At 42.6% G+C, this 230,686-nt stretch carries 225 protein-coding genes, 1 tRNA gene, 1 other RNA gene, 2 riboswitches and 6 other annotated features (1 of these 235 running past the window's edge); of the genes, 36 read left to right on the plus strand and 191 right to left on the minus strand.

Annotated elements, in window-relative coordinates:
- From ACDZ29_RS01840 to ACDZ29_RS01885, 10 genes are all read right to left on the minus strand, one after another.
- Positions 1-488, minus strand: the 5' portion of a protein-coding gene (locus tag ACDZ29_RS01840; protein WP_289315528.1) for a branched-chain amino acid ABC transporter permease. Its footprint begins 475 nt before the window's first position; only the first 488 of its 963 coding nucleotides appear in the window; it begins with the start codon at positions 486-488; the stop codon falls past the left edge of the window.
- Positions 489-501: 13 nt separating this feature from the next.
- Positions 502-1,380, minus strand: coding sequence for a branched-chain amino acid ABC transporter permease (locus ACDZ29_RS01845; RefSeq protein WP_289315527.1), 879 nt, complete (start codon positions 1,378-1,380; stop codon positions 502-504).
- Between the two features lie 164 nt (positions 1,381-1,544).
- Positions 1,545-2,723: an ABC transporter substrate-binding protein gene (locus ACDZ29_RS01850; RefSeq protein WP_375089654.1), complete on the minus strand. Its 1,179-nt coding sequence runs from the start codon at positions 2,721-2,723 to the stop codon at positions 1,545-1,547.
- Positions 2,724-3,280: 557 nt separating this feature from the next.
- Positions 3,281-3,988, minus strand: coding sequence for an ABC transporter ATP-binding protein (locus ACDZ29_RS01855; RefSeq protein ID WP_375089656.1), 708 nt, complete (start codon positions 3,986-3,988; stop codon positions 3,281-3,283).
- Entirely contained in the window at positions 3,988-4,767 is a 780-nt protein-coding gene (locus ACDZ29_RS01860) for an ABC transporter ATP-binding protein (protein WP_375089658.1), read from the minus strand. The genes ACDZ29_RS01855 and ACDZ29_RS01860 overlap by 1 nt, the downstream gene beginning before the upstream one ends.
- The gene (locus tag ACDZ29_RS01865) at positions 4,742-5,713 is read right to left on the minus strand and encodes a branched-chain amino acid ABC transporter permease (RefSeq protein WP_289325883.1); all 972 of its coding nucleotides are present in this window, start codon (positions 5,711-5,713) and stop codon (positions 4,742-4,744) included. Before ACDZ29_RS01865 ends, ACDZ29_RS01860 begins: the two co-directional genes overlap by 26 nt.
- Positions 5,714-5,726: 13 nt before the next feature.
- Complete coding sequence (locus tag ACDZ29_RS01870; RefSeq protein ID WP_098369668.1) at positions 5,727-6,605, minus strand: branched-chain amino acid ABC transporter permease; 879 nt, start codon at positions 6,603-6,605, stop codon at positions 5,727-5,729.
- A gap of 76 nt (positions 6,606-6,681) precedes the next feature.
- Positions 6,682-7,869, minus strand: a complete 1,188-nt coding sequence (locus ACDZ29_RS01875; RefSeq protein WP_289325884.1) for an ABC transporter substrate-binding protein — start codon at positions 7,867-7,869, stop codon at positions 6,682-6,684.
- A 186-nt stretch (positions 7,870-8,055) separates the two neighbouring features.
- On the minus strand, positions 8,056-8,817 hold the full coding sequence (locus ACDZ29_RS01880; protein WP_230155021.1) for a ThiF family adenylyltransferase: 762 nt from the start codon (positions 8,815-8,817) through the stop codon (positions 8,056-8,058).
- Positions 8,818-8,928: 111 nt separating this feature from the next.
- Complete coding sequence (locus tag ACDZ29_RS01885; protein WP_375089662.1) at positions 8,929-10,035, minus strand: M20 family metallopeptidase; 1,107 nt, start codon at positions 10,033-10,035, stop codon at positions 8,929-8,931.
- A 161-nt stretch (positions 10,036-10,196) separates the two neighbouring features.
- Here ACDZ29_RS01885 and ACDZ29_RS01890 point away from each other — a divergent pair, with 161 nt between their 5' ends.
- On the plus strand, positions 10,197-10,373 hold the full coding sequence (locus ACDZ29_RS01890) for a hypothetical protein (RefSeq protein WP_375089663.1): 177 nt from the start codon (positions 10,197-10,199) through the stop codon (positions 10,371-10,373).
- Here the strand turns inward: ACDZ29_RS01890 and ACDZ29_RS01895 are convergent.
- The gene (locus tag ACDZ29_RS01895) at positions 10,338-11,330 is read right to left on the minus strand and encodes an NERD domain-containing protein (protein ID WP_375089665.1); all 993 of its coding nucleotides are present in this window, start codon (positions 11,328-11,330) and stop codon (positions 10,338-10,340) included. The genes ACDZ29_RS01890 and ACDZ29_RS01895 overlap by 36 nt on opposite strands.
- A 122-nt stretch (positions 11,331-11,452) precedes the next feature.
- Here ACDZ29_RS01895 and ACDZ29_RS01900 point away from each other — a divergent pair, with 122 nt between their 5' ends.
- Genes ACDZ29_RS01900 through ACDZ29_RS01910 form a run of 3 tightly spaced genes read left to right on the plus strand, consistent with a single transcriptional unit; the run spans position 11,453 to position 12,040 of the window.
- Positions 11,453-11,623, plus strand: coding sequence for a hypothetical protein (locus ACDZ29_RS01900; protein WP_375089667.1), 171 nt, complete (start codon positions 11,453-11,455; stop codon positions 11,621-11,623).
- Positions 11,601-11,789 (plus strand): hypothetical protein, encoded by a 189-nt coding sequence (locus tag ACDZ29_RS01905; protein WP_375089669.1) that lies wholly within the window; start codon positions 11,601-11,603, stop codon positions 11,787-11,789. Before ACDZ29_RS01900 ends, ACDZ29_RS01905 begins: the two co-directional genes overlap by 23 nt.
- Entirely contained in the window at positions 11,786-12,040 is a 255-nt protein-coding gene (locus tag ACDZ29_RS01910) for a hypothetical protein (RefSeq protein ID WP_375089671.1), read from the plus strand. The genes ACDZ29_RS01905 and ACDZ29_RS01910 overlap by 4 nt, the downstream gene beginning before the upstream one ends.
- A 146-nt stretch (positions 12,041-12,186) precedes the next feature.
- On the opposite strand, the gene ssrS is transcribed toward ACDZ29_RS01910, so the two are convergent.
- The 4 genes from ssrS to ACDZ29_RS01930 form a co-directional block, all read right to left on the minus strand.
- Positions 12,187-12,372: non-coding RNA, 6S RNA (ssrS, locus tag ACDZ29_RS01915), on the minus strand.
- Between the two features lie 87 nt (positions 12,373-12,459).
- Positions 12,460-14,229 carry an aspartate--tRNA ligase gene (aspS, locus tag ACDZ29_RS01920; RefSeq protein WP_289325887.1) on the minus strand — a complete coding sequence of 590 codons (1,770 nt, stop codon included), beginning with the start codon at positions 14,227-14,229 and terminating at the stop codon, positions 12,460-12,462.
- Between the two features lie 12 nt (positions 14,230-14,241).
- A complete protein-coding gene (gene hisS / locus ACDZ29_RS01925; RefSeq protein ID WP_375089673.1) occupies positions 14,242-15,513 on the minus strand; it encodes a histidine--tRNA ligase in 1,272 nt (423 codons plus the stop codon).
- Positions 15,514-15,607: 94 nt separating this feature from the next.
- Positions 15,608-15,846 (minus strand) — a binding site (T-box leader).
- Positions 15,847-15,924: 78 nt separating this feature from the next.
- The gene (locus ACDZ29_RS01930) at positions 15,925-16,098 is read right to left on the minus strand and encodes a hypothetical protein (protein ID WP_289315514.1); all 174 of its coding nucleotides are present in this window, start codon (positions 16,096-16,098) and stop codon (positions 15,925-15,927) included.
- Between the two features lie 129 nt (positions 16,099-16,227).
- On the opposite strand from ACDZ29_RS01930, the gene ACDZ29_RS01935 reads away from it, so the two are divergent.
- A complete protein-coding gene (locus ACDZ29_RS01935) occupies positions 16,228-17,997 on the plus strand; it encodes an SH3 domain-containing protein (protein WP_375089675.1) in 1,770 nt (589 codons plus the stop codon).
- An 87-nt stretch (positions 17,998-18,084) separates the two neighbouring features.
- Here ACDZ29_RS01935 and dtd read toward each other — a convergent pair whose 3' ends face one another.
- The 6 genes from dtd to ACDZ29_RS01965 form a co-directional block, all read right to left on the minus strand.
- Positions 18,085-18,528, minus strand: coding sequence for a D-aminoacyl-tRNA deacylase (gene dtd / locus ACDZ29_RS01940; protein ID WP_289325890.1), 444 nt, complete (start codon positions 18,526-18,528; stop codon positions 18,085-18,087).
- 15 nt (positions 18,529-18,543) lie between these two features.
- Positions 18,544-20,742: a bifunctional (p)ppGpp synthetase/guanosine-3',5'-bis(diphosphate) 3'-pyrophosphohydrolase gene (locus ACDZ29_RS01945; protein ID WP_289325891.1), complete on the minus strand. Its 2,199-nt coding sequence runs from the start codon at positions 20,740-20,742 to the stop codon at positions 18,544-18,546.
- Between the two features lie 315 nt (positions 20,743-21,057).
- Positions 21,058-21,570, minus strand: a complete 513-nt coding sequence (locus ACDZ29_RS01950; RefSeq protein ID WP_061464220.1) for an adenine phosphoribosyltransferase — start codon at positions 21,568-21,570, stop codon at positions 21,058-21,060.
- Entirely contained in the window at positions 21,561-23,936 is a 2,376-nt protein-coding gene (gene recJ, locus ACDZ29_RS01955; protein WP_289325892.1) for a single-stranded-DNA-specific exonuclease RecJ, read from the minus strand. The genes ACDZ29_RS01950 and recJ overlap by 10 nt, the downstream gene beginning before the upstream one ends.
- A gap of 144 nt (positions 23,937-24,080) precedes the next feature.
- Entirely contained in the window at positions 24,081-26,342 is a 2,262-nt protein-coding gene (secDF, locus tag ACDZ29_RS01960) for a protein translocase subunit SecDF (protein ID WP_375089677.1), read from the minus strand.
- A gap of 187 nt (positions 26,343-26,529) precedes the next feature.
- A complete protein-coding gene (locus ACDZ29_RS01965; protein ID WP_289315508.1) occupies positions 26,530-26,835 on the minus strand; it encodes a post-transcriptional regulator in 306 nt (101 codons plus the stop codon).
- 170 nt (positions 26,836-27,005) lie between these two features.
- Here ACDZ29_RS01965 and spoVB point away from each other — a divergent pair, with 170 nt between their 5' ends.
- Positions 27,006-28,568 carry a stage V sporulation protein B gene (spoVB, locus tag ACDZ29_RS01970; protein ID WP_375089680.1) on the plus strand — a complete coding sequence of 521 codons (1,563 nt, stop codon included), beginning with the start codon at positions 27,006-27,008 and terminating at the stop codon, positions 28,566-28,568.
- Positions 28,569-28,598: 30 nt separating this feature from the next.
- On the opposite strand, the gene ACDZ29_RS01975 is transcribed toward spoVB, so the two are convergent.
- Positions 28,599-29,279, minus strand: coding sequence for a DUF421 domain-containing protein (locus ACDZ29_RS01975; protein ID WP_289325895.1), 681 nt, complete (start codon positions 29,277-29,279; stop codon positions 28,599-28,601).
- A gap of 171 nt (positions 29,280-29,450) precedes the next feature.
- Between ACDZ29_RS01975 and ACDZ29_RS01980 the strand changes: the two genes are divergently transcribed.
- Positions 29,451-29,822, plus strand: coding sequence for a TIGR04086 family membrane protein (locus tag ACDZ29_RS01980; RefSeq protein WP_061464226.1), 372 nt, complete (start codon positions 29,451-29,453; stop codon positions 29,820-29,822).
- 46 nt (positions 29,823-29,868) lie between these two features.
- On the opposite strand, the gene yajC is transcribed toward ACDZ29_RS01980, so the two are convergent.
- The 10 genes from yajC to safA all read right to left on the minus strand — a co-directional run bounded on the left by yajC (position 29,869) and on the right by safA (position 39,211).
- The gene (gene yajC, locus ACDZ29_RS01985) at positions 29,869-30,153 is read right to left on the minus strand and encodes a preprotein translocase subunit YajC (protein ID WP_289325896.1); all 285 of its coding nucleotides are present in this window, start codon (positions 30,151-30,153) and stop codon (positions 29,869-29,871) included.
- A gap of 42 nt (positions 30,154-30,195) precedes the next feature.
- The gene (gene tgt, locus ACDZ29_RS01990; protein WP_289315503.1) at positions 30,196-31,335 is read right to left on the minus strand and encodes a tRNA guanosine(34) transglycosylase Tgt; all 1,140 of its coding nucleotides are present in this window, start codon (positions 31,333-31,335) and stop codon (positions 30,196-30,198) included.
- A 36-nt stretch (positions 31,336-31,371) separates the two neighbouring features.
- The gene (gene queA, locus ACDZ29_RS01995; protein WP_289315502.1) at positions 31,372-32,400 is read right to left on the minus strand and encodes a tRNA preQ1(34) S-adenosylmethionine ribosyltransferase-isomerase QueA; all 1,029 of its coding nucleotides are present in this window, start codon (positions 32,398-32,400) and stop codon (positions 31,372-31,374) included.
- Positions 32,401-32,438: 38 nt separating this feature from the next.
- On the minus strand, positions 32,439-32,645 hold the full coding sequence (locus ACDZ29_RS02000; RefSeq protein ID WP_375089683.1) for a DUF2905 domain-containing protein: 207 nt from the start codon (positions 32,643-32,645) through the stop codon (positions 32,439-32,441).
- Complete coding sequence (gene ruvB / locus ACDZ29_RS02005) at positions 32,642-33,640, minus strand: Holliday junction branch migration DNA helicase RuvB (protein WP_289315500.1); 999 nt, start codon at positions 33,638-33,640, stop codon at positions 32,642-32,644. The genes ACDZ29_RS02000 and ruvB overlap by 4 nt, the downstream gene beginning before the upstream one ends.
- 11 nt (positions 33,641-33,651) lie before the next feature.
- Positions 33,652-34,266, minus strand: a complete 615-nt coding sequence (gene ruvA / locus ACDZ29_RS02010) for a Holliday junction branch migration protein RuvA (protein ID WP_289325897.1) — start codon at positions 34,264-34,266, stop codon at positions 33,652-33,654.
- 178 nt (positions 34,267-34,444) lie between these two features.
- Positions 34,445-34,954, minus strand: coding sequence for an intercompartmental signaling factor BofC (locus tag ACDZ29_RS02015; RefSeq protein ID WP_289315498.1), 510 nt, complete (start codon positions 34,952-34,954; stop codon positions 34,445-34,447).
- Positions 34,955-35,055: 101 nt separating this feature from the next.
- A complete protein-coding gene (locus ACDZ29_RS02020) occupies positions 35,056-35,661 on the minus strand; it encodes a YhcN/YlaJ family sporulation lipoprotein (protein WP_375089685.1) in 606 nt (201 codons plus the stop codon).
- Between the two features lie 102 nt (positions 35,662-35,763).
- Positions 35,764-36,711, minus strand: a complete 948-nt coding sequence (locus ACDZ29_RS02025; protein ID WP_375089686.1) for a phosphotransferase — start codon at positions 36,709-36,711, stop codon at positions 35,764-35,766.
- Complete coding sequence (safA, locus tag ACDZ29_RS02030) at positions 36,701-39,211, minus strand: SafA/ExsA family spore coat assembly protein (protein ID WP_375089687.1); 2,511 nt, start codon at positions 39,209-39,211, stop codon at positions 36,701-36,703. The genes ACDZ29_RS02025 and safA overlap by 11 nt, the downstream gene beginning before the upstream one ends.
- 410 nt (positions 39,212-39,621) lie before the next feature.
- Here safA and ACDZ29_RS02035 point away from each other — a divergent pair, with 410 nt between their 5' ends.
- Positions 39,622-40,467 (plus strand): neutral zinc metallopeptidase, encoded by an 846-nt coding sequence (locus ACDZ29_RS02035; protein ID WP_370015969.1) that lies wholly within the window; start codon positions 39,622-39,624, stop codon positions 40,465-40,467.
- Positions 40,468-40,798: 331 nt separating this feature from the next.
- Here ACDZ29_RS02035 and nadA read toward each other — a convergent pair whose 3' ends face one another.
- The 3 genes from nadA to nadB are packed head-to-tail and all read right to left on the minus strand — an operon-like array spanning position 40,799 to position 44,317.
- Entirely contained in the window at positions 40,799-41,905 is a 1,107-nt protein-coding gene (gene nadA / locus ACDZ29_RS02040) for a quinolinate synthase NadA (RefSeq protein WP_375089689.1), read from the minus strand.
- Entirely contained in the window at positions 41,902-42,753 is an 852-nt protein-coding gene (gene nadC, locus ACDZ29_RS02045; protein WP_375089690.1) for a carboxylating nicotinate-nucleotide diphosphorylase, read from the minus strand. Before nadC ends, nadA begins: the two co-directional genes overlap by 4 nt.
- Positions 42,734-44,317, minus strand: a complete 1,584-nt coding sequence (gene nadB, locus ACDZ29_RS02050) for an L-aspartate oxidase (protein WP_375089692.1) — start codon at positions 44,315-44,317, stop codon at positions 42,734-42,736. Before nadB ends, nadC begins: the two co-directional genes overlap by 20 nt.
- A 103-nt stretch (positions 44,318-44,420) precedes the next feature.
- On the opposite strand from nadB, the gene ACDZ29_RS02055 reads away from it, so the two are divergent.
- The 3 genes from ACDZ29_RS02055 to ACDZ29_RS02065 are packed head-to-tail and all read left to right on the plus strand — an operon-like array spanning position 44,421 to position 46,126.
- Positions 44,421-45,545 (plus strand): IscS subfamily cysteine desulfurase, encoded by a 1,125-nt coding sequence (locus ACDZ29_RS02055; protein ID WP_375089693.1) that lies wholly within the window; start codon positions 44,421-44,423, stop codon positions 45,543-45,545.
- 40 nt (positions 45,546-45,585) lie between these two features.
- Positions 45,586-45,681 (plus strand): hypothetical protein, encoded by a 96-nt coding sequence (locus tag ACDZ29_RS02060; protein ID WP_370017086.1) that lies wholly within the window; start codon positions 45,586-45,588, stop codon positions 45,679-45,681.
- Entirely contained in the window at positions 45,650-46,126 is a 477-nt protein-coding gene (locus tag ACDZ29_RS02065) for a transcription repressor NadR (RefSeq protein WP_370015974.1), read from the plus strand. The genes ACDZ29_RS02060 and ACDZ29_RS02065 overlap by 32 nt, the downstream gene beginning before the upstream one ends.
- A 76-nt stretch (positions 46,127-46,202) precedes the next feature.
- Here ACDZ29_RS02065 and ACDZ29_RS02070 read toward each other — a convergent pair whose 3' ends face one another.
- The 11 genes from ACDZ29_RS02070 to ACDZ29_RS02120 form a co-directional block, all read right to left on the minus strand.
- A complete protein-coding gene (locus ACDZ29_RS02070; RefSeq protein WP_370015975.1) occupies positions 46,203-46,898 on the minus strand; it encodes a DUF6944 family repetitive protein in 696 nt (231 codons plus the stop codon).
- Between the two features lie 448 nt (positions 46,899-47,346).
- Positions 47,347-48,222, minus strand: coding sequence for a prephenate dehydratase (gene pheA / locus ACDZ29_RS02075; RefSeq protein ID WP_289315488.1), 876 nt, complete (start codon positions 48,220-48,222; stop codon positions 47,347-47,349).
- Positions 48,223-48,354: 132 nt separating this feature from the next.
- Complete coding sequence (locus tag ACDZ29_RS02080; RefSeq protein WP_235566068.1) at positions 48,355-48,747, minus strand: ACT domain-containing protein; 393 nt, start codon at positions 48,745-48,747, stop codon at positions 48,355-48,357.
- Positions 48,748-48,844: 97 nt separating this feature from the next.
- Positions 48,845-50,134, minus strand: coding sequence for a GTPase ObgE (gene obgE / locus ACDZ29_RS02085; protein WP_289325910.1), 1,290 nt, complete (start codon positions 50,132-50,134; stop codon positions 48,845-48,847).
- 48 nt (positions 50,135-50,182) lie between these two features.
- Positions 50,183-50,722 carry a Spo0B domain-containing protein gene (locus tag ACDZ29_RS02090; protein WP_375089695.1) on the minus strand — a complete coding sequence of 180 codons (540 nt, stop codon included), beginning with the start codon at positions 50,720-50,722 and terminating at the stop codon, positions 50,183-50,185.
- Between the two features lie 544 nt (positions 50,723-51,266).
- Positions 51,267-51,557 (minus strand): 50S ribosomal protein L27, encoded by a 291-nt coding sequence (rpmA, locus tag ACDZ29_RS02095; RefSeq protein WP_061143474.1) that lies wholly within the window; start codon positions 51,555-51,557, stop codon positions 51,267-51,269.
- Between the two features lie 12 nt (positions 51,558-51,569).
- Positions 51,570-51,902: a ribosomal-processing cysteine protease Prp gene (locus ACDZ29_RS02100; RefSeq protein ID WP_061464244.1), complete on the minus strand. Its 333-nt coding sequence runs from the start codon at positions 51,900-51,902 to the stop codon at positions 51,570-51,572.
- A gap of 13 nt (positions 51,903-51,915) precedes the next feature.
- On the minus strand, positions 51,916-52,224 hold the full coding sequence (rplU, locus tag ACDZ29_RS02105; RefSeq protein WP_034308849.1) for a 50S ribosomal protein L21: 309 nt from the start codon (positions 52,222-52,224) through the stop codon (positions 51,916-51,918).
- 13 nt (positions 52,225-52,237) lie between these two features.
- Positions 52,238-52,321 (minus strand) — a sequence feature (ribosomal protein L21 leader region).
- A gap of 75 nt (positions 52,322-52,396) precedes the next feature.
- Positions 52,397-53,866: an Rne/Rng family ribonuclease gene (locus tag ACDZ29_RS02110; protein WP_375089697.1), complete on the minus strand. Its 1,470-nt coding sequence runs from the start codon at positions 53,864-53,866 to the stop codon at positions 52,397-52,399.
- Positions 53,867-53,908: 42 nt separating this feature from the next.
- The gene (locus tag ACDZ29_RS02115) at positions 53,909-54,775 is read right to left on the minus strand and encodes a M50 family metallopeptidase (RefSeq protein ID WP_370015978.1); all 867 of its coding nucleotides are present in this window, start codon (positions 54,773-54,775) and stop codon (positions 53,909-53,911) included.
- Positions 54,768-55,517, minus strand: a complete 750-nt coding sequence (locus tag ACDZ29_RS02120) for a peptidoglycan DD-metalloendopeptidase family protein (protein WP_375089700.1) — start codon at positions 55,515-55,517, stop codon at positions 54,768-54,770. Before ACDZ29_RS02120 ends, ACDZ29_RS02115 begins: the two co-directional genes overlap by 8 nt.
- Before the next feature lie 281 nt (positions 55,518-55,798).
- On the opposite strand from ACDZ29_RS02120, the gene ACDZ29_RS02125 reads away from it, so the two are divergent.
- On the plus strand, positions 55,799-56,242 hold the full coding sequence (locus ACDZ29_RS02125) for a S1 domain-containing RNA-binding protein (RefSeq protein WP_034308861.1): 444 nt from the start codon (positions 55,799-55,801) through the stop codon (positions 56,240-56,242).
- Between the two features lie 125 nt (positions 56,243-56,367).
- Here ACDZ29_RS02125 and minD read toward each other — a convergent pair whose 3' ends face one another.
- The 10 genes from minD to ACDZ29_RS02175 form a co-directional block, all read right to left on the minus strand.
- Positions 56,368-57,171 (minus strand): septum site-determining protein MinD, encoded by an 804-nt coding sequence (minD, locus tag ACDZ29_RS02130; RefSeq protein ID WP_289315481.1) that lies wholly within the window; start codon positions 57,169-57,171, stop codon positions 56,368-56,370.
- A 2-nt stretch (positions 57,172-57,173) separates the two neighbouring features.
- The gene (gene minC / locus ACDZ29_RS02135) at positions 57,174-57,857 is read right to left on the minus strand and encodes a septum site-determining protein MinC (protein ID WP_063232834.1); all 684 of its coding nucleotides are present in this window, start codon (positions 57,855-57,857) and stop codon (positions 57,174-57,176) included.
- Positions 57,858-57,972: 115 nt separating this feature from the next.
- A complete protein-coding gene (mreD, locus tag ACDZ29_RS02140; RefSeq protein WP_289325915.1) occupies positions 57,973-58,491 on the minus strand; it encodes a rod shape-determining protein MreD in 519 nt (172 codons plus the stop codon).
- On the minus strand, positions 58,488-59,360 hold the full coding sequence (gene mreC / locus ACDZ29_RS02145; protein WP_289325916.1) for a rod shape-determining protein MreC: 873 nt from the start codon (positions 59,358-59,360) through the stop codon (positions 58,488-58,490). Before mreC ends, mreD begins: the two co-directional genes overlap by 4 nt.
- A 220-nt stretch (positions 59,361-59,580) precedes the next feature.
- A complete protein-coding gene (locus tag ACDZ29_RS02150; RefSeq protein WP_034308871.1) occupies positions 59,581-60,600 on the minus strand; it encodes a rod shape-determining protein in 1,020 nt (339 codons plus the stop codon).
- A 148-nt stretch (positions 60,601-60,748) separates the two neighbouring features.
- A complete protein-coding gene (radC, locus tag ACDZ29_RS02155) occupies positions 60,749-61,423 on the minus strand; it encodes a DNA repair protein RadC (protein ID WP_289318324.1) in 675 nt (224 codons plus the stop codon).
- 57 nt (positions 61,424-61,480) lie between these two features.
- Complete coding sequence (locus ACDZ29_RS02160; protein WP_289325917.1) at positions 61,481-62,050, minus strand: nucleoside triphosphate pyrophosphatase; 570 nt, start codon at positions 62,048-62,050, stop codon at positions 61,481-61,483.
- A gap of 189 nt (positions 62,051-62,239) precedes the next feature.
- Positions 62,240-63,208 carry a hypothetical protein gene (locus ACDZ29_RS02165; protein WP_370015980.1) on the minus strand — a complete coding sequence of 323 codons (969 nt, stop codon included), beginning with the start codon at positions 63,206-63,208 and terminating at the stop codon, positions 62,240-62,242.
- A 306-nt stretch (positions 63,209-63,514) separates the two neighbouring features.
- Positions 63,515-64,267 carry a prepilin peptidase gene (locus ACDZ29_RS02170; protein WP_375089702.1) on the minus strand — a complete coding sequence of 251 codons (753 nt, stop codon included), beginning with the start codon at positions 64,265-64,267 and terminating at the stop codon, positions 63,515-63,517.
- A gap of 480 nt (positions 64,268-64,747) precedes the next feature.
- Positions 64,748-66,031 carry a bifunctional folylpolyglutamate synthase/dihydrofolate synthase gene (locus tag ACDZ29_RS02175; protein WP_375089704.1) on the minus strand — a complete coding sequence of 428 codons (1,284 nt, stop codon included), beginning with the start codon at positions 66,029-66,031 and terminating at the stop codon, positions 64,748-64,750.
- A gap of 99 nt (positions 66,032-66,130) precedes the next feature.
- On the opposite strand from ACDZ29_RS02175, the gene ACDZ29_RS02180 reads away from it, so the two are divergent.
- Both ACDZ29_RS02180 and ACDZ29_RS02185 read left to right on the plus strand, forming a co-directional pair.
- Complete coding sequence (locus ACDZ29_RS02180; protein WP_375089705.1) at positions 66,131-67,072, plus strand: RimK family alpha-L-glutamate ligase; 942 nt, start codon at positions 66,131-66,133, stop codon at positions 67,070-67,072.
- Positions 67,041-67,883, plus strand: a complete 843-nt coding sequence (locus tag ACDZ29_RS02185) for a RimK family alpha-L-glutamate ligase (RefSeq protein ID WP_375089706.1) — start codon at positions 67,041-67,043, stop codon at positions 67,881-67,883. Before ACDZ29_RS02180 ends, ACDZ29_RS02185 begins: the two co-directional genes overlap by 32 nt.
- An 80-nt stretch (positions 67,884-67,963) precedes the next feature.
- Here ACDZ29_RS02185 and ACDZ29_RS02190 read toward each other — a convergent pair whose 3' ends face one another.
- The gene (locus tag ACDZ29_RS02190) at positions 67,964-70,615 is read right to left on the minus strand and encodes a valine--tRNA ligase (RefSeq protein WP_375089708.1); all 2,652 of its coding nucleotides are present in this window, start codon (positions 70,613-70,615) and stop codon (positions 67,964-67,966) included.
- A 44-nt stretch (positions 70,616-70,659) separates the two neighbouring features.
- Positions 70,660-70,889, minus strand: a binding site (T-box leader).
- Positions 70,890-71,127: 238 nt separating this feature from the next.
- On the opposite strand from ACDZ29_RS02190, the gene ACDZ29_RS02195 reads away from it, so the two are divergent.
- Entirely contained in the window at positions 71,128-71,319 is a 192-nt protein-coding gene (locus tag ACDZ29_RS02195; RefSeq protein ID WP_289315471.1) for a hypothetical protein, read from the plus strand.
- 56 nt (positions 71,320-71,375) lie between these two features.
- Here the strand turns inward: ACDZ29_RS02195 and ysxE are convergent, their stop codons facing one another.
- The 8 genes from ysxE to hemA all read right to left on the minus strand — a co-directional run bounded on the left by ysxE (position 71,376) and on the right by hemA (position 80,795).
- A complete protein-coding gene (ysxE, locus tag ACDZ29_RS02200; RefSeq protein WP_375089709.1) occupies positions 71,376-72,455 on the minus strand; it encodes a spore coat protein YsxE in 1,080 nt (359 codons plus the stop codon).
- Positions 72,456-72,593: 138 nt separating this feature from the next.
- Positions 72,594-73,997, minus strand: a complete 1,404-nt coding sequence (locus tag ACDZ29_RS02205; protein WP_375089710.1) for a LysM peptidoglycan-binding domain-containing protein — start codon at positions 73,995-73,997, stop codon at positions 72,594-72,596.
- Positions 73,998-74,545: 548 nt separating this feature from the next.
- The gene (gene hemL, locus ACDZ29_RS02210; protein ID WP_370015986.1) at positions 74,546-75,835 is read right to left on the minus strand and encodes a glutamate-1-semialdehyde 2,1-aminomutase; all 1,290 of its coding nucleotides are present in this window, start codon (positions 75,833-75,835) and stop codon (positions 74,546-74,548) included.
- Positions 75,836-75,873: 38 nt separating this feature from the next.
- The gene (gene hemB / locus ACDZ29_RS02215; RefSeq protein ID WP_289325928.1) at positions 75,874-76,869 is read right to left on the minus strand and encodes a porphobilinogen synthase; all 996 of its coding nucleotides are present in this window, start codon (positions 76,867-76,869) and stop codon (positions 75,874-75,876) included.
- Positions 76,866-77,663, minus strand: coding sequence for a uroporphyrinogen-III synthase (locus ACDZ29_RS02220; protein ID WP_289325929.1), 798 nt, complete (start codon positions 77,661-77,663; stop codon positions 76,866-76,868). Before ACDZ29_RS02220 ends, hemB begins: the two co-directional genes overlap by 4 nt.
- Positions 77,663-78,595, minus strand: a complete 933-nt coding sequence (gene hemC / locus ACDZ29_RS02225; RefSeq protein WP_370015987.1) for a hydroxymethylbilane synthase — start codon at positions 78,593-78,595, stop codon at positions 77,663-77,665. Before hemC ends, ACDZ29_RS02220 begins: the two co-directional genes overlap by 1 nt.
- A 9-nt stretch (positions 78,596-78,604) precedes the next feature.
- Positions 78,605-79,435: an inner membrane protein YpjD gene (locus ACDZ29_RS02230; RefSeq protein WP_289315465.1), complete on the minus strand. Its 831-nt coding sequence runs from the start codon at positions 79,433-79,435 to the stop codon at positions 78,605-78,607.
- 10 nt (positions 79,436-79,445) lie between these two features.
- Positions 79,446-80,795: a glutamyl-tRNA reductase gene (gene hemA, locus ACDZ29_RS02235; RefSeq protein WP_289325931.1), complete on the minus strand. Its 1,350-nt coding sequence runs from the start codon at positions 80,793-80,795 to the stop codon at positions 79,446-79,448.
- A gap of 252 nt (positions 80,796-81,047) precedes the next feature.
- Between hemA and ACDZ29_RS02240 the strand changes: the two genes are divergently transcribed.
- A complete protein-coding gene (locus tag ACDZ29_RS02240) occupies positions 81,048-81,530 on the plus strand; it encodes a LiaI-LiaF-like domain-containing protein (protein WP_289315463.1) in 483 nt (160 codons plus the stop codon).
- 74 nt (positions 81,531-81,604) lie between these two features.
- Here the strand turns inward: ACDZ29_RS02240 and yihA are convergent, their stop codons facing one another.
- The 20 genes from yihA to ACDZ29_RS02340 all read right to left on the minus strand — a co-directional run bounded on the left by yihA (position 81,605) and on the right by ACDZ29_RS02340 (position 103,570).
- Positions 81,605-82,186, minus strand: coding sequence for a ribosome biogenesis GTP-binding protein YihA/YsxC (gene yihA, locus ACDZ29_RS02245; RefSeq protein ID WP_289315462.1), 582 nt, complete (start codon positions 82,184-82,186; stop codon positions 81,605-81,607).
- Positions 82,183-84,504: an endopeptidase La gene (gene lon, locus ACDZ29_RS02250; protein ID WP_289315461.1), complete on the minus strand. Its 2,322-nt coding sequence runs from the start codon at positions 84,502-84,504 to the stop codon at positions 82,183-82,185. The genes yihA and lon overlap by 4 nt, the downstream gene beginning before the upstream one ends.
- Positions 84,505-84,757: 253 nt before the next feature.
- Positions 84,758-86,428, minus strand: coding sequence for an ATP-dependent protease LonB (gene lonB / locus ACDZ29_RS02255; protein ID WP_375089711.1), 1,671 nt, complete (start codon positions 86,426-86,428; stop codon positions 84,758-84,760).
- Between the two features lie 194 nt (positions 86,429-86,622).
- The gene (gene clpX, locus ACDZ29_RS02260) at positions 86,623-87,891 is read right to left on the minus strand and encodes an ATP-dependent protease ATP-binding subunit ClpX (RefSeq protein WP_101222811.1); all 1,269 of its coding nucleotides are present in this window, start codon (positions 87,889-87,891) and stop codon (positions 86,623-86,625) included.
- Between the two features lie 430 nt (positions 87,892-88,321).
- On the minus strand, positions 88,322-89,614 hold the full coding sequence (gene tig / locus ACDZ29_RS02265; protein WP_289325934.1) for a trigger factor: 1,293 nt from the start codon (positions 89,612-89,614) through the stop codon (positions 88,322-88,324).
- A 186-nt stretch (positions 89,615-89,800) separates the two neighbouring features.
- A complete protein-coding gene (locus ACDZ29_RS02270) occupies positions 89,801-90,835 on the minus strand; it encodes a tetratricopeptide repeat protein (protein ID WP_375089713.1) in 1,035 nt (344 codons plus the stop codon).
- 176 nt (positions 90,836-91,011) lie between these two features.
- Positions 91,012-91,611, minus strand: a complete 600-nt coding sequence (leuD, locus tag ACDZ29_RS02275; protein WP_375089714.1) for a 3-isopropylmalate dehydratase small subunit — start codon at positions 91,609-91,611, stop codon at positions 91,012-91,014.
- Between the two features lie 27 nt (positions 91,612-91,638).
- Positions 91,639-93,048, minus strand: a complete 1,410-nt coding sequence (gene leuC / locus ACDZ29_RS02280) for a 3-isopropylmalate dehydratase large subunit (RefSeq protein ID WP_370015989.1) — start codon at positions 93,046-93,048, stop codon at positions 91,639-91,641.
- 70 nt (positions 93,049-93,118) lie between these two features.
- Positions 93,119-94,231 (minus strand): 3-isopropylmalate dehydrogenase, encoded by a 1,113-nt coding sequence (gene leuB, locus ACDZ29_RS02285; protein WP_289315455.1) that lies wholly within the window; start codon positions 94,229-94,231, stop codon positions 93,119-93,121.
- A 15-nt stretch (positions 94,232-94,246) separates the two neighbouring features.
- Positions 94,247-95,782 (minus strand): 2-isopropylmalate synthase, encoded by a 1,536-nt coding sequence (locus tag ACDZ29_RS02290; protein WP_289315454.1) that lies wholly within the window; start codon positions 95,780-95,782, stop codon positions 94,247-94,249.
- A complete protein-coding gene (gene ilvC / locus ACDZ29_RS02295; RefSeq protein ID WP_063575544.1) occupies positions 95,769-96,797 on the minus strand; it encodes a ketol-acid reductoisomerase in 1,029 nt (342 codons plus the stop codon). Before ilvC ends, ACDZ29_RS02290 begins: the two co-directional genes overlap by 14 nt.
- Before the next feature lie 75 nt (positions 96,798-96,872).
- Positions 96,873-97,385, minus strand: a complete 513-nt coding sequence (gene ilvN, locus ACDZ29_RS02300; protein WP_289325939.1) for an acetolactate synthase small subunit — start codon at positions 97,383-97,385, stop codon at positions 96,873-96,875.
- A 3-nt stretch (positions 97,386-97,388) separates the two neighbouring features.
- Positions 97,389-99,104: an acetolactate synthase large subunit gene (ilvB, locus tag ACDZ29_RS02305; protein WP_375089716.1), complete on the minus strand. Its 1,716-nt coding sequence runs from the start codon at positions 99,102-99,104 to the stop codon at positions 97,389-97,391.
- A gap of 115 nt (positions 99,105-99,219) precedes the next feature.
- Positions 99,220-99,478: a binding site (T-box leader), on the minus strand.
- 343 nt (positions 99,479-99,821) lie between these two features.
- Positions 99,822-100,322 (minus strand): M15 family metallopeptidase, encoded by a 501-nt coding sequence (locus tag ACDZ29_RS02310; RefSeq protein ID WP_375089718.1) that lies wholly within the window; start codon positions 100,320-100,322, stop codon positions 99,822-99,824.
- Between the two features lie 190 nt (positions 100,323-100,512).
- Positions 100,513-100,788, minus strand: a complete 276-nt coding sequence (locus tag ACDZ29_RS02315) for a GNAT family N-acetyltransferase (RefSeq protein WP_289315450.1) — start codon at positions 100,786-100,788, stop codon at positions 100,513-100,515.
- A 442-nt stretch (positions 100,789-101,230) separates the two neighbouring features.
- Positions 101,231-101,590, minus strand: a complete 360-nt coding sequence (locus tag ACDZ29_RS02320) for a YidH family protein (protein WP_289315449.1) — start codon at positions 101,588-101,590, stop codon at positions 101,231-101,233.
- A 63-nt stretch (positions 101,591-101,653) separates the two neighbouring features.
- Positions 101,654-101,827, minus strand: a complete 174-nt coding sequence (locus tag ACDZ29_RS02325; protein WP_289315448.1) for a hypothetical protein — start codon at positions 101,825-101,827, stop codon at positions 101,654-101,656.
- Positions 101,828-102,009: 182 nt separating this feature from the next.
- On the minus strand, positions 102,010-102,288 hold the full coding sequence (locus ACDZ29_RS02330; RefSeq protein ID WP_289325943.1) for a 2TM domain-containing protein: 279 nt from the start codon (positions 102,286-102,288) through the stop codon (positions 102,010-102,012).
- 151 nt (positions 102,289-102,439) lie between these two features.
- Positions 102,440-102,796, minus strand: a complete 357-nt coding sequence (locus tag ACDZ29_RS02335) for a GIY-YIG nuclease family protein (protein WP_370015993.1) — start codon at positions 102,794-102,796, stop codon at positions 102,440-102,442.
- An 18-nt stretch (positions 102,797-102,814) separates the two neighbouring features.
- Positions 102,815-103,570, minus strand: coding sequence for a DUF2087 domain-containing protein (locus tag ACDZ29_RS02340; RefSeq protein WP_375089721.1), 756 nt, complete (start codon positions 103,568-103,570; stop codon positions 102,815-102,817).
- Positions 103,571-103,878: 308 nt separating this feature from the next.
- Here ACDZ29_RS02340 and ACDZ29_RS02345 point away from each other — a divergent pair, with 308 nt between their 5' ends.
- On the plus strand, positions 103,879-104,139 hold the full coding sequence (locus tag ACDZ29_RS02345; protein WP_375089722.1) for a hypothetical protein: 261 nt from the start codon (positions 103,879-103,881) through the stop codon (positions 104,137-104,139).
- A 92-nt stretch (positions 104,140-104,231) separates the two neighbouring features.
- Here ACDZ29_RS02345 and ACDZ29_RS02350 read toward each other — a convergent pair whose 3' ends face one another.
- From ACDZ29_RS02350 to ACDZ29_RS02430, 17 genes are all read right to left on the minus strand, one after another.
- The gene (locus ACDZ29_RS02350; protein WP_289325947.1) at positions 104,232-104,432 is read right to left on the minus strand and encodes a hypothetical protein; all 201 of its coding nucleotides are present in this window, start codon (positions 104,430-104,432) and stop codon (positions 104,232-104,234) included.
- Between the two features lie 220 nt (positions 104,433-104,652).
- Positions 104,653-104,726, minus strand: a tRNA-Arg gene (locus ACDZ29_RS02355).
- Positions 104,727-104,899: 173 nt separating this feature from the next.
- Entirely contained in the window at positions 104,900-105,412 is a 513-nt protein-coding gene (locus tag ACDZ29_RS02360) for a metallophosphoesterase family protein (RefSeq protein WP_375089723.1), read from the minus strand.
- 2 nt (positions 105,413-105,414) lie between these two features.
- Positions 105,415-106,026: an XTP/dITP diphosphatase gene (locus tag ACDZ29_RS02365; protein WP_375089724.1), complete on the minus strand. Its 612-nt coding sequence runs from the start codon at positions 106,024-106,026 to the stop codon at positions 105,415-105,417.
- A 217-nt stretch (positions 106,027-106,243) separates the two neighbouring features.
- Positions 106,244-107,365, minus strand: a complete 1,122-nt coding sequence (locus ACDZ29_RS02370) for a Ger(x)C family spore germination protein (protein ID WP_375089725.1) — start codon at positions 107,363-107,365, stop codon at positions 106,244-106,246.
- Positions 107,362-108,837 carry a spore germination protein gene (locus tag ACDZ29_RS02375; protein WP_375089727.1) on the minus strand — a complete coding sequence of 492 codons (1,476 nt, stop codon included), beginning with the start codon at positions 108,835-108,837 and terminating at the stop codon, positions 107,362-107,364. The genes ACDZ29_RS02370 and ACDZ29_RS02375 overlap by 4 nt, the downstream gene beginning before the upstream one ends.
- On the minus strand, positions 108,834-109,916 hold the full coding sequence (locus ACDZ29_RS02380; protein ID WP_375089728.1) for an endospore germination permease: 1,083 nt from the start codon (positions 109,914-109,916) through the stop codon (positions 108,834-108,836). Before ACDZ29_RS02380 ends, ACDZ29_RS02375 begins: the two co-directional genes overlap by 4 nt.
- Positions 109,917-110,152: 236 nt before the next feature.
- A complete protein-coding gene (locus ACDZ29_RS02385; RefSeq protein WP_375089729.1) occupies positions 110,153-111,232 on the minus strand; it encodes a GerMN domain-containing protein in 1,080 nt (359 codons plus the stop codon).
- Positions 111,233-111,301: 69 nt separating this feature from the next.
- On the minus strand, positions 111,302-111,442 hold the full coding sequence (locus tag ACDZ29_RS02390) for a hypothetical protein (RefSeq protein ID WP_375089731.1): 141 nt from the start codon (positions 111,440-111,442) through the stop codon (positions 111,302-111,304).
- 2 nt (positions 111,443-111,444) lie between these two features.
- Positions 111,445-111,621, minus strand: a complete 177-nt coding sequence (locus tag ACDZ29_RS02395; RefSeq protein ID WP_375089732.1) for a hypothetical protein — start codon at positions 111,619-111,621, stop codon at positions 111,445-111,447.
- A 9-nt stretch (positions 111,622-111,630) separates the two neighbouring features.
- The gene (racE, locus tag ACDZ29_RS02400; protein WP_375089733.1) at positions 111,631-112,434 is read right to left on the minus strand and encodes a glutamate racemase; all 804 of its coding nucleotides are present in this window, start codon (positions 112,432-112,434) and stop codon (positions 111,631-111,633) included.
- A gap of 10 nt (positions 112,435-112,444) precedes the next feature.
- The gene (locus ACDZ29_RS02405) at positions 112,445-112,888 is read right to left on the minus strand and encodes a MarR family winged helix-turn-helix transcriptional regulator (RefSeq protein ID WP_375089735.1); all 444 of its coding nucleotides are present in this window, start codon (positions 112,886-112,888) and stop codon (positions 112,445-112,447) included.
- 223 nt (positions 112,889-113,111) lie between these two features.
- Positions 113,112-113,336 carry a response regulator transcription factor gene (locus tag ACDZ29_RS02410; protein WP_028392149.1) on the minus strand — a complete coding sequence of 75 codons (225 nt, stop codon included), beginning with the start codon at positions 113,334-113,336 and terminating at the stop codon, positions 113,112-113,114.
- A 123-nt stretch (positions 113,337-113,459) separates the two neighbouring features.
- Entirely contained in the window at positions 113,460-113,924 is a 465-nt protein-coding gene (locus tag ACDZ29_RS02415) for an acyl-CoA thioesterase (protein WP_375089736.1), read from the minus strand.
- Between the two features lie 305 nt (positions 113,925-114,229).
- On the minus strand, positions 114,230-115,003 hold the full coding sequence (sdhB, locus tag ACDZ29_RS02420; protein WP_048689018.1) for a succinate dehydrogenase iron-sulfur subunit: 774 nt from the start codon (positions 115,001-115,003) through the stop codon (positions 114,230-114,232).
- A gap of 17 nt (positions 115,004-115,020) precedes the next feature.
- Entirely contained in the window at positions 115,021-116,772 is a 1,752-nt protein-coding gene (gene sdhA / locus ACDZ29_RS02425) for a succinate dehydrogenase flavoprotein subunit (protein WP_289315433.1), read from the minus strand.
- A gap of 70 nt (positions 116,773-116,842) precedes the next feature.
- The gene (locus ACDZ29_RS02430) at positions 116,843-117,451 is read right to left on the minus strand and encodes a succinate dehydrogenase cytochrome b558 subunit (RefSeq protein ID WP_289315432.1); all 609 of its coding nucleotides are present in this window, start codon (positions 117,449-117,451) and stop codon (positions 116,843-116,845) included.
- A gap of 384 nt (positions 117,452-117,835) precedes the next feature.
- Between ACDZ29_RS02430 and ACDZ29_RS02435 the strand changes: the two genes are divergently transcribed.
- Entirely contained in the window at positions 117,836-118,306 is a 471-nt protein-coding gene (locus ACDZ29_RS02435) for a YslB family protein (RefSeq protein WP_375089738.1), read from the plus strand.
- Between the two features lie 64 nt (positions 118,307-118,370).
- Here ACDZ29_RS02435 and ACDZ29_RS02440 read toward each other — a convergent pair whose 3' ends face one another.
- From ACDZ29_RS02440 to zapA, 13 genes are all read right to left on the minus strand, one after another.
- Entirely contained in the window at positions 118,371-119,603 is a 1,233-nt protein-coding gene (locus ACDZ29_RS02440; RefSeq protein ID WP_370016001.1) for an aspartate kinase, read from the minus strand.
- An 89-nt stretch (positions 119,604-119,692) separates the two neighbouring features.
- Positions 119,693-119,869, minus strand: a riboswitch (Lysine riboswitch).
- A gap of 61 nt (positions 119,870-119,930) precedes the next feature.
- Positions 119,931-121,703, minus strand: coding sequence for an excinuclease ABC subunit UvrC (gene uvrC / locus ACDZ29_RS02445; protein ID WP_289325957.1), 1,773 nt, complete (start codon positions 121,701-121,703; stop codon positions 119,931-119,933).
- 102 nt (positions 121,704-121,805) lie between these two features.
- A complete protein-coding gene (trxA, locus tag ACDZ29_RS02450; protein WP_375089740.1) occupies positions 121,806-122,120 on the minus strand; it encodes a thioredoxin in 315 nt (104 codons plus the stop codon).
- 211 nt (positions 122,121-122,331) lie between these two features.
- Positions 122,332-123,309, minus strand: a complete 978-nt coding sequence (locus tag ACDZ29_RS02455) for an electron transfer flavoprotein subunit alpha/FixB family protein (protein WP_289325959.1) — start codon at positions 123,307-123,309, stop codon at positions 122,332-122,334.
- 69 nt (positions 123,310-123,378) lie between these two features.
- On the minus strand, positions 123,379-124,152 hold the full coding sequence (locus tag ACDZ29_RS02460) for an electron transfer flavoprotein subunit beta/FixA family protein (RefSeq protein ID WP_289315426.1): 774 nt from the start codon (positions 124,150-124,152) through the stop codon (positions 123,379-123,381).
- A gap of 111 nt (positions 124,153-124,263) precedes the next feature.
- The gene (locus ACDZ29_RS02465) at positions 124,264-125,037 is read right to left on the minus strand and encodes an enoyl-CoA hydratase (RefSeq protein ID WP_289325960.1); all 774 of its coding nucleotides are present in this window, start codon (positions 125,035-125,037) and stop codon (positions 124,264-124,266) included.
- Positions 125,038-125,160: 123 nt separating this feature from the next.
- Positions 125,161-125,748, minus strand: a complete 588-nt coding sequence (locus tag ACDZ29_RS02470; protein ID WP_289325961.1) for a TetR/AcrR family transcriptional regulator — start codon at positions 125,746-125,748, stop codon at positions 125,161-125,163.
- A gap of 201 nt (positions 125,749-125,949) precedes the next feature.
- Positions 125,950-127,647: an AMP-binding protein gene (locus ACDZ29_RS02475; protein ID WP_375089741.1), complete on the minus strand. Its 1,698-nt coding sequence runs from the start codon at positions 127,645-127,647 to the stop codon at positions 125,950-125,952.
- A 468-nt stretch (positions 127,648-128,115) separates the two neighbouring features.
- Complete coding sequence (locus tag ACDZ29_RS02480; protein WP_370016006.1) at positions 128,116-128,523, minus strand: DUF350 domain-containing protein; 408 nt, start codon at positions 128,521-128,523, stop codon at positions 128,116-128,118.
- A gap of 64 nt (positions 128,524-128,587) precedes the next feature.
- The gene (locus tag ACDZ29_RS02485) at positions 128,588-130,942 is read right to left on the minus strand and encodes an endonuclease MutS2 (RefSeq protein WP_289315422.1); all 2,355 of its coding nucleotides are present in this window, start codon (positions 130,940-130,942) and stop codon (positions 128,588-128,590) included.
- 35 nt (positions 130,943-130,977) lie between these two features.
- Positions 130,978-132,696 (minus strand): DNA polymerase/3'-5' exonuclease PolX, encoded by a 1,719-nt coding sequence (polX, locus tag ACDZ29_RS02490; RefSeq protein WP_375089743.1) that lies wholly within the window; start codon positions 132,694-132,696, stop codon positions 130,978-130,980.
- A 210-nt stretch (positions 132,697-132,906) separates the two neighbouring features.
- Positions 132,907-133,452: a CvpA family protein gene (locus ACDZ29_RS02495; RefSeq protein ID WP_289315420.1), complete on the minus strand. Its 546-nt coding sequence runs from the start codon at positions 133,450-133,452 to the stop codon at positions 132,907-132,909.
- A gap of 4 nt (positions 133,453-133,456) precedes the next feature.
- Positions 133,457-133,717, minus strand: coding sequence for a cell division protein ZapA (zapA, locus tag ACDZ29_RS02500; protein ID WP_048678967.1), 261 nt, complete (start codon positions 133,715-133,717; stop codon positions 133,457-133,459).
- Positions 133,718-133,889: 172 nt separating this feature from the next.
- Here zapA and rnhC point away from each other — a divergent pair, with 172 nt between their 5' ends.
- Together rnhC and ACDZ29_RS02510 are read left to right on the plus strand one after the other, a co-directional pair.
- On the plus strand, positions 133,890-134,849 hold the full coding sequence (gene rnhC, locus ACDZ29_RS02505; protein WP_289325966.1) for a ribonuclease HIII: 960 nt from the start codon (positions 133,890-133,892) through the stop codon (positions 134,847-134,849).
- Positions 134,850-135,017: 168 nt separating this feature from the next.
- Positions 135,018-135,422 carry a hypothetical protein gene (locus tag ACDZ29_RS02510; RefSeq protein WP_375089745.1) on the plus strand — a complete coding sequence of 135 codons (405 nt, stop codon included), beginning with the start codon at positions 135,018-135,020 and terminating at the stop codon, positions 135,420-135,422.
- A gap of 41 nt (positions 135,423-135,463) precedes the next feature.
- On the opposite strand, the gene pheT is transcribed toward ACDZ29_RS02510, so the two are convergent.
- The 3 genes from pheT to ACDZ29_RS02525 all read right to left on the minus strand — a co-directional run bounded on the left by pheT (position 135,464) and on the right by ACDZ29_RS02525 (position 140,049).
- Positions 135,464-137,878, minus strand: a complete 2,415-nt coding sequence (gene pheT, locus ACDZ29_RS02515) for a phenylalanine--tRNA ligase subunit beta (protein WP_375089747.1) — start codon at positions 137,876-137,878, stop codon at positions 135,464-135,466.
- Positions 137,879-137,906: 28 nt separating this feature from the next.
- Positions 137,907-138,947, minus strand: a complete 1,041-nt coding sequence (gene pheS, locus ACDZ29_RS02520; RefSeq protein WP_375089748.1) for a phenylalanine--tRNA ligase subunit alpha — start codon at positions 138,945-138,947, stop codon at positions 137,907-137,909.
- A 58-nt stretch (positions 138,948-139,005) separates the two neighbouring features.
- Positions 139,006-139,247 (minus strand) — a binding site (T-box leader).
- A gap of 43 nt (positions 139,248-139,290) precedes the next feature.
- Positions 139,291-140,049, minus strand: a complete 759-nt coding sequence (locus tag ACDZ29_RS02525) for a TrmH family RNA methyltransferase (protein WP_370016011.1) — start codon at positions 140,047-140,049, stop codon at positions 139,291-139,293.
- Between the two features lie 122 nt (positions 140,050-140,171).
- Between ACDZ29_RS02525 and sspI the strand changes: the two genes are divergently transcribed.
- Entirely contained in the window at positions 140,172-140,381 is a 210-nt protein-coding gene (gene sspI / locus ACDZ29_RS02530) for a small acid-soluble spore protein SspI (protein WP_214748415.1), read from the plus strand.
- 33 nt (positions 140,382-140,414) lie between these two features.
- On the opposite strand, the gene ACDZ29_RS02535 is transcribed toward sspI, so the two are convergent.
- The 7 genes from ACDZ29_RS02535 to ACDZ29_RS02565 form a co-directional block, all read right to left on the minus strand.
- On the minus strand, positions 140,415-140,807 hold the full coding sequence (locus ACDZ29_RS02535; protein ID WP_289325970.1) for a general stress protein: 393 nt from the start codon (positions 140,805-140,807) through the stop codon (positions 140,415-140,417).
- A 342-nt stretch (positions 140,808-141,149) separates the two neighbouring features.
- Positions 141,150-141,920 carry a general stress protein gene (locus ACDZ29_RS02540; protein WP_375089750.1) on the minus strand — a complete coding sequence of 257 codons (771 nt, stop codon included), beginning with the start codon at positions 141,918-141,920 and terminating at the stop codon, positions 141,150-141,152.
- A 180-nt stretch (positions 141,921-142,100) separates the two neighbouring features.
- Positions 142,101-143,030 (minus strand): YsnF/AvaK domain-containing protein, encoded by a 930-nt coding sequence (locus tag ACDZ29_RS02545; RefSeq protein ID WP_375089752.1) that lies wholly within the window; start codon positions 143,028-143,030, stop codon positions 142,101-142,103.
- Positions 143,031-143,274: 244 nt separating this feature from the next.
- Positions 143,275-144,600, minus strand: coding sequence for a (Fe-S)-binding protein (locus tag ACDZ29_RS02550; protein WP_375089754.1), 1,326 nt, complete (start codon positions 144,598-144,600; stop codon positions 143,275-143,277).
- Positions 144,597-146,009, minus strand: a complete 1,413-nt coding sequence (gene glcD / locus ACDZ29_RS02555; protein ID WP_375089756.1) for a glycolate oxidase subunit GlcD — start codon at positions 146,007-146,009, stop codon at positions 144,597-144,599. Before glcD ends, ACDZ29_RS02550 begins: the two co-directional genes overlap by 4 nt.
- 117 nt (positions 146,010-146,126) lie before the next feature.
- Positions 146,127-147,239 (minus strand): PucR family transcriptional regulator, encoded by a 1,113-nt coding sequence (locus ACDZ29_RS02560; protein WP_375089757.1) that lies wholly within the window; start codon positions 147,237-147,239, stop codon positions 146,127-146,129.
- A 73-nt stretch (positions 147,240-147,312) separates the two neighbouring features.
- A complete protein-coding gene (locus tag ACDZ29_RS02565; protein ID WP_375089759.1) occupies positions 147,313-149,004 on the minus strand; it encodes an L-lactate permease in 1,692 nt (563 codons plus the stop codon).
- A gap of 252 nt (positions 149,005-149,256) precedes the next feature.
- On the opposite strand from ACDZ29_RS02565, the gene ACDZ29_RS02570 reads away from it, so the two are divergent.
- The 4 genes from ACDZ29_RS02570 (at position 149,257) to ACDZ29_RS02585 (ending at position 153,036) form a co-directional block, all read left to right on the plus strand.
- On the plus strand, positions 149,257-149,988 hold the full coding sequence (locus tag ACDZ29_RS02570; protein ID WP_289334609.1) for a FadR/GntR family transcriptional regulator: 732 nt from the start codon (positions 149,257-149,259) through the stop codon (positions 149,986-149,988).
- A 180-nt stretch (positions 149,989-150,168) separates the two neighbouring features.
- Positions 150,169-150,885: a (Fe-S)-binding protein gene (locus tag ACDZ29_RS02575; protein ID WP_375089761.1), complete on the plus strand. Its 717-nt coding sequence runs from the start codon at positions 150,169-150,171 to the stop codon at positions 150,883-150,885.
- Between the two features lie 22 nt (positions 150,886-150,907).
- Positions 150,908-152,338 carry a LutB/LldF family L-lactate oxidation iron-sulfur protein gene (locus ACDZ29_RS02580; protein ID WP_375089763.1) on the plus strand — a complete coding sequence of 477 codons (1,431 nt, stop codon included), beginning with the start codon at positions 150,908-150,910 and terminating at the stop codon, positions 152,336-152,338.
- Complete coding sequence (locus ACDZ29_RS02585) at positions 152,332-153,036, plus strand: lactate utilization protein C (RefSeq protein ID WP_375091086.1); 705 nt, start codon at positions 152,332-152,334, stop codon at positions 153,034-153,036. The genes ACDZ29_RS02580 and ACDZ29_RS02585 overlap by 7 nt, the downstream gene beginning before the upstream one ends.
- A 69-nt stretch (positions 153,037-153,105) precedes the next feature.
- On the opposite strand, the gene ACDZ29_RS02590 is transcribed toward ACDZ29_RS02585, so the two are convergent.
- Positions 153,106-154,191, minus strand: coding sequence for a M42 family metallopeptidase (locus tag ACDZ29_RS02590; RefSeq protein WP_289325980.1), 1,086 nt, complete (start codon positions 154,189-154,191; stop codon positions 153,106-153,108).
- A gap of 71 nt (positions 154,192-154,262) precedes the next feature.
- Positions 154,263-154,751: a dUTP diphosphatase gene (locus ACDZ29_RS02595; protein ID WP_375089765.1), complete on the minus strand. Its 489-nt coding sequence runs from the start codon at positions 154,749-154,751 to the stop codon at positions 154,263-154,265.
- A 109-nt stretch (positions 154,752-154,860) separates the two neighbouring features.
- Here ACDZ29_RS02595 and ACDZ29_RS02600 point away from each other — a divergent pair, with 109 nt between their 5' ends.
- Entirely contained in the window at positions 154,861-155,241 is a 381-nt protein-coding gene (locus tag ACDZ29_RS02600) for a sigma-w pathway protein ysdB (protein ID WP_289325982.1), read from the plus strand.
- Positions 155,242-155,294: 53 nt separating this feature from the next.
- Here the strand turns inward: ACDZ29_RS02600 and ACDZ29_RS02605 are convergent, their stop codons facing one another.
- From ACDZ29_RS02605 to ACDZ29_RS02730, 26 genes are all read right to left on the minus strand, one after another.
- Positions 155,295-155,864 (minus strand): TVP38/TMEM64 family protein, encoded by a 570-nt coding sequence (locus ACDZ29_RS02605; protein ID WP_289315403.1) that lies wholly within the window; start codon positions 155,862-155,864, stop codon positions 155,295-155,297.
- 60 nt (positions 155,865-155,924) lie between these two features.
- The gene (locus ACDZ29_RS02610; protein ID WP_289325983.1) at positions 155,925-156,200 is read right to left on the minus strand and encodes a DUF1294 domain-containing protein; all 276 of its coding nucleotides are present in this window, start codon (positions 156,198-156,200) and stop codon (positions 155,925-155,927) included.
- Between the two features lie 67 nt (positions 156,201-156,267).
- Positions 156,268-156,627: a 50S ribosomal protein L20 gene (rplT, locus tag ACDZ29_RS02615; RefSeq protein WP_034309067.1), complete on the minus strand. Its 360-nt coding sequence runs from the start codon at positions 156,625-156,627 to the stop codon at positions 156,268-156,270.
- A 35-nt stretch (positions 156,628-156,662) separates the two neighbouring features.
- A complete protein-coding gene (rpmI, locus tag ACDZ29_RS02620; RefSeq protein WP_034309070.1) occupies positions 156,663-156,863 on the minus strand; it encodes a 50S ribosomal protein L35 in 201 nt (66 codons plus the stop codon).
- A gap of 34 nt (positions 156,864-156,897) precedes the next feature.
- On the minus strand, positions 156,898-157,398 hold the full coding sequence (gene infC, locus ACDZ29_RS02625; protein ID WP_034309072.1) for a translation initiation factor IF-3: 501 nt from the start codon (positions 157,396-157,398) through the stop codon (positions 156,898-156,900).
- A gap of 98 nt (positions 157,399-157,496) precedes the next feature.
- Positions 157,497-157,633 (minus strand) — a sequence feature (ribosomal protein L20 leader region).
- 126 nt (positions 157,634-157,759) lie between these two features.
- Positions 157,760-158,254 carry a GNAT family N-acetyltransferase gene (locus ACDZ29_RS02630; protein ID WP_375089769.1) on the minus strand — a complete coding sequence of 165 codons (495 nt, stop codon included), beginning with the start codon at positions 158,252-158,254 and terminating at the stop codon, positions 157,760-157,762.
- Positions 158,255-158,306: 52 nt separating this feature from the next.
- Complete coding sequence (locus ACDZ29_RS02635; protein ID WP_289315400.1) at positions 158,307-158,477, minus strand: hypothetical protein; 171 nt, start codon at positions 158,475-158,477, stop codon at positions 158,307-158,309.
- 105 nt (positions 158,478-158,582) lie between these two features.
- Positions 158,583-160,514: a threonine--tRNA ligase gene (thrS, locus tag ACDZ29_RS02640; protein WP_375089771.1), complete on the minus strand. Its 1,932-nt coding sequence runs from the start codon at positions 160,512-160,514 to the stop codon at positions 158,583-158,585.
- Between the two features lie 413 nt (positions 160,515-160,927).
- Positions 160,928-161,764 carry a sporulation protein YtxC gene (gene ytxC, locus ACDZ29_RS02645; protein WP_289325986.1) on the minus strand — a complete coding sequence of 279 codons (837 nt, stop codon included), beginning with the start codon at positions 161,762-161,764 and terminating at the stop codon, positions 160,928-160,930.
- 121 nt (positions 161,765-161,885) lie between these two features.
- The gene (dnaI, locus tag ACDZ29_RS02650; protein WP_289325987.1) at positions 161,886-162,824 is read right to left on the minus strand and encodes a primosomal protein DnaI; all 939 of its coding nucleotides are present in this window, start codon (positions 162,822-162,824) and stop codon (positions 161,886-161,888) included.
- On the minus strand, positions 162,811-164,223 hold the full coding sequence (locus tag ACDZ29_RS02655; protein ID WP_375089773.1) for a replication initiation and membrane attachment family protein: 1,413 nt from the start codon (positions 164,221-164,223) through the stop codon (positions 162,811-162,813). Before ACDZ29_RS02655 ends, dnaI begins: the two co-directional genes overlap by 14 nt.
- Before the next feature lie 64 nt (positions 164,224-164,287).
- Positions 164,288-164,749: a transcriptional regulator NrdR gene (gene nrdR, locus ACDZ29_RS02660; protein ID WP_063232877.1), complete on the minus strand. Its 462-nt coding sequence runs from the start codon at positions 164,747-164,749 to the stop codon at positions 164,288-164,290.
- Between the two features lie 245 nt (positions 164,750-164,994).
- Entirely contained in the window at positions 164,995-165,375 is a 381-nt protein-coding gene (speD, locus tag ACDZ29_RS02665) for an adenosylmethionine decarboxylase (RefSeq protein WP_034311443.1), read from the minus strand.
- 355 nt (positions 165,376-165,730) lie between these two features.
- Entirely contained in the window at positions 165,731-166,768 is a 1,038-nt protein-coding gene (locus ACDZ29_RS02670) for a glyceraldehyde-3-phosphate dehydrogenase (RefSeq protein WP_289334599.1), read from the minus strand.
- A gap of 159 nt (positions 166,769-166,927) precedes the next feature.
- Positions 166,928-167,527, minus strand: a complete 600-nt coding sequence (coaE, locus tag ACDZ29_RS02675; protein WP_289315394.1) for a dephospho-CoA kinase — start codon at positions 167,525-167,527, stop codon at positions 166,928-166,930.
- A 24-nt stretch (positions 167,528-167,551) separates the two neighbouring features.
- The gene (ytaF, locus tag ACDZ29_RS02680; protein WP_289315393.1) at positions 167,552-168,184 is read right to left on the minus strand and encodes a sporulation membrane protein YtaF; all 633 of its coding nucleotides are present in this window, start codon (positions 168,182-168,184) and stop codon (positions 167,552-167,554) included.
- Positions 168,185-168,263: 79 nt separating this feature from the next.
- Complete coding sequence (gene mutM, locus ACDZ29_RS02685) at positions 168,264-169,094, minus strand: DNA-formamidopyrimidine glycosylase (RefSeq protein ID WP_289334598.1); 831 nt, start codon at positions 169,092-169,094, stop codon at positions 168,264-168,266.
- A 19-nt stretch (positions 169,095-169,113) separates the two neighbouring features.
- Entirely contained in the window at positions 169,114-171,738 is a 2,625-nt protein-coding gene (gene polA, locus ACDZ29_RS02690) for a DNA polymerase I (RefSeq protein WP_375089775.1), read from the minus strand.
- A 126-nt stretch (positions 171,739-171,864) separates the two neighbouring features.
- Complete coding sequence (hflC, locus tag ACDZ29_RS02695; RefSeq protein ID WP_289315390.1) at positions 171,865-172,797, minus strand: protease modulator HflC; 933 nt, start codon at positions 172,795-172,797, stop codon at positions 171,865-171,867.
- On the minus strand, positions 172,794-173,828 hold the full coding sequence (hflK, locus tag ACDZ29_RS02700; protein ID WP_289327362.1) for an FtsH protease activity modulator HflK: 1,035 nt from the start codon (positions 173,826-173,828) through the stop codon (positions 172,794-172,796). Before hflK ends, hflC begins: the two co-directional genes overlap by 4 nt.
- A 257-nt stretch (positions 173,829-174,085) precedes the next feature.
- The gene (gene pnpS, locus ACDZ29_RS02705; protein WP_289325993.1) at positions 174,086-175,864 is read right to left on the minus strand and encodes a two-component system histidine kinase PnpS; all 1,779 of its coding nucleotides are present in this window, start codon (positions 175,862-175,864) and stop codon (positions 174,086-174,088) included.
- Positions 175,861-176,580, minus strand: a complete 720-nt coding sequence (locus ACDZ29_RS02710) for a response regulator transcription factor (protein ID WP_289315388.1) — start codon at positions 176,578-176,580, stop codon at positions 175,861-175,863. Before ACDZ29_RS02710 ends, pnpS begins: the two co-directional genes overlap by 4 nt.
- Positions 176,581-176,836: 256 nt before the next feature.
- The gene (gene mdh, locus ACDZ29_RS02715) at positions 176,837-177,772 is read right to left on the minus strand and encodes a malate dehydrogenase (protein WP_375089778.1); all 936 of its coding nucleotides are present in this window, start codon (positions 177,770-177,772) and stop codon (positions 176,837-176,839) included.
- Between the two features lie 126 nt (positions 177,773-177,898).
- Positions 177,899-179,170, minus strand: coding sequence for an NADP-dependent isocitrate dehydrogenase (gene icd, locus ACDZ29_RS02720; protein ID WP_375089780.1), 1,272 nt, complete (start codon positions 179,168-179,170; stop codon positions 177,899-177,901).
- 139 nt (positions 179,171-179,309) lie between these two features.
- A complete protein-coding gene (citZ, locus tag ACDZ29_RS02725) occupies positions 179,310-180,425 on the minus strand; it encodes a citrate synthase (RefSeq protein ID WP_289325996.1) in 1,116 nt (371 codons plus the stop codon).
- 522 nt (positions 180,426-180,947) lie between these two features.
- Positions 180,948-181,409: a DUF441 domain-containing protein gene (locus ACDZ29_RS02730; protein ID WP_289327363.1), complete on the minus strand. Its 462-nt coding sequence runs from the start codon at positions 181,407-181,409 to the stop codon at positions 180,948-180,950.
- Positions 181,410-181,600: 191 nt separating this feature from the next.
- Between ACDZ29_RS02730 and ytvI the strand changes: the two genes are divergently transcribed.
- Complete coding sequence (ytvI, locus tag ACDZ29_RS02735) at positions 181,601-182,728, plus strand: sporulation integral membrane protein YtvI (protein ID WP_375089781.1); 1,128 nt, start codon at positions 181,601-181,603, stop codon at positions 182,726-182,728.
- 94 nt (positions 182,729-182,822) lie between these two features.
- On the opposite strand, the gene aceA is transcribed toward ytvI, so the two are convergent.
- The 11 genes from aceA to dnaE all read right to left on the minus strand — a co-directional run bounded on the left by aceA (position 182,823) and on the right by dnaE (position 197,036).
- Complete coding sequence (aceA, locus tag ACDZ29_RS02740) at positions 182,823-184,106, minus strand: isocitrate lyase (RefSeq protein WP_375089783.1); 1,284 nt, start codon at positions 184,104-184,106, stop codon at positions 182,823-182,825.
- Positions 184,107-184,144: 38 nt separating this feature from the next.
- Positions 184,145-185,737 (minus strand): malate synthase A, encoded by a 1,593-nt coding sequence (gene aceB, locus ACDZ29_RS02745; RefSeq protein WP_375089784.1) that lies wholly within the window; start codon positions 185,735-185,737, stop codon positions 184,145-184,147.
- A gap of 397 nt (positions 185,738-186,134) precedes the next feature.
- The gene (locus ACDZ29_RS02750; protein ID WP_214748513.1) at positions 186,135-186,527 is read right to left on the minus strand and encodes an FxsA family protein; all 393 of its coding nucleotides are present in this window, start codon (positions 186,525-186,527) and stop codon (positions 186,135-186,137) included.
- Between the two features lie 81 nt (positions 186,528-186,608).
- On the minus strand, positions 186,609-188,369 hold the full coding sequence (gene pyk / locus ACDZ29_RS02755; protein WP_289326000.1) for a pyruvate kinase: 1,761 nt from the start codon (positions 188,367-188,369) through the stop codon (positions 186,609-186,611).
- Positions 188,370-188,497: 128 nt separating this feature from the next.
- The gene (pfkA, locus tag ACDZ29_RS02760; protein WP_289326001.1) at positions 188,498-189,457 is read right to left on the minus strand and encodes a 6-phosphofructokinase; all 960 of its coding nucleotides are present in this window, start codon (positions 189,455-189,457) and stop codon (positions 188,498-188,500) included.
- A gap of 115 nt (positions 189,458-189,572) precedes the next feature.
- Positions 189,573-189,728, minus strand: a complete 156-nt coding sequence (locus tag ACDZ29_RS02765) for a hypothetical protein (RefSeq protein WP_375089787.1) — start codon at positions 189,726-189,728, stop codon at positions 189,573-189,575.
- 7 nt (positions 189,729-189,735) lie between these two features.
- Complete coding sequence (gene accA, locus ACDZ29_RS02770; protein ID WP_289315378.1) at positions 189,736-190,737, minus strand: acetyl-CoA carboxylase carboxyl transferase subunit alpha; 1,002 nt, start codon at positions 190,735-190,737, stop codon at positions 189,736-189,738.
- Complete coding sequence (accD, locus tag ACDZ29_RS02775; protein WP_289315377.1) at positions 190,734-191,597, minus strand: acetyl-CoA carboxylase, carboxyltransferase subunit beta; 864 nt, start codon at positions 191,595-191,597, stop codon at positions 190,734-190,736. Before accD ends, accA begins: the two co-directional genes overlap by 4 nt.
- Before the next feature lie 90 nt (positions 191,598-191,687).
- Positions 191,688-192,257: a FadR/GntR family transcriptional regulator gene (locus tag ACDZ29_RS02780; protein ID WP_375091087.1), complete on the minus strand. Its 570-nt coding sequence runs from the start codon at positions 192,255-192,257 to the stop codon at positions 191,688-191,690.
- A 65-nt stretch (positions 192,258-192,322) separates the two neighbouring features.
- Complete coding sequence (locus tag ACDZ29_RS02785) at positions 192,323-193,564, minus strand: NADP-dependent malic enzyme (protein WP_370016035.1); 1,242 nt, start codon at positions 193,562-193,564, stop codon at positions 192,323-192,325.
- Between the two features lie 112 nt (positions 193,565-193,676).
- On the minus strand, positions 193,677-197,036 hold the full coding sequence (dnaE, locus tag ACDZ29_RS02790) for a DNA polymerase III subunit alpha (RefSeq protein WP_370016036.1): 3,360 nt from the start codon (positions 197,034-197,036) through the stop codon (positions 193,677-193,679).
- Between the two features lie 182 nt (positions 197,037-197,218).
- Here dnaE and ACDZ29_RS02795 point away from each other — a divergent pair, with 182 nt between their 5' ends.
- Together ACDZ29_RS02795 and ytrI are read left to right on the plus strand one after the other, a co-directional pair.
- Positions 197,219-197,554, plus strand: a complete 336-nt coding sequence (locus tag ACDZ29_RS02795; RefSeq protein ID WP_076364742.1) for a YtrH family sporulation protein — start codon at positions 197,219-197,221, stop codon at positions 197,552-197,554.
- Positions 197,551-198,054 (plus strand): sporulation membrane protein YtrI, encoded by a 504-nt coding sequence (gene ytrI, locus ACDZ29_RS02800; RefSeq protein WP_289315373.1) that lies wholly within the window; start codon positions 197,551-197,553, stop codon positions 198,052-198,054. The genes ACDZ29_RS02795 and ytrI overlap by 4 nt, the downstream gene beginning before the upstream one ends.
- Positions 198,055-198,153: 99 nt before the next feature.
- On the opposite strand, the gene ACDZ29_RS02805 is transcribed toward ytrI, so the two are convergent.
- Positions 198,154-199,092, minus strand: a complete 939-nt coding sequence (locus ACDZ29_RS02805; protein WP_370016038.1) for a bifunctional oligoribonuclease/PAP phosphatase NrnA — start codon at positions 199,090-199,092, stop codon at positions 198,154-198,156.
- Between the two features lie 168 nt (positions 199,093-199,260).
- On the opposite strand from ACDZ29_RS02805, the gene ACDZ29_RS02810 reads away from it, so the two are divergent.
- Positions 199,261-199,563 (plus strand): YtpI family protein, encoded by a 303-nt coding sequence (locus ACDZ29_RS02810; RefSeq protein ID WP_289315371.1) that lies wholly within the window; start codon positions 199,261-199,263, stop codon positions 199,561-199,563.
- A 30-nt stretch (positions 199,564-199,593) separates the two neighbouring features.
- Here ACDZ29_RS02810 and ACDZ29_RS02815 read toward each other — a convergent pair whose 3' ends face one another.
- The 3 genes from ACDZ29_RS02815 to ACDZ29_RS02825 form a co-directional block, all read right to left on the minus strand.
- On the minus strand, positions 199,594-200,913 hold the full coding sequence (locus ACDZ29_RS02815; RefSeq protein WP_289315370.1) for a DRTGG domain-containing protein: 1,320 nt from the start codon (positions 200,911-200,913) through the stop codon (positions 199,594-199,596).
- 60 nt (positions 200,914-200,973) lie between these two features.
- Positions 200,974-201,213, minus strand: coding sequence for a hypothetical protein (locus ACDZ29_RS02820; RefSeq protein WP_375089789.1), 240 nt, complete (start codon positions 201,211-201,213; stop codon positions 200,974-200,976).
- Positions 201,214-201,410: 197 nt separating this feature from the next.
- A complete protein-coding gene (locus ACDZ29_RS02825) occupies positions 201,411-202,091 on the minus strand; it encodes a metal-dependent hydrolase (RefSeq protein WP_289326008.1) in 681 nt (226 codons plus the stop codon).
- A 114-nt stretch (positions 202,092-202,205) separates the two neighbouring features.
- Here ACDZ29_RS02825 and ACDZ29_RS02830 point away from each other — a divergent pair, with 114 nt between their 5' ends.
- Positions 202,206-203,303 (plus strand): M24 family metallopeptidase, encoded by a 1,098-nt coding sequence (locus ACDZ29_RS02830; RefSeq protein WP_375089791.1) that lies wholly within the window; start codon positions 202,206-202,208, stop codon positions 203,301-203,303.
- Between the two features lie 86 nt (positions 203,304-203,389).
- Here the strand turns inward: ACDZ29_RS02830 and ACDZ29_RS02835 are convergent, their stop codons facing one another.
- Complete coding sequence (locus ACDZ29_RS02835) at positions 203,390-203,959, minus strand: hypothetical protein (protein WP_375089793.1); 570 nt, start codon at positions 203,957-203,959, stop codon at positions 203,390-203,392.
- 247 nt (positions 203,960-204,206) lie between these two features.
- Here ACDZ29_RS02835 and ACDZ29_RS02840 point away from each other — a divergent pair, with 247 nt between their 5' ends.
- Complete coding sequence (locus tag ACDZ29_RS02840) at positions 204,207-204,659, plus strand: universal stress protein (protein WP_375089794.1); 453 nt, start codon at positions 204,207-204,209, stop codon at positions 204,657-204,659.
- A 47-nt stretch (positions 204,660-204,706) separates the two neighbouring features.
- On the opposite strand, the gene argH is transcribed toward ACDZ29_RS02840, so the two are convergent.
- Both argH and ACDZ29_RS02850 read right to left on the minus strand, forming a co-directional pair.
- On the minus strand, positions 204,707-206,086 hold the full coding sequence (gene argH, locus ACDZ29_RS02845) for an argininosuccinate lyase (RefSeq protein ID WP_289326011.1): 1,380 nt from the start codon (positions 206,084-206,086) through the stop codon (positions 204,707-204,709).
- The gene (locus tag ACDZ29_RS02850; RefSeq protein ID WP_289326012.1) at positions 206,083-207,288 is read right to left on the minus strand and encodes an argininosuccinate synthase; all 1,206 of its coding nucleotides are present in this window, start codon (positions 207,286-207,288) and stop codon (positions 206,083-206,085) included. Before ACDZ29_RS02850 ends, argH begins: the two co-directional genes overlap by 4 nt.
- A gap of 213 nt (positions 207,289-207,501) precedes the next feature.
- On the opposite strand from ACDZ29_RS02850, the gene ACDZ29_RS02855 reads away from it, so the two are divergent.
- Entirely contained in the window at positions 207,502-207,816 is a 315-nt protein-coding gene (locus ACDZ29_RS02855; RefSeq protein ID WP_289326013.1) for a hypothetical protein, read from the plus strand.
- A 58-nt stretch (positions 207,817-207,874) separates the two neighbouring features.
- Here ACDZ29_RS02855 and ACDZ29_RS02860 read toward each other — a convergent pair whose 3' ends face one another.
- The 4 genes from ACDZ29_RS02860 to ACDZ29_RS02875 form a co-directional block, all read right to left on the minus strand.
- Complete coding sequence (locus ACDZ29_RS02860) at positions 207,875-208,387, minus strand: molybdenum cofactor biosynthesis protein B (protein WP_289315362.1); 513 nt, start codon at positions 208,385-208,387, stop codon at positions 207,875-207,877.
- Positions 208,387-209,226, minus strand: coding sequence for an EcsC family protein (locus ACDZ29_RS02865; protein ID WP_375089796.1), 840 nt, complete (start codon positions 209,224-209,226; stop codon positions 208,387-208,389). The genes ACDZ29_RS02860 and ACDZ29_RS02865 overlap by 1 nt, the downstream gene beginning before the upstream one ends.
- A gap of 239 nt (positions 209,227-209,465) precedes the next feature.
- On the minus strand, positions 209,466-210,668 hold the full coding sequence (locus tag ACDZ29_RS02870; protein WP_375089798.1) for an acetate kinase: 1,203 nt from the start codon (positions 210,666-210,668) through the stop codon (positions 209,466-209,468).
- 175 nt (positions 210,669-210,843) lie between these two features.
- Entirely contained in the window at positions 210,844-211,830 is a 987-nt protein-coding gene (locus ACDZ29_RS02875) for a class I SAM-dependent methyltransferase (protein WP_289326016.1), read from the minus strand.
- Between the two features lie 490 nt (positions 211,831-212,320).
- On the opposite strand from ACDZ29_RS02875, the gene ACDZ29_RS02880 reads away from it, so the two are divergent.
- Positions 212,321-212,638, plus strand: coding sequence for a hypothetical protein (locus ACDZ29_RS02880; protein WP_375089799.1), 318 nt, complete (start codon positions 212,321-212,323; stop codon positions 212,636-212,638).
- A gap of 109 nt (positions 212,639-212,747) precedes the next feature.
- Here ACDZ29_RS02880 and tpx read toward each other — a convergent pair whose 3' ends face one another.
- The 9 genes from tpx to ACDZ29_RS02925 form a co-directional block, all read right to left on the minus strand.
- The gene (gene tpx, locus ACDZ29_RS02885; RefSeq protein ID WP_375089801.1) at positions 212,748-213,248 is read right to left on the minus strand and encodes a thiol peroxidase; all 501 of its coding nucleotides are present in this window, start codon (positions 213,246-213,248) and stop codon (positions 212,748-212,750) included.
- A gap of 174 nt (positions 213,249-213,422) precedes the next feature.
- Positions 213,423-213,887, minus strand: a complete 465-nt coding sequence (gene ytfJ, locus ACDZ29_RS02890) for a GerW family sporulation protein (protein ID WP_375089802.1) — start codon at positions 213,885-213,887, stop codon at positions 213,423-213,425.
- 15 nt (positions 213,888-213,902) lie between these two features.
- A complete protein-coding gene (locus ACDZ29_RS02895; RefSeq protein ID WP_289326020.1) occupies positions 213,903-214,595 on the minus strand; it encodes a DUF2953 domain-containing protein in 693 nt (230 codons plus the stop codon).
- A gap of 99 nt (positions 214,596-214,694) precedes the next feature.
- The gene (locus ACDZ29_RS02900; RefSeq protein WP_289326021.1) at positions 214,695-215,234 is read right to left on the minus strand and encodes an RDD family protein; all 540 of its coding nucleotides are present in this window, start codon (positions 215,232-215,234) and stop codon (positions 214,695-214,697) included.
- A 12-nt stretch (positions 215,235-215,246) separates the two neighbouring features.
- Positions 215,247-216,248: a signal peptide peptidase SppA gene (sppA, locus tag ACDZ29_RS02905; protein ID WP_375089804.1), complete on the minus strand. Its 1,002-nt coding sequence runs from the start codon at positions 216,246-216,248 to the stop codon at positions 215,247-215,249.
- Between the two features lie 374 nt (positions 216,249-216,622).
- Positions 216,623-217,618 (minus strand): 4-hydroxythreonine-4-phosphate dehydrogenase PdxA, encoded by a 996-nt coding sequence (gene pdxA / locus ACDZ29_RS02910; RefSeq protein ID WP_375089805.1) that lies wholly within the window; start codon positions 217,616-217,618, stop codon positions 216,623-216,625.
- Positions 217,618-218,910: a four-carbon acid sugar kinase family protein gene (locus tag ACDZ29_RS02915; protein ID WP_370016051.1), complete on the minus strand. Its 1,293-nt coding sequence runs from the start codon at positions 218,908-218,910 to the stop codon at positions 217,618-217,620. The genes pdxA and ACDZ29_RS02915 overlap by 1 nt, the downstream gene beginning before the upstream one ends.
- 28 nt (positions 218,911-218,938) lie before the next feature.
- Positions 218,939-219,913 (minus strand): 2-keto-3-deoxygluconate permease, encoded by a 975-nt coding sequence (locus tag ACDZ29_RS02920; protein ID WP_289334575.1) that lies wholly within the window; start codon positions 219,911-219,913, stop codon positions 218,939-218,941.
- A gap of 154 nt (positions 219,914-220,067) precedes the next feature.
- On the minus strand, positions 220,068-221,735 hold the full coding sequence (locus ACDZ29_RS02925) for a PrpR N-terminal domain-containing protein (RefSeq protein WP_375089807.1): 1,668 nt from the start codon (positions 221,733-221,735) through the stop codon (positions 220,068-220,070).
- Between the two features lie 339 nt (positions 221,736-222,074).
- On the opposite strand from ACDZ29_RS02925, the gene ACDZ29_RS02930 reads away from it, so the two are divergent.
- Positions 222,075-222,875, plus strand: coding sequence for an NAD kinase (locus tag ACDZ29_RS02930; RefSeq protein WP_375089809.1), 801 nt, complete (start codon positions 222,075-222,077; stop codon positions 222,873-222,875).
- A gap of 35 nt (positions 222,876-222,910) precedes the next feature.
- Here the strand turns inward: ACDZ29_RS02930 and ACDZ29_RS02935 are convergent, their stop codons facing one another.
- The 5 genes from ACDZ29_RS02935 to ACDZ29_RS02955 are packed head-to-tail and all read right to left on the minus strand — an operon-like array spanning position 222,911 to position 226,503.
- On the minus strand, positions 222,911-223,681 hold the full coding sequence (locus tag ACDZ29_RS02935; protein WP_289326024.1) for a TatD family hydrolase: 771 nt from the start codon (positions 223,679-223,681) through the stop codon (positions 222,911-222,913).
- An 18-nt stretch (positions 223,682-223,699) separates the two neighbouring features.
- Positions 223,700-224,443 carry an ABC transporter ATP-binding protein gene (locus ACDZ29_RS02940; RefSeq protein WP_375089811.1) on the minus strand — a complete coding sequence of 248 codons (744 nt, stop codon included), beginning with the start codon at positions 224,441-224,443 and terminating at the stop codon, positions 223,700-223,702.
- Entirely contained in the window at positions 224,427-225,209 is a 783-nt protein-coding gene (locus tag ACDZ29_RS02945; protein WP_375089812.1) for an ABC transporter permease, read from the minus strand. Before ACDZ29_RS02945 ends, ACDZ29_RS02940 begins: the two co-directional genes overlap by 17 nt.
- Complete coding sequence (locus ACDZ29_RS02950) at positions 225,206-225,487, minus strand: thiamine-binding protein (protein ID WP_289326027.1); 282 nt, start codon at positions 225,485-225,487, stop codon at positions 225,206-225,208. Before ACDZ29_RS02950 ends, ACDZ29_RS02945 begins: the two co-directional genes overlap by 4 nt.
- 11 nt (positions 225,488-225,498) lie before the next feature.
- On the minus strand, positions 225,499-226,503 hold the full coding sequence (locus ACDZ29_RS02955; protein ID WP_375089814.1) for an ABC transporter substrate-binding protein: 1,005 nt from the start codon (positions 226,501-226,503) through the stop codon (positions 225,499-225,501).
- Between the two features lie 121 nt (positions 226,504-226,624).
- Positions 226,625-226,734, minus strand: a riboswitch (TPP riboswitch).
- Between the two features lie 317 nt (positions 226,735-227,051).
- On the opposite strand from ACDZ29_RS02955, the gene ACDZ29_RS02960 reads away from it, so the two are divergent.
- Positions 227,052-227,879 (plus strand): protein-glutamine gamma-glutamyltransferase, encoded by an 828-nt coding sequence (locus tag ACDZ29_RS02960; protein ID WP_289326029.1) that lies wholly within the window; start codon positions 227,052-227,054, stop codon positions 227,877-227,879.
- A gap of 91 nt (positions 227,880-227,970) precedes the next feature.
- On the opposite strand, the gene rarD is transcribed toward ACDZ29_RS02960, so the two are convergent.
- Complete coding sequence (gene rarD / locus ACDZ29_RS02965) at positions 227,971-228,900, minus strand: EamA family transporter RarD (RefSeq protein WP_289326030.1); 930 nt, start codon at positions 228,898-228,900, stop codon at positions 227,971-227,973.
- 80 nt (positions 228,901-228,980) lie between these two features.
- On the minus strand, positions 228,981-230,582 hold the full coding sequence (locus ACDZ29_RS02970) for an amidohydrolase (RefSeq protein WP_375089815.1): 1,602 nt from the start codon (positions 230,580-230,582) through the stop codon (positions 228,981-228,983).
- Positions 230,583-230,686: the final 104 nt, after the last annotated feature.

Consider the following 230,686-nt stretch of genomic DNA (forward strand, 5'->3'; position numbering starts at 1 on the left):
ATAACGGAAGCGAAAACCCACGGCCAAGTGGTCAAATGGGAAACCTGCATGCCGCTTGCCCCGCCAACATAATCGATATTCAAAAGCATGATCCGGACGATTTCCCCAAATCCCAGGGTTGCAATCGCCAGGTAATCGCCTTTTAAGCGTAAGCTTGGAATTCCGATGATCAATCCTGCCAACGCTGCCGCCAAACCGCCCACAATCAACGCTAGAGCAAATGGCATTTGCAGCTTCATGGTCAAAACGGCTGAAGCATAGGCACCGACTGCAAGGAATCCTGCATGTCCGATGGAAAACTGCCCGGTTATCCCGATGATCAAATGAAGGCTCGCTGCCAAAATGATATTGATCCCGATGAACATGAGCGTATTTTGATAAAAAGGATTTAGCGATCCGCCGCCGATTAACACTTGAATTGCGGCGAAAAAGATCAATGATAGTGAAATCGAGAGCCAAAAACCTTTTGCTCGCTTAATTGTAGTCATTGCTTTGTCTCCCCTATACTTTTTCTTTTTTGTTTTTACCGAATAAGCCTTGTGGCAAGAAAATCAAGATAAGAATCAGTACGACGAAGGCTACGGCATCACGCCATAATGAGTAACCGGCGGCACTGACCAATGCCTCGATGACACCAAGCAATAAGCCACCGACCATCGCGCCCGGTATGATTCCGATCCCTCCAAGTACGGCGGCAACAAATGCCTTCAATCCCGGAAGCACTCCCATAAGCGGCTCGATCTTAATATAATAAATACCGAAAATGACGCCCGCTGCCCCAGCTAATGCGGAACCGATTGCAAAGGTGGCAGAAATCGTGTTGTCAACATTAATTCCCATCAGTTTAGCTGCATCCGCGTCGAAGGAAACGGCACGCATGGCTTTTCCTATTTTTGTTCTATGAACGATGATTTGAAGGATGATCATCAGGACTACAGCCACTCCAAAAATCAAGACCGATTGACTATTGATGGAAACTCCAAAAATATTGAACTTGTCTGCAGGCAATACATCATTCGGATAAGCTTCCGGCTGTGCACCACGGACGTAGATGAATCCGTATTCGATCAAAAGGGAAACCCCGATGGCCGTGATAAGTGCGGCAATACGCGTTGCGTTACGCAATGGCTTGTACGCGATTCGCTCGATCAATACCCCAAAGAGCGCACAGACCGTCATCGAGATTAATAGAGCGGGCACGAATGATAGATCCAGAACCGTTATCGAGTAAAATCCAACGAATGAGCCAACCATGAAGACATCCCCATGTGCAAAGTTTATCAATTTAACAATCCCGTAAACCATCGTATATCCGAGAGCGATAAGGGCATAAATACTTCCTAGTGAAACCCCGTTTATTAACTGTTGTATCAATTCCATGTTCGACTCTCCTTGAAAAATCTAATTTTATAAGTGATAAGTCCAGACTCTTCTCTTTCCGCTAAGGGGAAGTTCAGCGACCTGGTATGCTTGAAAAATGAGAATTCGCCAGCACCTTCTGATTGACGAAGGGCCGGCGAAAGGGTTGGAGTTGTTCTCCGGAATTAAGGATTGATTTTAGTGTTGAATACTTGTTTACCCTCTTTAAATTCAAGGATGGTAGCGGATTTGATTGGATTATGTTTTTCATCCAATGTAAATGTACCCGTTACGAGCTCAAGGTCCGCCGTTTTTTCCAGTGCTTCTTTAATTTTTTCTGAATCCGCCGATCCAGCACGTTTAATCGCATCTGCAAGGAAATATCCTGTGTCATAGCCTAGAGCGTTAAATGCATCCGGGGATTTATCTTTGTACTTCGCTTTAAATGCTGACACAAAATTCTGAATTTTTTCATCAGGGTCACCTGAAGAATAATGGTTCGTGATGAACGTATTATTTAGAGCCTTTGTACCGGCAATTTCTACTAGCTTAGGAGAGTCCCAGCCGTCGCCGCCCATAAATGGAACATCAAGTCCAGTTTCCCGTGCCTGCTTCACGATCAGACCAGCTTCCTCATAGTAACCAGGAAGGAAGATGAAATCAGGTTTTGCCGATTTCAAACGAGTCAATGTGGAACGGAAATCAGTATCCTTCGCAATGTAAGCTTCCTCAGCCACGATCTTTCCGCCATTTTTTTCGAATTGTTCTTTAAAGGCTGCGGCTAAACCTTTTGAATAATCGCTTGAACTGTCAATATAGATGGCTGCACTTTTCGCTTTGACTTCAGTACTGGCAAAATTCGCAGCAACCGTTCCTTGGAACGGATCGATGAAGCTTGTCCTGAAAATGTAATCGTTCAATTTATCCTTGCTGAAAGTGATTTCAGGGCTTGTACCGGAAGGTGAGATGACCGGCACTTTGTTATCTTGTGCAATTTGCACTTGGGCAATCGAGTTCGTGCTTGTCGCTGCACCTACGATAGCTGCAACCTGATCTTGAGATGTCAGCTTGATTGCTCCGCTAGTCGCTTCAGACGCTTCAGATTTATTATCGACTTTTATTAGTTTGATTTTTTTTCCGTCAATGCCTTCTTTATTGATTTCTGCAGTCGCAAGTTCCAGGCCTTCCGCAATCGATTGACCATATGAAGCTACACCACCTGATAATTCAAGGTTGACACCGATCTTGATCGTATCACCGTCCCCGCTTGATTTATCTGATGAACCGGAGCCGGAACAACCCGCTAGAACTCCTGCAGCAAGTGTTAGAGAAAGGAATGCACCTGCTAGTTTTTTCTTCTTCATAAATAATCCCTCCATTTTGTAATCATAGCTCTGATGCGTGAATATTTATTCACGATGCTTCAGAAGAAATTGATTAGATGAAATTTTTTAAATTAAATTAATATTTCGAAAAATAGTTTACCGCATAATTTTCATTCCGTCTATACAATAATTGTGAGAAGAATTCGATAAATAGGATATTTTTCACAGCATGTACAGGTCGTTTTTATTTTTATATATTTTAAATATTGCGAAAACAGTGGATATAATCAGAAAAAACTGATAATTTAACTATATTAATATTGTAAAATCCTTTATTACTACTCAAAAAAATTTATTCATTCTTTCATTTATATCATCCTATTAATTACATTTTTACCAAAATACAAGCATCTTGATAGGGAATTAAACCCAGTTTCTTTGCTCTTTTTTAGTCTTAATTCCTATATCAAAATTGAATAATACTATTTGAATGTATAAAATCCTGCATGAACCTCCACCTCATTTTTATGCTTCTTCGTATATTTTTTATATCCCAATCCTCATTTCCCCACAAAAAAAAACCGCCAAACGGCGGTTCAGTGGCCTCCTAAATAGGCCATTTTAATTTCTTCACTTGAAGTGAGTTCCTCGGCATTGCCCGAAAGGACGATTCGGCCCGTTTCAACGACATAAGCCCGATCTGCAATGGATAAAGCAAGATTGGCATTTTGCTCGACCAAAAGGATTGTTGTCCCCGCTTCACTGATTTCCTGTATGATGTTGAATATTTGCTTTACCAGCAGCGGTGCAAGGCCCATCGAAGGTTCATCGAGCAGCAATAAACGTGGCTTCGCCATTAAAGCCCGGCCCATAGCAAGCATCTGCTGTTCACCACCTGAAAGCGTGCCGGCCTGCTGTTTGATTCTCTCCAGCAGCCTCGGAAATAACTCATGGACCTTTTCCATATCCTTTTTGATGCCCTCTTTGTCGTTTCTCAAATAGGCTCCAAGCTCCAGGTTTTCGGCAACCGTCATGTTCGCAAAGACACGGCGGCCTTCAGGTACATGGGATATGCCCATTTTCACGATGGACTGTGCAGCTTTTCCTCCAATCGGATCGCCTTTGAACAGAACTTTTCCCTGCTTTGGTTTTAACAGCCCGGATATCGTTTTGAGCAACGTGCTTTTTCCGGCTCCATTCGCTCCAATCAGAGTCACGATCTCCCCTTCGTTAATCTCCATGGAAACACCTTTTAACGCTTGGATATTGCCGTAATACACATTGATGTCTTCTATTATCAGCATCATGAAACCTCCTCGCCTAGATACGCCTCGATAACTTTAGGATCGTTGCGGATTTCTTCCGGCTTTCCATGAGCGATAATCTGTCCATGATCAAGTACGTAAATCCGTTCGCATACCCCCATGACCAGTGACATATCATGTTCGATGAGCAATACGGTAAGGTTGAATTCCTTCCTGATAAAAGCGATGAGATTCATCAATTCTTTCGTTTCATGCGGGTTCATACCTGCTGCGGGTTCGTCCAGTAAAAGCAGTTTGGGGTTTGCCGCGAGAGCACGTGCAATTTCCAGCCGCCTTTGCTGTCCGTATGGAAGATTCTTCGCTTTTTCATCCTTAAAATGGTCAAGCTTGAAAATCCTCAAGAATTCCAACGCCTTTTCATCCATTTCCTTTTCACCGGAAAAATGTCCCGGTAGCCTGAAAATGGAGCTTGGGATCATATGCTTGGCAAGCGAGTGGTAAGCAACCTTCACATTATCGATCACAGATAACTCACTGAAGAGGCGGATATTTTGAAAGGTCCTCGAAATCCCTTTTCGGGTAATTTTATAAGGCTGCTGCTTTTTTAGATTTTCCCCGTTCAAGGCAATCGTCCCTTCTGTAGGGACATACACACCCGTCAACAAATTGAAGAAGGTCGTTTTTCCAGCTCCATTCGGTCCGATCAGGCCTACAAGTTCCCCCGGAAATAATTCCATGTTCACATCGGACACGGCTTTCAATCCGCCAAAACGGATACCCACCGCATCTACTTTAAGCAACGGTATTGTGGCTTCCATCCTTTGGACCCCCTTTCGTTTTTTTATGTGTGAACAATGTCGTGATTTCTCTTGTTCCCATTAAACCCTGCGGGCGGAAGATCATCATCAAGATCAGGACAAGACTGTATATGATCATCCTCGTTTCCGGATAATCCTGAAGGAATGTCGTCACGATCGTCAGTAAAATGGCAGCCAAAACCGAACCTGAAAGACTTCCAAGACCGCCAAGTACGACGAAAATCAGTATATCGAAGGATTTTAGGAAACCGAAATTCGATGGCTGGATAATATAGAAATTATGGGCATAAAGCGATCCGGCAATTCCCGCAAAGAAAGCTCCGATGACGAAGGCCGCCACTTTATAATAGGTCGTATTGATTCCCATCGCATCAGCCGCCGTTTCATCCTCCCTTACGGATATGCATGCACGTCCATGAGTCGAATTGGTGAAATTCCGGATGACTATGACGGTGATCATGACACAGGCAAATACCCATGGCCATGTAGTCAGATGGGAAACCTGCATTCCGCTTGCCCCGCCTACATATTCAATATTCAAGAGGACTATCCGGACAATTTCCCCAAAACCTAGTGTAGCTATCGCCAAGTAATCCCCCTTCAGACGCAAGCTGGGTATCCCGATCACCATACCGGCAGCTGCGGCGATGATGCCCCCAGTCAATACTGCCATGATGAAAGGAAGTTCCAGTTTCATTGTCATGACTGCCGAAGCATAGGCCCCTACCGCTAAAAACCCTGCATGTCCGATCGAGAACTGCCCGGTTATTCCAATGATTAAATGAAGGCTCGTTGCCAGCATGATATTGATGCCTATGAACATGAGTGTGTTGATATAAAATGGATTGAGCATACCGTTTGTAATGGTGTACTGCATGATTCCGAAAAAAATAAGTGCGAGCACGATCGAGAGCCAAAAACCCTTTGAATTCTTTAAAGTAGTCATCGCCTTGTCTCCCCTATACTTTTTCTCTTTTATTTTTACCGAATAGTCCCTGCGGCAAGAAAATCAAAATCAAGATAAGAACGACGAAAGCCACACCATCGCGCCATAATGAGTAACCGGCAGCACTGACCAAAGCCTCGATCACTCCAAGCAGCAGTCCGCCGACCATCGCTCCCGGAATGATGCCGATGCCACCCAAGACTGCTGCAACAAACGCTTTAAGGCCAGGAAGGACACCCATCAACGGCTCGATTTTAATATAGTAGATCCCAAAAATGACGCCGGCAGCCCCTGCCAAAGCCGAGCCTATGGCGAAGGTAGCTGAAATCGTATTATTCACATTGATTCCCATAAGCTTAGCAGCTTCGGAATCGAATGAAACGGCACGCATCGCTTTGCCGATTTTGGTTTTATGGACAACGAATTGTAGGATGATCATTAAAATGATGGATACAGATAAGATCAATATCGATTGACTGCTGATGGAAACTCCCAATATATCGAGTTTATCCATCGGAAGGACATTATTTGGATAGGCTTCCGGCTGGGCGCCCCGGATGTAAATCAGCCCATTTTCTATTAGAAGGGAAACACCGATGGCCGTTATCAAGGCCGCAATCCGTGTTGCATTACGAAGGGGTTTATAAGCGATCCGTTCAATTAAAACGCCAAAGATGGCACAAGTGACCATCGAAATCAATAAAGCCGGGATGAAAGATAAGTCCATTACGGTAATGGCGTAAAACCCTACAAATGAACCAACCATGAATACGTCGCCATGGGCAAAGTTTATCAGTTTGACGATTCCATATACCATCGTATAACCAAGCGCGATCAATGCATAAATGCTGCCGAGTGAAATGCCATTTACCAATTGTTGAATCAGTTCCATATTGCACTCTCCCCGATAAGGTGTTTTTTAAGTGAATATAGAATAGGGGGGACTTGCCCCCTATCCACGTAAGGTATTATGGATTGATTTTCGTCTTGAATGTTTGTTTGCCATCTACATATTCCAAGATGGTCGCCGATTTGATCGGATCATGATTTTCATCAAGGTTCAGCGTTCCGGAAACTAATTGAAGATCTTTGACTTCTTCCAACGCTTGTCTGATTTTTTCGGGGGAAGCATCTCCAGATCTCTTGATGGCATCAGCCAGGTAGTAACCAGTATCATAGCCAAGTGCTGCAAAGGCATCCGGTGTTTTATCGTATTCCTTTTCGAAGGCTGCAACGAAATCCTGGATTTTTGCATCTTCATCTTCAGGGGAATAGTGATTCGTGATATAGGTATTTTTTAAAGCCTCCGCTCCGGCAATTTCAACGACTTTCGGGGAATCCCAGCCGTCTCCACCCATGAATGGAAGGTCTATGCCGTCTTCACGGGCCTGCTTTAAGATCAATCCGACTTCTTCATAATAACCAGGAAGGAAAACGAACTCTGGTTTGGCGGATTTGATACGTGTCAATGTAGAGCGGAAATCAGTATCTTTTGTAACATAAGCTTCTTCCGCCACGATTTTACCACCCTTGGCAGTGAACGCTTCTTTAAAAGCGGCGGCCAATCCTTTAGAATAATCACTTGCGCTATCCACATAGATCGCAGCTGTCTTCGCCCCTATTTCGTCAGATGCGAAATTGGCTGCCACCGTACCTTGGAATGGATCGATAAAGCAAGTTCTGAACACATAATCGTTTAATTTTCCAGCTTTGTTGGTGATGTCGGGATTTGTTGCAGTTGGTGTGAGAAGAGGAACTTTATTATCCTGTGCGACCTGAACCTGTGCCAATGTATTTGTGCTTGTCGCTGATCCGACTACAGCCACAACCTTGTCCTGGCTGACTAACTTGATCGAACCGCTTGTAGCTTCTGCTGCATCTGATTTATTATCAACCTTGACGATTTCCAGTTTTTTACCGTCGATGCCCTCTTTATTAATTTCATCGATGGCCAGCTTCAAACCATCGGCAGCCGATTGGCCGAATGATGCCGTACCTCCGGACAGTTCAAGGTTGGCCCCAATTTTGATCGTGTCACCCGATTTGGATGAACCCCCGCCTGAACTGCTAGTTTTCGAGTCGCCGCTACAACCTGCCAGCGTCCCTGCAACCAAAGAAAGTGATAGGAACACTCCTGCTAGCTTTTTCTTCTTCATTTGAAACCCCCTTGTTTTGTATGTTCTTTTTAATAAATAGAATATTTGAATAAAAAATAATATTCTGAAAATAGTTTATCTCATTCTTTCGACCCCGTCTATATGATATGGATAAAAAAGTTATTTAAAGGGAATATCTCCTATTAGACAAAAAAAAACTGACCCTGTATAGAGTCAGTCAACTTATCAATCATTTACACGGCGTACTTCAATATCTTTTAAAATATCATTGATCACCCAGCTTGCTGCAATTAAGCCTGCTACAGATGGTACGAAAGCATTCGAAGATGGCGGCATTTGGGCCTTACGGATTTTTGCCTCATCATTGCCGACTTCTTTTCGGACATCCTCACGAATGACAATTGGACTTTCGTCGGAGAAGACAACGGGAATTCCCTTTGTTATGCCCTCTTTACGCAATCTAGTACGAATGACCTTGGCAAGCGGGTCGGTATGCGTTTTGGAGATATCGGCAATTTGAAAACGTGTCGGGTCCATTTTATTAGCGGCCCCCATGCTTGAAATCACCTTGATATTCCGTTTCAGGCATTCCTTCATCACATGCATCTTATAAATGACCGTATCGGATGCATCAATGACATAGTCCAGTCCATAACTGAAGAATTCTTCAAACGTTTCTTCTGTATAGAACATTTTAAGGGAAATCACTTCGCAGTCGGGATTGATGTCCTGAATGCGATTTTTCATCAATTCCGCTTTCGGTTGACCGACTGTTGATAATAGTGCATGAATCTGTCTGTTTACATTTGTGATGTCGACATCGTCTTTATCCACAAGAATAATACGGCCGACCCCCGTGCGTGCCAATGCTTCAGCCGAAAAAGAACCTACGCCTCCTACCCCCAGGACAGCAACGGTCGTGTTTTTCAGGATATCGATGCCTTCCTTGCCTATTGCTAATTCATTTCGTGAAAACTGATGCAGCATATATATTCAACTCCAATAAATTCTGTTCTTATTTAGCTTCCCAATTAACAATATATCATAAACATCATTTATGACAAGCGAAATATAAGCAGTCTAATCGGAATTAGTGTACTAGGTCATTTTTGCTAATTTCTGAAGGACGGTCGCCAGCAGGAGAGTCCGTTCTGTCAGGCTGGGAATTTCCAAATACTCCTCTTCACTATGTGCATTCCCTCCAATGGGCCCGAGTCCATCTACCGTCGCTATCCCCAATACAGAAGTAATAGATGCATCCGAACCTCCACCCGTGGCCGTATCTGTTATTTTTATGCCGATTTCCTCCCCCGCCTGACGGATAGTCTCTAAAAGCAAGTTCGTTTTCTCGTTCTTTTCCATGGGAGACCGGTCCATTTTCCCGCTTAATGTCGTTTTCGTCCCTGGAATATAAGTTTCAGCGCAGATTTTTTTCAGTTGTTTAAGAATGATAGCTTCTTGCTTTTTTTCCGAGATCCGTACATCCACAAAAGCAGCCGCATGGGCAGCGATGGCATTGACAGCAGAACCTCCTTCAATCATGCCGACATTAACGCTGATACCTTTCTTTTGATCATTCAATCGGTGTAAGGCAATGATCTTATTAGCCAATTCTTCAATTGCACTCCGACCCTTTTCCGGTTCGATCCCTGAATGGGCTGCCACCCCCACTATATCCACTTTAAATTGACCGCATCCCCTTCTTGCCGTGACAAGTGAACCATCCGTCCTTGCCGGTTCAAGAATTAACGCGAACTTCTTATTGGCCCCTTTTTCAGATATGAGTGAAGCGGAAGACGGAGACCCGATCTCTTCATCACTATTGAGAATGATTTGAATATGCTTATAGCCTGTCTGCCCCGTCTGTTTCAAGCAAAGGACCGCATAAAAAAGCTCAACTAAACTAGCCTTCATATCAGCTACACCAGGACCGTATGCCCGATTTCCCTTCACACTAAAAGGACGTTTTTGCGCTGTCCCTTCTGGAAAAACCGTATCCATATGGGCGACGACCAGAATATGCGGTTGATATGCCTCACGATGCTGGATGACCAGCTGATTTCCATAATTCTGCTGCTCGACGGTATTCACAATAAAATCCAGGCTTTCAAATTTCGCTTTTAAAATCGAACCAATTTCATCAATACCCTTTTTCGTATGAGAACCACTATCTATATTCACTAGCTGCTCCACTAATTGAAGCATTTCGTTCCTCTTTGCATTCAATAAATCTTTCAAAGCCCTCACTACTTTCTATCATTGGCTGATTATAATTCCAACCTTACTATAATTTACGAATCTATATTGCGGAATGTTACTTAAATGGGGATATTTGAAGTTTATTCGAGAGTTTTTGGGGTTTACTCGTGGGTTTAGCTCGTTTACTCGTAAATTTGGGGCTTTTACTCATGAATTCGGAGCTGTTACTCGTGAGGTTAGGCTTTTTACTCGTGAATTTGCGCCTTTTACTCGTCAATTTGCGCTTTTTACTCGTGAGTTCGGGGCTTTTACTCGTGAGTTTTGGGCTTTTTCTCGTGAATTAATCCTTCAACACTATAAGCTCTATTTTTAAATTGCCCTGAATAAGGCAACCCCAGGGCAGATAGCATTCGTTGCATGATATTGATTGAATCTATTTGTAAAAAGAGCCGTGCTTGTTTATTCGTAATCTTGGGTTTTATAAGGAGAGCGAAATCACGAAGAGTTTGTATGTGGGCATCTTTGGAGGCGTAAGAACATTGACCGCATGACCATTTGCCCCAGTGATATTGCATATGGAGAGTTGAGCATTTAGGACATTGAACGCTTTTGAGCAGATCTTGCTCATCGATTTGATACCATTCGAGTATATCCTGATTATGTGGAGTGTTTGTTAGCATCATTGTGTTCGAAAGTCTATTTCTCTGCCTTTGAGTTAATTGCTCAGAAGGATACTTTTCTTCAAGGGTGTGAATTTTGGAGATTAGGGTTTCTTTTCCCGTGATTCTTTTGAAAATGGGGGTAAAACCTGGGGTAGTCCTGATGATGGTATTCGAGTTTGCATTGGCTATAAGCGTTTCAATCGGAAGCGAGGGGAATTTATGAAAAGCGAGCCAATCCGATAATCGGGATTTTTGCACGTCAACCTGGATTAGCGGGTCCAGATAAGCTTGTTCCTGACCATCCTTTGTTCTAATCAATTGAGGATAGGTGCGATCAAAGTAGAGCATTCCCGCAAAGTTTTTCACTTCGATGATGATACAGACATTCCGGGTGATTATGAGAAAATCCATTTGAAAATAACGACTCCCATCGTTGCTTAACCTCAAGTCATGCAATACTTGATATTCTTTTGAAAGATCCTTCAACTCATTTCCAATACTCCGCTCCCCGTTAAAACCTGTATCGATTTTACGGAAATCGTTCCTTATCTTTTCCTGTTTTGGATGGTTTGGTGGTAGCCTCCTGCTTAATGCCTCCAGTTTGAGCATTTTCAAAGGCTTTTCACACGGTTTTAGCATACATTCATCAACTCCTTGTCCTTTAGCTTCTTTGTTAATGCACTCTTTTCCTGCTGGTAAACTGAAAATCAGCATTTTGCCCTGAGTTTGCTCTGTTTAATTCGTGAATCTGTTCCTTACTCGTGAGTTTGCGCCTTTTACTTGTGAGTTTTGGCTATTTACTCGTGAATTCGGGGCTTTTACTCGTGAGTTTGGGCTTTTTACTCGTGAGTTTGGGCTTTTTACTTGTGAGTTTGGGCTATTTACTCGTGAGTTTGCTCTGTTTAATTCGTGAATCTGTTCCTTACTCGTGAGTTTGCGCCTTTTACTCGTGAGTTTGCACCTTTTACTTGTGAGTTTGGGCTTTTACTCGTCAGTTTGCGCCACTTACTCGTGAGTTTGGGCTATTTACTCGTGAGTTTGCGCGTTTTACTCGTCAATTTGCGCGTTTTACTCGTGAGTTTTAGCTTTTTACTGTGAGTTTGCGCTTTTTACTCGTGAGTTTGGGCTACTTACTCGTGAGTTTGCGCCTTTTACTCGTGAGTTTGGGCTATTTACTCGTGAGTTTGCGCCTTTTACTCGTGAGTTTGGGCTTTTTACTCGTCAATTCGGGGCTTTTACTCGTGAGTTTGGGCTATTTACTCGCCAATTCGGGGCTTTTACTCGTGAGTTTAGCTCGTTTACTCGTAAATTCGGGGCTTTACTCGTCAATTTACGCTATTTACTCGTGAAATCACCTCATTTACTCGTGAGTTTGCGGCTTTTACTCGTGAATCCACGCCATTCGCTCGCAATATCATGCTTTCACTCGTAAGTTACGCTATTTTAACGCACAAAAAAACCCATGTTATTTAACATGAGTTGCTTTGTAATGTGTAAGAGTCCCAATTGTGCCGTTTACGCCTTTGTTTTGAACCCGCTCTCCGCAGGTGGGTGCTCGGTTCCTCGCGTTTGTAAGTCCTCTTCGAGGGAGGCATTTACGCGGCCAGGAAACTAGTGCTCCCGGTAACTATAAGTGTTCGGTCAAAACTTATAGGTTAAAGAACGAACACATCAGGACTCTTACTTGTTAAAGATATCATATCATAATGCTTAACTCCGTTTCAAGAGAAAGCATCTAGGTATTTTTTCATATTTTTTCCCAGTTTTATTACTTTTTTAGTGCAGCAAGCCTTAGGTTAAGTTCGGCCAATTGCTTGTCACTTACAGCACTCGGTGCGTCAACGAGCAGGTCGCTTGCGCTTGCTGTTTTCGGGAATGCGATGGTATCGCGAAGGTTCGTGCGGCCTGCAAGCAGCATGACCATACGGTCCAATCCAAGGGCGATTCCGCCGTGTGGTGGCGTTCCGTATTCGAATGCATCCATTAGGAAGCCGAATTGTGCGTTTGCTTCTTCTTTCGAGAATCCAAGGACTTTGAACATTTTTTCCTGAACGTCGCGTTCGAAAATCCGCAGTGATCCACCGCCAAGTTCGTAGCCGTTCAAGACAAGGTCATACGCTTGTGCACGGACGCTTGCTGGGTCTGATTCCAATTTGTCCATGTCTTCACGGAATGGCATTGTGAATGGATGGTGTGCTGCATAGTAGCGTCCTTCTTCTTCGTCATATTCAAATAATGGCCAGTCCGTCACCCATAGGAAGTTGAATTTGCTTTGATCGATCAAGCCTCTTTCTTTACCAAGCTTGTTACGAAGTGCTCCTAGTGCATCGGCGACTATGCCTTTTTTATCCGCCACGAACAAGATTAGATCGCCCACTTCGGCTTCCAATACGGATACTAATTGCTGTTGATCTTCTGCGAAGAATTTAGCGATTGGCCCTTTTACTCCGTCTTCTTCAACTTTCAGCCATGCAAGGCCTTTTGCACCGTAGATCGCTGCAAATTCAGCCAATCCGTCAATATCTTTACGGGAATAATCCGCATTTCCGTCCTTAACGACGATCGCTTTAACTTGTCCGCCGTTTGCAACAGCGCCGGTGAACACTTTGAAATCACTGTCTTTCACGATTTCCGAAACATCTTTAAGTTCCATTCCGAAACGCGTATCCGGTTTGTCGGAACCGTAACGGCTCATCGCTTCATTGTATGTCATTCTAGGGAATGGCAGTGTTACGTCAAGTCCTTTAACATCCTTCATCACTTTAGCCATCATGTTTTCTGCGGTGTTAATGATATCTTCTTGGCTCATGAAGCTTGTTTCAATATCGATTTGCGTGAATTCAGGCTGTCTGTCAGCACGTAAATCTTCATCACGGAAACAGCGGGCAATTTGATAATAACGTTCGAAACCGGATACCATCAATAGCTGCTTGAAGATTTGCGGTGATTGCGGAAGTGCATAGAACTCCCCTTCGTGTACACGGCTAGGCACTAAATAATCTCGTGCTCCTTCAGGTGTACTTTTCGTTAAGATAGGTGTTTCGATATCAAGGAAGCCTTCACCGTCCAAGTAATCACGGATTGCTTTTGTTGCTTGGTTACGCATTTTCAACGTTTCGAACATCGCCGGACGACGCAAGTCCAAATAACGGTATTTCAAACGGATATCTTCTGATACATCCGTTCTTTCATCAATGATGAATGGAGGGGTTTTAGCCTCGTTTAAAATTGTAACGTTTTCTGCTTGAACTTCGATGGTACCTGTTGTTACATTCGGGTTGAAGTTGGCTTCATCACGTTTGATGACTATCCCTTGGATATCAAGGACGTATTCATTACGGATCTTTTCAGCTGTGGCCAATGCGTCTGCCGAAATGTCCGGATTGAAAACGACTTGGACGATTCCGCTTCTGTCACGCAGGTCGATGAAGATTACTCCGCCCAAATCCCGACGTTTTTGTACCCATCCTTTTAATGTTACTTTTTCACCAATAGCTGCTTCTGTCACTTCACCATTGAAGTATGTTCTGCCAAACATGGTATTTCCCCCTTAAGCCTGTAGCTTTTTGAATTGTTCAACGAATGTGGCAAGGTCCATTTGGACTTGTTCACCAGTTTCCATGAACTTTACATTGATTTTATTATTTGCCAATTCATCTTCCCCGAGTGTCGCCACATATCTCGCTTCCAGGCGGTCGGCTGATTTGAATTGAGCTTTCACTTTTCGGTCTTGATAGTCTTTTTCGACAGTAAAACCGGCATTCCGCAATTGATGGGCAAGTTTGACATTATAATCCTTGGCTGTTTCACCTAATGAAACAAGATAGCAGTCAATTCCCTTTTTGATCGGAAGCTCGATGTTTTCTGCTTGCAATGCTGCAATCAGGCGTTCAATGCTAAGAGCAAATCCGATACCAGGTGTTTCCGGTCCGCCAAGTTCTTCAGACAGCCCGTTATATCTGCCGCCTCCGCAAAGTGTAGTAATGGCGCCAAAGCCTTCTGCATCACTCATGATTTCAAAAGCGGTATGATTATAGTAATCCAAGCCCCGCACAAGTGTAGGATCTTCGACGAATTCTATTTCCAAATCCGTAAGATGCTGTTTCACTTTTTCGAAATAAATACGGGATTCATCATTTAAATATTCAATGATGGATGGCGCGGTGTTCATCAATTCATGATCGTGATCTCTTTTGCAATCCAGGATACGCAATGGATTTTTTTCCAGGCGGTTCTGACAATCGCCGCAAAACTCTCCAATCCGAGGTTCGAAATGTTTGATTAAAGCATTGCGATGCGCTGTCCGGCTTTCCTTATCACCAAGGCTGTTGATCACAAGTTTCAGCTTTTTCAATCCAAGTTCTTTGTATAGGTTCATCGCAAGTGAAAGAACCTCTGCATCGATTCCGGGATCCTTACTACCTAAAGCTTCGATGCCGAATTGAACGAACTGGCGGAAGCGGCCTGCTTGTGGACGTTCGTAACGGAACATCGGGCCGATATAATAAAGCTTGACCGGTTGATTGGCCCACCCGAACATTTTGTTCTCGATATATGACCGAACTACTGATGCGGTGCCTTCCGGACGAAGGGTTAAATTCCTTTCACCGCGATCTTGAAATGAATACATCTCTTTTTGTACGATATCGGTTGTATCACCTACACCACGTAAAAATAATTCGGTGTGTTCAAAAATCGGTGTGCGGATTTCTTTATATTGATAACGGTGACAAATATCACGCGCTGTCTTTTCGATATACTGCCAAATTTCCGTTTGGCCAGGCAATAAATCCTGGGTTCCTCTAGGAATCTGAATAGACATATATGTTTCCTCCTTTAAAGCAAAACGCCCTTTATCCAGCGCTATACTGATTTTTTCCAAACAAAAAACTCCCGCCCCTTGTAACTTATCCGTTACAAGGGACGAGAGTTTGGATATCCCGTGGTGCCACCCTAGTTGAAGCACAAAAAATAAGTGCCCCCGCTCAAAAACAGTTAACGCCTGTTTTACGTCCATCTCCTATTAAGTAATACCGTTCGGAGTGAAGCCTACGGAGGGTTCTTTCATTAAGTCATCATGTGGAATGCTTTCAGCCTCGGCATTTCCTCTCTTTTCATGTGTTTCTTAATTACTCTTCTCCATCATTGGTTATTGCAGTAATAAGTCTGATATTTTATAATCATACGGACGTTAACATCAAATGTCAAGGCAGGCTGAGGATTTTGTCGCATTTTATTGGTTCAAATGTTTTTTCAAATTTTTGACCGTCCGGACATTGACTCCGAATTCGGATGCCAATTCAACAAGGTTTGCGCTTTGTTCCTTCTGGATGAAATCGTGAAAATCGACACCTAGTACTTGATTGCCTCCGCTTAAGCTCGTTTGATCTTTTTCGCTGAATTTCATGTAGGTTCCCTCCTCGAGTTATATAAGCTTTATTCTTCCCAAAAAAAAATGTTTTTTGCACTGGGAAAGAGGGAAATTTTTATTGAACGAGAATACATACATATAGACATTAAAAGGGAGAGACAACTTATGAAGAAGAAATCGGGTTTATTCTGCCTGATCCTGATGCTGATGATCTCAGCAATGTTCCCCGTCAATCATGCTTTTGGAAAAGAAGAAGGGGAAATTATCGTGACGTCCAAAGTGGTCAATGTCCGTGAAGGTGCAGGTCTCAGTTTCCCTATCGTAAAAAAACTGGCAAAAGGGGAATCGTATCCAATTCTGAAAGAAGATGGCGACTGGATTGAAATCCGGATTGGCGTCGGCAAAACAGGATGGGTCGCCAATTGGTTAGTGGAGAGAAAATCGGAGTCGGATACCAATCAGGTCAAAAAGCAATCCGGACAAGGTATGATATCCGGTAGCTCCGTCCGCGTCCGTACAGGTCCCGGAACTACATTTCAAACGGTTGGTTCCTTGAGTAAAGGAACAGCTGTTGACATTATTGAAAAGAATGAAAATTGGATAAAGGTCAAAACGGCGGATATCGAAGGTTGGGTCTCTTCTGACTACCTTAAGCTTCCCGCCTCATCAGGGAATGCAGCGAAGAAAGATTCGACTAAGGTAAAAGAAACGAATCAATCCGTAAAAACCGGAGTCACTTTGGTGGACCGGCTCAATGTCCGTTCGGAACCATCGAAAAGCAGTGCCGCGCTCGGAAAGCTGAATAAAAATACGGCAGTGACCGTTTACATGGTTGAAAATGAATGGGCTGAAATTGATTTCCAAGGAGTCCGGGGTTGGGTAGCTGAACCTTACATACAAATAAGCGAAGATGAAGATGATACGAAAATTAATATGGCAGGCGCGACTGCAAGGGTGACCGCTGAAGGGTTAAATGTCCGGAAAGATGCCTCTCTCAGCAGCAAGGTCATCGGTTCGGTGAACAAGGATGAGACATACGCCATCTTGCAAACAAAGGGGAAAATGACGCAGATCCAGCTTTCCGGTTCAAAAAAGGGCTGGGTAGTGAGTTGGTACTTGGAAAAAGAGAATGTTGAACAAACGACTAAGGAAAAGAAGATTGATGTAAAAGGAAACAAGATAACCATCATTCATGACGGAACGATCCTTAGAAGTGAGCCTGATGGCGACTCGGAAATCGTAGAGCAGGTCAATGAAGGTGAAACGTTCTCCGCATCAGGTAAGGAAGGCGACTGGTATTCCATTAAACTAAAGAGCGGAAAAACTGCTTATGTGGCTGGATGGATCGTGACGATCGAAGGGAATTCCGAACAGATCCAACGACCTGGCGTTGAAAAATATTTAAAGGATAAAACCATCGTTATCGATCCCGGCCATGGCGGCAGGGATAGTGGTACAGTAGGGGTCGGTGGCACTCTTGAGAAAAATCTGACGATCCGGACGGCTGAGTTGCTGCGGGACAAACTTCAGGCGGCAGGAGCAAAAGTTATCCTGACCAGAAGCGGCAATACCTATGTTCCACTTCCTTCCCGGGTCGGCACTTCACATATCCATAACGCGGATGCTTTCATCAGTCTCCATTATGATAGCACCAAGGACCAGATCACGAGCGGGATAACTACATACTACTATCATGACTACCAACGTTCATTGGCCACTACACTGGCCAATTCACTCGGTTCCACCATGCAGGTGCCCAACCGCGGATCACGTTACGGGAATTTTCATGTTACCCGTGAAAACAAACGTGTAGCTACACTTATTGAACTTGGTTATTTAAGTAATCCGGTTGAAGAATTGACGTTAACATCGAATGAGTATCAAGAAAAGATCACATCGGCCATCTATAATGGATTGGCGCGGTATTTCAAATAAAGACAAGACAAGCCAGCTTCCCGTCGAAGCTGGCTTGTCCATTCGTCGGCATTTATTTACCCAAACAAAAAAACCTGCAGCAGCAGGTTATTTTTTGCTTTCAAGTATTAATGTAACGGGACCATCATTAGTAAGCTGAACGTCCATCATGGCACCAAATTGACCTGTTTCCGTATGGACGCCTTTCTTGCGGAGTTCCTCGTTAAATGCTTCATATAATTCATTCGCCTCTTCAGGACGGGCGGCGTCCATGAAGTTCGGTCGACGGCCTTTACGGCAATCGCCGTATAGGGTAAATTGCGAAACTGATAAAATAGAACCTCCTACATCCAATAGTGAGTGGTTCATCTTTTCATTTTCATCTTCAAATATCCTGAGATTGACAATCTTATCGGCCAAATATACGGCGTCATCGATGGTATCCCCATGGGTGATACCAACCAGCAGAACGAGTCCGCTGTCGATTTGCCCGATTACTTGGTCTGCAACAACGACTTTTGCCGCTTTGGAACGTTGTAAAACAACACGCATGGTAATAAAAACTCCTTAGTTCATTATCCTTCTGACGGAATAAACATCTGAAATTTGTTTTATACGGTCGACGACCTTTTGTAAATGGGCAATGTTATGAATGTAAATCGACATGTGAATGGTCGCAACCTTATTCCTGTCGGATTTACCAGAGACCGCTGAAATGTTGGTCTTGGTTTCATTGACTGCCTGCAGCACTTCGTTTAATAAGCCACGACGGTCATACCCGCTGATTTCAATTTCAACGATGTATTCCTTGCGTTCATTAATTGTACTTTCCCATTCAACCGGTACCAGGCGATGATCGGAATCCCCGCTTTCCAGGTTCGGGCAGTCTTGTCTATGGACTGAAACTCCACGGCCTTTGGTTATATAACCAACGATTTCATCTCCAGGAACTGGGTTACAACAGCGTGATAAACGGATAAGCAGGTTATCAATCCCCGGCACCTGTACACCTGAGTCACGTTTTTTAGTTGAATTGGAGAAGGTTTTCAGATCGGCTACCGCTTCTGAAATATCTGCTTCCTGCTCGACCATTTTCTGCTTTCGCCATTTTTCGGTAAGGCGGTTAGCTACCTGAAGGGCAGTTATTCCGTTATACCCGACTGCTGCATACATATCTTCTTCATTCAGGAAGTTGAATTTATCTGCAACACGCCTGATGTTCTCGGGAGTCAGGATTTCCTTCAGGTCGAACTCCATATCCTTGATTTCTTTTTCAACAAGCTCTTTGCCTTTTTCGATATTTTCTTCCCGGCGCTGCTTTTTGAAAAATTGGCGGATTTTATTTTTAGCTTGAGATGTTTGCGTGAGTTTTAGCCAGTCCTGACTTGGACCATATGAATGCTTCGATGTTAAGATTTCAATGATGTCGCCTGTTTTCAGTTTATAATCCAGCGGTACCATTTTCCCGTTCACTTTGGCACCAATCGTTTTGTTTCCAATTTCCGAATGGATCCGGTAAGCGAAATCAATCGGGTTGGAACCTGATGGGAGTTCGATGACATCGCCTTTAGGTGTGAAAATGAATACCATATCAGAAAAAAGATCTATTTTAAGGGATTCCATGAATTCCTCGGCATTAGTCGCGTCATCCTGGAATTCAAGAATTTCCCGGAACCAAGTCAATTTTTCTTCTAATGAAGGCTGTTCACCGACATCTTTTCCTTCTTTATAAGCCCAGTGCGCGGCAACCCCGAACTCGGCAATGCGATGCATATCGGAAGTACGGATCTGCACTTCGAGCGGATCGCCTTTCGGACCGATTACCGTCGTATGGAGCGATTGATACATATTCGGCTTCGGCATCGCGATATAGTCTTTAAATCGGCCAGGCATCGGCTTCCAGCATGTGTGGATGATCCCTAAAACCGCATAGCAATCTTTTATGCTATTGACGACGATCCGAACTGCAAGCAAATCATAAATTTCACTGAACTGCTTATTCTGCAAAGCCATTTTGCGATAAATGCTGTATATATGTTTCGGCCTTCCGGAAAGGTCAGCCTTAATGTTGACTTCCTCAACGTTTTTCCGCACTTCATCAATGACTTCTTCCAGATACTCTTCACGTTCTGCACGCTTTTTCTTCATCAAGTTAACGATTCGGTAATACTGCTGAGGATTCAAATACCTTAGTGCAGTATCTTCAAGTTCCCATTTAATCGTGCTGATACCAAGACGATGGGCAAGCGGTGCAAAGATTTCCAACGTCTCGTTCGATATCCTTCTCTGCTTCTCCTGCGGCAGATGCTTCAATGTCCGCATATTGTGCAGTCTGTCGGCAAGCTTTATCAAGATTACCCGGATATCCTGGGCCATCGCCACGAACATTTTCCGATGGTTTTCCGCCTGCTGCTCTTGCTGTGATTTATACTTGATTTTCCCTAATTTAGTCACGCCATCCACGAGCATGGCGACTTCAGGACTGAAATTTTCTTCAATATCCTTCAGAGTGATCTCCGTATCTTCAACAACATCATGTAAAAAACCTGCCGCAATAGTTGCAGGGTCCATTTCAAGATCAGCCAGAATGCCCGCCACTTGAATCGGATGAATAATATACGGCTCTCCCGATTTACGGAATTGTTCTCGGTGAGCATATTCTGCATACTTAAACGCTCTATGAATAAATTCAGCTTCTTCCGGCTGAAGATATAAGCTGGCACGTTCTACAACCTGCTCGGCAGTCAATATTTGATCATTAGCCATTTAATCACCTTAACCCCACTTTAACTGCCACCGGTATGATCCGGATTGAGTATGATTGGTAGCACTTCCCTTTATTCTGCAAAACGTGACAATTTTTGCGAAAAAAAATAAATCCGCTTAAACGGATACAAGTGCAAATAAACTTATTAGCAGAAAAACTCTTTATTATTACTATTATCGAAAAAAAAGGCAAGGATGTAAAGGGTTAAACGTGTATTTTATAAAGAATAATGCATTTTTTCACTGGAAATTCGACAAAATCCAGTTAAAACGAGTAAAACAGAAAGAGCACCCTGGTCAGAGTGCTCTTCTTTATTAAAAGCTCATTAATGTCAAGACATCATAGCCGTCTAATTTATCTTTACCATCCAAGTCCGTCAATTCAATAAGGAATGCAATCCCGGCTACAATTCCGCCAAGCTGTTCAACCAATTTGATCGTCGCTTCGATTGTTCCGCCAGTAGCAAGTAAATCGTCCGTAATCAGGATACGCTGTCCCGGTTTGATGGCATCTTTATGGATCGTCAAAACATCCTTGCCATATTCTAATCCATATTCGACTTTTATCGTTTCACGTGGAAGTTTTCCTTCTTTTCTCACTGGCGCAAAGCCGACTTCCAATGAGTATGCGACTGGACATCCGATAATGAATCCGCGTGCTTCCGGTCCGACCACTAAATCGATATTTTTATCGCGAGCGTACTCGACGATTTGGTCTGTTGCGTATTTATAAGCTGCGCCGTTATCCATTAATGTTGTAATATCTTTGAAGACAATACCAGGTTTTGGCCAGTCTTGCACAATTGTTACATATTGCTTTAAATCCATTGCTTTGTTTCCTCCTCAAGGTCTGTTGCCTCATGGACTAAATAATGATTGAACCAATCGAATAATTGCTGATAGGAAGAATAAACTAGCTCTTGTTCAAGCTCAAATTGCTCTTTCTTTCTTATATACGATTCAGATTCACTGAGATCGCGTTTTTTCGCATTGGTTGTAAGCATAATTAACCCATTCTCTATTGTAACAAAATCAAGCTCAAAAAACACCTTAGAAATGAAATCCACGGTATCCCTTGACCAGCCGCGGTATTTGGCAAGGTCATCACCATATCTTTTCACATCGAGCGGACCCTTTTTGGCAAGGAAGGCGTAAAACCATTTAAAATGGTCCCTTGTTGGCATCGTACTTAAGAAATGGTCCTGTTCATGTGAAAGGTGAGCGTAGATACGCGATGGATTCTTATTGGCAATGACCCGTTTCAAATATTCCCTTAACGGTGGCATGTCCATAAAAACCACATGTCCTTCTAGGCAGTCGAGCTGATCTGCATCCTGTTCATTCTTGATATGAACAAGATCCGGATGGTTTCGTAAAAAGGGATATCTGCTATAAATATCTTCCGAGAAAATGACGATTTTCCGGTTTTGTGCCGGAATGTCGGCAAGCCACTTCTCTGCCTGGCCCTTGCCGCGGTAATCGAATAACTGCCAATGGTTCACCGAGACATCCTGGACAAAGATCTGGGGCTTTTTCATATTATTCCACTCATTGATGGAAAGCTCTCCAATCACCGAGACTTCAGCGTGCGGCGCTAATTCATCCACAAAATGACCGAGACCGAAGCCTACGCCATCAAGTTTATGATTTTCACCATCTTCCAGCTGGACCTTCAAGTGATTTTGGTTGGCACCAATTTTACGGGCGCTTGAAAGTTGTACGGAATCTATCAAAATCTTCGGCTTAGGATTCGTAACCCCGAATGGCGCTAGCAGGCTCATCTCCTGAATCGTTTGAACGGAAACTTCAGCTAAAGTCGTAGCACCGTCCAAATTTGTAATGGGTGTGAAGTCCTCTTCATTCAGTTGTTCCTTCGCAATCAAGTTCATGCGGTCCCTAAGCTCCTGAACATCTTCAATTTTCAATGTCATTCCAGCAGCCATAGGATGGCCACCAAAATGAGGCAGTAATTCACGGCAGGTGGACAGACTTTCAAAAAGATCGAAACCGGCGATACTCCGAGCAGAACCTTTAGCGTATCCCTTTTCCCGGTCATAGCTCAATACAATCGTGGGCCGGTAAAAGCGTTCAACCAGTTTAGAGGCCACAATCCCCACAACACCGGCGTTCCAGCCTTCCCTGCCAATGATGAGCACACCATTCGACTCCGGCGGGAAGTTTTCCTCAACTTCAGAAATCGCTTCTTCCGCCATCTCTGCAACCATAGCCTGTCGCTCTTTATTGATATCATTGATTTCATTGGCGAGTTCCGTCGCTTCTTCCAGGCTTTCAGACATCAATAAATCCACAGCGGGGTCGGCATCTCCAAGACGTCCGACAGCATTGATCCGTGGTGCCATCGCAAAACCGATCGATTCTTCATTCAATGCTTCCTGCTGAACATTCGCCACTTTCATTAATGCAACAAGTCCAGGACGGCGGGTCAAACGTAACTGCTCGATGCCTTTTGCAGCAATGACGCGGTTTTCCCCTTGTAAAGGCACTAAATCCGCTATGGTGCCAATTGCCGCTATTTCAAGTAAATCCTCAGGCAATTCTCCAAGCAAGGCGTGTGCCAGCTTAAAAGCGACCCCTACACCCGCAAGGTCTTTAAATGGATAGGAACTGCCCTCAAGTTTAGGATGGATGATTGCCAATGCTTCAGGCAATTCCGGTCCCGGTTCATGGTGGTCGGTCAAAATATAATCCATTCCAAGCTCTCCGGCAAGCTTCGCTTCATCGATTGCAGAAATTCCTGTATCGACGGTTATCAATACCTTCACCCCTTGCTCAGCTGCAAGGCGGAACGCCATTGGATTCGGTCCATACCCCTCTGTAAACCGATTCGGGATATAAAAATCCACATCGGCTCCCAATCTCGTTAGTGCCGTCATCATCACTGTGGTCGATGTCACGCCATCCGCGTCATAATCACCGAATATACGTATTTTTTCTCCATTTTGAATGGCTTCTCTTATTCTATATACTGCTTTATCCATATCTTTCAATAAAAATGGATCATGAAAAGTTTGATTTTTTACAAATAAAAATGATCGGGCACTTTCAATCGTATCCAGGCCTCGATTCACAAGCAACGCTGCAACCAAAGGTGTGATATGGAGCTCTTCAGCTAGTGCAGCAACTTTGTTTTCATCGGCAGTTCGCAGGTTCCACCGAGTTTTTGGCTTTAACATTAATTCACCCCTCAACTTACTCATTATACAAAACGGCAATAACGGTTTCAATTTATTTTAAACTCAAAAATGGCTGTAATTCCCTATTCAACAAGTTAGTCTCACAAAAAGAAGGCTGGCATCATGCCAGCCCCCTCTCTCCTATTAAACTTGTCCTTCAAGACTTTGTTTCTTCTCTTTTGCGGTATTCAGCGGACCTTTCTTCTTCAATTCCCTGATTTTCAAATCAAGCCAGAATTGGGAAGCGATCAATAGTGATGAATACACGCCGCATATTAAACCGATAAACAGTGCAATCGAGAAGTTTCGGATAGCTTCACTGCCGAATATCGCCAACGCGATAACCGTAATGAGAACGGTCAGTACTGTGTTAATGGATCTCGTCAAAGTTTGCCTGATACTGATGTTTACAATGTTCTCAAGCTCTTCGACGGTTTTGACTTTACGACTGAAGCGTAAGTTTTCACGAATGCGGTCAAAGGTTACGATCGTATCATTGATCGAATAACCGACGATCGTCAGAACCGCAGCAATGAAGGTGATATCCACTTCAAGCCGAAGTAAGCTGAAAACCGTTATGATGAAGAATGCGTCATGTATTAGCGCTACGACGGCCGGTACAGCCATTCGCCATTCAAATCGTATCGATACATACAATATGATTCCGATTGATGCAATCGCTAACGCAAACATGGCATTTTTCGCAAGTTCTTTCCCGACTGTCGGCGAAACTGTGCTGACATTCGGTTCTGCTCCGTAATCCTTCTTGAAGTGGTCCTTCAATTCAGCGATTTCCTGTTTATCAAGGACACCGACTGTCCGAACGACAGCGTTTTTATTTTCTTTTCCAGCGAGCCTGACATCCTTGATGTCCTTTTCGTCAATACCGACCTTGCTCATTTCGGTTTTGACTTGCTGAGTCGTCAAGACATCTTTGGACGCAATCTCAATTCTGGTACCGCTCGTGAAATCAATCCCAAGATTCAATCTGAAGACGAGCAGGAAAATGATCCCGATAATCGTGACACCGATTGAAATGCCATAAAAAACTTTCCGATGTTTGACGAAATCGATTTTATCAAAGCGTGTTGGCAATGACATTAATTCAATTTTCTCGGATAAATCGTGAATGTATTTCTTTTTCACGCCAAACCATGTTGTACGTTTGTCCAGGAACCCGCTATTCACCCACAGGCTCATGAAAAGACGTGTACCATAGACGGCTGTAATGAAACTCATTAAAATCGAAATGATCAAAGTTGTTGCAAACCCTTTAACCGAGCTTGTTCCATAATAGAACAGAACGGCTGCAGCCAGCAAGGTCGTTAAGTTCGCATCCGTGATCGTAGCAAGAGAATTTTTCGTACCTTCTTTATATGCTGCTTTAACTGAACGGCCAAGTTTCAGCTCATCCCTGATTCGCTCGTAGGTTATGATGTTGGCATCGACAGCCATCCCGACCCCGAGTACCAATGCTGCAATACCAGGCAGCGTAAGGACCGCATTCATCCAATCGAACACTAATAGCGTCAAGAAAATGTATATGCTTAAAGTGACGACTGCAATGAATCCCGGGAAGCGGTAATACACAAGCATGAAAATAAAAACAAGTGCAATTCCGATGATTCCCGCAAAAATAGTATCATTCAGCGCACCCGCGCCAAATTGGGCACCTACAGAAGTGGAGTACTTTTCTTTTAAATCTACAGGCAGGGCACCCGCATCCAGAAGGGCTGCAAGCTCTTTCGCTTCTTCCACCGTGAATTGACCGGTAATATATACCTTCTTCGTATTGAAAACTTCACTGACAGCTGGAGCTGAAATCATATTGTCCTGTGAAGCTTTATCTTTAATGGAATCTTTTCCTTCTTCGAAATCCAACCAGATTGCAAGGACATTAGTCGGACTTTCCATCGAGGAAATTTTTTGGGTGATATCCTTAAATTTATTCACATCTTTCAATGTGACTTCGACAACCGGTTTATTATCTTGGAACGTTTGTTTCGCGCCGCCTTCTTTCAGGTCAGCACCGGTCATCATTTCCTTATCGTTATAATCACGGAAGGATAATTTAGCTTGTGTCGAAAGGATTTCCCGAGCGTTGTTTTGGTCTTTGACTCCAGCCAATTGAACGCGGATCCGGTCTTTCCCTTCGATTTGAATGTTAGGTTCGCTAACGCCCAAAACATTGACACGCCGCTCAAGCGAGCTTACTGTAGCCCGTAAAACATCCGGGGTGATCTTTTCCCCAGACAGCGGTTTTACTTCATATAACACTTCAAAGCCGCCTTGAAGATCAAGACCCAGCTTGATATCCTTTAGGATTCCTTTTGAAGTCGATCCCATCGCTGCGAAAATCAAAAGTGCAATTAGAAAAAACGCAACGATCCTGCCTCTTTTTACCATTATGTAGTAGGCCCCTTTCTATAATACGCCTGTTCCTGAAGTTTAAAAAAAGTTTATATGATAACTGCATACCCTTTGCTTCTTGAGAAAAAAAGACACAGCTTCCCATGCTTTTTCCCAAAAAAAGCATTACCATATCCATTATGAGTCATATACAAACAGCTGTCAATTTAAGTATATCTTTGCATCATTCTTTTAAAAGTTCCTTCAGTTCCTCTTCAGAAAGCGGCTCAAATAGGTTTGGTGATTTATAAGCTTCGACCATTTGGAAAGTCATGAACTGGTTGCTCGAAAATGTCACGATATCTGCGACAAGTTCATGAAGGTGAATGTTTTCCTGCGGACGCTTCCATTTATTTTTGGTCAAGGTTCCCCATATGTCTTCCTCTGTTACGGCATTCAATCCGACCATTTCGAATTCCTCACGCTTGCTCTTCAAAAATGGGCGTACCTTTAGATAATACCTTTGATAGGGATGATTCTTTTTCGCCATCACTTTGCCTCCAGTAAAAATGATTCTCAAATGAATGCGCATTTTCTTAGAAGAGTTTCAATCATTTGTTAGAACGCAAACAAACACTTTTGTCATGCTTTGTCCAAGTACAAGCATATAGATAATTGTATAGCATAACCGCTTTTTTGAGAAGGAAGGAAGGGAGTTCAATGTCCAAATTTTTAAAAGGGACGCTGATTTTATTAGTCGCAAGCCTGATAACAAGGGTTCTTGGTTTCATTAACCGCATTGTCATCGCCCGCTTCATCGGCGAAGAAGGCGTTGGTTTATATATGATGGCTTTACCGACCCTATTTCTCGTCGTAAACATTACCCAGTTAGGCCTGCCTATCGCCATTTCCAAATACGTGGCAGAGGCAAATGCCAGAGGTGATGAACGGAAAATCAAGAAAATCCTTGTCGTCTCTTTGGCCTGCACCTTTACGCTATCGATGATTTTCACTCCCGCAATGCTGCTTTTCGCGCCGGTGCTCTCAGAATATCTATTCACTGACAAACGGACGGTATGGCCGCTCATGGCGATTGCTCCTATCGTACCGATCATAGCCATTTCATCCGTACTGCGCGGTTATTTCCAAGGCAAGCAAAATATGAAGCCCTTCGCTTTCTCACAAGTTATCGAGCAGGTGGCACGAATCACGTTCATAGCCGTCCTGACGAAGGCCTTTTTACCATATGGAATCGAATACGCTGCTGCCGGGGCGATGTTCGCTTCTATTATTGGTGAGCTTGTATCTCTCTTCTACTTATTGACTAGTTTTAAGTTAAAGAAACATTTTAAGTTCCGGAAAGGTTTCTTCAAGAATGTCAAATCCGGAAAAGGAACGTTCACCGAATTGATGGGGATCGCCCTTCCATCCACCGGAAGCAGGATGATTGGATCGGTTTCGTGGTTTTTCGAACCGATAGTGGTCGCCCAGAGTTTGGCAATCGCCGGCGTCACCGCGGCTGCAGCCACCAGTCAATACGGGGAGTTAACAGGATACGCACTGCCTTTACTCATGCTTCCGTCATTCGTTACATCCTCGTTGGCGACGGCCCTTGTCCCGGCAGTGAGCGAAGCCCGTACGACCGGAAATTTTTTACTCGTTGAACATAGGCTTCAACAGGCCTTGAAAATCACCTTTATCACAGGCTGTTTAGCTATCGTCATTCTGTTTATCTTTGCCGAACCGATTTTACAAGTCATGTATGGCTCTTCGCATGCTGCTGTTTTCATTAAATTCCTGGCACCTTTTTTCATCCTTTATTACTTTCAATATCCGCTGCAATCCATGCTGCAAGCACTGGATCTTGCAAAGGCCGCAATGTTCAACAGCCTGGCTGGGAACATCCTTAAAATCGGTGTGATCTGGCTGCTGGCGTCAAAGGAAAGCTTCGGGATCATGGGAGCCGCAATCGGGATAGCAGTCGGTACAATGCTCGTTACCTTCCTGCATTTTTCAACCGTGCTGAAGGTCGTCCCTTTCACGCTTCATTTCCGGAGCTATATGTCAGCTTTGGTCCTTGCTTTAATTTCCGGATGGGGCGGTTATTACCTTTATCAATTCCCGCTCTCCTCACAGCCTCTTGGCATACGGCTTTTGCTTTCCGTGACGGTCGTTATCCTGCTGTTCACATTTTTCCTGCTCATGACCGGCAGCATAAAAAAAGCGGATCTAATCCGGATTCCTGTAGTTGGCGGCTTTTTATCAAAGTTTGCTTGGAAATAAAATGAACCGAAGCATTTAAAAAGACTTCGGTCAATTCTTCGTTTCATTTTTATCGATGTAAAATCGACCATCTATGTACCCACAAATCGAAATCTCTTTAATCTTCGTTTCTCCCATTTTTTTCAACTGGTGCCGGAGCCAAAAGTGATTTTTGCCGATTTTATCGAGATTTTTCTCCTGTATCTCTCCGTCGATTATAAGGGGATAGGGTGTTTGCTTCGTATTGGAACCTTTGCTTTGGGTATTTTTGATAACCGACAGCTTCCCTGAAGATTCGAGGATTGCGAATTGTATATCATTTAAATCATTAATCCCCTGTTCACGCAGCTGGGTCAATAAATCATCGAAATTATATCGTTGCTTACGCATCGCTTTTTCATCTATTTTCCCTTGGTTGATGATAATTTGAGGTGTACCGTCCACGATGTTTCGAAATCTTATGCTTTTCAATGAAATGTAGGCCATGATTATTTGGATGAAAGCAAGCACGAACATGGGAATGATTTGTCTGAAAAATGGTTTATCCAAATCTTCAAAGGATAGGACGGCAATGTCTCCTATCATGATGGATACCACTAAATCAAGTATGCTCAGTTCCCCAACTTCCCGTTTACCCATCATTCGGAAAAGTAATAAGATGACTAGATAGATCACTGTTGTCCTAAAAATAATAGCCATGATATCCACTTCAATACCACATCCTTCATCCATAGCATGGCTTGGGAATTGAAAAATTACTCCATAATCTTTTCTAATTTTACTTGGAAGCTTCTTAAACCTGGTCTAAAGGTTCCATGCGGGGAATATGCTTGTACAAACACATAAACAGGCTAAAACGTATCAGCCTTGTAAAAAGGAGGAATACCCATCGAAACTAAAAAAATGAGTGTCGCCGTAATTTATGGCGTAGGCTCCATCTTTGCCATAGCGATGATTGCAAGTTTAATCGTTTCCATCCTTCTACGTTTCACTTCACTGACGGAATCATCCCTGACATACGTGATCATGATCGTGTCCTTTTTATCACTCTTCATTGGTGGATTCATCTCAGGAGGCAAAGGGAAAAAGCAAGGACTATTCTTAGGCGGTAGTACAGGGCTGCTTTATCTGTTGGTCGTGTTCCTTTTTCAATATTTAGGTCACGATGCGCTCTTCACCATCAAGCAATGGATATACTATGGCTGTTTTGTCATTACGGCCATGATGGGTGGCGTGCTTGGGGTCAACATGAGTTCCGAATCACGTACCAATTAAAAAAGCACAGCAAAAAACCGGGCACATGGCCCGGTTTTCGTTTGTCTTATAAAGTTGCTTCTTTATTTGGTGCGCTTTCCTTAATTTCACGGATTGCCGCACGGTCGAAAGTTAGTTTTGTACCGTCTGGTGATTTAATGACGATTTGCAATTCATCAATCGCATCGATTGTTCCGTGCATGCCGCCGATAGTAGCAACTTTATCACCTTTTTTCAAACTGCTCTGCATGTTTTGCGTAGCCTTTTGGCGTTTTTGCTGCGGACGGATCAATAAGAAATAGAACAATACGAACATTAAGATCAACGGAAGTATTTGTGTTAAAGAACCCATTTGTATAATTCACTCCTTTCGTACATTAAAATATTTATGGAATTAGAAGTTTCTCGCATTAGGTTCATTGAAACCATATTGCTCAAAAAACTCTTCCCTAAAGTCTCCAAGACGATCTTCTCGAATAGCTTGTCTGACCTGTTCCATCAAGTTTAACAGAAAATGAAGGTTATGATAAGTCGTAAGACGAATCCCAAAGGTTTCTTCACATTTAATCAAATGGCGGATATATGCCCGGCTATAATTCTTGCAAACATGGCAATCGCAATTTTCATCGATTGGACCAAAATCACGTGCATATTTCGCATTTTTCACAACCAGCCGCCCATTGCTCGTCATCAGCGTACCATTACGCGCAATTCGCGTCGGCAGTACACAGTCAAACATATCGACTCCGCGGAGTGCACCATCGATCAATGAATCCGGCGAACCGACTCCCATCAGGTAACGCGGTTTGTCAGTTGGCAGCAGCGGACTTGTAAACTCAAGAACGCGGTTCATGATATCCTTCGGTTCCCCTACGGATAATCCTCCAATAGCATAACCCGGGAAGTCAAGGGAGACAAGGTCTTTTGCACTTTGTTTGCGAAGATTTTCAAACTCCCCGCCTTGAACGATCCCGAACAGCCCTTGGTCATTTGGACGCTCATGGGCATTCAAACAGCGTTCTGCCCAGCGTGATGTCCGTTCAACCGACTTCTTCATATACTCTTCAGTCGCCGGAAATGGCGGACATTCATCGAATGCCATCATAATATCGGAGCCCAGTGCATTTTGTATTTCCATCGCTTTTTCCGGAGATAAAAATAATTTATCGCCATTCAGATGGTTTCTGAAATGTACGCCCTCTTCTTCAATTTTACGGAACTCGCTCAAACTGAAGACTTGAAAGCCGCCAGAGTCCGTCAAGATCGCCCGATCCCAGTTCATGAACTTATGCAATCCGCCAGCTTCCTTGATGATTTCATGCCCCGGACGCAGCCATAAGTGGTACGTATTGCTCAGGATGATGCCTGCCCCCATTTGTTTCAAATCTTCCGGGGACATCGTTTTGACAGTAGCCATCGTTCCAACCGGCATGAATGCCGGCGTGTCAAAAGAACCATGCGGCGTATGAACCCGGCCTAGCCGTGCCCCTGTCTGTTTACATGTTTTGATTAACTCATATCGTATTGCAGTCAACGCAATAACTCCCTTCAAGAGCTTCTCACTCTTATATTACTTAATTAACATTGCATCTCCAAAACTAAAGAACCTGTATTTTTCTTCCACGGCCGTTTCGTAGGCATGAAGGACATGCTCCCTGCCTGCAAGTGCAGAAATAAGCATGATTAAAGTCGATTTCGGTAAATGGAAGTTCGTTATCATCGCATCGATCCCTTTGAACTCATATCCAGGATAGATGAAGATGCTCGTCCAGCCATTCTCTTCCTTGAACACCCCATCATTACGGGAAGCAATCGTTTCCAATGTCCTTGTGGACGTTGTGCCGACCGTGATGATTTTCCCGCCTTTTTCTTTCACATCATTCAGTAACCTGGCTGTGCCTTCCGTCATTTGATAAAACTCTGAATGCATTTCGTGGCTGTCAATATCGTCGACACTGACTGGACGGAACGTACCAAGCCCTACATGAAGCGTGATGAAAGCGATGTGGACACCCATCCCTTTAAGTTTCTCGAGCAAATCCTCCGTAAAATGCAGGCCTGCGGTTGGTGCCGCTGCAGATCCCCGTTCACGTGCATATACCGTTTGATAACGGTCCTGATCGTCGAGTTGTTCCTTGATATATGGAGGTAATGGCATTTCGCCAAGCTTCTCTAGTATTTCATAAAATATGCCTTCATATTTAAATTCAAGGATTCGGCCTCCATGCTCAAGTACACCTGTACAGACGGCACTCAGCTTACCATCGCCAAAAATGATTGTCGAGCCTTCTCTAATCCGTTTGGCTGGCTTCACAAGCGTTTCCCATACATCATCATGCTCTTGCTTAAGCAGCAATACCTCGATTTTTGCACCTGTTTCTTCCTTACTGCCGTACAGTCGGGCAGGTAGCACCTTCGTATCATTCAAAACCAAGCAATCTCCCGGCTTGATATATTCCGTGATATGGCTGAATACATCATGCTGGAGCTTACCGGTTCCTTTATCCAACACCATCAATCTACTTGCTTCCCTATCCTCCAAAGGAACTTGGGCAATCAATTCCTCCGGTAAATGAAAATCAAACATATCCAATTTCATCTGTTCCACTTCCTAACCTGTCTTTCAAGCTGTAATATTTATTTAAAACGGCCGATCAAATAAAAAATGGCGGACAACACAACACTGACGATGATTGATGTGACGATAGGAAAGTAAAACGTCGTATTCCCCTTTTTCAGCAAAATATCTCCCGGCAGCTTGCCGAGATGAATGTATTTCATCGCAAAACCAAACACGAATATAATCACACCAAGCATCATAACCATTTTTGGTATATTCATCATTCGGGCATCTCCATACCGAAATGCTCATAAACCAGCTGTGTTGCCATCCGGCCTCTAGGGGTACGCTGAAGAAAACCGACTTGTAACAGATATGGTTCATACACATCTTCGATCGTATGTGCCTCTTCGCCAATCGTTGCAGCAATCGTTTCCAGACCCACGGGTCCACCACGGAATTTTTCAATGATCCCTTTAAGTAATTTATGGTCAATATGATCGAGTCCTAAACGGTCGACCTGCATTAATTCAAGCGCATAATCGGCAAGCTCGGCCGTTATCGTACCATCACCGCGTACCTGGGCGAAATCCCTGACCCTCCGTAATAGCCGATTAGCAATTCTCGGGGTGCCCCTTGACCTTCTAGCAAGTTCGCTAGCTGCTTGATCATCCATTTCCGTATCCATGATTCTTGATGTACGGATGATGATATCAGTCAAATGGTTTTCCGTATAATATTCAAGACGGCTCAAAACGCCAAAACGGTCCCTGAGCGGTGCAGACAGTGAGCCTGCACGTGTCGTGGCCCCCACGAGGGTGAACGGCGGCAAGTCGATTCTGATCGAACGGGCTTCCGGTCCCTTACCGACTACAATATCCAGACAGAAGTCTTCCATAGCCGGATATAGCACTTCTTCGACAACACGAGGAAGACGGTGAATCTCATCAATGAATAATACATCACCAGGTTCAAGTGCACTCAAAATGGCCGCCAGATCCCCCGGCCGCTCAATGGCGGGACCGGAAGTCGTGCGGATATTGACACCCATTTCATTGGCGATGATGACGGCAAGCGTCGTCTTTCCAAGACCGGGTGGTCCATATAATAGTACATGATCGAGCGTTTCTTCACGCATCCTTGCCGCTTCAATGTATACACTCAAATTCGCTTTAACTTTATCCTGTCCAATATATTGCTTTAAGTTTTGGGGCCGCAGGCTTTGTTCAAAGGATAGTTCGTTCAAATCGGCTTCCTGATTGAATATTCTCTCCTCCATTGCGCCACTCCTTATCTTAACATCATTTGCAATGCTTTCTTAATATATTGCTCGGTCGTCATATCTTCCGTCTGCAATTTCTTAGCAACCTTTTGGATTTCCTTTTCAGAATAACCAAGAGCCTTCAAGGCAAGAATGGCTTCATCCAATTCCTCCGAATAACCATTTGGACTGAGTGCAGCCGTGACGCCTTCGTTAAACAAGCTTGGAAAAGCATCCGGAATAATGTTCTCAAGTTTTCCTTTTAGATCGAGAATCATTTGCCGTGCCGTTTTCTTACCGACTCCCGGGAATTTCACCAAGAACGACTCATCTTCATTTTCGATTGCCTGCACTACCTGATCAACCTGTCCTGATGCTAATATGGCTAGTGCACCCTTCGGCCCGATTCCGGTTACATTCAATAGTTTTGTGAATAAGGCCTTTTCTTGACGAGTCTGGAAACCGTAAAATGCAGCCATATCCTCACGCACATAATGATACAAAAAAACTTGGATCTCTTTCTGGTATTGAGCGGAAAAAATAAAAGGATTCGGTGTCATCACTTGATATCCGATCCCCCCATTTTCCACAACTATGTATTCAGGTCCAATATAATCGACCTTGCCTTTTATATAATCATACAAATTAATTCTCTCCCTGATTTTGCTGTACCTCTCATTTTATCATAAAAAGGGAGCGTTGTTCATTAAAAGTTATTTAGTAATCGGCAAAGACTTTTCCGATGGACGATATCACGTTTCATTGCATTTGACGTTTATGGTATTCTGTTGAAAAACAAAAGAGGATGGGTGTCATCCCATCCTAATTTACCGAATATGGCTCATATTCTTTAATGAGCTGTTTATATTGGTCTTTATTCATGATCGGTATCCCTTTTTGCAGTTCCTCCTGCTTGTATACTTCAAGTTTACCAACGTCTATTTGGTAGAAAGTATGAATGATTTTGGCGTGCTCCGGCCTTCCTATAAAAATGGATAACGTACCATCTTCCCTCATCCCAAGGTATCCATTCGCTTTTAAAAGCGGAGATATGTCATTTTCTATTTTCTTAAGGACAATCTGCTCTTCATTTTGATCGACTACTTTCCATCCTTGATATTTTGACCAAAAGTCTTCCATCGACCAAATTTTTTCTGTCAATTTCTCCTCACTTAACTCGCCATCCAGATACATACGCTGAAGGATGACCTTCCTTTCAATTGGTTCATTTTCCTTTTGAACTGGTTCTTCAGCAAAAACGGTTAAGCAAAATGGCAATATGAATAGGATCATGAAAAATTGGATTCTTAGTTGATTAGTCAATTTACTCACCTCTTAAGGCGTTTACTTTTTAAATAGTTTGACCCCAAATAAGGATTATTAACCAGAAAAAAATCAAAAAGAGCTGACTCCTAATCGGGTCAGCTCACGAATTACTTTAAGTGGTCTTCGTGAATGTTAAGGTTATCGAACATGTCATTGGCATCCTGAATGATCATTTCCCTCGTATCGCCATCACGAAGATTGTTATCAAGTGTCATCGTCCTGAAATAGACACCTTCATCGGTGGTGACATGTATGGTCCGGCCATTAGAAAGGGGGCCGATTTCCTTCTTGATCCTTTCTTTGACACCTTTTGCTTGACTGTAGTCGTCAAGCAGCAAGGCAACCAGCATTTCGTCTTTCATGATGATTGTCCTGGCATCGGCGACCGACCCCACTTCATTGGCGACCCCATTAACTTTGTCAGCTAAAGTGCCTTCATAAGAATTATAATAAGATGATCGTGCCCTAAGCGGTTTACTTTCATGGCCATGGTAATTACGGTCACGTTCACTGTATGCATCATCTTTATCGTATAGACCTTGGGCCATATTCCGATAATTGATGTTTCGTACCAATACATCTTTTTCAGTTGAATGGTACCCTGTATCATTCGTGATATTTTCGTTCTCCGCTGTATCATTATTAGCACATCCAACCAAACTGACGGCGGCTAATACCGTGTAAAGCGGCAGTGCCCATTTTATTTTCTGCACCAATAACCCTCCCATTGCGATAGAATGAGCTATATTCCGCTCATAATTAGCATGGGTGTCGAACGGGAAATGTACTCTGTAAGTTACGGCCAAAAGCCCGTTTTATTTCCTATTTAGGGAAGAAATCTTTTTCTCCAATTTTTCATTCATCTGCATCCGCTCCGAAAAACCTTCCACAGTCATTTTCCAGACCGAATGAAGCTGGGAAGAACTTTTATTAAGGCGATTCCATTCACGGAAAATATCCGTTGGATAAGTTAAAGCATATAAAAAGGCCAGGTCTGACTGATACCTTTGCAATTGCGGCACTTCCCACAGCGTAGTGGCTGCATCTTCCAAATGATGCGAAATTCGATTCGCATACTGTAAATAATCAATGCACCTTGGAGCACTTGCCATTAGGTCAAAATCGATTAAGGTCAATGTGCCGTCTGCTCTCCTCAAGAAATTATGGTGGGCACAATCACCATGGATGATGACTTTCTTTTCTTCATTCCATAAAGATTGATTTTTTTCAAAACCCTCTAGTGCCCACTCACCCCATCTAATCCATTCTTTGATTGTATCTTCGGAAACATATTGGCGAACATAAGAAAAGTTCTTTTTAAATAGTGATAAACGCTCTTTCCATTTTTTTAATTGATTGAAAACAGGTGCGTTAATGGAGAGGTGTTCCGACACATCATGGAAGCTTTCCAGTAACTGAATCCCCTCCAATCGGTCTTTATGATTGGAAAATCGAAATTTTTTCTTATTCGGCTGAAAATAGTCCATGCTGCCATACCATTTCCCATTAAATTGAAAGGGCATTAAATTCTGATGAATATAATAAGTTTGATGGAATCCCTTTTGTTTTAACAAAGTAGTCAATTCTCTTTGCCGATCCCATTTTTCAAAACTGTCGAATCCTTTAAGGATTATTGGGTGGCCCTTATCAAAAGTTATTAAATAGACACTACTTTGAAGATGTTGGACATTCTTTGGCTTACGATTTAAATAAGAGAGGAGACGAGTGTTAAAAACACTGTCTCCTTGATAATTAGTAGTCATCGCTTTCATCTACATATGTCGGTATCCCAAATGTTTCAGGCGCACGAACGCCCCCGAATTGGCCTGGCTGGCCTCCCATTTGTCCAGGTAACATAGCTTCCGGGTGACCGCCAAACTGTCCCGGCATCATGCTTCGCTGACTTCCGTTTTGACTGCCCATCATCCACGGCCGACTTCCGTTTTGACCACCCATCATGCCTGGTAGACCTCCTATTTGACTCTCCTTTATGTCTGGAGGACCTCCATTTTGGCCACCCATCATCATACCCGGTTGGCCTCCATTTTGACCGCCCATCATCATGCCTGGAGGACCTCCGTTTTGGCCGCCAATCATCATGCCTGGAGGGCCTCCATTTTGACCGCCCATCATCATGCCTGGAGGGCCTCCATTTTGACCGCCCATCATCATGCCTGGAGGACCTCCGTTTTGACCGCCCATCATGTCCGGTTGACCTCCATTTTGGCCGCCATTCATCATACCCGGTTGACCTCCATTTTGACCGCCCATCATCATGCCTGGAGGGCCTCCATTTTGACCGCCCATCATCATGCCTGGAGGGCCTCCGTTTTGGCCGCCCATCATCATGCCTGGAGGACCTCCGTTTTGGCCGCCCATCATCATGCCTGGAGGGCCACCATTTTGACCGCCCATCATCATGCCTGGAGGGCCTCCGTTTTGACCGCCCATCACGTCCGGTTGACCTCCATTTTGGCCGCCCATCATCATGCCTGGAGGGCCTCCGTTTTGACCGCCCATCATGTCCGGTTGACCTCCATTTTGGCCGCCCATCATCATGCCTGGAGGACCTCCGTTTTGGCCACCCATCATCATGCCCGGCTGGCCTCCGTTTTGACCGCCCATCATCATGCCCGGCTGGCCTCCATTTTGACCGCCCATCATCATGCCCGGCTGGCCTCCATTTTGATCGCCCATCATCATACCTGGAGGGCCTCCGTTTTGACCACCCATCATCATACCTGGAGGGCCTCCATTTTGACCGCCCATCATCATACCTGGAGGACCTCCGTTTTGACCACCCATCATCATACCTGGAGGGCCTCCGTTTTGACCACCCATCATCATACCTGGAGGGCCTCCGTTTTGACCACCCATCATCATGCCCGGCTGGCCTCCATTTTGACCGCCCATCATCATGAACCCTTCATATGGTTGCGCTTGAGGCGATTCTACTGACTCTGTATCATATTGATATTGCCCTTGATGTTGCTGCTGTGATTGTACGGATTGATATTGGTGATAATCTGGATGATGTTTTGGATTGGAATCCATTTTTTTGTTTGCTTGAAACTGCCCCTTCACTTCCGGCCCGTAGGTTCCAAGTAGCCCCTTATTACAACCGCAATCTTCTTCATCGGCAGTCTGGGCATACTGCTGAGGGTAGTTATTGTGATTGTTTGAAGATGGCGATTCTGCTGGTGACTCATAATCTTGTTCCATATATGAACCTGCAACTTGAGCCTGTTGATTCATCCCCCCATAAAAATGGTGCGGAACGGGTGCTGAGGCTTGATATGGATAATGTTGCTGGCTTGGTGGATTCATACTTGCCCCTTGAACGAATCCTTGACCCATCATTTGCATGTCAGGAGACTCATCCCAAATATCAGAGCTTTCTTCCATCATGTGATAACCTTGTGTTTCCTGAGCCGCCTGATACCCTTGAGCGTCTTGATATGGGGCTTGCATACCTTGCATGTGCATATGCGCCCATGGTGGCGGCTGAATACAATAACCGCTTCCAGGCATGATTGGCGTTACTGGAATACAATCATCCACTGGCTCTTCCTGAACTGGCTGAACAGCTGGCTTTTTCTTCTTCTTTTTAGTGACTGCCGGCTCTTCCTTTTTCTTTGGTAAAGGTGGCGGTGCAGGAGGCTTTTGCACACTCATATTGGTCATGTTGACCATATAATAATTATTGATATCAACTTCCGGAATCACCGGCATGGGTACCGGTACTTCTTTTGGAACGATCATTTCCTTTTCTTTTATTGGCTTTGGCTGAACGATTTGCTGTTCTTTCTTAACTGGCTGTTGAAATTTCGGCTGCTCTTTCTTAACTGGCTGTTGAAATTTCGGCTGCTCTTTCACTGGCTGCTGAAATTTCGGCTGCTCTTTCACTGGCTGCTGAAATTTCGGCTGCTCTTTTACTGGCTGCTGAAATTTCGGCTGCTCTTTGACCGGCTGTTCTTTGACCGGCTGTTTTTGCATGATTGGCTGCTCTTTCATAAGTGCAGGCTGAACCTGATAAGGTTGAACTTGGGATTCTTTCATTCCCGGTTGAATATTCACGTTTGGTGTAGCCGTTTCTTTTATTACAGCTCCGGATGTCCCTGGTATTTTAATTTTCATTCCGGGCATCATCATGTCCGGGTTGCTCAATTGCGCGTTAACTTTTTTAAGTTCTTCAAAACTGACGCCGTATTTTTTGGCGAGTTTCCAAAGTGTATCGCCTTTTTGGACTATATGAATTTTCACGCTGTTAACCCCTCCTGTGCATATGTCCATATATTCTATGATGCAGTGGGTGAATTGCTATTATTTTTATCATGAAAACTTATGCTTGAAAAAGGGCTTTTATGATTGGATCAATGATTTATGGACATGAAAGGTGTTATTTTGGAGAGGAAATATTCGATATGACATCTCAGAACCACCACTTTGGACCCCATTCTGGTTTATTAATCGAGTAAGAATATATAATTAAAAATGAACCATTGCATACTTCCCAAGAAAAGGAGACAGTGGTTTTTTAGGTTAGGAAGCCATGATGAATGAAACACTTCTTTCCAGCTCCTGTCTAAACTCATGGAAATCCGGGTATAAGAAAGTAAATGACCTAAGGCTTTGTCTTCAGGCACTTATCTTACATTCTGGGAGGAATAATAATGAAATGGAAAGGAAGGCAAGGCAGCTCGAATGTCGAGGACAAAAGAGGCATGAGCGGCAAGGGTATGGCTGGGATCGGTGGAGGGGTTGGATTGGTAATCATCTTGATCGTGACGCTCCTTGGCGGTAATCCCAGCGAATTGCTAGGCAGCTTGAACTCCACTGATTCGGAAAACGGCAGTAATTATGTGGAAACCGATGAAGAGAAGGAACTTGCGCAGTTCGTATCTGTCGTCCTTGCAGATACAGAGCAGGTCTGGACAGATGAATTCCGTAAAAATGGCTTGGAGTATAAGGAACCGAAACTTGTCCTATACTCAGGAAGTGTTGAATCGGCATGCGGGTTGGCAGGTTCATCCGTTGGGCCATTTTATTGTCCAGGTGACATGAAACTATATATAGATCTCAGCTTTTATCAAGAGTTGAAGCAAGAATTCCAGGCACCCGGGGATTTCGCCATGGCCTATGTCATTGCCCACGAAGTCGGACATCACGTTCAGACACTTTTAGGGACAACGGAAAAGGCAATGCCCGATCGTTCAAAGGTCAGCGAGACCGAATATAATAAGTATTCTGTCCGCCTAGAATTACAGGCCGATTATTTGGCTGGAGTTTGGGCACATCATGTCCAGGGAGAGAATTTGCTTGAAGAAGGCGATCTTGAGGAGGCCATGAATGCAGCAAGTGGTGTGGGAGATGACCGTATCCAAAAAAAGGCACAAGGGTACGTGGTTCCAGACAGCTTTACGCACGGTACCTCCGAACAGAGGAAACGGTGGTTCAATAAAGGATTTAAATCCGGTGATATGAATGAAGGCAATACTTTTAAAGCGAGTAATCTTTAAAAGTTCTTACATGTTTCGATTACATAAGAAATAGGGGGTCTTGGCCCCCTCCTTTCAGACTGTAGACAAATTCGAAGAAAAGCGAGTTTGCTTGCAGTTTTTTTTTATAAATGGCAGTTGCTTTCAAAATCCAGTGAGTTTTCAGTTATATAAAACAGTAAAAATACATGAGGATAACTAGGTCTTATTTTAAAATCATGGCAATAACTCCCTTGATAAAATCGTGAAAGGGATTGGGGATGAGACCATTCCATTCCCCATTAGGTCGACAAACTCAATGTGGCTCCTGCCCCCTCTTTTTTCTTGGGTCCATAACATTAATAAGACTAACTCAAACGCGTTCCAGCATTCTGTTTAAAGCTAGGATGGCATTATCCGTAATTCTCTTCTCCACTTTTATCGGATTAATGATTATACCTTCTTCAATTGATTCAAGCGCCCAAAGCAGATGTGGCAGGTCAATCCGGTTCATCGTAAGACATGGACACATATTCGGATTTAACGAGATGATGTTCTTGTCAGGATTATTGGCGATAAGTCGTTTGACAAGGTTCATTTCCGTGCCGATTGCCCAAGAACTACCTGGTTCAGCCTTTTCGATCATATTTATGATGTACGATGTCGAACCCGCATAATCTGACTCGGCGACTACCTCACGGCGACATTCGGGATGGACGATGATATTCATTTCGGGCTGCTCCGTCCGAAGCGTTTCAATATTGGCCGTAGTGAAATTTTCATGCACCGAACAATGACCTTTCCAAAGAAGTACCTTCAGATCTTCGAGTTCCCCTTCATAAATCAATTCGTCTTTATGAGGATCCCAGACAGCCATTTCATTCAAAGGAATGCCAAGGTCAAAGGCTGTATTCCTCCCAAGATGCTGATCGGGAAGAAAAAGGATCCGTTCTTTTTGCGAGAGGGCCCACGAGACCATCCCTTGTGCATTTGAAGAAGTCACCGTCGCTCCGCCATTTTTTCCTACAAATGCTTTGATGGCCGCAGTCGAATTAACATAAGTTAGCGGAAGGATCGTATCGCCAAATAAATCCTGAAGCTTTGTCCAGGCCCGTTCCGTTTGTTCAATATCCGCCATATCTGCCATGGAACAGCCTGCACGCATGTCAGGAAGGATAACGGTCTGCCTTTCCTCTGTCAAAATATCTGCTGTTTCAGCCATGAAATGCACGCCACAAAACACGATATAATCCGCTTCGCGATTTTGCGCGGAAAGTTGGGCCAATTGAAGTGAATCTCCCGTTACATCCGAAAATCGAATGACTTCCTCCCGTTGATAATGATGACCTGGGATATAAAGACGGTTCCCCAACCGTTTCTTAATGTCATGGACCCGATTCTCCATATCTTCCTTTTTCATCGTTTTATACTTTTCAGGCAATACATTTCCTGCTGTGCTAGCCATCTCCAATATGTTCATTTCATTATCCCCTCACGTTCTTTGACCTTTGCGCTAATATCAAGTGCCTTGACACTGTGTGTCAGGCTTCCCAACGATATATAATCAACCCCAGTTTCCCGATATGAAGCTAGATTGCCTAAATGGATTCCTCCGGAAGCTTCAGTTGTGATGTGGGCAGGAACCAATTTGACCATTTGCTTAATTTCTTCGGGGCTCCGGTTATCGAACATGATGATATCGGCACCGGCTTCCACTGCTTCAAGCACCTGTTCGATTGTTTCCGTTTCCACTTCCACTTTAGTGGTATGTCCCAGCTTGGATTTTACCGTTTGAACCGCTTTCGTTATGGACCCAGCGAAAGAAATATGGTTGTCCTTTATCATCACGGCATCATACAGACCATATCGATGATTGAATGCACCGCCGGAACGGACCGCATATTTTTCAAGCATCCGCAGGCCCGGAGTGGTTTTCCTCGTATCACAAGCTCTCGTCTTCGTACCCGCTAAAATCATGGTAGCTTTATGAGCCTGTGTCGCAATGCCGGACATACGCTGCACTAAATTCAAAACCACCCGTTCCCCTTTTAAAAGAGAGGCCATATCGCCGGTCATTTTTGCAAGCTGCTGTCCTTCTGTAAAAACTTCGCCATCTTGAACAAAAAGGAAAACCTCGATTTGCTCATCCAACAATGCAAACCCCGTCTTGATGACGTCACCTCCACTAAAGACCCCTCCTTCTTTTGCGATGAATGTCAAGGTCCCTTGTTCACCTTGATCAAAAATCGTATCACTCGTTACATCACATTCACCTATATCTTCCATTAAAAATTGTTGCAGCATCTGCTTAAGCTTCAATATATTCATATAGTCGTCTCCCTTTCACTCGATTTTTCACATCCGTGCGAGCAAGGATAACCGAATTTTCAAGCCATTGGGAGTCATCTTCGCTTGGATAGTCACTGCGGAAATGACCGCCCCTGCTTTCCGTTCTGGTCAATGCAGATTCGGCAATCAGCCACGCCACGATTATGGCATTGATTTTCGTTATTTCTTTTATCGATAATGCAGTTACTTCCATTTGCAGCAATTCTTCGATATTAAATGTCTCTAGATAATCCTTCAGTCGCGTTAAACCCGCTTCATTTCGAACGATTCCCGCTTCACTCATTAATTTTTCCTGCAATGTCGTGAAATCAGGTAAAAAGGAAAATTGACAGGAACTTTTGGACAGCTCTTTTTCTTCCGGTATCGACCTTGCTGGCATGTTAGCAAGCAGCTGACCAAGCGTATTGCCAAAAACCAGCCCCTCGAGAAGGGAGTTGCTTGCCAACCGGTTCGCCCCATGTACACCTGTGCATGCCACTTCTCCAACTGCATACAAAGAGGGTACAGAGGTTTGCCCCCATTCATCCACTTCAATCCCCCCCATTAGAAAATGGTTTCCAGGTGCTACAGGAATTTTCCCGAATTGAAGGTCAAGCCCACTTTTTTCACATAATGAGCTAACAGTCGGAAAACGGTTTTTAAAATCCTTAATCATCGAAATATCCAAAAATACCTTTTCACCGCGCTGTAAATAAGAAAAAATCGTCTGTGCCACAATATGCCTTGGAGCTAAATCTTTCATGCTATGGACATCATCCATGATCGGCGTTCCCGTTTCGGTCACTAATCTTGCACCATCCCCGCGGACAGCTTCTGAAACCAGCCCTTCCGCTTTACCATTTATAAAAAGCAGTGTCGGGTGAAACTGGATGAATTCCATGTCACGAACTTTTGCCCCAGCCTTGAATGCAAGTGCGATTCCATCCCCTGAAACCGTTTGTGAATTTGAAGTGAAATGGTATAGGGAACCACAGCCGCCTGTTGCCAAAACCGTTTGTTCTGCATGATAGGTTACTAGCTCCCCTGTCTTATCAAGAGTTTTGATGCCTATGCAAGAATCATCTTCCCCGATGATCAACTCAACTGCAGCCACATTCTCGATCACAGTGATCGATGAGTTTTTCAAGCACCCTATTAGATGTTCCATGATATACTTTCCGGTAGCATCCCCGTGACTATGAAGGATTCTTCTTTCACTGTGGGCGCCCTCCATGCCAAGCATGAGAGTGCCGTCATGATCATGGTCAAATTGCATACCGGATCTAATAAGTTCAGCTATGATCGAAGGGGCCTCTTCAACGAGTTTTTCCACTACCTTCACCTTGTTATATCGCTGTCCAGCCGTCAGCGTATCTTCTTTATGAAAGGATACTGTGTCACGATCAGATATTGCAGCAGCAATCCCGCCTTGAGCCAAATAGGAATTACTATCACGGATATCTGATTTTGTGATGAGTATCACATGCTTATGTTCACTTGCTTCCAATGCCGTTTTCAAGGCAGCAATCCCGCTGCCTATCACGATGATTTCCGCTTTTACCATTATTTCATTCCTCCTGTTTATGACAGGTGTCTTGACAACTATATTTACATATTATTAAACTATTATCAAGAGTTTTTTAAGATTAAAGGATGGAAGTGATTTCTTGATTTATTTGGATTACGCAGCTACAACGCCGATTGATGATGAGGCACTCGAAGTATTCAGCCAAGCATCCCGGAAGTTTTTCGGGAATGCGAGCAGTTTGCATGATATTGGTTCTGAAGCGGCACGTTTATTGGATATGTCACGGCAGCAACTCGCAGATATGCTGAACATAAAAAAGGAAGGAATCATCTTTACGAGCGGCGGATCAGAAAGCAATATGCTTGCCATAGGTACATTTATCGCTTCAAAACCATCCTGGCAGAACCACTTGATCGTTAGTCGAACTGAACATGCATCCATTGCCAATTTTGTCGCAAAGCTTGAACAAGAAGGCTTCGATGTTACATATTTACGGCATTTGGAAGATGGCAGCGTTGATATTGAACATCTGGAGGAATGTCTGACGGAGAAAACTTGCTTGGTCATTGTCCAACATGTGAATTCAGAAATTGGGGTCATTCAACCCATTGAGCAAATAAGTAAAGCCGTTCGAAAACACCAGGCTTTTTTACATGTGGATTGTGTCCAATCATTTGCTAAATTGCCGCTTGGGAAGATAACTGCCTTATGTGATGGATTATCAGTTTCCAGCCATAAAGTTTATGGTCCAAAAGGGACTGGAGCCGTCTTTTTCCCGGCCATCCATCAGTTGAAGGCTCCGGTACCGAATATTACTCATGAGTATGGTTTCCGCCCAGGGACAGTGGACGTTCCCGGTATAGCTTCCTTCGTAACCGCTGCCAAGAAATTAGGGGATATCATGGAAGATGAACGGAAACGGATTTGCATGCTTAGGATGCAATTGATCGAGCAGCTCACGGTAAGGAAAGTCGATTTCCAAATCATCGAAGCGAAAAACCAATTGCCTCACATTCTGGCGCTGACCTTTGCTGGATTGCAAGGACAGTACATCATGCTCGAATTAAACCAGAAAGGATTCGCTGTATCGACTGGAAGCGCCTGTCAAATCGGTAAACAGGATCCTTCAAAAACCATGATGGCCATCGGGAAAAGCGAAGATGAAGCCCATCAATTCGTCCGCTTTTCCTTTGGGAAAAATACGACGGCCGATGACATTCACAAGTTGGCAGACTGCATTGAAGGAATAGCTGGCATTCGATAAAACCCTCCATTCTGTGGTAGAATGTTTTGTAAATAAAGAGGTGAATGATTATGGAAAGAAAGAAATTACTCGGGGAAGAAAGACGGACGAAACTCTTACATATATTGCAAACGAGCGCGCAGCCAGTAACAGGTAGCGAGCTTTCGCAATTAACGAATGTAAGCCGGCAGGTTATCGTTGGTGACATAACTCTCCTGAAAGCGCGGAATGAACCTATCATTGCCACGAGCCAAGGCTATATGTACTTACAATCGGGGAGCACTCAAAAGCCGGAAAGGATCATTGCTTGCCAGCATGATCCTTCCCGGACCCAAGAAGAGCTATATTTACTCGTGGATATCGGCATCACGGTGAAAGATGTCAAAATCGAGCACCCCGTATACGGTGACCTTACTGCTTCCATCATGGTCAGCAGCCGTAAGGAAGTCCAGCAATTTCTCTCTAGGGTGACGGAAACGAACGCATCTTTTTTATCGGAACTAACGAGTGGCATTCATCTCCATACACTGAGCGCTTCATCCGAAGAACTGCTTGACGAAGCAGAGGGTGCATTGAGGGAAGCCGGCATTTTGGTCGATTGAATAAACGAAAAATCCAAATCCTCAAAAGCCAGATCTTTTGAGGGTTTTTTTTATTGGCTCCAAAGTGCATGTATGATCATATGCTCCCTCCACCATTGGAATTGTTTTCATTGGTGCTGCCATCCTCGGAGTTTTCTTCATTGTTACTTCTCAATTGCCCTATAAGACTAATGATGGAACCGACCGCCTGTATCCAGCCTCCCATCACTTGTATTAATTCAGCATCCGAAGGCTTCTCTTCCAAATATGGATATTGATAGTTTTTCATGTTCTGCTCTTTATCTGCATCTTTATCTTGTTCTTTTTGGTCTTTATCCTGACAGCTATCTTTAAGTTCAGCAATTCCACCTATCGCTTGCATCGAATTCCCAATCGCCTGCAACAAATTTCCCGTAACATTGAAGGCCTGCTCCGGTTCATCCGGATTTTCGAATGCCCCCGCCACAGCGGTACCCCCGCCTAACGCTTGAATCAGATTACCTTTAATAATCAATTCCTGCTTCGTTATTTCATCGAAATCAATGACTAATCCTAAGATAACCGTCGAATTCCCAATCGCCTGTATTACATTACCGAATTTATTCAGTGACCAGGTTTCTTCTGCGTCCGCCAATATGGCATTTCCTGTTGCTTGAAGTTCATTTCCAATCAAATCCAACTTTTCACGAAATTCTTCGCCCAAGACATTGGATGGCGTACCCGCAACAGCTGAAATGACAGTTCCTATAGCTTGAGTCCAAGAACCGAAAGTTTCTTTGAATTGACTATCCATCTCTGCTGACCACCACCCTCTCTCTGAATCGATATTTTTCTTAAGGTACATCCACTGAATTAGTCATCAAGGTATGTATTCATATGCCTATTTCCACAGGGAGCCTACCGGGATTTACCTATTGAATACGCGTTCATCATGAACGGTGTTTATTTACTTCTCATCCTCAAAATCCAAAAAATTAAATTCATTCCTTCGTTGTTCCTTTCTTGCCTATTTCCATATTTTCATAAAATGACAGCCAACCAATTTAGGAACTTGTACAGAAGGGAAATACAAACCTTAACGTAAACCTTCACAAAAAAATGCCCCGGAAATACTTCCGGGACACCCTTCTTATTCATTATTTCCCTTTTACATTGTTAAAAAAAGCTGAGGTTGTACCATTCATCACTTGGGGAAACGACAACTTTATGAACCCAAGGAAAATTTCCACCTTCCTGGGAAATCATCGTTGCGGCACACCATTTTGGACTTTAAAGCATGTATAGCTTCCCATGATCGAAACCGTACACCCAAGGGCCTCGAGCTCAGAGATCGCTCCTGGAATGAGAACATCGTCAAGGCCCATTTCAATGTCGATGATGAAAAAGTAATTGCCCAATCCTGTTTTCATGGGTCTTGATTCTATCTTGGAAAGATTTAGCTTCCTCCAGGAAAAAGCGGAAAGGACTTGGTGCAGCTGACCTGAATGATCGGCAGGCAGCTGAATCATCAGGGTCGTTTTCTTGTTCCCTTCAACGGTCAAATGCCCTTCATAGTCGACTTCACTGTTGGATACGACAATAAACTTGGTGTGATTATGTTCGTAATCATGAATATTTTGTTTTACGATCGTCAAACCATACTCCGCTGCAGCCATATCATTTGCAATCGCTGCAATATTGATATCGGGATTCTCCATCACCATCTTCGCAGCGGCTGCTGTGGATGTGACATACTCATACGGAATACCCCTAAGTTCATTATGTAGGAATTTACGGCATTGAGCGATGGCATGGGAATGCGAATAAACCATGTCCGGTTTGAAACCAGGATATGCATGATCCGGATGCACCATATAATGCTGTTGGATGGGAATCGTCACTTCCCCTTTTATCGGTAATGGGACTTCATGGACTAAGTAATCCATCGTTATATTTACCGATCCCTCCAAAGCATTCTCGATCGGTACGAGCGTGTGATTCACTTCCCCGTCCCGGACAGCATCAAGGCAGTCTGGAATCGTGTTCATGGGTATTTTAATATCATTAGGAAATAGTCGCGAAACAGCTAAATCCGTGAACGTTGCTTTTGGTCCAAGAAATGCAATTTTTGATGTCATGTTATAAACTCCTTTTCACGGAAAATCTAATGTTTATGTTATGCCATTTTCTGATTTTTTACAATACTTAATCGTTAAATCTTCCTCTTACAAATAAAAACAGCCTGTACATTTATAATGTACAGGCTGTTTTCATGCGCCGTTACCAATAATTTCGACTTTTTCGACGAACTCCATTTTACGCAGTTTAGTAAGCAGATCATTAATATCCATTGTCATCCCACCCGTGTTAAGGGATAGGGTAACATTGGCACGTCCCTGCAAGGGAATCGTTTGGTGGATAGTCATGATGTTGCAACCGGATGAGGCGACGAGCCGTAAGAGCTCCGATAGAGTACCAGAACGATCTTCGAGATAGAAGAACAGTGTAATCAGCTTTTCCTTAACAACTGTATGAAACGGAAAAACCGTGTCACGGTATTTGTAAAAAGCACTCCTGCTTAGGTCCACCCGCTGTACCGCTTCCCAAACTGATTCTGCTTTTCCCCGTTCAATCATTTCTTTTGCATCCAGCGTTTTTTTCATCGCTTCGGGAAGGACATCCTCTCGAACGAGGAAAAATTTCTGATCGGACTTATTCAAACTCCGCACGCCTCCTTTTGCCTGCCATCATGGTCTCCAATCAATCAACAAATTCAAATTCATATTCAAGGATACGGACGATATCGCCATTTGTCGCACCTCTTTGACGAAGGCCTTCGTCGACTCCGAATGAACGAAGCTGTCTAGCGAAACGACGTATGGACTCTTCACGGGTGAAGTCAGTCATTTTGAATAAACGCTCGATCTTGAATCCCGATACGGCAAAGCTGCCATCGGATTCGCGTTCAATATTAAATTCATCAGACTGTGATGTATGTTTATAAAGAACCCGGTGGATTCCAGTATTCTCTTCTTCATGGTCAAGAGGGAACTCAGGCGTTTCTTCGATTTTATCAGCAATTGCATAAAGAAGCTCACGGATCCCTTCACGCGTTACGGCAGAAATCGGGAAGACAGGATAATCTTCTTCCAGCTTTTCTTTGAATGCCGCTAAATTATCTGCTGAGTCCGGCATATCCATTTTACTTGCCACAATGATTTGCGGACGTTCAGTCAAGCGCAGGTTATACTCTTCCAACTCTTTATTGATTGTTTGGTAGTCTTCATATGGATCCCTGCCTTCAAGACCCGACATATCGATTACATGAACGATTACCCTCGTTCTTTCAATATGACGCAGGAATTGATGTCCAAGGCCCACTCCTTCTGAAGCACCTTCAATCAGACCCGGTAAATCGGCCATGACGAAGCTGCGGTGATCTTCCGTTTCCACCATTCCGAGGTTAGGGACGATCGTCGTGAAATGGTATTCGGCAATTTTAGGTCTTGCTGCGGATACGACGGAAAGCAAAGTGGATTTCCCTACACTTGGGAAACCAACCAAACCGACATCAGCCAACAGTTTCAATTCCATGATTATATCGCGTTCTTGGCCCGGTTCGCCGTTCTCCGCGATTTCAGGTGCAGGATTAGCTGGTGTAGCAAAACGGGAATTCCCCCGGCCTCCGCGACCGCCCTTAGCGATAATGGCGCGCTGCCCGTGCTCAACTAAATCAGCGATGACTTCCTTCGTCTTTTCATCAATGACAACCGTGCCTGGTGGAACCTTGATGACCATATCCTTTGCGGCCGCACCATGCATGTTTTTGGACATGCCATGTTCTCCGCGAGGTGCCTTAAAGTGACGTTGATAACGGAAATCCATTAACGTACGCAAGCCCTCTTCCACTTCAAATACGACATTGGCTCCATTGCCGCCATCTCCGCCGGCAGGTCCGCCTTTTGGTATGAATTTCTCACGACGATAAGCAACTATCCCGTTACCACCGTCTCCGCCTTTTATATAGACTTTCGTTTGATCGACAAACATGCTATCACTTCCTTGTTTTCTGCAAGTCATTTCTTGCTGTATACTTCTCTAAAAGTTAATATCCATCTTAAAAAATATTTCATCCTCATTACATTCAAGAATTTCAATTGACTGCTCTGCCGTTAATGAACTTCCCAAAAACTCCATCACTGCGGATTGATCAATGAACTTCCCTTGCATATGAAATGAACAGTGCATATCACTCACTTCTTTTTCACACATAGAAACAGCTAGTATATTTTCAAAATACGGGTCCAGATTCTTATCCAGAATTTCAAAGAAATCGTTCGTCCAGCGATGCATCAGCACGTCCATCTCAGCAGAGCCTTCAAAAACATCAATGATTTCATATTCGCAATAAAATGATCCATTATTCCAATTCGACGTCAACAGCATCTCGGTGAACTTAGGTAAATTCAAACTGGAAAGGCGTGCTTCATTCTGGGTTTCAACAATGATTTCATCAATGATTCCCTTGACACGATCAATTCTGTTCAACTCCAGATTCCCTTTGATGATTTGAATTTTATTCAGCCAGTCATGCCTGGTTTGACGCAGAGTTTCAATAGTCGTCCAATTTTTATCCATTATTAACACCTTCAATTATGATAAAGAAACTTTTTTCAGCTCTATCATGTTGAATACTTCCATTTGTACAGTATATCAAAAAAACAACAAACAGGAAATGAAGCTCGATTCACATGCCTTCACATGAAAGCCCCCGTCCAAAAAATACAGCCACACACCCTGAGTTCTTTGGACGATGGTAGAGCCATTTGAACTAAAAAAGAGAATGGGCCTTTTTTATGCACCAATTGGAGATATTATAGTTGAAGTGGACTGTCTATTTGGTTAAACCAAATGGGATGGAAGAGTAATCTTGGATTTTCCCCCTGAAAGTTTAAGAAAGCCCGCCGATTGGCGAGCCTTTTTTAAGTCAGAGGTTGTTTTCCTTATACTAATGACTAAAGTCTCCTGCAAAATGCTGGTTATTTATCGTTCCTATAGTATAAATAAAGGGCCGGACCCCTTCTTCACTATATCACATACCATTATTAAAAATGACGCGGTATATAGTGTCTCGTAGAAGGAATCAGACCCTTTTGAGTCAGCCTCTGTTCAAAGATGCCAATTATGCTTCTTGTGCTACTGGATATACGCTTACTTTTTTACGGTCACGTCCGAAACGTTCGAATTTAACAACACCGTCTACTTTAGCGTATAGAGTATCGTCTCCACCACGGCCTACGTTCTCACCAGGATAGATTTTTGTTCCGCGTTGACGGTAAAGGATAGAACCACCAGAAACGAATTGACCATCTGCACGTTTAGCGCCAAGACGCTTAGAGATTGAGTCACGTCCGTTCTTTGTAGAACCTACTCCTTTTTTCGAAGCGAAGAACTGAAGATTTAATCTTAACATTTGTTCCACCTCCTATTGGTTGAGGATAATTTTCATGTATTTACCATAATCACGTTCGATGGTTTGCAAAGATATGAGCATACTGTTCAAAAGGAGCTGAACCTTCTCTTCCGATTCCGGCGAAAGATTCCCCGGAATGACGCAGCGAAGATAGCCGCCTTCCCTCCCTTGCTCAATCTCAGGCTCTACGTCCGTTAAGGACATGATCGCATTGACTGCCCCGAAGGAAACAGCCGATACACCTGCACAAACGATATCAGAACCTTTTTTAGCAAAATTAGCATGTCCGCTTAAAGTGAACGAAGTAATCCGTTCCTGCGGAGCGTCAAAGACAACTTTAATCATCTAGAATCAGCCCTTACGCGTTGATTGCTTCGATAACAACTTTTGTGTATGGTTGACGATGACCTTGTTTTTTACGATTGTTTTTCTTCGCTTTGTATTTGAAAACAGTGATTTTCTTTTGCTTACCTTGTTTTTCGACAGTACCTGTTACAGTAGCGCCTTCAACTAGTGGAGCACCGACTTTCACGTCTTCGCCACCTACGAATAAAACTTTGTCAAATGTAACAGTTTCGCCTGCTTCTGCGTTTAATTTTTCAATGTAAACCGCTTCGCCAGCTGCTACTTTAATTTGTTTACCGCCAGTTTCGATAATTGCGTACATACTTGCACCTCCTTAAATGTCTCAGACTCGCCAATCACAGGCGTTTTACCAGAAAGGCAAAAGCTTATGACCTGTTGTTGAGCGGTTGTAGCACGGGTGCTACAAACATAACATTAAAATCCTAACATGAAACTGGAATGGCTGTCAATATATTTGTAAGAATTCCCGTCCTTCATTCGAAAGCCCGCCCGATTTCCTGAATGCTCCCGAAACGCTTGATGGAATAGGTATTACTGGAACCGGGGATTAAAGATAGAAATAACTTTTTAGCGATCAAATCCTCCAGTGTCGGCCGGTATGATTCCTTTTCACCAAGAAGCACGTCCGCCACCGCCTTACTGACCTCCACCCAGACCGCTTCATCATCCGTCTTCCGGTGTTCCAGCAGGTCACGTTCCAACCGGAAAGCCACCGTTTCAGGGCTCTCGATTTTACCGCTTCCGCTGCACACGGGGCACGGCACCGTCATCATTTCACTTAAAGACGGGGACGTTCGCTTTCTCGTCAATTGTAAAATCCCCAGTTCCGTAAAGCCGATGACCTGGACCCGCTTCTCATCCCTCGCCGCTTCCTTTTTGACGATGTCGATGATTTCTTGTGCATGTCGCGATTGGTCCATATTGATGAAATCTATCAAGATGATTCCGCTGATATTCCTCAATCTCAATTGACGGGCGACCTCTTTTGCAGCAGCCTGATTCACCGCAAACAATGTTGCTTCCTTCGCCACCTTACCGGTGAACTTACCTGAATTGACATCGATTACGGTGAAAGCTTCCGTTTCTTCAAAAATTAAATATCCACCATTATCAAGCCAGACAATTTTCTTGGCCAGTTTCTCCACTTGCGCTTCCACATTCCATTCGGAAAAAATATTCTTACCCGATTCATGGGATATTTCCCACTCCTTACCGTTTTCCTGTACCCATTTTTTCAATTCCTGATAGGCCTCGAAATCATCGACGGCAAGTTCCCCGGTAGCCGTTCCCGACATTTCAGAAATGATCATGTCAAGGTATGTGTCCCTCTCATAGAGAAGGGACGGGGCCTTGACCGACGCAGCCTTTAGTTCAAGTCCTTTAAAGAGATCCCGCAATATGGTTAACCTGTCCAGGAAGACCGTTTCGCTTTCGTTCTCCATCGAGGTGCGGACAATCAATCCCTCATCAGGCTTTTTATATTGTAAGGCCGTTTCCCGCCACCGCTGATGCAGATCATCGTTTTTGAATTTCTTTGAAACGCCAACATAATCCATTCCATGTATGTATACGAGGGAATCCGTTGAAAACTCGATCAGCCCTGTCAATTTAGCTCCTTTTGTGCCCGTTTCATCCCGGGTCACCTGAACGAGCAGCTTTTCTCCTTGACGGACATATTGACCGATGGATGCTTTCCCATCGCTTTTTTTTGTCAGCTGGAAAGAGGGAATCTCGTCACGGTGTAAAAAACCATTCTTCTCTGCACCATAATCAATGAAGACGGCATCCATACCCGGTAACACCTTCGTCACTTTCCCAAGATAAATATTACCGACCGTACTGCGCTGGTGGGGCGGCATGATTTCAAGTTTACGTAAAACACCATTCTCAAGTACGGCCACTCTTTTTTCGCGTGAAGCTAGGTTCGCGATCATCTTTTTCATCAAAAAAAATCCTCTCCTCAATTTGAAGAAAGGATAACATATTTAATAAGAATATAATAGGTCGCCGATTTTCCCGTTTGTCATTTTTTCGGAAAAATAGGCATGAAGGATCTCCGTTTCATCCAACGAACCGCTCTCTTTCCCGTTTTTCGTGATGATGACGGGGTGTTTACATCCGCGTTGGAACAGTTCCAGCACTTTATAAATCGGTTCTTGTGAATCTACCGAGATCGGCTTCAGTTTTGCCAAATCATTCGTATGCCCGTAATGGCGCTGCAAAAGAAAGCGGATAAACGCATAATACCGCTGCCGCCATTCCATGACGAGTGAGAGACTTATGAAAAAGATGATGAGCCAGATGTTCAAATTGAGCGGATCAAGAATGAGCCAGGTCAAAAAAGCCAGGAAAGCGAATACTGCAGAAAAATGAAGTGTATGTTTCTGCGCTTCAAGAAAGGTGCAATATAGGGAAATACCGATGAATAGCAGCCGTCCCCCGTCCAAAGGCCAAATAGGCAGCAAATTAAAAACCAACAGCATAAGATTCATATACAAAAAGGGCTGATACAGCTCATAGGGAATAATAGAAAAGAAATAGAGCAAAAAAGCTGCACCAATGAGCCAAACATGTTGAAGCGGACCGGCAAGCACCACCGCCAAATCCTCCTTCAAACTCTTATTACCATACTCCTCAGTCTCGACAGCCCCTCCAAAAGGAAGCAGCTGGATTGACTTTATCCGCCATTTGAAGTGCTGGGCACAAACGGCATGCCCCATCTCATGAATGAAGACGATGAGCAGAAGCATCATCACTTCAACGAAATGAGCAGTGAGGATGGCAATTCCAATGACAAACCACAATGTCGGGTGCACCCTGACTTTAAACAGTAACTTCACGTATTCACTCAAAGGAAATCACCTTTTTAGGATCGACGAAAGCGTCATTTTCTTTTATCGCTAAATAAAATCTGCCCTTGGATCCATCTTCACTTACTGTAACCTGTCCGACTTCATTGCCCTTTTTAACGAACTCATACAATTTCACATCAATCTCTTCCAGCTGCCCATACCAAGATTCACTTTTGTTGGCATGCTGAATGACGACCGTCTTTCCAATCCCCTCCTTTTCACCGGCAAAAATGACTACCCCTTCATTGACTGCCTCGACCTTCGAGCCTTTGCTCGTTTCCAATATGATACCCTCACCGTTCGTTTCGAAGGTTTGGGTAATCTTCGCAGATGCTGGCATTGCATAGCCTTCACCCGAGTCGACAGTTTCCGTATCAGCTTCATTCGGTAAGAAAGCGATCGGTTTACCAAATGCACTTTCGTACCAATTGGAGATTGAAGCGAACTGAAATTCCTTGTTCATGTTCTCCGTGACAAAACTTCTGGCAGGGTCGAGCCGCACAGAAGGGTGTTTGAACATCACCGCGATAATCAGGAACAGGCATACACTGGCAAGGATTTTAAAGAAAAAATATTCTTTCTTGAAGAGCGGATGATCTTTCTCGGAATACCCATTATATGAATCAATCCCATATGGTTCCTCATTGTTGATCTCCGTCCAACTACTGCTTCCTGCCGGATTATCCTTAAACTTACGTCTCTTGGCGATACGATTACGGATATCTTTCCTGCGATCATCCATTCCAGATCTCCCCCCTGCTCATGTCAAAGCGCTATATTACAACGTATGAGTATCTTGTCCAGACTATGCCGGAGAAAAGAATTTCTTTCTGCACACCCCTGAATTTATTGACAGAAAAATATTTTTTTGATGAAAAATTAACCAGAAACTTATGAATTCCCAAGGTGATTTGGGCATCGATTCAGAAAAACGAATAATTGGGGAAAAATCCAATTGATATTGTTCCCCTGAATTTGTTATAATAAAGTGGTTTTAACATTATTGAGGGGGAACATTTTTTTATGTCAATCGAAATAGGCAGCAAAGTACAAGGTAAAGTAACAGGTATCACTAATTTTGGAGCATTCGTAGAATTACCAGGAGGCTCAACAGGTCTTGTGCATATCAGTGAGGTAGCAGATAGCTATGTAAAAGACGTAAATGACCATCTTAAAGTAGGCGACCAAATTGAAGTAAAAGTGATTAGTGAGAAAGACGGAAAAACTGCCTTGTCCATCAAAAAGGCTATAGATAGACCCGAAGGGCAAACCTCTTCTTATACCAAACGCCCACCACGCCAAGGGGATAGCCGTTCTAAAGATTTTCGTTCAAAAGGTAATTTCCAACCAAAGGAAAATTTCGAAGATAAAATGGTTCGCTTTTTAAAGACTAGTGAAGAAAATTTATCGACTCTTAAACGCAGCACCGAATCAAAACGCGGCGGCAGAGGCGGAAGACGCGGATAACCCGTTGGATTTCAGCATATGGATAAGGCAAGCCAGGATATGGCTTGCCTTTTTTATTTTACATGTTCAGCATAAAAAAAAGCGAGGGCATCAAGTGCTCCCGCTTCTTAATAAGGAATATAGATTTACCGCACGCTAAAGAATTTTTTCAATTTGGACATGAAGCCTTTAGGTTCGCCGCCAATTGGAGTCAAGGGTACAGATTCACCAAGGATCCTCCTGGCAATGTTCCGATAGGCAAGCGAGACTCTATTGTCCGGATTATAGGCAATGGGTTCCTTTTTATTCGCTGCCACAATGACTTGGTCATCATCAGGAATGACGCCGATCAAATCAATTTTAAGAAAATCGGCAACTCCATCGATATCCATTTCTTCATCCTCATGAAGCAAATGGCCACGTATCCGGTTGATGATCAATTGAGGCGGTTCAATATGCTCTTCTTTTTCAAGCAGGCCAATGATACGGTCTGCATCCCTGACAGCCGGTCTCTCTGCAGTCGTAACGATGATCGCTTTGTCTGCCCCAGCTATGGCATTCCTGAAGCCCTGTTCAATGCCTGCAGGGCAATCAATGATGATATAATCATAGTCAGGCTTCATATCACTTATGAGTTTCCTCATCTGCTCTTCATCAACCGCTGATTTATCACTATTTTGTGGAGCTGGAAGCAAATAAAGCAAATCCTCGAAATGTTTATCTTTAATAAGCGCTTGGTGTATCTTACAGCGCCCTTCGACCACATCGACCAAATCATAGATGATGCGATTTTCCAATCCCATGATCACATCCAAGTTCCGAAGACCAATATCCGTATCAATCAAGCAAACCTTTTTGCCTAGAAGAGCTAAAGATGTTCCTAAATTGGCGGAGGTGGTCGTTTTCCCGACACCACCCTTACCGGATGTTATAACTATTGCCTCTCCCACGATTAGAGACCCCCTTCTAATCTATTTAAATTAGGTCTATATTTCTTTAAGACTTGCAGTTTTTCTATTATGATATTTTCTTCTTCATCCATGAAGGCACATTCCAAGTCATGTCCCCATTTCGTATATTGGTCAGGAGATAAATTCACTTGTCCGGCAATGCGCAGCTGGGCAGGCTTCATGACAGAGGCAGCTATAATGGCCTCATTATTCCCTTTATATCCGGCATGGGCTATTCCTTTTAGCTGTCCCATGATATATATGTTGCCACCCGCACGAACCGTTCCGTCGGGATTGACATCCCCTATTAGCAGTAAGTCTCCGGGAACTTCAAAAACCTGTCCCGACCTTATCACCTTGGTCACGGTCGTCACTTGGTTTTCATCTTTCCATCGTTTCGCTTCATCCTTCGTCAGGACATTCGAAATCATCTCATCTACGAAAAGCTTCTTCTTTTTATGGATGACCTCTTTAATCTTTTCTTCTTGTTGTTCATCAAGATAGCGGTTCCCTGTATGTACTTTTACGGAAATGGACGGGTCATTTTCTTGAAACTGATAGTTTGCCGAAAGCTTCACTTCTAACTCTTTCAATAACTCGGAAAATGAGCAAGAATCATCGAGATGAAGCATAAACCCGTCTTTTGTTCCCTTAATCATGACATTTTGCTGAATTCTTTTATTCATGACGTTTGTTTCACCTCAATGAAATATAATTCGACATAGGAAAACAAATTTCCTTTTTCTACGTACACGGAATAGAGAAAATACATTTCCTCCTGCTTCTTAAGACACGGAAACGTTATTCCGTTTCTCCCTGTAAATCAAGCTTTTCAATCATTCTCTTTAAAGGGTAGCAACTGATAATAATGAATGCGAGATTCAATAATAATGTCGGCAGCAATCTTCGTTCCGCAAATTCACCAAATCCCATATCTGCAAAAGAAAGGATGATATTCATCTGAAAGATGACAACCTCTAAAACTGCCGTGAATAAAAACGCAGTAAGGCAGGCAATCAATATATTATTTTGCAGGATTTTCATGCATTTCGATATCAGATAGGCAAGAAAAGGCAGCAGGAACATGTAAGTCCCAAGGATTTCCGTATATACGACATCATAAGTCAACCCAAGAATCGCCCCATAAAGCATACCCATTTTCCTGGACCCGAACATGGTCAGGAAAAAAACGAAAACCATCATGAAATGGGGCACGAGGATTTTATCGGCCCCGAATGCATCTCCAGCGAACATCTGGGCGAAGATGCTTTCAAAAACAAAAAAAACCAAGGCTATAAAAGAAAGGATGAAATATTTCACTCAGCTTCATCCTCCCCTTCACTTTCTTTCGGTGCACCGTCCACTTCGCGCTGAACGACCATAACATTGTTAATATCATAAAAATCCGTCGAAGGTTCAATATATGCGGTCTGGTTCAACCCATATTGATCCACTTTGACATCGACAACCTTCCCGATCAGCAGACCTTTCGGAAAAATCCCTCCATAACCGGATGTGATGACCAATGAATTTTTCTTGATCTTTTTATCGTAAGGAATACGTTTCATCAGCAAAAGGTTCTTCTTATCATCGAATCCTTCAATCAAGCCATATGCTTTATCATCGCCTTGAACGATGGCTGAAACACGATTGGCTTTATCGATCGAACTTAAGAGTTGAACCGAAGCGGTGAAATCCGTCGCTGATTTCACCTTACCCACTAATCCATTGGAAGTGATGACAGCCATATTTTTTTCTACCCCATTACGCTTCCCTTTATTAATCGTCAGCATTTCATGCCAGCGGTCAGGATTACGTCCGATGACCGTCGCCTGAGTGGGCGAATACTTCCGCAGGTCATCTTCTTTTTTGAGGTTATCGCGAAGTTCTTCATTTTCTTCTTTTAAATCTTGGACTTGGGTTTTCAATAATACATATTCATCCAAGCGGGCTTTCAATTTTTTGTTTTCATCGTATGTATGTTGAAGGTCTTTTAAGCCCCCTACAAAACCTGTTATACCCGATACTGGCTTATTAAACACATTTCCGACCCAGCCTGTCGTATCTTTCAGGAATTGCTCCGGCCATGTCAACTCTTCTCTTTCTCTTAATGAAAAACCGATCAATGCCACGAGAACGATAATACTAACGAGCAAGAGAAGGAGCTTTTTATTAAAAAACTGTGGCATGATAATTGCACCTCTATCTAAAAATTTACTCCATGGTCTAAAAATTTACTCAATGGTCTAAAATTTACTCAATGGTCTAAAATTCACTTAATGGTCTAAAATTTACTCAATTATCTTGTTCATCCAGACCAAAGAACAGTTAAATTAAACAACAAAACATAAGAAAAACCGGCTCAAAATTGCACCTTTTGTTGAGCCGGCCCTATTTGAGAAGTAATGCTTATCGGGAATCTCTTGATTTAGTCTTGAACAAATGAATGTGGTCCAAAGCTTTACCCGTTCCGATTGCAACACAATCCAGCGGATTTTCAGCGATGATTACCGGCATTTGCGTTTCTTCACTGATGACTTTATCCAAATTGCGCAGCAAAGCACCCCCGCCTGTCAATACAATACCTCTGTCCATGATGTCAGCGGCTAATTCAGGTGGTGTTTTCTCTAAAGTGTTTTTCACGGAATCCACAATTGCGGAAACTGTGTCGCTTAATGCTTTGGATATTTCCTCAGCAGTAATTTCGATCGTTTTCGGTAATCCAGTCAATAGGTCACGGCCGCGAATTTCCATGTTTTCTACGCCTTCCGTGTCTCCAGCAGAACCAATTTCCATTTTAATCGCTTCAGCAGTACGCTCACCGATCATCAAATTGTAGTTCTTACGGATGTAAACGATGATGGCATCATCCATTTCGTCACCGGCAATACGGATGGATTGGCTTGTTACGATTCCGCCAAGGGAAATGATTGCCACTTCCGTTGTTCCTCCGCCGATATCAACGACCATGCTGCCTGTAGGTTCCCAAACAGGAAGGTCCGCCCCGATCGCTGCTGCAAACGGTTCTTCGATAGGGTATGCATCACGGGCTCCAGCTTGTCTAGCTGCATCGATGACAGCACGCTGCTCAACTGCCGTAATTCCAGAAGGCACACAAATCATGACATATGGCTTGTTGCCGAATACGCCCTTCTTTTGAGCTTCCTTCATATAGTACTTCATCATGGTAGCCGTCGTTTCATAATCGGCAATTACCCCATCCTTCATCGGGCGAAGGGCAACCACGTTACCAGGTGTACGGCCAATCATGTTTTTCGCATCGTTTCCGACTGCAACGATTTGCTTTGTATCTGTTTGCACAGCTACAACCGATGGTTCACGTACAGCAATCCCTTTTCCTTTTACATATACAAGCGTATTCGCCGTTCCTAAATCAATCCCTATATCTCTAGCGCCAATTCCAAACATTATGGTATCTCCCTTTCGTAAACAAAAATGCCTTTTTATAAGTTCAAATAATAATTTGTCGTTTTTTGACAATAAGAGTTTTGAAAAAGTTTCCTCTTTTAAAAATCATAAACAATATTATATCGTATCGTCAAAAATTTTGATAGTGTCATAAATAACCTTTTTCCTTCAAACTAACATATTTATGTTCCCCGATAATGATATGGTCCAATACTTCGATCCCGATAATTTTACCACATTCGACTAATCTTTTCGTCACTTCAATATCTTCTCTGCTGGGAGAGGGGTCTCCGGAGGGGTGGTTATGAAGACAGATGATAGAGGCAGCGGACCTTCTGAAAGCTTCTTTAAAAACCTCACGCGGATGCACGATTGAGGCATTGAGGCTGCCGATGAAGACCGTAGTTTTTTGTAGCACTTGATTTTTCGTATTTAAATAGAGACAGACGAAATGTTCCTGTGACAAGAACCGCATTTCTTCCATGCAATAATTGGCCCCATCTTCAGGAGATCGAATCACATAACGGTCTTGATCATTCAATTTATTAATTCTCCTGCCAAGTTCGACAGAGGCCAGGATTTGAATCGCTTTCGCTTCACCAATCCCTTTCATCACGGTCAGTTCTTCCACTGAAGCTTCTTTTAGCAGGCGCAGGCCCTTGAAGGAATTGATGAGCCTGCCGGATAGTTGCAGAACGGATTCTTCCCTCGATCCCGTCCTCAAGAGCAGTGCAAGCAATTCTTGATTGGAGAGACTTTGCGGTCCGTCCTGCAAAAACCTTTCGCGCGGCCTCTCTTCTTTCGGGTAATCCCGTATTAACATTTTTTCACTCAAAAGATCCACCCTTCCTTAGAAAGGGAAGATGCCAGAGGAAATCCATTATCCTAAGTCTGCCTGCATTGCTTTAAGTTCCCGGGCCAGTCTTGAAACCGGAAGCCCGACGACAGAGAAATAGTCGCCTTTGATCTGTTCGACAAGAAGAGATCCGTATCCTTGAATCCCATAGCCGCCAGCTTTGTCAAAGGGTTCACCGCTATCCAGATAACGTTCGATTTCAGCATCTGGCAACTCCCAAAATGTCACTTCCGTTTTTTCTGCGAATACTCTGCGATGCCTGCCGAATAGGATGGCGACACCAGTGTATACTTCATGTGTCCGTCCTGATAGCATTTCCAGCATTCTTTTTCCATCCGCCCGGCTTGTGGGCTTACCCAATATCTCACCATCAAGGACAACAACGGTATCCGAGCCGATAACCCAGCTTTCCTGAAATTTTGCTGAGATGGCTTCCGCTTTACGGGAGGCCAGCTCTTTCACAGCAGCATCCGGACACATGTTTTCATCAATACTTTCATCGACATTGGAATTCATGCATTCAAAGGGGATTTGAAGAAATTGTAGAAGTTCTTTACGACGTGGTGATGAAGAAGCTAAAATCAATGGCTGCATAATAAAAAAGTCACCTTTCTTTACATAGGGAGATACATATCTATCCTATCAAATTATGGTGCAATCCACAATTATTGTTTACTAGGAATCGACAAATATCTGTAAGTATTTCCCGGAGAATAAAAAAAGTGTAACCTGAGAGTTCAAAAAGGGAGCTTGTCCCATTAGGCAGCTCCCCTTTTTCTTTACTTAACTCGATATGTTTTGGTAATTCAATAAAAAATCAAGAAGACTTTCTTGAGCCTTGAATAGCTTTTCTTCCTTTTTGGAAGTCTCATATTCATCAATCGACTTTGCCGCAGCAGTCAAGTCATCGTTCAAATTCGAAAACTCCGGCGATAATTTCCCCGCCTTCAGTTCATCCATGTTTTTTTTCAGGGTTTCTTCGTTTACCGTCCCTTCCTTTCCACGAAGCTTGGTTGAAGATGTTTCTGCCAATGAAGCATATACTTCCTTCATCTTGTCGAGGGTTTTCTCATCTTCCTGGCTTGTCCCAGCAGCTTCAAAATTGATTTCCTTCCAATATACGTCCACATCATAGGACTTTAAGAACAAGGCCAGCTCCTTACTTGCAACTAGACTCTCTGCCGATCCCAAGAATAAATAATAGCTGTCTTCCAATTTGAAAATTTCAGCTGGAACCTGCTTTTCAATGATTTTCTTTTGTATTTGCCTTGCCGCATCCTCGCTGCTGAATACACCTCCCTGTACAAGGAATGTCTTCAGCTGGGTACCTGGTTCTTTCACTGCCGCTTTTTTATCCTCAACAGTAGCTTCCGTTGGAATCGTGGTCTCGACCGAAGATACTGCGGCTTTTTCCTTTGTTATCGTTTTAACGGCAATCAAGCCAAGAATCGACCCAAAAAAAACAGCACAAATGACGGCGATCATGAATGTCTTAATCGGTCTTTTATCCGAGCTTTTCAGCGAACTGGTACCAAAACCGATCAGCTTTGGCAATTTCTTCTTTGGAGGTGTGGGAACCAATACGATCTTGTTCTCATTTGAATCCTCAGGGAGTATCCATTCGAAACTCTCATCTGGATGTTCCTGTTCCTCACTCGCCGCCTCTTGACTTTCAATCTTTTTATCGGCAAATACTTTTTCTTCCCCATTTATTTTAATCGTGACGCCCTTGCTTTGTTCCGGCTTGCCCAATTTTTTTCCTCCTCTCCAGGTCATTTTTTTCATCCTATCATAGAGGTAAAAAAAAATAACAAGACTTTTGTCGTCTTGTCATTAATAGGTTTCGTCAAATTTCCCTATTCATATCCCGTTAACCAAAAGGGCCTTCCAGGTACTGGTACTTCTGGTTCATAACATTTTAATATCGCCTCTCAACAATTACATGCATTCCTCTTCCATGTCACCTTCACTTGCAGCCGCATGGGGATAGTTCCCTACTGCCTCATTGTTCAGGTGATTTTTGACAAATTCCCCGTAAACTGTGATGGTCCTTTAAGCTCATCTTAGAAAAGTTACATACCAATATAAAATGGAGTCGCCCCAAAAATAGGCAGTCAATGTCCCAAAAACGATATACGGACCGAAAGGAATCAGCGTTTTCTTTTTTAGAATTCCGGTTAGCAACCCTATAATGCCAAGGAATGCCCCATAAAAGCACGCAAAAAGGAATGATAACAGGACCATCTTCATCCCCAATGCAAAGCCAATCACTGCAAAGAGCTTAATATCACCGCCACCCATGCCCCCCTTACTCACAACAGCGATTAATAGCAGAAGGCTAAAACCAACCGCTGCACCGAAAATTGAATCCCACCAGGGTGACAGCGGAAATGAAACCCTTAAAACCATAAAAATCACCGTAAAGAAAAGCAGTATTTTATCAGGTATGAGCATATAGGCTACATCAGACACCAAGATGATCATAAATAATGAAATCAATGTCCAGGCAACCCAGAGTTCACCCGACCAGCCAAGAAATATGGGAACTGAGGCAAACAAAACACCGGTCAGCAATTCCACTACCGGATAAAGGGGGGAAATCCTTGCTTTACAGCCCCGGCATTTTCCGTCTTGCAACATATAAGAAATAACCGGTATCAACTCGAAGAAGGTCAATGTACGCCCACAAGATGGGCAAGCGGAGCGACGATTCGCAAATGGATTATTTGCTGGAACACTTAAACCGACGACGTTAAAGAATGAGCCTAAAATTAAGCCCAGGACGAAGAGATAAAAATGGATACCCATCATTTATACAGAGTGCACGAGGATTCGATTCACTTTCGTTGTATCTCTAAGGTCATGTCCCATTCCTTTCACAGGATATGCGACTTTGTAATAATCATTTGGGTTCTTCATGATTATTCATTCCTCCCATATTTCATTTTCCCTACCCGGCTCTGCTTAAAGCCGTTAAGTCCAAACTACTATTCAGAATCAATATATAAACATATTTTAACAAATATACGCGGTGTTTTGTTATCAATCACTCTATTAGATTTTTTTCTTTTTCGAAGTCCCTGTTAAATGAAATGAGCTGTCCTTCTTAAAAAGGGAAAAGGACCATTGAAAAGGTCCTTTTTTTGAGACTGTTACTGATGTAAGTTAATTTATCACTAGTTCAATTCCAATCGTGCCTCTGCATATGGAGAAGAAAAAATAACCTGTTCACCATCTATCCATTTTGCATTCTCTATGGAGGTACCACATCAATCATCCACTTTGAATTTTTTAACTTTCAGATAGAAATCCTCTCACAAGTGAAAGGAAATGAAGGGAACCTGTTATGACAAGAACCTCTTTCTCCCCTGTTTTTCTTCTGCCTTCCCTTATCGCCGTCTGCCAATCCTTATTTATTGTTTTATTTTCATGACGACATTCTTCATAAAGTGTTTGCGCATCCGCCGCCCGTTCATGTTCGAATTCGGTAATGATGATTTCAATCGTTTCCGTTTCCAGTCCACGAAGCATCTGGGAATAATTTTTATCTTTAAATGAACTGAATATGAACCGGTACTTATATTCAGGATAATTCAATTTTAGCGTTTCCATTAATACATCGATGCCAGCAGGATTATGTGCACCATCAATGATCACCAACGGCTCATCCGATATTTTTTCAAAACGCCCCTCCCATTTCGCCTCCCCTATCCCTTTAAGGATGCTTTTTTCATCGATATTTTCCATTCCTACCAGGACAGCAGCAATGGCCAGTGCCGCATTCTCGATTTGATGACGTCCCAACATCTGCATTTCCACATTTTCGATGGACCTATCGGCAAGCGAAAAGGAGAAACTTTGTCCTTGCTCACTTTGCTTCACATTCCCTACATGAAAGTCTTTGCCTAATTGGTAATGGGGTACGCCTAATGAAGATGCTTTTTCTTCGATTACTTTTGCTGGTTCCCAAGCGTTGACTCCGCTGATGACCGGCGCCCCGCTTTTAATGATGCCCGCCTTCTCTGAAGCAATTTCCCCAAGTGTGTTACCCAGGATGCTCGTATGTTCCAAAGAAATCGAGGTAATGATCGAAAGAAACGGCTGGATGACATTCGTTGTATCGAGCCTGCCTCCAAGCCCTGTTTCCATCAAAACCAAATCCACTTCCTTTTTGCTAAAATAAGAGAATGCCATCGCAGTCAATATTTCAAACTGAGTGGGACCATCCCCCTTACTGTCCATCTCTTGGATGAACGGCCACAGCTCGCGGAAGGCAGCGATAAAATCCTTATCACTTATTTCATCCGCATTTATCTTCAGCTGTTCATTCATCCGCACTAAATATGGTGAAGTGAAGGAAGCGACCCGAATCCCTTCAGCAAGAAGGATTTCTTTAATATATTGCAAGGTTGATCCTTTCCCGTTTGATCCTGCAATGTGAATATACTTTAGCGCCTTATGGGGGTCACCCAATTCAGTTAACAATGTTTCCATCCGTGATAGGCCAAAATTCATGCCCAATTGAACTTGGCGCCGTTCAAAAAAATGATTGATGTCTTTCATGGTTGTTACCATTAATCATTGAGCCTCCTCTTTCTTTATACCGCTCTTATGCGTTAAGATTATTTTATCAATATATGAACGATTAACCTAGATGAAAGGTAGTGTTTTACCATGAAACCTTCAGATCTCCACTGTTGGATTGTCGTTAACGGCTATTTACAGCATGATAAGTTTTCCAGTTTAGCTTTCTTCATTAAAGAAGCGGCTGAAAGGAAAGAGATCACAGCAACCCTTATCCGCAATTCAGATCTTATTCCCATAATCGAAAAAGGAGTGCCGCTAATTAAAGGAGCCTTTGATAAGCTGCCTGATTTTGTTCTGTTCATGGATAAAGACATTCATTTGGCACGCCATTTGGAATTGCTCGGCATCCCCGTATATAACAGCAGCACGGCAATCGATATTTGCGACAGCAAAGCAAAAACACATCAAGCATTGGCCAGTCATGGCATACCGATGCCAAAAACCTTGTTTCCACCTTTCACGTACGAAGGTATTGAAAGGGTCAATATGGATGCCTTCATACAAATCGGTATTGAACTTGGGTATCCACTTATCGTTAAGGAAGCATACGGTTCTTTTGGGGAACAAGTATATTTGATCCAAACAGAGGATGAGTTACTAAAGACCATCCGTATTCTTGGCCACAAACCATTTATCATTCAGGAATTCATCGAACATAGTAAAGGACGGGATATTCGTGTGAATGTCGTCGGCAATCAAGTCATAGCAGCGATGCAACGCCATTCCGAGAACGACTTCCGAGCTAATATGACTGTCGGTGGTCAGGCTGCCCCCTATACACCCACTAGGGAAGAAGCACAACTTGCCATCCGTTGTGCGGAGATACTAGGCGCCGACTTCGCTGGCGTCGATTTGTTGTTCGGTAAAGAGGGTCCGCTTTTGTGCGAAGTGAATTCGAATTCGCATTTACTAAATATTTATGAATGTACTGGCATCAACATCGCTGAGAGCATGTTCGATTATATCTTGAACAAATTAGGAAAGGGAAGTGCATCTGATGAAAAAACAAGTAGGTTGGTTGATTTATAACCGTGAGGATGCCGTGAAAAATCAAGGATACATAGATTGGATGCTTGACGAAGCCAGTAAGCTTGATCTTGATTTACACTTTTACCATCGGGAAGACCTTAGAATCGGTCATCGTTCCAACGAATTGTACGTGGAACATGCAGCTCAGCCAATTGCATTGCCAGACTTTGCTATCGTCCGGGCCATCGATCCTTTTCTAACAAGGCAACTGGAGCAAATGGGGATTGCCTGCTTTAACTCCTCATTCGTATCGGAAATCGCGAATGACAAAGCAAGGACGCATCAATATTTGGCCTCGATGGGAATTCCAATGGCCGATACCATATATTGCAACGGAAAGCCGAATGCCGATGACATGGAGTTCCCTTTCATTGCTAAAGAAACGCGTGGCCGCGGCGGGAAACAAGTATATTTAATCGAGCATGCCGATGATTTGGCCGAACTGAATGACGGAAATTGGATTGTCCAAAAACCCGGCTTATTCGGAAAGGATATCCGCGTTTTTGTAGTTGGTAAAAAAGTGAAGGCTGCTGTAATTAGGGAATCCACTTCAAGTTTCAAGGCAAATTATACGCTAGGGGGATCGGCTTCCATATATGAGCTGACCGCTTCCGATTTAGCCCTTGTAGAAAGAGTTATCGAAGCGTTTGATTTCGGTCTGGTCGGGATCGATTTCATATTTGCCGAGGATGGCAGCCTCATGCTCAACGAAATCGAGGATGTAGTCGGCAGCCGGACATTAAGTGCACTAAGTGACATCAATATCGTATCGGAGTACCTTACATTCATAAAAGAAAGTCTATCCTCCTAACGGAACATTTGATTTTCGAATCAATGTCGTCCAACACAAAAAAGGATGAACCGGCATATTAGCTGGTTCATCCTTTTGTTTTACAGTTGTTTCAGTTCGCTGATCCTGTGGATCACAGAGTCGCGTTTTTCGCTATAGTCTTTTTCTTTGGCACGTTCTTCTTCAATGACGCTTGCCGGCGCCTTTTTAACGAAGCCCTCATTGCCTAATTTTTTCTGTACGCGTTCAACTTCTTTATTAAGTTTGTCGAGTTCTTTTTCAAGACGTTTCACTTCTTCGTCGATATTAATCAGCCCTGTCAGCGGAAGGATTAGTTCTACGCCAGTTACGACAGCTGTCATGGCTTGAGCAGGTTCTTCGACTTCGATACCGATCGTCAATTGTTCAGGATTACAGAAACGCTCGATATAACTGCTGTTTTTCTGTAACGTTTCTAAGATGGACTCATCTTTCGCTTTTAAAATCAAATTGATTTTTTTGCTTAGCGGCGTGTTCACCTCAGCACGGATATTACGGACGGCGCGGATGATTTCAACAAGCAGCTTCATTTCCTCGGCTGCAGCTGTATCTGTCAATCCTTCATTCACTTCCGGCCAAGCGGCAACAGTGATCGACTCACCTTCATGCGGAAGGTTCTGCCAGATTTCTTCGGTAATGAATGGCATGAACGGGTGCAACAATCTCATCGTATTATCCAGTACATAAGCCAAGATCGAGCGCGTCGTTTTCTTAGCCGCTTCATCTTCGCCATATAACGGAAGCTTCGCCATTTCAATATACCAGTCACAGAAATCATCCCAAATGAAGTTGTAAAGCACACGGCCGACTTCACCGAACTCATAACGGTCAGCGAGTCTTGTCACGTTTGAAATCGTTTCGTTCAAACGTGTCAAAATCCATTTATCGGCTACAGATTTTTCACCGCTTAAATCGATTTCGTCATACGTCATGCCATTCATGTTCATTAATGCAAAACGGGATGCGTTCCAAATTTTGTTGGAGAAGTTCCAAACCGCTTCCACTTTTTCCGTGCTGTAACGAAGGTCCTGACCTGGTGAGCTGCCCGTTGATAAGAAGTAACGCAGCGAATCGGCACCGTATTGATCGATGACATCCATCGGATCGACACCGTTACCAAGCGATTTACTCATCTTGCGTCCTTGTTCGTCACGAACAAGACCGTGAATCAGTACATCTTCAAATGGACGTTCGCCCGTGAACTCAAGTGCTTGGAAAATCATCCTTGAAACCCAGAAGAAAATGATATCATAGCCTGTCACTAGCGCTCCTGTTGGGTAGTATCGTTTGAAATCGATGCTGTCTTTGTCAGGCCAACCCATAGTCGAGAACGGCCATAAAGCCGAGCTGAACCATGTATCCAGAACGTCTGTATCCTGTTCCCAGTTTTCAGCATCCGCAGGCTCTTCATGTCCTACATACACTTCACCTGTTTCTTTATGGTACCAGGCTGGAATGCGGTGACCCCACCAAAGCTGACGGGAAATGCACCAGTCGCGGATATTTTCCATCCAACGGAGATACGTTTTTTCGAAACGATCCGGTACGAAATGAACTTTTTCCTCATCGGATCCTTTTTGAAGATCAACGGATGCATCAGCTAGAGGCTGCATTTTTACGAACCATTGAGTCGATAGATATGGTTCAACAACAGCACCGCTTCTCTCTGAATGACCGACTGAGTGAAGGTGATCTTCGATTTTGAAGAGTACTCCTTCTTCCTGAAGGTCTTTGACGATTTGTTTACGGCATTCAAAACGGTCCATACCTTCATATTTACCGGCCTTTTCATTCATCGAGCCATCTTCATGCATGACAAGGATGCGCTCCAAATCGTGACGGTTCCCGATTTCGAAGTCATTCGGATCATGAGCAGGAGTAATCTTAACCGCGCCTGAACCGAATTCCATATCGACATAGTCATCACCGACAATCGGGATTTCCCGGCCTGTAATTGGCAAGCGAACCTTTTTGCCGATCAAGTGTTTATACCGATCATCTTCAGGATGTACAGCAACCGCAGTATCGCCAAGCATCGTTTCCGGACGGGTGGTGGCTATTTCAATTTCACCTGATCCGTCAACTAACGGATATTTCATATGGTAAAATGCACCCTGTACATCTTTGTAAATAACCTCGATATCGGATAACGCCGTTTTCGTTGATGGATCCCAGTTGATGATGTATTCGCCGCGATAAATCAAGTCCTTCTTATAAAGCGAAACGAACACTTCGCGCACTGCTTTTGAAAGCCCTTCATCAAGAGTGAAGCGCTCACGGGTATAATCAAGTCCAAGACCCAGCTTTGACCATTGTTCACGGATATGGCTCGCGTATTCCTCTTTCCATTTCCATGTCTCTTCCACGAACTTTTCACGTCCAAGGTCATAACGGCTCACGCCTTCCGCACGAAGTTTCTGTTCAACTTTCGCTTGAGTGGCGATACCGGCATGATCCATGCCCGGCAACCATAAAACATCATAGCCTTGCATCCTTTTCATGCGTGTCAATATATCTTGAAGTGTCGTATCCCATGCATGGCCAAGATGCAGCTTACCAGTCACGTTCGGCGGGGGGATGACAATCGTGTATGGTTCTTTTTTATCGTCACCCGTCGTTTCGAAAAACTTCCCATCAAGCCACCATTTGTAGCGGCCTTTCTCTATCGTCTGCGGATCATATTTAGTCGGCATCGAAATTTGGTTCTCTTCCATATCATTTCCTCCTTATTTGGGCATAAAAAAAACTTCCATCATCACAAAAGGACGAAGGAAGTTGTTCGCGGTGCCACCTTTTTTCCGAAAAAGTAAAAAATCTCTTTCGGCTCTCAAATCGGATAACGGCTCTTCACCGGCCTTCGCTACTTAAGATCTTTCACGAAAACTGCTCGCGGACGACTTCGGATGCTGCTGCCTGGAAACCTCGCACCAATTGGTTTCCTCTCTGAAAAGTGCATTTCATCTTACTATTTCCGGTCTTTGCATTGATTTATATTCATATGTAAAATCATTGAATGCATATAGTATATAGTACAAAAAATATGGGGCTCCAGTCAATCATCTTTTCGCTTTCTTTCTTTAGGAAGCATTCCATTACATGCATTCGATCCCGCTGCCCGGCCATTTTCTTTATTTTATCCTCCAGGAACAGTGAATGTGACCGTTTTTTCACCTTTTCCACTACCCGCCCATAGAATATAAGAAGCCCTAAAAAGGAAGGTAATAATATGAAGCGAAGATATACCCCCTATACTTTACCGCCTTGGATGAAAAAATTCCGGGGTGTTTGCCAGCAGTTCATCATCCCCTTTGTCGTATTCCAAGGATTGCGTACGCTGATTTTCCCTACTTTCTTCGATATGCTCCTGCTAATCGCCTTTATTTTCTTGGCCATGTCTTTGTATTTCGAATGGATTTAATTATTCCCTTACAGCAAAAAAATATACATGACTGGAGATGATCCAATCATGTATATTTAGCTTGGGGGTGATTGCTCTTCTTTGGCAGCCTCGGCAGCCGCCTTTTTCTGCTGTTCGATCTCTTCGATTTTCATCACCATATACTCAATATTCTTCAGTAGCCAAAATTGCCGCTGCAGTTGAGTAACATTATCAAGCTCTGAACGATGTCCCCTGCCATCGGAATAACCCTTCACTAATTCCAAAGCTGATCCAGGGAAAGCCAGATAACTTTGCATGAGCAGCAATTCTTCTTCTTTCAAAGGAAAATAACGAAAATAGTTATATAGCCAGTCGACGCAGTCATCGCTTTGGACAGGATAGGTCCTGGCCGACTTAACGAGAAATGGCAGTAAATCGAAATGAGGCGGTGCCGTATTCGAATTCTCAAAATTGATGAAGTAGCCATATCCGCGTTCGTCATAAACGAAATGCTTCAAAGAGACCTTTCCGTGCGTGACCACGGTTCGAACCTTTTCACTTTCCTTCGTTTTTTCATACCAAGTTTCAAACTTCTTGATCGAGTACTTCAGTGCCTGTGAAATATCAGTGTAGAAAGAACAAACCGTCATTTCGACTGGAGACATATACCACTTCTTTTCACAGCTGACAATATACTCATCCATAAAGTCCTTCTCATTATTCCAGGCATCAAGCGTCCGCTCATAATGGGCTTCCCGTTCCTCTGGATCCACCTGTATTTCCCTAACGGACAGCGTATGCATCCGGGCAAGCTCCCTGAACATTTGCTTATGCTTTTCAACGCGCTCCCCGTCCCCTTCATTATTCAACCAGGGCATCAGGTAATACAAACGTCCATTATGAAGAACGGCGTAACGCTGATCCATCGTTTGATAAATGGGAACGATCCTGTTATAGCCGCGATGGTACAGTTTTTGAACATTTTTTATAAAATCAATGCCGTTATGCGGTAAAATCGATTTCAAGGCAAATGTACCGCGATCAGTGTATACTTTTTTTACACGCCCGAAATCCTCAATATATTGTACATACATGGCATATTCCTTCAAGACGGTTTCCGTGTCAAGATCCCGATTAGCAGGCTGCTGATTCTCGTTTTCCCTCACGAGACTCACTCACTTTCTCTAAAAAAACTCAATCCAATTCCTCTAGTCACCAAAGTCCAGTGACCAATCAGGCTGCTCTAACGCCGTTCAACAACTTTACCCTAGTAAAAAACAGGAGCAGACCATATGCTCTGCTCTCTGTCCTGTTCAATTCTTATATACAACGGCCTTCGGTATATAGATGACTTGCCCTTCATGGACGTTTTGATTCGACTCCAATTCATTGCTGAAAAGTATGGATTGAACCGTAACATCATAACGTTGAGCCAAGTCATCAAGCGTTTCCCCTTGCTGGACAATGCAAACCTTCATCCTTACCAGTTCTTCTTCTTGTTTCCGTCCGAATAAATCCATGATGGAAAGCTGCTTTTCATCATGATCAGCCGTATCTTTATCATCACGCTCAGCTGCTTGTTTCCTGCCTTTGAAATTTTTGACTTCCTTGGCTGGGGGCGCTGGTCTTTCCCTCTTTTTGAATAGATCGCTTATGGATGAATTGGACTCCTCTTCCTGTTCCACCTTCACATGTTCATTTAGGATAGGTCCCGTTACAACGTCATCTTCTTCCTGCCGGATGACGTCCTCGGTTTCAAGATTTGAAACTGGGCTATCTTGATGAGGCTCTTCTACCACTTCTTCTTTCAAAGTCACTCTAGGAGTCTCCGTCTCCACTATGGAATCCTGCCTACTTACTTCTTCCTCCAGTTTCTCCTCATCCACGAATGACACAGGTACCTCCTCTGTGGAGTCAGGCTGATCACTTATAAAATTCACTTCTTCCTCTACAGCTTCAGCATCTTCCTGTCTGTGCACTTCCGTTTCCCACTCCTCCTCTTCAGGATATGGTGAAACGGGAATTTCAAAAACTGGGGCATTATGCTGATCGCTTAAATAGATTGGTTCCTCTTCTTCTTCTTCGTTCGCTTCAGATACTCGTCTTGCCTCTGCAGAAAAAGGCGTGTATAACTCTTCCTCCTGCTCATCACGGAAAACAGGCTGAAAATCCGGGATTGGCGGCACTGCAGCCGCATAAGGAATGTATGACTCATTTTCCCCATCCGTTTCTTCTCCCTCTGTTTCCCCAACTTCCTGCTCCGTATCGAACCGTTGTTCCACATATGAATCATTATAGATTCCGGTTATCAACAAATCCGCCTGCAATTTCAAACAGTTATGCTCAGGCAGGGCATAATCAAAGCTTTGAATCGAGACATCAATCTCCTCTAATGAGGCAATCCGATTATTCGGAATCGTTATATCAACCGGAAAACGGTGTGTGAACTCATTAAGTCCATTGGGATGCCTCTCGACCTTTTGAACGGATTTTGGCAAAAAGGTCTGCGAAAACTCCTCTTCCTCACCATTTTGCGAGTCTTTGTATTCACCGCATAAATCTAACGAGCCTCGTATAAAAACATATTGATCACTTTCTTGAATCGTCACATTCGGATCCAGGGAAATGGAATAGAGCTCAGCCACTTCCTGTCCCTTCTGGAACCAAACGGATTCCTCTAAAGAAAATCGTAAATACGATTCATTTTCTTGCGACAAGACAACTCCTCCTTTCAGCTTCAGGAAACGGTACCTATACCATTATCAATCTATGAAGGTAGGAAGATGATTATTCCTTAATTTCATTTGCCGCCATCCAGATCTTATTTATCCTGAACCACTAAAAAGGAGGAGATTCTATTTTCCCAGGCTAAAATCAATGTAGAATTGGATCAATGCAATCGGCCTGAAACCATTTAAATTTGGTCCTAAAACCAGTTATTCGGTCCTATCTCCATTTTATTTCGACCTTCAATCTATTTATTCGTCCTACCTCCCTATTATTTCGGCCTTCAACCTTTTATTCCGTCCTATCTCCCTATTATTTCGGCCTTCAACCTTTTATTCCGTCCTATCATCCTTTATTCAGCCTTCAATCTTTTATTCCGTCCTACCACCCTTTTATTCGGCCTTCAACTTTTAATCAGCATTCTTCCGCTTACTGATTGAATACAAAAAAACAGGCTACCATTCTCCAAAAGTTTTTTGGAAAATGGTAGCCTGTTTAATATTTATGATTGCTTAATTAGCCAGAAAGTTTTTTTGCATCATTTTTTTAATTTTGCAAAGGCCTGTTCTGCCGCTTCAATGGTCTTTTCGATATCTTCATCACTATGTGCTGTTGATAGGAATAAACCTTCAAACTGGGATGGCGGCAAGTAGATGCCTTGATTCGCCATTTCCCTATAGTAAGAAGCAAAGAACTCTAGATCGGATGTTTTTGCTGTATCATAATTTACGACTTCTTCATTTGTAAAGAAAAGTCCAATCATGGAACCGGCACGGTTGAATGTATGGGGAACTCCGTATTTTTCTGCTGCTTCTCCAATGCCTTTTTCGAGGATATCACCTTTTCGGGTGAACTCTTCATAAGATTCTGGAGTCAATTGGCTCAGCGTTTCAAGACCAGCCGTCATGGCCAGAGGGTTACCTGACAATGTTCCTGCTTGATAGATTGTCCCACTCGGGGCGATTCGTTCCATGAATTCGCGCTTTCCTCCGAAAGCTCCGACCGGCAAGCCACCGCCAATTACTTTCCCAAGGCAAGTCAGGTCCGGTACGATGCCAAAATAGCCTTGTGCACAATTATAGCCGACACGGAACCCGGTCATCACTTCGTCAAAGATCAATAGAGCACCGTATTGGGTCGTCACTTCACGTAAGCCTTCGAGGAAACCTGGCTGTGGCGGAACGACGCCCATGTTCCCCGCAACAGGTTCTACGATGATACAGGCGATGTCTTCGCCAAATTGTTCAAACGCATATTTGGTTGCAGCAAGATCATTATATGGTACGGTAATCGTATTTTTCGCAATGCCTTCCGGTACTCCCGGGCTATCAGGTAAACCTAATGTTGCAACACCGGATCCCGCTTTGATTAGCAATGAATCGCCATGCCCATGATAAGAACCTTCGAATTTCAGGATTTTATCCCGGCCTGTAAAGCCTCGCGCCAACCTTAGGGCACTCATCGTCGCTTCGGTTCCTGAAGATACCATCCGGATCATCTCAATCGAAGGCACCCGTTCAATGACCAACTTAGCCAGTTCATTCTCAATCAGTGTAGAGGTTCCAAAGCTTGTACCTGATTCCGCTACCTTTTTCAATGATTCCACGACACGGTCATTCGTGTGACCCAGGATAAGCGGTCCCCATGAAAGAACATAGTCTATATATTCATTCCCATCGATATCATACATTTTTGAGCCTTTTCCGCGTTCCATGAAAATTGGATCCATGTCCACAGATTTGAAGGCACGTACCGGGCTGTTCACGCCGCCTGGCATCAAGTCTTTTGCTTCGGCAAACGCTTTTTTCGATTTTTCATATGACCGCATGATTCAATCCCCTTTTCCATTACAGGTTTTATTTGTCATCATCCTTGATTATCTTCGTTTATCCAGCGTGCTACCTCTTTTGAAAAATACGTAATGATCAAGTCGGAACCTGCGCGTTTCAAGCCTGTCAGCATTTCCATCACTATCGCTTTTTCATCAATCCAGCCATTTTGGGCAGCTGCCTTAACCATTGAGTATTCACCGCTGACATTATAGGAAACAATCGGGAGATTAAAGTTATTCTTAACGTCCCTGATGATGTCCATGTAGGATAGGGCTGGTTTTACGATTAGGAAATCCGCACCTTCAGCAACATCGGATTCAGCTTCACGGAATGCTTCAAGGCGATTGGCGGGATCCATTTGGTAAGTTTTCCTGTCGCCAAATTGTGGTGCACCATTCGCAGCATCTCGGAATGGACCGTAAAAAGCCGAGGCATATTTCACTGCATAGGACATGATCGGAATATCTTCATAGCCCGCTTCATCCAGACCTGCACGGATGGCCGCAACGAAACCGTCCATCATATTGGAAGGGGCAATGATATCGGCACCGGCCTCAGCCTGGCTGATTGCCGTTTTGGCAAGAAGGTCAAGAGAAGCGTCATTCAGGATCTTTTCCCCTTCAACGACCCCGCAATGTCCATGGCTTGTATACTCACAAAGGCAGGTATCAGCAATGACAATGACTTCAGGATATTGTTTTTTGATAAAGCGGGTTGCCTCTTGCACAAGTCCGTTATGGTGAAAAGCACCTGTGCCCTGTTCGTCTTTATCATGATCAAAAGGGACACCGAATAAAATGACTGACTTTATGCCCAGACTCACGACTTCATCCATTTCCGCTCCCAGATTATCCATGGATAACTGATAGATACCCGGCATCGAGTTGATTTCATTTTTTACATTTTCACCGTCGATGACGAAAATCGGATAGATCAAATCCTCTTTATGCAATTGTGTTTCACGGACTAAAGCCCTCATGCCAGCACTTGCACGCAAGCGACGGTGGCGATTGAATGGAATGTTTTTCATTTTAAAGTTCCTCCCTTATTATTTCTTTTCACGATGAAGCGTATTAAATCAGCAACCATGGCATCCGTCGTATAAACATCTGGACAAACATCGACGGATAGCCCATGTTTTTCAGCCGTTTTAGCGGCAATCGGTCCGATGCATGCGATGATGATCCGGTCTATGTATGTATCCAACTCACAGCGTTCCATAATCTGCAAAAAATGATGGATCGTCGAAGAACTCGTAAAGGTTATGACGTCGATTTCATGATTCGTTATAAGTTGCACGAGTTTTTTTTCACTGCTTCGAGGAAGCACGGTATGATAAATAATCACTTCATCACACGATGCTCCACCTTCATTGATTGCCTCCGCAATAACCGCCCTGGCGAGATTTCCTTTTGCCAGCAACACGCGTGACCCGGGATCAAGTAAGGTCATGAACTCCGAAACAAACCCTTCAGCAACAAACTGAGCTGGCACGAAATCCGCCTTATACCCATGCCGTTTCAGGGCCGCTTCTGTTTTGGAGCCGATAACGGCTATTTTCGGAAGCTTTAAAGGCAGTTTACCAAGAAGCTTAAAGAAGAAATCCACCCCATTTTGACTTGTCAGAATGATCCAGTCATAGGTAAGCAACTCACCTAAACGCTGATGAACCTCTTCCATATGATCAGGAAGAGTGAACTCAAGCAATGGCACAAGAAGCGGCGTTCCGCCATTTTTCTCGATCGAATCTTTTAAACCATCTGCCTGCCCTTTCCCTCTCGTGATTAATACCCGGTAATCCTTAAGAGGTTGAAAGGGTTTCATTACTGATCAAGCTCCTCTTTTACGCGATCGATCAATTCTTTACCGCCCATTTCACTAATCTGCTTGGCAGCATCATGCCCAACCGTCACGGGATCTGCCCCCTCGACCATTTCTTTATAAATCACCTTTCCATCAGGAGAAGCGACCAAAGCCGTCAAGGAAACGGATCCATTATCTTTTGCTACCGCAAATCCGGCAATCGGAACCTGGCATCCGCCTTCCATTTTATCCAAAAAGGCACGTTCCGCTTCAACCGTTCTTTTCGTTTTTTCACAGGTCAATTTCGCAAGTTCTGCCAGCAGATCTTTGTCATCTTCACGGCATTCAATGGAAAGTGCTCCTTGTCCAACTGCCGGAATGCAAATATCTTCATCTAAGAATTCCGTTACGATGTCCTGTTCCCATCCCATTCTTGATAGTCCTGCTGCAGCTAAAATGATAGCATCATAATCTTCCGTTTTCAGCTTATTCAAACGGGTATCGATATTCCCGCGAATCCATTTAATTTCAAGGTCCGGCCTTCTAGCCAAAATTTGAGCGCCACGGCGCAAGCTGCTTGTACCTATGATGGAACCGGGTTTCAGTTCAGAAAGGGTTTCATGGTTCTTGGAAATCAAGGCATCCCGATGGTCCTCCCTCGGCGGTATGCAACCAATCGTCAAGCCTGTAGGAAGCACTGCCGGCATATCTTTCATACTATGTACAGCCATATCAATTTCTTTATCCAGCATCGCTTGTTCGATTTCTTTAACGAATAAGCCTTTTCCGCCTACCTTGGAAAGCGTTACATCAAGGATTTGGTCACCCTTTGTGACAATTTCCTTCACCTCGAACTCGTATGGAACCCCAAGCTCTTTAAGTTGATCGATAACCCAGTTCGTTTGGGTGATCGCTAATTTACTACGTCTAGAACCGACAATTATTTTTCTCATAGTTTCCTCCTATGTATTCCAAAAGTGGAATGTTGAAAGGCTTCCGAAAAGGAAAAAGTTAATTAACACAATCATGAAAGATCCAATATTCAGAAAGGCTAGCGTCCTTCCATACATTTGTTTCCGAATTTTCAAGTATAAAAATACACTGTATGCGATGAGCAAAATAAATGAGCCGATGATCTTCATATCCAGCCAGGATACCCCAGGCACTTTTATATAAGCCCATTGAATCCCCAAGATAAGTGATACCACCAATAATGGAACACCTATTACTGCTAGGACATAAGACATTTGCTCGAGTTTAGTTAGATCGCCGAGTCGAAGCAGCCGTTTCCCCCACTTCTTCCGTTTCAACAGATCATATTGAATTAAGTAGAGTAGTGAAAACACGAAAGAAAGCGTGAATGCCCCATAAGATAGGATGGCAAAAGTGATATGTATGAGCAATAGCTCTGAAACCAGACGCTGTGCAAGCACTTGAGATTCTATCTGAACAGGTGCAAATGTATGGATGGCCATAACCATGAAACCTAATACATTCGTAAAAAAGACCGTAAAGTCGACTCTTAGCAATCGGTTAATGATCAAAGATAACGATATGAGGACCCATGCATAAAAATATAAGCCTTCAAAAATCGTCAATACCGGGAACCTTCCCGTTTTCATTACATACAGAAACAAAAAAATTGTTTGCAGTACCCAAACAATAGAAAGCAACCAGAAGGCGACCTTATTAGCCTTCTGGTTATTATTAAGGAAGTCAATAAAATATAAAAGCATACTGATGGCATACAACAACACAGTGGCTTCATGCAATCTTGTCATTAGTAATTCCATATCTACCTCATTACTGGACAGGAACTGGATTCAATAGGGATGCCTTGGAACTGTTCAGTTCTTTTTCATCATCCGCAACCAGCTGGTCTTCTATCAATTCCTCTAAATTGAAGATTTTAACGAAATTATTTAATTGCTCTTTTGCATTCGGCTCATCTGCAAGCTCTTTTGCATAAAGAATAGGATCTTTTAGCATTTGGTTGATGATGCTCTTCGTATGCTTGTTCAGAACCTTTTTGTCACGTTCGCTTAAATGCGGAAGCTTTCTTTCGATGCTTTCCATCGTTTCCTTTTGTATCGAAAGGGATTTTTCCCGTAAAGAAGAAATGACTGGCACCACACCAAGCAAATTAATCCATTGATTGAAGTCCACAATTTCAGATTCGATCATCAATTCTATTTTCTCGGCAGCTTTTTTACGTTCTTCGATATTGGCTTGCACGATCCCTTCAAGATCGTCAATGTCATACAGGAAGACATTTTCCAGCTCGCCCAATGTTGGATCAAGGTCACGCGGCACTGCGATATCGACCATGAAAATAGGACGGCCTTTACGAAGCTTATTCACGAATGACATCATTTCTTTTGTTACGAGAAGATCTTTTGATCCAGTGGAAGTGATCAGGATATCAGCCTCCACTAAAGCGCATTGCAGCTCTTGAAGCTGTTTTGCTGTACCATTGAATCTTTCCGCCAGGTCGACCGCTTTCTGAAAGGTGCGGTTAATGACTGTGATGCTGTCGGCTCCATTACTATGAAGATTTTGAATGGCTAGCTCACCCATCTTACCGGCCCCAAGAATCAAGACATTCTTGCCGTTCAGGCCTCCAAAGATTTTTTTTGCAAGCTCGACTGCCGCATAGCTGACGGAAACGGCATTGGTATTGATTTCGGTTTCCGAATGAGCTTTTTTAGCCAATGTAAGGGCTTGCTTGAAGAGATGGTTAAAAACGGTACCGATCGTATCTTCCTTCTGCCCTAACAGATAGCTTGAACGTACTTGTCCCAAAATCTGAGTTTCTCCAAGGATCATGGAATTCAAGCCGCAGGTAACAGAAAATAAATGCTCGACAGCCCCATCGCCTTCATAAATGAAGAGATATTTAGAAAATTCTTCTTTATCGATATTAAACCATTCCGAAAGAAATTCCTTTATATAATACCTACTTGTATGAAGCTGGTCACCGACCGCATATATCTCCGTTCTGTTACATGTTGAAATAATAATATTTTCCAAGATGCTTTTTTTATTTTTAAGAGCTTTCATTGCCTCGGCAAGTTCGGCTTCGCTGAACGATAGTTTTTCCCGAATTTCTACAGGGGCAGTTTTGTAATTAATACCAACCGCTAGAATATGCATCCTTTTGTTTTGCACCCCCAAAATTTTTCATGTAAATTTATTATACCATGTACTAAAATTGATTCACGCAAATAATATGAACAGTTTATGAAAACGTATGCTACCATGAAAAGACAGCCAAAACGCCTGATTGCTACAAAAGGTGTCTAAGCGGGATTTGTAAGTTACATACATATTTCGACATTGTGTACAAAAGTACCATATCAAAAATGGCAAAAAACTTCAAGTAATCGAATTGGATAGGAGGATAAAATGAAAACGCAGCGTATTTTCCCTGGAATCGTTTTAATCGGTTTCGGACTCTATTTTTTTCTTGAACATTCCCAAATGGAGATCTTTCCAGGCTTTTTTAGCTGGCCCACTTTATTATGTATAGTTGGTGCCGCCTTCTTGATTCAGGCTTATAGCGGTAATGAATATGAGTCCATCCTGCCAGGCGTCATCTTACTGGGGTTCGGGGCCCACTTCCACATTGTCGAGAACCTGGATATTTGGCCGGACAATATAGGTATCTTTATTTTAATCATCTCGCTGGGATTTATTCTTCGGGCACGTAAAACAAATTCTGGAATGTTTCACGGGATGGTAATACTCATCATCTCGATCCTTTTCTTATTCTATGATAAAATCACAACGTCTTTCGGGATTGTTGAAACAAGCACGGCGAACATCGAGAGGTTTTGGCCATTTGCCTTGATGGCAATCGGCATTTTCTTTTTGGTTCGAAAAAAGTGAATATGGACCGATTCGCATTTTATGTGAATTCCATAATGAAAAAGGGTATTCCAGATGCGGAATACCCTTTTCTTTTACATATATTTCTTAAGGACGCCCCATGCTTGTTCCTTACCTTCTCCTGTTTCCCCTGAGAAAAGAAGCAATTCATCTTCTCTTTCCATATTCAACGTTTGGCGCGTGATCTTCAAGTGCTTCTGCCATTTGCCCTTTGGAATTTTATCCGCTTTGGTGGCAATGACGATCCTTGGCAGATCATAATGCTTCAGGAATTCATACATTGCGATATCATCCTTAGTCGGAGGATGACGCAAATCGACGATCAGAAGCGCAGCGCGGAGCTGATCACGGGAAGTGAAGTACGTTTCGATCATCCTTCCCCAGGCATCGCGCTCCGTTTTTGATACCTTTGCATAACCATAACCCGGTACATCCACAAAATGGAGTGCTTCATTTATGATATAAAAATTCAAGGTCTGCGTCTTACCCGGTTTAGAGGATGTCCGCGCCAAGTTTTTTCGATTGATCATTTTGTTGATGAAACTGGATTTCCCAACGTTGGAACGGCCTGCCAAGGCAAATTCCGGTATTGGAGTATTGGGATATTGTTCAGGCTTCACAGCACTGATGACAATATCTGAACTTGTTACTTTCATTCGTTCACACCTACCAATGCATGCTCAAGGACTTCATCGACGTGTGAAACTGGAACAAATGTTAATGCTTTACGGACACTTTCCGGGATATCATCAATATCCTTTTCGTTATTTTGCGGGATGATGATTTTCGTAAGTCCTGCGCGATGGGCCGCTAAAGATTTTTCTTTAAGCCCGCCGATCGGAAGAACCCGTCCGCGTAATGTAATTTCGCCTGTCATGCCTACCTCTTTTCTGATCGGCCTATTAGTTAGGGCCGATATTAACGCTGTTGCAATCGTGATGCCTGCAGATGGGCCATCTTTAGGGACGGCACCTTCGGGGACATGAATATGAATATCATATTTTTCATGGAAGTTCGTATCAATATGAAGTTTCTCGGTTTTTGAACGGACATAGCTGAAAGCAGCCTGGGCTGACTCTTTCATTACATCGCCAAGCTTTCCTGTCAGGATAAGCTTGCCTTTACCTGGTGATAAGGAAACCTCGATTTGCAGCGTATCGCCACCAACCGACGTGTATGCTAAACCATTAGCAACACCGACTTGGTTCTCGACTTCCGCCTGTCCATAATGGAACATGGTTTTCCCTAAAAACTCCTCGACATTCTTTTCAGAAATGACGACCCGCTTTTTATCTCCGGACACGATGATTTTTGCAGTCTTACGACAGATGCTTGCAAGCTGTCGCTCCAGACTACGGACACCGGCTTCCCGAGTATAATAACGGATGATTTTGGTAAGAGCTTCCTCACGGATTTGCAATTGTGTCTTCAATAAACCATGGTTTTCCAACTGTCTAGTCAGTAAGTGATCCTTGGCTATGTGAAGTTTCTCTATCTCAGTATAACCTGCAATCGAAATGATTTCCATACGATCACGAAGCGGGCCAGGAATCGATCCCAAATTATTCGCCGTCGCAATGAACATGACCTTGGAAAGATTATACGTTTCTTCAATATAATGATCACTGAAATTATGGTTTTGCTCAGGATCGAGTACTTCCAGCATCGCTGCAGATGGATCTCCCCTAAAGTCATTGGACATCTTATCCACTTCGTCCAGTAAAAAGACAGGATTGATCGTTCCAGCTTTTTTCATGCCTTGGATGATCCGTCCCGGCATCGCCCCTACATATGTGCGGCGATGTCCGCGGATTTCCGATTCATCACGCACCCCGCCTAAAGATATACGGACGAAATTCCTATTCAGTGATGACGCGATCGATTTAGCGAGACTGGTTTTCCCGACACCAGGTGGTCCAACCAAGCAAAGGATAGGACCCTTCAATGAATTGGTCAATTGCTGGACGGCTAAATACTCAAGCACCCGCTCCTTCACCTTTTCCAATCCATGGTGGTCCCGGTTCAGGATTTTTTCAGCTTTGTGAATATTCAAGTCATCTTTAGTAGCTTTGGACCAAGGAAGCGAGATCAACCATTCGATATAATTGCGGATGACAGAACTCTCGGCTGAGCTGGACGGTACTTTTTCATAACGGTCCAATTCCTTTAATGCCGTTTCTTTGATGTGCTCTGGCATATCCGCTTCTTCTATCTTTTCGTTGAGGACCTCAATTTCCCCTGTCTTCCCTTCTTTATCGCCCAATTCCTTTTGGATCGCTTTCATTTGTTCACGTAAATAATATTCTTTTTGAGTCCGTTCCATCGAACGCTTAACACGCTGGCCGATCTTTTTCTCGAGGAAAAGAACTTCTTTCTCGTTATTGATGATCTCGATTACACGGCTTAAACGCTTTTTCATATCAATGGTCTCGAGCACTTCTTGCTTTTCCTTCAATTTCAAAGGCAAATGGGAAGCGATTATATCGGCTAATCTCCCTGGCTCTTCAATATCGGAAGTGGAAGAAAATGTTTCACCGGTTATTTTCTTGGACATTTTTATGTATTGTTCAAAATAATCCAATAGTGTGCGCATTAATGCTTGATGTTCAGCATCCTTTTCATCACTGTCTTCATATATTTTAATCTTGGCACCATAATGTGTCTCATAATCGTAAAATTCAATGACCTCTGCCCGGTTCAATCCTTCCACCAACACCCGGATTGTACCATTCGGAAGCTTCAGCATCTGTTTTACCTTTGTTAAAGTTCCCATTGTAAATAAATCTTCTTCACCTGGTTCGTCCAACGAAACATCTTGTTGTGTCGTCAAAAATATAAGATGGTCTTCCACCATTGCTTTCTCAAGGGCTTGTACCGATTTATCTCGGCCTACATCTAAATGAAGTACCATCGTTGGATATACAAGCAGTCCTCTAAGCGGCAGGAGGGGGACGATGATTTCTTTATCAGTCATTTCCTGACACCTCCATCTAATTAGTATCGTCGTTGTAAACTATTTACCCATGTTCTCAACCTTTTAACAATTCTATCCTATTTATATAGAAGTGTCTATTCGTTTACCTTAACACGTTTCGACTGCTATTATTATCTCCAATATTAGATAAAAAAGCACGTCTGAACACGTGTTTATTTTTTCTTTAAGTTTAAGACGGACTCCAATATGGTCCTTAAAATGCCCCGGTTCTATTTTAGCCGGGGCATTTCGTTTATACACTTTCTTTTTTCGATAGGTCCAAGGATGTGAGTATTTGTTCCGATATCATTTCCTTTTTCAGTGCCTGATCGAGCACTTCTTTTACATTCGTAACCGGAATGATTTCTATATCCTTGATTTCAGATAGCAAAGGCTGCATGTTATCGGCTGGGATGATTACTTTCTTTGCGCCGGCAAGTTTTGCGGCCTTGATTTTCGGAATGACACCGCCAATCGGTTTAACACCGCCATGAATGCTGATTTCCCCAGTCATCGCCATTGTGTGATCAACAGGGATTTTATAAATGGCCGAGTATATGCCAGTTGCCATCGCGATTCCGGCAGAAGGACCATCTACAGGACTTCCGCCTGGGAAATTCACATGGATATCGAATTGATCGGCAGGCACTCCCATCGACCGTAAAACCGTAATGACATTTTCAATCGAACCTTTTGCCATGCTCTTACGGCGAATCGACTTGCCGCCACCACCGCCAATACTTTCTTCTTCAACGATGCCGGTAATATTTATCGAGCCTTTTTCATCAGAGGCAGCCATGACCGTAACCTCGATTTCAAGCAATGCCCCGCTGTTGGGACCATAGACTGCAAGACCGTTGACAAGGCCTATTTTAGAATTCGATTCTATTTTCCTGTCCATTCTTTGGGTCAGTTGGCTGCTATGTGCCATCCAATCTATATCTTCTTCTCTGATAAAAGTCCTGTTTTCATTAATTGAAATTCCTGCAAGAGTCTGAATCATGTTGACGGCTTCCCTGCCATTTCGGGCATAATCCGAAATCGAATGCAAGCCTTTTTCACTGATGGTGATTTCCACTTTATCTGATGCATTTTTAGCCACGGTGATTATTTCTTCCCGATCAAGTTCACGGAAAAATACCTCTATGCATCTCGAGCGTATTGCAGGTGCGATTTCATTTGGCGTTCTCGTTGTGGCTCCAATCAATCGAAAGTCAGCCGGAAGTCCATTTTTAAAAATATCATGGATGTGAGTGGGAATATTTTGGTTTTCCTCTTGATAATAGGCACTTTCCAGAAAGACCTTACGATCCTCCAATACCTTTAACAGTTTATTCATCTGTATTGGATGTAGCTCCCCTATTTCGTCGATGAACAATACGCCTCCATGAGCATTGCTGACTGCACCCTGCTTTGGCTGCGGAATGCCAGCTTGTCCCATTGCCCCGGCCCCTTGATAAATTGGATCATGCACCGAACCAATAAGCGGATCGGCAATCCCCCGTTCATCGAACCTGGCTGTAGTGGCATCCAATTCAACAAACACTGCCGAATTCTTAAAAGGGGACTTCCCGTTTTTCTTAGCCTCTTCCAAAACAAGTCTGGCCGCTGCTGTTTTCCCTACCCCTGGAGGACCGTAAACTATCACATGCTGGGGATTCGGCCCACATAAAGCAGCCTTTAAAGATTTAATGCCATCTTCCTGACCGATGATTTCATTAAATGAGCTTGGTCTAACCTTCTCAGCCAATGGCTCAGTTAACGAAATCGATCTCATCTTCCGTAATTGGTCCATTTCCTTACGTGAATCACGGTCAATGGAAACTTTTTGTGTCCGCTGGCCTTTCAATAGGTTCAAAAAATACAATCCAATAATAATCCCAAAAAACAGCTGGATAAACAACGCCAATCCTGTCCAATTCATCGTATTCCCTCCTGCACTCTCCTAGTTTGTAATTTCTGTTAGTATCTCCTTTGGAAGGGCGATATTATCCAAGAAATTCGTGTTGTAAATTTTGGGGTTTTCATCCTTAAGAACAACAATTTTTCAATAAACATAAAAAAAGACAAAAGAAAAAGACTGCCAGGATGAACTGGCAGTCTTACTTTTCCTATTAATTAAGCAGATGTCTTCTTTTCTTGTCCTTTGATGGTCGTACCGTCTTTTAGGACGAGCTTTGGAGATTCATTTTTTGAAATCGTGCTGCCTGTGATTACACATTTTGCAACATCATCACGTGAAGGCAAATCGAACATCACTTCAAGAATGATGCCTTCAATGATGGATCGCAGGCCACGTGCACCAGTTTTACGTTCAATTGCCTTTTTAGCAATTTCACTAAGCGCTTCCTGTTCGAATTCCAATTCGACATCGTCTAGTTCAAGCAATTTTTGATATTGCTTAACAAGGGCATTTTTCGGTTTTGTCAGGATTTCGATCAAAGCAGCTTCATCCAATTGCTCAAGAGTCGCAATTACCGGAAGACGTCCGATGAATTCCGGAATTAAACCGAAACGAAGCAAGTCTTCAGGAAGGACTTTGGAAAGCAATTCTTTTTCTGCAACATCATCCTTCTTCACGTCAGAGCCAAAACCAATGACTTTTTGACCAAGACGGCGTTTGATGATCGGTTCGATGCCATCAAAGGCACCGCCACAGATGAACAAAATATTGGTCGTGTCGATTTGGATGAACTCCTGATGCGGATGTTTACGCCCACCTTGAGGCGGAACGCTTGCAACCGTTCCTTCAAGAATTTTCAATAAAGCTTGTTGCACACCTTCACCAGACACGTCACGTGTAATGGAAGGATTTTCCGATTTACGGGCAACTTTATCGATTTCATCAATATAAATGATGCCTTTTTCCGCTTTTTCCACATCATAATCAGCTGCTTGGATCAATTTTAGAAGGATGTTTTCGACATCTTCCCCAACATATCCAGCTTCCGTCAATGAAGTCGCATCAGCAATGGCAAAAGGAACATTCAGTAATCGTGCCAATGTTTGCGCAAGAAGGGTTTTCCCGCTTCCCGTCGGTCCGATTAGGGCGATGTTACTTTTAGAAAGCTCCACATCGTCGACTTTGCTATTGGAATTGATACGTTTATAATGGTTGTAAACAGCGACAGCCAAAGATTTCTTCGCCTGTTCTTGTCCAATCACATATTCGTCAAGAATTTCACGGATTTCCATAGGTTTAGGAACATCCCTGAATTCCACTTCTTCATCAGTGCCCAGCTCTTCTTCGACGATCTCCGTACAAAGCTCGATACACTCGTCACAAATATAGACACCTGGACCAGCAACCAGTTTACGGACTTGTTCTTGTGTTTTACCGCAAAAAGAACATTTTAACTGTCCTTTTTCATCATTAAATTTAAACATGTACGTTCACCCCTTTAAATACTCTTCCAACTCTATTACATAGCGGTACCCAATCGAATGAAAAAAAATAGGCACACATCTACTTAAGCATTCCAAAATCCCTAGTATGTTTTGCATTTTATCATGTTCTTGGAAGTTTAGTAACAAAAATGCTCACGCGTCCGAGTTGTTAAATAAGTACAATAATCAATCAATATGTATTTGCCCTTTACCAGTATGCCCAAAACTTTTGATTTTTAAAATCAGGATTTGCTGTATAAATATGTATATGCGGTATTAGAACTAATCTACACTGAAATCCAAAAAAAATCAATCAGGAACTAACCGATATTTGAAATTCCCACTAATTCTCAATATGTATAAAACAAGGCACGATTACTCGCGCCTTGTTTTTTTAAAGGAAATATTTAAATCTACTTATTTATAAAAATTATTTTGCGTCAACTGTTTTGCTGTTTTCTACCAAGAAGTCAATAGCTTTCTTAATTTTAAGATCGCCTTTGATTCCTTCTAAGTTTCCAAGAGCTTGTTTGATCGCGTCAATTTCCATGTTGTACATTGTAGCCATTTGTCCAAGTTCAGCTTCCACATCTTCGTCAGTCGCTTCAAGTTTTTCAACTTCAGCAATTGCTTCAAGAGTAAGGCTCGTACGAACTTGCCCTTCAGCTTCTTCTTTCATTTGTGCTTTTAAAGCTTCTTCGTCTTGACCTGAGAATTGGTAGTAAAGTTCCAAATTAAGTCCTTGAGATTGAATGCGTTGAGAGAACTCATTCATCATGCGGTCCACTTCATTTGAAATCATTGCTTCAGGAACGTCCATTTCCGCACCTTCAACAGCTTTACCAATTACAGTGTTTTGTATGAAGTTTTCTTCTTCGTGTTTTTTGTCATGCTCTAATTTATGTTTTGTTTTTTCTTTAAGTTCAGCCAAAGTTTCAACTTCGTCGTCGACATCTTTCGCGAACTCATCATCCAACTCAGGAAGTTGTTTTGTTTTGATTTCGTGAATTTTCACTTTGAATACAGCTGGTTTACCTGCAAGTTCAGCAGCATGGTATTCTTCAGGGAAAGAAACTTCGATATCTTTTTCAGCGCCAGTTTCAAGACCAACAAGTTGCTCTTCAAATCCTGGAATGAAAGAGTTCGAACCGATTTCCAATGAATGGTTTTCTGAAGCTCCGCCTTCGAATGCTTCACCATCAACGAATCCTTCAAAGTCAAGAACGACTGTATCGCCTTCAGCAGCTTGTCCTTCTTCTTTAACAACAAGCTCAGCTTGACGCTCTTGTAATGTTTTCAATTCGTTTTCAACATCTTCGTCAGTTACTTCAGTATTGAATTTTTCAACTTCAACACCTTTGTAATCTCCCAATTTAACTTCAGGCTTAACCGTTACTGTTGCAGTGAAAATCAGGTTTTCGCCTTTTTCCATTTTCTCGATGTCGATTTCTGGACGATCTACAGGCTGAATTCCAGCTTCTTCGACAGCATTTGCATAAGCATCTGGAAGAATGATATCAAGCGCATCTTGGTATAGTGATTCTACGCCGAATTTCTTTTCGAACATTTGACGTGGCATTTTACCTTTACGGAAGCCAGGTACATTTACTTGTTTCACTACTTTTTTGAAAGCTGCGTCTAAACCTTCGTTTACTTTTGCAGCGTCAACTTCAATTGTTAGTACGCCTTGATTACCTTCTTGTTTTTCCCATTTTACAGACATGTGTTTCCCTCCAAAAAATCTATATACTTCAATAATAAGCATTGGATGAATATGCTTTGCAAGTGTTAACAAGTCATCCTTCAAATATACCCAAAAAAAATATTGGGAAATCGTCAAAACTCGACGATTTATACATTACAACCACTACATTATACCACAGGTTTAATCTGTTACAACAGCAATAGCTTAAATAATGGGATAAGAAATTTCCTCAATTTCTTTTAAATAGGATAGAATATCCGCAACTGTTTCTTCATCAGCCAGATAAAGGTCCGCTAAGTCCCTCCCGAAAACTTCCCCAGTCATGTATTCCTCCGCTAATGCATGGTAGGCAGCTGCCCAAGCCGGCAAGCTTTCAGGTCCGGGTTCAAAAGGATATAACAGAAAGGAATGACGTTCGATTAAACTATGGACCATTTCAAATAAGCTCGGGTTTTCCTGACTGATTTCCTCTTCTGTCAGGCCGGTTACCGTCTTATAGAAGTCCGTCTCCTTCAAACTTTTCAATTCCCTTGGTATGACCGACTTCGATTGATTGAATTTCCTTAGTGTCACTTCCTCGGCATATTCCTGGTCGATAAGGATGTTAAGGAGCATCGTTTTAAAGAAAGGGTGTCCCTCGTCTCTTTGTAGAAATTGTTCGATTCGCGGGATGAATGGTCGAATGTTGATATTCGTGAGTTTTGAAATGACCAAGAACATTTCATTATCCGTTTTCCCTTCAAAGAGATCATCCTCTTGCAATTCTTCTGCAAGCTGCTGATTTTGCCTTTCCTTTTCCTCTTTTTTATCCTCAAGGGCCCTTTTGCTGAACTGAAGCATCTTTTCGAAATGTTCCTCTTTATCAAAGGGAATTTGGCTCTCTTCAAATAGCAGTTCGATCGTCGTGACCATTTCCTGATGCTCGCCCAATTGCAGCAGGACCATCAAATAGATATTGATAAGTTGAAAATAGTCGCCGATGCCTTTATTCAGCATCTCTATACATAACTCTTTTGACTCCTCATAGTGCTCAAGTTCGACTAGAGAGACCACTAGCCCCATGCAAACCTCATCATTTTCGGGCTCATATTCCCTGGCTTGGCTGAAAAGCTGTGCAGCTCCTTTAAAGTTTCTGTTTCCAAGCTCATCCAGCCCTTTTACAATCAGCCTTTCACCGAGATTTGGAAAGGCGATAATCTTGGTTTCTCCAGCCTTCTTTTGGTTGTTCTCATTATCCATCCTATTTTCCGCCTCACCGTTCGCTTTTTGAAAAACAGTTTAGCATGTAATAGCAGGAAACACAAAATTTTATATGGGAGAATAAACGCCTTTTCCGTCCATTTCAAGCTTTCCCATAAAAAAATCCCGTCCTCCTTTCAAATATGAAAGGAGGACGGGAAAATGACCATCTTCAATTAAATGCTCGATACAACCTTTTTTTGTGATTCATAGGCGGAAATCTCTTTATCATATTGAAGGGTTATGGAAATTTCATCCCAGCCTTTAATGAGCATTTCCTTCCAATATGGATGAATTTCAAAACTTATTTCAAACCCTTGACCATCTTTCAATGTCTGATTGGGAAGGTCAATCGTCAACTCATAGTCAGGTGCCGCCACTCTCTCCATTAAATACTTCACTTCAGCTTGGGTTAAAGCAATGGGGACCATGCCATTCTTCATGCAATTACTTTTAAAGATATCAGCATAGGACGGTGCGATGATGATATCGAATCCGTAGTCTTTCAAGGACCATGGAGCATGCTCACGCGAAGAACCACAGCCGAAATTTTCACCGGCTATTAAAATGGACGCGTTTTGATTATGGGGCTGATTCAATTCAAACTCAGGACGTTCTTTTCCATTTTCATCAAAACGCCAGTTATAGAATAAAAATTCACCAAATCCACTTCGCTCAATTCGTTTTAAAAATTGCTTTGGAATGATTTGATCCGTATCCACGTTTTTACGGTCAAGTACCGCCGCTCTTCCTTTATATATAGTAATGGGTTCCATCCTCTGCACCTCCGGTTAATTGTATTCTTAATGGACTTGTTCAGTCGTTTTCAAATTCCTAATATCGACAAATTTCCCATGAATGGCGGCCGCGGCAGCCATTGCCGGACTAACTAGATGTGTCCTGGCACCAGCTCCTTGCCTTCCTTCAAAGTTCCGATTACTGGTGGAGGCACAATGCTCACCGGCTGGAACCACATCAGGGTTCATGCTCAAGCACATGCTGCAACCTGATTCGCGCCATTCAAAGCCCGCAGATTTGAAGATCTCATCCAACCCTTCATCTTCCGCTTGCCTTTTAACACTCTGTGAACCGGGAACGACCATCGCCCGAACTCCTTTTTGAACAGTCTGGCCTTCGATCATTTCTGCAGCCTGCCGTAAGTCCTCAATGCGTGAATTGGTACACGATCCTATGAATACATGCTGAACGGGAATATCCGTAATCGGCATGCCTTCCTCAAGACCCATATACTCAAGTGCACGATTCAGTTCCTTTGGATCCATGATATCTTCCGCGAAGGTAGGTACTTTACCGTCCACTCCGCTAGCCATTCCAGGATTTGTACCCCAGCTGACCATAGGCGAAATCAGGCTGCCATCAAGAATGATTTCCTGGTCGTATACAGCATCCTCATCACTGGAAAGTGACTTCCAGTCCTGTACACATTGCTCGAACTCTTCTCCTTTTGGCAAATACTTACGACCTTTCAAATAAGAGAAAGTCGTTTCATCGGGAGCTACCAGCCCCGCTCTTGCCCCGCCTTCGATCGACATATTGCACACCGTCATTCTCTCTTCCATCGACATATCCCGGAAAACTTCCCCACAATACTCAATGATGTGTCCCGTACCGAAATCGACGCCGAATTTAGAAATCACATATAAAATGACATCTTTCGCCATCACGCCGTGACCAAGCTTGCCATTAACCTCAAGCTTTAATGTTTTGGGTTTTGTTTGCCATAGGGTTTGTGTGGCTAAAACATGCTCAACCTCACTCGTCCCGATTCCAAACGCAATCGATCCAAACGCACCATGTGTGGAAGTATGACTGTCACCGCAGACAATCGTCATCCCTGGCTGTGTAAGACCCAATTCCGGTCCGATAACGTGAACGATCCCTTGTTCCGGGCTGTCTAAATCAGCAAGGCGGATACCGAACTCCTTACAGTTTTGGTCAAGTGCCTCTAATTGTTTCCTTGCAATATCATCCTCGATGAAATAACGATTAACGGTTGGCACATTATGATCCATTGTCGCAAAAGTACGGTCGGGTCTCCTGACTGCACGTCCTTTTAATCTTAATCCTTCAAATGCTTGTGGAGAGGTCACTTCATGAATATATTGAAGGTCAATATAAATTAAATCCGGTTTATTTTCCTCTTCATTTACAATATGGCGATCCCATATTTTCTCTATTATCGACTTTCCCATCTTTATCCCACCTCGATCAATCTTGTATTTTTTTAAAAAACACGGCCTAATGTTAGGCCGTGAAAGAAGTTTATGCGTAAGCTCCCATGATGTTGGAAATGGCTTCCTGGTCTAAAAGATTTGCTTTTATTTCTGCAATCATCTCTGAAGTAGACGTAATATTTGGTTGGCCATTTGCGATATCGCCTGTTCTCAAACCATAATCAAGGACCGCTTCCACTGCCTGCTCAACGGCATGTGCCTCATCTTCCAGGCCAAAGGATAAACGCAGCATGGACGCCGCTGATAAAATGGTCCCGATTGGGTTAGCTAAGTTTTTGCCCGCGATATCCGGAGCTGAGCCATGAATCGGTTCATATAGGTTAGGCCCTTTTGTTGATATAGAGGCGGATGGTAGCATTCCAAGCGAACCAGTCAACACGGATGCTTCATCGCTTAAAATATCACCGAACATATTCTCCGTCACGATAATATCAAATTGTTTCGGGTTTTTGATCAGTTGCATGGCTGCATTATCCACAAGCATGTGTTCAAGGGTTACATCCGGATAGTCCTTGGCGATTTCTTCAGCCGTTTCACGCCACATCCTGCTGGATTCAAGAACATTCGCTTTATCCACGGATGTTACTTTTTTCTTGCGATCCGATGCTAATGCAAAAGCAAGTTCAATAATGCGCTTCATTTCGCTTTTCTGATAGAAAAGAGTATCGACAACCGCCTCTTTCCCCTCTTTTTCAACGCGTTCACTTGGCTTTCCGAAATAAAGGCCGCCAGTTAGTTCCCTGACAATCACGAAATCCACATCTTCAATGAATTCCTTTTTAAGAGGAGAAGATTCCGACAAGCTGGAATAGTAGCTGATTGGACGGATGTTAGCATAAAGATTCAAATCTTTTCGGATTTTCAACAAACCTCGTTCCGGTCTTAGGTGCGCAGGCTGGGCATCCCACTTAGGTCCTCCAACGGCCCCTAATAATACCGCATCGCTGTTTTTACAAATCTCCACTGTTTCATCCGGCAGGGGCGAACCCGTGTTATCGATGGCCCCGCCGCCAATCTCACCATATTGAAATTCAAAATCGTGTCCATATCTTTGGGCAACGGCTTCGAGGATTTCTACAGCGCCTCTTGTTACTTCTCTCCCGATGCCATCTCCTTGAAGCACCGCAATATTCCTTTTCATCGAAATCTCCCCTTCCTATTGTAATACTGCTTTTTCTTCCAATTCCTTCATGATGATCACTCGGTTCACAGCGTTCAAATACGCTTTTGCGGATGCTTCCAAGACGTCCTGATCCAGACCGCGGCCGCTTGTTTCCACACCATTAAAATCAATTTTCACAAAAACTTGGGCAAGGGCATCCATTCCGCCACCTACCGATTGAATCCGATAGTCCAGCAAGTTGATTTCGCTGCCCAAACATCTTTCAAGCGTGTTATAAAGGGCTTCAACACTTCCTGCACCTGTTGCCGCTTCCTGAATCTCTTCATTATCGCCTTTTTTCAGTGTAACCGTCGCTGTTGCCGTCTGATGTGTACCGTGGGAAATCTGTAAGGAAATCAGGTCATAGAAACTGATATCCGTCGCTTTCTCTTCAAGCACAAGTGCCACGATATCCTCATCCGTCATGGTCTTTTTATTATCGGCCAATTCCTTGAATTGAACGAATAATGAGTTCATCTCCTCATCCGTAACCGAAAAATTTAACTCTTGTAATCTTTCTTTGAAAGCATGGCGTCCTGAATGCTTCCCTAAAACAAGTGAATTGGACGAAACTCCGACGAGTTCAGGCGAAATGATTTCGTATGTCGTTTTTTCTTTTAACATGCCATCTTGGTGAATGCCAGATTCATGTGCGTATGCATTGGCACCAATTATGGCTTTATTAGCAGGAACTTGCATTCCGGTAAGTCGGCTGACCAAATCACTGGTTCTTTTAATTTCATTCAATACAAGGCCCGTTTCCGCTTGATAGAAATCTTTACGGATGTAGAGTGCCATAGCCACTTCTTCAAGTGCCACATTTCCGGCACGTTCACCAATGCCATTGATTGTACCTTCGACTTGTGTAGCCCCGCCTTCGATGGCGGCCAATGAATTGGCGGTTGCCATACCAAGATCGTCATGGCAGTGTGCAGATAAGCTAACCTTATCAATAGAAGGAACATGTTCACGAAGGTACCGGAAAATGTTTCCGTATTCAATTGGAGCTGCATATCCTACAGTATCTGGAATATTAATGACCTTGGCACCAGCTTGAATGACCGCTTCAACGATTTCAGCCAAATAGTCAAGTTCTGTACGACTGGCATCTTCTGCAGACCATTGTACGATCGGGAAACGTGCTGCCCCGTACTTGACCATCTCAACGGACTTTTCAATCACTTGCTGTTTCGACATTTTCAACTTATATTCACGATGAATGGGCGAAGTGGCGATGAACGTATGCAACCTTGGTTCTGCACCGATCCTCAATGAATCCCAAGCTGCATCAATATCTCCTTTTACAGCACGCGCCAGCCCCGTAACAGAGCTGTTTTTAATTTTGCGCGCGATTTCCTGTACGGAGTTAAAATCCCCTTTGGATGCTGCCGGAAAACCGGCTTCGATAATATCAACACCCAATCTTTCAAGCTGATAAGCAATTTCAAGCTTTTCGGTAAAATTTAAATTTACACCGGCGGATTGCTCCCCATCTCGAAGTGTGGTTTCAAATATATTAATTTTTCGCAACGGCTACCACTTCTTTCTCTTTTTGTTGAGGTTTTACGAATGGCATCATTTTTCTTAATTCACGACCCACCACTTCGATTTGATGTTGGTTTTCACGATTATTGATAGCATTGAAGACTGGACGGTTCGCTTGGTTTTCCAAAATCCATCCTTTAGCGAACTCTCCGTCTTGGATGTCTTTTAAGATCGCTTTCATGGCCTCTTTCGTAGTTTCCGTCACAACGCGTGGTCCAGAAACGAAATCTCCCCATTGAGCTGTGTCAGAAATGGAATAGCGCATGTTTTCCATACCGCCTTCATACATAAGGTCGATGATTAATTTAAGTTCATGTAAACACTCGAAATATGCTACTTCCGGTTGATATCCAGCTTCTGTCAAGGTTTCGAATCCAGCTTTCACAAGGGCAGTCAATCCGCCGCAAAGTACGGCTTGCTCTCCAAATAGATCCGTTTCCGTTTCTTCCTGGAAAGTAGTTTCCAAACCGCCAGCTCTTAAAGATCCGATCCCCCGAGCGTACGCAAGTGCCAATTCTCTTGCTTCCCCCGTAACATTTTGATAGATGGCAAACAATGCCGGCACTCCTGCACCTTGTTCATATGTACGGCGAACAAGATGTCCAGGACCTTTTGGAGCAACTAATAAAACATCTACGTCTGCCGGAGGAACGATTTGATTGAAATGGACATTGAATCCGTGTGCGAACATTAACGCTTGACCAGCACGCAAGACCGGTTTGATTTCTTCTTGATATACCTTCGGCTGAGTTTCATCCGGTAAAAGGTTCATGATTACGTCTGCTTGTTCAGCTGCTTCTTTAACTGTGTAAACATTGAACCCGTCTTCCACGGCTTTATCGAAGGATTTACCTTTCCTGATTCCGATGATTACTTCTACACCGCTGTCACGCAGGTTTTGTGCGTGTGCGTGTCCTTGTGAACCATATCCGATGACCGCTACCTTTTTATTGTTGAAAAAATTCTCGTTTGCCTCTGCGTTATAATATACTTTTGCCATAATAATTACATCTCCCTTTTCTTTTCATTGTTTTTTGTTTTTTGTTTTTTTGTTTTTTTGTTTTTTGTTTTTTGTTTATACGATTGTCGCGCTCTTAGCGTGTGCTATTTGCATTCCACGCGGGATGGCGGCAGTCCCTGTCCTTGCCAATTCCTTAATGCCATATGGCTTGATCAGTTCAATGAAGGCTTCGATTTTATCCGATTCCCCTGTGATTTGAACTGTCAGGCTATCTTTACTGACATCAATAACTGATGCTCGGAAGGGTTCGATGACTGAATAAATCTCGGCTCGGGTCTGTGTAGTCACCAATATTTTAATGAGTGCAAGTTCCCTCGCCACAATCGATTGATTCGTAATATCATTTACTTTCAATACATCGATCTGCTTATTCAATTGCTTGGTGATCTGTTCCACGACAGCTTCGTCATCAACATCGACCACAAAGGTCATCCTTGAAATGCCGGCCTGCTCGGAGGGACCGACAGCCATGCTTTCAATGTTATAATTTCTTTTCGTGAACAGGTTCGTAATCCGATTCAGGACGCCTGGACGGTTGTTCACGGTGAGGCTAAGAATTCCCTTCATTGATTAAACTCCTTCCATTTCATCAAGCCCTTTTCCTTGTGCTACCATCGGAAAGACATTTTCATTTTGCTTTACCCGGAAATCGATCAACACGGGACCATCAGTTTTCAACGCTACATCCAGGCAGTTGCTTGCTTCTTCCTCTGTCGTCACTTTGTATCCTGGAATTCCATACGCATCGGCCAATTTCACGAAATCCGGATGCGATTGAAAAATACTGTGTGAGAAACGTTTATCGTGAAAGAGTTCCTGCCACTGCCTTACCATCCCGAGTGCCCCATTATTGACGATGATGATTTTGATCGGCAGATTCAATTCGGCTATGACCGAAAGTTCTTGGAGGCACATCTGGAATCCTCCATCTCCCGATATCGAAAGCACCGTCGCTTTCGGATTCGCCAGCTGCGCTCCGAGAGCCGAAGGTAAGCCAAAGCCCATCGTCCCCAGTCCACCGGAAGTGACCCATGAATTCGGTTTGTTAAACGGATAGTATTGTGCTGCCCACATTTGATGCTGTCCAACATCTGTCGTAACAATGGCCTCCCCATTCGTTTTTTCATGAAGCATTTGGATGACCCGCTGAGGTTTCAGGACGCCTTCTTCATGTGTATAACGCAATGGGAATTCTTCATTCCATGCAGCCAGCTGTGTGGTCCATTCATCAATTTCCGGCTTCTTGCCATTTTGTGCAATCAACTCCGTCAATGCTTCCTTAGCACTTCCGACGACTGGAATTTTCGTCGGTACATTTTTGCCTATTTCTGCTGGATCAATATCGATATGGGCCACTGTTGCATGCTGTGCGAACTTCGCTAGATTCCCAGTCAATCGATCATCGAACCTGGCACCGATATTGATTAATAGATCACATTTCGATAACGCCATGTTTCCTGCAAAACAGCCATGCATGCCACCCATTCCGATAAAGAGAGGATGTTCCGCCGGAAAACCTCCAAGACCCAATAAAGTGTGGACGACTGGAATGCCTTGCTGCTCAACATAGTCCTTTAATAGATTGGACGCCTTTGCATGCAGGACACCTGCCCCTGCAAGAATGACCGGTCTTTTCGCTCCACTTACGGCTTCAACAAGCTTTCTGATCTGCAAGTAATTAGGCTTGGTCGTCGGCTGATAACCAGGGAGATCCATTTCCGGTTCCACATCCGTCGATACACCTTCTAAAATGGCCATATCTTTAGGTATATCGATTAATACTGGACCGGGCCGGCCGCTTGAAGCGATATAAAAAGCTTCTTTTATAATGCGCGGGAGGTCTTCCGGCTTTCTCACCTGATAGTTATGTTTTGTAATCGGTGTAGTAATCCCCAGTACATCAGCTTCCTGGAAAGCATCTGTACCAATTACACTGGTAGCTACCTGACCCGAAATTACCACAAGCGGCAAAGAGTCGATCATTGCATCGGCCAAACCGGTCACAATGTTCGTCGCCCCTGGTCCGGAAGTGACTATGACAACCCCCGGCTTGCCGGTAATTCTGGCGTATCCTTCCGCTGCATGGATCGCACCTTGTTCGTGTCTTGTCAAAATATGAAAAAGCTCTGAACTGTAAAGCTTGTCATAAATCGGCAATACGGAACCACCTGGATAACCAAAGATGACTTCAACATTTTCCTTTTTCAATGCATCCATCAGAAATTCTGCACCACTATAATGTGTCTTTCCACTTTTCCGATCAGCTACCACTGATTTTTGTGTCATTTCGTAAAGACCTCCTTCGCTTTTCTTCTAAGTATTTTCCCAAGATTCAGAATTTTCAGCTTTTTGTGCATACAAAAAAGCCTTTTCACCCCAAATGTACTTGCACTTAGCAAGTTAAAGGGGTGAAAAGGCTTGATGAGCCACTCCACGGTACCACCCTTTTTCGCATGAAACTCCATGCGCACTTTGAATAGTTTACACTATTCTCTGTTTTGGTAACGGGTACTGGTACGCACCCGTTCAGCCCTACTAGTCTGACGTTCAAGCTGAAACTCCAAGGTGAGTTCATCTTTCGGGACAATACCGGTTCTCAGCAACCCGGCTCTCTGTAAATGACTTTTAAAAAGACTACTTATCCTCTTCAATGCTTTTCGCATTATTCTATTTTTCGTATCGCTTATGTTTGATGTCTTGTATTTGTGATTATCTTACGCGTATTTCCGGTAGTAGTCAACAGGTTTTTAAGAATTTTTTGATAATTCTAAATTGAAAGATTTGTTGTATACGCTTACATACCTATCATTACCACATTCTATAAAATAAAGTTATTTCAATTTTTAATTTTTAAAACGTTAAGTACATCATTTATTTTTTATAACTTATTATTGGAACTCCACTGACGTATCCATCCATGTATTACCCATACTATTCAAGTCACTTGTAATGTTTTCACCATGTGGAAACATCCATTTTTCCTTTCAGCTTCATTTCCCACTGTCAATCTCCTTTGTGACAAGGGTTTGGAAACGTAACTTTTGATACAAGATTCGGCCTCAATCCCTTTTGAAGATCTCTCGTGGACAAACCTCCCGACATTCCAAGATGCGGTAAATCCCGGAACAATTCAAAATCCCCACCCCAAACAAAGCCCAGGGATTTCGCTATGGCTGCCACCCTTGTCCACTTTTCGTCCTCTGTCCACAATGCCCGCTTGCCGTCATCACTGACAATGACAAAATCTACAGCAAGTCCATAGTTGTGCAAGGATTGGCCCGCTCTCGCATAAGTCACGATTGGTTTTGATTTGTTCGTTCTGCCTTGTTCATACAATTCTTTTTGTTCCAAGAAGCTTCGATAACCAGCCGTGATTTGAACAAATATCCCCACTTCATAAGCCAATTTAACCACTTCAAGTATCGCTTCGTTCACGACCGGGTTCATACCACTTCCCATATTTTCCTTTGCGCGATTCAATAGGGTTTGTAATTTGATAGCCATCCTGGCACCTCCCCTATATTTAATGCCAAAAATGTCCTAGACGGAAAGGCGCTTTATATATTATTAAACTGGAAGAACTTGAAGGGGGCTGATTGATGAAAAAATCCTTATTCATTTACACCCCCTGCCTGAATGCAAAAGGGCCGAACACAGGTGAAATATATCATCCCCCTGTGTCCAGCCCTCTGGTTCATTTAGCCAAAACATCCTCATATTCAGCATTTTTTTCAAACTGTTTTTGAACGAACGAACATACCGGAACAATTTTCAGTTTTTCCTCACGTGCGAATCCTATTACCTTTTCAACAAGGGCATTTCCTACCTTTTGTCCGCGAAGCTTGTCAGAAACTACGGTATGATCGACCGTGATTACATCATCACCTGATTTAAAGAATGTGATTTCCGCTAGCTTCTCGCCAGATTCTTCGACAAAAAAAGAACTTTCACCTTTTTTGATATCCACCATCTTGTTGACCTCCTTTTAGTTTCCTTTATCATATCTCACAAAATGGAAATTAAACAAATATTTAAAACGTGATCAAAATTCAATGGAGTGAAAGCCAGCATTGTTGATGTGAAGTTTATTTACAAATAAAAAACGGCTGATAAACAATATTTTCAGGAAGGCATAAGACATGATAAGGAAATCTTGATCAATTATTCCTGACCGATGACATATCATTCCTGAAAACCCTAGGTTTCACTAAGGCTGAGGTGTACGATACTGCATGATTTTTATTACAAGTTTTTTATTACTCCTTCATGACCATAATGAAATTCAGAGTATGTCATGCTTCTGTTTTTTGATTGCATTTTAATTAATGGAAGAAATCTTACCGTAATGACGTAAGAATAAGTATATTATAGTAGAAACTAAAAAACTGACCTATTTAGGATAGGACAGTTTTTTAAACTTTTATGAAAACAAAATATAAAATGATCATCAATAACAATATGACCATAAAAACAGCGATAAGAATTACGTGTGCACTCGAGGGCCGGAACGTCCCTTCAATGATTTGTTGCTTCTTCTGCAGATACCCGAACGTCGCCAGTACTGTAATCACAAGGCCCAAAGCACATGTAAACATCCCCAGTACGATACTGATCAAGTCAATCCGGGCATCCCGATGCACACCTATCGTAAAATGCAGGCTCGTCGTGAGAAAACCAACCCCCACTATCGCAATCACCGTTCTTATCCACGCTAAAAAGGTGCGTTCATTAGCCAGATGCTGCTGGGCATATTTCAATTGGTTTTTCTCCATGTCATCACCCTAATTGAACGTTTTTGATCAATCATTTATGTAACTAAAAGACTCTTTAATCAGTCATCTCTTAAGAAGCGAAAAGGCCCTGATCATAGACCCGACAAACATTAGCCCTGCACCGCCAAGCAAAAAATATATACATAGTGTTTTATTAATGACATTCAGAGGATAAAGCAAGGCACCCAGTGCAATGATTGCCCCTATCCCCGTTATGGCCCATCCTATTTTTTTCATTAGCAACTCCTATTATTAATTATTTAGTGAAGGTCCTTCACAGGTTCCCCCTCTGTTTTACAAACAGGTCCCGCATTACTAGCTTAAACCATTTAAAAACTAACAACAAGTGAGATCCTATAATTATCTTTCCACATAAAAAAAGAGCCATAAATGACTCCCGGTTTTGAAAATATCCAAATTCAGCCGTTCTTTTTATCCTTTTCCATGTATTCTTTTATCTTTCTTTCTTCCCACTCAGACCCGAAGTTTCCATCTGCAAAGGTAGTAATGCCGTGTATCAGAACTCCAATCCCCCACCCTCCAAGGGGATAAAGGAACCACCAATAACCAGAATCAGTTAATAGGTTAATGGCAAAAAGCATTACATTCACCAATACATACACCGTTAAATGGATGTAGAATGCCTTAAGGTTTTCCACCCTTTTTTTCGCCCTTAGATATCCATTTTCATTTTCCATCCCAGCACCTCCTAAGCGAAACACTTGAATATATTACCATCTTATTCAATAATACCTCATTTATCCCATTCCCATAAAGGGATGAGATGCACAAACGCTAAATCGAGAGCTGGAATTACGGAAGAATTTCAAAAGATTAACTTCAAAAAAGTCAGTTGGATTTCATTCTATTGTATCCCCGTTCTTCATATGGCTGTATTTTTTCGACCCACAAATCTTCAAGTTTTTTCAATTCCCGTTTTGCATCGAAAAATCCTGTTTCTTTCGGCTTCATTACCTCCAGTACTTCAAAAGAAAAAGCCTCTTTCCCATATTGATTCCACTCATCCTGGAGAACTTTATTGGTGTTTGTTCCCACTTCCAATTCAAATTGTTTACCCTTCAACGTCTTTAAATTTCTGGTGCTCCCGATAAAAACTTTATTATTTACCGTATTTCTTATTTGGTATACACCCGCTTCAACTTTCGTTTCTTTATATAATTGCTTCAATTCTTTTTTACGATCCATCTTCCTTGCCTCCAGTCATCATTTCTTCAGCCAATATTGGCTCCCATCAGGCTTTCTATCCAAGAATCCATATTCTATTAAATATCTCCTCAAAAGAACATGATCATGATAAACGGCACCCAATATTTGATTGATTTCCTTTTCTTCGTATTTTCGCTCATTTTCAAAACGGTTCATAATTTCTTGGAGAATCATCAGCCTTTGTTTTTCCTTGGGCGGGAAAGACTTTAATGCATCCTTACTGCCTTTAGGGAAATACTTTTTCAGTACAGCCATCTTTTCATCCTCGGTAACGTTATAACGATCATCGACCATCCTTGCTTTTTGATGAAGGGGGATAAATGCCGGCGCATGTTCATCTTTATCTTTCAAAAGTTCCATCAGTGCTAAAAACAACTTAGCCTGACGCTCTTTCTCTTTTAACACAAAGCGATGGTTCCGAATTGTGGAAGGACTTCCAATTCCCATTTCCTCCTGAACCTCAGCATCATTCTTCCCCTGGTAAAAAAGGCGAAGGAGACGATTTTGGTGATCAGTAAGCCCTGTAAGTTTTTTATCGAGATCAATCAAGTATTCAAAAACGGAGCTGTGTGCATGTTCAATATGAATTCGCATATACCTCTCAGCTTCATAAAGAACCCCATCTATCGGGTATACTATCCCCTTTTCAATTGCATTTCCGCATAGCAAACAAATATATTGATTCCCTTCTTCGCTATACCCTTGTTTAAGCTCATCCTGAGATGCACTCCAAAACATTTCAGCGTCCTTCATTAAACAAACACTTCCCCGTAAAGTTTATAATATAATAAACATATTATTAATTTGTTTGCTATATGTCAATGTTTTTTCTGATTTATTTATAATTTCACTAAAGTATTCAGGCCTTGCAAGCGAGGAGTCAGGGAATTGAGCTTTTACTGATTTCAACCAAGTTCAATGATCCCATGGCACTATGCCGATATAATCCATTGATTAACGAGTGTAATTTCCCATGTCGAAATAGAGCCTTCATTGTATAATTATCTACCCTCAATAATATGCTATATAAAAGCGCGAATAAGCTTAGAGGAGGATTATCATTGATAGATGAACATGAAGGGATTGTCCCTTCAATCCATAACCCCGATTTACATAAGGCATTACATCATTTATCCGAACAATTCAAGGTATCACTGCCAGAATTACGGGATACAATTGAAATACTTATACAAAACCAATCAAGTGTGCAGCAACTTAGTGAAGAAGATGATAAAAGTTCACCCGTTGAAGAATTGAAGACGGCAATAATCAAAAACCGTGAAACTATTAAAAAGAATCTTCAAACATTAAATAGGACTTGATTAAAATAGAAAAAGGCATCCAATGTTGGATGCCTTTTTTCCATGGAGCATATGAAATTCGTAGTATAAGTCCTTCGTTAGCTCATTAAGTATTAGCTAGGCACAAACTTAAGTATTCCTTCCAGATAAACACTTTGATCTTTTCGTGTGCATTCCCTCAACTTGATTCTTCCTTCTTTTTCTAACTCTTTGGCTAATTGGACTACTTTAGTTCCATCTTCGGATATTTCGACTGAGAAGAAATTGCCCCGAGTGGAAGTTTGAATGAACTTGAACAATCTATCTTTATTCATTTAAACAACTCCTTATCCATAACAAGTTCGACATAAAAAGACCATCCACCTGCGATAAATATGAAATAAAAAACTTCTTTTCGTCAAAACGGAACATTAATGGTTCAAAGGATGCAAATCGAAAGGCATTCTTTCTATATTCATCCAATATTTTCGTTCACACTTAAAGCAAAAAGTAAAAAAGCCAAAACCTTAAAAGGTTTTGGCTTTTTCAAGTTAGTGTCCCAGGAGAGATTCGAACTCCCGACCGACGCCTTAGAAGGGCGTTGCTCTATCCAGCTGAGCTACTGAGACATTTATGATATAAGTTGCGGTAAAACTTATGTATTACCTTAACTGTTCCCTTAGGACACTTCTTATTATAGTAGGATATCAAAAGAAAGTCAACGGTTTTTCATAAAAAGTTTTTTTCTTTTTTTATGTACCAGGAAGCGGGGAAAAACGCTTCCTGTTCATTATACATGAATTCATTCCATTTGATAAGCATTTCTTAATTCTTCAACGATTTTTCCTTCAAGGTCATAATAGGTGATTTCAAGTTTGCCTGTTCCCATTTCCAAAATGGCATAGGTTTTCTCTTTTCGTCCACGCGGCTGGCGTATGCTTCCCGGGTTGATGAAGAGCTTGCCGTCAATCGATTCGGAACCTGCAGCGTGGGAGTGACCAAAGCAAATAATATCCGCTTCGGCCTCTTCACTTTTATAAGATAAATTCATCAGGGTCATCTTTATGTTATAGAGATGTCCATGCGTAATGAAGAAACGCTTGCCTGCGATGTTCTCCACAATGTCAGTCGGATATGCCGAATCATGATCACAATTCCCACGAACAGCTAAGAAATCCGCCATGTGAGGATCATTTCTTTCCAACTCTGAATCACCGCAATGGATCATGGAAGCAACTTCTTGTTTATGACGGTCGGTTATCATGCTTATTTCATGAGTTAAGCCATGACTGTCACTCATTATTAGCACTTTCATCGTCATATTCCTTCTTCCCTTTTTAGAAATAAATCAAGTTTTTCATCTAGGGCCCTCAATGCGTGGGCACGGTGGCTGATTTGGTTTTTTTCCTCTTTTGTCAATTCGGCGTTTGTTTTACCCTGTTCTTTAACAAAAAAGATTGGATCATAACCAAATCCATTCGTTCCTGAAGGCTGTTCTGTAATCAAGCCTTCCATCGTTCCCGAAACCGTAATCGTTTCCTGGTTGGGTGACGCGAGGGCCAAGGCGCAATAGAATCTCGCTGTCCTTTCCTCTTCCGGGACGCCTTCCAGTTCCCCGAGGACTTTTTCCGTGTTCGCTTCATCACTCTTGGACTCTCCAGCATAGCGGGCAGAATATACGCCCGGACGGCCATCCAATGCATCTACAATCAATCCGGAATCATCCGCAATGACAAAATGGCCTAGCTGATGGGCAATGGCCTCTGCTTTCAAGATTGCATTTTCTTCAAAGGTTGTACCTGTTTCCTCCACATCCGGTGCACCCGGTACATCGAGAAGCGTTTTGACTTCATATCCTTTAGCAGAGAACAAGCTTTCGAATTCCTTGGCTTTCCCTTTATTTTTCGTTGCAATGATTACTGTCTTCATTTTTTCATTTCACCCTTTTTTATTTTATCGGCATGTGAGCCCTTTTGGGGCTAAGCAAGAATTTGCTATAACTCGTTATATGTAAAAGCCGCTTCTTCTCCAGTGCCAAACGGATGAATTCAGCGCTGCCTTTCATGATCAACAACGGCCGCTGAATTTTCCTGATAAGTTAAGTCTAACACAACTCCCTCATCTGCATTAACCCGAAACTTATAAACTAACGTTTGTAATTTTCACTATGTTCAATATGGATATTAACTTTTATGTTATTTATTGAAGTCTTATCAAAGGAATTAATAACTTTATTATCCCACTTATTGACATGGTATCTGTATGCCTTTTCACTTATGTTAAAAAGGTCTGTATTGATTTCCCCCCCCGTCTCCAATGTCTTCAAAATATCTTCCTTAACTTTTATTTCTACTTTTTTTTCGATTTTTTCCATATCCAAGTTATCTATATTTTGTTTCAATATTCCATTTGCTCTAACCTCTAAATCATACAAAGGTTTCTTTTGTTGTTCCAATACTATGATGTTTGTTTTGGGATCCATGATTTCAACACTTACCTTTTGTTTGTTCAGGGAAAAAAATATTACTGTCGCCTTGTTTTCAACCCATTTTAAACCGATCAAATCTTGTTTACTTACGAACCCTTTATACTGTTGTTTTGATAAAACATAGCCGCCATTCAACGTTGGTATCTTTTTTTCTTTCCCCTTCTCTGAGTAATGATGCTCATTTATGACCATAGAGGGAATTAAAATGGAACCAACCGGTTGATAAAATTCCGAAACCAGTTCACTGAATTTTAACGGGGAAATAAAATAGTTCTCATTAATAACGGTCTCTGGCCTTTGAATGATCGTGAATAAGTTAGGAAGATTAAAGAAACTATCACTGTCAAACACCTTTTTAATATCCTCGTTTGTAACAAACAGCCAAGAATTGTATCGCAATAAGGGCTCTTTCCCTACATATTCAATGAAATCCTTCATTTTCTTTTTGATTACATTCTCACTTAAAATGAAGGAGTTAATATGCCCGATATAAAGTGGTAATGCTGCATTTTGTTCTAATTCAGTATATGCTTCTTCGATACTTTCCCCTTTACCTTTCCCAATGACAACAGAAGATTTTTGTTGTAATGCAGTTGCCCCCTCTTGTTTTGCTATATCCGCAAAATTTAATGCTTGAAAGTATAAGATGAATTCACCCTCTTTATAATCGATCCCAAGAGCGGATCCATATGTTTGAGCTTGAATTTCCTTCATTCCCCAGCATCCTGTCGTCAGTAAAAGTTGACAGCCAATAATCATGACTGCAAATAGCTTTCTCATTTGTTCGACTCCTTTTGCGGTTCATTATCACTGGACTGTATAGCTTGATTCCGCTGCCTTAACATCCCATACGGAAGCTTAAATAAGACTTTTAACATATCCGATTTATTTGGTTTGGAAAGTGGATTCACAAAAGGCTGGCCGAAACTTTCCAAGGAAACCACAACAATCAAGATAAGGAATATTCCCATAAAGAATCCAAACAAGCCTAAAAACGCTGAACAAGCAAATATGAATAACCTTATAAGAACGATATTCCCAGCAATATTCTGATTGATTAAGGTATAGCTTGACAGAACTGTAACAGCTATTACTACTAGCATGGAGGGTGAAGTGAGCCCTGCCCGAATCGCTGCATCACCTATAATCAATCCACCCAACACTGAAACCGTAGGACCTACAGCTTTTGGCAGGCGAAGACCGGCTTCTTTAAATAGTTCAAACAATATGATCATCATGAATGCCTCCAAAGAAGCAGGTATGGGTAATCCCTGTCTCGTGATTGAAATTGTCGCAAGAAGCGAAAAGGGAATTTGATCGAATTGATAGGAAACTAACGCTATAAAAAAACCCGGTAACGTAACCGTTACAAATAAGGCGACTACACGAATGATGCGTATAAAACTAATGTAAAAAAAGCTTGCATGTGCGTCATCAGCAGAATAAAGCAACTGATTAATACTGGTTGGTCCGATCAAGCATGTGGGATTCCCGTCTACCAGGATGGCAAAGCGCCCTTGATTCAAGGATTCAACAACATAGTCCGGTCGACCAACGTAATCCATTAAGGGGAAGATGGAAAATTGATTATCATATAGGAGTTCTTCAACTTGGTAACTGCTGACTATGATATCAACCTTTAATGAATCCAATCGTTTTTTAATATCCGAAAGAATCGAGGGATTAATAATGTCATCTATATAAAGTAGCAATATTTTAGTTTTACTTCTTTTCCCAATTGTATATTCTATACATTTAAGTGATGCCGTTTTTAACCTTTGGCGAATTAAAGACATGTTATCCGATATATTCTCAACAAATCCATCTCTAGGTCCCCGAATGGAAGATTCTATATTGGATTCTTCCGGACTGCGCTTAGGGGAATTAGCCAATGGGGTATAGTAAATTTCATTAGAAGATTCATTAATAATGATTAGGTCTCCTGAAAAAAGAATGCTCTCTACTCCCTCTTTTAAATCGGAGCCCTTTTTAAGCGTACTGATCTCCATAATATTGCTTAATTGATCAATTGTTAATTCGCCATTTTCTTGAACCGTTTTTGATATTGTAGGCAATATCACTTCATTGATAAATTGCATATCCACTAAGTTTGGCGCATATAAAAACCCCAACAAATAACGACCTTCATTATCAAAGGTTTTTGTTCTTAAAACAACATCGGAAGAATGTTCGAACCATTTTTGGATTTGGTCAATGCAAGAAAGAGTTCCATTCCATTTTCCCTTCTTCATAATGTTTCACCTTTACCTTTTCCCTTTTTTATAACAAGAAAAAACAGTATAATTGCGGCACTTAAAAGAAACAGACTGCTGATTGGAAAGAAATATTTGTATATGAAATAAAAAAATGAAGTAGCATCCCAATGGATTAGCGTTCCAATAACAATTAACAAATATAGTGAAAGCAGTATCCACTTCTGATGTTTTGAATTTGAGATTAATTTATAGCCTATAAATAAACATAAACTTATTCGAATCATGGCACCTGAAAGCCATTGGAAGATGGAAAGGAAATCGAGTCGAGTAATATAATAGCCAAACCTTAACAACTTCCACTGTTCATAAGCCGGATTCCTCATTTTCACTGCTTCCACAGAACCAAATTCCGCAATCGCTCCCATGAGGGGTCCTAACGTCAGCATGATTAAGATAATACCAGCCATTAATAGCCACTTGGCTTTTAGCTTATTTTTCAAGTAAGGAGTTAAAAATAAAAAAACGATAATTTCTAAATATCCTGCACTCGTATACAGAATTCCATTTAAAGTATTTCTATACCCGCTTTCAAATATCGGGAACAATAATTCGTAATTCTTATTACTCGTATTCCCCAGACCCACAAATATCCCGAAAAAAGTGACGACCGGAAGAAATAGGAGAGCCAAAGTACTTATGGTGCGTATTCCTTTATAACTTGCAAAAATACATATAAAAGTGAATAGGCTGACGACTACGATGTTTGGTATGTCATGAGTATAATTAGCTTTTGCCCAAATCACTGTAAATTTGATGGTAATGAAGGCGTTAATTATAAAGTACAACCCAAATGCTATAGTGAAAATATATGTAACAAAAGGTGTAGACCATTTTTTCAGAAAAGAGATTATATCTTCTTTATCTAGTTTTTTATAAATATAAAAAATAAATAGCGTCCAAACGATACATGGAACAACACTTATTATGACACTTATCCATGCGTCGCGTTGAGATGCGGTTAAGATATTGGGAAGGAGCAGGACATGTACCATGAATCCTGTATTCATAATGATTAAAACATAGATGTGTAAAGCCTGAATTACCTTTTGATCCATAATATCCCCCATTAATTACATCAATAAAGGTAATTTCCCCTTTTAAAAATTTATTTATGTAAAAACTTTCTCACGATAAGAGAATTTGCTTGGCGGGGTATTAGTTTTCAACTAATACAATAATTAAGATTTATAAAACAAGGGCTTTAACACGTGGTAATCAATGGTGGAGGTAAAAAAATAAGAGGCAGCTGCAGGCTGCCTCATTGTGCTATTTCAATATATAATATCGCTCTTTAAAAACTACCTGTGTTGACTTTCTCTGGACGGACCACTGGTTCGGATAATTTCTTTCCTTCTTCATTAAGAACATCGGCGCTGCCCTGCACTTGTACTTCAACGCTTTCAATTCCTTTCTGTTCCGTTAAAGAAAGGACCAATGCATCAAGTACTTCTTGTGATACCTTTTTCTCTTTAAAGCTTCCAAGGATATTTTCGTTAAAATTGAGGCTGACCTTACCTTCTGCCACTTTAGGCTCGTCAAGTAAAGCTACATCACTCATGAACCCTGTTTGCAGGTTAGAACCCGAAGGACTCTTCGTTAATTCCTGTATGACTGCCGTTACATTATCAGACACCGTTTCGCTGATCCTGCGTGTCACCGGAACATAATAGGTGTACTCCTCGTCACCGCCTACGTAATAAACGGTCAGTGCTTTGGAATTCGAAATGTCGACCACATCACTCGTATCGATATTGATTCCTGAAGACCTTGAGATATTCTCATCTATCGGTGTGCCATTGACCGGCATTTCGGAAATATCTTCCCCATTTATTCTCATTTGGATTTTATCGACTGAGTCGAATTGTGTCAGAGTCCATGTAATAGCTTGAAGGATTTTGAGTTCATCCTCTTTTTGATAGTTTTTGAACTCCGGCGAAAAGTCCGCAACAGCCACTCCTTCTTTAATGTTCACGCTTATTTGGGTATCGGCAGGAATGACGGCCCTGAATCCGTTAGGAAGTTTATCCGTGACTGGTCCGTTAGCGACAAGGTAATCAAGGGCCTGTTTAGCTACGGCCTCCGATTTAGGAAGTTCCAATGTCTGTGGAACCACATACCCACTTTTATCAATTAAATATAACTCTGTCTTCACAGTTTTCGACTCAACAGCGCCTTCTTTTCCATCTGTTGCAGGCTTTTCTTCACCATTCGTTTCTGTTTCTTTTAATGAAGATTCATCCTCGACTAATGAAACATCCTTTGGTGGATCAATTTCCTTTTTCTCTTCACCGCCAAATAATCCGCAGCCTGAAAGCCAAAAAGAAGATGCCAGAATGGTCACGGCCATTGTTACTTTTGATTTATTGGACATAAAATCACTCCTAGGACAGTTTGTACTCCTATTTATACGAGCCCTAAGCGAAAATAGACCAATTATTTTTCACTCCGATAATGGAGCTAGGCAATTTGCCTGTACTGCTGCATCTTTGTCAGCTTCATTAGGAAAGACATAGCAGGCCTTATCTTGATTGGGAAATTCTCCTGCCAATGTATGAATCTGTTGATATGTCTTATTTCCCATAATCACCGTATCGCTATTTTTATAGAAATCGCCGTACCCCATTGTCCCCCTTCCCCTTCTGTCTCTTCAAGCCAATCTATGCTTCCAGCTTCCCTAGCGATATATCCATCCAGGCTTGTAGCTATATACATATAACGGTAGGCTTTTTCATTTTTTCCCTTCAGAAAAAAGGCTTCCATATGGAAGCCTTATAAGTGATCAATTTTAATTGTTTCGATTGTATTGATATGAATACCGAGCCAGCTCTCCGCGATGTAACCGAACATATCTCTTGAACCGGTTGTATAAAAGCGATGAACTGGACGGAGCTTGCTTTTATTGATTAATTTATAGTAATCCAAAATGACACTTGCCTCTCGGGCCGTCTCTTCCCCAGAGGAAATGACTTGTACTTCATCCCCCATATAGGTCGAGATTACAGGCCCCAGCAGTGGATAATGGGTACAGCCAAGGATTAATGTGTCGATCTTCGTTTTCTTCAACGGACTCAAGGTTTGTGCCACGACCCTATTGACTATCTTCCCTTGAAACTCGCCGCTTTCTACGATAGGGACAAATTTCGGGCATGCTAAACTATCTACTTTCACATCGGAATTGATGGAGGCAAGTGCATCGTCATACGCTTTGCTTTTCACTGTGCCTTCCGTACCAATAATGCCAATATGCAAGGAATTGGAAACTTTCAACGCCGCCCTTGCCCCAGGATGAATGACACCTAATACAGGAATCGGAAGTAATGCCCTGATTTCATCCAGTACAGCTGCAGTCGCTGTATTGCAGGCGATGATCAGCATTTTTATATCCTTCTTCATCAAAAACCTCGTCATTTGCCATGTGAAGGTTTGGACATCTTTTTTGGTCCTAGGCCCATAAGGGCATCTTGCTGTATCACCTAAGTATATAATATTTTCATTTGGAAGCTGACGCATGACTTCTTTAGCTACAGTCAAGCCGCCTACCCCTGAATCAATGATTCCTATCGGTTGTTTCAAAAAACTCGCCTCATTTTTCTTTCATTTCTTGATGTAGTTTTGCTAGAATTCCTTGCAGGGACACGATGTCAGATTCGTTGAAATTGACTAATACCCCACTCAAGTACTGTTGTCGTTTATTAATCACTTCTTCAATAATCCGTTCACCTTCTTCAAGAAGGTGAATTCGAACCACGCGCCGGTCCTTATCATCCTTGACACGCTGGACAAGCTGATGTTTCTCCATGCGGTCAATCAGATCCGTCGTTGTGCTGAAGGCGAGAAACATCTTTGTGGACAATTCGCCAATCGTCATGTAGCCTGATTCAAAAAGCCATTGCAAAGCCACGAATTGAGGAATGGTGATTTTATAATCTTTGAGAATTTCTCTTCCCCTTTGCTTAAGCCATGTCGATACATAGCGCAATTCCCTCTCGATATCGGCTACATATGCAACCTGCTTCTCTTCATCCATACACACAGCTCCCCACTTCATGAAACTTATCATACTACCATTTTGGATGAAAGTGAAATGATTTTCAAGAATGATTATCCGGAATCCATAATGAAACCCCCTTCATAAAAATAAGCAGCATCCAAAGAAGTCAAAACAACCAAATTGTTTTGGCCTTCCTTATATGCTGCCAATGAACGGGAGAGAAAATATTTATAAGGCTTACGTATTAAATGTCAACACATTAAAGCTTAAGTTCTCCCATACGAAGGAGTTCTATGACTGCCTGCGAACGTCCTTTGACTCCAAGCTTCTGCATCGCATTCGAAATATGGTTTCGAACTGTTTTTTCGCTAATAAACAATTCACCTGCGATTTCTTTTGTTGTTTTGTCTTGTACTAGTAACTCAAATACTTCTTTTTCTCTTTTGGTGAGTAGTGGCTTATGAGTGAATTCGTTCTCCTTCAAGTAATGTTACCCTCCTTGCCTTCACCAGCATAAAACCCGGAGTGGGTGTCTATTTAGTCAAGATATAGTATGTCGGCCGGGGCAAGGGAGTGACTCTTTTACTTGTCTAAAATGAAAATATTTTCAGGAATGTTCGAGCTCTGTTTGCCACATCGATCGCTTCATCTCTTCCGTCCAAGGTATCGGCTTTCCGGTGGCTTTGGAAACTTGGACAATCGTTCCCCTACCCGTTAAACAAATTGAACCATCTTGTTTGGTTCCCATATAATGTATGTCTACTGAAGAGTTTCCGATATGGTCAGCTTTCACATGGATCGTCAATTGGTCATTGAAAAACACCTGCTTCAGGTAATCACACTGTAAATTGGCAACAACCGGCATCTCACTGCATTCAGCCGAGGTCCAATCCTTCATGAACCCCATACTGTTGAAATACTCAATCCGAGCTTCCTCAAAATAAGTAAAAGGAATCGTGTTATTCAAGTGCCCAAACATATCAGTTTCTGAAAAACGGACCTTAATCTCATGTTTAAAAGAAAAATCAGTGATCCACTCCGTTATATTATCGATATATGATATCCTGCCCATCTTGTGCACACCCTTTCTGAATTGAATGACTATTCACTCATTTTATAAGAAAACAACGATATTGAAAAGGATTTTCTATTGAAGGCAGGTTAATTTGCTTGTTGCTCACTTTATTAATCAAATCCTTCAGCCTTTGCGTGAGGATGTTGGGTTACAAGAAACTCATTTGCCCAAACCAATCACACTTCGATCCCGGTTTTTCAGGGTGCATGCAAATTATCAATCTTTTAAGGACTTGCCATTCTCTACGAATGTAAAACAAAAAGAACCCATATCCTAAGATACGGGTTCTTTCATTTTCATTATTAAACTTCGTCGCTTCCGAAGAAGTTACGGAATTGTTGGATCGTAGTATCACGGTTCAATGCTGCAATCGAAGTTGTTAATGGAATGCCTTTAGGGCAAGACTGCACACAGTTTTGTGAGTTACCGCAGTTTGCAAGTCCTCCATCACCCATGATTGTATTTAAACGTTCAGCTTTGTTCATTGCACCCGTTGGATGTGCGTTGAATAAACGAACTTGTGATAATGGTTGTGGCCCCATGAAGTCTGAATTGCTGTTTACGTTCGGGCAAGCCTCCAAACAAACACCGCAAGTCATACATTTTGATAACTCGTAAGCCCATTGACGTTTCTTTTCTGGCATACGCGGTCCTGGTCCAAGATTGTACGTTCCATCGATTGGAATCCATGCTTTTACCTTTTTCAATGAGTCGAACATACGGCTGCGATCGACTTGTAGGTCACGAACAACAGGGAATGTACGCATTGGAGCTAGACGAACCGGTTGCTCCAATTGATCGATAAGAGCTGTACATGATTGTCTTGGTTTACCATTGATAACCATTGAACAAGCACCACAAACCTCTTCAAGACAGTTCATGTCCCATGCGATTGCTGTAGTGTGCTTGCCTTGTACAGTTACCGGATTACGACGAATTTCCATTAGAGCGGAAATTACGTTCATATTCGGGCGATACGCTAATTCGAATTCCTCATCATAAGGAGCTGAATCCGGTGTATCTTGACGAGTGATTATAAAACGGACTGTTTTAGTCTCAGATTTAGTTTCAACCATTTTTTTGCTCCCCCTCTTTAGTGTTTCGTTGTGTAATCACGTTTACGCGGTGCGATCAGTGATACATCAATATCTTCATAATGGAATTCAGGTGCTTGATCCATGCCTTTGAATGTTGCCATAGTTGTTTTCATGAATTCCTCATCATTACGTTCTGGGAAATCAGGTTTGTAATGCGCTCCGCGGCTTTCGTCACGGTTTAACGCACCAATTGTGATTACACGAGCCAATTGCATCATATTTTGCAGCTGTCTAGTGAATGCAGCTCCTTGGTTACTCCATTTTGCCGTGTCATTGATGTTAATTTTCTTGTAACGTTCCATCAGTTCAAGAATCTTGTTATCCGTTTCTTTCAGCTTGTCATTGTAACGAACTACAGTAACATGCTGTGTCATCCACTCACCAAGTTCTTTGTGAAGAACGTACGCATTTTCGTTACCATCAAGGGACATGACTTCATTCCATTTTTCCTGTTCTTGTTTTTCGTACCCTTCAAACAACGAAGAAGAAATGGATTCTGAAGTTTTATCAAGGCCTTCAATATATTTAACGGCATTCGGTCCAGCGACTGAACCACCATAGATTGCAGAAAGAAGTGAGTTCGCACCAAGACGGTTACCGCCATGTTGAGAGTAATCACACTCACCAGCAGCGAATAAACCTTTGATGTTAGTCATTTGGTCATAATCCACCCAAAGTCCGCCCATGGAATAGTGAACGGCAGGGAAAATTTTCATTGGAACTTTACGTGGATCTTCACCCATGAATTTCTCGTAGATTTCAATGATTCCACCAAGTTTTATATCAAGTAATTTAGGATCTTTATGTGATAGATCCAGGTAAACCATGTTTTCTCCATTAATGCCAAGCTTCATGTTCATGCATACGTCGAAGATTTCACGAGTCGCGATATCACGAGGTACTAGATTACCATAAGCAGGGTATTTTTCTTCAAGGAAATACCAAGGTTTTCCGTCTTTATATGTCCAGATACGTCCACCTTCACCACGAGCGGATTCACTCATTAGACGAAGTTTGTCATCTCCAGGGATTGCAGTCGGGTGAATTTGAATGAACTCACCATTTGCATAATTTACACCTTGTTGATAAACGATGGAAGCTGCTGAGCCTGTATTGATCATTGAGTTAGTTGATTTACCGAAAATGATTCCAGGGCCACCGCTCGCCATGATGACTGCGTCGCCAGGGAATGATTTGATTTCCATTGAAGTCAGGTTTTGAGCTACGATACCACGTGCTGTTTGTTCATCATCGATAACAGCTCCAAGGAATTCCCAGCCTTCATATTTCGTTACAAGGCCTTCAACTTCATAACGGCGAACCTGCTCGTCCAATGCGTAAAGTAATTGTTGACCAGTTGTTGCACCAGCAAATGCTGTACGGCTATGTTGAGTACCACCGAAACGACGGAAATCAAGAAGACCTTCCGGAGTACGGTTGAACATAACACCCATACGGTCAAACATATGGATAATAGATGGTGCTGCTTCGCACATCGCTTTAACCGGCGGTTGGTTAGCCAAGAAATCTCCGCCATAAACTGTATCGTCGAAGTGGATATATGGAGAATCCCCTTCACCTTTTGTATTTACTGCCCCATTGATTCCGCCTTGGGCACAAACTGAGTGAGAGCGTTTAACAGGCACTAAAGAAAATAAATCAACCTGTTGTCCCAGCTCTGCTGCTTTGATCGTAGCCATTAATCCAGCTAGACCTCCACCAACGATAACTATTTTACCTTTACCCAATTCTGTCACTCCCTTATTTCCATTAGCCAAGCTATGTTTTTCCTAATACTTATAAATGAACTCTATCTTCTTATACGAAAGCGAAAATTGCGCTAATTCCGATATAAGAAAGAAGAACGAAAACGATCAATGTAAAGTAAGTCATGATTTTTTGCGATTTAGGTGAAACTGTAAGACCCCAGCTCACTGCAAATGACCATAATCCATTAGCAAAGTGGAAAATTGCCGAGATAATACCAACAATATAGAACACAATCATAAATGGACTAGAGAAAATTTCAGCCATCATATCAAAGTTAACTTCAGCACCCATAGCTGCTTGAATTCTAGTTGCCCATATATGCCAAACAAGGAAAATCAACGTTATGATTCCAGTTAGACGTTGCAGCATGAACATCCAGTTACGGAAGAAACTAAATCTGCCTAAATTGTTTTTTGCTGTAAAGGCAATATAAATTCCGTACACAGCATGGAAAATGAGCGGTAGATAGATAACGACCCATTCTACCAAAATCTTCACGGGCGTATACTCAATTAAATGAACTGCCCCATTAAAAGTTTCTTCTCCTTTTGTTGCCATAAAGTTTACCGATAAATGAAAAATTAGGAATAGACCAATTGGAATTACTCCTAGAAGTGAATGAAGCCTGCGATTCCCAAACTCACGATTTTTTGCCACTAAGTGCCCCCCCTTAATTTGTGAAAAATCATGCAAAGATAAACTGGTGGCTACCTTTTATCTCCGCGTGAAAATACAGTATAGAGTCAAAAAAACTCCTCTATACTTCCTTTACAATTATGTGACATGTCCATTTTACTCCTGACTTCTATGTGCGTCAAGAAAACGGATACAAGAAATCTCTTTTTCAGAATAGATTTTATTGGATTAAATTGGCTATTTTTTGTTTGTCAAGATGATATTTTGAAGAAATTTCAAATTTAACTATTAATATCTCGGTATAATTTCTCATTTTTTTCCAATTGTTATTTAAATAAATAAAAAACAGTATAATTTGCAAAAGAAATACGTTTATAATAGATTTACAGAAAGAGGCGATAAACTATGAAAAAAAATATTGCTGCTGCGATAGAAGAAGAGATTCAAGCTGAAGAAATTCAAACTGAAGAATTCCAAGTTCCAGCTTTCGGATACGAATTAATCAGAGAAGTTCTATTGAACGATATTCTCGGAAAAGACTCTAATCAAATCCTCTATTGGGCAGGTAAACAGTTAGCAAGAAAATTCCCATTGAATGGCGATCAGGAAGTGATTGAATTTTTCCAGAGCGCTGGATGGGGCAATCTGGAAATCATGAAGTATTCAAAAAACGAGATGGAATTATCCCTGACGGGTGAAATAATCAGCCGCCGCCTGGATTTACACCCTGACTGTCACTTCCAACTTGAAGCCGGTTTCCTTGCCGAGCAGTTTACACTGCAAAAAAAATTCCTCAGCGAATCAACGGAAGAAATCAAACGCCGCGCAAAAAAAGTGATATTCACCATCCAATGGGATCCCAGAGACCCTATCTAACGAGCCCTTAAAACAGACTTACCCTTTTTACCGGAAGTCTGTTTTTTTATTGGACTCCTTACACTCAAGCTAGCACATTTGCATGCTGTCCAAGTTTAAATGCTTCATGAAGAGATTCGACCGCCTTCACCATTTCCTTTTCATTGACGACAGTCGAGACTTTAATTTCCGATGTGCTGACCATTTTCACTTGGATGCCTGTATTGGCCATCACTTCAAACATCTCGGCAGCCACTCCTGGATTGGATACCATACCAGATCCGACGATGGACACTTTGGCCAACCCACCCTCCGTTTCGATTCGGTCGAATGCCAATCGTTCTTTATTGTTTTCCAGCACGATCAATGCCGCTTCCGTATCTTCACTTTTTGTGGAAAATGATAGATTGGTCGTATCCTCGGCAGTCATGCTTTGAATGATGATGTCCACATTAATCCGGTTTTTCGCAAGTGTCGTGAAAATTGTGGATAATGCACCAAGTGATTGTGGCAAACCATAAATTGTGACCCTAGTAATACTGTCTTCAAAAGCAATGCCGCGTACAATTAAGTTTTCTTCCATAGTTGCTTCCTCCTCTATGATCGTTCCTGATTCTCTCTCCATGCTTGAACGGACTTCAAGCGGGATTTGATAATTCTTTGCATATTCGACAGCCCTTGGATGTAGGACGCCCGCCCCCAGGTTTGCAAGTTCCAGCATCTCATCGTAAGAAATGGATTGAAGTTTTCGCGCACCTTTTATGTAGCGTGGATCCGTAGTGAAAACACCCGTTACATCCGTATAAATATCGCATCTATCCGCATTCAGCGCTGCAGCGATGGCAACCGCCGTCGTATCGGAACCACCCCGCCCTAAGGTAGTGATTTCCCCATTTGCATCGCTCCCCTGGAAACCGGCTACGACCACAATTTTCTTTTCCTGGAGTTGGGCTTGAATCCTTGTAGAATCGATGTTTAAAATCCTGGCATTCCCATGAACGGATTCCGTTTGCATGCCTGCCTGCCAGCCTGTGTACGAAATGGCTTCATGTCCTTTTTCAATCAATGCCATCGTTAACAGGGATATCGTGATCTGTTCCCCCGTCGTCAATAGCATATCCATTTCCCTCTTGCTCGGGGTTCCGGAAATATCTTGGGCCATGGAAACCAATTGATCTGTGGTTTTCCCCATAGCTGAAACAACGACTACAACACCATTTCCATTCTCCACTTCCTCGATTACCCGATTGGCAACATTTTTGATTTTTTCTACGCTTCCGACGGATGTTCCGCCGAATTTTTGAACGATTAATGCCATCCTAATGCACCCTCTCTACCTTTTTAGGCAATAAAAAAAGCAATGAGAAATATCTCATTGCTGTGATCACATATCTGATACTGTAAACACAGTGAGATAGCTCTCCAGGGTATTAACCCTGACAATCCGCCATTTATTAAATGTCAGACCAGAAAAACAAGGTATGAGTCTTGTCTTCCTTCGGCGTCATCCCCTTTCAAAACCTTTCATGGAAGCTCATACTTCTCCAGGTTTTTACTCTTGAATTCCGCACCTCTATCAGCACTTTTAAGTTGTCTAGTTAAAAATTCCTTTTAATCATAGCATAGGGAATAGTCGGTAGCAAGATTATTCTTGTAATTTTCTTACGATTCCCTCGGCTACCCCTTTTGGCATGCCCGCTTCCATAATTTCCTCGGCCGTTGCCTCTTTGATTTTCTTTAATGACCCAAAATGCCTCAACAATTGCTTCCTTCGCTTTTCCCCGACACCTGGAATATCATCTAGCTGGGAGTGAACCGCATTTTTCCCGCGTAGCTGGCGATGAAACGTAATCGCGAATCGATGCACCTCATCCTGAATTCTTTGCAATAAGTAAAATTCCTGGCTACGTGAATCAAGTGGTACGAGTTCAAGCGGATTTCCAATCATCAACTGCGAGGTCCTATGCTTTTCATCCTTAATGAGACCTGATAGTGGAATATCAAGGCCCAATTCATTCTCCAATATATCCCGAACGGCTTCCACATGGCCCTTTCCACCATCGATGATGATTAAGTCCGGAAGCGGCAGCCCTTCTTTCAATACTCGTGAATACCTTCTTCTGACCACTTCACGCATCGATTCATAATCATCAGGTCCCTGGACCGTCTTGATCTTATATTTACGGTACTCCCTTTTTTCCGGTTTCCCATCAATGAACACGACTAAAGCGGAAACAGGGTCACTTCCCTGAATATTGGAGTTATCGAAAGCTTCAATTCGGTGCGGGGTGTAGATGCCTAATTGGGTCCCGAGGTTTTCTACCGCATTGATGGTTCTTTCTTCATCCCGTTCAATCAAGGAGAATTTTTCCTGAAGGGCGATGGAGGCATTTTTATTCGCTAATTTAAGCATGTCTTTTTTCGATCCCCGTTTCGGGTGAATCGTTTTGACACCAAGGAGCCCTTCGGCCATTTCAGCATCCACTGACTCAGGCAGCAAGATTTCCTTTGGTTTAAAGTGGTTGGTAATCTCGTAAAACTGACCGAGGAATGTAAGAAGTTCCTGTTCCGGTTCATCATAGACAGGAAAAAGTGAAACATCTCTTTCTATCAATTTACCCTGTCGGACAAAAAATACCTGAACACACATCCAGCCTTTATCATAGGCAAACCCAAATACATCCCTGTCGATGAAATCGGTCGTCATCATTTTCTGCTTCTCCATCGTAATATCGATGTGGGCAATTTTGTCACGGAACTCTTTGGCCCTCTCGAAATCGAGATTTTCTGATGCCTCCAGCATTTTTTCAGTCAGTTCTTTTTTTATCTCAGTATGTCCACCGTTCAAGAAGCGGTTGATATCATCCACCATTTTCTTATATTCCTGTTCCTCAACATCATAAACACATGGGGCCAGGCACTGGCCAAGGTGATAATAAAGACAAACACGATCAGGTAAGGTATTGCATTTTCTAAGGGGATAGATGCGATCGAGCAATTTTTTCGTTTCGTTAGCTGCAAAAGCATTTGGATATGGTCCGAAGTATTTCCCTTTATCTTTTTTTACTTTTCGCGTAATGATTAGACGTGGATGACGTTCCGCCGTCAGCTTGATGAAAGGGTACGTCTTATCATCCTTAAGCATGACATTATATTTTGGATCATGTTTTTTGATTAAGTTCAGCTCTAAAATAAGCGCCTCGATATTGGAAGAGGTAACGATGTATTCAAAATCCTCTATCTCATTCACAAGCCGAAATGTTTTTCCATCATGAGAACCCGTGAAATAAGAACGGACACGATTTTTCAACACTTTCGCTTTGCCTACATATATGATCGTTCCCTGACGATCTTTCATTAAATAACAACCAGGTTGATCGGGAAGAAGGGCAAGTTTATTCTTTATTTGTTGGTTCATGCATTCAGCCTCCTGTTCTCCCATTTTACAATTATTATATATCAAGTTAGCGAAAAAAGCTTCAAGTCCGCAGACTTGAAGCTTTTTTTAGCTAACTTACTATTACGAGTGTTTTGAAATAAGTTCAGCAAGTGCTTCTTTAGGTTGGAAACCAACAACTTTATCCACCACTTCACCGTCTTTAAGGACGATTAATGTCGGGATGCTCATCACACCGAATTTCCCAGCTGTTTCTTGGTTTTCATCTACATCCACTTTTACGATTTTCGCTGTATCGCCAATTTCAGTATCAAGCTCTTGAAGAACAGGAGCGATCATTTTACAAGGTCCGCACCATGGTGCCCAAAAATCTACAAGAACTACACCTTCGCTAGTATCTGTTGTGAAAGTTTGGTCAGTTGCATTTACAATAGCCATATATATTTCCTCCTCAAAATTACTCAAATAACTAAAGACAGTATACCATTGTTGCTAGAAACGATGCTAATATTTTGCTTCAGTGGTAGGATGTCCAAAAAAAGAGTAAATATGCAGGCTCAAACCTTGCCTAAAAGCCAAAAAAAATGAAGGGGCAAGACATGTATCGGCTTATGCCAAATGTCTTGCCCCTCATCAGAATTTATTTCTTTTAAGCGTTAACTTTTAGTTTTTTGAATTCTTCCGTAAGTAATGGAACGACTTCGAAAAGATCTCCGACAATTCCATAATCAGCTATATTGAATATGTTAGCTTCCGGGTCTTTGTTGATGGCAACGATAACCTTGGAGTTGGACATCCCCGCTAAATGCTGTATCGCTCCAGAAATACCGCAGGCGATATAAAGGTCTGGTGTAACGACTTTACCCGTTTGCCCGATTTGCAAAGAGTAATCGCAATAGTCCGCATCACATGCACCGCGGGAAGCACCTACCGCTCCGCCCAGTACTTGTGCCAGTTCCTTCAATGGTTCAAAACCATCTTCACTTTTCACGCCACGGCCACCTGCGATGATTACTTTTGCTTCTGAAAGGTCGACCCCTTCACTAGCTTTTCTAACAACATCTTTGATGATTGTGCGTAAATCCTTAATATCCACACTTAATGCAGAAACATCACCAGAACGGGACTCATCTTTCGCTAACGGTTCAATATTGTTCGGGCGGATTGTCGCGAATATCACGCCATCTGTAACAATTTTCTTTTCAAATGCTTTACCAGAATATATCGGGCGGGTGAAAACGATATTTCCGCCTTCTTCTTCAATGGATGTAACGTCGGAAATCAATCCTGATTCAAGCTTTCCAGCCAATTTAGGTGCAAGGTCTTTTCCCAGAGCCGTATGTCCAAAGAAAATCCCTTCTGGCTTTTCCTGCTCGATGACGGCAAGCAATCCTTGCGCATAACCATCTGAAGTATATTGTTTCAATTGATCATTTTCGACTGCAACAACCCGGTCTGCACCATACTGGATCAATTCATTTCCGAAATTTTGAACACTGTCACCAACTAAAACACCTACGATTTCCCCGCCATCTGCAGCAAGTTTAGCCGCACCGATAGCTTCAAATGATACATTTCTTAGTGAACCGTCGCGAACTTCGCCCAATACCAGAAACTTTCTAGCCATTTATAAAAACCTCCTGTGCTCTATTTTATCTATTTGTCGTGTGTTGTTGTTTTAAAAGTACCGTTTCGATTAAATCACTTTTGCTTCGCTGCGTAATAATTGAACAAGTTCGCTGACTTGGGCACCGATTTCGCCGTTCAATACTTTTCCAGCTTCTTTTTTCGCAGGAAGGTAGATTTCAATCGTTTTTGTTTTTGCTTCAACATCTTCCTCTTCCAAATCCAGGTCATCCAATTCCAATTCTTCAAGCGGTTTTTTCTTCGCTTTCATGATTCCCGGCAAAGAAGGATAACGTGGCTCATTTAGCCCTTGTTGAGCTGTCACTAACAATGGAAGAGATGCTTCGATCGTTTCAGAGTCCCCTTCGACATCCCGGATAACGCTTACATTTCCATTTGCAATGTCCAGTTTAGTAATGGTTGTAATATAAGGAATTTCTAAAATCTCGGCAACTCGTGGACCCACTTGACCAGAACCGCCATCGATTGCAACGTTCCCTGCAATGATTAGATCGGCATTTTTACCTTTTAAGTATTCGCCTATAATTTTGGCAGTCGTGAATTGATCGCCATTTTCTATGTCGTCCTCAATATTTATCAATACGGCTTTGTCAGCCCCCATTGCAAGCGCTGTGCGTAATTGCTTTTCAGCCTCTTCGGTTCCGACAGAAATAACCGTTACTTCGCCGCCTTGTGCATCTCGCACCTGGATTGCTTCTTCAACAGCATATTCATCGTATGGATTAATGATGAATTCTGCTCCATCCTCATTAATTTTCCCGTTGGATAGTGTAATTTTTTCTTCTGTATCAAATGTTCTTTTCAGCAGTACATAAATGTTCACGATAATACCTCCCGAATGATTTGAGTTTTGAAGATTATGAATTTTATTGATATATATTATTGTATTCTTCAAATTTCATCAAAATCCTGCATGATATATAAAAATAGTTATTTATTTCCCTTTGAATACAGCTTCTCTTTTTTCCATGAAAGCGCCAATTCCTTCTTTTGCGTCAGCAGTATCGAAAGCTTTGCCAAAGAGGTCGGCTTCCCTTTCCACACCTTTATAGTAGGAATCATGCTTGGAATAATTTAATAATTCTATAGCCGCCTTTAAAGCCAGAGGGCTTTTCTTGGCAATTTTATTGGCTAGTTCCTTCGCTTTTGGAATCAGTTCTTCATCCGAGAAAGCATGATTGGCCAATCCGCATTGCACAGCTTGGATACCTGTAATCGGTTCACTTGTAAACAGCATTTCAGCGGCTTTTGCCATACCCACATAACGAGGAAGACGCTGGGTGCCAGCAAATCCAGGTATTAAGCCCAACTGCAGTTCAGGCAAACCTAGTTTAGCCTTTTCGGTTACCAAACGGATGTGACAGGACATGGCCAGCTCCAATCCTCCGCCAAGCGCCGCACCATGGATGGCTGCAATGACCGGCTTTGGAAAAGATTCGATTTTCTCGAATACAGATTGACCATTCTTGGTCAGCTTCTCGAAAGCCTTACCGTTTGTCACTTCCGTAAACTCTTTAATGTCTGCTCCTGCAGAGAAAAATCTTCCTTCACCATGAAGAAGGACAACCCGTACGGCTTCGTCTTGCTCAATTTGATCAAAGGCCTGTGACAGCTCTCCGATGATTGCCGTAGAAAGCGCATTTGCTGGTGCATGATCAATCGTTATAAATGCTACATGATTTTCGACAGAAAGCTTAAGGTATTCCATATCTATCCCTCCTGGCATCTAGTCAAACTTTTTTGAAAATTCTATATGTATCACTTCCCGGTAAGCCGGAAAGCATATTAACCGATTCTTTCGAGGATGGCTAGCCATCCTCTATTAAAATCGTTAACTTTTCAAGCCACAGCCGCCAATTAGAAGGCGGTGAACGTCTGGTGCAAGGTCTGGGAGCGAATACTTTTGCTCATTCATGACCCAAGTCGTCACTGTTTCGTCAATCGTTCCAAAAATCATCTGCCTGGCAAGTAAATTATTTAAATCAGGCAAAAATTCGCCGTTCTCTTTTCCTTCTATAATGATCTGATCGATTAAATTTAAATATCCTCTTAACACATCATTAATCCTTAGGCGTAATTCTTTATTCGACTGTCTTAATTCCAACTGAGTGACAATTGCTAAATTCACGTCTTCTGAAAGGTTTTGAAAATGTTTTTGGATGAGCACATGCAGTTTATCCGAAGCTGTGGTCTTTCCTTTTAGTTCTTCTTCGATCTGTTCCACAAAATAGCCCATCTTTTCATGGAATAATGATATTAAGATATCTTCTTTATTTTTAAAATAAAGATATATGGTGCCATCCGCTACGCCTGCCTGCTTGGCGATTTTGGATACTTGAGCTTGATAGTAACCGTTTTGGGCAATGACGATAACGGCCGCATCAATAATTTGGTTATACTTTGGTCTGTTGCGTTTCACTGGATGTCCCCTTTCAGAAAATGAATGAATCATCATTCATATTTCTATCATAAAATGACGACCCTTTACTGTCAAGCAAAAACTTCTAAGAGTCATGGCATTCCACTTATGTTCATTGTACAGCCCCGATCCATAGGTTGTCCAGTCGTTCTGCAAAACACGGAGCCCTATTCCGCTGCTCCGTATGAAGGGGTTGCTTGTTTACGCTTCTTTTCTTTCCTCCGATATTTTTTTCTTTTCTTCCTCGATAAGGACTCTTCTCAGGATCTTTCCTATCGTCGTTTTAGGAAGTTCCTCCCTAAATTCATAGCTGCGCGGCACCTTATAGGAAGCCAGGCTTTTTCTAGCAAAATCATTCAATTCATCTTCAGTCACCCGGGCATTTTTTTTCAGTACGACGTAGGCTTTGACGGTCTCACCGCGATATGGGTCAGGGATACCTGCCACAACAACCTCCTGTATGGCCTCATGCTCGTATAGTACCTCTTCCACCTCACGTGGGTATATATTGAAACCACCAGCAATGATTGTATCCTTTTTCCTCTCGACTACATAAAAGAACCCCCGCTCATCCATGTAACCCAGGTCGCCTGTTAGTAGCCAGCCATCTTTAAAAGTGCTTTCCGTTTCATCCGGACGGTTCCAGTAACCTTGCATTACCTGAGGTCCTTTTATGGCAATCTCACCAATTTCATTCGGAGGAAGCTCTTCGCCCGTTTCCAAGGACAGAATCACCGAGTCGGTATCTGGCCATGGCAATCCAATGCTTCCTTTTACACGCGGCTGATCCCAAATGAAATTAGCATGGGTTACCGGAGAGGTTTCCGACAGTCCAAAGCCTTCAACCAGCTTCCCGCCGGTAATTTTCTCAAACTGCTCTTGAACCTCTAAAGGTAATGGTGCAGAACCGCTTATGCAGGCATTGATGGAAGAAAGGTCATACTTAGCGATATCCGGATGGTTCAAGAGGCCGATATACATCGTTGGCGCTCCTGGAAACATGGTCGGTTTCTGTTTTTGGATGGTTTTAAGCGTCGCTTCAACATCAAACTTCGGCATGATGATCATGGTATTCCCTTCCATGACGGAAAGAACCAAGACTGTCGTCATACCGTACACATGGAAGAATGGGAGTATCGCAAGAATCCTTTCCTCACCGCGCTTATTTTTATAAAGCCATGCATTGCACATTTTTGTATTTGCCAGCAAGTTCTTATGGGTAAGCATGACCCCTTTGGGAAAGCCTGTTGTCCCGCCAGTATATTGCAAAAGTGCAAGGTCGTTATTCACATCGATCGGCTCAGTGACTTCTTCAGGGACCTTTTGTTTCATGATTTCGGAAAATAAATGATGATTGCCCGCATGCTCCACATTGATGACAATGCCATATTGCTTTTTTTGAATAAAAGGATATATAATATTTTTCGGAAAAGGTAAATATTCCTTGATAGCGGTTACAATTATATGTTCTATATCCGTTCTTGAAGCGACTGCAGTGACACGGGGAAATAAAATATCCATCGCTAAAATTATTTTCGCTCCTGAATCTTTCATTTGATACTCTAATTCACGTTCAGTATAGGTTGGATTCGTTTGAACCACGACACCGCCAGCCATCAATATCCCAAAAAAGCTTATGACACCCTGAGGGCAGTTCGGAAGCATGACGGCAACGCGTTCTCCTTTTTGAAGACCGATACTTTTTAAATACGCTGCGAACTTTAAAGCAGATTCATGCACTTCCTGGAAAGTTAATTCTTTTCCCTGGAAATGAATCGATACTTTATCAGGGAATTCTTCGGCTGATTCCTTCAAAAAAGAATAAAGAGGTTTATCTTCGTACGACAAAACCGCTGGTATCTGTTCCGGATAAATAGCTTGCCATGGCTTATTGCTCATTTGCCCCCTCCTTCTGAATATTCTCAATACTCTTTATCATTATAATACAATCGGGATTTTCTTACAATTGCTTAAATTCAGAAAAATAAGCATAAAGACTGATGATGAGCGTTAAGGTAGTCCATATGTCCTGTAAGAGTACAAGAGAGGATTGGAAACACTTAAAAAGGAAAACAAAAAAAAGGAGTGTTTTACTCCTTACAGACTGTAAACAAACTTGAAGAAAAGCTTTTTTTGTCCCATTTCAATATGTTACGAATTAGATTTGCAGCATAGTCTTGGTTTCGAAAGTTTCACTTTACACACCACCTCCTTTTTTAAATTAGAATTCAAATAAAAGAAGCGGCACAATGGCCGCTTCAATTGAAGAATATCATATAAAAAATTCCTAACAGAAAAAAGATTCCGCAACAAACAATTAAGACTTTTGCAAGCTTCTCCACAGTTTTCTCCCTCTCATGAAGGGCATTAAGAAATTCCTGCGCCGATGACAAAAGATAATGCGATTGAAATGATCATCGATAGGAATCCAACTGCCCGATTATCTTTTTGTATCTCTTCATCTATTTTAAATCCAGGAGTCATAAATTCAAAAATGAAATAACCGATCAACAGAAGGATAAATCCGTATACGCCCCAGCCAATCATGGTAAGCATCGAATTCTGATGGAGGATGGACTGTTGGAATACATAGGCGATTCCAAATATTTTACCACCTGTTGCCAACGCGACAGAAAGGTTTCCCTGTTTGATTTCCTCCCAGTTCTTGTACTTTGTGACAAGTTCAAAAATGGCTAAAAAAACAATCATGCAAAGAATGACGACACTGTAACGAGCAGCTATATATACATATTCATTTTCCCACATGTTCTCCATGGTCCAACTCCCGAATGGTAACTAGCCACCCGGCTTGGCAGTTAGCCGGAATGACCACTTTCCTTTATTTAAATTCCACCACCGTAACACCTGTTCCGCCTTCACCGGCTTCGCCGAAGCGAATCCTTTTGACAGAGCGGTGATTTTTCAAGTATTCCTGGACCCCGGACCGGAGAGCGCCCGTTCCTTTACCATGAATGATGGAGACACTGGAATAACCGGCCAAAAGAGCATCATCAACGTACTTTTCCACTCTTGATATTGCATTTTCAAAGCGTTCACCACGTAGGTCAAGTTCCACGCTAACATGATAATCGCGACCTTTTATCGTAGTAAGCGGCTTTATTTCTTTTACTTTCGTGGCCTTGATGAATTCTAGGTCAGACTCCTTCACCTTCATTTTCATGATGCCGATCTGAACCTGCCATTCATTACTTGATACCTTCTCGATCAAATGACCTTTTTGACCAAAACTTACGACCTTTACTTCATCTCCAGGTTTCAAGCTTTTATCCAGAGGCCTCGCCACTTTATTTGATGTTTTTTTCACTTTAGGCGCTGCTTCTTCGAGCCGTTTTTTGGCATCGATCAGTTCATGTTCTTTAACATCGGCATGCTTTTCGAGTCGCAGTTTACGTAAGTCAGCTATAATCGCTTCCGCTTCTTTTTGTGCATTTTCAACGATCGCCGCTGCCTCTTTTGCTGCCTTTTCAACCATAGCATCCCGTTCTTCATGGTATTCACCAATTTGCCTTTGAAGGTCTTTATGAAGAATTTCCGCCTGTTTCAGGTGATTCTTGGCTTCCTGCTCCTCTTCTTCGGCCTTCTTGCGGCTGTCTTCAAGGGACGCTATCATATTCTCAACTTTATTCGTATCCTCACCAATATGGCTGCGGGCGCTGCTTATCACGCTTTCTTCCAAACCAAGGCGCTTGGAAATTTCAAACGCATTACTCCGTCCCGGTACACCGATCAAAAGTTTATAGGTGGGACTCAAGGTTTCCACATTAAATTCAACGCTTGCATTAATGACGCCTTCCCGATCATATCCATAAGCTTTTAATTCCGGGTAATGTGTCGTGGCAATCACACGTGCACCGCGCTTATACACTTCATCCAAAATGGAAATGGCCAAAGCGGCACCTTCCTGAGGGTCAGTTCCCGCACCAAGCTCATCGAATAAAACTAGGCTATCATAATCGACATTCTTAAGGATATCGACAATATTGACCATATGCGAAGAGAATGTACTTAAGCTTTGTTCAATCGACTGTTCATCACCAATATCGGCATAAACAGAGGAAAACACTGCCGTTTCGGAACCATCAAGCGCAGGGATTTGCAGACCTGACTGGGCCATTAATGTACAGAGGCCAATCGTTTTCAGGGTAACCGTTTTACCTCCTGTATTCGGTCCGGTGATGACAATCGTCGTAAATTCATCACCAAGGAAAATGTCATTGGCCACGACAACATCACTCGGAATGAGCGGGTGTTTCGCTTTGAATAATTTCACGCGTCCCTCATTATTCAGAATCGGTTTGGACCCTTTTATCGCTTTTGCATACTTTGCCTTGGCGACAAGAAAATCGATTTGTGCAAGGACTTTGACATTATGAAGCAATTCAGGGGTGAACGCACCTACCTTTTCCGAAAGTTCGACCAGGATCCGTTCTATTTCCTGCGTTTCCTTCACTCGGGTTTCCTGCAGGACATTATTCAGTTGAACGATTGCTTGCGGTTCAATGAACAATGTCTGTCCAGATGAGGATTGATCATGAATGATCCCGCCATACACACTGCGGTATTCCTGTTTTACCGGGATGACAAAACGGTCATTCCGGATGGTGATGATGGCGTCCGATAACATCTTTGATGCATTGGAAGAACGGATCATACTTTCCAGTTTTTCCCGGACACGGCTTTCGTTCGTCCGAATTTGGTTTCTTAGGGTACGGAGCTTATCGCTAGCAGAATCCATCACTTCGCCATGCTCGCTTACTGCATACGTAATTTCCTGCTGCAAATCAATCAATGGATGAAGGGAGTCGATATATTCGGCTAAAAGCGGAACTTCAATTTCCTGTTCTGCAAGTTCTTCGAAGAAACGGCTGAGAATCCTGCCGGCTCGAATGGTACTCGCAAGTTCCATCAATTCCATAGGTGAGAGCATTCCGCCAATCTGTGCCCTTTTTGCATGAGGACGGATATCAAAAATCCCGCCCAATGGCAAGTTACCTTTCAAGCGGACGATTTTTGCTGACTCATCTGTTTCTTCCTGCCATCTCGACACCTCTTCAAAATCAGTAGAAGGCATCAAGTGCTGTGCCTTCTCTTTTCCTATGGAAGAGGATGCGTGTGAGATTAATTGTTCTTTTATTTTATGAAATTCCAATGTCTTTAAAGCTTTATTATGCATGGAGTTAAAGCTCCTCCTTATTTATGGGCAAATAGTTAATCATTTCTCTTTAAAAACGCTAATAATCCATCCGTATCCCTTGCATTAAGAACCGTTGATTCTTTAATCCAGCCCTTTTTGGCCGACGAGACCCCAACAGGCATATGATCAAGCATATCGATGCTGTGGGCATCTGTATTGATAACAATCGGAACGCCTGCTTCCTGTGCCTTGCGCAGATGGGGAGGTGCCAAATCCAATCGGTTCGGATTCGCATTCAATTCCAAGGCGGTATTCGTTTCGCGTGCCAGTTCGATCAGCATCTCTATATCGACATCATATCCGGCGCGTCTGCCGATAATCCTTCCCGTTGGATGGGCGATTATGTCGACATGCGGATTATTCAGAGCCGTTTTTAAGCGCTCCATGATCGTTTCCCGCGGCTGTGAAAAGCTTGAGTGGATCGATGCGATAACCAAATCCATCTCTGCAAGCAGCTCATCGTCATAATCAAGTGTCCCATCAGGAAGTATATCCATTTCAATCCCCGAAAGAACGGTAAAATCATCGTATTTTTCATTCATTTCATGGATGATCCGTTTTTGTTCACGTAAACGTTCCACGGTCAAGCCGTTCGCAACTTTCAAATATTGCGAATGATCGGTTATGGCCATATATCGATAACCTTTTGCACGGCACGCTTCAATCATTTCTTCAATAGTATGAGCCCCATCACTCCATGTCGTATGCATGTGCAGGTCACCTTTGATGGCCTCCAAAGATATGAGAGATTCATTTGCATCATAATGCTCTACTTCCGTTCCGTCTTCACGCAGTTCTGGGGGAATGAATGGAAGACCAAAATGATTATAAAAACGTTCTTCCGTTTCAAACGTCAATACCTCACCGGTTTCAGCCACTTCCACCCCATATTCGCTGATTTTCTCACCGCGATCTTTAGCCAGCTGGCGCATCCGCACATTGTGATCTTTCGAACCGGTAAAATGATGGAGTGTCGTTATGAATTCCTTATCCTTCACGATCCGGAAATCGACGGAAATATCATATTCATAATCTAGCACGACCGATACTTTTGTATCACCCGCTGCAATCACTTGCTTTATGCCCTTTAATGCAAGCAGTTGATCCTTAACTTCTTCGGGATGATCTGTCGAGATGATGAAATCGAGGTCCTTGATCGTTTCCCTCATACGCCGGATGCTGCCGGCTCTGGAAGAACGGATGATGTATTCCACGTTAGCAAGGGCCGTTTCAATATCATCCGCAATCGGCCTCATGAAGGCAAGGGGCAGCCGATCAGGCCTTGAACCTGCCTCGGCAATCGCAGACAGGATCTTCTCTTCCGTTTTTTTGCCGAAACCGGCAAGCGCCGCGACCCTGCCTTCATCACAGGCGAGTTTAAGATCATTCACATCATTTACATGCAGCTCTTTATGAAGCTTGGCAATTTTCTTCCCGCCCAAACCTTGAAGCTGCAAGAGCGGAATCAGACCTTTAGGCACCTGCTCCTGAAGCTCTTCAAGTACAGTCGATTTCCCCTCATTCATATACTCTTCAATGACGGATGCCGTTCCTTTCCCGATTCCATTTAAAGCGGTAAAGTCTTCGATGGCCGTCAGGCTCCGGTCATCCGTTTCCAAGGCGCCTGCTGCCTTTCGGAAAGCAGAAACCTTGAACGGGTTCTCTCCTTTTAATTCCATATATATTGCGATTTTTTCTAATAATTTAATGATATCTTTTTTATTAATCTTCATTTCATTCACCGCCGAAAAAATTAGTAGGGTGTCCCATGTTCACTTTCTTAAAGATACCTTTCTTGGAGGTAAAGTACAAGCAGTCCGATTCTTGACTTTCGATTCAATCAGTAGGAAGTTACATGCTGCTACATAAAAAGGGGCCTCCCCCTTTCAAAGTATAGGAATCTAGGACTTTGAGAAAGGGAGGCAGGCCCTCGTATACTGACATTAAGATTGTTTTAAATCATGAAACCAAAGTTCCTTCACTTGCTCGGAAAGGAACGGTGTATGTTTCACGATCGATTCTGCCAGAAAAGATCCCGTTAATGGTTTCTGGATGGAATCCATTGGCAGCATGGCAGCTATATATAATATAATAAACATGATAAGATAGACTTCGATAAAGCCCAATATCCCTCCACCCCAGCGATTCAGCTGTTTTAAAATCGGAAGATGGGTAATGAAATTCAGCATGGACCCGATCATTTGCCAAAGAATCTTGGCAGCAAAGAAAATGATTGCAAAGGCAATCGCATTGTAATACGCCGTGTCCAGCCCGACTGTATCGAAAAACATATTAATCGTCGAGGAATCACCCATAGTCGGAAACGGAATCCACAATTTCAAATTGGGAGCAAGATCTCCGTAAAATACATAGGCGACGATGAAGGCTACTATGAACCCAGTCATATGAACCGTTTGTAAAATGAAGCCACGCTTTAAACCGATTAATAAACCGATTAAAAGAATGGCCAGAATTGCTAAATCAAGCATGTACTCAGTCCTTCTCTCTCTTTAATTCCAGTTGAAGCTGGTCTAGTTCATCTTTTAATTTTATATATTCGTGAATCGTATTCACGGCCGTTAGTACCGCTAGCTTACTTGTATCCAAATATGGATTTTTCATCCTGATTTCTCTCATTTTTTCGTCAACCATCGAAGCGACCAGGCGCATATGACTCGCGCTTTCTGTACCGACGATTGTATATGGTTGTCCGTATATATCAACTGTTGTTTTATTTCGTTTATCGTCTGACAAAATGATGCCCCCAATCTAAACAATCCTAATTCTATCATATCATGAAGTTTTTCGTCATGAAAGAGAGTACAGCGTCATTTCTTGCATAAAAAATACAATAATTTGTCAAAAAAAAACGACTTAAGGAAGAAGATTACCTAAAAAATAAAATGAAGTTAGGAGTTTACCCATTATGTCCCATGTTGTTTTACTTATCAGCCCTGAACAAATAAAGGCGATGAAATCCCATTATTCTTCATCCTTGGCCGCCAAGCTGCCGCCGGGGAGCATCTTTTCCGCAAAACCGCCGCTATGTACGGTGACCGCCTATAAATCCGGAAAGGTACTCTTTCAGGGTAAGAATGCCGAACAGGAAGCGGTAAAATGGCAACAAAATACCACTGCTGTGGCTCCAAAGAAAAAAACGGCTTCATCTGCATCAGTAAACGTCCATCGCTATTCACCACCTGCAAATATCGGAAACATGTCAGTGATTGGTTCCGATGAAGTCGGAACAGGAGACTATTTCGGTCCGATCACCGTCGTGGCCGTATATGCAAAAAAGGAGCAACTCGCCCTGTTGAAGGAACTTGGTGTCCAGGATTCCAAAAATCTGAAGGATCCACAAATCATCGAAATTGCCAAACAAATTAAGGATGTGGTGCCATTCAGCCTGCTCACATGCGACAACCCGAAATATAATACGCTGCAGGCAAAGGGAATGTCACAAGGAAAAATGAAGGCACTCCTCCATAACCAGGCTATCAAGAATCTCATGCAAAAAATCCAGCCGGAAGAAGCGGAAGCGGTCCTTATTGATCAATTCGCTCAACCAGATGTATTTTTCAATTACCTAAAAGGCCAAGAACTATTTCAAGCCAATGCCACCTATTTATGCACAAAAGCGGAAGGCATACACCTTGGAGTGGCAGCCGCTTCCATCCTGGCCCGATATGCATTCGTCAAACGCTTTGACTTGCTGAGTGAAAAAGCCGGATTCAAAATCCCTAAAGGTGCCGGCTTTGCAGTCGATGAAGCGGCCGCAAGATTGATTCATGAGAAAGGAATCGAATCATTAAACGAATTCACGAAAACCCACTTCGCCAATACAGAAAAAGCGAAGCGATTATATCAACAGAAATATCATAAATAAGGGAAAGCGGCTGACCTTCCGGGTACAGCCGCCTTTTTTTGTTTAATGAAGAACGTGATATACTCGTGAATTTGCGCGTTTTTCTCGTGAAATTACGTGATTTACTCATGAGTTTGCGGGCTTTACTCGTGAGTTGCGCGCTTTACTCGTGAGTTGCGCGTTTTTCTCGTGAGTTTACGTGATTTACTCGTGAGTTTACGCACTTTACTCGTGAATTCGAGACATTTACTCGTGATTTTGCACATTTCACTGAATTCGAGACATTTACTCGTGAGTTTACGCACTTTACTCGTGAGTTTACGCACTTTACTCGTGAGTTTACGTGATTTACTCGTGAGTTTACGTGATTTACTCGTGAGTTTACGCACTTTACTCGTGAATTCGAGACATTTACTCGTGAATTCACGCCATTTACTCGTGAATTCGCACATTTCACTGAATTCGTGCGTTTTTCTCGTGAATTTACGTGATTTACTCGTGAGTTTACGCACTTTACTCGTGAATTCGAGACATTTACTCGTGAATTCACGCCATTTACTCGTGAATTCGCACGTTTTACTCGTAAGTTCATAAAAAGACAGCTTCCCTGGATTCAGGGAGCTGTCTTTCTGGTTTTATCCTCTTAGTTCTGCGCCAGCTTTTTCTTTGACGGCTTCAAGCACTTTTTCATGTGCTTTTGTAATGTCCTCGTCCGTTAGCGTACGTTCCGGATCGAAGTATTTCAGTGAGTAGGCAATGGATTTCTTGCCTTCCTCCATTCTGTCACCCTCGTATAAGTCGAAGATGCTTACTTCTTTCAGTAGTTTGCCGCCAGCTTCTTCAATAATATCCTGAATGTCCCCGGCTTTCGTAGCTTGGTCCACAACGAGCGCGATATCGCGTGTTGTTGATGGATAGCGCGGAATGGTTTTGTAGGCAATCGGCGCGACTTCGGCTTCGGCCAATGCTTTTAATGAAAGTTCGAAAATGTATGTTTCTTTAATATCCAAGTCTTTTTGGACGGTTGGGTGCACTTGGCCGATAAAGCCAATCACATCACCATTCAAAAGTACTTCCGCTGTCCGTCCTGGATGCATGTCGTTGATTTCCGCTTGGCGGTAACTGATTTGATCAGCTAATCCAAGTGTATCGAATAACGCTTCGATCACGCCTTTGGCTACAAAGAAATCCACTGGTTTCTTTTCACCTTGCCATAGGTGCGATTCCCATAGGCCCGTGATGGCTCCAGCAATATGTTCTTTTTCTTCAGGTAGTTCTTGTTCGTCCTGCTTAAAGAAAACCGAACCGATTTCATACAAGGCTAGTGAATCCATTTGGCGGGCATTGTTATATTTCACGACTTCCAGCAATTGAGGAACGATGCTCAAACGCAATTGGCTCCGTTCTTCACTCATTGGCATTGCTAAACGAATGGATTCTCTAGCTTCCAATGCGAATTGGGACGCTTTTTCCTGGCTTGTCAGTGAATAGGTCACCGCTTGATAAAGGCCTGCGCCTTCAAGTGTACGGCGTGCTTTCCGCCGTTTAATTTGATAGTCAGTCAATTGGCCTGGAGTAGAAGAACCGATCGGCAGTGTAGCGGGAATGTTATCATATCCATATAAACGTGCAGCCTCTTCAACTAAATCAGCTTCAATCGTAATATCACCACGGCGCGTCGGGACAGTGATGGTGAACGTTTCATTGTCAAGTTCGACGCCGAATTGAAGGCGTTTGAAGATGGACTCTACAACTGACACGGTCATGCTTGTTCCAAGAAGTGTGTTGATTTTTTCAAGTGTGATGCTAATGACCGCAGGTTCCATTGTCAATTCATCCACTTCTGCCGCTCCTTGTAAGACTGTTCCGCCAGCATATTGTGCAATCAATTGTGCTGCACGTTCTCCAGCTTCACGTACACGGGCCGGATCGACGCCTTTTTCAAAACGGGCACTTGCTTCACTGCGTAAGCCATGGTCTTTAGAAGCTTTACGAACTACTGTACCTGCAAAAAATGCACTTTCAATAATGATGTTCGTTGTATCATTTTTCACTTCTGAATCCGCTCCGCCCATTACACCAGCTATTGCAACAGGCTCGCTGCCATTTGTGATCACTAAATGGTCTGGTGTCAAAGTGCGTTCAGCTTCATCCAACGTTACGATTTTTTCTGCATCTTTCGCTCTGCGGATGACGATTTCCTTTGAACCAAAGCGGTCATAATCAAAGGCATGTAGCGGTTGACCATATTCAAGCAAAATGTAGTTCGTGATATCGACCACATTATTATGAGGTCGGATACCTGCAGACATTAGCCGAGTCTGCATCCAAAGTGGTGAGGGTCCGACTTTAACATCTTTAATGATTTTTGCAATGTATATCGGGTTATCTTCTTTCGCTTCCACTTTGACACTGATATAATCAGAAGCTTTTTCAGCTGCCTCTTCTTTCTCGACAACCGGCCATTTCACTTCCCGGCCTAGAATGGCACCCACTTCGTATGCAACACCAAGCATGCTTAATGCATCAGAACGGTTTGGAGTCAGTCCAAGTTCAAGCACTTCATCACTTAATCCGAGTTCCTCCAATGCATCATTCCCCACTTCCACATCATTAGGGAAGACGAAGATTCCTGTAGCATAATCCTTGGACACGAGCTTGGACTCGAAGCCCAATTCTTGAAGCGAGCAAATCATCCCGTGCGATTCTTCTCCGCGAAGTTTCGCTTTCTTGATTTTGAAATTACCTGGAAGGACTGCGCCAACAGTAGCGACTGCAACTTTTTGGCCTTTATCGACATTCGGTGCCCCACAGATGATTTGAACGGGATTTTCGGCCCCGATATCAACTTGGCATTTATTCAATTTATCCGCATTTGGATGCTGTTCACGTTCAATGACATGCCCGATGACGACTCCCTTAAGCCCTTCACTTTTCTTTTCTACCCCTTCAACCTCAATGCCGCTTTTCGTGATTTTGTCTGCTAGCTCCGTTGCATTGATGCCTGAAAGGTCAACATAATCTTGTAACCATTTATATGACACAAACATGGTAGGTCCTCCTTTTTAAAATAAAAATTTATGCTTCGTGATGGTTGAATTGTTTTAAAAATCGAACATCATTCGTATAGAAATGACGAATATCGTCCACACCGTATTTCAACATGGCAATCCGTTCCACGCCAATTCCAAATGCGAATCCAGAGTATTTCTTGGAATCGAAGCCAGCCATTTCAAGGACGTTCGGATGAACGATCCCGCCGCCAAGCACTTCAATCCAGCCTGTTTGTTTACATACGCTACAGCCTTTACCACCGCAGATTTTACAAGAAATATCCACTTCGACGGATGGCTCCGTAAATGGGAAGAAACTTGGACGAAGACGGATTTCACGGTCTTGCCCGAATACTTTTTTCGCAAATACGTCAAGCGTTCCTTTCAGGTCGCTCATGCTGATGGTCTCATCGATGACCAAGCCCTCAATTTGTTGGAATTGATGGGAGTGTGTCGCATCATCGTTATCACGGCGATATACTTTACCCGGGCAGATGATTTTAACAGGACCTTGACCTTTATGTTTTTCCATGGTTCTTGCTTGAACCGGTGAAGTGTGCGTACGCATCAGGATTTCATCCGTGATGTAGAAGGAGTCCTGCATATCACGTGCCGGATGGCTTTTTGGCAAGTTAAGTGCCTCGAAGTTGTAGTAGTCGCTTTCAACTTCTGGACCTTCTGCAACCGTATAACCCATACCGATGAATAAGTCTTCGATTTCCTCCACGACACGTGTTAATGGGTGAAGATTCCCCTTGTTAACCGGACGTCCTGGAAGTGTGACGTCAATCGTTTCAGTTGCTAGCTTAGCATTGACTGCCGCAGTTTCAAGTGCTTTTTGTTTCTCCTCGATCTTTGTTGCGATCGCTTCCCGAACATCATTGGCTAGTGCCCCGATTTTCGGACGTTCTTCGGCAGATAATTTACCCATGCCGCGCAATACCTCAGTGATTGGTCCTTTTTTCCCTAAATAAGCGACACGTACTTCATTCAGTTCCTTTAATTCGGAAGCGGCGGCAACTTTTTGCAACGCTTCTTCCTGCAGTTCTAGTAAACGTTCCTGCATCATGTCTTCCTCCTTTATTTTCCTTTTGTAAAAATGAACACAAAAAAACCCCAATCCCTAAAGGGACGAGGTTTATGTATCGCGGTACCACCCTTATTAGTGCATGAACAAATAAACTTCTGCACTCACTTCATTAAAAATAACGGCTTTTCACCGGAACATTTTTCGGACATTCTGTCTTCCCAATGCCAACTCGAAAGGTGAATTCCCTTAAGCAGTGCCATAAAAATGCTTTCAGTCAAGGCATTTTTTCCCTGGATATGGATAACTTAAGTTACTACTCTTTGTCATCGTTGTTTCAATATAAAATTCTGTTTTATTATATTATAATTCCACGGCCGTTTCAAATCGATTTTCGTAAATGGTACATTAAAATCCCGGCAGCGATCCCCACATTCAGAGATTCGCTTTTTCCGTAGATGGGGATATAAAGGTTTTTAGTCGTTTTCTCCAGTAATTCCTTCGATACTCCTTGGCCTTCATTGCCGACCAGCAGGGCAAATCGGGAAGACTTTTCCACTTCTTCAAATGGGGATGCGCCTTCTAATGCCGTGCCATAGACCGGTGTGCCGAGTTGCTTCAGCTCATCGATGATTTCGGAAAGGTTCCCTTTAATGACAGGCATATGGAATAGGCTCCCTTGTGTCGAACGTACCACTTTGGGATTATACAAGTCGGCACACCCTTCGCCAAGAATGACCGCATCGATTCCAGCTGCATCCGCTGTCCTGATCATCGTTCCAATATTCCCCGGATCCTGGACGGCATCGATCAACAATAGTTTATCCGGATTAATGGACGTCATGCTCGTTGATTTCTGTTCACAAACAGCTGCAATTCCCTGTGGGGCTTCGGTATCGCATATCGCTTTCATAATATCATTTTTCACATAGATGACTTCTGTGCCTTCCAGCTTAAAATGGGCTGGCATTTCAGTTTCTTCATTGACGATCACTTCCATGACGATATCTTCTTTTAAGGCTTCTTCAACTAGGTGAAAACCCTCGACTAAATATTTGCCTGTTTTATCTCGTTCTTTTTTCGTCAATAGCTTTTTCCATTGCTTCACTTGCGGGTTTTTTACCGATTCGATATATTTCAAGGGTAAACGCTCCTTTAACTTAACACTGATTTTCCTATTATAACGCAATTCACATACATATTGCATGCGAGTTTGTGAAATGCTATTAATGTCAGTCATTATGTGTTAGAGGAGGAATAATTGTGAATTTAAACCTACGTAATGCGATCATCCAAAATGTATCTGGAAATTCGCAAGAGCAGCTGGAAGACACGATTGTCGATGCCATACAGAATGGCGAGGAAAAAATGCTTCCTGGATTGGGAGTATTATTCGAGGTCATCTGGCAAAATTCATCTGAACAGGAAAAACAGGAAATGATCACTGCCCTCGAAGAAGGATTAAAAAAATAACAGCCCTCAAAGGCTGTTATTTTTTTGATTAGCTTACTTCTTCATTGGTACCACTTTACCGGCGCCAGCCTTCAATTCTTCGATAGAGACTTCTTCATCGATAAGAAGAATGAATTTCTTAGCGCCCACTTCTTTAAGCATCGCTTTTGTCTCAGCAAAAGAGTAGCCGTATTTCGTGAAAAAGCTGCGTAAATCTCCGGATCCTTCATCAGTGAAGTAGTGGAAAATTTTTAAAAAAAGAGTATCCTCCTTATCCTGATTGGCGATGATCAGGATATCCGTATGTTCATTTCCAAGCTGCACATCATTTTTTATATCAGCTGCTACTGTCATTTGGGAGCCAGTCACGCCTTTTGCTTGTAAATCTTGAATTGCAGCAAGTAGTTCCGGATTAGAGTCAAAAACACCATATACGTTTTTTTCCATGTTTTTCCCCCTCCTTGTTACTTTACTTATAATAAAATTCCTTTGTAATTATACCTTGCGGCTTTATCAATAAACAAGCAAATAGTCTATTGAGAATTCCTGACTAATATACGAGGGAACCCTTTGCCTAAAGGGTTTAAGATGAAAATTATCTACAGTTTTTTAAGGGATTGTACAATTCGAACGTTGCCTCTAGGCACTTGCTTTCCGCGGGCGGTCCGGGAGCCTACTCGGCGCCTTTGCGCCTGCGGGGTCTCGCATACCCGTTGTTTTGAAATTTAGATAGAACCCCTTTTGTCTACAAATTGAAATAACAGCCTTGTGCAGGCTGCTATTTCAGTATTATAGATTATCGGTATTAATTCGATTTTTAATGTATTCATCCTTCAAGATGTCCTCTTTCTCTTGCTGCCCATTATTAGCATTCGGGCTTAAGGTCCGATCCAGTGCTCCTTGAGGATCCAGGGACTTATGATCCCCTGGCTTTTGTTCCTTATACTTTTCGGTGGAGTTCCCCCTGATTTCCCTTTCTTGGGCTCGCTTCGTATCCAGCTCTTCCTTATCAAAGATGTTGGCAGAATTTCCGTGAAGTTCTTCGCTTCTTCCTGGCTGTGCTTCCACTTCCCTTGTTTGAAATGCATTCGCAGTTGTTTCAGGAAAAAGGTTCGGGTCCGGATTGTTCACCACCCCTGTTTTAAGCGGATTCTCTGCAGGTAGTTCGTCTGCACCCTGCATGCCGTTGGAAGTTACGCCTTCTCGTTGTGATAAAGTTTCCGATTCATCTAAAAGAATCAGGAATTTTCCAGCTTCCACTTCGTTTATATAAGCGGTGTCTTCACTATCGGCAAGCCCTAAGTCACCTAGTCGGTTCCTTATATCTCCAGAACCCTCGTTCAGGAAAAAGTGTTTCATCTTATCAATGAAGGAATCGTCGTTCGAGTTAGTAACGACGTCTACATCCGGATCCCGCTTTTCATTGACGAAACCCAAATCTTCTTTCTTATCAGCCATTACTGTTATTTCTCCCTCATGGACCCCTTTTTCCTTGAGGGATTGTATAGCCTGGATTATTTCTTTTTCCGTATTAAAAACACCATATAATGTTTTTCCCATGCATCTTCCTCCTATTATTCCGATATTTCTTCTTATGTGTATTTATACCCCGATGGGTGCTAATTAAACAAAAAATGGCCCATTCAAAGGTTCTCCTCCACTAAATTCAAACCTCTTTATCAGGCTTTAAAATAAAAAGAAGCCTGCAGTTTTAAAAACTGCAGGCCATTTCCATCACTCTTAGAAGCGGTCGCTTCTTCGTTCAGTTGCCTTTTTCTCATTTACGAACGATTCATCTGTACTATCAAGCTTGATATCTTCCTTTTTAAGGGTATCCTGAACTTGTTCCGTTTCTTGTACAGCATGTTTCCTGATGACAATTTCATCTGTGACAACAGGTTTTTTCGAAACTTCCAATTTTTCTTCAACTACTGGGATACGTAGTGTTTCTCCATCTTCAATGCTTCCAGTTTCCAGATTCTCTTCACGTCCTGAAACCGATCTATGCTCGACTGTCACTTCTTCGTGTTCAACAGGAACATTTATCGTTTTATGTTGTTCATTGACTTCTTTATTAATGACCACTTCACCTGTCTGAACTCTTTCTTTGTCAATGTTCAGCTGTTCTTCCCGAAGTGTAAGCGTCCTTTCATCTTCAGGCAATTCACGGCCTTGCCCGTTCACTCCGTAAACATCTTCTTTATTCAGTGCATAGTTTTTTTCAGTCCCGTTATAAAGCGGGTTGGCGGAGTTCGTATCCAGCCTTGTACCGGCAGTGTCCATTGTTCCTGTCGTGAATTTATCTCTTGCCGTCTCCAGGTGCCCTTCACCTTCTTCGACCAGAACCAGGACTTTTCCGTTTTCTACATCAAAGACATGTTCAGCCGCTTCACTATTCGAAAGACCAGCATTCGCCAATCTTGTTGAAAGGTCTGCCGTATCTTCCGGCATGAGGAAGCGTGCCACCTTGTCCATGAATGATTCGTCGTTAGGAACATTCGTCATTGTATGAACATCCGTTTCGCGTTGCTGGTTCGTGAAATCCAATGTTTCTTCCTTGTCTGCGACAACCGTAATATCGTCCCCTTCAAAGCCCTTGGCCTTAAGTGCATTGATTGCTTGAATCACTTCTGCATTTGATTCATATACTCCATATACTGTTTTATTCATTTTACATTCCTCCTTAGGTTTTGGTGACTGGTTTAGTGATGCTATATATAAACTCTACCCGCCATACACCTAAGTAAACGAGAAATCAATATTTCATTTATGTTATATCATTACATTTCGTTCTCAGCACAGAACAATTTTTCAAATGAAATCCAGGTATTATACGGGTTCCCCCATTTTTAAAAATGTAATGTTTACCCAAATAATCCCATTTCATTATTTTCATCTAATCTTTTTTCTTCTATTATAAACCCACGGCCTCCACTAGCAGGTCCACTATATGCACCGCTTTCGTACATGCCCCCAGGTTTTCCCGCTCGATCCCCAATTGCATTTGTAGCAAACAGCCTGGATTTGCCGTGACAACGATATCGGCCTGTGTCGATTTAGTGTGCTCCATTTTAGTGTCGAGGATATTCATGGACATCTCTGATTCAACAATATTATAAATCCCTGCCGAGCCGCAGCACCGATCCGCATCCTTCATTTCCCTGAAGTCGATTCCTTCTATCGATTGAAGGAGAATTCGCGGAGCCACGGAGGTATTCATCACATTCCGTAAGTGACAGGAATCCTGAAAAGTTACTGATTGTGCTGGCAGTTTCAGACGGACTTTTTCCTGAAAACGCAAGTCCACAAGGATCTCGCTTATATCTTTCAACTTATTTTTAAATGCGATTGCCCGGTCGTTCCATTCCGGTTCATCTTGGAGCAAATGGTCATAGTCTATGAGAAAAGCTCCACAACCGCCGGCATTCGTAATAATATAATCCACTTCGTCCGCTTCAAAAGCTTCAATATTACGCCTGGCCAGTTGCTTTGCCCCTTCTTTTTCACCACTGTGTCCATGCAGTGCCCCGCAACAAGCCTGGGATTTCGGAATAACGATTTCACATCCAGCCAGCTGAAGAAGCTTTAGTGTAGCCTTGTTCGTTTCCAAAAACATCGTATCCATCAAGCAGCCGGAAAAGAAAGCCACCTTTTTGAGTGCTGTTCCGATTGCAGGCAGCTCAGTTGGCCTATTTTTCATTTCTGATTTTTTTGGGACCTTCGGCAGCACTTTTTCCATGGTTGCCAAATTATCCGGAAGCATGTTCAGGACTCCCGTTTTACGGGCCACATATTGGAGTCCTGATCTCTGATAGAAGCCTAGCAAACTCGTCATGGCCTGCATTCGCTCCTGATGCGGGAATAATCCACTAAAAACGGCCTTGCGAATCGTTTTTACAGGGAGACTGTGTTTCTTATTCTGATGGATGATATCCCTTGCTTCTTCTAGAAGATGTCCATATTTCACACCTGAAGGACAGACAGGCTCACAAGCCCTGCAGCCGAGACAGAGACTCAAAGAACGTTCAACATCCTCATCGGGCGCAATCACACCATCGGCCACCGCTTTCATAAGTGCAATCCTGCCTCTTGGTGAATGGGATTCCTTCAACCCCGATTCCATGTATGTCGGGCAATGGGGTAAGCAAAAGCCGCAGCGCATACAATTCAACAATTCATCTTCATTCATTTTTTCCGCGAATTGTTGGGCAATGGTTTCCCTTTCCTGAGCTGTCGTCATGAAGATACCACCACCCTTTTCCTGCTTTCCTTGGCAAATACTTTACCGGGATTCATGATGTTATTGGGATCGAATGCTTGTTTAATCGCTCTCATGGCGGCAATCCCTTCTTTCTTCAGCTTCCATTCAAGGTAAGGGGCCTTCATCGCTCCTACACCATGTTCACCGGTAATCGTCCCGCCAAGGTCGATAGCCACGGCAAAAATGTCGGCAAAGGCGAGCTCCACTCTCTCCATTTCATCATGGTCACGAGCGTCGGTAATGCACGTTGGATGCAGATTCCCATCACCCGCATGACCGAAAGTGCAAATGTCCACGTTATGCTTGCTTGCGATCTCATTAATCGCCCTAACCATTTTGGCAATTTCCGACCGGGGAACGGTGGCATCTTCCAAAATGGTCGTCGGCTTGAGGCGTGCCAGTGCGGAAAGGGCTGTCCGTCTTGCCGTTTTCAAGGCAATTGCGTCAGATTCCGTTTCGGCAATTTCCACGGAAACCGCCTTTTCCTCTAGGCAGATATCGGCCATCCTTTTCATATCACGTTCCACCACTTCCGGCGGACCATCCTGTTCAATCAGCAGGACCGCCTCCACATTGGTGGGCAAACCGATTTTCGCGAAGTCCTCAACCACGATCAACGTCGGCCGATCCAGAAATTCCAGTGTGACGGGAATGATTTTATTTGAAATGATCTTGGCCACTGACTGGGCCGCAGCATCCAGATCTTGATATAGGGCTAGCATCGTCTTTGTCGTTTCCGGGATTGGAATCAGCTTTAAGATCGCTTCCGTAACAATGCCCAGCGTCCCCTCTGAACCGACAAAAAGCTTCGTTAAATCATATCCGGCTACATCTTTGGCAAGCTTGCCCCCTGTTCGGATGATGTCCCCATTCGGAAGGACCACTTCAAGCCCGATGACATAATCACGGGTGACTCCGTACTTTAACCCTCGCAGTCCACCTGAGTTTTCATTAATGTTGCCGCCAATCGTGGAGATTTTCATCGAACTTGGATCGGGCGGATAAAACAAGCCCTTTCCTTCAACTGCTGAAATCAAGTCCAATGTGATGAGCCCAGGTTGTACGGTCGCCGTTAAATTTTCCTCATCTATTTCGAGTAATGAATTCATTCGATTGAATAAAAGGACAAGCCCCCCCTCTGTCGGGCAGGTGCCTCCGCTCAAATTCGTCCCCGACCCGCGTGGAACGATCGGAACATGGTATTCATTGCAAACTTTTACGATGGCTGCGACTTCAGCTGTGCAGCCCGGTTTAATGACTGCATCCGGCATCGCTTGAAACCCTGGCGTGGCATCATATGAATAGACAAGACATTCAACTTTCGAGTCATCGTAATTCTCCTGACCAACGATGGTAAGAAGTAGTTGCTTAACCTGCTTTGTTAACATGTATATCCTCCTCATATAAACAAATGGAATTCGATATTTTTTATATGATTTAAGTATAAGAAAATAACATTCAACCTTCTATGTATGAACATATAGAATTTACAGCTTTCCATGGAATTAATTTGTATGTTTATCCAATACTCTTAGTGCTAGATACATAGTGACCAAATCGGCTAGCTTCCTAGGATTCAACTGGGTCATTTCTTCTATGCGCTTGAGCCTGTAATGGAGGGTATTGATATGGATATGCAGGGCTGCAGCGGTTTCCTTCAAAGATAGATCACTTGCAAAATACATGGAAAGGGTTTTAAGCAGCTCCTCATTAGGAAGCAAATCCTGAATAGTCCGAGATAAATAATCATGTCTTGTTTCAGGGGTAACTTCATCAAGCAGGACCTCAAGCTTCAAGTCCTCGTCAAATATTATTCCCGATGAAGGTAACGCGATTTTCAAGGAACGTTCCGCTTTAAAAAATGCTTGCCTGAATACGGATCCCGGTGCACGCGAACTTACCCCTGCGCTCACTTTATAACCCGAACTCTCTTCCAGGTTTCTTATCAGTTTACTTAATTTCTTTAGTTGTTGGATTTTTGAACCGATAAAATCGGCTATCGAAAGAATGACGAATTGGTTCCTCCCCCAACGGACCACGATGTCCTTGGGATGCTGCTGTTTTATGTACATCTGAAGCGTTCTCCACACATGAGGTTCGATGATTTTTTCAGTCTTAAATTCACCAAGGGTTATGATCCGGTCTGCATGAACATCGACCCCAAGCAACTTAGCCTTCTGAAGGAATGGTTCATTGAACATCTGCAGCTGATGCCATTCAAATACAAAGAATTCCATCAGACGTGATTGGGATTCTGCTTGTTCGATATGATAGCTTTCCTGAATGAACATCTCCGTCATCTTTTTTAAAAGTTCTGCATAGGGGGAAACATGTTTGGGGTCTCCCGTGATTCCAATTACACAAACGGCTTCCTGATTAAAGAAAATAGGTAGATTTATTCCTGCCTTCACCCCTTTCCAACTTCGTTCATCCTGTTTGTTGATGATCAATTTCTCACGATTTTTGAAAGCGTGGATGGCTCCTTCATGATAAGATCCGATACGGCTGCCATCGGTGCTTGCGATAATCGTGCCAGCATGATCAATAATGATGATTTCCTCATCAATCAGTTTTCGAACCTCATGAACCAATTTTTCTGCCACGGCTGCCAATTGCATTATATGTCCTCCTTTATTGAATGGGCTTGGAAAATACTTCGAGGCTCCCTTTCGAAAGGGAGCCTCTTTCTACTTATGGAATCATCCAGGAAAGGACGCCATTTTGCAAGAAGGTAATCACGCAAACAAGTAGCAGCAAGAATATACTATGTTTGAGCGTGAACCTTAATAATTCTGATTCCCTGCCGGCCAATCCAACGGCGGCACAAGCAATCGCTATCGATTGTGGTGAAATCATCTTTCCGGTGACCCCTCCGGATGAGTTCGCCGCAAGCGCCAGGACCGGCTCCATCCCCACTTTAAGTGCGGTAACTTTCTGAAGACTGCCAAATAAGAGGTTGGCTGATGTATCCGACCCGGTAATGAACACACCCAGCCAGCCGAGAACCGGTGCGAAGAACGGAAATAAATCCCCCGATTTTGCAAGGGTCATCCCTAATGTTGTCGACATGCCTGAAGCATTCGTTATGTAGGCAAAAGCCACCACGGATGAAATCATCAAGATTGGTTTTGCCAACTCATTCATCGCTTCCGCAAAGGTGCTAAAAAAGTCTTTTGCAGACATATGTGCGATGAACTTCGTAACGATGGCTGCCAGCAAAATGGCAGTTCCGGCTGCTCCAAGCAGTTCTATTTTATAGAAAGCCGCAATCGGCAATCCGTTGCTTCCGATTATCTCATTATGCAAACCTGGAACTTCGATTTGGAAGGTTAATAGTTTCCCGATTTCATTGATTCCGCCAAGCAACACATTGTTGCCTTCATAATGTCCGGAGAGCGCAGGCTTAATTGGGTTCATCCCCCATATTGAGATGAAAAGCGTTAACAGAAGGAATGGTGACCAAGCATGGAAAACCTGCCATTTCGTGTACGTTGTTTCCGCTTCGGCTGTTTCATCCAAAGGTTCGACAGCTGCTGCCGTTTCCTCGGATGCAAAGCGAAAGATCGTTTTAGGTTTCCAGAATTTAAGGAAGATCGCCAATGCAAATAGTGACACTAACGCAGAAAGGATGTCCGGTAATTCAGGCCCAAGGAAATTTGAGCTTAAGTACTGGGTGATGGCAAAGGAAAATCCGGAAACCAAAATTGCCGGCAAGACTTCGAGCGACCTTTTCCACCCAGTCATTATCAAAATGAGATAAAGCGGAATGAAAGCCGAAAGGAATGGCAATTGACGGCCGACCATTTTTGAAATCTCCATGGCGGCAATGCCAGTTGGGCCTTCCATGGCGATGATCGGTATGCCAACCGCCCCGAATGCTACCGGTGCGGTGTTCGCGATCAAACAAATCCCGGCAGCATATAGCGGGTTAAAACCGAGACCAACCAAAAGCGCGGCTGAAATGGCGACCGGTGCTCCAAATCCCGCGGCACCTTCTAAAAAGGCCCCGAAAGAAAATGCCACCAATAACGCCTGAAGGCGGCGGTCTTCGGTAAGCGAAAGCACAGAAGAGCGAATAATATTGAATTGCCCGCTTTTAACAGTCATTTTGTACAAAAATACTGAAGTGATGATTATCCATCCGATTGGGAGCAGCCCATATACCGCTCCTTGTGAAGCAGACATCACCGCTTTTCCTGCCGGCATTCCATATAACAATACGGCCACTGCAATAGCTACAAGCAACGTGGTTATACCAGCAATGTACCCTTTCATCCGTTTGATGGTAAGTGCCCAGAAAAAGTAAAGAATTGGGATGAGTGCGACAAGAGATGATAAAACTAAATTATCGGTGATTGGCGTAAAGTTTTGTGTCCATGTCATTCATTTCGACTCCATTTTCTATAAATTTTTTAAAATTTCAGAAATCTACCACTAACTGAAAACCCTTACATATCCAAATATTCAAAGTCATCAGATGACTTGATGAGTATTCATTAAAATTAAATGATTAAAAATATAAAATCAAGATTTTTTTTTATTTTTTGTTGATTTTTAACCTTCTGGAAGTGTGAAAGATCATTTGTGTTATATAATATTAACCAGAGAAACTCATAGAAAATAGAGGTGCTACCCTTGGTATATAAAAAAATAAAGCCGAAAAAAATTTATGAAGAAGTCAGCGATGAACTTTATGAAATGATTCGGTCAGGTATCCTGAAACCAGGTGAACAATTGGATTCCATTCAGCAGCTTGCGGAAAATTTCCAAGTTGGGCGCCCGGCCATCCGTGAGGCATTAAGTGCATTAAGTTCAATGGGCCTCATTGAAATAAAACAAGGGGAAGGAACATTCGTTAAAACCTTCGACCCTACTATCATGAACCATCCCTTGTCCGCAGCCCTTTTGATGGATCAAGACAATATCCAGCATTTGCTGGAAGTTCGGAAAATCCTTGAGTCCGGCACGGCAGAGGTGGCAGCGAAGAAAAGATCGGAAGAAGACCTTATCGAACTCAAAGAAAGGCTTTCTGATATTGAGAAGGTATCCTACGATGAAGAACTTAGTGATAAAGCGGATATCGCCTTCCATGTCGCAGTGGCGAATGCCTCCCAAAATGAGCTGCTGATAACATTGATGAACCACGTTTCAGAGTTAATGACGGAAAAGATGCGTGATATCCGTCGGATTGCACTTTATTCCGAAGAGATGACACTTAAGCAGCTTTACCAGCAGCATGCCCGGATATATGATGCAATCGTGGCACAAGATGAAGCCGGAGCCCGCAATGCCATGCTGTTTCACCTTCAAAGCGTCGAGGAATCACTGAACCGGGTCATCCAAAAGAATCAGCAAAAGAATCGTTGATCTTCCTTTAAATTTGAAAAATACCCTATACAAACAAAGATAAAATTGATATATTATTTTGAAAACGATTACTTCATTTAAAAATCTTGGAAATTGGTATATTCTCTTAACCATTTCCTTTTTCTATTTTTTAGTCATCAGATGACCTGTTAACTTATTTTGTTAAAGGAGGAGTTCAGATTGAAAGTTACTCTCTTTGCAACCTGTTTGGTTGATTTGTTTCAATCCAATGTCGGCAAGGCGACAGTGGAGCTGCTCGAGAGATTAGGCTGTGAGATTGATTTCCCGGAATCCCAGATATGCTGCGGACAGCCGGCATATAATAGCGGGTATACGAAGGATTCGAAGGAAGCTATGAAAAAGATGATTAAAACGTTCGCGGATGCTGAATACATCGTAACCCCTTCCGGTTCCTGTGCAGCGATGTTCAAAGAATATCCGGTCCTTTTCAAAGGCGATGCCGAATGGGAAAAGAAAGCAGCTTCATTAGCGGCTAAAACATATGAATTGACCCAATTCATCGTGGATGTCTTAAAAGTAACCGACGTCGGGGCTACCCTTAAGGGAAAGGCTACTTATCATACTTCATGCCATATGACACGGCTGCTTAAGGTGAAGGAAGCACCTGCCATTTTGTTAAGCCATGTTAAGGGTCTGGAAATGACACCTCTTCCCGATGCTCATAATTGCTGCGGGTTCGGGGGAACATTTTCGGTTAAGATGGGGGACATTTCCGGGCAAATGGTGGAGGAGAAAGTCTGCAATATCGAAGCGACCGGGGCCGATTTTTTAATTGGTGGGGATGCAGGATGTTTGATGAATATCGGCGGACGGATCCAAAGGAAGGGGCAACCGGTGAAAGTGCTCCATATTGCGGAAGTCCTGAATAGTATTTAAAGAAAGTGAGGAGGGAAAAACGATGGCTATGAAAACCAGCTCTGCCAAGTTTAAAGACCGGGTGGATGAAGGAATACATAATGATTTTATGCGATTGGCAGTATCGAGTGCCCAGGAACGATTACACGGACGGCGGCTGACGGCCGTTGATGAATTGGGAAACTGGGAGGATTGGCGGTCCCTTGGTGAAGAAATCCGGCAGCATGTGCTCAGTAACCTTGATTTCTATTTGCATCAGCTTGCAGAAAATGTTTCAAAAAGGGGCGGTCATGTCTTCTTCGCTGAAACGGCTGAAGAAGCAAGCGGATACATCAAAGATGTCATTGTAAAGAAGAATGCCAAAAAAGTCGTGAAATCCAAATCGATGGTCACGGAAGAGATCAATTTAAACGCAACTCTTGAAGCGGTTGGCCTCGATGTCGTCGAAACGGACCTTGGTGAATACATTTTACAAGTGGATGATCATGATCCCCCTTCCCATATCGTCGCACCTGCTCTCCATAAAAATAAAGAACAGATAAGGGATGTTTTTAAAGAGAAGCTCGCCTATACGCAAACCGAAAAACCGGAAGAGCTTACTGCCCATGTCCGGGGCATTCTGCGGAAAGATTTCTTAAGCGCCGATGTGGGCATAACCGGCTGTAATTTTGCAATTGCGGAAACGGGCTCGATCGGTTTGGTGACGAATGAAGGAAACGCCGATTTGGTCACTGCCCTCCCGAAAACGCAAATCACTGTGATGGGAATGGAACGGCTTGTGCCTACATTCGATGAATTCGAGGTCCTTGTCAGCTTATTGACAAGAAGCGCTGTCGGCCAAAGATTGACCAGTTACATCACCGCACTTACCGGCCCGCGTGATGAAGGCGATGCAGACGGACCCGAGGAATTTCACCTTGTGATTGTAGATAATGGACGTTCCTCCATTTTGGGAACTGAGTTTCAATCCGTTCTTCAATGCATTCGCTGTGCTGCCTGTATAAATGTATGCCCGGTCTATCGCCAGGTTGGCGGCCATTCATATGGTTCAATATATCCTGGACCAATCGGTGCTGTGCTTTCACCCTTGCTCGGAGGGTATGATGATTTCAAGGAGCTTCCATATGCCTCAACTCTTTGTGCAGCATGTACAGATGCCTGTCCGGTAAAGATTCCTCTTCACGAATTATTGAGGAAGCATCGTGAAGTCATCGTTGAAAAGGAAAAAATGGCTCCATTTTCAGAAAAGATGGCCATGAAAGCCTTCGGAATCGGTGCGGCATCGCCTATGCTTTATAAGTTCGGTTCCAAAATTGCCCCATCAGCGATGTCTCCTTTTAAAACGGGGGATTTCATCTCAAAAGGACCTGGGCCACTCAAAACTTGGACAGAAAGCCGCGAGTTCCCAGCTCCAGGAAAAGAAAGCTTTCGGGACTGGTTCAAAAATCGGGAAAAAGGAGGGAAACCATCATGAATGGAACCATCCACAATGAAGGGACGTTTTTAAACAATATTGCAAAAAACCTGGGAAGGGCTCCTATTAAGGAAGGCATTTCCGTTCCGGTATGGAAGCATGCCCCCCAAAAAGAAGTTTTGAAACATGCGACACCAAATGAGCTTGTCGAGGAATTGGAGGAGCAGTGCAAAAGGGTACATACTCAGTTTCACCTTACCGACTCCAAGCAAGTGATGCAGTGTTTAAAACAGGTGATCGAGGAACTTGGAAACGGACCCTTGATCATCCCTAAGGACGATCGATTTTCTGCCTATCAGTTAGATGATATCCTAAAGGATAAAGATGTCCATGTTTGGGATCACCAAGCAGGGAAAGAAAATGTCAAGAAAGCCGAGAGGGCCAACATCGGAATCACATTCAGTGAAATGACATTGGCAGAATCAGCGACCGTCGTCTTGTTCAGCGACAAGGACCACGGCCGTTCCATCAGCTTCCTTCCTTCCTGCCATGTTTCCATCATTCCAAAAAGCACCATTGTTCCGCGAATGACCCAGGCTGCTGCGGCCATTCGTTCAAAAGTTACCCGTGGCGAAGTCGTTCCTTCCTGCATTAATTTCATAACAGGACCGAGCAATTCCGCCGATATTGAAATGGACCTTGTCGTCGGCGTCCATGGGCCCATCAGAGCTGTCTATATAATCGTAGAAGATAAATAAAATAGAAATAAAGAAAAGAAAAAATGGAGAGGCCCTAATTAGGCCTCTCCATTTTTAACTTTCACTATATCACTCGTAAATGATCCGATCAACCGCTTCACGGTCGAGGCGTTTGATCACTTCGACAATGAGCTTAACAGCATTCTCATAATCGTCCCGGTGAAGCATTGCTGCATGTGAATGAATGTAGCGGGTTGCAATCGTGATCGCCAGGGCAGGTACTCCATTTGCCGTTAAATGGATGGAGCCTGCATCCGTCCCACCACCTGGAATCGATTCATATTGATAAGGAATTTCCATTTCATCAGCCGTGTCGGTAACGAAATCGCGTAATCCCTTATGTGCTACCATCGACGAATCATATATGACTATTTGCGGACCTTCCCCCATCTTACTCATCGCTTCTTTATCGGATACCCCCGGTGTATCACCAGCTATGCCGACATCGACGGCAAAACCGATATCCGGCTGAATTTTGAATGTGGATGTTTTAGAGCCACGGAGGCCGACCTCTTCCTGCACCGCGCCAATTCCATAAACTACATTAGGATGGTCGCTATCTTTCAGCTGTTTAAGCACATCAATGGCGATTGCACAGCCAATTCGATTGTCCCAGGCTTTGGCCAGCAGCATCTTTTCATTATTCATGACCGTGAATTCGAAATATGGCACGACCATATCCCCTGGCTTGACGCCCCATTTCTTAACCTCTTCTTTGCTTGCTGCACCAATATCAATAAACATATCCTTAATATCAATCGGCTTTTTCCTCGCTTCCGCTGACAGGATATGCGGCGGCTTGGAACCGATAATGCCAGTTACATCACCTTTACTTGTAACGATCGTCACACGTTGGGCCAGCATGACCTGTGACCACCAGCCCCCTACCGGCTGAAAACGCAAAAATCCTTTATCATCAATTTGGGTAATCATGAAACCGACTTCGTCCATATGCCCAGTAACGACAATTTTCGGTCCGTTTTCATCACCCGTTTTCTTGGCAATCAAACTTCCCAGGCCATCTGTCGATATTTCATCGGCAAATGGTGCTATGTATTCGGTCATCACTTTTCTTACTTCACTTTCATTTCCTGCAATGCCTTTAGCATCCGTTAAATCCCTCAGCATTCTTAACGTTTCATCTAATTGAGCCATTCTTTTACCTCCCTATTACTTACATTACAAGAATAATTATACAGAAAACCGATTGCATAAACAATCAACAATCAGTAGCCTTGCTTTTGCCGTTGGTAGTTTACTTCATTTTTGCTTACATATGCTTTTTCGACATCCACTGCTGAAAATCCAAGCAACTCCCCTAAATGTAAATACTCAGCAAAAACCTTATGGAAAGATGACTCTGTCAATTGCGTGCGAAATTCACTGATGTAGCCGTAAATAGCAGTAAATTGAGCCGTCAAATCCTCCTGAGGCATCTTGAGGGCGGATGGAACTTCAGGTTCAAATCCCAGTTCGATCCCGAGTGACAAAATGAAATGAATCCCATCCACATATTCAGCCAAAATCGTTTCTTTATCAGAGGGGCCTTTGAGACTCCAAAATTTAAAACATCTCGTTTCATTAGCCAACTCCCCAAGCTCTACCAATAGAGCAAGTATCTTCCGTTCGACCAAGTCTTCAGCACCCAAATCATGTTTTGATTGTATATGCTCATCTAACGCTGCCTGCATGTCCATTAATTTACCTATGTTCATTTTCATCACTACTTTCTATCGTCTTCCTTTAAATTATATCAAATAAATGAAACTTATTAAAAACCCATACGTAAATGAAGGGAATCACTCTGTTTAGGGAGGTAGCTCCATGGTATTGATTATGCGGTTCATTCTTTTGGCTCTTATCATCTTCTTAATATATACAGTCATCAAATACGTATTTAACCCGAAAAGAAAATTAGAGCTGGCACATGAACAGAAAAAGTTCTTTCTGCTCGACGATACAGCCAATATACGAAAGAATTTTTTATTGACGTACAACGGGGTAATGTTTGAAGGGGAAAAGTATTTAGGGACGACGGAGCGCTCCTTCGAGGTCATATCCATCTTCATATGGCCTAAAAAAGTTGCGGGCCTGAAAGGCTTGAAGCGAAATGACTTTTTAAAAATCGAGGAAGCGATAAAAAAACAATATCCGGATGCCGTCATTGATTGGAAAAGCCCGGTTAAGGAATTTTTGCAAAAATGAAAAATATCACGCACAACAAAGAGCCTTGAGAAAAATGAACTCAAGGCTCTATATTAATCATGGGAACGGAAAAATTCCTTCCAGGGAACGACCGTCTGCTTCTCTCTCAATAAATATAGCAATAAGGTTAATGATAATAAAATAATGACAATCAGTGTTGGACTGAAATCGGCAATATAGTGGCCAAAAACCGTGTATACGAAAGCTACAGGGATATTAGTCATGAAAGATAGATAAAAGTAATTTTTCAACCCTTTATTGGATTCCAATAAGCAAAGCGATAATAAATAAAAATGTATGAATGGTATTAATCTCAGTACTGCAATTTGACGGCTGTTTAGCTTTCGGTTTCCAAACAACTTATTCTTAAGCCGCAGTAGCCTTTCCTTTGTTTTCGGAAATTTACCTATCACGAAATAAAAGGCCATACTGGACAACGTCAAACCGATTACCGAATAGATGGTCCCAAAAGCGGCCCCGAATAATACTCCGCCAGACATGCAAACCACAATGACGGGAATGAATAAAAATTGCCTTAATAAATGAAAAGTGATAAAGATAAGTGGTGCAAATACGCTTCCGGATTGAATGTAGCTCATCACAAGTGTCAGTTTATCATTCATGCTCTCCCTCCAGCTACTCTTTGCTGCTTCTACAAGCATATACATTATACGGGCTACATATTACCATTGAATGAATATCTTGATCAATAAGCCTATTTGAAGAATCATCAATATAGGCAAGCCCCATTTAAAAGCGCCATGCTTCGTCTTATGGCGGAAATGCTTCATCCCCAGAAAGGATCCTGTCCCTCCACCTATGACCGCCCAAAACCAAAGTGTCTTTTCGCTGATCCGGTACTCCCCATTACGCGCTTTCCTTTTGTCGACTCCCATTATGGCAAATCCCATGATGTTCGTGATGATCATATAAACAACAATGAACCATACTCCTTGCATCCTCATACCCTCCTTTAAATGTAAAAAGCCACCCTCTTGAAAAGAGAGTGGCTGATATCAGTCAGACTTATTTGTCTAATTGTTGTTTAGCAGCAGTTGCTAATTGAGCAAAAGCTTGTTCGTCAGCAACAGCAAGATCAGCAAGCATTTTGCGGTTCACTTCGATACCAGCAAGCTTTAGACCATGCATTAAACGGCTGTAAGAAAGACCGTTGATGCGTGCTGCAGCGTTGATACGAGTGATCCAAAGTTTGCGGAAATCACGTTTCTTTTGACGACGGTCACGGAAAGCATAGTTTCCTGACTTCATTACTTGTTGGTTAGCTACTTTGAAAAGAATATGTTTCGCGCCATAGTAACCTTTAGCTAATTTTATTACCTTTTTACGACGTTTGCGAGTAACAGTACCGCCTTTTACACGTGGCATGTTATTTCCCTCCTATTTAACTCGATAAATCGAACTTATTTAATGTTGTCTAGCATATGACGAATACGTTTGAAGTCACCTTTGCTTACAAGGCTAGCTTTGCGAAGCTTACGCTTTTGCTTAGTAGATTTGTTAGCAAATAAATGGCTTGTGTAAGCGTTAGAACGCTTAAGTTTGCCGGATCCAGTCTTTTTGAAACGTTTAGCAGATCCGCGGTGAGTTTTCATTTTAGGCATAAGGTATTCCTCCTCATTACAAATTACTTTACAATTACTTTTCGTTTTTCGGTGCTAAGATAATGAACATGCTGCGTCCGTCCATTTTTGGGTGTTGCTCGATTGTAGCCACTTCTTTACATGCTTCAGAAAAACGAACGAGTACACGTTGACCAATTTCCTTATGCGTAATGGCACGTCCTTTGAATCGGATAGAAGCTTTTACTTTATCGCCTTTTTCAAGGAATTTAATTCCGTTGCGAAGCTTCGTATTGAAATCATGTTCTTCAATCGTCGGGCTCAGACGAACCTCTTTCAGACTGATGACTTTTTGATTTTTACGTGCTTCCTTGTCTTTCTTTTGCTGCTCGAAGCGGTGTTTTCCGTAGTCCATAATCCGGGCTACCGGAGGCTTTGCATTTGCAGCAACTAAAACTAGATCAAGATTTACACGAGCGGCAATTTCCAATGCCTCGAATTTCGTTTTAATTCCAAGTTGTTCTCCGTTTTGGTCAATAAGACGAACTTCACGGGCTCGGATGCCCTCGTTTACCATCGCGTCTTTACTAATAGTTAGCCACCTCCAAAGATATTGGCGAATACGAATATTTGAATCAATTCGGTCACGCTCACAACTCGCTTACAGGATATAATCATAATAAAAAAGTGTGGATGCATGCTGCACCCACACTGATAGACTCATTCAGAAAGATCCAAATAATCAAATCATGACCTGTTAACTGCATTGCTTGCGTCAACCAGGTGAGAAGCGGGTGCTTCTTCTTTTCCTCAAACACGTATTCAATTCACTTTAGAAATATATCATAAACACTGATGACTTGTCAAATGCTAATTTATTCGTTTTTCACAACAAAATTAATATTATCAGACATTCTGTTATTTGACAATACGTTTTTTCAAAGTAATTTGGACAAAAAATATTCATCATGATACTTCCCATCAAAAAACAGCGATTCCCGTTTTATTCCTTCTTTTTCAAAACCCATCTTTTCATATAAGGAAAGCGCAGGGGCGTTGGTTGCAATTACGGACAGTTCCAGGCGCCTGATTTCGTTTGTCCGTGCATGCTCCTCCATTTTCTGAAATAACTTCGTACCGATGCCTTTTCCTCTATCCTGTTCGGCGATGCCGATGACGATTTTGGCTGAATGTCTGGTTCGGCCCAATTGATTGCCCAATAATATTAGGTAACCATTCAAATCATGGCCACTCGCAGCAACGAGGAAAACGGAAATGGGATTTTTTTCGATTTGTTCCAGTTGCTTTTCCATTTGGTTCCCCGTCGCTTTTCTTTCCCCAGGGTTGAACAGCATATATCCGGAATCTTCAACATGATTGAATAGAGCTGCCAATTTACCCGCGTCTTCCCTTGAAGCCCTTCGAATTTCCATTTCTCCCACTCCCCCTTTGGTTACAGGCCATACTGATCGAAGCCATCAAAAATCAAGAGTTTTCTTTCGCCTTTTTCTTTTTCTCAATGTTGTCCCAAGAAAATAGGGCTATCCAAAAAAGCAGGACCGGGACAATGGCATATTGCCGATAATCATCCAATAACAATAAGATGATTATGGCAAGGAATGTTGGCCCGAATAGATAAGTGAATTTCTTTTTCATGCTGACCCTCCTTTTCATTGCTGTACATATATTCACATGATGGTTTCATTTTATCATGCCTTAATTAAAAAGAGGGACACAATAATATGTGCCCCTCCATTGCTGTTAGCGGCTTACTTCCGCTTTAATCGCTGAAACAAAATCTTCAAATGCGATCGTTTCCGATTTTTGTTCACCGTATTTACGTACGTTCACGCTGCCTTCTTTGGCTTCATTGTCTCCAACAACCAGCATGTACGGGATTTTTTGCATTTGCGCTTCACGGATTTTATAACCGATTTTCTCGTCTCGTGTATCCAGATCGACACGAATGCCTTGCGCTTTAAGTTTTTCCTGCACTTCTTTCGCATAATCCAAGTGCACTTCAGGTGAGACCGGAATCACTTGTGCTTGGATAGGTGCCAGCCAAGTCGGGAATGCCCCCTTGTATTCTTCGATCAAGTAAGCGACAAAACGTTCCATTGTAGAAACGACCCCACGGTGGATTACTACCGGGCGGTGCTGCTTGCCGTCTTCACCGACGTAATTAAGATCAAAACGTTCAGGAAGCAAGAAATCAAGCTGAACAGTGGATAGCGTTTCATCTTTTCCTAAGGCAGTACGCACCTGAACATCAAGCTTAGGACCGTAGAATGCCGCTTCACCTTCCGCTTCAAAGTAATCCAGACCAAGTTCATCCATAGCACCTTTTAACATGCTTTGGGCTTTTTCCCACATGGCATCATCATCAAAGTATTTTTCTGTATCCTGCGGATCGCGATATGACAGACGGAATGAATAATCCTTGATATCGAAATCTTTATATACTTCCAGGACCAGGTTCACAACACGCTTGAACTCTTCTTTGATTTGATCGGGACGGACGAATATGTGCGCATCATTCAATGTCATCCCACGTACGCGCTGAAGGCCGGAAAGGGCACCTGACATTTCATAGCGGTGCATCAAGCCAAGCTCGGCAATTCGGATTGGCAGTTCGCGGTAGCTGTGGATACTGTTTTTATATACCATCATGTGATGCGGACAGTTCATCGGACGCAGGACAAGCTGTTCGTTTTCCATCTCCATGACAGGGAACATGTCGTCCTGGTAATGATCCCAGTGTCCAGATGTTTTATAAAGGTCCACGCTTCCCATTACAGGTGTGTAGACATGGTCATAACCCAGGCGTTCTTCTTTATCCACGATATACCTTTCGATTGTCCGGCGGATTGTCGCGCCTTTTGGTAACCACATCGGCAACCCTTGCCCCACTTTTTGTGAGCTCATGAACAAGTTCAATTCCTTGCCGATTTTACGGTGGTCACGTTCCTTGGCTTCTTCAAGGAAACGTAAGTGTTCGGATAAATCTTCTTTCTTATAGAAAGCCGTACCATAAATGCGCTGAAGCATTTTGTTTTTGCTATCGCCTCTCCAGTATGCACCAGCGATGCTCAAAAGCTTGAATTCTTTGATTTTCCCAGTTGATGGAACGTGAATTCCACGGCAAAGGTCAAAGAATTCCCCTTGCTCATAGAGCGTTACTTGCTGTTCCGCAGGAATCGCATCGATCAACTCCAGTTTATACTCGTCGCCTATTTCTTTAAAACGGGAAATGGCCTCATCACGACTCACTTCGATACGGGAAATTTCCAAGTTTTCATTGACGATTTTCTTCATTTCTTTTTCAATCAATGGAAGGTCATCGGGAGTCAATGATTCCTCTAGATCTATATCGTAGTAAAACCCGCCCTCGATGACTGGCCCTACACCGAATTTAGCATTTTTGTACAAACGTTTGATCGCTTGTGCCATCAAGTGTGCTGTACTGTGACGTAATATTTCAAGAGCATCGGCTTCGTCCTGTGTAACGATTTCGATTGTACCGTCTTGTTCAATCGGGCGTTTCAAATCATATAATTCACCATTGAATTTTCCGGCAATGGATTTTTTCCTTAAACCAGGACTGATGGATGCAGCGATGTCTTCAGTTGTAGTGCCTTTAGCAAACTCCTTGACCGCTCCGTCAGGAAAAGATATTTTCAGTAATTCAGACATACAGTTTCACTCCTTCTTATTGTTCAAACAAATTAAGGGTTTTTGATTCCATTACAACACAAAAAGCCCGCCCCTGTATAAAACAGGGACGAGCTTAGTAATAAATATCATTAACCCGCGGTTCCACCCTCGTTCCATCTTGCTTTTCACGGCAAAACGGCACTTGTAACTTGGTAACGGCAGCTTCCCGTCAGCTCATATTCGCAGAATGCTTGCTTTCCGAGCCGAAGTTTAAAGGTGGTAAGTGTTCCATGCGAATAGGAAGCTTACAGCCTGTTGGCTTCCCTCTCTGATAATCGGCGACTAGAATACCCTTGTCCTCATCATAACTTTTTGTTTTTTAATAGTATGTAGGAAATTATAATTTGTTATACGGTGAAAATCAAGGTTAATTTTCTTTTTCCCATGAAAGATCATTCAAATGCATTAGAAAAAGACGAAAGTGGCAAGATGGTCGCCCGTTCTTCGAAAATCCTTGAAATGGTCTGAATCAGCCCCTCTTCCTTGTCATCGGTATAGATACACAAGTTTTCAGGAGCAATTGATAAAAGTGGGGCAAGTATCACCGTATCTAGAAAAAGTGAACTTTTGGCAAGAAGCCTCCTGTCGATCATACTATTGATTTTTGGTCGGTCGAGCTTGCTTAATTTCTGATCATAGAAGTGAAAGCCATCCCGATTTACGAGGTGAAGCTTTCTTAATTTCGACTCCTGCCCCTGAAGGCAATCACGGAGAGTGGCAATGAAATTTTGATAATCCTGTTCCAACTTGTATTCATCAATCGCCTTGACGACATACTTTTCCAAAGTGTGCTGAAATGATTTTAAACGGAAAGTCGTAAAAGAATCGAATGAAAAAGATACCTTCCCCGCCAAAATGCTTTGTAGTCCTTCCTCAATCAATCGTTTCTCCGTACTGAATACTTCTTCTTGATTCCTTGCACGTTCCCCTTCAATGATGGATGAAGCAATCTCAGTGATGGCTTCAATTTCTTCCCGTTCCCTATAAAAAAATTTACCGACTATTATTTGCTCCAGAACAGGAAGCGTCTTTTCTTCCAATAAAAAAGAATGAAATGCATCACGAAGCAGAATTAGCCATTTATCACCTGAAGACTCCGTCATATCCACATGCATGCCTTGTTGCGGAAGAAATCGAATGTATGGTTGAAATTCTGCCCCTAGCGGATGGGCAGAAACGAAATTCAGTAATTTCAATGCCTCTGAATCGTTTTGAAACGAAATTTGCACTACGACATCCCCCCTTCCCCCTTGCTTCTTTTTTCATGTATATGGGGATGGGGACGTGTTTAGAAGTAGGATGGACCTTGTAATAAGAAAAAAGTGACCTCCATTAAGAGACCACTTTCCTTTATCTTCTCCGATTCACGCCATCCAGCTTGACCGGCTCCGCTAAATATTGAATTCGTTCCAGTACCCTGGCCGCCTTCACTTCTTCCTTCTCACCACGCTGTGAAAAGGTTAGGTGATTCTCCAAGCCATTCATGTCAAAATTCGAAGTAAAAAACGTCGGCAGGTTTTCCAGCATCCTAAATTGCAAAATCGGACCAAAAACCTCATCGCGTCCCCAGCTCGTCATGGACTCCGCTCCAATATCATCCAGCATGAGGACAGGTGCCGTTTTCACCATCTCAATTTTTTCATTGACCGTATTATCACCTATCGACCCTTTAAGTTCCCTCAAGTAGTCAGGCACATAGACAATAAGGGAGGAAATCTGCCTTTCTGCAAGTTCATTGGCAATCGCACCTAATAAATAGGTTTTCCCAACACCGAATTTCCCGTATATATATAAGCCTTTTTGCCTTTTACCTGGCTCATACTCCATAATGAACGACATCGCCTTACTTAAAACACCCAAGCGTTTGTTTTCATCATCCGTTTGAGTGAAGTCCTCGATGGTCGCCTTTAAAATATCCTTCGGCACGTAAAGGCTGCGGATCAATTTTTCCCGTTTCCGCTTTTCATCCTCTGCGAATTTCCGTGGGCAGATTTCATAATTCAGATTCAAGGCCTTCCCTTGAACGACCAATTTAGGATAATACCCATGCATCATATTGATACAGCCATCCAAGCTTGGACATTTATCACACTTATTGCTTTGTGAAGTGAACTCATAAAGCTTCCCCAAGTTTTTGTCTATCATTTCCTTCGTGACAGTCGAACTGTTGGCATTCAAAAATAACCGCACCTGTTCGTCTTCAAAAATCTCTTGTTTCAGCTTTTCATAACGCTCTTGAAATTGGTTTGTATTGGCCAATTTATTAAGGGATCTATTAATCTTTTCCATCGTTCATTTCACCTCCAGCTTTCCACTGCTTCCATTTCTCCTGAAGCTCACGTTTCTGGGCATTCAATTCAGGCTGATCCGCATTCTGCTCCTGCGGTGCTTCTTCTTTTTTCTCAAGCCACTCCGGAACCACTTCTTCCCGTATCGTCTTTTTCCGGCCGCCCTTCGCAACATTCCTGCTTCCTTGAGCCCAGTCCTGATATTTCCGGTGTTCATTTTTAGCCAGTTCCATCGCCTCGATGACCGTGGAGACCTTCAGCCGTGCCCAATGGCCTGCCAGCTTTTCCACATAGCCCTTCGTGAACTTCATATCCGTTTTGAGCATGACATATTCAATCAAGACATTGACGACACCCGGATTCAGCTTTTGATTGATCATCACGCCCTCCACCACTTTCAAATCACCGCTTGATGGCTCAGCACCGCCTGACAATTGCATCAGCCGCTCCCTTGGAGAAATCGTCTCCAAATGACGGATCAGCTCTTGTTCCTGCGTTTTCGGTTCTTCTTTTTGTGTCCGTTCACGGATCGGCTGCACGCGATTGACAAGGGAAGGCATATCGGCCTGCCGTTCGATCTGATACCAGTCCCTCGCCGCCTTCCTAAGCATTTCCTCATCGATCTCATCATCCAATGAAACGGCATCCATTACTAGTTTTTGCATTTCAAGCGGATCAATGCCATATAAAAAAGCAAGCTTGGCAATCGTACTTTTTATTTTCGGGGTAAAGGCCTTTTTCGGTACGATCGAGGATTTCATCCCGGCAAATAAAAGTTCAAAATCAAATAATTTGTCAAACCCCGTTGGTTCGACGCCATCCGCCCGATCGATGAATTGCTGTTCAGGCATCGGTTTCCATTCATTTTTCGCTTCATCCGTTACATATAAAGAGTCCAAGTGATCTGATGAGAATACCTCCGCAAAAGATTTAGTCACACTTTCATATTGATCCGTTAAGATATGATCATCACAAAAGAATCTCTTCAACCGGTTGAATTGTACTTTACCTATTTTTTTGTATAAGTAGATATTCAGCATTCCATCCGTGAAAAATTGCTGGGGGGAAAGCGGCGGGTTTAACTCATAGATAAATTCCTTCGTGTCATTCTCCGATTTCTTATATACATTCAACAAACCGATTCCCTCAAGTAAAAGCCGTGCTTCGTAAATATCACCTAACTTAAGGCCGATGGTATTCATTAATTGATAGTGTGAGGAGGTTTCCGACCATAGCCTGTTTTCCTCCAACTCACTCCACAACGTCATATAAAGGCTGATACAGATAGGTCCAATAAGAGGTTGATATAGTCGGGTCAGTATTTTCCGATCATAATCATGAAGCAGCCCCGCAGATGAGACCAAATATGAATCCGCTGGGAGCAATTCTTGCCAATGCATTGACATCTCCATTCAAACCTTTCAAAAGATGTAGTGAAAAAAGAGCCAAAGTAAATCTTCAGCTCTACTTTCTTTCTTTATTTATTAAATCTTTCAACTCATCGATAAAGACATTGATGTCTTTAAATTGCCGATAGACGGATGCGAACCGAACATAGGCCACCTCATCGACTTCTGCCAGCTTATCCATCACCATTTCGCCGACACTGTCGCTTTTCACTTCCGCTATGCCCTGATTGCGCAGTTCTTTTTCTACATAACTGGTAATTTGCTCTAGTTCTTTCAAGGGAACCGGACGTTTTTCGCAAGCCCTGATTAAGCCACGCAGGATTTTATCACGACTGAACTCTTCCCGTGTCCCGCCCTTTTTCACTACAATAAGAGGTGTTTCCTCCACCTTTTCAAATGTCGTGAATCGAAAACCACATGCCTCACATTCACGGCGTCGTCGAATCGATTTACTTTCATCGACTGGCCTGGAATCGAGCACTCTTGTTCCGTTATATTGACATGATGGGCATTTCATCATTATCAGCTCCGTATTTTATGTAGGACTCCCCTATCTAAATGTTCCCCAAGGAATTACTTTTCTACCTTAATCTTATATTAAAAGGAACGGCCAGTACAAGTAAAAAGTGTAACTTCCAGCAGTAGGCACTTTTTGTCATGCACTTGAAGCACCTTTATCAAAGTCTTTTTGTTCATGGCTATCTTACCCTATAAAATTAAAAAAGAGATGCACCCATGGCATCTCTGTGTATACGTGTTTTTTTATAGGGCACTTATATTGGCTTTTTTCATTTGTACAGGACCTAATCCACGTGGTAATTCTATGTTTTCACGTGTTTGCGCGTTCAAAGCTTCTGCAATATAATCTGCCGCAATATTCGGATCCAAGTTACCGCATGTATAGACATCAATGCTAGCATAGCCGTGTTCTGGAAAACTGTGAATCGTTAAGTGTGATTCAGAAATGATGACAACCCCACTAACTCCTTGTGGAGCAAACTTGTGAAAGGCAACTTCTCTTACCTCTGCACCTGATTTCAAAGCAGCATCAACAAAAATCTTTTCAATTAAATCGATATTGTTCAGTTTTTCAAAGTCACAACCCCAAAGTTCAGAAATGACATGTCTACCCATAGTTTCCATAGTGTAAGCTGTTTCCATATTAAGCTTCCCCCTTACCATGATTAAAAATTAAGTCTGATAACTACCACGGGGGAAAGTTAGTCCAAAGAGGTCCTAACCCTTTAAGTAGCCATCATGCAAACCGCTTTTGAAGAAGTTCACGATTCATAGTATATATGGTTTGAATTTTTTTTGCAACTCCAAATTAAATTTTTGGAAAGATAAACTTTAAATGTAATAGGGTTATAGTGAAGGGTCAAATTTGAGGAAGATTACTGTTTTCGGGTTTATTCAACGCCTTAAAACCGCCAGAATTGATTGATCAATGAATGAAAAATAGCCCGCTAAAAAATTTTAGCAGGCCCGTTTATTTTCATTATTTTACTGTTAACTCGACTTCTGAAGTTTTTTTCAACTCGGACGCAACTAATTTCACAAGGTCCACTACCCGGTTGGAGTAACCCCACTCATTATCATACCAAGCCAGGACTTTCACTTTCCTGTTCCCAATCATCATCGTTGTCAAACCATCGATGATGGCAGAGTGAGGATTAGTTTTGAAATCGCTGGAAACTAAAGGTTCCATCGTGAATTCCATGATTCCTTTAAGTTCATTTTCCGAAGCGTCGATGAACGCTTGGTTCACTTCATCAATCGTGACATCACGGTTTAGGTCCACAACAAGATCGACTAGAGATACGTTAGGTGTCGGTACGCGTATCGCCATTCCATGAAGTTTGCCTTTTAATTGAGGCAACACCAGGGAGATGGCTTTTGCAGCCCCTGTGGTGGTAGGAATGATGCTTTCCGCAGCGGCACGGGCTCGTCTTAAGTCTTTGTGCGGGTTATCGATATTATTTTGATCATTTGTATAAGAATGTATCGTTGTCATTAAACCGTTGTTTATGCCGAATTTTTCATCAAGCACTTTTGCAACCGGTCCAAGACAGTTAGTTGTACAAGATGCATTGGATATGACAAAATGCTTGTCGATTTCCAACACTTCCTGATTGACGCCCATGACAATGGTAACGTCTTCATTTTTACCCGGCGCAGATAAAATCACCCTTTTTGCCCCTGCTTCTAAATGAAGAGCCGCTTTAGAACGGTCATTAAATTTACCCGTAGCTTCAATTACAATATCTATGTTCATCTCTTTCCAAGGCAATAGCTTTGGATCGCGGTTATTTATTAGTTTTACTCGGCGGCCATTCACTACAAGTGAATCATCTTCCGCTATAATGATACCGTCGAATTTACCATGTATCGTATCATATTTTAGTAAGTGGGCTAAAGTTTCAGCAGGATAGCTTGCATTAATGGCAACAATGTCCAAACTCTCATCTAATATGGCCTTTCGGAAAACCATTCTTCCAATTCTCCCAAATCCGTTAATCGCTATTCTTGAATTCATTGTTCGGACCCTCCAAAAAATATTAATGTTATACTTATTACCTTTCTTATGTAATTAGTATAACATAATTCAGTTGAATTGTGCTAATAAAAATGCGGATTGTTCTTATTTTTTCAACATAAAAGGAAGAAACCCTGAGGTTTCTTCCTTTTATCACAATTATATGACATGCCAATCGCTAAGTATGGCCTTCACTTGCTTCTTCGTATCATTAATGTCTCCATTATTGTCGATGACGGCATCCGCTAAAGCCTTTTTATCGGCCAAGGGCATTTGCGAATGGATCCTGGCAAGTGCCTCCGTCTCCGAAAGACCATTCCTGTTCATTAATCGTTTCAGTTGAACTTGCTCATCCACATATATCAAAAGCGTCTTTTCCACCATGAATGTCAGCTTACTTTCAAATAGGAGCGGAATATCCATGAACACAGTTTCTTCCCCTGAAGCGAGTGCCTCTTCCGTCTTAAGGCGCATCCAATTCCTGACGGCAGGATGCACGATGCCATTCAATAGCAATCTCTTTTCCTGATCATGAAATATTATCGACCCAAGCTTTGCGCGGTCTATATTCCCATCCTTCAATAAGATATCTTCACCAAATGCCTTCACAACTTGATGATAGGCTTCTTCACCTGGCTCAACGACAGCACGGGAAGCCAGATCTGCATCCACAATCGTGAATCCCAGTTCCTGTAAATAGAGGCTGACACTGCTTTTCCCACTGGCGATGCCTCCGGTGATTCCGATGATTTGTCCCATAAGCTCCCCCTTTTAAACCACGTATCATAACTTGAATAAACCGATGATGATCAATAGTACACCTGGAAGAAAGGTCAAATGCTGGACAACTTTATTATTTGAAAGCAATTTCCCGCTTTGAATTCCGCTCCAAATGAAAATCGAACTCATAACAGCGATGCATCCTGCGAGGATAATCGGTGAAATCCCGATCATAGCCGCTCCGACTCCAGCTCCGAACGCATCCAGCGAAAGTGCAAACCCCAGAACAAGCGCTTCAATACCGGTGATCGTACCTGATTTATCAAAATCGGCATTCAATGGTTTTTGTAAAATATTAATGACTACCCCAAGTGATTTAATTTCAAAATTAAAGATGATCTTTTCATGGTATCTATCATCTTTCAGATCTTTTTCAGGCTTAAAATACTGGTATACCATCCAGGCACCAAGAAAGATGAGGATGATGCCCCCCGTTTTTTCAGCCGCCCCGATAGATATGAGCTGGCTGATGAATTGTCCGATGACCATCGCTATACCTAAACTCAATGCAGAACAAAATGAGATGACCGCTATTGACTTTAAGGGGATTTTCATCTTCCGCATACCGAATGTCAAACCTACGCCAAACCCGTCAATACTAACTGCAAAAGCAAGAAAAATAATTTGTAGCCACATCGGAATATTACTCCTTCCCTTCTCGTTGCTACCCTAGTATATGGAAGGAGCCCATCCGATGTGTTTGAAAAAACATTAGCTAAATAAGCGGCTGGCACAACGGGCAAATATGTGTGCCGCGTCCTCCAACAACCAGTTTTTCAAGTGGCGTGCCGCATGTTTTGCAGTTCTCGCCCTTTCGTCCATAGACATTCAGTTCCAACTGAAACATGCCGATTTGCCCTTGAGAGTTGAGGTATGAACGAATCGTGCTTCCGCCTTTTTCCACCGCTTCAGCTAACGTTGCAATGATTTCTGCATGCAACGTTTTTATTTCCTGCAATGATAGTGAAGAAGCGATCCTCTCCGGATGGATACCAGAACGGAATAACGACTCGTCCACATATATATTCCCAATCCCAACGACAACCGTTTGATCAAGGAGAACCGGCTTGATTTTCCTGTTGGTTCTTGCCAATTTCGCACTAAGCCCCTCGACAGTAAAATCTTCAGATAACGGTTCAGGCCCTAAATGCAATAGCGGCAACCGCTCAAGTTCTTCCCCTTTTGCAAACAGATGCATCGTACCGAATTTCCGGACATCCCTGTATCGAAGTTCACTGCCATCCGTGAAAGTGAAGATTACATGGGTATGCTTATCGTAAGGCTCTTCTTTTGGATGCACCCCGTATTTCCCTTCCATCCTTAAATGCGAAACCATCGAATAATCATCCAATGTGAAAATGAGGAACTTGCCCCGACGGCCTATACTCTGTATCGTCTGACCCCTTAAAGCATCCTGAAACTGTTCGACAGGCTCAGGCGCTTTAATGATTTTTGGCCAGAAGACGGACACTTCCTTGATCTCTTTTCCGAGTACGAGCTGCTCTAACGTTCTTCTGACTGTTTCCACTTCTGGAAGTTCTGGCATTGCAATCACCTATCTTTTATTATTTGGCATCAAACCATGTCGGCCCGAAAGCATAATCCACCTTAAGGGGCACGTTCAATTCAATGGCATTTTCCATTTCCTCAGGAACGATCACCTTAAGGATTTCGAGTTCCTCAGGAGGAGTTTCAAAAATCAATTCATCATGCACCTGAAGAAGCATTCTCGTTTTCAGCCCTTCACTTTTCAGGCGCTTATTCATATTTATCATCGCAAGCTTGATGATATCCGCGGCACTGCCTTGAATCGGCGTGTTCATCGCTGTCCGTTCGGCAAAGCTCCTGATGTTGAAATTCCTGCTTGTAATCTCAGGTATATATCGCCTTCTTTGCATCAGGGTCGTGCTATACCCTTTTTGACGGGCTTCATGTATGCTTTCTTCCATATATTCCTGAACACCAGGAAAGCTCCTTAAATACTTCTCGATGAACTCTCCAGCTTCTTTTCTCGTGATGCCAAGACTTTGAGATAGCCCGTAATCACTTATACCATAAACGATTCCGAAGTTGACCGCTTTGGCTTGGCGCCTCATGTTCGAAGTGACTTCCTCCGCCGATACATGGAACACATCCATAGCTGTCCTTGTATGGATGTCCATCCCGGCCTGGAATGCTTCCACCAATCCGCTGTCATTGGCGATATGCGCCAGCACGCGTAACTCGATTTGAGAATAGTCAGCAGCAAAAATGATCCAATCCTTTTCAGAAGGAATGAATGCCTGCCTGATTTTCCTGCCTTCTTCCAGTCTGATCGGGATATTCTGCAGATTGGGGTCTGTAGAACTTAACCGGCCGGTCTGGGTCAATGCTTGGTTGAACCGGGTGTGAACCTTGTCCGATTTACCATTGACCACTTTAAGCAAGCCTTCAATATAAGTCGATTGCAACTTACCAAGCTGGCGGTAAAGTAATATTTCCTTAACGATATTATGCTGGCTCTCCAGTTTTTCCAGCACATCGGCTGAAGTCGAATAACCTGTTTTGGTTTTCTTCATGACCGGAAGCTCCAACTTTTCAAAAAGGATGGCCCCAAGCTGTTTAGGTGAATTGATATTGAAAGCCTCTCCAGCCAAATCAAAAATTCGTGCTTCGATGGTTCTTAAACGAATGGCTAATTCCTGCCCCATGTTTTTCAGCCGGCCTATATCCACCTTGATGCCCTGCCATTCCATATTCGCCAGGATGATCGACAGTGGAAGCTCCAGTTCCGTTAATAGATGATATTGCTCGAACTCTTGCAGCTTATCGATCATCGGTTCTTTAAGAGAAAAGATCGCCTTTGATTTTCTGGCGATATGCTCACTTAGTTCAGCTTGCTCAGGTATCTTGCGTTTTGCACCTTTCCCATAAAAAACATCATCGGTTTCAAGACGGATTGTACCTTGAGTTTTCGTGATTTCGGCCACTTCGTCCACTGACTCTGCCGGATCCAGGATATAGGAAGCCAAAAACACATCAAAATCGATGCCTTTTATTTCGACGCCTCGATGACGGAGTGCCACAACCGTACGCTTCGCATCGAAAACCGTTTTCTTTTTTGTTTCATCCTCTGCCCAAGTTTTAAATGCCGCGGAACTCAGGGCATCATCTCCATGGAAGTAAAAATGACCTTGTTCATTACTGATGGCAATCCCGATAATATCTGCACGATGGTAATTATCTTCTAAAGTCTCAACATATAAAGCACTTTCATCTGTAAACATTCCTTCTGTCATTTCACCCGTGTGAACCTCTATCTTTTCCTGTTCAAGAGGTTCACTTTCCGTTACATCCAATTTATCGAGCAAAGTCGAAAAGCCAAGCTCTTTATAGAATGAGATGACTCGATCCTGATCTATGCCACTGTACTCGGTCTCATTTACAGAAACCTCAAGCGGAGCTTCCCTCGTAATTGTAGCCAGCTCTTTACTTAATAGGGCCAGGTCTTTATGTTCTTCTATTTTTTCTTTCAATTTTTGTCCGCTTACCTCATCGATCGACTGCAGAAGGTTTTCCACCGTTTCAAATTGATGCAATAACTTAAGTGCAGTCTTTTCACCAACACCCGGTATGCCGGGAATATTGTCTGAGGCATCTCCCATCAGCCCTTTTAAGTCAATGATCTGCAAGGGGGATAGACCGTATTTTTCATGTATATGCTTTGGAGTGTATTCCTCAATTTCAGTAATCCCCTTTTTCGTGATGGAAACCGTCGTACTTGGGGAGGATAATTGTGTTAAATCCTTATCACCGGAAATGACCTTCACTTCAAAACCATCTTTTTCCGCTTGTAAAGAAAGCGTACCGATAATATCATCGGCTTCGTAGTTCTCCAGTTCATACCTTTTTATTTGAAAACAATCAAGCAGCTCGCGAATGAATGGAAATTGCTCGGATAATTCAGGCGGCGTTTTTTGGCGTCCTCCCTTATATTCTTTAAATGAGGCATGCCTGAATGTCGTTTTACCCGCATCGAATGCAACAAGTATGTGCGTTGGCTTTTCTTCTTCAAGGATGCGGTTGAGCATCATGGTGAATCCGTACACGGAATTCGTATGGACCCCTTTATCATTATTCAAGAGCGGAAGCGCAAAAAATGCACGGTAAGCAATGCTATTTCCATCTATGAGTACTAACTTTTTATCCAAATCCGTCTTCCTCCAGTCATACAGGTTTATGTAGTTTTAGCTTCTATTTAAAACGCAAAAAGCCGTTCATTTTCTTTCTCTATTCTACCATGAGTAGAAGCGGAAAGAAAAATGACGGCGACGCGGTTATTTAGTATTTCCCATTAACAAGCTGGCATAAGGGGAATCCGACGGCAGGATGATGACCGTTTGATCTCCAATGGTTTTTTTATAGGATTCAAGAGTCCGGTATAGTTTATAGAATTCGGGGTCTTTGGAAAACGACTTATTATAGATTTTCGCTGCTTCCCCTTCTCCTTCAGCCCTGATCACTTCTGCATCAGCTTCTGCAGTCGAGAGCAATTCTTTCACTTTCCGATCAGTATCCGCAATGATACGGTTTTTCTTCGCATCACCTTTGGATAGGTACTCTTGCGCTTTCGATTCCCGCTCGGAAATCATCCTCTTGAAGACGGATGCTTCGTTTTCGGCGGGCAGGTCAGTCCGCTTTATCCGGACATCCGTCAAGCTGATGCCATAACTGTCCTTTTGCAGCAGATCGTTGACTTTATCCGTTATGCGGTCGTTTAAACTTCCCCTGGATGACTTCTCATCATTGATGATTTCATCATAATTCAGCTGTCCAAGCTCTGAACGAACTGCCGAATAGATGAACTCTTCCATTTTCGTTTCGGCATTCTCGAGCGTCCTTGCATTTGTAATCAATTTCTTCGGATCTTCTATTCTCCATACTGCATAGTTATCGATCAACATCCGCTTTTTATCTTTCGTATTGATTTCCGCTTCAGATACATCAGAACTCATCTGATACTTCGGCAAGGTCATCACACTCTGAATGAATGGCACCTTCGCCTTTAATCCCGGGGACTTATCAATCCTTACCACCTCTCCGAATTGACGGACGACTTTATATTCGCCCTCTTTGACGATATATACATTGGTGAAGATGATTAGCAGCAACGCGATGAAAATAATCAGGAAAATGCCAAATTTCACATAGCCTCTCCAATGAAAATCACCTTTTTTAAGCTCAGAGAAATCTACTATTTTTCCACTCATTGTTTAACGCCCCCTTCCCCTGTCGCTTTTTCTTCCGATGCATTCCCTTTTTTCGTTCCTTCTTCAGGTGTAGCGGCTTCATCAGGAGCAGGCGTTTTTTTCGTTTCTTCCTTTTCAAGCGGGCGAAGCGGCAAGTACTTCATTGTGTTTCCATCATCATTCATGATATAAATCTCCGCATTCGGCAATACTCCTTCGAGGGTCTCAATAATAAGGCGGTCCTTCGTAATCCCCTTATTGCCCTTATACTCACTGAGTAATTTTTCAAAGACCGCAACATCCCCACGGGCAGCTTCCGTCCGGGCAGCTTTATCCCCATTAGCCTGTGAAATGATGGCGTCTTTTTCCCCTTCCGCTTCATTCATCCGTTTATTTTCATATTTATCCGCTTCGTTGACTTTCGTATTTGCCGTTTCACGGGCATCCGTTACATTGGTAAATGCTTTCCTAACTTCTTCATTCGGTAGCTCCACATCCTGGAGTTTAACCGCTGATATGGAAATCCCAACATCATATTTTTCCATTAGCTGTGACAACAAATCCCTTACATCCGCTTCAATTTGCGCTTTTCCAGATGTAAGTGCATCATCGATTTTCGTACTGCCGATAATGCTCCGTAACGCGGCTGACGTCGTATCATATAAAATTTTCTCAGGATCATCTGCATTGTACAGATATTTTGGAGGGTCTGTTATTTTCCACTGCACCACTAGATCTGCCAGCACAATATTTTCATCACCCGTAATCATTTTGGTCTCACTCGGGTAATCCTTCACCTCTCCATCCTCTTCCTTATATCCAAATTTAAGACTGAATGTTTCTTTCGATAATTTCTCGACCGATTGGATCGGCCAAGGCAGTTTAAAGTGAAGTCCCGGTTCTGTTATCGTCTGCTCCACCTCACCAAACGTCATTATGACAGCTTGATCGGATTCATCAACCGTGTACCAGGTCGATATCGCAACTACACCCAAAATTAAAATAAGAAAGACTAGTCCCGTGATCGTATATATCCTTTTTAAGCTAACGATATGTATCACCCCTTCTTTGCTGTGTTATATCTTATTTACGCAAGAAAGGGCCTAAAGTTTCATGAAAATCAAATATTTTCCTAAGAAAATAGGATAGAGGAATGGTTCCCGGGGAATATAGCCAAAAATAAAAGACAGAGACTATGTGTCTCTGTCAATGTTTAACTCCTTGGATGAGGGGTTGTACAACCATTGTACCCCTGCATTATGAAGCGGGTTTTAAGAAATTGTAAAGGAAATGTAAATTGAGAAACCCGCTACATTTTTCCTTTTAAGCTTTTATTTAAAGTGACTGTAAAAGTCGTCCCCGTTCCAGGTGTGCTCTCCACGTTGATTTTACCTTTATGGACTTCTATTATATGCTTGACGATCGCAAGTCCAATGCCAGTTCCTCCTGAATCGCGGCTCCTTGCCTTATCGATCCGGTAAAACCGTTCAAAGATCCTCGGCAGTTCTTTTTCTTCGATGCCGATTCCGCTATCTTGAACCGCAATATCAACCGTCTGTTCTTTCTCCAAGATGTTCACGGTGACACTCCCGCCATTAGGTGTATAGGTCAATGCGTTGGTTATCAAATTAATGAAAACCTGTTTGATCCTGTCAGATTCCCCTTCAATGAATACCGGTTCCCGTGATGCTTTAATTTCAAGCGAGACTTCTTTTTCCCTAAGCTTCCCAATAAGCATTTCCTGGATTTCGCCAAGCACTTTCGTAATATCCACGACGCCTGCGTTCAAAACGAATTCCTGTTGCTCCATTTTAGATAAATTCAGAAGCTCCTGAATGAGTTCTTGCAGCCGATCACTTTCTTTCAGGATAATCGATAAAAAGTGCTTTAAGGTCTTTTCATCTTTTAAAGCCCCATCCAACAAAGTTTCTGAAAAGCCTTTAATTGATGTAATCGGGGTTCTCAATTCATGGGACACATTTGCCACGAAATCCTTCCGCATCTGTTCGAGCCTTTTTAATTCGGTGATATCATGGAAAATGAGGAGGATCCCCTTCCATTCATCATGATTCCCGATGATTGGAGCCCCGTAAATCTCAAAATGCTTACGTTCGATGGCAAGTGGTATCTTCACCTGGCGTTTTATCGTTTTTTCCGTTCGAAAGATCTCTTCGATGATGGCAATCACTTCCTGATCTTTAATGACCGAGTAATATTCCTGAAACAAAAACGTAGCGGCGTTTACATGGAAGCTTTTCTTGAATTCACGGTTGATTAAGGTGGTATACCCTTTACTGTCTATCAGCAAGACTCCACTACCGATATTTTCAACAAGTGTTTCCAAACGATCCTGATTCATTTCCCTCGCTATCTCTGTTTCCTGAAGATTCCTCGCCAATATGTTCAAGGAAGTTGTCAGCATTCCCGTTTCATCTGAATGTCGCCCGAATGTCCGAGTTCCATAATTCCCTTTTGCCAGTTCAATGGCCGCCATCGTCGCTTCCTCGATCGGACGGGTATAATATGAAGTGATTTTACTCGCAAGCATGAGAATGATGATCAGGGCGACTCCTAAACAAATGATCAATATTTGCCACATTTGTTTATTCACTTGATTGATGGCCTCTATTTCATTGCTATGAACGACAAAACCTTCAATCTCGCCATCCTTTTCAACCGTCTTCCAATAATAATGGAGGTCCGATTCCCCTTCAACCACTTCATACCCTTCCCTATGCTTAAGCCCTTTTTCCAAAGTTATTTTTCGAAGGACATTGGCATGACTTTTAAGTATTTCATTGGATGATGTCGAATCGTATAATATTTCCCCATTCGTGGAGAGTATGGTTAAGTTCGAATCTAAAAGGGGTGTCAGTTTTGCCGTCTTGCCTTTTTCCAAAAAAGACACGATCCCCCCATGCTCTTGAATATATGTAGAAATGAAAAATGTTTCGTTCTGTATACGCTCATTGAACGTTTTAATATAATAACTTTTGAACAAATGTCCTAATAAAAAGCCCACGGCCATCAGGACGACCATCACTAGCGTGATAAGGGTATATAAGAGCTTTTTACGGTAGGTCGTCATTCTTTTTTAGGCTCCTCAAGCTTATACCCCAAGCCCCTTATCGTTTTAATATATAGAGGTTTTTTTGTATCCTTCTCTATTTTTTCACGTAGATGGCTAATATGCACATCGACGATTCGTGAATCTCCCGCGAAATCATAATTCCATACCGCACTGAGCAGTTGGTCCCTCGTCAGCACTCTGCCTTTATTCTTCGCCAAGTATAAAAGTAATTCAAATTCCTTTGGAGTCAATTCTAATTGCTGTTCATCAAAGAATGCTTCGTATCGTTCCGGGAATACCTTCAATTCCCCTAATTTCAAGAGACCATCTTCCTGATCCTGACTTGAGTCACTGCCGTTCGATTGAAACTGGGATCTTCTTAATATGGCTTTAATCCGGGCCACTACCTCCCGCGGACTGAATGGTTTGGTCAAGTAATCATCCGCTCCAAGTTCAAGTCCCAGCACTTTGTCAAATTCATCGTCCTTTGCCGTCAGCATCAAGATCGGTATATTGATTTTTTGCTGGCGAAGCTCCTTACATACTTCAAGCCCATCCATTTTAGGCAGCATCAAATCCAATACCACTAAATCGGGCCGTATATCCACAGCCGCCTGGAGCCCTTGTTCCCCATCCAAGGCCGTAATCACCGAATAGCCCGCTTGTTCTAAATTGTACTGAAGTAAGGTAACTATTGATTGTTCATCATCCACTACGAGAATTTTCTTTGACATTAGATCCTCCTGAATTATGTATTACCCCATAGACCAAATTCAGTCTACTCATCCACTTCCATTATAAAGAATATTATATGAAATTTACACATAAAAAAAACACATTTAAAGTTATTCCTACATTCAGCACCCCGCTAGAGTGGTTCGCGCCGTCTTTTGAAGCCGATAAAAAAACTGCCCGGAGAATGGAAAAGGGGCCTTGGCCTTCCCTTCCAGTATCCGGGCAGTCTGATCAAGAGATTGTTTTCACTATCCCTTATTGAAGAACTTGCATTACTACTTTAACAGATTCAACTGATTTTGAAAGTGCCGCTTTTTCGTCTTCAGTCAATTCAAGTTCGATGATTTGTTCAATACCGTTCGCACCCAGTACAGTTGGCACTCCCAGGTAGATTCCTTCGAATCCGTATTCGCCTTCAAGATAAGCGATGGATGGAAGAACGCGACGTTGGTCTTTAAGGATCGCTTCAGCCATTTCCACTAGAGACGCAGCTGGTGCATAATATGCGCTTCCGTTCCCAAGAAGGTTTACGATCTCTCCGCCGCCAGTACGAGTACGAGCCACGATTGCTTCTAAACGATCTTGAGGGATCAATGTTTCCAAAGGAATTCCGCCAGCATAAGAGTAACGTACAAGAGGAACCATATCGTCACCGTGTCCGCCAAGTACGAAGCCAGTTACATCTTTGACGGATAAGTTTAATTCTTGAGCTACGAAAGTACGGAATCGAGCTGTATCAAGAACACCTGATTGTCCTATTACGCGTTCTTTAGGGAAACCTGATTCTTTATAAACAGTATAAGTCATTGCATCAACTGGGTTGGTCAATACGATGATTGTCGTGTTCGGGGAATATTTAACCACTTCTTTAGTTACTGATTTCATAACTTTTTGGTTAGTTTGCACTAAGTCGTCACGGCTCATGCCAGGTTTGCGAGCAATACCGGCAGTGATGATCACTACGTCGGAGTCAGCTGTATCCGCATAGTCGGATGTACCGATGATGTTAGCATCAAAACCTAGAACCGGGCCTGCTTCCGCCATATCAAGAGCTTTGCCTTTTGTAGGGTTTTCAGCTTGTGGAATATCAACTAAAACGATATCACCAAGTTCTTTTTGAGCTGCTAGGAATGCTGCTGTAGCACCAGTGAAGCCGGCACCAACCACTGTGATTTTTTTTCGTTTAGACATGTTAATTTCCTCCTTAAAATATGTAAATACTTTTGGAATACTTTAAACATTTTCATGCACATATAATATAAGCTTCCTGGAAAGAAGCCCGTTAAAGCAATTTTCCAGAAAGCATATAAACAATTATTATTTAAGGTTTTTGATAAGCTCGTCAGCGAACTCAGAACATTTAACTTCTGTTGCACCTTCCATTAGGCGGGCAAAGTCGTATGTAACAACTTTTGAAGCGATTGTTTGTTCCACTGATTTCGTGATGCTATCTGCAGCTTCGTTCCAGCCAAGGTGCTCAAGTAAAAGAACGCCTGAAAGAAGTACTGAAGATGGGTTAACTTTATCAAGACCAGCATATTTAGGAGCCGTTCCGTGAGTTGCTTCGAAAATGGCATGTCCAGTTTCGTAGTTGATGTTTGCTCCTGGAGCGATACCGATTCCGCCAACTTGTGCAGCTAATGCATCAGAAATGTAATCTCCGTTCAAGTTCATTGTTGCAACAACATCAAACTCTTTAGGACGAGTCAGGATTTGTTGTAAGAAGATATCAGCAATGGAATCCTTAACGATGATTTTGCCTTCAGCTTCAGCATCAGATTGTGCTTTGTTAGCAGCTTCAGTGCCTTCAGCATCTTTAATTTTGTCATATTGGTTCCATGTAAACACTTTATCAGCGAATTCTTGTTCTGCAACTTCATAACCCCAAGTTTTGAATGCGCCTTCCGTGAATTTCATGATGTTACCTTTATGAACAAGCGTTAATGATTTACGGCCTTCTTTGATCGCATAGTTAAGTGCAGAGCGAACAAGACGTTTTGTTCCTTCTTCAGAAATCGGTTTAATTCCGATACCTGAAGTTTCAGGGAAACGAATGTTTGTAACTCCGAATTCAGTTTGTAGGAAGTCGATTAATTTCTTAGCTTCGTCAGAACCTTTTGCATATTCGATACCAGCATAGATGTCTTCAGTGTTTTCACGGAAGATGACCATGTCAGTGTCTTCTGGACGTTTAACTGGTGAAGGTACACCATCGAAGTAACGTACTGGACGTAGACATACGAATAAGTCCAATACTTGACGCAATGCAACGTTCAATGAGCGGATACCGCCACCGATTGGAGTTGTAAGGGGTCCTTTAATAGCGATTAGATATTCGTTAATGACATCAAGAGTTTCTTGTGGAAGCCATTCGCCTGTTTGGTCAAATGCTTTTTGTCCAGCTAAAACTTCTTTCCATTCGATTTTCTTTTCGCCATTGTAAGCTTTTTCAACTGCTGCGTCTAAAACGCGAGAAGCTGCTGCCCAGATATCAGGACCGATTCCGTCTCCCTCAATATAAGGAACGATTGGGTTGTTTGGTACGTTAAGAGCACCATTAGTAACTGTGATTTTTTGGCTTTGTGTCATGTCTCTTACCTCCGATTCAAATTCAAAGGTTAGATGGCCTGCCATTAAATGAGGCAGAACCACTAACCCTTTTTACTCACATCTATTAATTTACTACAAATTCGTTGAAATAAAAAATATTTTCTCGAAAAACTTTTAATTAGCGTTTTTCGATCGGTACGTATTTTTGCATACCTGGTCCAACGTACTCTGCACGCGGACGGATAAGGCGGTTGTTTGAATATTGCTCAAGGATATGAGCGATCCAGCCTGAAGCACGGCTTACAGCAAAGATTGGTGTAAATAGGTCATGCTCGATACCTAAACTATGGTATACAGAAGCAGAATAGAAATCCACGTTCGGCGGAAGATTTTTTTGACCAGTTACGATTTCATTAATTTTGATGGACATATCATAATATTGCGGTTGTCCAGTAAGTTCAGTCAGTTTTTGAGACATTTCTTTAAGGTGTTTAGCACGTGGATCACCTTTACGGTATACACGGTGGCCAAAGCCCATGATTTTTTCTTTATTGGCTAATTTTTCGTTGATATATGGCTCAACGTTATCCACTGAACCAATATCTGTAAGCATTTTCATGACTTGTTCGTTAGCTCCGCCGTGAAGTGGGCCTTTTAAAGCGCCGATGGCAGAAGTTACGCCAGAATAGATATCAGCTAAAGTAGCCACACAAACGCGTGCAGTGAATGTGGAAGCGTTCAATTCATGGTCAGCATGAAGAACCAATGCTTTGTTGAATGCTTCTTCTTCGATTGCCGTTGGTTCATTACCGCTTAACATATATAAGAAGTTAGCAGCAAAGCTTAAATCTGTACGTGGCGCAACCGCTTCTTTACCTTGACGGGTGCGAGCGAAAGTGGTTACCAATGTAGGGATTTTTGCTTGGATGCGGATTGCTTTACGATAGTTAGCGTCTTCACTCATTACATCTGCTTCTTCATCATAAAGACCAAGAAGAGATACTGCTGTGCGAAGAGCTCCCATTGGATGTACTTTATCGATTGGGTATGTTTTGAAGTGATTAACCACTTCAGCTGGAATTTCAGCATTTTCAGCAAGTTGTTTAGTTAATTCTTCTAGTTGGCTTTTGTTCGGAAGAGCTCCGTGCCATAAAAGATAGATTACTTCCTCGAATGTTGCGTTTGCAGCCAAATCATCGATGTCATATCCTACATACGTTAATGTATCATCGATAATGGAGCTTACTGATGAAGTTGTTGCTACCACACCTTCAAGACCTTTTGTTGCTGTCATACTAAATCTCTCCTTTTCCTAAGTATTCCCCTATGCCCTTGCTCATTGCGTATAAATATAGCGCTTCCAAGGAATTAGCTATTGTATACAACCATCTATTTTTTAGCAGAAGACATACATCTTGTATTGGAAGCGTTCACAGAATATGACCCCAACAATAGTAAAATGTACGATAATCTTTAACAAGAAAATCTAAAAATAATGCTTGTAGCTATTCCTAGTGAGCGCTTGCTCAATAACTACATCTTTTTTTAAGATTCCTCAAAATATCAATGATATTCTGAATCCCTTTTAAATAAATCAGAGCAGTTACATGATTATTATAAACAATAAACACTTTTTTGGGAATGAAAAGCACCTAAAATGTGAAAAAATTATTATTTTATTAGAAAAATTAGCTACATATTCTCTTGCTTTTTTTTATGGGTTTTTGAAAAATTGCCGCAAAGCAGAATAAATGAAACATTAGATAGAAAATTTCATTCTCAAGATTGACGACCCCTTCTATCTTTTGCCAACGCTTCATTTAAAAAAATTGAAGATCTGCATGCATAAATAAGCAATTCCCGCCCCGATTAACGGACCGACAGCCACACCTTTGAATAAAGCGACCGCAAGAATCGTCCCAAAAACAAGAGCCGTGGTAATGTGCGGATCATGCGATAGGAGGGTAATCCCATTTTTCGCTATGAGTGCAACCGCTATACCAGATGCAAGCGCAATCCAGGCATAAGGAGATTTAATGGCGTCACCGAGTTCCTTGAATCCTATCGTCCCATTCGCTATGGGTATGAGTACGGAGATCGTAATGATCGTAACGCCCAAGTTTATTCCCTTCGCTTCCAGATACGGAAACACTTTAGTATCGAGGCCGATCAGTTTCATGCTTAAAAGAAAACCCGCAGCCATGATCAGTGACGTATTTTTGCCAAACCAACCGATTGCTGCGAGTAAAATTAAAAATATAACAGGACCGTTTATCATTCTCCCTTCACCTTCTTTCGTCATTTTTGTTATTTTAACATAACAAACTCCCCTCTTTCCTGAGAAAAGATCGAATTCTGGAGCAATGCATCATCGGAAAAAATTTAAGCGAAAGACGAAAGAATCTTTCCTTTCTTTTCCATACTCGTTACAATTATAATACAAACTTTATGATTGAAGGAGGATATGTCTTGAATCCAGTATATATGTATCGTTTCATTCGTTCTTTACTGGTCGTCGGAGGGATAATCTTAGGTGGAATTGCCTTGTTTTATTTATCTAAATATACATATCCATTCATCATTGCCATGATAATCGCTTTCTTGATGAACCCTCTGGTCACTTTTTTCGAAAAGAAAGGAAGGCTGCCAAGGGGATTGGCTGTATTCGTTTCCCTTTTACTCATTTTCCTTTTATTTGCGGGTCTTATCACCTTACTGGTTACCGAGATCATATCAGGGACCAATTACCTTGCCGGAGTCATACCACAGCACATAGAGACTATCGTGGACTATATAGAAACATACATCGCGTCCACCGTCATCCCTTTATATAATCAAATAGCTGCCATGTTCAATAATTTGGATATCGAACAGCAAGATACAGTCCTCAAGAATATCCAAAATATCGGTGAATCCATCACTACCGGAGTAAGCGGCTTCATTCAAGCGTTCTTGAAGAACATTCCGACAATCATCGGATGGTTTCCCACTACAGCAACGGCACTCCTCTTTACCCTACTGGGCACTTTCTTCATCAGTAAAGATTGGGATACCTTTGGGCGCATGACCGGAAAAGTGTTGCCTGATAAGATTTTTGCAGGTGCCAAGCGTTTATTCAGGGATTTAAAACGTGCTTTGTTTGGTTTTATCCGTGCACAATTCACTCTTGTTTCATTGACGACCGTTACGATTTTAATCGGATTTCTCATTTTAGGTGTGAATTATTCAATTACCATTGCCCTGATATGCGGATTGGTCGATATCATCCCCTATTTAGGGACAGGGACTATTTTCATTCCTTGGATCATCTTTGAATTCATCGCTGGAAATACAAGTCTCGCAATCGGTTTGTCCGTCCTTTACATAATCGTTGTTGTCCAGCGTCAGTTAATAGAGCCAAAAGTTCTTTCTTCCAGTATTGGTTTGGATCCGCTTGCCACTCTCATCGCCTTGTTCATCGGCTTCAAATTGATTGGTTTCCTAGGTCTGATCGCAGGACCTGTCGTTCTTGTCATATTCAATACACTTCAGCGTGCCAATGTCTTCAAGGCCATATGGGCTTTCATCATCGGACCGGATACAAAGAAAACCACATAAGTAATCCCGCTATCTTTATACCTTATAGCATTCTCCCATCTCCATATAAAAATCCGCCCCGGGTACGAGGCGGATTTTTGGTTTCAAGCTAAAATTATTTTGACGTCTGGAATTGTTCTGTTTCAGTAGAACCTGCAAGTGCTGTAGTGGATGATGTACCACCAGAAACGACCTGTGCCACTTCATCAAAATAACCAGTTCCCACTTCACGCTGATGACGTGTTGCAGTGTAGCCATCGGATTCACTGGCGAATTCTGCTTGTTGAAGTTCTGAGTATGCAGCCATGCCGCGGTCTTTATAACCAAGGGCAAGATTGAACATGCTATGATTCAACGAGTGGAATCCTGCAAGGGTAACAAATTGGAACTTATAACCCAATTTACCTAATTCAATTTGATAGCTGGCAATTTCTTCATCACTTAATTTCGCTTTCCAGTTAAATGATGGCGAACAATTATAAGCAAGGAGTTTACCCGGGAACTCTGCATGGATCGCTTCGGCAAAGCGGCGGGCATCCGCTAGATTAGGTTCAGAAGTCTCACACCAGATAAGATCGGCATACGGTGCATAAGCAAGGCCTCTTGCAATCGCTTGGTCAAGACCTGCTTTGGTACGGTAAAATCCTTCTGGAGTCCTTTCGCCAGTGATGAATGGTGCATCGACCGGATCGATATCATCGGTGATTAAATCTGCAGCATCAGCATCCGTCCGGGCAATTAAGATAGTCGGTGTACCCATTACGTCTGCTGCCAATCGGGCGGAAACTAAATTACGTACTGCCGTTTGGGTTGGCAGAAGAACTTTACCGCCTAGGTGGCCACATTTTTTCTCGGAAGAAAGCTGATCTTCAAAGTGAACGCCTGCCGCTCCAGCTTCGATCATGCCTTTCATTAATTCAAAGACATTAAGGGAACCGCCAAAGCCGGCTTCAGCATCCGCTACGATTGGTGCGAACCAATCGATATCTCTTTTTCCTTCAGCAAAGCTGATTTGATCTGCGCGCTGAAGTGTCTGATTAATGCGTTTAACCACTTGCGGCACGGAATTGGCTGGATATAAACTTTGGTCGGGGTACATTTGCCCTGCAATGTTAGCATCGGCAGCCACTTGCCAGCCGCTTAGGTAAATTGCTTTTAAACCAGCTTTCACCTGCTGCATTGCTTGGTTACCAGTCAATGCTCCCAATGCGTTGATGAAATCCTCTGTATTTAATAGATTCCATAGTTTTTCAGAACCACGGCGTGCCAAGGTCTGTTCAATATCGATGGAACCTCTTAATTTAATAACTTCTTCCGCCGTATATGGACGTTTAATCCCAGTCCACCGTGAGTCATTTTCCCAGCTTTGTTTTAATTGTTGCGCTCTTTCATTCATCATTATATTTTCCTCCTAATTTATATTTAACATTTTAAATATTATGATAATTGTTCGTATGCCGGATTGGTTAAGAAATCTGCAAAGTCATCCGCTTCTATCAATTCTTCGAATAGTTTAGTAGACTCTTCAAACTTTCCTGATTTGAAAGTTTCTTCCCCCACTTCCGATTTAATGACAGCTAATTCTTCTTCCTTGATTTGATGGAATAATTCTTCGGTTATTTTCCTGCCATCTTCGAGAATGCCTTTAGGATGACGGATCCATTGCCAGACTTGAGCTCTTGAAATTTCAGCGGTTGCTGCATCTTCCATTAAGTTATTAATGGGCGCTGCCCCTCTGCCACTTAACCAGGAGGCAATATATTGGATGCCTACGTTAATGTTAGTCCTTAATCCTGCCTCTGTAATCGTTCCTTCGGGTACAGCCAGCAACTCTTGGGCTGTTACATGGACATCTTCTCGTTTGCGGAAAATTTGATTCGGTTTTGGAACAAGCAGGTCAAAAACTTCTTTTGCCGTTCTTACCATACCTGGGTGGGCAACCCATGTTCCATCATGACCGTCTCTTGCTTCGCGTTCTTTATCTGCCCGGACTTTCGCAAAAGCCTCATCGTTCTTAATCGGGTCATTTTTAACTGGAATTTGCGCTGCCATCCCGCCGATTGCCGGAGCATTACGGGTGTGGCATGTTTTGATTGCCAATAAGGAATAAGCTCTCATGTTCGGGACGGTCATCGTGACCTGTAACCGGTCAGGGAAGATCACATCATCCGAGTGACGGAATTTTTTCAGGAAACTGAAGATATAATCCCAACGGCCACAGTTCAGGCCTGCCGAATGTTCTTTCAGCTCGTACAGAATTTCGTCCATTTCGAATGCGGCTAGAATCGTTTCTATTAAGACCGTTGCCTTGATGGTTCCTTGCGGAATTCTCAAATCGTTTTGTGCATACACGAATATTTCATTCCATAATCTTGCTTCCAGATGGCTTTCCATTTTTGGTAAGTAGAAGTATGGACCGCTTTGTTGTTCGACCAATGCTTTTGCGTTGTGATAAAAGTACAGTCCAAAGTCAAAAATGCTGGCTGATATAGGCTGTCCATCTAACATGATATGTTTTTCCTCTAAATGCCAGCCGCGTGGCCTTACCTTTAAAACAGCCGTCTTATCATTTAATTCATACACTTTACCATTTGGATTTTTAAATGAAATGGTACCGCGATTGGCATCGCGCAAATTCAGTTGACCATCAATGCAGTTCTCCCAAGTTGGTGAGTTGGCATCTTCAAAGTCAGCCATGAATACATTGGCACCCGAGTTCATGGCATTAATGATCATCTTACGGTCAACTGGTCCAGTGATTTCAACCCTGCGGTCCTGCAAGTCATTCGGGAGGGGCGCAATCGTCCAATCACTTTCACGAATATGCTTCGTTTCTTCAAGGAAATCAGGCAGCTTACCTTGATTCAGCTCTTCCTGAACGATTTTGCGCCGTTCTAGAAGTTCTCTCCTTCTTTCACCGAAATGCCGTTCAATCCTTTCGATGAATTGAAGAGCTTCCGTTGTAAGTATTTGTTCATATCCAGGCTTAATGTTGCCTGTAATTTGTAAGCCTTTTGCTCCCGTAATCATGTTGCCTCTCCACACCCTTTCCAATTATTCTATGTTATAATACAGTTGTTTTATTTCCTGTTTGTATTATATAACACGTTGTATAAATTTGTCACCAGTTTTTTCTAAAAAATCTCAAAAAAAGAATTATTTAATGGAAAAGCCTAATTTATCAATGTTTTCACGGGATAAAAAATTAAAAAATTCTGTTATTATACACTGTTTCAACCTCTTAAAATCATCTTTTCATGGTGAAACAGTTAAAATTCAAATACATTAAATTGCCCAATTTCTTGTCCCATTTCAATTAAATGCAAAAAAAACATCCAATGATTACCCTTGGATGCTTTTGATAAATTCTTTTTTTATCCAGACCAAAAAGGCTGCCTAAAAGCTTGAGCCCTTAGACAGCCTTGTATTATTTATGCCGAATGATGGTAACTTTCCCTTTATTCATCCTGTTCATGATAAACCGGATAACTATCGGTTTGAGGAGATTCCGGGTTGGCGGAAACACAAGGATCAATCCCATGATATCCGAGATAAGCCCAGGGGACAGCAACAATGCAGCTCCGATAAAGATACAGATTCCATCAATGATTTCATTTCCAGGCATCATTCCATAACGAATCTGTTCCTGTGCCTTTTTCCATGTTTCCATCCCTTGCCGTTTAGCCAAATAAGCTCCGATTAAACCTGTGGCTACAATCAGGAACAGCGTTGGCCAAAAACCAATCATATTACCTGACAGCAATAGGACAATGATTTCAACGACCGGCATCGCAATGATAAACAATAAAAAATATTTCATCTACATTCCTCCTGCACAGCCCATTTCTGGTGCGGTACATCCATCTTACCTCATTGGCACGGAATCAGCCAAAATTTCGTTTTACAAAACGTTGGCATGTCCATCATAAATGACTCCACGACCTGCATCGACTGTTATTCTTTGCCCATCCGTGAAAATTTTTGTTGCGTCCTCCGCCCCAACGATGACCGGAATGCCCAATGTGACTCCTACGACAGCGGCATGGCTTGTCAAACCGCCTTCTTCCGTAATCAATGCCGCACACTTTTCAATCGCTGGCATCATATCGCGGTCCGAACCGATTGTAACCAATACAGAGCCTGCCGTCACTTTTTCCAAAGCTTCCTTGGCATTCTTGGCTACAACCACTTCACCTTTCGCAGATTTCCTGCCGATTCCTTGAGCCTTCAAAAGAACTTCTCCTAACACATGAATTTTCATCAGGTTAGTCGTCCCTGTTTCACCCACAGGCACACCGGCAGTTATGACAACCAAATCCCCATGGGACACTAAGCCGGAATGCAAGCTTTCATCTATTGCGGTTTGAAGCATATCATCGGTAGTCGTCGCTTTAGGACCAATCTGCGGATAGACTCCCCAAGCCAATGCAAGCCGTCTTGAAACATGATCATTGGATGTAACGGCAATGATCGGTGCTTTAGGGCGGTATTTAGAAATCATCCGTGCCGTATGGCCACTTTCTGTAGGGGTGATGATTGCTCCGGCATTAAGATTAAGCGCGGTGTGGGCAACGGATTGACCAATTGCATCCGTGACATTATGACGGTTCACTTTGCTTCTGACTGATAATATATCACGATAATCAAGCGCAGTTTCAGCACGTGAAGCAATATTATGCATCGTTTGCACAGCTTCGACAGGATAGGTTCCAGCAGCTGTTTCACCAGAAAGCATGATGGCATCCGTTCCATCAAATATGGCATTGGCGACGTCACTTGCTTCTGCACGGGTTGGCCTTGGGTTACGCTGCATCGAATCGAGCATTTGTGTAGCCGTTATGACAGGTTTCCCGGCATTATTACATTTTTTGATCATTTGTTTTTGGACTAATGGCACTTCTTCAGCAGGAATTTCCACTCCCAAGTCGCCACGGGCTACCATCAAACCATCTGAAACTTCCAAGATTTCATCAAGCCGGTCTACGCCCTCTTGATTTTCGATTTTAGGGATTATTTGAATATGTTCCGCTCCATTTTGCTGCAATAATTCACGCACTTCAAGCACATCGGAAGCCCTACGTACAAATGAGGCAGCAATGAAGTCGATCCCCTGTTCGATTCCAAAAAGGATATCTTGTTCATCTTTCTCAGTTATGCCTGGCAGGTTAACCGAAACACCTGGAACATTCACGCCTTTTTTGTTCTTAAGTGTACCGCTATTCAATATTTTGGTACGGATTTCTTTTCTTACCTCATCGATCTTCAACACTTCAAGACCGATCAATCCATCATCCAAAAGGATTTTAGATCCCGGGTGGACATCATGCAGAAGCCCTTCATAGGTAATGGAGAATTTTTCAGGGGTTCCCAGGACTTCATTCATGGAAATAATGACTTCATTGCCTGCCATCAGCTCAATGGAATCATTTTCCATATTGTTCGTCCGTATTTCAGGTCCTTTTGTATCCAACAGGATAGCGACCTGTTTACCCGCTTTTTCACTTGCTTCCCTGATATTGCGGATTCTAGCGGCATGTTCTTCATGATTTCCATGAGAAAAGTTAAGCCGGGCCACGTTCATCCCCGCTTCTATTAATTGAACCAGTTTTTCTATACTTTCACTTGCAGGGCCAATCGTACAAACAATCTTGGTTTTACGCATAGTGTCATCCTCCTCTAAGGAAAACTCGCCGCCTGTCCACCTTTTGAAGACAGGGGCGTAGTGTTTTAGTCACATCTTTCAAATACTCAATTTCATCCAGAGCAGTTCCTATCATTGATCAATACTGATTAAATGGATAGCTCTGAGGATAAATCATACATTTTCTTGTCGATTGTATGAGGTTTGGCAAGAGCTTCGATGATATCATAATCAACCAGTCGATTTTGTTCTATCCCAACAGCCCTGCCTCCTTTGCCTTCAAGTAGCAATTCAACAGCTTTTGCTCCAAGTCGGCTTGCCAATACCCGGTCATTTGCAGAAGGAGATCCTCCGCGCTGAACATGGCCCAGGACCGTTACACGGGTTTCAAATCCTGCCTTCGCCTCAATTTTCCTGGAAATATCAACGGCACTTCCAACACCTTCAGCTACAATGATGATACTATGCTTTTTCCCACGGTCATGTCCGCGATTCAGCTTCCCAATCAGTTCTTCTATATCGTATTCATATTCGGGACAAAGAATCGTTTCAGCTCCGCCAGCCAATCCAGCCCAAAGCGCGATATCGCCGGCATTTCTTCCCATCACTTCAACCACATAAGTCCTTTCATGGGAAGTTGCCGTATCCCGAATTTTATCGATAGCATCGATGACCGTATTCAGTGCCGTATCGAAACCAATCGTAAAGTCCGTACCCGGTATGTCATTATCAATCGTTCCAGGAACGCCGATACAAGGGAAGCCCCTTTCCGTTAAAGCTTTCGCTCCGCGGTAAGAACCATCGCCACCTATTATGACAATGCCCTCGATACCAAGTTTATTCAATTGTTCAATCGCTTTCAGCTGGCCTTCCTCCGTCTTGAATTCCGGACAGCGAGCCGTATGTAACATTGTGCCGCCTCGATGAATGATATCGCCGACCGACCCAAGTTCAAGCTTCCTTATATTGCCATTTATCAAACCCTGATAACCATGATAAATTCCGAAGACCTCCATTTCATGAAAAATCGCTTTCCGAACAACAGCTCGGACTGCCGCATTCATGCCTGGAGAATCTCCTCCACTTGTCAATACACCAATTCTTTTCATAAATGTCACCTCTCTACAGCACTAATCAATTATAAGCTTCATTATATCATTGTACCCTTTTTCAAGCTTCAATAAGCAATAACTGTTTCACTTATACTCACTTGATGTTATAAGCCTAACCGATTCTCCCCAGAAATTGAAGTAAAATGGCGTAAAAGTTTACATTCTTCACACAAACCATATTCTTCACTCGTTCTGTAATGAATACTTTTGCTTCAATGGAAGGATGAAAAAACGTGTTGCCCCAGGCAGCACGTTTTTCCTTTTGCAAAATGTGTTTATGAATGCTGTTCCACTTCTTCCTTAGGTTCGCCCTCAGGTTGTTTTGCAAATTCATATTCACCGATTTTCTTGAATTTCATGTAACGCTGGTTGATAAGATCATCACTATTCAATGGCAGAAGTTCATTGAATGAACGTTTAAGGATTTCCTTGATGGCTTCTGCCTGTACATTTGCATCACGGTGGGCGCCGCCTCTCACTTCTGGAATGATCTCATCGATGACTCCTAAGCGATTTAAGTCGGGAGCCGTGATTTTCATTGTTTCCGCAGCCCTCTTGGCCTGAGAAGCATCCTTCCACAGCAAGGCTGCAGCCCCTTCAGGGGAAATGACCGAATATGTTGAATTCTCAAGCATGAAAATTCGGTCTCCAACGCCAAGTGCCAATGCACCGCCGCTTCCGCCTTCACCGATGACGATACTGATGACCGGCACCTTCAACCCTGCCATTTCGAAAAGGTTTTTCGCAATGGCTTCACTTTGCCCGCGCTCTTCAGCAGCTTTACCCGGGAAAGCTCCCTTTGTATCAATGAAACAAATGATAGGCCGATTGAATTTTTCCGCCTGTTTCATCAGACGCAAAGCTTTTCGATAGCCTTCCGGATGGGGCATGCCAAAGTTGCGACGGATGTTTTCCTTCGTATCCTTACCTCGTTGATGACCGATGACAGTCACGGCAAGTCCATCAAACTCTGCGATTCCAGCCACGATTGCTTCATCATCCCCATAATAACGATCACCATGAAACTCCATGAATTCATTGAATAATAGCGGAATGTAATCAAGCGTCGTCGGACGGGCTGGATGCCGGGCAATCTGAACGCGATCCCACGGTTTTAAATGGTTATAAATATCCACTTCCAGCTTCTCTAAACGCTTTTCCAACGTTTCGATTTCAACTGTAAGGTCTACGTCGGCATCCTTCGAAATTGCCTTAAGTTCTTTAATCTTATTTCTCAGGTCCGTAACGGGACGCTCGAACTCTAATTCGTAAATCATGACCATTCACCACCCGGGGCATGGATTTTAAGGATCGTCGTCAAGGTTTCTTTCATTTCCGTACGATTGACGACTGCATCCAATTGGCCGTGCTTCATCAAGAATTCAGCCGTTTGGAAATCTTCAGGAAGTTCTTCATGAATCGTCTGTTCAATGATTCTTCGTCCCGCAAAACCAATAAGGGCTCCAGGTTCGGCTAGATTAATATCACCAAGTGACGCGAAACTTGCCGAAACCCCACCTGTGGTAGGATGAGTCATCATTGATATGATCAGTCCGCCTTCATTGCTGAACATCTTAAGTGCTGCACTTGTCTTTGCCATCTGCATCAAGCTTAAAACACCCTCCTGCATCCGAGCGCCGCCTGAAGCCGTAAAAATGATAAACGGAATCTTCAATTCACCTGCACGTTCAATGGCACGGGTGATTTTTTCCCCAACAACGGATCCCATGCTTCCCATCCGGAAATTCGAATCCATGATGGCTGTTGAAACTTGGTACCCATTGATGCTTCCTACTCCTGTAACAACTGCCTCATTAATCTTGGCTTTCTTTTTATCTTTTTCCAATTTATCCAAGTAATCCGGAAATTCAAGTGGGTTAACTGAAATCATTTCTTTATCAAATTCATTAAAGCTGCCGGCGTCGAATAAACATTCGATACGCTCATGGGAAGACATCGGATGATGGAACCCACAATGCAGACAGACTTTCTTGTTTTTCACTAATTCTTTTGTATACATGATTTTTTTACAGCCGGAGCATTTTGTCATGATTCCTTCTGGTACATCTTGTTTCTCCCGATCAAAAGGAACTGTTGCATATTTCTTCTTAGACTTCGCAAATAGCTCTTTAAGCAAGCTTAATCCTCCCTTTACCACCAATTATCTATTTTATGATACTTGGTACAAACTATATCAGAAATAAAATTAGTATCGTGTAAAAAGGTGTCACTCGTCCTTCGACATATTTCTAATTCTAATAAGATACGTTTCGATGGCTTTTTCTTCATCCCGTTCGAGCAAATATGTAAGAAGTGCCAGATAGTCTTCTTTTTTCACATTACCCTGTTCCATCTCTGATGTTCTAGCATAGCTGTTGACAATACGCCAAATTCTTTCCAGCAATCGATTACGATTCAATATGGCAATTCTTAAGAAGAAATCATCATCATGAAATTCATCCTCATTGACCCAGACCATTAAACGTTTGATGTCCTCAGCCTTAGCGAAAAAGGCGACGATCCGCAAACAGTCTATTTCAATCAGCCTTTTCGTTTCAGCCAAATCTTCTTGAACCTTTTTATCTTGCAAAAAAAAGGTTCCCAGAAGCTCGACTAGCTTATGCTCCTGGAAATCCCTGATAAACGTCCCTTCACCACGCCTAGTTTCTATTAATCCTAATAGCTCTAAGGCACGCAATGCTTCACGGACAGAGGAACGACCAACATTAAAACGATCCGATAACTCCCGTTCTGATGGGATTTTATCTCCCGGCAAGAGACTGTCCGCTTCAATCATGCTGCGTAGGCTCTCAACGACATCGAGATAAATTTTTGATGAAGAAGTACGACCTGCCAAATTAATTATTCCTCACTTTTTCCAATGATCGCTAATTTCCTTGTTTTTTCTTTAATTTCCTCGGGATCCACATTAATTCTAGCCACTCCCGTTTCCATCGCTGCCTTGGCAACAGCCGCCGCAACCGCAGGCGCTACCCTCTCATCAAAAGGAGCAGGGATAACGTAGTCTTCATTCAACTCATGTTCCTGTATTAAACTGGCAATGGCTTGTACTGCAGCAACCTTCATTTTTTCATTGATATGAGTCGCACGTACATCTAACGCTCCACGGAAAATCCCTGGGAAAGCAAGGACGTTATTGACCTGATTCGGGAAATCCGAACGACCTGTTCCAACAACCTTGGCACCCGCTGCTTTCGCATCTTCCGGCATGATTTCCGGATCTGGATTAGCCATCGCAAAGATGATTGCATCCCGATTCATCGAAGAAACCATTTCTTTGGTCAATGCACCTGCAGCAGAAACACCTATAAATACATCAGCGTCTTGAATGACAGTTTCCAAAGGTCCTGAAATCTTATTTCGATTGGTCACTTTCGCCACTTGTTCTTTTATATCATTCATACCTGTCGAACGGCCCTCATAAATGGCACCCTTCGTATCACACATGATTATGTCACGAACTCCATAGCTATAAAGCAATTTAATGATGGCAATGCCCGCAGCGCCTGCCCCATTCGCTACCACTTTAATTTCTGACATTGATTTATTCACAAGTCGTAATGCATTTACAAGACCGGCAACAGTCACAATGGCTGTACCATGCTGATCATCATGAAAAACAGGGATATTCATTTCTTTCTTAAGACGTTCTTCAATTTCAAAACAATTTGGTGCGGCAATGTCCTCTAAGTTCACTCCACCGAAAGTCGGTTCGAGTAATTTAACGGTCTCTACAATTTTGTCCACATCCGTCGTTTTTAAACAGATAGGGAAAGCGTCCACTCCAGCGAAGCTTTTAAATAAAACGGCTTTTCCTTCCATAACCGGCATAGCAGCTTCAGGACCGATGTTTCCAAGTCCCAACACAGCCGTTCCATCAGAAATAACTGCAACAGTATTCCCTTTCATTGTATAGTCATAAACGGTTTCCGGCTTATCGTAAATTTCTTTACAAGGTTCTGCGACACCAGGAGAATAAGCCAGGCTTAAATCCACTGCATTCCTTACCGGTACTTTCGAAACTGTTTCTAATTTTCCTTGATTCAAGCGATGCATATGTAATGCTTCTTCTCTTAATGTCATAGTTTCACTCCTAAAACAAATTGGGTAACCCAAATCATATATGCTGAAATCTAGTGGTCAGACCACAGCGGCCTGTTTTCAATATAACATAACTATTAAAGTTGTAAAACAGTTATTCTCTCTTGTAAACCACATTCCCTTTTCCAACCATGTCAAATAGTGCCTGCATCAGACTATCTGTAGGATTGACCCAATCCCAATAAGATAGCTGTACATAGCGGTTTTCCCTCTCGTAAAAAAGCATCACCTTGGTTTCACCGCTATGCTGCATTAAAATTTTTTTTATTTTTTGCAGTGTTTCCTTCGTTTGCTTGCCAGCCTCAATTTTCAGGAATATCGTTCCGTTTTTTTCCTCTTTCATCTGCTTCACTTTTTCAAGCGGGTATACGTTCTTGATCAGGAGTTGTGTTTTTCCATCCCGTTCTTCCAATGTCCCTTGCAGCATAACGAGTTGTCCATTATTCAAGTCGGCAGAGTGGTTTTTATAAACATTGGGAAAAACGACTGCTTCAATGTCTCCCTCTTCATCACTAACGCTCAAAAAAGCCATCACATCGCCCTTTTTTGTCCTTATGGTTTTAACCGACGTAATGTATGCGCCAAGTAAGACTTTCGATTCCTTTTTATTGGTTGCTTCGTCTATCGTCAAACATCCGAAGTATTGAAAAAGTTCCCTGTAGCTGGTCACCGGATGATTCGATAGGTAAAGCCCCAAGGCGCTTTTTTCCAATGAGAGTTTATGCTCGATTGGAATAGGCTCGACCTTGTTGTATTTCGGTTTGAGTGAAAATTCGCCGTCCGAAAACATATCGAATAGATCATCATCTGGATTAACCAATTCCGTATGGCTGATCGCTACGTCCAAACTCGCCAACAATGTTGCCCGGTCTTCACCGAATTCATCAAATGCACCTGAATGCACAAGCGCCTCCAACACTTTTCTATTTACGATTTTTCCTGAAACGCGTAAACAGAAATCGAATAAATCAGCGAACTTCTTTTGCCGTCTGGCAGCAAAGATTTCTTTTAAAACCGTACCGCCTATTCCCTTTATGGCCCCAAGGCTAAAACGGATCCCTTCCTTTTCCGGTAAAAACGGGTATCCGCTCCGGTTAATCGAGGGTGTCAAAACCGTTATCCCTTTCTTTTTTGCCTCACGGATATATTGGGAAATCTTTTCATCATTCCCGACGACCGACGTCATGAGTGCTGCCATGAAATATTCCGGATGGTGGGTTTTCAAGTAACCCAGCTGATAAGCGATGACACTATACGCCACCGCATGGCTTCGGTTGAATCCATAGTTAGCGAAGCGGACGATCAAGGAATAAATCTCATCTGCCGTTCTTTCGGAATACCCTTGTTTCAACGAGCCGCTCACAAAATGCTGCCGCTCTTGATCCAGCACATCCTTCTTCTTCTTCGAAACGGCACGGCGGAGCAGGTCAGCCTCGCCAAGTGAAAATCCGGCTAGGCGGGAAGCAATTTGCATGATTTGTTCTTGATAAACGATGACTCCGTATGTAGGCTCAAGAATATCCTTCAAATCCTGGTGCAGGTAATCGATGGGGGCCAGTCCATGTTTCCGCTCGATGAACAGCGGTATATTTTCCATCGGACCTGGACGATATAGGGCATTGACCGCAACGATATCCTCGAATCGGTTCGGTTTCAGCTTGATCAAAACCTTTCGGATGCCATCTGATTCAAATTGAAACACGCCAGTTGTTTCACCTCTACCTAAAAGGGCTAACGTCTCGGGGTCATCCATTGGGATATGGGACAGGTCCAGCTTTTTCCCGGTTCCTTTATGGATGTTCTTTAAGATATTATCGATGAGCGTCAAATTACGGAGTCCAAGAAAATCCATTTTAAGCAGTCCCAGTTCTTCGAGGAGGTCCATTGGGTATTGAGTCAGATGGATACCGTCATGTCCTCCCTGAATCGGGATATGCTCGGTGAGTGCCTGATCGCTGATGACGACGCCTGCCGCATGTGTCGAAGCATGTCGGGGCAGCCCTTCAAGCAATAACGCCGTTTGAAAAAGTTTTTGATTAAGGTCACTCTCATTAACGAACTCCCTCAGCCTTTTCGATTCCTTGTATGCTTCAGGAAGCGTGATGCCCAGACGGCCTGGAATCATTTTCGATACCGCTTCCTGTTCCTTTGAATTCAAGCCGAAAACACGTCCTGTATCCCTTAAGGCAGCTTTGGCAGCTAATGTTCCGAACGTAATGATTTGTGCTACATGAAGTTCCCCGTATTTCTTCGCGACATAGGCAATCACTTCTTCACGGCGGTTATCCGGAAAATCAATGTCGATATCCGGCATCGAGACACGTTCAGGATTCAGGAAACGCTCGAACAGCAAGGAATGTTCGATTGGATCGACATCCGTTATCGACAGCACATAAGCGACCATCGATCCGGCGGCCGATCCCCTTCCAGGACCAGTCAGGATTTGATGGTCCTTAGCGAATTTCATGAAATCCCAAACGATTAAAAAGTAATCGCTGAATTTCATCTTGGCAATGACATCCAATTCATACCGAAGGCGCTCTTCATATTGAATGGATGGCTCCGGCATTCTTTTCTTCAACCCTTGGAAACAGACGGCTTCGAGCATTTCCTCTGCAGTTATTCCCTCTTCAGTAGGATACTTAGGCAGCAATGATCGATGAAACGGAATTTCCAGATTGCATTGCGCGGCTATATGAAGTGTATTTTCGAGTGCATCAGGTCTGTCATGGAATAGTTCAGCTATCTGAGCCCGGCTTTTCAAATAAAATTGATTGGATTCAAGAACCGTATGCGCCTCATCCGCCAGCTTGTCTCCATTTCCTATTGCCAGAAGGACTTCTTGAGCGAGTGCATCGCTTTCGTTCAAATAATAGACCGGATTCGTAGCGACAATCTTTATCTCTAAATCTCTCGCCAACTGGCTAATGGCTTCGTTACCTTTCTCCTCATCCGTAATCGAAAGTCTCTGTATGGATACGAAAAAGTTATCATGACCAAAAATCTGCAGGAAACGCCCTGCTGCCAGTTTGGCTTCTTCAGGATTTTCTTCTCTCAAAAGTGTTTCTATTTGCCCCTCCGCACCCGGTGTGATTGCAATCAAGCCACTGGAATAGGCTTTAAGCCAGTTCATTGGAATGCCTGACGGGGATTTCGTTTTTATGGCACTGCTTATTTTAAGCAGGTTTTGATATCCTTGCAGGTTTTTTGCCAATAAAAGAAGGCCATGTGCCGATTCCTGTTCATCAAGGACATCTGCAAGGATGCCGATGATTGGCTTTATTCCCTGTCTCTTGCATTCTTTATAAAAATAGACCGAACCGTACATAACATTTCGATCGGTTAAGGCAAGACTTTTACAGCCATCCTCTTTCGCTTTGGCCACAAGTTCAGTGATTTTAACCGTACTTGTCAGCAAGCTGTATCCGCTCTGAATATGGAGATGAGTATACACGTTTTTTCTCCCACCTTTGTAAGGCATGTTTCTTTTCATTATAGTGTTTATTTCAAAAAAAGAAAATATGTTCTCATTACCAATGCAATTTAACATCCTGATTTCCGCCGACTATCATAATACCTCTGCACTTCCCATATAAATGGAATAGAAGAATATCAAGAAAAAAAGGATGATGATATATGAATGAAGCCTTTGTTCCAGCCTTTCTCAACAGCTTTTTCATATCGCTTGGCGTTTTGCTTGGCGGTTCGATAATCGGGGGCCTCGCCGCTTTTTTTACTGGACAAGCCCCGATGACGACTGTGTTCCGGCTATCGGACAGCCTGCGTATATGGGCGATTGTCGCTGCCATCGGGGGTACCTTTGATATGGTCTATAATTTCGAACGCGGTATTTTCCACGGAGAAACGAAGGATATAGTCAAGCAAGTCCTTTTGATTCTATCTGCACTTGGCGGAGCACAAACAGGAGCACTGATCATAAACTGGTTTACGCAGGAGCATATATCATCATGAGGATTCCTCCCTATCACCGGGCACCCACCTGGCAGCGTTTTTTTGCCGGAGCTGCGCTTGGCGGACTGATTAGCTGGGTGATGTTCTTTTATATGCATGGGGTCCAGCAAGAGAAGCAGATCAGAACCATTCACGAACAAAGAGAAGAGATCAAGGATTTAAACGGGGAAATCGCAATTTGGGAGCAGGATTATAAAAAATTGAACCAGCAAAACGAAGAGATCTTAACGATTCAAGAAGTCGAAGTGACGATAACGAATGGAAAAACATACAGTCTCGATCAGTTGAGTATTGCTGAAGCGGAGGATGTGATAGAGGACGACCTTTCCTCTCTTCTCGCCAAAGATGTCGTCAGTGTATATAACGGAAAGATGCTATTGATAAAATCCATCGAAAATAAAAAACTGATCATCAATAAAAAGCGTTATGATCTTGAAGTCGTTGAAATCATGTTTTATACGAAAATGAACATAGAAATCAAAGTAAAGAGAAATTCGTGATAAAACGATTTCTGACAATCCTAAATTACGCAAAGATAAAAGACCAAATCACTTTGATTTGGTCTTCAAGTCATTTCAACAAAAATCGTATACCATACTCTAATTCACTTTATTCAACTCTTCCAAATCGGCAAGGATATTATCCACTTCATCCCAAGAAAAGATCGAAGCCCCTGCTGCAAGCGGATGGCCACCGCCGTTATATTTACGGGCAATCGTATTGATGATTGGCCCTTTAGAACGGAAACGGACTCGGATTTCTTTATCCTCTTCAATGAAAAAGACCCACGACTTAACATTTTTAATTGAACCGAGCGAGGAAACGAGCTGAGATGCCTCAGATGTCGAAGCATTGAATTTTTCAAGAATATCTTTTGTGATGATCATTTTCCCCGTACCGTATGGTAGGATTTCAAAATGCTGCAGCACATAGCCATTCAACCGGACAATACTTTCATTGACGTCATACATCTCCTGATATAACTGCGGGCGGGAGAATGAATAGTGAATCAATTCACTGACATAGGCAAATGTCTTTTCAGTCGTACTTTGGAATAGGAAACGACCTGTATCGCCAACGATGCCTGCATATAGAAGACGTGCCGCTTCATCACTCATCTTCAAGCCTTGTTCTTTACCGAACTGGTAAAAGTCATAAATCATTTCACTTGCGGAACTTGCTGATGTATCGACCCAGCGCATATCCCCATATGGATCTTCATTAGGATGATGGTCAATCTTAATCAGTTTATCCCCCGTCTTATAACGCGCATCACAAATCCGGTCCGTATTTGCCGTATCACAAACGATGACCAATGCACCTTGATATGTTTCATCCGAAATCACATCGAGCCTTCTTAAATAATTCAATGACGGTTCTTCTTTCCCAACCGTAAAAATGCGCTTTTCAGGGAAAGATGCCTTCAGGATTTCCGCCAATCCACCCTGTGAACCATAAGCATCCGGATCTGGACGGACATGACGATGGAGAATGATAGTATCATAACGCTTTATATCTGCTAAAATTTCAGCTTTCATATTGATCTCCCCTCAACATATGTATTATCGAGCCTAATAAAGATGATATATTTCATTTAATCAAAAAATTGCGGAAATAGGAAGAGTCATCTTGTTTACTGTGGCATTCTCTTTCATTTCCCGCTACAATAAAAAGGTACATATGTTAAATTGGGGGAATTTTAAACGATGCCTATTCTTGTCACCTTGATCGTTCTATCACTAGGGGTCTATCTGTTTTATAAAATTAAAATGGTCCGAACCAAAATGCCGATGGAGAAAAAGTGGATTTCAGGGAAGTCTTCCATTGCCCTTGGAGCGTTTGTCGCACTATTCGGAATCAATCAGCTTTTTCTATTCCACACGACCACCACTTATATCATTTCTGCCGTTTTCATCTCCGTTGGCCTATTCAGCATTTGGGGAGGCTATAAAATGTATAGATTTTACCTGCCGCATGCAATTGAAGAAGCCGCAAATCAAAAAGGATAATCGAATTTCGATTATCCTTTTTGATTTTTTTCATGATCTATCAAGCAATTGGCAAGTTAACATCGCCTTGCCGACTAGTTTGCCTTGGTTAAACACCTCGACATCCACTTTTCCGAATTTACGTCCTACATCAAGGACACGCGGATGGATTTCAAGCGTACTGTCAATCTGGACTGGCTTGATGAAATAAATCGTCATATTTTCCACGACCAAGTCACCGCGCTTATAGCTTCGGAGTGCCCTGTTCGCTGAGTCCGTAACCAATGTCGTGAACACACCGCTTGAAATGGTTCCAAGGTAATTGGTCATCTGCGGAGTGACGCCATAGTTATACACTTCCTCGCCCTTGCCACGATTTGAAGTCATCACAAGCTGACTCGTGATCGTATCGTCGATCGTTTCGCCGACCTGAGGCTGCCTTTGACTCATTTGCAGGGCCTTCAGCACATCCTGCCTGCTCACGATTCCCTTCAGGATATGACTGTCATTCACCACAGGAATCAACTCAATGCCTTCCCAAACCATCATATGTGCAGAAGATGCAACACTCATTTTATCGCCTACGGTCATCGGGTTTTTCGTCATCACCTTATCAATGAGCGTCAACTCTTCCTGACCCATGATATCTTTTGATGTGACCATTCCTTGAACCTTCATATTGTCATCGACAACAGGGAAACGGCTATGCCCGGATTCCTGGTTCAGTTCATGCCAAGTCTGGACCCGGTCACCCACTGTTAAAAAGGTCGTTTCCTGTACGGGTGTCAAAATATCCTCCACGAGCAAGATCTCCTTTTTGATCAATTGGTCATAGATCGCCCGATTGATCATCGTTGCGACGGTAAAGGTATCGTAACTCGTTGAAATGACTGGCATCTCCAACTCATCGGCTAACCTTTTAACGGGCTCTTCCGTATCGAATCCCCCGGTAATCAGCACCGCTGCACCCGCTTTTAACGCGTGCTCATGGGCCTGGGTACGGTTCCCGACGATCAGCAGATTGCCTGCACCCGTATATCTCATCATGGCATCCAGCTTCATCGCCCCGATGACGAATTTATTTAATGTCTTATGAAGTCCCGTTTTCCCACCAAGAACTTGTCCGTCGACGATATTAACTACCTCTGCGAAAGTGAGCTTTTCAATATTCTCTTTTTTCTTTTTCTCAATACGAATCGTGCCTACCCGCTCAATCGAGCTTACGTAGCCCTGGTTCTCCGCCTCTTTAATTGCCCGATATGCCGTACCTTCACTAACATTCAATGCTTTCGCAATTTGACGGACGGAAATCTTCTCGCCAACAGGGAGCCCATCGATATGTTTTAATATTTGTTCATGCTTTGTAGCCAAGCGCTTCACCCTTTTCACGGTATTCCTATTCCCCATTATAAGGTCAAAGAGCCTAGTTTATCAAACAACTACTAGTATTGGCGCAACCTTTTGTATTCCGGCAGGCGATTTACCTTTTGTTTTTTCGGGGAATATAGTATCCCCGTCAAGTTGCCAGCCACCGCCAACAAGGCAAACAACAGCCAGGACCCAGCAAACAGACTCTCCAGACCGCCACTTTCCAATGACAAGCGCGGCACGGCATAATACAGCATCACACCGCATAAAAGCAAACACAGTAATAACCTCTGTTTCATCCAATCCCCCCTTTTTTCTCATCTATTCATTTTATGCCTGTGAAAGGAAAAAAGACTTGGCTGCTGAACGAGACTTTACTTTCCTATCGCTGGGAATCATCTGCGTAGAAGGCAAATGCTAAAGGGAAATCCGTCATTTCAGTCGGCTATCCCCATACAATCCACATAAAAAACGGAAGCCCCTGCAGGCTCCCGCTCTTATTAAAATTCTATTTCATCTCCGGCTTCCATGATCAGTCCATTTCCCTCTTCAAGCAGGTCGATGAATTTGTTAGGATCCTGTTTGATGACAGGGAAAGTATTGTAATGAATCGGCACGACTTGTTTGGCTTGAAGGAATTTCGCTGCAAGTGCGGCATCTTCCGGCCCCATGGTGTAATTGTCGCCGATTGGCAAAAATGCCAAGTCAATCGGATGTCGCTCCCCGATCAGTTTCATATCGGAATATACAGATGTATCCCCCGCATGATAGATCGTTTTCCCTTCTATCGTAAGCAACACGCCAGCAGGCATTCCCAAATAAACGATTTGTCCATCCCCGTTAACGAATCCCGTTCCATGGAAAGCAGGCGTCAATTTCACTTTTCCAAATTCAAATTCAAAAGCTCCGCCGATGCTCATCCCGTGAGTCCTAATCCCTTGAGCACCCAGGTAGTCGGCAATCTCTGCTATGCCAATGACAAGTGCATCATGCCTCTTGGCCAATTCAACCGTGTCACCGACGTGGTCATTATGACCATGCGTTAAGATGATCACATCCGGTTTCACATCTTCCACCTTCAAATCGGTCAAAGCGTTTCCAGTAATGAACGGATCGAATAAAATCGTTTTACCATTCGTTTCGACTTTTACAACTGCATGTCCATGAAAAGATACTTTCATTTTTGATGCTCCCTTCCCTTACTCACTTTTTAAATGGCCTTATCAGGCCTTTCCCATTTACTATACTTATAAATATTGCTAAGGTAATTATATCTTATTAATGGAGGTATCGTCATGAATGAACGTTTGAGAGAACTACAAAATTGGCTACAGGCCAATGAAACGGAAGCCGCTTTACTTACATCTACAGAGAGCATCTTCTATTTGAGCGGTTTTTTTAGTGATCCTCACGAAAGACTGCTAGCACTTGCCATTTTTGCAAATGCCGACCCAATCCTTGTCTGCCCGCAGATGGAAGTTCCGGATGCTAAACAGGCTGGATGGGCTGGAGATATCATCGGTTACACCGACATTGAAAATCCATGGGAAAAAGTTAAGCAAGCAGTGGGGAATCGCGGGTTAACCATTAATACAATGGCCATTGAAAAAGAGCATATGAATGTAGAACGCTATGAAAAGGTCCAACAATACTTCGGAGCACCAAAGCTCGTTTCCGCAGAAGAAAAACTTCAAAGGATGCGAATGATCAAATCGGAAGATGAAATGGTCAAAATCCGTGAAGCTTGCCGCCTTGCCGACTTTGCGATTGAAGTGGGTGTCAGCGAAATTCATGAAGGTAAAACGGAAATGGAAATCCTTGCAGCGATAGAATTCGAATTGAAAAAGGCCGGAGTCAGCCAAATGTCTTTCTCCACCATGGTCCTGACCGGTAAAAATGGCGCTTCCCCACATGGCACACCTGGGAATACGAAAGTTCAGCGCGGTGACCTTGTCCTTTTTGACCTGGGCGTCGTTCATGAAGGATACTGCTCTGACATCACTAGAACGGTCGCTTACGGAGATATCAATGATAAACAGGCAGAAATATATGAAACTGTACTTAAGGCACAAGAAGCTGCCGTTAGAGCCAGTAAACCTGGTGTATCCTGTTCCGAGATAGACTTGACTGCCAGAAACATCATCAGGGATAAAGGATATGGTGAATTCTTCCCGCACAGGCTCGGCCACGGACTTGGGATCAGCGTCCATGAATACCCATCCTTGACTGAAACGAATTCCCTCGAGCTTCAATCCGGAATGGTTTATACGATCGAACCGGGCATATATGTTCCGAATGTTGCAGGCGTCAGGATTGAAGATGATCTATTTGTCACCGATACTGGCTGTGAGATTTTGACCAAATTCCCCAAGAGCCTGCAAATCATAAAGTGATCACGCATTTACCCATTTTATGTAACGAAACCCGGATACCCCCGCCTTCATTTAAGAGGGGGGTATTTATTCAAAATTCATTTCAACTAATCTGTCCGCAGTTCAAGCTTCACTGCTTTATCACTGCCGTCAAACCAAATGACCAGCCATTCACTATCCATTCTTATGATTCCCCTCTCGGCACCAAGATAAAAAACAACATTATCTTTCTCTTTAAAATATTCCGTTTCTGTTGGGGGCCCTAAAAGCGTGGTCACTTCTTCTTTTGTCTTGCCTATCAATTCATGATCATTCATTAAGTCATCAACCAGATATACTCTTCCTTCATCATCATTCAACCATCTTTCAGTGGTGAACCTTGATTCATATTCATTTACCCCTAACATAACCACACTATAAAATAGAAGAGAAAAGCCAAGGCTTGATAGGACTATAAATCTAATTTTGATTTTCCTTTTATTATGCTGATCGGTATATTTCCATGAAATCCATTGAAAAAATAGTAAAAGAACAAATGGAAGCAGCAGTGCTGATATACTCATTAAACTGATCGAAGCATGTACAGCATTGATGTAAAAAATATAAATGAAATAGATCAAAGCATACAAAAGTACGTACAAATATAATGCATAGTTTAATATTCTTGAAACACTCAAAGAAAAAAACTCCCCTCTCGCACTAAAAATTACCATAAATGAAGAAATAAGGTGAATAAGATGCGTGGTTCGGTTCATGCAATGATTGTACTTATCTTTTCATCATAATAATAAGGTTGGAATCAGTTTTTTCATTTTACGATTTCAGAATCATTGGCTAAAACATTCGCTAATTTGTTACAATTGAAATCAGATCCATTAGGTAAATCATTGTATAATAGGAATTAAATAGAAGGAGGAGATTCACTTGAATAGTATAGATTATAAAAATATTCTTGTAGCAGTGGACGGTTCGGAAGAAGCAGAGTGGGCCTTAAAAAAGGCAATCTATTTAGCAAAACTCAGTGACGCTACCCTTGTGCTCACACATATCATGGATACAAGGAATTTCCCCACTGTCGAAGCATATGATATGACTATCCGTGATCACTCTGAAACCTTTGCCAATGAGCTATTGGACAAGTATAAAACGGAAGCCATTGCATCCGGGATTGCAAAGGTCCAAACAGAAGTTGCATATGGTTCTCCTAAAGTTCAAATTCCAAGGGATCTAGCGAAAAAACATTCTATCGATTTAATTGTTTGCGGTGCAACAGGCCTTAACGCAGTCGAACGTTTCCTTATCGGCAGCGTGTCGGAAGGCATCGTTCGCCATTCAAACTGTGATGTAATGGTCGTGCGTACGAATTGTAAAAAATAATCATAAAAAAAGCTCGTTCGCCAAATTGGTGAACGAGCTTTTTATGATTATTCACTTACAAGTTTTTCCGCTTTTTCAATCGCGAGCAACACTTGGGCAAAACCTGTACCGCCCGCACTGTTACGGCGTTTAACGGCTTCGTATGGGTTTAATGCATCGTAAATATCTTGTTCAAACAACTCGGAAGCTTCCTGGAATTGTTCAATGCTTAGGTCCACTAAATAGCAGCCCTTCTGGACACAGAACAATACAAGTTTCCCGACCACTTCGTGCGCCTTACGGAAAGGCATTCCCTTTGAAGCTAGGTAATCAGCTAATTCCGTCGCATTCGAGAAGTCATTTCTTGTTGCTTTTTCCATGACGTCCGTTTTCACTTTCATTGTCGAAATCATGCCGGCAAATATTTTAAGTGAACCAACAATGGTCTTAACCGTATCAAAAACGCCTTCTTTATCTTCTTGCATATCTTTGTTATAAGCAAGCGGCAGTCCTTTCAAGACAGTCAATAACCCCGTTAAATTACCATAAACCCGTCCTGTTTTACCACGGATCAATTCCGCCATATCAGGGTTTTTCTTTTGCGGCATGATGCTGCTTCCCGTTGAAAACGCATCATCCAATTCAACGAATTGGAATTCCTGGCTTGACCAAAGGATGATTTCTTCGCTGAAACGGGATAAATGCATCATCATCGTCGCACTGTTGCTCATGAATTCAATGGCAAAGTCACGATCACTTACCGCATCAAGGCTGTTTTCGTAAATTCCGTCAAACCCCAATAGCTCGGCACTGAGCGCACGGTCAATCGGGAAAGTCGTCCCAGCTAATGCCCCAGCACCCAATGGAGAAACATTGATCCTTTTGAAACTCTCGGTGAAGCGCTGCTTATCACGCTCAAGCATCCAAAAATAAGCCATTAAATGGTGGGCAAATGAAATGGGCTGTGCACGCTGCAAATGTGTATAACCTGGAATTAGCGTTTCCACATTTTTCTTGGATTGTCCCAAAATCGCTATTTGCAGGTCATTGATGAGCTCCAGAATCACTTTCGTTTGATTCCGCATATACAGATGAAGATCGGTTGCAACTTGGTCATTACGACTTCTTCCTGTATGAAGCTTTCCGCCAACTGGACCGATTTCGCTTATGAGCATACTTTCCAGGTTAAGATGGATATCTTCCATCTCAACCTTAAAAGTCAATTCACCCTTCTCAGCTTTTCCCTGTAAACTTTTCAGACCTGCAATGATCTGATCAGCATCTTCTTCAGGTAAAATGCTGCATTGCTTTAACATGGTTACATGAGCTAAACTCCCTTGAATATCTTCAAGCACAAGTTCCTGGTCAAAGGAAATGGAAGCTCCAAATTCATCTACCCATTCTTCGGCAGATTTCGTGAATCTTCCTCCCCAAAGCTTGCTGCTCACACTGTCACCTTCTTGCTATTGACCATGCTGTTCACTTTCGTTGGAAGTCCCCATAACTTAATGAAACCAACTGCTGCATCATGATCGAATTCGTCAGCTTTTGTATAGGTAGCCAATTTTTCGTCATATAGGGAGTACTCTGATTTTCTTCCTTCAACAATCGCATGACCTTTGAATAGTTTCACACGGACTGTACCCGTTACATTCACTTGTGTTTCTTTCAGGAAAGCGGCCAATGCTTTTTGAAGCGGGGAGAACCAAAGTCCTTCATATATCAATTCAGTCATTTTCTTCTCGATCACCGGTTTGAAGTGAGCCAATTCTTTTACAAGCGTGATATCTTCAAGTTCCTTATGTGCAGCTATCAATGTCATCGCACCGGGTGCTTCATAGACTTCACGTGATTTGATTCCTACTAATCTATTTTCCACGTGGTCGATACGTCCAACTCCGTGTTTACCGGCAATTTGATTCAGTTCAACAATCAAGTCAGCCAATTTATAGTTTTTGTCATTCAATGTAACCGGCACACCTTGTTCAAAACCAATTTCAATGATATCAGCAGTATCTGGCGCAGTTTCAAGGCTTGCAGTCAAATCATACGCTTCTTCCGGTGGAGCTGCCCATGGATCTTCCAGGATTCCACATTCGTTACTTCTTCCCCAAAGGTTTTGGTCAATCGAGAATGGACTTGCCAAGCCGATCGGAACAGGAATGCCATTTTTCGCTGCATATTCAATCTCCTCTTCACGGGACCATTTCCAGTCACGAACAGGTGCAAGAACTTGTAAGTTAGGATTCAATGCCGAGATGGATACTTCGAAACGCACTTGGTCATTTCCTTTTCCCGTACAACCGTGCGCAACGGCTACCGCGTTTTCCGCTTCAGCCACTTCCACTAATTTCTTTGCGATTAGCGGACGTGATAAAGCTGATACCAAAGGATATTTCCCTTCATACAAAGTATGTGCCTGAAGAGCCATCAACGCGTATTCATCAGCGAATTCGTCCTTCGCATCAATTACATAAGAACTTACCGCACCGACAGTGATCGCTTTTTCTTTAATGAAGTCCAAATCTTTCCCTTCACCGACATCCAAGCAGCATGCCACAACTTCGTACCCTTGATCTTGTAACCATTTAATTGCAACGGAAGTATCCAAACCTCCGGAATATGCTAAAACAACTTTTTGATTTTTCATTTTCATCGCCCTTTCGTATGAATAAAAATTCATCGTTTGTTATTTTTATTCAATCTATGATTAGTACTTTATCATCTTTATTAAAGGAATACAAGGGGTATTTTAAAGATTTTGCTAAAAAATCCGTTAATATTTTAAGGGAATTCACACATTGGATGCTTACGCAAGAATATAGTAAACTAGGAGTATTAATAATCGAATAATGGAGGGAATATGAAAGAACTATTTACTTATGATGAACGGCTTGGCATCCCCATTCCTGATTTCAACCTGGAGTGGGATGAATATACAAAAGGCGAGCAACAGCAAATACTCGTACATTGGGAGAATATCCGGGGGAGCATCCCCGACCGCATCAAGGAACTGGAATCCACCATTAACCGAAAGCAGTTTCAGCTCTCCGATGAGAGTAATTTCACCAAATCATGCCAGCTCAATTCCGAAATTGCCGAACTGGCTTCCATCATCAATGATTTATGGCTTTGGTATCGTGCCAATCAAGCCGTGAGTGAAAAGATGCATAATTAAGGCCTATTCCATGCAAAAAAAGCCACAGTTTAAAACTGTGGCTTTTTTTGCATCCCTCTTATAAATCCTTCCGAAGTTCACCAACGACATGTCCCAATTCCGGGAGAATCAATTTATTCATTGCAAGCCGAACCGCCCCTGATGAGCCTGGGGTGGAAAAAACCGCTTTGTTGTTCACGACTCCGGCATTAGCCCTGGATAGAATGGCGGCCGACCCGATATCCTCTTGATAGCTGAGCATTCGGAAAATCTCGCCAAAACCGGGAATTTCCTTGGTCATCAATTCTTTGACCGCCTCGATTGTTACATCCCTTTTAGCAATGCCAGTGCCTCCATTTGTTAATATGACATCGACCTTACTGCTTTGGCAGCCAGAAGTGACCGCATCTTGAATCGCTTCCCGCTCATCTTTTACTATTTCATATTCCGTAACTTCATGCCCATTCGTTTTCAATAATTCCATCATCAGTGCTCCGCTTTTATCCGTTTCTTCATTACGCGTATCGCTAACGGTTATCACCTTGCAGCGAACTGCCTCCGTGATGGCTTTTTTATGATTCTTGACACTCATTATTCATCAGCCTTCTTCTCCTGTAAATACCTATATTGATAGAATTTCTGGGCAAATTCACTGACACTCCGGGTCATTTGATAATTGGACCCAGCCCCGATGGCCATGCTGATGAACGGTATGCCCCGAAACAGTTTTTTTCGAAAGACAGTAATGGATACGGCTTTCAACAGCTGCTTCAGCGGCTGTTCCATCCAGCTTGGATTCGTGAGTTCCTCGATTCCTAAATAAAAATAGTCTTCTTCTGCGTTCTGGACTTCCCGAATCAATTCTTCCCAGGCTATTCCTTGGAGTCTCTTTGGCATCGCTCCTGCATTGAATACCTTAAGAGCCATCATCATTTCAAAAGGTGTATTCACCTCAACACCATAAGACATCGCAATCAGCTGTACCGTCCTGACATTGATGACCGTCATGGCCGGAATATCACTCCCTAGCAGGAGAAGGCCTCCTGATCCGCTTATCCCACCTTGTGCAAATGAATATAAGCGATGCTTAGCGATATGCTGGTTGGCTATGTAATTCAACTGATCGATCGATAAGAGATTCAAGTCACTCAGCGTTTCGATATCTTCATTAAACACACGCGCAGATGCTAAAGTCCGCTCTCTTGCATCTATTTGAACTTGTGAGCTCTGAACCATGGCATGCAAATGAAAAAGCCAGGTATCCAGCTTTTCAAAAAACTGTTGTTGGACGTTTTCCGGAAGCAGGGCAAACCCCTGCTCTAACCATTTATCATACAATGCAGCCAGATCCGTTGGCTCATACTGATAAAGATTTTCCTGCCATTCACTAATTTCATTCCAAATTTCCATTTCCCGATTCGTGAATTCCATGCATCAAGCCTCCTATGTACAGAATTGGTGGATTCTCCCTTAAGTATACCATAGAGGACGGCTTTTCAAGAATAGATGATGGGGATCCAGAGTTCAAGAGGATGGGTTTCATGAAAGATATCCATAAAGAAAAGCCATAAGAGGACGGCTATTGGGGGTGAAATCATTTGAATCGCCGCATTCATAGAAAAGACCCCCTTACCAGAGGATTGATAGGTAAGGAGATCCTAATAAAAAAATCAGGAAGTCATGTTTTCCAAAGCTATTTTCATGGTATCCCTGACAATCATGATTTCTTCATTAGTTGGGATGACCATAACTTTCACGGGGGAATAAGGTGTATTGATGAACGCTTCCTTACCCGAAGTGCGATTGAGATCCTTATCCCAATATACCCCCATGAATTCAAGTCCCTCCAAGATTTTCCCCCTAATGGTTTGACTGTTTTCACCGATGCCCGCTGTAAAAATGATGCCGTCCACACCTCCCATTTTAGCTGAATAGGAGCCTATGTACTTATGAATCCGATCTGCAAACACTTCAAGTGCGAGTTCAGCACGCTCATTGCCTTTATCCGCTTCAACCTGAATATCGCGCAGGTCGCTGGAAAATCCTGAAAGGGCTAGGATTCCGCTTTTCTTATTCAGGACATCCAAGACTTCATCTGCTGTTTTTCCCGTCTTCTCCATGATATAAGGAATCAGCGCAGGGTCGATGTTGCCTGAACGCGTTCCCATTGTAACACCCGCCAATGGTGTAAATCCCATTGATGTATCAATCGATTTACCGCCCTTTATGGCAGTAATGCTTGCACCATTCCCTAAATGGCAGGATAACAAGCGAAGCTGTTCTATTGGGCGGCCAATCATTTCGGCAGCCCGCTGCGACACATATTTATGAGAAGTGCCATGAAACCCATACTTCCTTATTCCATAGTTTTCATAATATTCAAAGGGTAAGCTGTACAAATATGAACCCGCTTCCATCGTTTGATGAAAAGCAGTATCGAATACGGCAACCGCAGGAACATCACCAAGTATTTGCCTGAAGGCTTTGATTCCCGTGATATTGGCGGGATTATGAAGGGGTGCCAACTCGGAAAGCTTTTCGATTTCCTTGATTACGTCCTCCGTAATCAAGACGGAGTCACTGAATACCTCACCACCATGCACAACCCGATGCCCTACGCCATCTATCTCTTCAAAGGAGTCAATGATGCGATGGTCAATCAGCTTTTTCAACAAAAGCCTTACAGCCACATCATGATTGGGTATATGCACCGTTTCAGATACATTTTCGCCTTCGACGCTCAAAGTGAATGTGGAATTTTTCAAGCCGATCCGTTCTACAAGACCCTTGGTAATTACGTTTTCACTTGGCATCTCAAAAAGTTGAAACTTCAATGATGAGCTGCCAGCATTAATAGCCATGATTTTTGACATCCATCCTGCTCCTTTACTCTAAGATAGTACTTCCATTGTTCATTCCAACGACCGTGCAGTGTATTGTACAATCTTAGCATGGCAAGTGGATTCAACCAAATATAATGAAAAATGAAAAAAACACTTTTTCAAAAAAAAAATGAAAGCCAATGCCTATGGCATCAGCTTTCATTGACTATTTTTCCTCTTTAAACCAGTCATCCATCTGTTGCATGACAGACCTTGTCGCTTCAAAATCCGAAAGCTTCGGAAGTTGTACGAGCAGTGCCTTCTTCGGGGCTTCGATACCCTCTTTTTTCTTTTGAAGGATCAGGATGCTTTTCGCAGCCGCTTCACTTTTAAACATGGAAAGCGGCAGTTGCACCATCCCTTGGATATGTGTATGCTTCTTCAGGAAATCATTGAGTTTCGGCGCTTCCTCCGAGACGAACAAGTTATTCGGGACAATGAAGAATAGGTGTCCGCCATCCTTGACATGTTTAACACTTTGCTCAATAAACAAATGGTGTGCATACGAATGTCCATTATCGGCCTTCAATTCATATTCAGCTGAACGCACATCATTCGGGTAATAACCAATCGGCAAATCACTGACCACAACATCCGAAGGATCGATGAAAAGCGGCTCCAAGCTGTCCTGGTTGAAAAATTGCACCGGATGTTCTTGCAGGTTGGCACCTGCATAAGCAAGCCTGATCAAGGTTTCATCAATCTCGACACCATATGATGCGATGCTTTTATCTGTAAGTTGATTCAAGATCGCAAATAGTAAGTTCCCCGTTCCGATGGCCGGATCGAGCATGACTAACTCTTTTTGATCCTTGGTGAATTTACCGACTAAATAGCTGACGAACATGCCGACTGCATCCGGGGTCATATGATGATTCGGTTGAACACTCTGCTGCATGCCTTTTAAAATAGCAAGCTGGTACGCTTTACGAATTGCTTCCTTCTCATATTTCTCAGGTGAAAAATCTGCATAATGCTTCACTAACCTTTTCTTCGATACTTCACTGATTTCCTCCTGCAGGACTTTCCCTTGGAAGAAATTCTCGCCCGTTTCACCTAGGGCATCCAGATACGTACATGATAGTTCACTTTGCAATATTTGGGCTGTTTCATCAAATTCATAAAATAATTGTTCAACTGGGGTAGACTTCACTTATTTATTCCTCCTGTTTTCTTCTGTCCCTATTTTAAAGGTAAGAAGAAAGAGATACAAGCCGGACGCCCTACTTATCAACCTTCGTTTGTTTAACGTACTGTTTTCCTATATGAAAGTCCGGATATAAGGAATCTCTCGCGCGCCACTTTTTTCAAAATTTTTAACCATGAGTAATTAAAAGGTAAATGAAATACAGGGTGTACAATTTGGACGTTGATTTCCGCTCCAGGCACTCGCTTTCCGCGGGCGGTCTGGGAGCCTCCTCTCCAATCATCTTTGTTATAAAATTTAGATATAAACCATACCCGAGGAGTTGAAGATATTGCTTTGGGTCAGTTGGTTCGGGAACATCATTTTATCACAGTTACGTTTTCCGAAGCCCTTTTGTCTACAAACTGAAATACAGGGTTGTTGCCCTGTATTTTTTATTACTTGGAAAGGCTCAATGAATTCCCAAACAGAATACCATACAGGAGGTGGTGATCATATGGATAATGAAAATCAATACTATCATGGGCCGGTTAATCCGATAAATCAGCAACATGATACACAGTCAGCAGATGAATTCAACAGGCAACAACAAGGATTTCAACAAGGTTTTAGACAAGGATTTCGGCAAGGGTATCGACAAGGGTATCGAGAAGGATTTCGAGCAGGGCAACAAGCGGGGTTTTTTCCAGGACCTCATCAAAGACAAATGCCGTCGTGGCCTAATGAAATTGACATAAAAGTTGGTACACCTAATGGTCAAGAGTGGTCTGGCAAGATTGTTTTACCACTAAATGGTCCGATTTTGGAGCCATAACAAAATCCAGCATATAATAAAAGGAACCTGTCAAAAAATAATACAACACAATGCACTCTTAAAAACAAAAAACCGGGCACATTGCGCCCGGTTTCTACTAATTTGCATCTTATTTTGCTGCTTTAGCCGCTTCGATTGCACCCTCGTAATTTGGATGGTTAGTACCTTCACCAACATATTCTACATATGTGATTTCATCGTTGCTGTTCACAACGAATACAGAGCGTGCCAATAGACGAAGTTCTTGCATGACAACTCCATAGGCTTCACCGAATGAAAGGTCACGGTGATCGGAAAGAACTTGAACATTGTCCAAGCCACTGGCAGCACACCAGCGTTTTTGCGCGAAAGGAAGATCGTTGCTGATCGTCAGTACTTTCACATTATCCAATTTTGCCGCTTCTTCATTGAATTTACGTGTCTGTGCATCACATACACCAGTATCCACGGATGGAACTACGCTGATAATGCGGACAGAACCTTTGGAGTCGCTTAATGTAACCGGCGATAAGTCATTAGCCAATACTGTAAAATCAGGTGCTTTGTCCCCAACTTTTAGTTCTGGTCCCACTAAAGTGATCGGGTTGTTTTTAAATGTAACTGAAGCCATTAATAATTCCTCCCTTTTCTGCTATATGTACAAGCATAATAATATTTGTTTTACCGGAATTTTGCAATTAATTGAATTGGGAAATGTGAATGGTGCTTGCAATGACATCCAAGCTTTTTATGGTGTAATGCAGACTGCAGCAAAAAAGAAAACTCGGCGGATGCCGAGTCACTGTTAGAAATCTATATCCTGTTTAGGTTCTTGGTACCTCTTTACAGCTGGTTGACTGCTGCCTTGATTTTGATTACTGTCTTTCTTGGATAGCATGGACTGAATCTTATCGACGACTTGTGGAGCTAAATCCATCATTTTTTCGAGAAGGTGCGTCCCTTCATCCAGATGAATCATTTTCACGCCATGGGAACCGACAATCAAAAAGGCAATTGGTGTTATGGAAACCCCACCGCCGCTACCGCCTCCAAAAGGCTGCTTTGAATCACCTTGCTGACCTTGATGGTTTCCATCCATAACAAATTCGCTGCCACCGGCTGCAAAACCAAATCCAACTTTGGATACGGTTAAAATGACACTTCCATCAGGAGTTTCCACCGGATCTCCGATGATCGTGTTCACATCGACCATTTCTTTCAGATTTTCCATCGCTTCTTTCATTAAACCTTGGATCGGATGATCTGACATTTAAATTCCTCCACTCTAGAACGATTGTTTATTGGAATCACCTGATAGCTTCGCTAATTTCCTGGACTTGAAACGCGGCTTTCCGCCTTTCCAATAACGAAGCAGTTTTATTCCAGTCACCATAGCCTGCCCGATTCTAAATTGTAATATGCAGGAAATCGCCGTATTGGCCTGCCATCTCTGAAAGTCGGGTGTAATGGAATAGGAGGGCATGATCCGGAAGTTGAAATAGGTTGTCAGCAAACCGATGATTGAACCTTTAAGTGCCCAGCATGCTCCTGTTAAAACACCGGTGTGTGCAGCGTTTTTAGTACCGACCATACTATGCCAGGTGAACTTTTTGACTTGGACTTTCCCTGCGAATTGACGGACGATCCTATGAAATCCGACAATATGCTGAAGCATTTCCAGACTGTCGGCGAATCCGTCACGCAAATCTTCGGGTGTGATTTTTTTCTTTTCTTCCTTTTTGGTTTTTCCGTTCATTTCTTGCTCTTCCTTTACTACTACAGTTGCCGAGTCATCTTCCATTTTGATGACCGGAACCTTGAATGTATAATGAAAAAGCCCATACCAAGCTGATAATTTAATATGTATTTGGTCATTCGTTTGGACACGTTTGTAGTCGATGGACACTCTTACTTTAGTAAAAACAACAATAAGCAGCACCAAAATGAGGATACCCATAATCAACAAAAGCCACTTCATGCACCCACACCCCTTCAAGCTATCATTATCGGCATATGCAAAAAAAATAAACCTGCAAAAGCGAAAATCCGCTCTTACAGATTTATTAATGGAAGATAATCACCTTCTGATCAAAACAACACCCGTGTCAGCAAAAACATCATGCAAAGCCTGTTTCTTCGGTAATAGGCCTGCCAAGAGATAGCCAATCCAAGTGACTTTTGAAATATAGCGGCCAATCAACTCCCTGAACAATACCGTACCCCATGTAATGGTTTTTGCCCCTTCCTTCAATGCAACGACTTTCAGTCCAAAAATCATCTTGCCAAGGGTTTGGTTCAAGAATTTGGTCATCAAAACAAAGTATAAGAAAAATACGATCCCTGTTAAGAAACCCTCTGCGGAAAACCAAAGATCATCTGTCCCTTCATAAAACTTGAAGATGGGATGAATCAAAATCCGGTTCAAACTTCCGATAACCAACAGATCGGCTAAATAGGCCCAAAACCTCATCCAAAAACCAGCAAAATGCACTTTCGTGACTTCGCCATCATCCACTGCCTTCTTGGCCGGTGTAAATTCCTGCTGAACGGGAACCCCTTGATCTGCCATTAGATTGGATGAAGCGATTTGTTCATTGTTTTCATTTCGTTCCGTCATCCTTCAGCCCCCCTATTCCGCATACAAATACATTAAGCGTGGAGAATTTGAAGAGGAAAGGATTTTTGTCAAGACTGCCGTTTCCACATCATTTCCCAACATTTTTTGCGCTCCCATACTGAATAATGAACCGAAACCTGCCTCATCTGTATAACGGATAACTTGTGCATCTTTATTACCGATATCCGTTTTCATCGCGGCAATTACATCATCCAAATGGCCGAAATCATCTATTAGATGGTTTTCTTTAGCCTGACGCCCATCATAGATGCGGCCATCGGCGATTTCCCTTACTTCCTTCTCTGTCATACCGCGTCCGTCTGCAATGATTTTTACAAATTGATCATAAGAATTATCAATCATGTCTTGGAGGATTTCACGTTCATCTCCAGTCATTTCCCGGGTCGGACTCATTATATCTTTGTGTGGTCCGCTTTTGATGGTTTCGAACTCAACACCATACTTCTTGGCTAACTTTTCGTAATTATACCCCTGCATGATGACACCAAGTGAACCTGTCATCGTTTCTGGGCTAGCGTAAATCTTATCGGCTGGTGCAGAAATATAATATCCACCGGAAGCCGCCACCGACCCCATTGAAACATATACAGGTTTTTTCACTTTTTTAATATCAAGGATCTTGTCATAGATCTCCGCACTTTCGACGACTCCGCCGCCTGGCGAATTCACCCTTAGTATGATTCCTTTGATATCATCATTTTCCTCTGCCATCTTCAACTTATCCATGAAGGCACGGTGATTATATGTTGTTGAACTAAGTAATGAAGCTTCTCCTGTATCTTGAATCGTGCCCTCTACATCAAATACGGCAATGACATTAGTTAAATCATCGCCTTCTATGACTTCCTCGTAAAATGCACTTTCGGAAGCAAATAATCCATCAATGATATTTTCCGTATCCGCTGTAAATAGAGTCGTAGCCGCCCCTACAGCAACGGAAACAAAAAATAAAACGGCTGCAATTAAAAGTGCTGCCCAACGCTTTCCATTCATCTGTTTTCCCCCTTAAATATATGTATCCTTCTTACCATACGAACTGCATACAAAAATGTTTCATTCCATGATAAAACAAGACATATAAAATTGTAGCAAATAATCCTCAAATTGGAAATGAATTGGTGCATTTTGCATGATTTGCATTTACCTAAACAGGAAAAAGTAAGCCCTTTCATCACTGCACATACTAGGGGGAAACATTATATACAGCGAAAAAATATTATTTTCAAGTTACAATTCATAGATGCAGAAAAGTTTGCTCCCTCATGGCTAAAAAAAAATAGCATCGTTATCATTCAAGGGTTTATTTCGGAAAGGTTAATAATTACAATATAAAACGCTGCCGGGATTAATCCCGGCAGCTTCTACATTTATAGCTTTGGAGCTAATTCAATTGCTGACTGAATGGCCGCAAGCATGCTTTTTTCATCAGCGATGTTCTTCCCAGCGATATCAAAGGCTGTTCCATGATCTACGGAAGTTCTGACAATACCGCCTTTAAGCCCTACGGTAATATTGACCCCAGCCTCAATTCCCATAACCTTGATCGGAGCATGTCCCTGGTCATGATAACAGGCAATGACTATATCAAAATCTCCACGGCCAGCCCTGAAGAACAATGTATCTGCAGGAAGCGGCCCCGTTACATTGACTCCCTCATTCTGTGCCCTTTCTATTCCAGGCATTAATTTCTCTTCCTCTTCACCATTTCCAAATAAACCATTTTCCCCAGCATGAGGGTTTATACCACAAACGGCGATGCTTGGATTTTGGAACCCCGCCTTTGTCAGTGTTTCATGTGCAAGCTTAATCACTTTGTACGTCCTCTCAGGATTAATGCTTTCGATCGCTTCGATCAATCCCATATGAGTCGTCAAATGGATGACCTTTAAATTGGGAGTGGTCAGCATCATCGAGAAGTCATCTGTATCCGTAAGGTCAGCAAGAATCTCTGTATGTCCCGGATACATATGACCACCTTTGTGGAGCGCTTCTTTATTCAATGGGGCGGTACAGATTGAATGAATCTTCTTCTCTTTCGCCAAGTCGATGGCCTTTGCCAAATATTGAAAGGCGCCGTCTCCCGCTAGTGCAGAAACCTCTCCAAACGGAAGGTCCAAAGGTAAGATATCCAAATCCAAAACATCTATCGAACCGAACTCATACTTCGCCTCTGCAGGATCTTTTATGGCATGCACCATCCCCTCAAAGCCTACAATGGGCTGTACCTTTTCTATTATTTTCGCATCTCCGATAATAAGCGGCCTGCACTGTTGATACACCTCAACGTGAGCCAATGCCTTTACGATAATTTCCGGGCCAATTCCCGCCGCATCCCCCATGGTAATTCCGATAATGGGTCTCATCAAGCATTCTCCCCCTTCAACTTTTTCATCGCATTTATAAATACGTCATCTGAACCAAATCCGCCGGCTTTCGTGACGACATAAATATCGTCATTACCCAGGAATTTGGAGACAGGGACTCCTATTTCCAGTTCATCCAGCAATTCGAATCCTTTTATATCCCATAGATTGCATATTTGCTTGGCTGTATCGCCGCCAGTCATGGTCACACCTTTAAAATATTGTTTCTCCAACAAGACAGAACATACTGTGCCAATCGCTTTCACAATCTCGTTACTGATCTGTGTATGAGTAAGGCCTTTAGATTCGCCTGTTTCCCAAGCCATTTCAATATCAGCTTTTTCAGCAGTGGAATAAATGACGACATCCTGCCCTTCCGCTGCCTTTTGGATGGCCTCATGATAGACTCTCCTGATTTCCTCTGTTCTTTCCCGGTCGTCCCCTACAGCTTTATGGGACTCGAATGATATGGCATGTACCTGGGTCTGTTCCAACATTTTTTTCAATTGTTTCCGTGAATTCTTATTTACACTTCCGATCACTGTAAGAACCGGCGAAGGTGAAATAGGGATATTCAATCGATTTTCCTTTTGTGGAATGGAATAATGATCAGGCAAGTAATTGGCGATCCCTGCCGATCCCGCCCAGGCCACTTCAAGATTCATTTCTTTTGTATAATTCAATATGTCTTTCAAATGCTGCTCTTCGGTTGCATCGATGATTATATACGTTATCGAATCCTCTATAAAACCTTTTAACTTATCATTCACATGGTTTTTGCCTTTTTCCAAATCCTTCACTGTAATTGTACCAATTTGATGTGATGTCTGGGCACCAATCAATTCTGGCAGATATGATTGTGTCACAGGCGTTTTTGGATCCTTGGAAATCTCTGATTCTCCAAGAGGAATACCATTTAAATAGTGGGTAGAATCCAGAATGGATCTTCCATTTTTAGGATAACCTGGAGCAATCATGACTAAATCCGGTTTTAGAGCATCATACATGGCATCAATTTCAGCACCGATATTTCCGCGCATTGTCGAATCCAGCTTTTTGAAGATCGTTGAGAAGCCAGCCCGCTTTAGAAAATTTGCTGCTGCCCTGACTTTATCGTAAGCATCTTGCCTCTCCAGGGATCGGCTGTCCGTATCAAATACGACGGCATCATAATCCCGTACATTTTCTTCATCCAATCCAAATAGTACGGTCGTTTTAAGACCATGTCGAGCTAATTGGACACCGCTATCATTGGCACCCGTTAAATCATCCGCGATGATCGCTAATTTCATTTCAATCCCCTCCAAAACATGGGCTAACCTAATTATTGTATTTAGCCACTCCACCCTTCTTATCCAAGTGCTTGGATAGGAAGCCGATGAATATCGGGAGAAGGATAGCTGTTGTCACAACACTTGCTGCAATTTGTACAGTAGCAAGCTCTGCATGGATCCCGAATGAAGCATTCGCTGCCACGATAGCCACAGGAGTCCCGACAGCGTTCCCTGCAGTGGAACCTTCAGAAGCACCGACAATCGGGTTCCATCCTATCCATTTAAAGATCAGATACCCTCCTCCACCGGTTAGGAGAACTGTAATCACGCCAAGTAATACCCCACTTAATCCCCCTTGGATAATCGCCGTGAAATTAATCCCCATACCTAATGAAAAAGCAAAGAACGGAACAAGCTTATCGCTCCCTTTAGAAAGAAAATCTTTCATCTCAGAATCTAAATTCCCTAATACCACCCCGACTAGCAGCGGAAGCAATACGGCTATGAACGAAGTTGGAGAGAACATGCCATCCGCGAAGCCCATTGTTCCGAAAATAGCAAGCGCTACCATTGTTAAGAATGGCCCGTCACTTAAAGCGAGAAATGGGTAGGCAGCCTTGTCTTCTTCCTTTCCATACTGACCGGCTAATGCAATATAAAGCCCGCCATTGGAATTTGTCATGGCAGCAATGATTGCCAATGGTGCCATTCCTAAAAACAATCCGTTACTATCGGCCAGCCAGAATCCAAGTAGACCGACCAATGCCCCTAATACCCACTTATATGTTAAAAGTGTAACGCCCTTTTTGACCGAAGTACCTGCCGTACGAAGATTGATCTGCGTTCCGGCGATTAAAAGGAATAATGCAATTAAAGCACTTGAACTGTTCACGAACAGTGCTTCAGTAAAACCGCCAATCCTTAAAAGACTAGGAAATAATGTATTGATAGTCGCTGCCAGCAATAGTGGAACAACCATCATCCCCCCTGGGATACGTTCAAGCGTTGCTTTAATTCTCATAATAAAAACCCCTTTGTTTTATTATTAAAGCGCTTACAATATTCATATTAAAATATGATGTTAATAAAAGCAACACTTATAAAAATATAAAACTATTTTTAATGAAAACAGTTTAAAAATGCAACACTTTATTCAAAAAAAAACAAACTTAAAGTCATTCTTTAAGTTTGCGCCATAATGTTGCCCGATTGATCCCCAATCGTTCGGCAGTTTTCGTTTGATTATAATTTTCCTCTTTCAGAACTCGCTGAATGATATACTTTTCCATTTCTTTTAGCGTCGCTTTTTGTGAAACGAAGATATCAGTCGGAATGTTATTATCTGCTATTATTTTCTCAATGGTTTCCTTTCGTATTACATACTCTTTTTCATTTAAGGCTATTTGCTTAATTAACTGTTTTAAATCGTCGATATTGTCAGGATACGAATACTCTTCCAGAAGAGCAAGGGCATCATTTTTTATATTCATTGCCGTTGTTCCATACGTTTGATGATAATAGGATAAGAAAAATTTCGTTAAGTTTCCTATATCGCTCTTACGTTGCGATAAATCCTGCATATGAATCGTGTTTATTGCAAAATTTCCAGTAATGGCTTCGTTGATTTGAACATTTGATACAATGAATATCGATAGATTTTTTCTGCTGCAAGTGCTTAGAAATTCTCTTAATGGTTCATAATCCTGTAGACAATCGATATTCTTCAAAGTTATGGTGCGCATATGCTCAAGAGGCAGCTTGTTAAGATCGGCTTCCTTGAATTCTTTGAAATCAATTGTAAGGAGCTTTCCATTTTTTGTTTGTTCATTATGTATATGATTGACAAGAAACTCTTTACCCGTCCCTCGATTTCCTTTTAAGTGAATGATTTCATGGTTCTTATAGAGTGCTGTTACATTATTTATCAGAACGGTATCCATGGCAATCGGTTCTGAGATAGAAGCCGCCTTGATCTGCACACCTTTTTGATCGAATCGTTTCACCGGACTGGCATCTAATACATAAACCCCATATGACGAGTACAAACCATCATGCCAAAAGCCGTCTACCTCTATACTGCTGCCATCCTGCGAAAAACTGGTATGAAGCTGCTTATTTACGTTCACTTCTCCATTCATGCTTCTAAATTGATCATCGGTCAATGGATTGGAGTCAAAATCAGTTAAATGCTCATAGACGATTTGATTATTACTATTTAAAATGACGATATTATGTACTTCTTTGACTAAAAGCCTTTCAAACATCCTATTGATGTCGCTTTTGTATTGAAGATAGGTAATCATTTCCCTAGCATCATCAATAGCCCTTATGATTGATTCCTTTCCCGATTGAATGAGGAACCCTTTCATTCCATAAGAGATGGTTGTATTTATTGTAATCACATCACCAACGATCTGTTTATAACCCTCGTTTTTTAAAGTCAAAATGAGAGGAGCTACATCTTTTGATTCACGGACCGTATAAACCTGTAAAGGAAGGTCCAATAAGTCGATAATCGATTGGGCGCCTGATGTTATGTTTGAAAATCCTACGATGGCCGTTTTATCTTTAAGCTCACTGGCTAATGTCAGGGAACGAATCATATCATAACCGGAAAGGTGCATGTCGATCACTGGAATATTGACGGATTTCTTAATTAACTTAGCCGTTCCTCCCCTGCTGATTATGGCATCCGCTCCGTTTTCCTCTTCTAATTTTGCAAGTTCCACACCCTTTTCCAAGTCACCTATGGAATACCTTATTTCTAAATCTGGATAAAGAGGTACACACGCTTTTATAATTGGAATCATTGATTCATACGGGGCAATAATATGCACTTTCATACACATAACCTCCTTTCTTATATATCCGAACCCTATTCTCCATTTAGTGATATAACCATTGTATCGCAGGGATTGAAAGAGCCCTTATTGAGAATTTATTATACCATCATTCTCTTTTCACTTCCTAAAAAGAACTGCTTGCGCTATCCGGTTATTCATGCAAGAGTGTCCTTTCTTTCTTTTCGATACCCTTCCTCAAAGGAATAACAAAAGTGCTTCATTCCATGCTAAAATAAATCATATAAACGTGTACGAAGTGTGTATCCGCTTTTGTACTTCCGCTTTTTGTCGAGGAAAAAGTAAGCCTTTTCATCACTATTCATACTAGGGGGGAACATGATGAACACTCGAAAGAATATTTATTTTTTCCATGCTCCGAATGCAGAGATGCTTAACAAGGTCGAATACTTATCAGGCTTGGCGAAGCAACATTCGTATGAAGTCATCCAAGATTTCACAAAAGCGAATATCATCGTAAGCATCGGTGATGACGGCACATTCTTACAGGCAGCCCGTAAAACTGGATTCAGGGATGACTGTTTATATGCGGGCATATCCACCACAGGCAACTTGAATATGTATTGCGATTTCCACTTGGAAGACACGGATAAAATGATCGATGCCATGACAAGAGAGCAAATCGAGGTACGTAAATATCCAACCATCGAAATCCAATTGGACGAACAGCCCTCCTTTTATGCCCTCAATGAACTAAGTATCCGGTCTTCCATCACCAAAACGTTCATCATGGATATTTTCATTGATCAACTCCATTTTGAAACTTTTCGCGGGGACGGAATCATCATTGCGACTCCGACCGGAAGCACCGCCTATAATAAATCGGTCAATGGGGCCGTTGTGGATCCCCTTCTCCCTTGCTTTCAAGTGAGTGAGCTTGCATCCATCAATAACAATACCTATCGGACCCTGGGTTCTTCATTCATCCTAAGCGGGGACAAGACGTTGACCGTCCACCTTGAACAAAACGGGCCAAGCTATCCGATCATCGGAATGGACAATGAAGCATTAAGCATCAACCATGTCGAAAAGGTAAAGGTCCGGTTAAGCGGTAAAGTCATCAAGACCGTAAAGCTAAAAGACAATTCCTTTTGGGAAAAGGTTAAAAGGACCTTTCTATAACGAACTAAAGGTACCGGATATGATATCCGGTACCATTATATATGATAAAAATCTTTGGTATTTTGATAAAGGATTTCATAGACATCCTCAATAGGCAATCTTTTAACAGAAGCGATTTGACGCACACTGTCATGCATCATGCCGGGATGGGTCCATTTCCCTTTGAAAACTCCTTCAAATGGCCATGGGCCATCCGTTTCAATCATCATCAGCTTAAGTGGGTATGCCGAAACCAATTCCTGTATTTCCCTCTCATAACAAACATCAGGTGTAATCGAAATGCTGTAGCCCTTTTCGGCCATTCGTTCGATTGTCCTGATATCACCTTTAAACCAATGAAAGTGTGCCTTTGTGATTTGATGTTTTTCCAAAAGATCGCAAACGATAGGTGCATCATCATGGACGGCATGAAGAATAACCGGCTTTTCAACCTCTTTAGCTAAAGCCAGGAACCTCTCCAGTATCTCTATATACGCTGAGTGATCAATATCGGGATTTTCCTGCCTTAAGTAATAGGGCAGCCCAACCTCACCTATAGCAAACATATTGTGCACATGTACCCTTATCCAGTTCAATAATTCGTCCACTTCTTCATTACTCGGTAGGGGCTGCTCTGGATGAAAACCGAAGGCAGGCTTAATTCGTGAATCTTTGCGTGAAAGCTGATAATTGTTAATGGAAGAAGTCAAATTCATGGAAACAGTCAGTAACGATTCCACATGAACCTTGTCCATATCAGTTAGAATCTGCTTCTGCTCACTTTCTTCATACCTATCCAAATGGATATGGCTGTCGATGATTCTCAAGTTTAGTCGCCTCCTTAATTAAGTCGAAACAGTTGGCTTTAGTGCTGCATATAATTCTCTCTTCAAATGGAAAAATTCATCACTAAGCAGCTGTTCTTCACTTCTTGGCCTTGGAAATGGCACTGCCACTTCTTTGATGACAGCAGCGGGTTTTGCTGATAACACATATATTCTATCTGAAAGGAAAACGGCTTCATCGATGCTATGCGTAACAAAAAGCACCGACCTCCGATTTTCTTCCCAAACGGACAGCAGCCATTCTTGCATTTGCAATCTTGTCAGTTCATCCAAGGCAGAAAAGGGTTCGTCCAGGCACATCAAGTCCTGTTGACTTAAGATACTCCGAATGAATGCGGCCCTTTGCTTCATGCCTCCAGATAATTCATGCGGATATGCTTTCTCGTACTCTGCTAATCCAGCTTTCATCAAAAGGGCTTTTGCCTTTTCTTTATCTCTGATCCCAGCAAGCTCGCTTCCAAGCAAAACATTTTCCAATACCGTTCTCCAAGGTAAAAGGGAAGGCTGCTGCGGCATATAGCTTATATGGCCCTTTAAGCCATTTATCTTTTTACCGTCCAGCGAAATGTTGCCATGATCCGGCTTCAAAATACCGCCTATCAAGTGGAACAATGTACTTTTACCACTGCCGGATGGCCCAAGGATTGTGACAAATTCTCCATCTTCCACATGGAAATCCATATTCTCTAAAATATTCTGTTTACCATCGAAAGAATAGGAGACATCTTTAATTTCCAGATTCATCCTTTTCACCCTCCTTTCTCTTCCATGAAACTAAGTATTTCTCCAGGAAGGTGATGATCCAAAAAAAGAGCAGGCTCATTCCCATAATGATGAAAATGGCAACAAACACCCGATCTGTCCTGAACGCAGAGGAAGCGAGCGTCATATAAACACCAATCCCCGACTTTGCCCCAAGCCATTCCGAAATAACCGCACCCATTACACTATAGGTGGCCGAAATTTTCAGGCCCGAGAAAATGAACGGGATCGAGTGAGGAAGTTCAAGCTTCCAAAATAACTGGTTTTTTCCCGCTCCCATCATCTTGAAATAATGCTTGAGTTCGTATGGTGTCTGGCGAAAACCGTCCAATGAAGCAACCGCAACCGGAAAAAAACATACTAGCGAAATGACGATTAACTTAGGCATCATGCCAAAGCCAAACCAAATTACTAAAAGCGGAGCCAAAACTATGATAGGTATATTTTGTGATAGTATGAGCAGAGGGTAAACCGCGTCCTTTACGCCTGGAAACAGATGTAGGATTGCTGCGATTAATAATCCGATGCAGCTTCCAATAAAAAAACCCGATAACGCAAGCTCAGTTGTTGATGAAAGGTGACCAAAAAGATTCTGGGACGACTCAATTCCTTCAATGAAAATGGCCGACGGAGCGGGAAGCAGCCATTTTTCAACCTTTAATAAGACTGTCACTGACTCCCATATTATCAGCAACAATAATAAAAGAAAGAAGGGAGCCCCCTTCTTCCAAATTACCCTTCCGGTCATGCCCGATATTTCTCCGTTAACGTATCCATCGTAATTCCGCTCGGCTGATATAATATTTTCACTTGGGATATGACATTCGGCGAGCCTAATTCAATCATTCTTACATTCATTTTTTCTATCACGGCAAAAAGTTCGGAAAGCTCACCCTCCATTGTCGTTTCTAGCGGGTGAACTTCATACTTGATACCTGATTCATCAATGATCTTGATTGCTTCGTCGACCAAAGGGATGACATCCCCTTTAGGAATAATTTGTATACTAATTAATGAATTGGCCATTGTATTTCCTCCTATTTTGGTAAAAATTCATTGGTAAATGCTTTTTCAGGATTGAAATCACCTTCAAGAAGCTTATTTTCCGTCATCCAATCACTGTAATTCTTCCAAATTTCAAGCTTTTGTTCACCCCAACGCGGAGCATCATCCTGATACTTAGCTGCAAGCCACTCCTGGCTTTTCTTCACTAGTTTTGCATCAAGATCCGGGGCAGACTTAATTAGCACGTCTGCTGCATCACCAGGGTTCTTTATCGCAAACTGGTACCCTTTCGAAGCTGCATTAACGAATGCTTTAACAGTCTCGGGATCCTCTTTTATCATCTTTTCATTCGTTGTCAAAACAGGTGTATAGTAATCGAGCTTATCCGAGTATTCGGTTAAGTAAACCATATTAAGCTTTTCATTTCGCAACTCTGCCTCAATACCTGTCCACCCATAATATATCCAGGCAAAATCTATATCCCTTTTAACCGAAGTGAAAAAATCCGTGTCTCCTGTATTCACTATATCCACTTTATTTACATCCGCATTTTCTTCTTTCATTAGTGAATCAATAATGGCCTTTTCAACCGGAGACCCCCAGCCACCATACGTTTTCCCTTCAAAATCCTTGGGTGTTTTAATGTTTTTTGCCTCAGGTGAAGCAAATCCAGAGGTATTGTGCTGGATGACAGCAGCTACCGAAACAATCGGGACGCCTTGCACGCGGGCCTGCGTAATGCCCTCCTGGTAGCCCACGCCAAATTCGGATTTCCCTGAAGCGACAAGCTTATCAGCTCCAGCTTCACCTGGCATGATAATATCCACATCCAGACCTTGTTCTTTAAAATATCCTTTTTCCTTGGCTACATACAAACCTGTATGGTTTGTATTCGGTGTCCAATCGAGTACGACCGATACCTTTTTTAATTCTTTATTGCCTTCATTTTTAGATGCTTCTTCTTTTTCATTAGTTCCGCCTGCACCGCATCCAGCCAAAAGGAACAACGAAGTCAACAGTGGTAAGAATTTATTCAAGTTATTATCCTCCTACACATCATATAAGATCCATATGCCGGAACCATAATGGGGCGCCAGGGTCTATAAAAATACAAAAAACGCCCGAAGATGAATTCGGACGTTAACATACAAAACAGAAAGTCAGTAATAATATGTTCCCTCCGCTGGCATCATCCAGATCAGGTTCAAAGAGTCAGCATCTAAAGGACGCAATCTCAGCCAGCTTTACCGGCCCCCCTACATTTCTCGCACATATGAACTTTTCTCTCTCATTATATCAATTCATTCAGAAAAGGGAATACTAATTTGCTCCTTCTCCCTAATTGGAAAGGTATTCCTTCTAAATGTTTAGCACAGCCACCAAAACATCTTTTTGGAATGATAATCATTGTTAGCAAAATGATCATCCCTTTTGCCATACCAATCATTCTCGGTTGCCCTCATGCCTGAAACGCTCCAAATGGTCATTTCTTTGCATGCATTCATATAATGAGCATAACCTGTAGACTTTTTTGTGTACTGGTTTTATAAACCCTTCATTTCATAAGCAAAAGGTGGATATGGTCATGATAAAGATTAATCACAAATGGTTAGATGTCAGTCAAATCCAACCAGGTATAGTATCTGATACATCGCTTGAAATTCTCCAATTGCTGGCGGAAGATTCTAACGCTTTTGAATACCGGAACTTCGGATACCTTAATTTCGATATACAACTGAGGCACCGAGTCATCGATGCCGCCATTTCGTTAGATAAAAGTGGTCCAGAATTTTCCACACTTGATGAATCGGCAAGCAATGAACAATATTGGCGCGTTTCAAAGGATGGCACATTTACCCTTCAGCCAGGGATTGCCCCTCATGCTGCACTCCTGGACATTTTCTTGAATGGAAGGCTTTACGCCTTCGAATGCGGTACAGCGATAGTCGTCACTTTTTTAAAGGCCATTTTGGATTTAATCGGCCCTAGGAATTTTGACTATCTTTTTTCAAACCTATTTCTATATGACTTTCGCCCTCCAAGCAATATGGCTCTTAATATTCATCAAGGAACGGATTATTTACCAGGGGATTGCGTTTACTTCGAAAACCCTGATCACGACGAGGAAACTCCTGAATGGCAAGGTGAAAATGCCATATTATTAGGGAACAACCTCTTTTATGGACACGGGATCGGGATTACCACTGCACAGGGAATCATCGATGAATTAAATAGCAATAGAAAGCCGAACGCCACCATATCGGCATCCCTGACAACGCATATCATTAGCTTGGATAGTTCCTTCTATAGCCAATTCCTGGAAAACACCCCTCGTGCAATGCCCGTTCACAGTCCTGTCAGCCTTTCCAATTGTATTGTTTCTGAAATAGGTCCGAAGATTTACCTTTCATGACCCTGGCATTTCCCCTATGCCGTAAAACCGTTTTATTATATACCGGCATAAAAAAATGCTTGGGAGAGATCTCCCAAGCATTTTTTCTTATTCACGCACCAATATTCCCTTTGCCTTTAAACCTTCGGGCACTTGCCTGACCCCATTTCGTAATGGATAGCGTATAAACCGCCAAGGCTGACCATATGAATAAAAACGCTAAAAGATGTGCTTTGGTAAAACTTTCATGATAGACGAATACCCCGATCAATAAGGATAAGGTCGGAGCAATATACTGAAAAATGCCCAGCATCGATAACGGGATCTTCTCCGCCCCTTTTGCAAAATATAAAAGTGGCAAGGCCGTGACAATCCCACCGCCCACCAACAGCAAGCTTGTGCTTCCCGCTGTAAAGAATTGCATTTCTGATTGGTTCATCAAGTATATCAGGTAACCCAGGGCCAGAGGCGTTACCATCATCGTTTCTAGCGTCAGCCCGATCGCCGACTCGGCCTTGATCATTTTTTTTGCCAGACCATATAATCCAAAGGTCATGGCCAAAACAAGAGAGACCCACGGGATCGTACCGAAATGAATGCCAAGGATCAAGACTCCGATTCCTGCAAGCAGGAACGATAAGATTTGTGCCCCGCTCAATTTTTCTTTTAAGACTATCACTCCCAATAGTACACTGACTAGCGGATTGATATAATATCCAAGGCTCGTGTCGAGGATCCGTCCTGAGTTAACGGCCCAGATGAACACACCCCAATTAGCAGTAACGAGCAGTGACGCCGTTAGTAATGCTGCAAAGAGTTTGGGATTTCGCATAATGATTTTTACATAATCTAGAAACGCTTGCCATTTTTTCATGAACATCAATAAAACCAGCATGAAAACGAAAGACCATAATACCCTCTGAGCTAAAATTTCCGTAGCACCGACTCCCTGAAGGAACTTCCAGTAAATCGGCACGACTCCCCACATCATGTAAGAAAGGGCTGCATAGATCGCCCCTTCTTTTTGTTCATCCACTTTCATAACCTGCCTTCTTTCCATTTACATTCCTTTATCGAATTCCATTTAACTATTTTGTATATCCATTCCTTTTTTTGCAACCGTTAGTTTTTATCATACATGATTCTGTCATCGATGACCGTCATGACCGCCTCAGCTTTTAGGAGATCATCCGGCGCAACAGCAAAGACATCCAGATTAAACACGGTAAAATCGGCATCATACCCTTTGATGATCTGACCGCGGCGTTTTTCCTGGCCGATTGCCGCAGCACTCCCTTTTGTATAAAGTGCGAAGGCCTCGTAAACGGAAAGCCTTTCATCCAAGCCATATACGGTACTGTCCTCACTGTTTATTTTCGTTCTTGTGACAGCTGCATGAATGCCCAAAATTGGATTTAATGGCTCAATGGGCGCATCTGACCCGCCCGCACAAATAATACCCAAATTCAAATAGGTCTTCCATGCATAGGAGGATTCCAATAGATTGGCCGGAACCTTTTCTTCCACCCACGGAAAATCGGATGGGACGAAACCCGGTTGGATATCAAAGATGACCGGCAGCTTTGCTGCCCGCTCCAACAGCTCCGGCCGGACGATCTGCGCATGGATGAGCCGGTCCCTCTGTCCCTCCTTCACGGGGAGGGCTTCAAGTGCATTCAAGACGTATTCAAAAGCGAGATCGCCAATGGCATGGACAGCAATCGGCATTCCGGCATCCCTTGCTTTTCCTACCCATTCCTGAAGCTCATTTTCAGTGAATATCGCGACACCATTCGTATTCTGTTGATCTACATAAGGCTCGCTCAACAGGGCTGTGCGTCCGCCTAAGGAGCCGTCAGTAAAAATCTTCATGCTATCGAATTTGATATATTGCGTACCTTCCTGATAGCGGCCGCCTGCTGCCAGCATTTCTTCAAACGCTTCGTGATGGACGAGTAAATTGGCGCGAAAAGCCATTTCCCTGTCCTCGATTACCGATTTAAACGCCTGATAGGTCGGCATGAAGCCATTATAGTAATGGAGGTCTTCCGTATGCCCGCCAGTCAAACCTAGCCTATATGCGTCTTCTATGGCCTCTGTGAGTGCGGTTTCGATATAGTCTTGGTCAATGCCAGGAAGGCTGTCTAAAATCAGGTTCTGCGCCTGGCTTTCTTTAAATAAACCATTTAGCCGTCCATCAGGATAACGGCAGATCACCCCGCCAGACGGTTCTTTTATATCTTCTTTAATACCCGCTTCCAAAAGGGCGCGGGTATTGACCACCAAGGCATGACGGCAGATCCTTTTCAATATGATGGGATGTTCCGTCGATATCGCGTCAAGCTCATCCCGTAATATCAATTCGGGACTGGGCCATTCATTTTCATTCCAGCCCTCGGCGACAATCCACTTTCCAGCAGGAGTCTTAGAACACTTTTCCTTCAAGGCAACCATGATGGCTTCCCTGCTATCCATCAAGGAGAGGTCAAGACGAAGCAGTCTTTCACCATGCCCGACCAAATGTAGGTGACTATCCACTAAACCCGGCAGCATGGTTTGTCCTTTTAAGTCGATTTCCCTGGAAATATTGCCGGCATATTCATTTTTTAAATAGTCAATGCTTCCGGTATCAACAATTACCCCCTTTTCAGTATAGAGCGCCTCCACTTGATCCTTTTCTTTAATCATCGTATAAATAGATCCATTGAACCATAACGTTCCCATTCCGGCTTTACACTCCTTATAAAATGATTCTTGCTATGCAGATATGCAGTAAGTTTACCATCTCAATTCACGAATTCCCATATTTATGATTTTAAGCAGCCCCT

The organism is Peribacillus sp. RS7, from assembly GCF_041956845.1.
Classification (GTDB): domain Bacteria; phylum Bacillota; class Bacilli; order Bacillales; family DSM-1321; genus Peribacillus.

What these genes read in the sequence shown, in the direction of transcription:
- ACDZ29_RS01845 (WP_289315527.1), bottom strand. Translation starts at nt 1,380, where the DNA reads ATGGAATTGATACAACAGTTAATAAACGGGGTTTCACTAGGAAGTATT.
- ACDZ29_RS01850 (WP_375089654.1), bottom strand. Translation starts at nt 2,723, where the DNA reads ATGAAGAAGAAAAAACTAGCAGGTGCATTCCTTTCTCTAACACTTGCT.
- ACDZ29_RS01855 (WP_375089656.1), bottom strand. Translation starts at nt 3,988, where the DNA reads ATGCTGATAATAGAAGACATCAATGTGTATTACGGCAATATCCAAGCG.
- ACDZ29_RS01860 (WP_375089658.1), bottom strand. Translation starts at nt 4,767, where the DNA reads ATGGAAGCCACAATACCGTTGCTTAAAGTAGATGCGGTGGGTATCCGT.
- ACDZ29_RS01865 (WP_289325883.1), bottom strand. Translation starts at nt 5,713, where the DNA reads ATGACTACTTTAAAGAATTCAAAGGGTTTTTGGCTCTCGATCGTGCTC.
- ACDZ29_RS01870 (WP_098369668.1), bottom strand. Translation starts at nt 6,605, where the DNA reads ATGGAACTGATTCAACAATTGGTAAATGGCATTTCACTCGGCAGCATT.
- ACDZ29_RS01875 (WP_289325884.1), bottom strand. Translation starts at nt 7,869, where the DNA reads ATGAAGAAGAAAAAGCTAGCAGGAGTGTTCCTATCACTTTCTTTGGTT.
- ACDZ29_RS01880 (WP_230155021.1), bottom strand. Translation starts at nt 8,817, where the DNA reads ATGCTGCATCAGTTTTCACGAAATGAATTAGCAATAGGCAAGGAAGGC.
- ACDZ29_RS01885 (WP_375089662.1), bottom strand. Translation starts at nt 10,035, where the DNA reads ATGCTTCAATTAGTGGAGCAGCTAGTGAATATAGATAGTGGTTCTCAT.
- ACDZ29_RS01895 (WP_375089665.1), bottom strand. Translation starts at nt 11,330, where the DNA reads ATGCTAAAACCGTGTGAAAAGCCTTTGAAAATGCTCAAACTGGAGGCA.
- aspS (WP_289325887.1), bottom strand. Translation starts at nt 14,229, where the DNA reads ATGTTTGGCAGAACATACTTCAATGGTGAAGTGACAGAAGCAGCTATT.
- hisS (WP_375089673.1), bottom strand. Translation starts at nt 15,513, where the DNA reads ATGTCTATTCAGATTCCTAGAGGAACCCAGGATTTATTGCCTGGCCAA.
- ACDZ29_RS01930 (WP_289315514.1), bottom strand. Translation starts at nt 16,098, where the DNA reads ATGAAATTCAGCGAAAAAGATCAAACGAGCTTAAGCGGAGGCAATCAA.
- ACDZ29_RS01935 (WP_375089675.1), top strand. Translation starts at nt 16,228, where the DNA reads ATGAAGAAGAAATCGGGTTTATTCTGCCTGATCCTGATGCTGATGATC.
- dtd (WP_289325890.1), bottom strand. Translation starts at nt 18,528, where the DNA reads ATGCGTGTTGTTTTACAACGTTCCAAAGCGGCAAAAGTCGTTGTTGCA.
- ACDZ29_RS01945 (WP_289325891.1), bottom strand. Translation starts at nt 20,742, where the DNA reads ATGGCTAATGATCAAATATTGACTGCCGAGCAGGTTGTAGAACGTGCC.
- ACDZ29_RS01950 (WP_061464220.1), bottom strand. Translation starts at nt 21,570, where the DNA reads ATGGATTTAAAGCAATATGTAACAATTGTGCAAGACTGGCCAAAACCT.
- recJ (WP_289325892.1), bottom strand. Translation starts at nt 23,936, where the DNA reads ATGTTAAAGCCAAAAACTCGGTGGAACCTGCGAACTGCCGATGAAAAC.
- secDF (WP_375089677.1), bottom strand. Translation starts at nt 26,342, where the DNA reads ATGGTAAAAAGAGGCAGGATCGTTGCGTTTTTTCTAATTGCACTTTTG.
- ACDZ29_RS01965 (WP_289315508.1), bottom strand. Translation starts at nt 26,835, where the DNA reads ATGGCGAAAAAGAATCATCCCTATCAAAGGTATTATCTAAAGGTACGC.
- spoVB (WP_375089680.1), top strand. Translation starts at nt 27,006, where the DNA reads ATGTCCAAATTTTTAAAAGGGACGCTGATTTTATTAGTCGCAAGCCTG.
- ACDZ29_RS01975 (WP_289325895.1), bottom strand. Translation starts at nt 29,279, where the DNA reads ATGGATGAAGGATGTGGTATTGAAGTGGATATCATGGCTATTATTTTT.
- ACDZ29_RS01980 (WP_061464226.1), top strand. Translation starts at nt 29,451, where the DNA reads ATGAGTGTCGCCGTAATTTATGGCGTAGGCTCCATCTTTGCCATAGCG.
- yajC (WP_289325896.1), bottom strand. Translation starts at nt 30,153, where the DNA reads ATGGGTTCTTTAACACAAATACTTCCGTTGATCTTAATGTTCGTATTG.
- queA (WP_289315502.1), bottom strand. Translation starts at nt 32,400, where the DNA reads ATGAAATTGGATATGTTTGATTTTCATTTACCGGAGGAATTGATTGCC.
- ACDZ29_RS02000 (WP_375089683.1), bottom strand. Translation starts at nt 32,645, where the DNA reads ATGATGAATATACCAAAAATGGTTATGATGCTTGGTGTGATTATATTC.
- ruvB (WP_289315500.1), bottom strand. Translation starts at nt 33,640, where the DNA reads ATGGAGGAGAGAATATTCAATCAGGAAGCCGATTTGAACGAACTATCC.
- ACDZ29_RS02025 (WP_375089686.1), bottom strand. Translation starts at nt 36,711, where the DNA reads ATGACTACTAATTATCAAGGAGACAGTGTTTTTAACACTCGTCTCCTC.
- ACDZ29_RS02035 (WP_370015969.1), top strand. Translation starts at nt 39,622, where the DNA reads ATGAAATGGAAAGGAAGGCAAGGCAGCTCGAATGTCGAGGACAAAAGA.
- nadA (WP_375089689.1), bottom strand. Translation starts at nt 41,905, where the DNA reads ATGAACATATTGGAGATGGCTAGCACAGCAGGAAATGTATTGCCTGAA.
- nadC (WP_375089690.1), bottom strand. Translation starts at nt 42,753, where the DNA reads ATGAATATATTGAAGCTTAAGCAGATGCTGCAACAATTTTTAATGGAA.
- nadB (WP_375089692.1), bottom strand. Translation starts at nt 44,317, where the DNA reads ATGGTAAAAGCGGAAATCATCGTGATAGGCAGCGGGATTGCTGCCTTG.
- ACDZ29_RS02070 (WP_370015975.1), bottom strand. Translation starts at nt 46,898, where the DNA reads ATGGATAGTCAATTCAAAGAAACTTTCGGTTCTTGGACTCAAGCTATA.
- pheA (WP_289315488.1), bottom strand. Translation starts at nt 48,222, where the DNA reads ATGACATCAAAAATTGCATTTCTTGGACCAAAAGCAACGTTCACGGAT.
- ACDZ29_RS02080 (WP_235566068.1), bottom strand. Translation starts at nt 48,747, where the DNA reads ATGAAAAAAACGCTGGATGCAAAAGAAATGATTGAACGGGGAAAAGCA.
- obgE (WP_289325910.1), bottom strand. Translation starts at nt 50,134, where the DNA reads ATGTTTGTCGATCAAACGAAAGTCTATATAAAAGGCGGAGACGGTGGT.
- ACDZ29_RS02090 (WP_375089695.1), bottom strand. Translation starts at nt 50,722, where the DNA reads ATGGATAAAAATTGGACGACTATTGAAACTCTGCGTCAAACCAGGCAT.
- rpmA (WP_061143474.1), bottom strand. Translation starts at nt 51,557, where the DNA reads ATGTTAAGATTAAATCTTCAGTTCTTCGCTTCGAAAAAAGGAGTAGGT.
- ACDZ29_RS02100 (WP_061464244.1), bottom strand. Translation starts at nt 51,902, where the DNA reads ATGATTAAAGTTGTCTTTGACGCTCCGCAGGAACGGATTACTTCGTTC.
- rplU (WP_034308849.1), bottom strand. Translation starts at nt 52,224, where the DNA reads ATGTACGCAATTATCGAAACTGGCGGTAAACAAATTAAAGTAGCAGCT.
- ACDZ29_RS02110 (WP_375089697.1), bottom strand. Translation starts at nt 53,866, where the DNA reads ATGAAAAAGATGATCGCGAACCTAGCTTCACGCGAAAAAAGAGTGGCC.
- ACDZ29_RS02120 (WP_375089700.1), bottom strand. Translation starts at nt 55,517, where the DNA reads ATGGATGATCGCAGGAAAGATATCCGTAATCGTATCGCCAAGAGACGT.
- ACDZ29_RS02125 (WP_034308861.1), top strand. Translation starts at nt 55,799, where the DNA reads ATGTCAATCGAAATAGGCAGCAAAGTACAAGGTAAAGTAACAGGTATC.
- minC (WP_063232834.1), bottom strand. Translation starts at nt 57,857, where the DNA reads ATGAATAAAAGAATTCAGCAAAATGTCATGATTAAGGGAACAAAAGAC.
- mreC (WP_289325916.1), bottom strand. Translation starts at nt 59,360, where the DNA reads ATGCCACAGTTTTTTAATAAAAAGCTCCTTCTCTTGCTCGTTAGTATT.
- ACDZ29_RS02150 (WP_034308871.1), bottom strand. Translation starts at nt 60,600, where the DNA reads ATGTTTGGAATTGGCGCTAGAGATATAGGGATTGATTTAGGAACGGCG.
- radC (WP_289318324.1), bottom strand. Translation starts at nt 61,423, where the DNA reads ATGTTAATACGGGATTACCCGAAAGAAGAGAGGCCGCGCGAAAGGTTT.
- ACDZ29_RS02160 (WP_289325917.1), bottom strand. Translation starts at nt 62,050, where the DNA reads ATGCAGCCATTGATTTTAGCTTCTTCATCACCACGTCGTAAAGAACTT.
- ACDZ29_RS02170 (WP_375089702.1), bottom strand. Translation starts at nt 64,267, where the DNA reads ATGATGGGTATCCATTTTTATCTCTTCGTCCTGGGCTTAATTTTAGGC.
- ACDZ29_RS02175 (WP_375089704.1), bottom strand. Translation starts at nt 66,031, where the DNA reads ATGGTAACAACCATGAAAGACATCAATCATTTTTTTGAACGGCGCCAA.
- ACDZ29_RS02180 (WP_375089705.1), top strand. Translation starts at nt 66,131, where the DNA reads ATGAAACCTTCAGATCTCCACTGTTGGATTGTCGTTAACGGCTATTTA.
- ACDZ29_RS02185 (WP_375089706.1), top strand. Translation starts at nt 67,041, where the DNA reads ATGAAAAAACAAGTAGGTTGGTTGATTTATAACCGTGAGGATGCCGTG.
- ACDZ29_RS02190 (WP_375089708.1), bottom strand. Translation starts at nt 70,615, where the DNA reads ATGGAAGAGAACCAAATTTCGATGCCGACTAAATATGATCCGCAGACG.
- ACDZ29_RS02195 (WP_289315471.1), top strand. Translation starts at nt 71,128, where the DNA reads ATGAAGCGAAGATATACCCCCTATACTTTACCGCCTTGGATGAAAAAA.
- hemL (WP_370015986.1), bottom strand. Translation starts at nt 75,835, where the DNA reads ATGCGGTCATATGAAAAATCGAAAAAAGCGTTTGCCGAAGCAAAAGAC.
- hemB (WP_289325928.1), bottom strand. Translation starts at nt 76,869, where the DNA reads ATGAAAAACATTCCATTCAATCGCCACCGTCGCTTGCGTGCAAGTGCT.
- ACDZ29_RS02220 (WP_289325929.1), bottom strand. Translation starts at nt 77,663, where the DNA reads ATGAAACCCTTTCAACCTCTTAAGGATTACCGGGTATTAATCACGAGA.
- hemC (WP_370015987.1), bottom strand. Translation starts at nt 78,595, where the DNA reads ATGAGAAAAATAATTGTCGGTTCTAGACGTAGTAAATTAGCGATCACC.
- ACDZ29_RS02230 (WP_289315465.1), bottom strand. Translation starts at nt 79,435, where the DNA reads ATGGAATTACTAATGACAAGATTGCATGAAGCCACTGTGTTGTTGTAT.
- hemA (WP_289325931.1), bottom strand. Translation starts at nt 80,795, where the DNA reads ATGCATATTCTAGCGGTTGGTATTAATTACAAAACTGCCCCTGTAGAA.
- ACDZ29_RS02240 (WP_289315463.1), top strand. Translation starts at nt 81,048, where the DNA reads ATGAAAACGCAGCGTATTTTCCCTGGAATCGTTTTAATCGGTTTCGGA.
- yihA (WP_289315462.1), bottom strand. Translation starts at nt 82,186, where the DNA reads ATGAAAGTAACAAGTTCAGATATTGTCATCAGTGCTGTGAAGCCTGAA.
- lon (WP_289315461.1), bottom strand. Translation starts at nt 84,504, where the DNA reads ATGACTGATAAAGAAATCATCGTCCCCCTCCTGCCGCTTAGAGGACTG.
- lonB (WP_375089711.1), bottom strand. Translation starts at nt 86,428, where the DNA reads ATGAATTGGACAGGATTGGCGTTGTTTATCCAGCTGTTTTTTGGGATT.
- clpX (WP_101222811.1), bottom strand. Translation starts at nt 87,891, where the DNA reads ATGTTTAAATTTAATGATGAAAAAGGACAGTTAAAATGTTCTTTTTGC.
- tig (WP_289325934.1), bottom strand. Translation starts at nt 89,614, where the DNA reads ATGTCTGTAAAATGGGAAAAACAAGAAGGTAATCAAGGCGTACTAACA.
- ACDZ29_RS02270 (WP_375089713.1), bottom strand. Translation starts at nt 90,835, where the DNA reads ATGGATAATGAGAACAACCAAAAGAAGGCTGGAGAAACCAAGATTATC.
- leuD (WP_375089714.1), bottom strand. Translation starts at nt 91,611, where the DNA reads ATGGAACCCATTACTATATATAAAGGAAGAGCGGCGGTACTTGACCGT.
- leuC (WP_370015989.1), bottom strand. Translation starts at nt 93,048, where the DNA reads ATGGGAAAGTCGATAATAGAGAAAATATGGGATCGCCATATTGTAAAT.
- leuB (WP_289315455.1), bottom strand. Translation starts at nt 94,231, where the DNA reads ATGAAAAGGAATATTGCGGTGCTTCAAGGAGATGGCATCGGGAGAGAA.
- ilvC (WP_063575544.1), bottom strand. Translation starts at nt 96,797, where the DNA reads ATGGCAAAAGTATATTATAACGCAGAGGCAAACGAGAATTTTTTCAAC.
- ilvN (WP_289325939.1), bottom strand. Translation starts at nt 97,385, where the DNA reads ATGAAGGGAATTCTTAGCCTCACCGTGAACAACCGTCCAGGCGTCCTG.
- ilvB (WP_375089716.1), bottom strand. Translation starts at nt 99,104, where the DNA reads ATGACACAAAAATCAGTGGTAGCTGATCGGAAAAGTGGAAAGACACAT.
- ACDZ29_RS02310 (WP_375089718.1), bottom strand. Translation starts at nt 100,322, where the DNA reads ATGGCTATCAAATTACAAACCCTATTGAATCGCGCAAAGGAAAATATG.
- ACDZ29_RS02315 (WP_289315450.1), bottom strand. Translation starts at nt 100,788, where the DNA reads ATGGTGGATATCAAAAAAGGTGAAAGTTCTTTTTTTGTCGAAGAATCT.
- ACDZ29_RS02320 (WP_289315449.1), bottom strand. Translation starts at nt 101,590, where the DNA reads ATGGAGAAAAACCAATTGAAATATGCCCAGCAGCATCTGGCTAATGAA.
- ACDZ29_RS02325 (WP_289315448.1), bottom strand. Translation starts at nt 101,827, where the DNA reads ATGAAAAAAATAGGATGGGCCATAACGGGGATAGGGGCAATCATTGCA.
- ACDZ29_RS02330 (WP_289325943.1), bottom strand. Translation starts at nt 102,288, where the DNA reads ATGGAAAATGAAAATGGATATCTAAGGGCGAAAAAAAGGGTGGAAAAC.
- ACDZ29_RS02335 (WP_370015993.1), bottom strand. Translation starts at nt 102,796, where the DNA reads ATGGATCGTAAAAAAGAATTGAAGCAATTATATAAAGAAACGAAAGTT.
- ACDZ29_RS02340 (WP_375089721.1), bottom strand. Translation starts at nt 103,570, where the DNA reads ATGAAGGACGCTGAAATGTTTTGGAGTGCATCTCAGGATGAGCTTAAA.
- ACDZ29_RS02350 (WP_289325947.1), bottom strand. Translation starts at nt 104,432, where the DNA reads ATGAATAAAGATAGATTGTTCAAGTTCATTCAAACTTCCACTCGGGGC.
- ACDZ29_RS02360 (WP_375089723.1), bottom strand. Translation starts at nt 105,412, where the DNA reads ATGAAAGTGCTAATAATGAGTGACAGTCATGGCTTAACTCATGAAATA.
- ACDZ29_RS02365 (WP_375089724.1), bottom strand. Translation starts at nt 106,026, where the DNA reads ATGAAGACAGTAATCATTGCAACGAAAAATAAAGGGAAAGCCAAGGAA.
- ACDZ29_RS02370 (WP_375089725.1), bottom strand. Translation starts at nt 107,365, where the DNA reads ATGAGAAAGCTATTTGCAGTCATGATTATTGGCTGTCAACTTTTACTG.
- ACDZ29_RS02375 (WP_375089727.1), bottom strand. Translation starts at nt 108,837, where the DNA reads ATGAAGAAGGGAAAATGGAATGGAACTCTTTCTTGCATTGACCAAATC.
- ACDZ29_RS02380 (WP_375089728.1), bottom strand. Translation starts at nt 109,916, where the DNA reads ATGGATCAAAAGGTAATTCAGGCTTTACACATCTATGTTTTAATCATT.
- ACDZ29_RS02385 (WP_375089729.1), bottom strand. Translation starts at nt 111,232, where the DNA reads ATGTCCAATAAATCAAAAGTAACAATGGCCGTGACCATTCTGGCATCT.
- ACDZ29_RS02390 (WP_375089731.1), bottom strand. Translation starts at nt 111,442, where the DNA reads ATGGGAAATAAGACATATCAACAGATTCATACATTGGCAGGAGAATTT.
- ACDZ29_RS02395 (WP_375089732.1), bottom strand. Translation starts at nt 111,621, where the DNA reads ATGGAAGCCTTTTTTCTGAAGGGAAAAAATGAAAAAGCCTACCGTTAT.
- ACDZ29_RS02405 (WP_375089735.1), bottom strand. Translation starts at nt 112,888, where the DNA reads ATGGATGAAGAGAAGCAGGTTGCATATGTAGCCGATATCGAGAGGGAA.
- ACDZ29_RS02415 (WP_375089736.1), bottom strand. Translation starts at nt 113,924, where the DNA reads ATGGGCAGGATATCATATATCGATAATATAACGGAGTGGATCACTGAT.
- sdhB (WP_048689018.1), bottom strand. Translation starts at nt 115,003, where the DNA reads ATGGTTGAAACTAAATCTGAGACTAAAACAGTCCGTTTTATAATCACT.
- ACDZ29_RS02435 (WP_375089738.1), top strand. Translation starts at nt 117,836, where the DNA reads ATGAAAAAAAATATTGCTGCTGCGATAGAAGAAGAGATTCAAGCTGAA.
- ACDZ29_RS02440 (WP_370016001.1), bottom strand. Translation starts at nt 119,603, where the DNA reads ATGGCATTAATCGTTCAAAAATTCGGCGGAACATCCGTCGGAAGCGTA.
- uvrC (WP_289325957.1), bottom strand. Translation starts at nt 121,703, where the DNA reads ATGAACCAACAAATAAAGAATAAACTTGCCCTTCTTCCCGATCAACCT.
- trxA (WP_375089740.1), bottom strand. Translation starts at nt 122,120, where the DNA reads ATGGCTATTGTAAATGCAACTGACCAAACTTTCACAACAGATACTAGC.
- ACDZ29_RS02455 (WP_289325959.1), bottom strand. Translation starts at nt 123,309, where the DNA reads ATGGCTAGAAAGTTTCTGGTATTGGGCGAAGTTCGCGACGGTTCACTA.
- ACDZ29_RS02465 (WP_289325960.1), bottom strand. Translation starts at nt 125,037, where the DNA reads ATGGAATACCTTAAGCTTTCTGTCGAAAATCATGTAGCATTTATAACG.
- ACDZ29_RS02475 (WP_375089741.1), bottom strand. Translation starts at nt 127,647, where the DNA reads ATGAGCAATAAGCCATGGCAAGCTATTTATCCGGAACAGATACCAGCG.
- ACDZ29_RS02480 (WP_370016006.1), bottom strand. Translation starts at nt 128,523, where the DNA reads ATGGAGAACATGTGGGAAAATGAATATGTATATATAGCTGCTCGTTAC.
- ACDZ29_RS02485 (WP_289315422.1), bottom strand. Translation starts at nt 130,942, where the DNA reads ATGCATAATAAAGCTTTAAAGACATTGGAATTTCATAAAATAAAAGAA.
- polX (WP_375089743.1), bottom strand. Translation starts at nt 132,696, where the DNA reads ATGAAGATTAATAAAAAAGATATCATTAAATTATTAGAAAAAATCGCA.
- ACDZ29_RS02495 (WP_289315420.1), bottom strand. Translation starts at nt 133,452, where the DNA reads ATGCTTGATTTAGCAATTCTGGCCATTCTTTTAATCGGTTTATTAATC.
- rnhC (WP_289325966.1), top strand. Translation starts at nt 133,890, where the DNA reads ATGTCCCATGTTGTTTTACTTATCAGCCCTGAACAAATAAAGGCGATG.
- pheT (WP_375089747.1), bottom strand. Translation starts at nt 137,878, where the DNA reads ATGTTTGTGTCATATAAATGGTTACAAGATTATGTTGACCTTTCAGGC.
- pheS (WP_375089748.1), bottom strand. Translation starts at nt 138,947, where the DNA reads ATGCAGGAACGTTTACTAGAACTGCAGGAAGAAGCGTTGCAAAAAGTT.
- ACDZ29_RS02535 (WP_289325970.1), bottom strand. Translation starts at nt 140,807, where the DNA reads ATGGAAAAAAACGTATATGGTGTTTTTGACTCTAATCCGGAACTACTT.
- ACDZ29_RS02540 (WP_375089750.1), bottom strand. Translation starts at nt 141,920, where the DNA reads ATGGGAAAAACATTATATGGTGTTTTTAATACGGAAAAAGAAATAATC.
- ACDZ29_RS02545 (WP_375089752.1), bottom strand. Translation starts at nt 143,030, where the DNA reads ATGAATAAAACAGTATATGGAGTATATGAATCAAATGCAGAAGTGATT.
- ACDZ29_RS02550 (WP_375089754.1), bottom strand. Translation starts at nt 144,600, where the DNA reads ATGACGACAGCTCAGGAAAGGGAAACCATTGCCCAACAATTCGCGGAA.
- glcD (WP_375089756.1), bottom strand. Translation starts at nt 146,009, where the DNA reads ATGTTAACAAAGCAGGTTAAGCAACTACTTCTTACCATCGTTGGTCAG.
- ACDZ29_RS02560 (WP_375089757.1), bottom strand. Translation starts at nt 147,239, where the DNA reads ATGCAATTGGCAGCCGTGGCAGAAAAATTGGTTCATGAGGTTCGAAAA.
- ACDZ29_RS02565 (WP_375089759.1), bottom strand. Translation starts at nt 149,004, where the DNA reads ATGACATGGACACAAAACTTTACGCCAATCACCGATAATTTAGTTTTA.
- ACDZ29_RS02580 (WP_375089763.1), top strand. Translation starts at nt 150,908, where the DNA reads ATGGCTATGAAAACCAGCTCTGCCAAGTTTAAAGACCGGGTGGATGAA.
- ACDZ29_RS02590 (WP_289325980.1), bottom strand. Translation starts at nt 154,191, where the DNA reads ATGGCTCAATTAGATGAAACGTTAAGAATGCTGAGGGATTTAACGGAT.
- ACDZ29_RS02595 (WP_375089765.1), bottom strand. Translation starts at nt 154,751, where the DNA reads ATGAACATAGGTAAATTAATGGACATGCAGGCAGCGTTAGATGAGCAT.
- ACDZ29_RS02600 (WP_289325982.1), top strand. Translation starts at nt 154,861, where the DNA reads ATGGTATTGATTATGCGGTTCATTCTTTTGGCTCTTATCATCTTCTTA.
- ACDZ29_RS02605 (WP_289315403.1), bottom strand. Translation starts at nt 155,864, where the DNA reads ATGAATGATAAACTGACACTTGTGATGAGCTACATTCAATCCGGAAGC.
- ACDZ29_RS02610 (WP_289325983.1), bottom strand. Translation starts at nt 156,200, where the DNA reads ATGCAAGGAGTATGGTTCATTGTTGTTTATATGATCATCACGAACATC.
- rplT (WP_034309067.1), bottom strand. Translation starts at nt 156,627, where the DNA reads ATGCCACGTGTAAAAGGCGGTACTGTTACTCGCAAACGTCGTAAAAAG.
- rpmI (WP_034309070.1), bottom strand. Translation starts at nt 156,863, where the DNA reads ATGCCTAAAATGAAAACTCACCGCGGATCTGCTAAACGTTTCAAAAAG.
- infC (WP_034309072.1), bottom strand. Translation starts at nt 157,398, where the DNA reads ATGGTAAACGAGGGCATCCGAGCCCGTGAAGTTCGTCTTATTGACCAA.
- ACDZ29_RS02630 (WP_375089769.1), bottom strand. Translation starts at nt 158,254, where the DNA reads ATGGAAATTCGAAGGGCTTCAAGGGAAGACGCGGGTAAATTGGCAGCT.
- ACDZ29_RS02635 (WP_289315400.1), bottom strand. Translation starts at nt 158,477, where the DNA reads ATGAAAAAGAAATTCACTTATCTATTCGGGCCAACATTCCTTGCCATA.
- thrS (WP_375089771.1), bottom strand. Translation starts at nt 160,514, where the DNA reads ATGTCTGAATTACTGAAAATATCTTTTCCTGACGGAGCGGTCAAGGAG.
- dnaI (WP_289325987.1), bottom strand. Translation starts at nt 162,824, where the DNA reads ATGGAAAAGATTAATAGATCCCTTAATAAATTGGCCAATACAAACCAA.
- ACDZ29_RS02655 (WP_375089773.1), bottom strand. Translation starts at nt 164,223, where the DNA reads ATGCATTGGCAAGAATTGCTCCCAGCGGATTCATATTTGGTCTCATCT.
- nrdR (WP_063232877.1), bottom strand. Translation starts at nt 164,749, where the DNA reads ATGAAATGCCCATCATGTCAATATAACGGAACAAGAGTGCTCGATTCC.
- speD (WP_034311443.1), bottom strand. Translation starts at nt 165,375, where the DNA reads ATGGAAACTATGGGTAGACATGTCATTTCTGAACTTTGGGGTTGTGAC.
- ACDZ29_RS02670 (WP_289334599.1), bottom strand. Translation starts at nt 166,768, where the DNA reads ATGAATTCAAGAATAGCGATTAACGGATTTGGGAGAATTGGAAGAATG.
- coaE (WP_289315394.1), bottom strand. Translation starts at nt 167,527, where the DNA reads ATGGGACAAATCATCGGAATCACCGGAGGCATCGCCAGTGGGAAAAGC.
- ytaF (WP_289315393.1), bottom strand. Translation starts at nt 168,184, where the DNA reads ATGTGGCTACAAATTATTTTTCTTGCTTTTGCAGTTAGTATTGACGGG.
- mutM (WP_289334598.1), bottom strand. Translation starts at nt 169,094, where the DNA reads ATGCCAGAACTTCCAGAAGTGGAAACAGTCAGAAGAACGTTAGAGCAG.
- hflC (WP_289315390.1), bottom strand. Translation starts at nt 172,797, where the DNA reads ATGAGTGGAAAAATAGTAGATTTCTCTGAGCTTAAAAAAGGTGATTTT.
- pnpS (WP_289325993.1), bottom strand. Translation starts at nt 175,864, where the DNA reads ATGACGACCTACCGTAAAAAGCTCTTATATACCCTTATCACGCTAGTG.
- ACDZ29_RS02710 (WP_289315388.1), bottom strand. Translation starts at nt 176,580, where the DNA reads ATGTCAAAGAAAATTCTCGTAGTGGATGATGAACAATCAATAGTTACC.
- mdh (WP_375089778.1), bottom strand. Translation starts at nt 177,772, where the DNA reads ATGTCTAAACGAAAAAAAATCACAGTGGTTGGTGCCGGCTTCACTGGT.
- icd (WP_375089780.1), bottom strand. Translation starts at nt 179,170, where the DNA reads ATGACACAAAGCCAAAAAATCACAGTTACTAATGGTGCTCTTAACGTA.
- citZ (WP_289325996.1), bottom strand. Translation starts at nt 180,425, where the DNA reads ATGACAGCAACAAAAGGTCTTGAAGGTGTGGTAGCAACAACTTCATCA.
- ACDZ29_RS02730 (WP_289327363.1), bottom strand. Translation starts at nt 181,409, where the DNA reads ATGATAAACGGTCCTGTTATATTTTTAATTTTACTCGCAGCAATCGGT.
- aceA (WP_375089783.1), bottom strand. Translation starts at nt 184,106, where the DNA reads ATGATGAATGAAAGAGCGCAACAATTAAAACAAAGCTGGGAAAATGAC.
- aceB (WP_375089784.1), bottom strand. Translation starts at nt 185,737, where the DNA reads ATGATTACGGGAGCAAAAGGCTTACAAATTACAGGCAACATTAAGCCT.
- ACDZ29_RS02750 (WP_214748513.1), bottom strand. Translation starts at nt 186,527, where the DNA reads ATGAAATATTTTTTATTGTTTATCATTGCGATGCCGGTCGTTGAAATC.
- pyk (WP_289326000.1), bottom strand. Translation starts at nt 188,369, where the DNA reads ATGCGTAAAACCAAGATTGTTTGTACGATTGGCCCTGCAAGTGAAAGT.
- pfkA (WP_289326001.1), bottom strand. Translation starts at nt 189,457, where the DNA reads ATGAAAAGAATTGGTGTATTGACAAGTGGAGGAGATTCTCCAGGCATG.
- accA (WP_289315378.1), bottom strand. Translation starts at nt 190,737, where the DNA reads ATGATTTACGAATTAGAGTTCGAGCGTCCCGTTACGGACCTGAGAAAT.
- ACDZ29_RS02780 (WP_375091087.1), bottom strand. Translation starts at nt 192,257, where the DNA reads ATGATTGAAGCGGACAGTCTCTTGCCGGGAGATAAAATCCCATCAGAA.
- ACDZ29_RS02785 (WP_370016035.1), bottom strand. Translation starts at nt 193,564, where the DNA reads ATGACATTAAGAGAAGAAGCATTACATATGCATCGCTTGAATCAAGGA.
- ACDZ29_RS02795 (WP_076364742.1), top strand. Translation starts at nt 197,219, where the DNA reads ATGAATGAAGCCTTTGTTCCAGCCTTTCTCAACAGCTTTTTCATATCG.
- ytrI (WP_289315373.1), top strand. Translation starts at nt 197,551, where the DNA reads ATGAGGATTCCTCCCTATCACCGGGCACCCACCTGGCAGCGTTTTTTT.
- ACDZ29_RS02805 (WP_370016038.1), bottom strand. Translation starts at nt 199,092, where the DNA reads ATGAAAGCTGAAATTTTAGCAGATATAAAGCGTTATGATACTATCATT.
- ACDZ29_RS02810 (WP_289315371.1), top strand. Translation starts at nt 199,261, where the DNA reads ATGCCTATTCTTGTCACCTTGATCGTTCTATCACTAGGGGTCTATCTG.
- ACDZ29_RS02825 (WP_289326008.1), bottom strand. Translation starts at nt 202,091, where the DNA reads ATGAAAGTATCTTTTCATGGACATGCAGTTGTAAAAGTCGAAACGAAT.
- ACDZ29_RS02830 (WP_375089791.1), top strand. Translation starts at nt 202,206, where the DNA reads ATGAATGAACGTTTGAGAGAACTACAAAATTGGCTACAGGCCAATGAA.
- ACDZ29_RS02850 (WP_289326012.1), bottom strand. Translation starts at nt 207,288, where the DNA reads ATGAAAAATCAAAAAGTTGTTTTAGCATATTCCGGAGGTTTGGATACT.
- ACDZ29_RS02855 (WP_289326013.1), top strand. Translation starts at nt 207,502, where the DNA reads ATGAAAGAACTATTTACTTATGATGAACGGCTTGGCATCCCCATTCCT.
- ACDZ29_RS02860 (WP_289315362.1), bottom strand. Translation starts at nt 208,387, where the DNA reads ATGAGTGTCAAGAATCATAAAAAAGCCATCACGGAGGCAGTTCGCTGC.
- ACDZ29_RS02865 (WP_375089796.1), bottom strand. Translation starts at nt 209,226, where the DNA reads ATGGAATTCACGAATCGGGAAATGGAAATTTGGAATGAAATTAGTGAA.
- ACDZ29_RS02870 (WP_375089798.1), bottom strand. Translation starts at nt 210,668, where the DNA reads ATGTCAAAAATCATGGCTATTAATGCTGGCAGCTCATCATTGAAGTTT.
- ACDZ29_RS02880 (WP_375089799.1), top strand. Translation starts at nt 212,321, where the DNA reads ATGGATAATGAAAATCAATACTATCATGGGCCGGTTAATCCGATAAAT.
- tpx (WP_375089801.1), bottom strand. Translation starts at nt 213,248, where the DNA reads ATGGCTTCAGTTACATTTAAAAACAACCCGATCACTTTAGTGGGACCA.
- ytfJ (WP_375089802.1), bottom strand. Translation starts at nt 213,887, where the DNA reads ATGTCAGATCATCCGATCCAAGGTTTAATGAAAGAAGCGATGGAAAAT.
- ACDZ29_RS02895 (WP_289326020.1), bottom strand. Translation starts at nt 214,595, where the DNA reads ATGAAGTGGCTTTTGTTGATTATGGGTATCCTCATTTTGGTGCTGCTT.
- ACDZ29_RS02900 (WP_289326021.1), bottom strand. Translation starts at nt 215,234, where the DNA reads ATGACGGAACGAAATGAAAACAATGAACAAATCGCTTCATCCAATCTA.
- sppA (WP_375089804.1), bottom strand. Translation starts at nt 216,248, where the DNA reads ATGAATGGAAAGCGTTGGGCAGCACTTTTAATTGCAGCCGTTTTATTT.
- pdxA (WP_375089805.1), bottom strand. Translation starts at nt 217,618, where the DNA reads ATGAGACCCATTATCGGAATTACCATGGGGGATGCGGCGGGAATTGGC.
- ACDZ29_RS02915 (WP_370016051.1), bottom strand. Translation starts at nt 218,910, where the DNA reads ATGAAATTAGCGATCATCGCGGATGATTTAACGGGTGCCAATGATAGC.
- ACDZ29_RS02920 (WP_289334575.1), bottom strand. Translation starts at nt 219,913, where the DNA reads ATGAGAATTAAAGCAACGCTTGAACGTATCCCAGGGGGGATGATGGTT.
- ACDZ29_RS02925 (WP_375089807.1), bottom strand. Translation starts at nt 221,735, where the DNA reads ATGAAAGTGCATATTATTGCCCCGTATGAATCAATGATTCCAATTATA.
- ACDZ29_RS02930 (WP_375089809.1), top strand. Translation starts at nt 222,075, where the DNA reads ATGAACACTCGAAAGAATATTTATTTTTTCCATGCTCCGAATGCAGAG.
- ACDZ29_RS02940 (WP_375089811.1), bottom strand. Translation starts at nt 224,443, where the DNA reads ATGAATCTGGAAATTAAAGATGTCTCCTATTCTTTCGATGGTAAACAG.
- ACDZ29_RS02945 (WP_375089812.1), bottom strand. Translation starts at nt 225,209, where the DNA reads ATGACCGGAAGGGTAATTTGGAAGAAGGGGGCTCCCTTCTTTCTTTTA.
- ACDZ29_RS02950 (WP_289326027.1), bottom strand. Translation starts at nt 225,487, where the DNA reads ATGGCCAATTCATTAATTAGTATACAAATTATTCCTAAAGGGGATGTC.
- ACDZ29_RS02960 (WP_289326029.1), top strand. Translation starts at nt 227,052, where the DNA reads ATGATAAAGATTAATCACAAATGGTTAGATGTCAGTCAAATCCAACCA.
- rarD (WP_289326030.1), bottom strand. Translation starts at nt 228,900, where the DNA reads ATGAAAGTGGATGAACAAAAAGAAGGGGCGATCTATGCAGCCCTTTCT.
- ACDZ29_RS02970 (WP_375089815.1), bottom strand. Translation starts at nt 230,582, where the DNA reads ATGGGAACGTTATGGTTCAATGGATCTATTTATACGATGATTAAAGAA.